Origin of the sequence: Altererythrobacter epoxidivorans, from assembly GCF_001281485.1 — a bacterium.
Taxonomy (GTDB): Bacteria; Pseudomonadota; Alphaproteobacteria; order Sphingomonadales; family Sphingomonadaceae; genus Erythrobacter; species Erythrobacter epoxidivorans.
The window spans coordinates 1,739,437-1,964,919 of record NZ_CP012669.1 but is presented as its reverse complement, the minus strand read 5'-3'; the positions used below and the strand labels follow the sequence as shown (position 1 = coordinate 1,964,919).

Below are 225,483 nucleotides of genomic sequence, written 5' to 3'. Positions count from 1 at the left end.
GCGCCGTCCATGACATGCTTCAGGCCCATCGAAACAGCATCGGTCGGTGTGCCGGTGACGGAAAAACGCCGCTCGGAATGCTTGCGCAAACGGACCGGCAGCGAGAGCGTCAGCGAGTGGCCTGCACCGGTCTGGTTGTCCGAAGGTGCGCAAACCCAGACATCGTCCGACAATTCATGCGCGATCGCTTCGAGCACTTCGAGTCCCGGCGCGTGGATACCGTCGTCATTGGTTACGAGGATGCGCATCAGGCCACAGGCTCCAGCTTGGTCATTCCGCCGGTGTAGGGGAGCAGGGCGTCAGGCACGGTAACGCTGCCGTCGGCGTTCTGGTAATTCTCGAGCACCGCAACCAGCGTGCGTCCGACTGCAAGGCCCGAGCCGTTGAGCGTGTGGACGAAGGCAGTCTTTTTCTCGCCTTCCGGACGATAGCGCGCATTCATCCGGCGCGCCTGGAAATCGCCGCACCAGCTGATCGAGCTGATCTCGCGATAGGCGCCCTGGCCCGGCAGCCAGACTTCGAGGTCGTATGTCTTGCGCGCGCCGAAGCCCATGTCGCCGGTGCACAGCAGCATCTTGCGATAGGGCAGATGCAGCGCTTCGAGGATCAGCTCGGCCGATCGGACCATGTGTTCGTGTTCGCTTTCCCAGTCTTCGGGCGCGCAAATGCTGACGAGCTCGACCTTCTGGAACTGGTGCTGGCGGATATAGCCGCGCGTATCCTTGCCTGCTGCGCCCGCTTCGCTGCGGAAGCATGGCGTCAGCGCGGTCATGCGCAGGGGCTGCGCAAGGTCGTCGATGATCTCTTCGCGCACGGCATTGGTCAGGCTGACCTCTGCCGTCGGGATCAACCAGCGGTCGTCGGTGGTACGGAAGTTGTCCTCGGCGAACTTGGGCAACTGGCCGGTGCCATAAAGCGATTCCTCGCGAACCAGCAGCGGCGGATTGCATTCGGTATAGCCGCGCTCGGTGGTCTGGCGGTCGAGCATGAATTGCCCGAGCGCCCGCTCGAGCCGTGCCATCTGGCCGCGCAGGAAGGTGAAACGCGCCCCGGAAATCTTGGCTCCGGTTTCGAAATCCATGCCGAGCGCCGGACCGAGGTCGGCGTGCTCCTTGGGATCGAAATCGAAATTGCGCGGATCGCCCCAGCGCGAGGCCTGCTGGTTGTTGTTCTCGTCTTCGCCCAGCGGTACGTCTTCGGCGGGCAGGTTGGGGATCGTCGCCAGCAGGTCGTCAAGTTTCCTCGAAAGCTCGCGGTCCTGCTCTTCCAGAGCCGGCAGCGCCTGCTTGATTTCGGCGACTTCAGCCTTCAGCGCCTCGGCGGTATCCTTGTCGCCCTTGGCCATCGCCTGGCCGATCGCCTTGGACGCTTCGTTGCGGCGATTCTGCGCTTCCTGCATGCGCGTCGAAATCGCGCGTTTCTCTTCGTCCAGCGCAAGGATTTCCCCTGCAACAGGTGCAACGCCGCGACGCTCGAGCGCGGCGTCGAAACTCTTCGGATCGTTCCTGATCAATCGGATGTCATGCATGGTCAGCGCCTATGCCTTTTGCCGAAGGCAAATGCCAGTAGAGAGGAACATAATTCCTGCCCGCGCCTTGAATGGAACATGTGAACGGCTACACGCCCGCATTCCGGCAGGTGGGGCTGCCAGTTTGAAAAGGATCGGGGCAAGACATTTTGGCTGATATTCCGGCACGGCCTCCGCAACGAACACGCTTCATAGATATTCTCGACGGCTCCATCCGCGCTGGCAGGCGGATTGGCCTGCTGTCCCGGCCACGGCTCGAGAAACAGGCCCTGCTCGATGCCGCGATGGAAGCGACGGGACTGGACGATTTCGGCGACCGCTGGTTCGAACGGCCGATGGAAGTCCTGCTGGATGCCGTCCGCGACGAAGCGAGGCTGAATGCGGCCGGCGAGTTTGCTTCGGAAAAGCAGTTCCACCACATCCTGAGGGATCGGCTCTACGCGCAGGAGTGGTTCAAGCGGCACCCGGAAATTCTCGAGCGAGCGATCGCGCGACCGGTCGTGATCGTGGGGCCGATGCGTTCGGGGACGACGCGCCTGCACCGCCTGCTCGCCAGCGATCGGCGGTTCTCCCACATGCGCAGCTTCGAAACGATCAGCCCGGTGCCGCGCCCCGAGTTTGAACAGGTGCTGGCGGGCGAGAAGGAAGATTTCCGCCCTGTCCTGGCGCGGCGGATCATGAAGGTCGCCCGGCTCGCCAACCCGCGCACCCTGTCGATCCATCCGACCGGGCCGTTCGAACCGGAGGAAGAACTGGGCCTGCTGGTCGCCAGCATGTGGAGCATGAAGCACGATGCGCAGTGGCACGTGCCGAGTTACGCCCGGTGGTGCGAGCAACAGGATGCAGAACCGGCCTATCGCTATCTGGCAGACCTCTTGCGGCTGGTCGGCTGGTCGCAGCAGGTGTCATCGATCCGGCCATGGATCCTGAAAACCCCGCAACACATGATGGACCTGCCCGCGCTGTTGAAGGTGTTTCCGGATGCGCGGCTGATATTTACCCATCGCGATCCGCAAGCGGTGGTGGGTAGCGCGGCCTCGCTCGCTTGGAACCAGACCATCATCTATTCCGACGATGTCGATCCCGGCAGGATCGGCCGTGAATGGCTGGGCAAGACCGAAACGATGATTGCGCGCATGCGGGCGGCGATCGATGCGATCCCGGCGGACCGCATGATCGACGTCCAGTATGACGAGATGGATCGCGACTGGCGCGGCACGATGGAGCGGATCTACGGATTCCTGGATCTGGACATCGAGCCAGCTGTCCCGGGGATGGAAGATTTCCTCGAACGGTCGCGTGCGCTCAAACGGCACCCGCACCAGTACAGCCTGGCTCAGTTCGGGCTGACTCAGGAGGAGGTGACGGAGCGTTTCCGCGACTACGTTGAGACCTACGGCATTCCGACTGAGGACGATGTCGGCCACGTGGCGAAGAAGCGTCGCCGACTGAGCTGAAGCTCCGGAACTTTGGCCGCGCCAATCCGTTGATCTTGCAAAGGAGATTACAATGTTTGGCAAGATTATCGGAGCAGGCCTTGGTGCCAAGGCAGCAGAACATACGAGCAAGATCGGCGGCCCGCTCGGGGCAGTGATCGGTGCGACCGCGCCGGTCATCCTTCGTCGCATGAGCATTCCCGCGATGCTCGCCATCGGCGCCGGCGGCTACTTCCTGAAGAAATACATGGACAAGAAGGACGCCGAAACCGGTTCGACGGATACATCGAAGACACCGCCTGCGACTTCCACGGCACCTGCTGCCGCCTGATCGGTGACGCGATAAATTACCGCTTCGGCGGGACAGCGCCCATGCCGACCCTGTGTCGTCGTGGGCGTTTTAGTTTCTGCAATCGGTTGATGATCGCGGCGGGAATTGCGAAGGACGCGCGGCAATGATCATTACCGACACTATCCCGAAGATCCGCGTATCTCTTGCAACCCTCGCATTCGCACTGGCTGCGGCCGGTGCCGCGCCTCTTTTGGCGCAAGAACAAGCAAGCGAGAGCGATGACGCTGACCGCGCAAGTCCTGTAATCGTCGTCACCGGCGAGGGGCTCGAGGACCCACTATCCTCCGTGGCCTATGACACGCGCTATATCGAGCGCGAGCAACTGGTGAGTGCAGCATCGGGGCGGATCGAGGATGCGCTGTCCGGTATCGCGGGATTCCAGCAATTTCGCCGCTCGGACAGCCGGTCGGCAAATCCGTCTGCCCAGGGGGCGACCTTGCGAGCCTTGGGCGGCAACGCAACCAGCCGGGCGCTGGTGCTGCTCGACGGCGTGCCGATGGCGGACCCTTTCTTCGGCTACATCCCTTTCAGCGCCATCGATCCGGAGCGGCTGTCCTATGCCAAGGTTACGCGTGGCGGTGGGTCCGGCCCGTTCGGCGCGGGCGCACTGGCGGGAACAATCGAACTGGTCAGTGCCGATGCCGCAACGCTCGGCACGGCAAGCGGGAGGGTCCTCTCGAACAATCGGGGCGAAACCGAAGCAGCCGCCACTCTCGCGGGCAATCTGGGGCGGGGCTTTGCCACGATTTCGGGGCGCTGGGATCGCGGGAAGGGGTTCTACACCACGCCGACCGACCAGCGGGTGCCGGCTACGGCGCGCGCGGCATACGATAGCTGGTCCATACAGCTGCGCGGTGTCGCACCGATCAGCGATACAGTCGAACTGCAGGCGCGGGGCCTGGTGTACGAAGACAATCGCACGCTCCGCTTCGATGGCGCTGACAATTCGATGGAAGGGCAGGATGCGAGCCTGCGCCTGGTCGGCACGGGCGACTGGCAATTCGATCTGCTTGGATATGTGCAGGCGCGCAACTTCACCAATGTTGTCGTCAGCTCGACCCGGTTCGTGCCGGTACTGGACCAGCGCAACACGCCCGCGACGGGAATAGGCGGCAAGTTCGAACTTCGCCCACCGAGCGGCGATGCCCACGAATTGCGCCTGGGCGTCGATTATCGCCTTGCGGACGGCGAACTTTTCGAAACCGCGATCAGCGCATTTTCTGGCAATGTGACAGAGCGGCGCAACGCGGGTGGTCGCAACAGCAATCTCGGCCTGTTCATCGAGGACGACTATTCCATCGGGCCAGTGGTCCTGACGGCAGGTGCGCGGGCAGATCGTTATTCGATCAGCGGCGGTTTCTACACTTCGGTCGACGGCAACGGCTCGATTGTAAGCGACGAGGCATTCGAAGATCGTTCGGGCTGGATCGGATCGTTTCGCGGGGGCGCAATGGTGGGCCTTGCAAACGGCATGCGGCTGAGGGTGGCGGGCTATACCGGCCTGCGCCTGCCGACCCTCAATGAACTTTACCGACCGTTTGTGGTATTTCCCGTCACGACGCTCGCGAACGAGGACTTGAAGCCGGAACGGCTCGAAGGTTTCGAGATCGGGCTGGATTACAGCCGCGGCGACAGGCTGGACCTCGGCCTGACCCTGTTCGACAACACGGTTCGCGATGCCATCGCAAATGTCACGCTGGATGCAACCACTCGCCAGCGGCTCAATATCGACTCGATCCGGGCGAGGGGTGTCGAAGCGAGCGCAGCGCTGGCTTTCGGCAAACTGCGGGTGAATTCCTCGCTCGCCTATGTCGATGCCGAAACGCGCGAGGAAGGTCAGGCTTTCAATGGCAATCGCCCGTCCCAGTCGCCGAGCTGGATCGGCAGCGCCACGGCATCGTGGAGTTTTGCCGAACGCGGGCTCGCTGCGCTGACGCTGCGCCATGTCGGAAAGCAATTCGAGGACGATCTGGAGAGCGATGCCCTGCCGGCGGCAACGACCGTCGATGCCTATGTCGAGTTTCCCATTACCAATGCATTGGCAGTGGTGCTTCGCGGAGAGAACCTGACCGAGGAGACGATCGTGACCCGCAACCAGGGCGGATCTGTCGATTTCGGTGCCCCGCGCACGCTCTGGGCCGGCCTGAAGCTCGGCCTTTAGCGCGGCTGTCCCCTCAGGATACGCCTTCGGGCGTGTCCCAGGTCAGGTGGCGATTTTCCAGCACGACGAGGTTTTCGGGTCGGATCAGTTCGGCGTGGGTCTGGTACCCCAGCAACTGGTCGGCAGGCAGGTCTTGGTTGTTGATCATCACCGCGGTTTCCTCGCTGGTGAAGTCCGAAAGCCCACGCGCCAGCTCGTTACCTTGCTCGTCATAGATGTGGAGCACGTCGCCGCGCGTATAGTCGCCGTCCATCTTGATTACGTCGCGGCGATGGATCGGGTCGTCCTTCCCCAGGCGTGATGCCGCGTCGTCATTGACGACCAGGCTGCCAGCCATTTGGAGGCGGTCGGCCAGCCATGTCTCCCACAGGGAGTTCGGCTCCGAATGGGCGACGCAGACCGTGCAGCGGCGCTCGCCGCGCAAGACTGAGGTGAGCGGGTAATCGGCTTCGCCATTCGCGATATAAGTGGTGCAGCCGGCGTTCTGCGCCATGTTCGCTGCCTGAAGCTTCGTCAGCATGCCTCCCGTGCCGAGCGAACTGGTACCCGATGCTGCTGCGAGATACTCGCTGACATCATGTAATTCCTCGACCAGCTGCGCGCCTTCTTCCGACGGGTCACGGTCATACAATCCATCGACGCCGGTCAGGATGATGAAGGCATCGGCCTCTACCATCTGCGCGATCTTCGCCGCCAACCGGTCGTTATCGCCAACGCGAATTTCCTCGGTCGTAATCGTGTCGTTCTCGTTCACGATCGGGACGATCCGCGCCTTGAGCAGACGGTTCACGGTGTTCCGGGTGTTGAGGAAGCGGCGGTGGTTCTCGAAATCGCCGAGCGTCAGCAGGATCTGCGCGATCTCGAAACCGAATTCGTGGCCGACCTGCCGATAGGCATTGAGGAGCAGGGGCATGCCACATGCGGCAGCGGCCTGCTTGTCGCTGAGTCCGGCGGTTTCCGGCTTCGCTCCCACAGTGTTCAGGCCCAGCGCGACAGCGCCGGAGGAAGCCAGGATGACATCGTAACCGTCATCGCGGAGGCGCGCGATATCTTCGAGCAGGCGCTGCATGAACGCAAAGCGGGGGGTCAGTCTGTCGGTGTTTGCAAGCAAGGTCGAGCCGACCTTTACGACGATACGTTTCTTCTTTGACACGACAATCCTTCATTAATCCTTGAAATAATCTTGCGCCTATCTAATTAGTCATTGTGCAGTGCACAACCGGAGATTTGAAAAAATCTGATGCAGGAAATAAAGCAAGTCTTTATCAAGAATTGTTCATAGTAATGATTGTCGAACGAATTACTTAAAGCGATCATTTCGTGCATCTGATTTTCGATGGCTTAATAAATAGATTTATAGGTGAATTTTTTGGATATTCTACTTATCGGATGCGGGAAGATGGGCTCGGCACTTCTCGAGAACTGGAAAAAGGGGCCGGAAAATTTCACCATCGTCGATCCGGGCCTGAGCGAAGCGCCGGAGGGCGTCCGGCTCGTTTCCGACCGCTGCGCGATCTCTGACCAGAGGTTCGATGTGATCGTGGTCGCGGTTAAGCCGCAGATGATCGCGGAGATCGTGCCCCAGTACTCCGGCATGTTTGCCGACGACGGATATATGCTCTCGATTGCTGCAGGTGCGTCGATCGACACGCTGAAGCAGGCGGCAGGCGATGCACCCATCGTCCGCGTCATGCCCAACCTCCCGGCAGCGATCGGGGCAGGGGTCAGCGGCATCTGCGCCAGCGTCGACATCACCGATGCGCAACTGGCGCACGCACGCGAGATGATGGAGCGTAACGGCACTGTGGTCGAAGCGGCAGACGAGGATGCGCTCGACCGGATCACCGCCATTGCCGGATCCGGCCCGGGCTATGTCTTCGAGATCGGGCGCGCCTATGTCGCAGCGGCGATGGAGCTTGGCTTCGATGAAAACGAAGCGCGGGACATGGTGCTGGGCACGATGCAGGGCACGATCTCCATGGCGCAGGCGAGCGATCAGACGCTCGAAGATCTCCGTAATTCCGTCACCAGCAAGAACGGCACGACCGCGGCCGGTCTGGCGGCGTTGAACGGCGACGGGGCTTTCGATGCCCTCATCAAGAACACTCTTGAGGCAGCCTACGATCGCGCAGTCGAACTGCGCTGACCGCACCGGCCGCCTTACCCACAAGACACGAAACAGGATTATCATGACCGACCAGAATCTCGACCCGCAGATCCATATCGCCCAGCTGGGAGAGCGCGCCCGTGCGGCGTCGCGCGCCCTGATCGGGGCGACGACCGAACAAAAGGACACAGCGCTGCGGGAAGCCGCGCGTGCACTGCGCGAAACCGCCGGCGATCTAATCGCAGCAAATGCCAGGGACGTCGAAAGCGTGCGCGGGAAAAAGCCCGATTCCTTCATCGACAGGCTGATGCTGGATGAAGAGCGGATCGAAGGCATTGCGACCGCGCTCGAACAGATTGCCGAGCTGCCCGACCCGGTGGGCCGGGTGCTGGCAAATTTCGAACGCCCCAACGGATTGAGCATCGAACGCGTTGCCGTGCCGATCGGCGTGATCGGGATGATCTACGAATCACGCCCCAATGTCGGGGCGGATGCCAGCGCATTGTGCCTCAAGTCAGGCAATGCCGTGATCCTGCGGGGCGGTTCGGAAAGCCGCCATTCGACCCGTCAGATCGTCGATTGCATGCAGGTCGGGCTGAAAGCAGCTGGCTTGCCGCAGGATGCCGTTCAAACGGTCCAGACGACCTCGCGCGATGCGGTGGCCGAGCTGCTGAAGGCGGTTGACTATATCGACCTCGTCATCCCGCGCGGCGGGCGCGGCCTTGTCGAACTGGTGCGGGACCAGGCCAAGGTGCCGACGCTGCTGCACCTCGATGGCAATTGCCACAGCTACATCCATGCAGACGCCGATATCGAGAAATCCGTCGCGGTCGTCCGCAACGCCAAGCTGCGCCGCACCGGTGTGTGCGGGGCGACCGAAAGCATTGTCGTGGACCAGTCGATTGCGGCCGAGGCGATCCCCGCGGTGCTCGACGCGATGCCCGATTGCGAATTCAGGGGCGATGCGAGGTCGGTCGAACTGGATGACCGCGTAAAGCCGGCGAGCGAGGAAGATTTCGACACCGAGTTTCTCGATGCCATCGCCACGATCAAGGTCGTCGAGGGGTTGCAGGAGGGGATCGAGTTCGTCGCCCGCCACTCGTCTGGCCATACCGATGCCATCCTGACCGAGGACCAGGACGCTGCACGCGCATTCCTGACTGCCATCGACAGCGCCGTGGTCATGCACAATGCCTCGACCCAGTTCAGCGATGGCGGCGAATTCGGCATGGGTGCGGAAATCGGTATCGCGACGGGCAAGATGCACGCCCGCGGCCCGGTCGGCCTCGAACAGCTGACCAGCTTCAAATATCTGGTGCTGGGGGACGGTCAGACACGTCCGTAATTTGCGAAAACCGCGCCTGCTATCCGGAAGAAATGGTGGGCGCGGCAAGGATTGAACTTGCGACCCCACCCGTGTGAAGGGTGTGCTCTACCACTGAGCTACGCGCCCGTCCGCGGCGGCCTCAATTCGGCTGCCGGACAGGCGCGCGCCTCTGCCATCCCGGCAGGAAAATGGCAAGCGTCCAATGTGGGGCAAGGTCAGCGGGCGATCAGGCCGACGATTGCCGAGAGCCAGCCTTCCGGCCTCGCTTTCACAGGCGTGCCGGCGCGTTTGCCGGGACATTCGAGGCAATAGGCCTGCACGCCCCTGACGCCGAGCAACCGGTCCATGTCGCGCGAGAGGCGGTTTCCGAGTTCGCTCTGGCGGGCAGCCATCACGCCGAATAGGTCGCTGGCCGAATGCATGTCCTCTTCCGCATTGTCGCGCATCATGCTGCGGATCAGCGAGTCGTACGGATCTTGCGGCTTGCCGAGGCGCTTCACATGCCAGTCGCCATCCTTGAGCTCGGCCTTCGCTGCCGCCCAGGCAATCGCATCGTCGAGTCCGCCAAACTGGCTGACGAGGCCAAGCTGGCGCGCCGTGCCGCCATCCCAGACCCTGCCTTGCGCGATCGTATCGACCTTGTCGGGTGTCATCCCGCGTGCCTTCGCGACGTGGCCGAGGAACTTTGCATAGGTATTGGTGACAGAGGCCTGCAGGATCGCGTCGACTTCGGGAGTGAAGCCGTCGACGAGGTCGGGTTGCCCCGAAAGCGGCGTGGTGCGGAAACCGTCGGCATTCACGCCAAGCTTCTCCGCCGTACCCTCGAACGTGGGAATGACGGCGAAAACGCCGATCGATCCTGTCACGGTTTCCGGTTGTGCGAAAATCTGGTCGCCTGCCGTTGCAACCCAGTAGCCGCCGCTCGCGGCGACGTTGGCGAAAGAAACAGCGACGGGAATACCCCGCGCCTTGTGCCGCAGTATGGCGCGGCGGATTTCTTCCGAAGCGGTCACCGAACCGCCGGGAGAATCCACGCGGACGACCAGCGCGGCCAGATCGTCTGCCAGCGCATCGTCGAGGAGATCGGCAATGCGATCCCCGCCAGCGGTACCCGGCCCGGCATTGCCATCGACGATATCGCCGGCAATCGTCACGACGCCGATAGCCTTGCCCGAACGGTCGTCCGACTGCCCCGCGAGATAGGGCGCAAGATCGGTGAATGCATAGGCGCCGGGCGTTTCGTCCCAGTCGTCCTTGCCCGCCAGTTCGGCCACGCGGTCCCCGAATTCGACGCTGCTTCCAAGCTTGTCGACCAGCCCTGCGGCGAGTGCAGCCTTCGCAAGGTCGCCCTTCGAAGCTGCCACCCAGGCAGCGGGATCGCCGGTGACCTGGTCCAGTTTCATGGCAGGTCGCGCCTTCGTGACGTTGGCCTGCCATTCTTCCCACAATGCGCCGTAAAGCGCGGCGTAGTTCTCGCGCGCCTCTTCCGACATTTCATTGCGGGTATAGGGTTCGACTGCGGCCTTGTAGGTGCCGACGCGATAGACGCGGGCATTCACGCCCAGCTTCTCGAGCAGGTTGGCGTAATAAAGATTGGTGCCGCCCGGACCGGTGACCAGCGCGCCGCCCATCGGGTCGAGCCAGACCTCGCTCGCGTGGGCGGCCAGCAGCATGTGATCGTCGGCATAGCCCATGGCATAGGTAAGCACCGGCTTGTCGGCGGCGCGGACGCGGTCCATCGCTTCGCCGATTTCCTGCAAGTGCACCTGCCCTCCGCCGACGAAACGGGAAAGGTCGAAAACCACTGCCTCGACACGGTCGTCGCTCGCGGCAGCTTCCAGTGCGCGGACGATATCGTGCACCTGATATTCGCCGACAGGCGCCTGCTGGCTGATCAGGGCCTGCAGTGGGTCGATCCGGCTGCGTTCCTCGACCACGTATCCGTCGAGTTCCAGCAACAGCGCACCGTCGCGGATCTGGCCGGGGCTGGGGCGGGACGAAAGGATGGCGAACAACAGGGAGAAAAACAGGAGCATGAACAGCAGGGCCAGCCCGTCTTTTATCCCGACCAGCAGTCGCCAAACCTTGCCTGCAAAACTCATGCGAAACAGTATCCCGTCAATTGTCCGGCCCTTGGATTAGGGGTTTGAACGCAAACTTCCAACGAAAAGGGAGCGAGGAAAGGGTTGAGCGACCAACGCGGCTCGTCTAACGGCATCGCTTTAATGACATCATCGGCAACTTCATCGACCTCCGGCCGTTATCCAGCGGGTTCGGCGGCGTTTCCACATCGTGACTTGCTGGGCATCGCGCAGCTCGAACGACACGAAATCCTCTACCTGCTCGACGAGGCAGAGACCTGGGTCGAACTGAACCGGCAGAGTTCGAAACATTCGGACCGACTGGCCGGGCTCACCATCATCAACGCTTTTTTCGAAAACAGCACGCGAACGCTGCTGAGTTTCGAGATTGCGGGCAAGCGGCTGGGGGCGGACGTCGTCAACATGCATGCCGCAACCTCAAGCGTGAAGAAGGGCGAGACGCTGATCGACACGGCGATCACTCTCAATGCCATGCGGGCCGACGCCATCGTGATCCGGCACGGGTCGAGCGGTGCGACCGGACTGATCGCCGACAAGGTCGACTGCCCTGTCCTCAATGCAGGTGACGGCCAGCACGAACATCCGACGCAGGCGCTGCTCGATGCCCTCGCACTGCGCCATGCCCTGCGCGAACGTGGCCAGTCGGCGGACGATTTCACCGGCCTGACGGTGACGATCTGCGGAGACATCCTCCATAGCCGCGTGGCCCGCTCGAATCTCCTGTGTCTGCAGGCGCTTGGTGCCTCTGTGCGCCTTTGTGCGCCGCCTGCGCTGATGCCACCCGGGGTGGAGGCCATGGGTGCCGAGCCGTTCCATGACTTCGACGCGGCGCTGAAGGGCAGCGATGTCGTGATGATGCTCCGCCTCCAGACCGAGCGGATGCAGGGGCAGTTCATCCCTTCGGCACGCGAATATCATCACCTCTACGGCCTGACCCGCACCCGGCTCGATCGTGCCGCTCCCGGCGCTCTGGTCATGCATCCCGGCCCGATGAACCGCGGCGTCGAGATCGATAGCGAGGTTGCAGACAGCCTCGACCGTTCGATCATCACGCGGCAGGTTGAAATGGGTGTCGCGATCCGCATGGCCTGCCTCGACATCCTGACGCGCAAGGCGCGCAGCGTGGAGGGCTGGGCATGAAGCAGCAACGAGCCATAGCAATTACCAACGGGCGGATCGTTACGCCGGGCGGTATCGTCGAGGGCACCCTGCGTCTTGTTGAAGGGGCAATTGCGTCGGTCGGCACCGATGGCCCAGCCGACGGTGACGAGGTGATCGACGCGAGCCGCAGGCTGGTCACGCCCGGGTTGGTCGATTTCGGCGTATTCGCCGTCGACAAGCCCGCGTTCCACTTCGGCGGCATCACGCGTGCCGCGCTGATGCCTGACCAGAACCCGCCGCTCGATTACCCGAGCCGCGTCAATTTGATCGCCAAGAGCGGCAAGCCCGATCTCTGGGTGCATCCGCTTGCGGCTGCGACCTGCGACCTCGCGGGTGAACAGCTTGCCGAAATCGGCTTGATGAAAGAGGCCGGAGCGCGCGGTGTCGCCACCGGTCGTCGCTGGATAGGCGACAGCGGTGTCATGCTGCGGCTGATGCAATATGCCGCCATGCTCGATCTCGTCGTGGTAAGCCATGCAGAGGACGGCGGATTGACCGGCCAGGCCGCGGCAACCGCTGGCGAAATGGCGACGCGCCTGGGCCTGCCGAGCGCGCCTGCCGAAGCAGAGTCGCTTGCCGTCGCCCGCGATATCGCGCTCGCGGAAATGTCCGGCGCAAGGCTTCACTTGCGGCAGGTTACGACCCGTGCCGCTCTCGACCTGGTGCGTGCGGCGAAAAAGCGCGGCGTGCCAGTGACTGCCGGGGTAACGCCCGCGCATTTCATGCTGTCGGACCTTGCGTTGGCAGAATTCCGCAGCTTCATGCGCCTCTCGCCGCCGCTGCGCCGCGAAGAAGAGCGCCAGGCTGTGATCGAGGCGATCGGTGATGGAACGATCGACGTAGTCGCATCGGGCCATGATCCGCGCGGGCCGGAGGACAAACGCCTGCCATTTTCTGACGCGGAAGAGGGCATGGCGGGCGCAGAGACCCTTCTGGCAATGACGCTCACACTGGTCCGCGACGAAGTGATCGACCTACCGCGGGCTTTCGACCTCCTTGCAGCCACGCCGGCCAGCCTGCTGGGTGTCGAGGCAGGCGAGCTCAAGGCAGGGCACGAGGCCGATGTCGCAATCGTCGATCCGGACAAGCCCTGGATCATCGACCGGCGCGAAATGAAATCCACTGCCGACAACACGCCTTTCGATGGCCAGCCGACACAGGGCCGGGTCACCGCGCTGTTCAAGGGCGGGGTGCGGATCTCGCGCTGACCGGGCGGGTGCCGCGTATAAAAATACCCCCGGAGCCTTGCGGCGCCGGGGGTAGTCTCGCTGAAGTATTGTATCAGGTTTAGCGCGCAGCCATCCGGACCGGGGTCGAAACGGCACCCGGCATCGGGCTGCTCTCTGCATAGGCGAAGCAGCCCTTGCCCGAAGCCTTGACCGTCGCGCACATGTTGCGAGCGCTGGCCGCGCCGAAGCCGGCAGCAGCGACGCGGTAATAGGTCTTGCCGCGCACCTTTGCCTCGGTGATCACGGCATCGCGGCCCGAAAGCTGGCTGTAACGCTTCTGGTAGATGCTCCACGCACGCTCTGCGCTGGCGCGGTTCGAGAAGCTGCCAAGCTGTACTAGGTGTGTCGCGGTTGCATTGTCGGAAGTCGAAGCCATGCGGCGCTGCGGAGACGACTTGGCAAGGCGCGTCGGCGCTTTTGCCGGTGCCGCGGCGGAAGCCGGAACGTCCTGCACGACAGCCTTCGAGACATAGCGCGTCCTGGGTGCTTCGTAAGCCGGAGCGGCAGCAGGTTCAGCCATTGCGAACTGGGCCGGTTCGGATGCCGGAGCAAGCTCGCCTGCGTCAGGCTCGCCGAATGCAAACATTTCGCTTTCGCTGGCAATCGCTTCTTCAGCCGGGATCTGGGCTGCGGCTTCGGCAACCATCATTTCCTGGCTCGGGAAGTTGCCGAGAGCGAGGTGCGTCGGCTGGCCGTTGTCGGCGCTCGGCGAAACCTGCAGCAGGCTCGCGACGCGCGACTGGAAATCTTCCGGCTTCGCCATGTGTGCCCAGTCGCTGATGCGCTGGTCGAGCTGGTCTGCAGGAACGTCTTCTGCCGCCATGACGCGGGCTGCGCGCCAGTTGCCCTGCAGGGCATAGGCATAGGCAAGGTTCTGGCGAACCTTTGCGCTGTCCTGGCCTGCACGCAGTGCGTTGCTGAGGATGTGGACACCCTTGTCGGCATCGCCTGCGAGAGCGAGCGCGAGACCCATGTCGGCCGGGTCGATATCGCTTTCCCACTGTTCGAGGGTCGATACCGCAACGGCATTGTTGCCGAGTGCGACTTCGGCGAGGGCATAGCTGAGGACGGTGCGCGGGTCGTTGTCGCCTAGGACCAGGGCATCGTTGAAGCTGGTAGCGGCCGAGGCGAAGCGGCCCGATTCGAGATAGGCGGCGCCCAGCATTGCACGGTAACCGGCATTGCGCGGTTCGGCGAGAACGGCTGCCTCTGCATGGACAATGGCCTTGTCGACCTGACCCTTCTCAAGCGCGACCTGCGCCTTCTGGAACGAGGTTTCTGCGCGCGGCGCAGCACTCGTGGTGCAACCTGCCAGCGCAACACTGGCCAATGCCGTGGTCACGGCAAGGGCAATCTTCGGTCCGTTCATCTTGGCGGTGCGACTCATGGTCTATCCCCCTCTTTCAGCGCAATTATCCGTCGGTCCGCTTCATGCGAGCGGCCAGCGAGTCTAGTTCTTCGATATCGTCGAGCAGCGCATCGAGCGCGGCGGTGACAAGCGACTGCGCGCTTTCGCCCTGCATGGTGGCGGCGAGGCGCAGTTTGAGATGGCGATCAGCGTCGAGGCGCAGCGTGAATGCAGCGCGCTTGCCTTGCTTGGTAGCGCTCTTGCGCTTGGGTGCAGGGCGAGCCTTTACATTGTCCTGGCGAATGGTTTCGACCAGCGCGTCCTGCTGCTTGCGGACTGCTGGCTCATCGCTTTCCGGCTTTTCAGCTTCCGGCTCGGTCTTGCCGGGCTTCAGCTGCACGACATCTGCCGTGCGAACGGTATCGGCGTCCTCGCCCATGTCGTTCCAGCCGAGATCTTCGAGATTTTCGGCTGTGGCGTTGGGAATCGGACCGAGCTGCGGACGCATCGCAGGTTTGGCGCCACCCTTGCGTGCCAGCAAGGTGGGGCTGAGAGAGGCAAAGCTTGCTTCGGTCATGGCGCGGCGCGCTCCTTGCTTGGCCCGTTACTGGGCAACCCGGCGGCCGAAACCGCCACCAGGACGATTTGCCCCGGGCAGCTGCGACTGCGAATTCGGTGCAGCGAACACGGTGCGACGGAAATTCTTCTCCAGACGATCGGAGATGTATTTCCAGAGCGCGGTGACCTCGGCGGCGCTACGGCCTTCGGGATCGACTTCCATTACCGTACGGCCGTCGATCATCGAGGCTGCAAAATCGGTGCGATGGTGAAGGGTGATCGGAGCGACCGTGCCGTGCTGCGACAGCGCGACAGCGGCTTCCGAAGTGATCTTGGCCTTGGGGGTCGCCGCGTTGACGACGAAGACCAGCGGCTTGCCAGCGCGTTCGCACAGATCGACCGTGGCGCCGACAGCGCGCAGATCGTGCGGGCTGGGACGGGTCGGTACGACGATCAGTTCGGCAACGCCGATGACCGACTGGATGGCCATGGTGATGGCTGGCGGCGTATCGATTACCGCAAGCTTGAAACCCTGCTGCCGCAAGACCTGGAGGTCGTTGGCGAGGCGGGCGACCGTGGTCTGTGCAAAGGCAGGATATTCCGCCTCACGCTCGTTCCACCAATCGGCAAGCGAACCTTGCGGGTCGATATCTATAAGCACGACCGGTCCAGCGCCTGCGCGCTGAGCCTGTACGGCCAGATGACCGGAGAGAGTCGTCTTCCCCGATCCGCCTTTCTGCGATGCCAAAGCTAGTACACGCAACGATTGGGTCCCCCTGGTTTGCCCAACAATCTCCGTTCGAAAACGGCTTTCATCGCTGGGATCGCAGGATACCCCTAATATTGGGTTAATGGCCGTGGTCCGGCTTGGCCTCTCGGGCTCGGTATCTTTGCTAACCGCCGGTTTACCATGTCGCGCTTATGCTGGCGGGCAATAGAGCCACTCAAGGGGACTAACCGTGATTAATTCGACTGCCTGGCAAAAAATCTGTGCCGCTGCATCGGTCGTCGCCATCTGCGCAGCCGCGCCTCTTTCGGCCGGTGTGAAAGATGGCGTCGATGCCTGGACGAGGGGCGATTTCGCAGCTGCCGTGGCAGAATGGAAGGGCCCGGCGGCCAATGGCGATGCCGATGCGCAGTTCAACCTGGCGCAGGCTTACAGGCTGGGTCGCGGCGTTCCCGCCGATCTCGAGGCTGCTCGCGAACTTTATCGCAAGGCGACCGAGCGCGGTCACCTGAAAGCTGCCGACAATTATGGGCTGCTGCTTTTCCAGCAGGGCAAACGGGCAGAGGCCATGCCGTTCGTCAGGGCCGCTTCCGACCGCGGCGATCCGCGCGCACAATATGTCCTGGGTCTTGCCTATTTCAACGCTGACCTTGCTGAAAAGGACTGGCCGCGTGCCTATGCGCTGATGACGCTCGCCAATGCATCGGGACTGCCGCAAGCAGCCGGCGCGCTCCAGCAAATGGATAGCTTCATCCCGCTTCCGGACCGCGAAAAGGCGCAGGTCCTCGCGGTCGAGATCAAGGCGCAAAGCGACGCCCGGCGGAGCGCCGAAATGGCTGCAGCCGATCTCGATCACGCCGGACCGCCCAAGGCCGATCTCACTCCGGCCATTCCGCGTCCGGTCGCCACGGTCCCTATTGCTCCGTCGCGACTTGGTGCTGACTTCGCAATCGCACCTGGCGTCACGCCCGAAGTTCGCACGCCTGTCGTCGCAGTGCCCGAACCCGTCGCTGCATCCGTGGTGGCGAGAGCATCGGCCACCAGAGGAAATGGACCATGGGCCGTGCAACTTGGCGCATTCGGCGTTGCCGGAAACGCGGACAAGCTCTGGACGAAACTCTCTGCTCGCAGCGAGCTCGCTGGTGCGAAAAAGCTGAAGGTACCGGCTGGCCGGGTCACGAAATTGCTCGCGGGCGGGTTCGACACGCAATCCGCGGCGCAAGACGCTTGTCGAGCATTGAAGGCGTCCGGTCAGGACTGTCTTGTGACGCGTAACTGATTGAGGCACATTCCCTTCCAGATCAAATCTGGGGGGATTTCATGAGCGAGAACGAAAATATACCGGCGGCAGTCGCGGCAGAAATGTACGCAACTGGCGAAGTCGCTCACACGCCCGATCAGCAACCCGTCGCGGCTGCGGACCGGATCGTAACGCTGGATTTCATCCGCGGCATTGCCGTGCTCGGCATCCTGTTCGCCAATATCACGGCCTTCGGGCATCCATTCATGGCCTATTTCTGGCCTCCGGCGCTTGCGACGGGCACCACGCCCGCGGACGAGGCTGTCTGGCTGTTCCAGTTCGCTGTCATCGACGGAAAGTTCCGCGGCCTGTTCACCCTCCTGTTCGGAGCGGGCATATATCTGTTCATGGAACGCGCCTGGGCGCGCGGGGCAACGCGGTGGCTGCAATTCCGCCGGCTGATCATCCTCATGTTGTTCGGCCTCAGCCACTATTTCCTGATCTGGGGCGGTGACATCCTGACGCTATATTCGGTGTGGGGCATGGTCGCCTTGCTTACCCTGAAATGGCAGCCGAAGACCCAGCTCAAGGTGGGGATCGGTGTCCTTGCGGTCGGCACCCTGCTGATGACCGTACTCATGGGCATGAACTACGCGGCAGCGGAAATCCCCGCCGTCAATGCGCAGGTGCCTGAAGAAGCGAGGGCGCAGCTGGAGGGGACGGAAGAAAAGATCCTGACCGATTCCAAGCAAGTCACTGCAATCTACCAAGATGGCTCATATGCCGATGTGGTCGAGCGCCAATTGGGCGAGTGGGGGCAGTTGGTCCAGGAACTGATCTTCGCCGGAATGGGTGAGACCTTTGGCCTGATCCTTATAGGCAGCGCGCTGTATCGGCTCGGCATGTTCCATGGCCAATTTTCCGAAGCCAAGCTGAGGCGGTGGGGCTGGTCCGGCGTGATCGTGGGCGTTGTTCTGTCGCTACTGGCCGGACTTTGGCCGTACACGACCGGGTTCAGCTTCTTCACCACCATGTTCGTGTTCAACGGTTTGGGCGGTGTGCCGCACCTGATGACCGTGTTCGGCTTGCTTTCGCTGTTCGTGGTTTATGCGCCCGTTGCATCGCAAAGTGCGATCGGCCAGCGTTTCGTCGCCGCCGGGAGAATGGCCTTCACCAACTATCTCGGAACGTCGATCCTGATGATGTTCGTCTTCCACGGCTGGGCCTTCGGCTTGTTCGGCAGGCTGTCGCGGGTCGAATTGTTCGGGGTGGTGCTGGTGACCTGGGTGCTCATGCTGTTCTGGTCGAAAGCCTGGCTCGCGCGGTTCCGCTATGGCCCTCTCGAATGGCTGTGGCGTTGCCTGACCTACGGCAAGCTGTTTCCGCTGAAGCGCTAATCTCGGTTTCGGGGAGCGGGAATCAGCCCTCTCGCTCCTCGATTTCCTCGACCTTGCGATGGCCGCGTGCGGCCACGATCGTTTCGCGCGCAAACAGCATCAGCCCTGTACTCAGCAGCAGCATGGTCAGGATCCATGCGACAGCGGTCAGGCTACCGATCTGCGGAGTGATGAAGGCGCTGACGAACAGCAGCACGATCACGATACTGATGGTGAGCGCGGCCGATGTGCTGAACATGACGGCGCGCTGCGCAAGCTTGCGGCGGTTGCGGAGCCAGTCGAGCTCCTTTTCCTCGCGCAATGTGTGCTCTTCTTCCATCCGCACTTCCAGCCGCTCGATCCGTTCCGCGACCCAGATCAGGCGCGTCATCATGACGTTCATGATCGCGCCGATACCGGCGAGCAGGAAAGCGGGTGCAAGGCTGAGGCGCACGATTTCCTGTACGCGGACGGTGCTGGCGGTACGTTCGAGCAGTTCCGCTGCCAATGTGTGGTCGGAAGCGAGAAGGTCGAGCATGCTCAATCCTTCGTTTCGAAGGGGTTCTTCGGGCTCTTGAGCACGACCCGTACCGGAACGGCCTCGAAGCCCAGCTTGCTGCGGATGCCGTTCACGAGATAGCGTTCGTAGCTCTTCGGCAACATGTCGAGCCTGGTGCCGAAAACGACAAAGCGCGGCGGCCTCGTGCCAGCCTGCGTGATGTAGCGCAGCTTGATACGTTTGCCCTTGGGCGCTGGGGGCGGATTTGCTTCCAGCGCATCGTCGAACCAGCGATTGAGGGCGGCGGTCGGAACGCGTTTCGACCAGCTTTCGCGCAATTCGAATGCGGCACCGAGCATCTGGTCGAGGCCCTTGCCGGTCTTTGCGCTCACGGCAATCAGCGGCAGGCCGCGTACTTGCGCCAGCCCGTCGTCGAGTGCGGCGCGGATGCCATTGAACAGCGCGGAGGCGTCTTCTGCGATATCCCACTTGTTGATCGCGACCATAAGCGCGCGACCTTCCTGCAGGACGAGATCGGCGATCTTGAGATCCTGGTGCTCGAGCCCCTGTGTCGCATCGAGCAGCAGCACGACGACTTCTGCAAAATCGACGGCGCGGCGGGCGTCGGCAACTGACAGTTTCTCGAGCTTTTCGACGACGCGCGCCTTCTTGCGCATGCCGGCCGTATCGATCAGGCGGATTTCGCGGTTTTCGCCGGTTTTCGGATCGGTCCAGTTCCAGTCGATCGCGATGGAGTCGCGGGTAATGCCGGCCTCGGGACCGGTCAGCAGGCGATCTTCGCCCAGCAATTGGTTGATCAGAGTGGACTTGCCCGCATTGGGGCGGCCCACGATTGCCAGCTTCAGCGGGCCAAGAGTCTCGTCATCGTCCTCGCTGGCGGCAAATTCGGCGGCGGCTTCGGCAGCCTCGGACTTGGCGCCGATAATCGGCCAGAGAGCACCGAAAAGGTCGGCAATGCCTTCGCCGTGTTCGGCTGAAACACCGATGGGTTCGCCAAGGCCCAGCGAATAGCTTTCGTACAGGCCTGCTTCGCCTGCCTTGCCCTCGGCCTTGTTGGCGACCAGCACCACCGGCACTTCCTGTTCGCGCAGCCAGCGCGCGATTTCTTCATCCAGGGGAGTGATGCCAGCGCGCGCATCGATCACGAACATCGCGGCATCGGCCCCTTCGAGGCTAACTTCGGTCTGCATGCGCATACGGCCCGGCAGCGTGTCGGGGTCCTCGTCCTCCCACCCGGCGGTATCGACTACGGTGAAAGACATTCCGGCGAGTTCTGCATCGCCCATGCGGCGGTCGCGCGTCACTCCCGGCTGGTCGTCGACCAGCGCGAGTTTCTTGCCCACCAGCCGGTTGAACAGGGTGGACTTGCCGACGTTCGGGCGGCCGATAATGATGACCTGGGGTTTCATGATTGCCTGCAAGTGGCCCTTAAGCTGCCTGAGCGCAAGCTTCGGGCAAGCGTGCCAGGTCCGTCAGTCTTTCTTGGCGACCGGCGGGTTCTCGCCGAGATCTTCGTACCAGGCTTCGACCGGACCGGTCAGCTTGATCGTCAGCGGCTGGCCCTTGCGGTCCATCGACCGGCCGGCCTGCACGCGCACCCAGCCTTCGGAAATGCAATATTCCTCGATGTCCGTGCGCACGCGGTCCTTGAACCGGATGCCGACGCCGCGCTGCAGCTTGTCGGCGTCGAAAAACTCGCTCCGCGGGTTGACCGACAGGTGGTCAGGCGGGGTGTCCTGGGTGTTATCTTCGCTCATGCGGTGGCCCGTTACTGCGCTGCGCATTGATCGGCAACATCATTCGCAAGCGCTCAATCGGGCGGAGGCGGCGTTTCCATCGGCCCGCGGTCGGGCTGGTCGAAGTCGGGTGAGGGCGGGTTCACTTCCGGCGGTTGTTCGAACGGCGTTTCGGCCGGAGGCGATTCGGGCGGTGTCTCGGGCGGGGAAGTGGGATCGATTTCAGGTCCGGGCTGGGTTGCCATTGTAATCCTCCGTCGAAAGGCAAGGTTACAACGCTTGTAGCACAGGCAATGTTCCGTCCAGAGCATCGCGGAGCTTGCCCTTTTGTGCAGGCCCGATTAATGGCGCTCCCCTACACGCGTGGCGGCCGCGCCTCACGCGCGGCTTCGTTCGGGTTGCGGGCGTGGCGGAACTGGTAGACGCGCCAGATTTAGGTTCTGGTATCGCAAGATGTGGGGGTTCGAGTCCCTTCGCCCGCACCAATCCGCTCGCTACACTCCTCGAGCGGGTCTCGATCATGACGAATTTGTTGAAAAGGCATCAGTTTTAATCCCATGCAGATCAAGGAAACCGCCAACGAAGGCCTCAAGCGCGCCTATCAGATCACCATCAAGGCGAAGGAAATCGCCGAGAAGATCGAGGCCGAGGTCAAGAAGCTCGCTCCGCAGGTGAAAATGCCGGGCTTCCGTCCGGGCAAGGTGCCGGCGAATCTCATCAAGAAGATGCATGGCGAACAGCTGCACGCGCAGACGCTCAACGACGTGATCCGCGATTCGGTCGACGGCCTGATGCGCGACAAGGAACTGCGTCCGGCGATGCAGCCCAAGATCGACCTCGGCGAAGGCTATGAAGAAGGCAAGGATGCCGAGATCACTGTCGAGCTCGAAGTGCTTCCGACCATCGAAGCTCCGACGGTCGACGGCCTGAAGCTGGAACGCCTGACCGTGCCGGTTTCGGACGAAGCGGTCGATGATGCGGTCAAGAGCATTGCTGGCCAGAACAAGGCTTACAAGGACGCTCCGAAGACCAAGAAGGCCGCCGACGGCGACCAGCTGATCATCGATTTCACCGGTCGTCTCGGCGACGAGGAATTCGAAGGCGGCAAGGCCGAAGACGCTCCGCTGGTGATCGGTTCGGGCCAGTTCATCCCCGGCTTCGAAGAACAGCTGGTGGGCGTGAAGACCGGTGACGAGAAGACCATCACCGTTACCTTCCCCGAAGATTACCCGGCCGAGAACCTGAAGGGCCAGGAAGCTCAGTTCGATATCAAGGTGAAGCAGGTGAAGGTCGAGACCGAAACGAAGGTCGACGACGAATTCGCCAAGCAGCTCGGCATCGACAGCCTCGACAAGCTCAAGGAACTGCTCCGCGGCCAGCTGGAACAGCAGACCGCCGGCCTCACCCGTACGCAGATGAAGCGCCAGCTGCTCGATACCCTGGCTGCCGGCCATGACTTCGACGTGCCGGAAGGCATGGTCGACGCCGAATTCCAGCAGATCTGGGCTCAGCTGCAGCAGGAAGCCTCGCGTGAGGAAAATCCGCAGGAAGCGCTGAAGGAAATCCAGGAAGAGCGCGACGATTATCGCAAGATTGCAGAGCGCCGCGTGCGTCTCGGCCTGCTCCTCTCGGAAATCGGCCAGGCCAATGGCGTGGAAGTGACCGGTCAGGAAATGTCGATGCTGATCCAGCAGGCGGCACAGCAGTACCGTCCGGAAGACCGCGATCGCTTCATCCAGTATGTGCAGCAGGAGCCGATGGCAGCAGCCCAGCTTCGCGCGCCGCTTTATGAAGACAAGGTTGTCGACTTCCTCTTCGACAAGGCTGAAATCACCGACCGTGAAGTGACGCAGGAAGAGCTCGAAGCCGCTATCGAGGCAGAAGAGAGCGCAGAAGCGAAGCCGGCTGCGAAGAAGAAGGCTCCGGCCAAGAAGAAGGCCGCTGCCAAGAAGGACGACGCGGACAAGAAGCCGGCTGCAAAGAAGGCTGCTGCCAAGAAGGACGAAGGTGAGAAGAAGCCTGCGGCCAAGAAGGCTCCGGCGAAAAAGGCTGCCGCCAAGAAGGACGAGGGCGAGAAGAAGCCTGCGGCCAAGAAGGCACCTGCCAAGAAGGCAGCAGCGAAAAAGTAATCGGCCTTACGGAATGTGGCGGACGGTCAGTCGTCCGCCGGTTCCCATGGTTTGAAAGAGGGCGTGGGCAGTTCTGCTGTCCGCGCCCTTTCATATGCGGCGCCCATCTTCAGCACCTCGTGGTCGTTCCATTTCGCGCCCATGATCGAAAGACCGACCGGCAGCCCCTCGATGGAACCCATCGGCACCGACAGGTGCGGGTATCCAGCGATTGCGGCCAGTGAACCTGCGCCGATGCTGCCCGGATAGTCATCGCCATAGATCAGGTCTATCGGCCACGCGGGGCCGGTTGTCGGAGCGATCAGGAAGCTCACATTGTTTTCGGCAAGCAGCCGGTCGATCCCTTCCTTGCCCGCCAGTTTCAGCGAATTGGCGCGCGCTGCCTCATAAGCCTCGCGGTCTGTCGTCGCTTCGGCCATTTCAAAGATGTCCTGGTTGAAGAAGCGCAGTTCGTCCTTCGCGTTCGCATTGTTGAAGGCGATGGTATCGGCCAGCGAGCGTACCGGAATGTCGGCGGGCGATCCGGTCAGGTAAGTGCCGAGGTCCTCGCGCAATTCGAAGAGGAGTACGGTAAATTCGTCCGCGCCCATGCTTTCCGGGTCTTGATATTCGATCTCGACCAGTTCGGCGCCCGCATTGCGCAAGTCCTCGAGGGCCTTTTCGAACAGCTCAGTTACAGGGGCAAAACTGCCGACCTGCTTGCGCATGACGCCAAAACGCACGCCTTTGAGGCTGGTGTCGAGCATGCCTTGTGTGAAATCGACCTTGCGCGCGTCAGCTTCTGCCGTTGCGGGATCGGCGGGATCACTGCCGGCAATCGCGTTCATGATCATCGCCGCGACATAGCTGCTGCGTGCCATCGGCCCCGCTGTGTCCTGCGAGTGGCTGATCGGGACGACATGCGTGCGGCTGACGAAACCGACCGTAGGCTTGAAGCCGACGATCCCGTTGATCGAGGCGGGGCAGGTTATCGATCCGTCCGTTTCCGTGCCGATTGCAGCCCAGGCAAATCCTGCAGCCACGGCAGCACCGCTGCCAGAGGACGATCCGCACGTGTTGCGGTCGGTGGCGTGCGGGTTGCGGGTCTGCCCGCCAACCGCGCTCCATCCGCTGGTCGAACCGGAACTGCGGATGTTGGCCCATTCGGACAGGTTGGTCTTGCCCAGGATGACGCCGCCAGCATCGCGCAGGCGGGCAACCAGCGGAGCATCGCGGCCGGTATTGTTATCCTTCAGCGCCAGCGAACCCGCAGTGGTCGGCATGTCCTTGGTTTCGACATTGTCCTTCACCAGCAGGGTCATTCCGCCCAGTGGAAGCCGCGCCTTCTCGGCGGCTTCTGCCTGCGCGGGTGCATCGGGATTGGTCGCGATCACCGCATTCAGCTTCGGCCCGGCGTCGTCCATCTGCGCAATGGCGAGAAGTTGCCGCTCCGCAGCATCCTTCGCCGCGCTGGTTGCCGCCTGCATGGGTGCAGGAGCAGACTGTGCCGAAACTGCGGAAGGAAGCAGCGCCAGCGCCGCAAGCGGAAGCGCCAGAGCAGCGCCAGGGATGATGTTTCTCATACCCCTTATGCTGTCCGGCGCCCCGCCATGTGGCAAGCGAAAACTGCCCCTTAGAAATTGCCCTTCACGGAGAGGCGGAAGATGGTCGAGACATCGACCCTCCGGTTCTCGCGGAACAGGACAGGCGAGCGATCGCGCAAGCCGTCGTAAACCGTGCGGTTGAAATAGGATTCTCCGGCGGTGAGGTTGAACGCCTGCAAGTTGACTGTCAGCCCCAGCACATCCTTGTTCTCGACATAGGCGTAGGTGTAGATCGGCCCTTCGTAATCGCGGCCGGTTTCGTAGAGCCGGACATAGCGTTCATTCTGCGATGCGTTGAACCCGGCCCCGAACGCCCAGTCGCTCTTCGGGATATCCCAGCGCAGTTCCGTATCGCTGCGGAAGCGGCGATGTCCGCTGAACGGACGGTCGATCCCGGTCAGCGGGTCGGGCAAGGACGTCGTCTCGAAAGTGTTGCCCGATGTCAGGCGAGCGCCCTTCCAGCCCAGCCTGTCGAGGTTGAGCGTCAGGTCGGCGCGAATTCCGTAAAGCTCTGCCTTGCCGTCGATATTGCCCGATGATTCCCCGCCGGCGACGGGGATGATGTCGATGAAATCATCGATGAAGCGGGCATAGGCGCGAAGGTTTGCAGAACCCCATGGCCCGAGGTCTTTCTTGGCCTCGAAATCCAGCTCCCACGCTTGTTGCGGCACCAGGCGGATATTACCGGCATTGTCGTTGTCACCCTGCAGGTCGACCGTCGCAAGGAAAGTCCCGAAGGAAAGCTGGCCGACGGTCCGTGCCAGCTTGAACGACAGGTCGAGTTTGGGGTTGGCCGCCCACGCGAGCGTGACCGAACCCTTGGGCCGCCAGAATTCGCGGGTCAGGCCGCGGTCGCCGCTTTGCGCCAGCTTTGAATATTCGTAGCCGCCGCCGATCTGCAGCGTCAGGTCAGGGGCGAGGTTGCGGTTATGGGTAAGGATCGCTTCGTAGCGATCTTCGGTCACTTTCCCCGTGCCGCCGGGGAAGGGAACGATGTCGAATTCACCGTCCGTCCCGAGATCGCCCACGGTCGCGATCCGGTCGAGCCGGTTGAACGCCGCTTCGCCATCGAGCTGCCAGTCGCCGCCGAGCATTGCCCAGCTATATTCTGCACGCCCGATCCGTTCGCCCGCCTTGCTGTCGGTCCAGAACCAGCTGCCCTGCGTCGGGCTGCCATCGTCGAACACGTAGTAGGAAGTGGCCGGACCGTCGCTCTGGCTGAAGCGTTCGATCCCGATCAGCTTCAGCCTGCCCGGGCCGAGCCCGAATTCGACATCGGCGCTGATGTCGTAATTGTAGCCATCATCGCGGTTCAGGAAGTCGCGGAAATAGGCGGTCTCACCGACCGGGTAACGCCATTCGTCATGGTTGAAACGGGTCGAGTCCCAGCCGTAGGAGGCATTGAGGTTGGCCGTCGTTCCATTCGGACTCGCATATTTCAGCTGTCCCGACAGTTTGGGAAATTCGCCCTTGAACCACAGCAGCGTATCGCGCTGTTCGAGGAGATTGCCGGCCGCGTCATAGATAAAGGTGCCCTTGCCGCCGCCACCGCCGCCGCGGCCGACATCGTGGGTGTAGGCTGCGGTCCAGTCGATATTGCCCGACGACCCGCTGACCGAGACTTCGCCGCCGCCATAGCTGTCGAGAGCGTATTTCGGCCTGGCGATCGCGCGATATTCGAACTGTCCGCTGACCCCGCCGCTCTCGACGATGACATTGGCGACCTGGCCCGAAAGCCCGGGGATGCCGAAAGTCGCACCGTCGACGATGTCGATCCGGGTGACGCGCTTGGCCGCAATCCGCGCGAGCTGCGTGGTCGCGCTGTCGGACTTGCTCGCGAGCCGGTCGCCATTGATGAGCACGTTTTCGCTCGCCTGGCCAAGTCCGCGACCCTGGCTTTCGTCACGGACAGTGAAACCCGGGACGTTCTGCAGCATGTCGAGCGCATTGCGAGGTGCGAATCTGTCGAAATCTGCGGGAAGGTAGCTGGTGACCTGACCGCCTGCAGGACCATCTGTCTTGACCTCTTTCTGGCCCTCTGCGCTGTCCGATGCGAGCGCCGGGCTGGATACGGAAAGCAGCGTCGCTGCAATCGCAGACGCTACGGCAAAGCGGGATACACCAAGGTGTTTTGCGGCGCTAATGCGCTCGATGACGTTTGTTTTCATACGCTTCTGATACGTTGCGTTACAAACGATGGGAGCGCGGCTCGACCGGAGTCCGCAAAGTGGCGATAAACGGCATTGCGAACCGACGAACGACTTTTGACGACCGATAAGCGGTTAACGCCCTTGAACATTGGCCATGCAATGGCGAGATAGGCGAACCTATCGAGACAAGAGGACAACCATGATCGACCTGTTCGGCACCGAAGCTCACGCAACCCAGGGCCAGTTCACCCGTGACCCGCTCACCGGGGCACTCGTGCCGGTCGTGGTCGAGCAGACCAGCCGCGGCGAACGCAGCTTCGACATCTTCAGCCGCCTGCTGCGCGAACGCATCGTGTTCGTCACCGGCCAGGTCGAAGACAACATGGCGGCGCTGATCACGGCGCAGCTGCTGTTCCTCGAAAGCGAAAACCCGTCGAAGCCGATCAGCATGTACATCAACTCGCCGGGCGGCGTGGTTACTGCCGGCATGGCGATCCATGACACCATGCAGTACATCAAGCCGCGCGTTTCGACCGTGTGTATCGGCCAGGCCGCCTCGATGGGCAGTTTCCTGCTTGCAGCGGGTGAGCCGGGCATGCGCATCGCACTGCCCAATGCCCGCATCATGGTTCACCAGCCTTCGGGCGGTGCACGCGGCATGGCATCGGATATCGAGATCCAGGCACGCGAAATCCTGCGTATCCGCACCCGGATGAACGACCTTTACGTCAAATATACCGGCCAGAGCCTGACCGATATCGAGAAGGCGATGGACCGCGATACCTTCCTCGAAGCGGAAGAAGCGATGAAGTTCGGCCTCGTCGACAAGGTCTTCGAAACTCGCCCTGAAAGCGAGCCGGAAGGCGACGACAGCGGTTCGGGCGGCGCGCCGGAATAGGATTATCGCGTTTTTCCGGCCTGTTGCGGGACATTCGCCCGTTAGGGCTGTGTTGACCCAGCCGCTTCAGCTAGCGGCAAGCCGGAAAAGCTATAGCTATATATTGATTCATAAACTTCCCGAGATACACTCGGCGAATCCCCCTGCTATGGGGATCGGAAGCGTTAGGATATGACAAAGTTGAGCGGAACCGACAGCAAAAGCACCCTCTACTGCAGCTTCTGCGGCAAGTCGCAGCATGAAGTTCGCAAGCTCATCGCAGGACCCACCGTGTTCATCTGCGACGAGTGCGTGGAGCTGTGCAACGACATCATCCGCGAGGAAACCAAGGCCGGGATCGCAGGCAAGAAGGAAGGCGAGGTTCCGACCCCGCGCGAAATCTTCGAAACGCTGAACGATTACGTGATCGGCCAGGATTCCGCGAAGCGGAACCTCTCGGTCGCGGTGCACAACCACTACAAGCGTCTGAAGCACAGCGGCAAGGCGGGCGATGTCGAACTGGCGAAGTCCAACATCCTGCTGGTCGGCCCGACCGGCACCGGCAAGACGCTGCTGGCGCAAACGCTGGCGCGCACCTTCGACGTGCCTTTCACGATGGCCGATGCGACCACGCTGACCGAAGCAGGCTACGTCGGTGAAGACGTCGAGAACATTATCCTGAAGCTGCTGCAGGCATCCGACTACAACGTCGAGAAGGCGCAGCACGGGATCGTCTATATCGACGAAATCGACAAGATTACCCGCAAGGCTGAAAATCCCTCGATCACCCGCGACGTATCGGGCGAGGGCGTGCAGCAGGCCCTGCTCAAACTGATGGAAGGCACGACCGCCTCGGTTCCTCCGCAGGGCGGCCGCAAGCATCCGCAGCAGGAATTCCTGCAGGTTGATACGACCAACATCCTGTTCATCTGCGGCGGCGCTTTCGCGGGCCTCGACAAGATCATCGCCGACCGCCTGCAGAAGCGCTCGATCGGCTTCGGCGCGCATGTTGCCGATCCGGACAAGCGCCGCATCGGTGAACTGCTGGAAAAGAGCGAGCCTGAGGATCTTCTCAAATTCGGTCTGATCCCGGAATTCGTCGGCCGCCTGCCGGTGATCGCGACGCTGCACGATCTGGATGTCGATGCGCTCGTCACGATCCTGAAGGAACCGCGCAACGCGCTCGTGAAGCAGTATCACAAGCTGTTCGAGTTGGAGGACGTCGAGCTGACGTTCAACGACGAAGCGCTGCGTGCGATTGCCGAACGGGCGATCAAGCGCAAGACCGGCGCACGCGGCCTTCGTTCGATCGTCGAAGGCATCCTGCTCGATACGATGTTCGACCTTCCCGACATGGAAGGCGTGACCGAGATCGTCATCGATGCCGATGTCGTGGCGGGCAAGAAAGACCCGATCCGCGTACATGGCGGCAAGAAGGACGCCGAGAAGGAAGAAGCGGCCTGATGGTGCTGGACCCCGTCGCATTGGTTTGCGCGGGGTCTGCCATTGCCTTCCTGCTAGCTTCTGGTTGGTGGACCGATCGAACCTATTCGAGGTTCGAACGCATTCCTGCCCATTACGATTTCAGCGGCAATGCCACGCGGCTGGAACAGCGGCGCCAGATGGCGTGGCTGTTGCCGGTCATGTTCAGCATCGTCATCGCGTTCTTCGTCGTATTGATGGAACTCGTTCCACCAGAGGACGTTCGTGGCGATCCCTCTGGCCTGATAGTCTTCATCAGTGCCCTGCTGGCGGGTGCTCAGTGCTTGGCACTGGTATTGTTAGGCAGGTGGGCCAGACGCCAGGGCTGACAGGTTGGTCATGACACGAACGATAGCCGGGCAGGCAAAGCTTGGGAGGGAGAGAGATGAGAGGGCTCAGGAACAAGTCGACCGTACTCGTCATAGCTTTGATGGCGACTGGCGCAGCTCATGCCGAGACCGTGCCGAGTGCCGACCCGATCACTTTTCTCGGTGTGAACGCAACGCTTCCTGAGGCCTCCATTCGCAACGCCTTGGCCGCTCAGGGTTACAAGTGTTCGGTTCGCGACGAGGCTATCGATCGCCTTGCGAAGATGATCTGTTCCAAACGCACTGGCGACAACTTGCTTGTCACCGGTGCAGGCGCCTTTGCCACTGTCACCTATCGGAGGCAGTCTGGTGAAATCGAACTCAATTGCCTGGCGATCGCAGACGGACTTGGAGAAACGGATGCTGGTGCCTGTCGCGATTTCAAGGGTGGCCCGCACCATCCACGCACCGTTGTAACGCGTCTGGCGCGGCAGGGGGTCTTTCGTCAAAATCATGCCCGTAAACGGACCGGCGAAAACTCTGCCTGCTTTACCAGCGCGATCGGCGACACAGTATGCGTCAACGAGAATAAGCAATACAATCAGACCGTGATGGTCATGTCCCGGCCCGGCTGATCAGCCTCCGGCTTTGCGACGTTCGATCATCCCATCCATTCTCGCAATCTTGTCGGCATCGAGCAGTTCGCGGTAATCATAGGTCTTGTCGAAATGCGGCAGCCCTTCGGGTAGGGTGACCCACGGCATTTTCTCGCTGACGAAGATGGCCGCGACCGGTGTCAGTGAATCCTTTTCATCCATCGTACCGACGCGAATGCCCACACCCAGCCGGCCGAGGCGCGGGTAATAGCTCCAAAGTGCGACCCCGCAATTATCACATCGGCAGATCGTATGCGGGCCGCCGCTTCCTGCCGTGACGACATGCTCGGTCAGGTGACCTTCCAGAATTTCGAGCCGCTCGTCCTCGTAGAACGCGTTGACCACCGATGTGCCGCCTGTCTGCTGCTGGCACTGGCGGCAGTGGCAATTGTTGACGAAGATCGGTTCCCCGGTGACCCGGTATCGTACTTGCCCGCAACCGCATTCGCCTTCCCGCACCCTGTCACTCATCTGCACTCTCCAGCAACTCGCCGACCGTGACGATGGTATAGCCCCTTTCGGACAGTCCTGACAGGATCAAGGGCAGGGCGTCGCGCGCGGTCTGGTTGTGACGGTACATCGGGTGGATCAGGATGATCGAGCCGGGCTCGACCCGGGCGAGAATGTCCTGCGCATAACCTGCAACGTCCCCTTCGAACATTTCCGGATTGTCTTCGACGTCCTAGGTTACCGTGCGATAACCTGCGGCCTCGACTTCGAGCGGTAGTCCGATCAGGCGCTTGCCGAAGGGAGGCCGGAACAGCTTGGTCTGCGCGCCTGCCGCGAGCAGCAGATCATCCGCGCGCCGCACTTCATTCCGGTAGAATTCGCGCGACTTCATCAGGTTGCGCTTGTGGCTGTAGGTGTGATTGCCGAGTTCGTGACCCGCTTCGAGCAGCCGCTCGGCCTGTCCCGGAAATTTCTCGATCCGGTCGCCGATCAGAAAGAAGGTCGCCTTGGCCCCGAACCGGTCGAGCACCGGCAGTACGGCATCCACGCCCTCCGGCGTCGGCCCGTCGTCGAAGCTCAGGGCCACGATCTTGCGGTCCGTTTCGACGCGGCAGGTCACGTCGCCCACAAGCTGGAAACAGCGCGCCTTGGATATCTGGAACAGGACTGCCGCGATGACGACGGCCGCAATGACGAGGCCTGCGACCAGTTTTACGCGCATCCGATATCTCCCTCGCCGCTCTCGCTATGTCTCACAGGGTGTGCGGGAGATGAACCGAGGGCGGGTCAGCATCCCGCTGCGCAATCTCCGCGCTCGATCTCGACCTGGATGGTGGCGTGGCCGATCCGGTGGTGATGTTCCAGGTCGTGGGCAACCTCGCGCAGGAAGCCGTCGCCAGGGTGCCCTGCCGGCATCACGAGGTGGACGGTCAGAGCGGTCTCGGTGGTGCTCATCGGCCAGATGTGGAGGTCGTGCACGGCGGTGACGCCGTCGAGGTCGGAGAAATAGGTCCGGACGGCAGTTTCGGAGATTCCTTCGGGCACGGCGAGCAGGCCCAGCTTGATGCTGTCTTTCGCAAGGCCCCAGGTGCCCCAGGCGATCACGGCCACGATGACGAGGCTGGTGACCGGGTCGATCCACAATTGCCCGGTCGACATGATGGCAAGGCCGGCAACGACCACGCCTACCGACACCAGGGCGTCGGCCGCCATATGGAGGAATGCGCCGCGGATATTGAGATCGTCATGCCGCCCTTTCAGGAAAAGCAGCGCGGTCCCGGTGTTGATGGCGATGCCGATGCCCGCGACTATCACCATGGTCATTCCCTCGACCGGGGCAGGCTCCATGATGCGGTTCACGGTTTCAAACAGGATCGCGCCGATCGCGATAGCCAGCAGGAACGCATTCGCGATCGCGGCAAGGATGGTCGAACTCTTGAAGCCGTATGTGTAACGCGCCGATGGCGGCCGTTTGGCAGCGATGCTGGCGCCCCATGCAAGCAACAGGGCAAGCACGTCGGACAGGTTGTGGCCCGCATCTGCCACCAGCGCCATCGAGCCGGAGATGTAGCCATAAACCGCCTCGACTCCGACGAAGAGCGAGTTGAGCACAATGCCGATGGCGAAAGCCCTGCCGAAGTCGGCAGGTGCGTGGGAATGGCCGTGCCCGTGCCCGTGCGCATGCCCGTCGTGGGAATGATCCTGCGAATGATCGTGGCTGTGACCCATTGCCCTTGTGCCTGCACCCTGTTCTGCGTTGTCCGGCGTTTCGAGACTTAGGGCATGAGCCTGCAAGGACAAGAAAAATCGAACAAAATCAATATGATATAAAATATCTCATTGATCTATGAGATATCATATCATGTGATTTCGCAACGACAAGTATCTGGATCTCCAGACAATTCTCTTGAGCGAGCGGATCGCGACCGACGATCAGTAAACGCAGGCATCGAGCCCTTCGTTGCGCACCACCCGCATGCGGCTCTGGATCGTGCCGCCATGGCGTGCCAGCCAGCCGCTCGGATTTACGACCGATCGTTCTTTCGGCAAGGGAAGCGCTGCGGCCATGCGCGCCGCCTCGCTCTGCGTTAGGCGCGCGGCGGAATGCTTGAAATAGCGCTGGGCACCGGCTTCGGCGCCATAGGTCCCGATGCCCGTCTCCGCGACATTGAGATAGACCTCCATGATACGCCGCTTCCCCCAGATCTGCTCGATCAGGAAGGCGAACCATGCCTCCATCCCCTTGCGGAAATAGCCGCCGCCCTGCCACAGGAAGACGTTCTTCGCGGTTTGCTGGGTAATCGTCGAGCCGCCCCGGATGCGGCCGCCTTGCGCGTTGCTTGCCGCCGCCTTGGCAATCGCTTCGGCATCGAAACCGTTATGCTCGCAAAATTTCCCGTCCTCGGCCGCGATCACCGCGTCGACGAGGTTGCGATCGATATTGGAAAGCGGCTCCCAATCCTTCGTGATGGAATTTTCGTCCATCATCATCGTCGCCGTGACCGGCACCGGCACCCATTTGAACAACAGGACCAGCGCAAGGCTGATTCCCACGAACCAGAGGACCAGCTTGACGAGAAAGAGGGTGGCGGTGCGGATCATGGACCAGGATTAGCCGCGCATCGGACAAAAGAAAATCCTCCCGAGCGCAGCGCCCGGGAGGATCGTTCTGATAATCTGATTTCGTGTCAGGCGACGCCCGGGAGAAGCCTTTCGCCGGCGATCCGCTGCATTGCCTTTTGCAGCTTTTCGAAGGCGCGAACCTCGATTTGGCGGATACGTTCGCGGCTGACGTCGTAAACCTGCGACAGCTCTTCGAGCGTCTGCGGATTGTCCGTCAGACGGCGTTCGGTCAGGATATGCTTTTCACGGTCGTTGAGGCTGTCCATCGCCTCGACCAGCATTTCGTGGCGCACGGTGGCTTCTTCGGCATCGGCGACGGTTTCGTCCTGCAGCGGACGATCGTCGGTCAGCCAGTCCATCCATTCGCCCGAACCTTCTTCGCCATTGCGCATGGGGACGTTCAGCGAGCCATCGCCGCCCATCATCATGCGCCGGTTCATGTTGATGACTTCCTGTTCCGGCACGCCGAGATCGGTGGCGATCTTCGCCACGTCGTCCGGGTGCAGGTCGGTGTCGTCATAGGCGTCGAGCTGCTTCTTCATCCGGCGAAGGTTGAAGAACAGCTTCTTCTGCGCGGCGGTGGTCCCCATCTTCACGAGGCTCCAGCTGCGCAGGATGAATTCCTGCATCGAAGCCTTGATCCACCACATGGCATAGGTTGCCAGGCGGAAACCGCGATCGGGTTCGAATTTCTTGACGCCCTGCATCAGCCCGACGTTCCCTTCGGAAATCAGGTCGCTGACGGGCAGGCCATAGCCGCGATAACCCATGGCGATCTTCGCCACGAGCCGCAGGTGACTGGTCACTAGCTGGGCTGCCGCTTCGGGGTCTTCATGTTCCTGGTAACGCTTGGCGAGCATATATTCCTGCTCTGCCGTCAGTACGGGGAACTTCTTGATCTCCGACAGATAGCGGTTGAGGCTCTGCTCACCACTCAATGCCGGGACCGATGTTGTCTTCTTGTTGCTCACTTCTTCCCAAACCTTTCTTGCGTCGACCTGGCGAGTGCGGACCCCTGATGGGCATCCGTCGGTGCAGGCCACACGGTTACTTATAGGCTATTACCGCCAAAATTGCATCGCATTTCATCGATTTTAACGAGCACATTCGTCGATCAGTTCCCCCATGTCCGGGGGTAGATCGGAATGGAATTCGATCCATTCGCCCGTAACGGGATGCTCGAAGCCGAGACTCGCTGCGTGAAGTGCCTGGCGGGCAAAGCCCAGATCCTTGAGAATCGGGCGAAGTTTGGCGGGAGTGCGGCCATATAACGGGTCCCCTAATAGCGGATGGCCGATTGACGCACAGTGAACGCGGACCTGGTGGGTCCTGCCGGTTTCCAGCCGACATTCGATCAATGAAGAAGATTTGAGCCTTTTCAGTTGCTTGTAATGGGTGACGGCGTGTTTTCCGCGGCTCGACGTGTCGGGAATAACGGCCATCTTCTTGCGGTTGGCATCGCTGCGCCCGATTCGCCCCTCGATCGTCCCTTCTGCCGGATTCGGGTGCCCGGCACAGACCGCCAGATAGCGCCGATGGATCGAATGATCCTTGAACTGCTTAGACAGGCCCTCGTGCGCCTTGTCGCTCTTGGCCACTACCAGCAGGCCGGATGTGTCCTTGTCGATACGGTGGACGATCCCGGGGCGCGCGACCCCGCCAATTCCGGACAATTGGCCCTTGCAGTGGTAAAGCAGCGCATTGACCAGTGTTCCGTCGGGATTGCCGGCAGCCGGATGCACCACCATGCCGGCAGGCTTTTCGACCACGATCAGGTGATCGTCTTCGAACACGACCACGAGCGGGATGTCCTGCGGCTGGGCTTCGGCCTCGACAGCGGGTGGCACTGCGATGCGGAACGCGTCTCCTGCCGCAACCTTGGCCTTTGCACTTGTTACCGGCTTGCCTCCGACCGAAACCTGTCCTTCGGCGATCAGCGCCTGGATGCGGGCGCGCGAAAGATCGGTCGCATCGGCCAGCGCCTTGTCGAGGCGGGCAGGCGCGGTAATGGTGCCGGTGATGACTTCGTCTGCAGCCATGCTAGGGCCATGCGCGATGGATATCGCAGTGACAAGAGATGTGATGGAAAGGATCGAGCGCGAGGCCCGCGCCGCCCATCCGCGCGAATGCTGCGGCATACTGCTTGGAACAGCTCAACGCATCGAGCGCATCGTGCCCGCAGCCAACGTCCATGTAAGCCCCGAAACGCATTTCGAGATCGATCCGCAGGCCCTGATCGATGCGCACCGTGCCGAACGCAACGGCGGGCCGATGGTGGTCGGCTACTACCACTCGCACCCTGATGGTGAGCCACATCCCTCGGCCACGGATCAGGCGATGGCGAGTGGCGATGGCCGGATCTGGGCCATTCTGGGCAAGCGTGGGATGATGCTGTGGCAGGACGATCCGCTGCGGTTTCACGCGCTTTCCTACGAAGTCGTCGAGGTCTAGAAACCGCAGCATGATCTCGCCTCGTCCCGCTTCGCCAACAGCTTTTGAAACGGCGGGTGGCGGGGGAGGGTTTTTGTTCTTATGAACAGTGTTCCATGTGTTCCATCCAGTTGGAAATGCCCTTTCTAGAATGACCCAGACTTCCGTCACCGAACTCGCCTCCCTTCTCTGCTCGAAGCTTTGCCATGACATGCTGTCGCCGGTTGGTGCGATGTCGAACGGCCTCGAATTGCTGGCAGACGAGAAAGACCCCGAAATGCGGGCGCGCTGCATCGAATTGCTCGAACAGAGCGCGACCATCAGCACGAACAAACTGAAGTTCTTCAGGCTTGCGTTTGGCGCGGCCGGCGGCTTCGGCGATGCCGTTCCGGTGGAAGAAGTGCGCGAAGTGATCGATGCGCTCGCTGCCGACAACAAGCGGATCGAGGTCAACTGGGCGATCGAGGGATCGAGCCTGCCCAAGCCAGCCGTCAAGGTGATGCTCAATTTCGCGCATATCGCCCTCGATGCGCTGATCCGCGGCGGCACCTTGGATATCGGCGCGGAAATGCGCGACGGAAACGCCGAGATCGTGGTGCGCGCCTCTGGCGACCGGATCGCTTTCGACGATACTATCGGGAAGGCGCTGGAGGGACGTCTGGCGCCGGGCGAACTGTCCAGTCGCACAGCCGCGGCCCACATGATCGCATTGCTGGCAGAGGAAATCGGCGGCGGCCTCCAGTTCAAGCGCGATGACAATGCGCTCGTGCTCGGCGCGGTCCTTCCGCAACCGCCGGGCATGATCGGCTGATGAGCGACGAGCTCGTCCACCGCGAGGTATTGTCGCCCAATTTCAACGAACGGGCGCTGCCGATCAGCATGGTCGTGCTCCACTATACGGAAATGAAGCCGGTCGAGACCGCCATCGAGAAGATGTGCGATCCCGATGCAGAGGTTTCGGCGCATTACTGCATCACGGAAGATGGCGAGGTCATCCGCCTGGTGCCCGAGGAAAAGCGCGCCTGGCACGCCGGGGCATCCTATTGGCGCGGCCACAAGGACGTCAATTCGGCGAGCATCGGCATCGAGCTCGATCATCCGGGGCACGGCCTTGGCTATCGCGAATTTGCCGAAGCGCAGATCGATGCGCTGGTGCCGCTGCTCCACCGCATCGTGAAAAACTACGACATTCCCCGCGCGAACGTTGTCGGTCATTCCTGCGTCGCGCCTGCGCGCAAGATCGATCCGGGCGAGCTGTTTCCGTGGGACCGTCTGGCCGAATACGGATTGTGCCTCCCGAAGCCTGAAAAGCTCGAACTGGGCGATCCTTTCGACAATGACGGATCGTTCTATCTGGCGCTCGAACGCTTCGGATATGACATCACCGACGGGCACAAGGCGGTCGAGGCATTCCAGCGCCGCTGGCGCCCGGACAGGATCGACGGGCAGATCGACGGCCAGATTCGCGCGATCCTGTTCCAACTGCTCTTGGATCGCGACCGCGGAGCGACTAGATAGGCCCTGCCAGGAGGTCCGGGCAGCCGCGTTTCCCTTGCGGGTTACGAGGAAAGTCCGGGCTCCACGAAACAAGGGTGGCGGGTAACGCCCGCCGTGGGCAACCACAGGGAAAGTGCCACAGAGAGTATACCGCCGATGGTCCCTAAAGGACTCAGGCAAGGGTGAAAGGGTGCGGTAAGAGCGCACCGGGGTTCTGGTAACAGCGCCCGCATGGCAAACCCCACCCGGAGCAAGGCCAAATAGGGGCCTCGCGCTGTCAAAGGCAGGGGCGTTTCGTCCCGAGAGGTCCGGGTTGGCTGCTTGAGCCATGGAGCAATCCATGGCCTAGATGAATGGCTGCCCCTGCGGCGCTGGTCGGTAACGATACCGCTCGCAGGACAGAACCCGGCTTACAGGGCCTCCTGGCATACCTCCCTGAAGTCGGCGCCGTCATATGCCCGCGCAGGAAGAAAAAAGGGCGCCCGCGATTGCTCGTGGACGCCCCTTTGTTTTCAAATGCTGGTTTAGAAAGCCCAGCGCAGCGTCAGGTTCGCCTGATCGTTGCTGAGAGCGCCTCGACCGAGGTCGGACGAGATACCCAGCGTGCCGCTGAAGCGGTTCGTCAGAGCGATTTCAGCACCTGCGTTAAGAGCGATCCAGCTGCTGTCCAATTCGCGAGCGATGGAGAACGGCAGGTCTTCCGCGCCCACGAAGTTGGCCGTGACCACATCTTCGCGGTCGCCCAATTCGCTGGCGAATGCCACCGAACCAAACGTCTTCAGCTTGCCGGTCATGCCGAGCTTGGTGTCGAACGATGCCATTGCGCCGACCTTCGCGCCAATCGACGTCAAGCTGCGGTCATGCACGTTCAGGCTGAACTCGTTCGCTCCGATTTCACGGAAACCATCGAGTTCGGAACGGACATAATCGATGGCTGCAACCGGACCGACCGACAGCCCCTTCGCAGGGGTGAAGGCATAACCCAGACGCATCCCGGCAAAGCTCTGCTGGCCGCTCGTCCGTGCGCTAGCATTGCTGAACTCGTTCACCAGCAGGCCGGTGCTGCTACGCGATACACCGTAATCCTGGTCGGCATAGCCAGCATAGAGGTCGGCGAAGCCTTCCCCGAAGCGGAACGTCGAGTAGACCGCACCCGAAACGCTCTGGTTCGATTGCGGACTTTGCAGGTCCATGCTGCTCGATCCGTCGCGCACGTTGCTGATCGCCACACCGAATCTCACCTTGTCGGAAAGGTGATAGTCGGCACCCACGGTAAGCTCGCCTGCCTCGGAGAAGGTCATGTCCTCGAACGCCTTGTCGCCGCGCGAGTAGTCATCCTTCGACTGGTCGAGGAAAGAGCCACTGACCGAACCGAACACGCCGATCTTCGAAGCTTGTGTCGGAGCCGAACCTGCTTGCGCGAAGTTAGCCGCACCGTAGCTGGAGAAGCCGGCCGACGAACGATCGCCACCACGCAGCGCGAGGGTGCGTTGCGCAATCTGCCCGGTGAAGCGGCGAGCGAAGTTGATCGCCGTTGCGCCCTGGCCGAAACCGCTTGTCGGCGTCAGCCCTGCAAGCGTGGCGCCGAACTGCGAGTAATCCGACCCATCAACCACCGAGAACAGGCTTGAGAATTCGGCATAACGCCCTCCGAAACGCAGGGCGTCGAGTGTTGCACCCAACGAACCGAGCGAGCTGTTCGGGCCAACCAGGTTTGCGATCTTGTTCGCCTTCACTTCGACCGTGACAGTCGTGTCGTCGACGATCTGATCGAAATAGAGCACTGCCGAATTCGACTGCGTCATCACGGCACTGAACGAGCCCAGAATTTCGTCAGCCGTCAACACCAGGAACTGGTCGCCATAGGAGAGCCTGCCGCGAACCGACGTATTGAGCAGCAGTCCGCCGTCGAGGCTGGCCCCGCCGTTCACGGTGAGCAGGTCGTTGGCGATGGCTTTCTTGGCGCTCCTGATGTCGATGACCAGAAGGCCGTCCGACGTCTGGATGTAATTGCCGTTGACGACCAGTGCGCCAGCCTCGTTCTTGCCGCCGGGCAAGAGAGTGCCGGCGATGTTGTAGAGGCCGTCGGTCGTGATGCTGCCGGCACCTTCCATGTCCCCACCGAACAGGAGGACATTTCCGGCATAGAGGTTGCCGTCGATCGTCGAGCGACCGCGGTATTGCTCGACACCGATGATGCTTGTGAAGTCGAAGCCTTCGGAAAGATCGAAACGAGTGCCGTTGCCGTCGATCGTCAGTCGGTCGACTTCTACGTCCATGTCGACAGTCGTCTTGCCGTCAGCCATGAGCAGGACATCGAAATACTGCGCGGGGTTGGCGAAGGCGACGCCGGGCGTGCCGTCGGTATTGTTCGGAACGAACCCTGTCGAGCCGGGGCCGAGGAGGACAGAACTTTCCGGAAGGAAAGGTCCGAAGCCCGGTGTGCCGAACGGCGGCAGGTAGGGTGAGGGCGTCGTCGAGTTCGCGGAGACGTCCTGACCGAGGATCGTACCCAGCTTGGGCAGCGTTTCGTAAACGCCGAGTTCCTGACCGCCAGGAATGCCGTTTACGAAGCCGCCCTGGCCGTCGGAAATGTAGAATCCGGGATCGAGGTCCTGCGTCCAGTGCGTCGGATCCGACCAGTTTCCATCGCCTCCAAGCGCGGAGACATACTTGTACGGCGTATTTTCCGTGATGAATTCGAAGAAGGGAAACAGCGGGTTGTAGAAGCTGATGTCGCTGTAAAGGCCGCCAAGACCGAAGAAGTCGTAACCGCCCGAAAGTACACCCACGACAAGCGGGAAGTCGGCGATCTCGTCGGCAATCAGGGCCGACCCGCTGTCACCCGGCGCAGTGCCGGCCTCTTGGGCCAGCGCATCGCCATCGAACCAGTCGATCGCCTTGACTGCCGCGAGGTTGATACAGCTGATGTTGGTGCCGGTGAATGTGCAACCGGCCTCGTCTGCAGGAGTGCGGTCCGGGCTGTCGAAATCGATCCAGTAGAGCGATTGCGTTTCGATCCCGAGCGTTTGCGCCGATGGCGTATAGGCCGGGAAGACAGCATCGATAAGATCCGATTGCGAAGCGATGGCGCCCAGCATGTTCTCGCCTACACGGCGGTAGAGGCCGATGCCCTGTTCGCCGGTATCGCCCGTGCCATAGGTGCCGTATCCGTTGACCACCATATGCGTGAGCTGATCAAGCGGCGTCAGCAGGATCGGTGCAGATGGCGTATCGGTAATCGGTGCGTCGAGCGCGATGAATGCGACGTCGGCATAAGGAAATTCGAGACCGCCATTGTCGAGGTTTGACGATGGGTGGATCACGACGTCGGTGCTGAGCGCAACGCCGCCGTCCGAATAGCCTACGCCGAAATCAAGTGTGTTGAACAAGCGCGTTCCGCTATAAACTCCGGTCGAAATGAGCATTGTAGATGGGGCCGTGCCCGGCAGGCCGTAAGCTTCGGATGATGCGCTGTTGACGCAGTGCGCAGCGGTCAGCACCGTGCGCGGATTGATCAGCGTGCCCGTGCAATTGAAGAATACGTTGCCTGTTACGTTGCTGGCGCGGAAAATCTGCACCGAAGACGGGACGGTGTTTCCAAAATCGATACTATTGGTGGTTCCGATGTCGGTGCGCACGAGAAGTTGCTGATCGGGATCGACCGGCACGCCGGTGTAGCCGCGCGATTCGCGTACATAGGTCGCCTGATCGAATGAAACTTCGAGTTTCTGGGCTTCTACCGAAGCGATATCGTAACTCGAATGAAATCCGGTGAAGGTGCCTTGCGCTTCGCTTGCGATGGTTTCGTCGTCTTTTGCCATGGCCGGCGTTGCAGCCAGCACGGAAGCTACAGCGAATACGCCACTCGTCACCAGAAATGCATGCTTGGTCATATCAGTCCCCTTGATTTTCGCTTCCGCCGAAACGGCGCACGAAGCTCAAGAGGGTGCTCTCTCGATGCGAGCCGACCCTATCCCCCTGTCCCCGCCCAGAAGCGAATCTGATAGGGGGAACATCCCGACTGAGGTCGGGTGAGTCAATTGGTTAACACTGACTTACCGGCAAAAAACGGCCCCAAATCGGGACAACGATGCCCGCTCAGCTTCGACCGATGCTGTCGTAGGTGAAGCCCAAGGCGCGAACGTCGTCCGGCTGGTAGATATTACGCAGGTCGACGAGGACCGGTGCCTTGGCAAGTTCCTTCACCCGGGCGAAGTCCAAAGCGCGGAATGCATCCCATTCGGTGACGATCGCTATGGCATCGGCCCCTTCGATCGCCTCGTAGGGATTTTCGCACATCTTTACCTTCGGCATCAGCGGCTGCGCCTGCTCCATGCCTTCGGGGTCGTAGGCAGCGATCTCTACGCCTGCATCCGACAGCGTCTGCGCAATTGCGATCGCAGGAGAATCGCGCATGTCGTCCGTATTCGGCTTGAAGGTGAGGCCGAGCAAGGCGACCTTCTTCCCGCGTGCTGCATCCATGCCGCCCAGTGCATCCAGAACCTTGCGGCCCATGGCGCGTTTGCGGCTGTCGTTGACCTTGACCACAGCCTCCACGATCCGCGTCGGGCTGTCATAGTCTTCTGCAGTCTTGAGCAGGGCAAGCGTATCCTTGGGGAAGCAGCTGCCGCCATAGCCGGGTCCGGCGTGAAGGAATTTTGCCCCGATGCGGTTGTCCATGCCGATACCGCGGCTCACATCCTGGACGTCAGCCCCGACCTTTTCGCACAGGTCGGCCATCTCGTTGATGAAGGTGATCTTGGTCGCGAGGAATGCGTTGGCTGCGTACTTGATCAGCTCGCTGGTCCGGCGGCCGGTGAACAGGATCGGCGATTCATTGAGGAACAGCGGACGATAGACTTCGCGCATGACATCGCGGCCGAAATCGTCTTCTGCACCGATGACAATGCGGTCGGGACGCTTGAAGTCGCCGATGGCGGCACCTTCGCGCAGGAATTCTGGGTTGGAAACGACCGAGAAACGGTGTGAGGTTCCGCTCTTGGCAAGAATGCGCTCGACCTCGTCACCCGTGCCGACTGGGACGGTAGACTTGGTCACGATCACTGCATCGTTCGAAAGGTTTGCGCCAATTTCCTCTGCCACGGCATAGACGAAGGACAGGTCCGCATGCCCGTCGCCGCGACGGCTGGGCGTGCCCACCGCAATGAAGATTGCCGAAGCATCCTTGATGCCTTGTGCGAGGTCGGTGGTGAAATCGAGACGACCTGCCTTCACATTGCTTTCGACCAGGGCATCCAGTCCAGGCTCGTAGATCGGCATGATGCCATCCTTGAGCTTCTCGATCTTGGAAGGATCCTTGTCGATGCAAACGACGTCATGGCCGAAATCGGCGAAACAGGCGCCCGACACCAGCCCGACGTATCCAGAGCCCACCATGGCGATTTTCATGCGTTGTATTCCTCGTGTTTGATCGCGACCCAGTCACCTTCCGAGGTGGCCTTGATCGAACGTCGCGTGTGATCTTCCAGGACGAGGGCGGTTAGCACCCCGGACCGGAAGGCACCGGTATCGATGCCGATGCGATTGCCGCAATCGAGCACGTCGTCAAATATCGTATGTCCGTGAACGACCACCTTGGATAGCGGACCTTCATGGCGAAGGAAGCGGTCGCGGATCCACAAGAGATCCTTGCGCTTCTGTTCGTCCAGCGGGCGCGCGGGGTCGATCCCGGCGTGGACGAAGACGTAATCGCCGGCGATCACCATTTCCTCGAAACCGCGGACGAAGTCGATGATGTCGGCAGGAATGATTTCGGGCAGCTTCTTCTGCATCTCGTCCATCGAAAGCGCATTGAACGCTTTCTTCTTGATGCCGAAGCTCAAGATGGTTTCGCGGCCGCCGTGTTTCAGGAAATGCCTGAGGACTTCCTTGTCCTCGAGACTTTCGAGCATCATTTCCTCGTGGTTCCCAGCAAGGATGCGGACTGGCCGCCGCGTTTGCCAGTCGCGGGCAAAGGAGAGCACGCCGGCGCTTTCGGGGCCCCGATCGACGAGATCGCCCAGCAGAACCACCGTACTCTTGGCATGGCCGCGCTCGCGGTCATCCGCTTCGATGGCGTTGGCCAGGGCCTCGAACAGGTCGAGCCGGCCATGGATATCACCCACCACGTAATAACGCTCTCCCGCAGGGACCTGCGGGAGGTCGGCTTTCGCCTTCGCCGGGCGGAAAAGTTTCCTGAGTGGTTCGAAGATCATGACGGATACATGGTTCTGTTGGGACGCGCCTTAAGCCAAGGCACGCTGAACGGCAACTGAGTGGCGCATGCAATGAGTATCAACCTTGCACCGTGCGGTGATGCAAAAAGCCCACACCCAGGGGCAATTGGCGGTGCAGGCGCAATTTCTCTTGTGCAGTGCAGCGAATCTGTGCACGATTGTTTCGCATTCGGACGAGATCGCACGCTTAAAAGAGGCGACCGTCGAATACGCAGGTGGGACGAAGCAACAACACAATAAAGGAAGTTGTCATGCTCACGTCCATCCGCGGCCTTACCGCCGCGACGTTGATTTCCGGTCTCGCTCTCTCCGCGGCACCGGCGTTTGCCGAAGATACCGCTTCGGCCGAAGTTACTCCCGAAACCGTAATCATCACGACCGATTTCTCGGCTGAGGACCTCGACAAGGCTGTCGAAGCTGTCGAAGCGGAAAAGGTCAGCTACATCGGCGCTGAAAGCGGCTTCGATTTCTCCGCCAATGTCGGTCTCGTAACCGAATACCGCTTCCGCGGTGTCGATCTTTCGGGCGGCGATATCGCTGTCCAGGGCGGTCTCGACCTTTCGCACAGCTCTGGCATCTATGTCGGAACCTGGGCTTCGACCCTCGATGACGACACTGTCGGCTTTGGCGACATGGAACTCGACATCTACGGCGGATACAGCACCGAATTCGCGAACGGCATGTCGTTCGACGTCGGCGGTATCTTCTACATCTATCCCGATGCCGGTGCCGGCGACTTCGACTATTGGGAGCTCTACAGCTCGGTCGGCTTCTCGGTCGGCCCGGCTGGCGCCACTGTCGGCATCGCTTATGCGCCCGAGCAAGATTCGCTCGGCGGCGATGACAACCTCTATGTCTACACCGATCTGTCGGTTGGCATTCCCAACACGCCAGTCACGCTCACGGGTCACCTCGGTTACACCGATGGCTTCCTGACCTTCACCGATGACGGCGATGCCTTTGACTGGTCGATCGGCGCCGAAGCAACGTTCGGCCCGGCAACTGTCGGCGTCGCTTATATCGATGCCGAAGGCGACTATCTGCCTGGCGATTACAAGTACACCGACTCGGCAATCGTCGGTTCGATCACCTTGAGTTTCTAAAGAAACCGCGGGAGGAACGGGGTGCGGTCCGCAAGGATCGCACCCTTTTTCTTTGCCCTCAATCGATCAACCGATAGTGAAATCTACCGTCGTGACGACGCGAACCTTCTTGTAGGGGCTGTCGCTCACGCCCCAACCGCCGCCTTCGCCGTCGCGCGCTTCGATCGAGAAGTAGCCCTGCGTCGCATTCTTGATCGCACCGACTTCCGCACCGGAATCGTCTGCAAACTGTTCCGCCGCAGAGCGCGCGTCGCGCGTGGCCTCGGCCACCATTTCCGGCTTGATGTCGTTGAGCTTGGTGAAGGTATAGCTCATGCCCGAACCTTCTTCGAGCATCACCCCTCGGTCCACCAGGTCGAACTGCCGCGCAACCGCTTTCTGGGCCAGTGCGATGTCATTGGTCCTGAGCGAAAGGCGCTGGCGAACGGTGTAATTCGTTTCGCGATTGCTGGTATAGCTCGACACGTTTGCACCGGTCGGCTGGAGCGCGTCTGCGGGAAAGCCGAGTCCTGCGAAGAACTGTTCGATCGCTTCTGTATCGCGGCGAACCTTTGCCTGAGCCCCGGCAAGATCGGTCGAAGTCGAAGAGTAGGAGATGGTCCATGTCGCCAGATCGGCCGTCACGTCCCGCTCGGCCAAGCCGCGTACCGTGACGGACCGTTCCGCCTCCTTTGCGCGGAGCAGGCCATTGCCCAGCAAGTAGCCGCCAGCCATCAGTCCGATCGATGCGATGACAGCAGTTCCGAACCATCGGCCGGTCATGGGATCCGACAGGAACCCCCGGCCGGTGTGATCTGTTGCTTGCACTGACTGCTCGTTCATCGCATCCTCCTTCAAATTGAGTGGTGCGCTGAGTTGTGCATTTTCATCGATGAACCGTTTTTGAATGGAGGGCCCAAGTTTGGCCAAATATCTTCACAGCATGATCAGGGTGACCGATCCGGACGCCACTGTCGCTTTTTTCAAGCTGATCGGCCTGGATGAGGTGCGGCGTTTTGACGTGGAAGCCGGTCGCTTTACGCTGATCTTCCTCGCGGCCCCGGGCCAGGAGGGCGTAGCCGAAGTCGAACTGACCTATAACTGGCCGCCGGAAGATGGCGGCGCGGGCGAGCAATACGATGGCGGTCGGAACTTCGGTCATCTCGCCTACCGAGTCGATAACATCTATGACACTTGCCAGGCACTTATGGATGCAGGTCACACGATCCACCGTCCGCCGCGTGACGGTCACATGGCGTTCGTCAAATCCCCCGATGGTATCTCGGTCGAACTCTTACAGGAAGGCAATTTGCCGCCCCAGGAACCCTGGGCGAGCATGGAGAATACGGGGAGCTGGTAAGGCTCCCGCGGCTCAGGCCGCGTAAGGCGATTTCTCGTCGTCCGGGTGGTCGGTTGTCATGCGCAGCAGCGAATAACCGACCACTGCGGATATGAACGAACCCATCAGGATGCCGATCTTCGCTTCTTCGATCAGCAGGTTGTTTCCGGCAAATGCCAGACCGCTGATGAAAAGCGACATGGTGAAGCCGATCCCGCAGAGAATCGATACACCCCAGATTTCAGGCCAAGTCGCCTGGTCCGGACGGTTCGCAAATCCGATCTTGTCGGCGATGTAGATTGCGGCAAAGATACCAACCTGCTTCCCGGCGAAAAGGCCTGCAGCGATAGCCAGCGGAAGCGGCGCGAAGACGCCTTCCCAGCCAAGGTCGCCAAATTCGACGCCGGCATTGGCAAAGCCGAAAATAGGCACGATCAGATAGGCGCTCCACGGTGCAAGGTTGTGCTCGAGATGTTCGAGCATTGTGTCATCGTCCTTGCCCCGCATCGGGATGGTCAGGGCGGCGACCACACCTGCGATCGTCGCATGCACACCCGAATTGAGGACGCAGAACCACAGTACGAGCGCCAGTGCGATGAAGGGCGTGTAGGCCGAAACCTTCATACGGTTCAGGGCGAACATCAGGCCGGTAACGACCAGCGCGCCGATGAGCCATGCCAGCTTGATATTCGCGGTATAGAAGAACGCGATCACCAGCACGGCGCCGATGTCGTCGACGATGGCGACGGTCAGCAGGAACAGGCGAAGCGAAGCGGGCACACGGCTGCCGAGAAGGCCGAGAACGCCCATGGCAAAGGCAATGTCGGTAGCGGCCGGAATTGCCCAGCCACGCGTCAGTTCACCCGCGCCCTCCGCATTCACGAAGAACAGGTAGACCAACGCCGGGAAGATCATTCCGGCTGCTGCTGCAAGAACGGGAAGCTTGCGCTGGTCGACCGAGGAAAGCTGCCCTTCGATCCATTCGCGCTTCACTTCCAGGCCAACGACAAAGAAAAAGATCGCCATCAGGCCATCGTTGATCCAAAGATGCAAGGTATTGAGTTTGAAAAGATCTTTGTCGAAAAGATAGCCATGGAATAGGTGGTGGTATTCACCGGCGAGGGCGGAATTGGCCGCCAGCATCGCAGCTGCCGCCACCAGGATAAGCAGGATGCCTGCTGATGCGTCACTGACGAAGAGTGCGCGAACGGGAGCGAAGAAGGAGCGAAGCGGGGACTGGTTTTCTGGCATGATTGCCTCCCCTTTTTCGAAAACCGCGCCGTGTTGCAAGGGTGGAGTGGTTTGTTAGGCTGTTTTTAGGGGGAAGGGGTCGCCTTGTCTGTATTGGATTGGACTGTCTGGCAGTGGCTTGCTGCCATGGAGCACGAGCTGCTGCTGTTTGCCGGCGTGTTCTTCATCATCGGTGCGCTAGACGATTTTGCCATCGATATCGCGTGGTTGGCCATGCGATTGACTGGGAAGGCGCAGGTGCCGCGCATCGATCGCGAAACGATCGCACGGCACGAACTGCATGGCCGAGCAGCAGTCTTTATCCCGACCTGGCAGGAATCCCGCGTCATTGGCGACACCATCGCTCACCTGCTCTCGGTGTGGCGACAGCAGGACATCTGCCTCTATGTCGGCTGTTACCGCAACGATGCCGAAACGATTGCTGCGGTGATCGATGCCGCGAATGGGGATCCCCGCTTGCGGCTGGTTATTCACGATCGCGATGGCCCCAGCACCAAGGCCGATTGCCTCAACCGAATCTACCGCGCTCTGTCCATTGACGAGGAACGCCAAGGCATGAAGGCGCGCATGGTCGTCTTCCACGATGCTGAGGACATGGTCGATCCGGCGGCGTTGACCTTGCTGGATGAAGCGATCGAAACCGCCGAATTCGTGCAGCTTCCGGTTCTTCCACTTCCTCAAAGGGACAGCCGCTGGATTGGTAGTCACTATTGTGAGGAGTTCGCCGAAGCTCATGGCAAGGCGATGGTTGTCCGCGATGCACTAGGTGCAGCAATCCCCGCTGCCGGGGTGGGATGTGCGGTCGATCGTATTGCGCTGGCTCGACTTGCTGCCAGTCGCGGCGGCGGTGCACCTTTCGCAGCGGACTCGCTTACGGAAGATTACGAACTCGGCATCGGGATCGCGATGGACGGCGGACGATGCCAGTTCGTCAGGGCACGCCACGCAACCGGGGAACTGGTCGCAACGCGAGCCTACTTCCCTTCGCGGATCGACCAGGTGGTGCGGCAAAAGACGCGGTGGGTTCACGGCATCGCATTCCAGGGCTGGGACCGCCTTGGCTGGACGATGAGGCCCGCCGAGATATGGATGCGCGTGCGCGACAGAAGGGGGCCCTTCGCCGCAATCGTGTTGTTGGCAGGCTATCTCCTTTTTGCGCTAGCCACCTTCAGCTGGGGCGCGAATGCTGCTGGATATGGAGAGCCGCTCGAACTGAGCCTTGCGCTCAAATTGCTCCTCGCATTCAACTTCTTCTTTTTCATGTGGCGTGCGACCTGGCGTTTTGCCTTCACTGCGCGTGAGTTTGGCGTTGCCGAAGGGTTACGCGCGGTCTTACGTATTCCGGTCGCGAATATCATCGCAATCATGGCAGGGCGAAGGGCTCTGGTAGCCTATGCTAGGACGCTGGCCGGTGCTCGCGTGATTTGGGACAAGACGGATCACGATGCGCATCCGGCGCGAATGACCGGACACGCGAGCATGGCATCGTGAGCGCGATAAAAGTCAGGCGCGATGACACATCGCACCCGCGCGGTCGCCCGCTGCTCATGCTCGGTCTGCTCGTCGTGGGATGGATCGCAGTGCGAAGCGCACTGTGGGAAACACCTTTCGCGTTGCCGAAAATTCCTGACGCCGTAACCCCGATCTTCATTGCGCAGAACGAACCCGAACCTTTCGATCCATCGCCAAGCAATAGAAATTCAGTCATCACAGCGGGCCTTGACAAGGCAGTCTTCAGCCAGAAGCCTCGGCTCGCCATTTATCTCGGAGATGAGCGCATCACAGAAGGTCCGCTCCTCTGGCAGGACACCGTTGGGGCGCGGACGGCAGCAGTTACTCCGATGGTCGCCGCCGGACATCATGCGATGCTGATGGCGGCGCTCTCTCACATGCCTGTCTATGGCGTGACCGCTGCGCCGCCCAGGCTGGTCGACCTCGGTATTGCACCGTGGGAGCCTCGGCAAAGCGCCACAAGTCCCTTCGATAGGTGGTCCCTCGACACCTGGGTATATTGGCGCGACGGGTCCAACGGTATTTCGCAAGGGCCCGGACGGTCACCGGTCTATGGCGGGAGCCAGGCGGCCGGATTGCTCCAGTATCGACTCTCGCAACAGGATCGGCATGACCCGCGAGCCTATATGCGTGCCTATCGGGCGTTGGTCGAGAATGGAGAGGGCGAGATTGCGGCGGGTCTTTCGGCGAGGCCGCTCGCCGACTTCCTCTTGAGAGCGCATGTCGAAATGCGAGCGACGCGATCCGGCACATCATGGGAAGCACGCCCCGCCGCTTTCGTGAGCTCGGAATTGATGCCGATTGCGATGCCCGCGGGTGCGAAGGCGGAGTTCTATTTCCAGGGCGGATATGTCGGCGGAGACAACGCGACGGCATTCGCAGATGGGCAGGCGCATGTGCTGAAGCATGTCGCGACATTCGACCTGGGTGAATTGAGCATGGGCGCCGCTGCTTGGGGAGGAGCGCAAAAAGGCGCTGAAAGGCTCGATGCAGGGCCGACGCTACGGCTCGACCTGTCGATCGGTGACGCGCCCGCACGACTCTCGACCGATTGGCGCCAGCGTGTCGCCGGTAGTGCAAATCCGGATTCAGGGGTTGCAATCACTCTTTCGACAAGGTTTTAGCGCAAGACCACTTCAATCGTCTTCAAGGGTAGTTTAGAGACTTCTAATGGACGTCTATCTGCCCATCGCGAATTTGTCGGTCAACGGACTGCTAATCGTCGCGCTCGGCGGACTCACCGGCATACTTTCCGGCCTGTTCGGCGTCGGTGGCGGGTTCCTGACGACGCCTCTGCTCATATTCTACGGTATTCCCCCGACAGTTGCGGCTGCCTCGGCCTCGACGCAGGTGACGGGCGCGAGCGTTTCCGGCGTTTTGGCGCATGGCCGCCGCAGCGGTGTCGATTACCGCATGGGGTCGGTAATGGTTGCAGGCGGTGTCGTGGGCGCGATGATCGGCGCGGTACTGTTCCGCTTCCTGCAATCGATCGGCCAGATCGATGTCGTCATCAACATCCTCTATGTCGTCATGCTCGGCACAATAGGCGGCCTGATGATGCGCGAGGCAATCGAAACGATCCGTCCCAGCAGCAAAAAGGCCAACCAGCCCCGCAAGCGTCGCCATCACCCACTGATCGCAGCCTTGCCCATGCGCTGGAGGTTCTACAGTTCCGGCCTTTACATTTCGCCGCTCGCTCCGTTGATCCTGGGCGTTGTCGTCGGCATCCTGACCATGCTGATGGGCGTCGGTGGCGGCTTCATCCTGGTTCCCGCGATGCTCTATATCCTAGGCATGAGCGGCAACGTGGTCGTCGGCACCTCTCTCTTCCAGATCCTGTTCGTGACCATGTTCACGACGATGACCCACGCGCTGACGACAAAGTCGGTCGACATCGTTCTCGCCGGGTTGCTGTTGCTGGGTTCGGTGATGGGCGCCCAGTTCGGTACCCAGATCGCGCTGAAGGCAAAGCCTGAAATCCTGCGGCTGATCCTCGCCGCAATCGTGCTGGCGGTTGCCCTGCGTATGGCCTTCGGGCTTGGTATCCGGCCCGACGAAATCTACACGGTCGCGCCGCTATGATGCGCGGAGCCAGGGTTGCGATCGCGCTCCTTGCGGGCCTGATGCTTATGGGGCAGCGCGATGCCATCCTCGTGCCTGAGGTTTCGCAGAGCGAAGTGCAGGTACGGCAGGGCTTCACCGGTACGGAATTGCTGCTGTATGGTGCGATCCTCGATCCCGCCGGGCGAAGGGCAGGGGCGCAATACGACATCGTCGTCGTGCTCAAAGGTCCGACCGAGCCGATCCGGATGCGTGAGAAAGAACGCATCATCGGTATCTGGATGAATGCGGAAAGTTCCGATTTCCGCTCTGCGCCATCGTTCTTCGCGGTAGCTTCGTCGAACGAGGTGTCCGATATCGTGGACGACCGCACCGCCGCCATCTACGAACTCGGCACGGATTTTATCCAGTTGTCGCCATCGGGCGTGATCGATCCGGAAAAGCAGACCCGGTTCTCTCGCGGACTGGTGGACCAGCGCGAACGCCAGGGCCTCTACAAGCAGGACATGAACGGCGTCACCATCACCGAGGACGTTCTTTACCAGGCTCGCATCTCGCTTCCTTCAAACGTGTCGACGGGCAAATACACCGCCGAGACCTTCGCCATCACCGATGGGCGCGTGATCGCGTCGGCAATTGCCGATGTGGAGGTCAAGAAGGTCGGCTTCGAACGGTTCGTCGAAATTGCGTCGAAGCAGTGGTCGCTGATTTACGGTCTGGTCGCCGTGACATTGTCGATCGGCATGGGCGTGCTCGCCGGAAGGCTCTTCGCACGCAATTGATCTCCCACGTGGTTGGCAGAGCGTTGACGCGATTTTAACCCCGATCTGCGAACCCCAACCCATTAAACAGTTAGGGATTTGGGGCACTCGATGACCGATATGGGTAATCAGAATTTCGACAAGTTTGCCAATGCGCAGCCGCTATCGCCGCTTGGCGAGGCACCGGCAAGCGCTCCGGCAAATGGACCGGCGGCTTCGCCAGTCGCACCTGCCCAGGCTCCGGCACCTTCCGCGCAGCCGGCCAATCCGCCGCAGTCGAACGCTGCCAAACCCCAGCAGGCTTACGCGGAAGACGATCTCGACAATGCGCGCATGCCTATCGGCGTGGTCCTGGAAATTGCCGGCTCGGGCTCGCAGATCGCGCTCGATCTCGAACGTCTGAACGAATGCATGGTCGACGATGATCCGTCGATCGCGCTCGCTGGACAGGTCGGTAGTCAGATCAAGATTCGCGTTGGCGACAGCTGGCTGCTGGCCAGCGTTCGCAACCAGCGTAAGGACCGCCGCGCCAATGGCGGCATCCTCGCCAATATCGACTTCCTCGGCGAAGGCGTGGAAGAAAAGCTGACCGGTCGCCTGCACGGTTTCCGCCGCGGTGTGACCCGTTATCCCATTCCCGGTGCGTTGATCTATCCTGCGACGACGCCTGACCTCAAACAGGTCTATGCCAGCGACGGCCGAACCAATGTCGAAATCGGCACTGTCTATCCGACAAAGGATATCCGGGCAGGTCTCTATATCGACGCCATGCTGGGCAAGCACTTCGCACTGCTTGGCTCGACCGGTACCGGTAAATCGACCAGCGCCGCGCTGATCCTGCATCGTATTTGCCAGGCTGCGCCCGAAGGTCATATCGTGATGATCGACCCGCACGGCGAGTATTCGGCAGCATTCCGCCAGACCGGCATGATCCTCGACGTATCGAACCTCAACATGCCGTACTGGCTGATGAACTTCGAGGAACATTGCGAAGTCCTGCTGACTAGCGACGGCAACGAACGCCAGGTCGATGCCGATATTCTCGCCAAGTGTCTGCTGCGCTCGCGCCAGAAGAACCGTCTTGCCGAAAGCATGGGCAAGATCACGGTGGATTCGCCGGTTCCGTACTTGCTTTCCGACCTGTCGAACGCGATCCAGGACGAAATGGGCAAGCTCGACAAGGCGACTTCATCCGCGCCGTACATGCGGATCAAGAACAAGCTCGACGAGATCAAGGCCGATCCGCGCTACCAGTTCATGTTCTCGGGTATGCTGGTCGGCGACACAATGACGGATTTCATCGGCAAGGTTTTCCGTATGCCGTCAAACGGCAAGCCGATTTCGATCATCGACGTTTCGGGTGTCCCGTCAGACATCACGTCAACCGTGGTCGCAGTCCTCAGCCGCCTCGTATTCGACTTTGCGATCTGGGGCCGCGAAGACCAGACGCGCCCGATCCTGCTGGTGTGTGAAGAAGCCCACCGCTACGTTCCGAGCGAGAAGAACGCGGACGGATCGTCGGTCGGCAACATCCTGTCCCGCATCGCCAAGGAAGGCCGTAAATACGGTATCTCGCTGGGCCTAATCACCCAGCGTCCGTCGGACCTTGCAGAAGGCGTACTGCCGCAGTGCGGCACCATCATCTCGATGCGCCTCAACAACGACCGCGACCAGGCTTTCGTGAAGGCCGCGATGCCAGAAGGCGCACGCGGCTTCCTCGACAGTATCCCTGCATTGCGCAACCGCGAGTGCATCATCTGCGGCGAAGGTGTCGCCATTCCCATCCGCGTGTCGTTCGACAATCTGGAAGAAAGCAAGCGTCCGGCGTCGGAAGACCCGAGCTTCGTCGAACTCTGGAGCCAGAGCGGCGGCGAGGAAGATACGGTCCAGCGCGTCGTCCAGCGCTGGCGTTCGCAGGGCTAGGTTCCCCGCGTATCGCCGTAGAGATGGATGTGCAGCCGGTCGCTCATGCGAAAGCCGTGCTGCACGCACAGCTCGCTCAACCAGGCCTCGCGTTCCCGTAGCGTCGCGCTGTCGGTGCCTTCGGGCATCAGGAATACGTGCCCCGGCCTCAACCGGTAGCGCTCGTGCAGCGAAAGCACCTCGTCCACGTCCGACGGATCGGCAATCACGAATTTGAAGAACGCGCGCGGATCCGTGGCATAGGCGTCGAGCCGCTCGGGGATCAGCGCCAGTTCTGCCGGGTTGCCCGAATGGGAAAGCTTGGGGCTAACGTTGAACTGATCAACCCGGATATCGAGCCGTACCGGCGCCTTGGTCGTTCCGTTGGTTTCGATCTCGATCGCCATATCAGGTAGCGCTTCGGCCAGTTCGGCCAGCGCTGCGCCTTGCATCAGCGGTTCGCCGCCGGTGATGACGAGGCGGTCCTGCCCCAGCGCAGCAATCCGCTGGGCTACCTCGCCAACTTCGAGCGTGACCTGGTTGGCCTTGCGATCATAAGTCTCGTCGCTGCGATGCGGTCGATTGTCGCCCTCAAAGTGCCATGTGTAGGCCGTGTCGCACCACACGCAGGCGAGGTTGCAGCGCGACAGCCTGACAAAGGCGACCGGCATACCGGCGCTTGGCCCTTCGCCTTGCAACGAAGCGAAGATTTCGGGTCCGCCCGTGTCGTCAGTGGCAAGGACTAGAGCCACATCACCCCAGCCGCGCCAGTGCCGCCGTCAGCCGCTCGATCTCGCCAACGTGATGCGCGTGGTCCTCACGCGCTTTCTCGACCGCTTCGGGCTTGGCCCGTTCGACGAAATTCGGGTTCGCGAGCCGTCCTTCGAGCGACTTCGCTTCCTTCTGCGAGGTTTCGAGTGCCTTGCCGAGACGCGAGCGCTCGGCATCGATGTCGATCACGCCTTCCAGCGGCACGACGAAAACATCCGAACCGGCGGTCACTTGCATGGCGGGGCCGGCAGGCGCTTCGCCAACGGTCACCGGCGTCAGGCGGGCGAGGCGTTCGATCGCCGCGCTGCTGCGTTCGATCGTGCGCGATGCCACGTCGGACGGCCTGGCGATGAAGGCCGCCAGTTTGGCACCCGGCGCGATACCGAGCTCGTTCTTGGCGCTGCGGACATTGGTGGTTAGGTCGATCACCCAGTCGATGGCGTCGGTTGCTTCCTTCGAAACACTCGCGCGCGGATCGGGCCACTTGGCGAGGATCAGTTCGTATGGGCGGCTTCCCTGCGCGTGCCACAGCTCTTCGGTGATGAAGGGCATGAAGGGGTGCAGCATGACGAGAATCTGGTCGAGCGCCCATCCGGCAACCGCACGGGTTTCGATTGCTGCCGGACTATCGACGTCGCCTGCGAACACCGGTTTGATCAGTTCGAGATACCAGTCGCAGAAACGCGACCAGGTGAACTGGTAGATGGTGTTGGCGGCAGCGTCGAAGCGCAGATCGGCCATTGCCGCGTCGAGCGCCTCTACCGTCTGCTGGACTTCACCGATGATCCACTGGTTGGCGGCGAGCTTCGCTTCCGGAGCCTTGATCGTGTCCGACGCGCCGATGCCGTTCGACTGGCAGAAGCGCGTGGCGTTCCAAAGCTTGGTAGCGAAGTTGCGGTAACCTTCGACCCGCTTTTCATCCATCTTGATGTCGCGGCCCTGGCTTTCCATCGCTGCCATGAAGAAGCGCAGCGCATCGGCACCGTACTGCTCGATCAGGCCGAGCGGATCGACGACATTACCCTTGGACTTGGACATTTTTGCGCCGTCTGCCGCGCGGACAAGGCCGTGGAGGTAAAGGCGCGGCCACGGGGCCTTATCCGTGTTGTAGTACCCCGCCATCATCATGCGGGCATCCCAGAAGAACAGGATGTCGAAACCGCTGATGAGCAGGTTGTTGGGATAATGCTTCCGCATCAGCGCCGTATCATCCGGCCAGCCGAGCGTGGCGAAGGGCCACAGCGCGGATGAGAACCACGTATCGAGCACGTCATTGTCGCGGGTCAGAGTGGCGCCTTCGCCAGCTTGCGCCTGGGCCTCTTCTTCGGTCATCGCAACATAGACACTGCCGTCGTCAGTATACCACGCGGGAATTCGGTGACCCCACCATAGCTGGCGGCTGACGCACCACGGCTGGATGTTCTCCATCCAGTTGAAGAAGGTCTTTTCCCAGCTCTTGGGGACGATTTCGATTTCGCCAGACTTGACCGCCGCAATGGGCTTCTTCGCAAGTTCCTCGGCATTCACATACCACTGATCGGTTAGCCAGGGCTCGATGACCACGCCGCCGCGGTCACCAAAAGGCGTCGCGATCTGGCGCGGTTCGGCGTCGTGTTCGACTTCCTCGCCCTTCTTGGTCTTGGCGATATGCGGGATCAGATAGCCCTGCTCCTTGAGGCGCTGGACGACCAGCTCGCGCGCACCATCGACGCCGTTCCGCTTGAAGCGGTGCAGGCCGAGATATTCCTCCGGCACCAGGCCATCTGCGGTCTGGCAGACGTTGGCATCGCCATCGAGCATGTTGAGCATGTCGGCAGGAGCGATGCCTGCGCGCTTGCCCACTTCGAAGTCGTTGAAGTCATGCCCCGGGGTGATCTTCACCGCGCCCGAACCCAGCTCAGGATCGGCATGTTCGTCGGCCACGATAGGGATGCGGCGACCGGTGATCGGCAGGATCACGTACTTGCCGACTACGCTCATGTAACGCTCGTCGTCGGGATGAACCGCGACCGCCATGTCGGCGAGCATGGTTTCGGGGCGAGTTGTGGCGACCTCGATGTAATCGCGCCCGTCCGAGAGAGTCACACCGGACTCTAGAGGGTACTTAAAGTGCCAGAAACTGCCCGGAATGGTCTGTTGTTCGACCTCGAGATCCGAAATCGCAGTCTTGAGCTTTGGGTCCCAGTTTACCAGCCGCTTGTCGCGATAGATCAGCCCGTCGTTGTACAGATCGACGAAGACCTTGAGCACGGCCTTGGTGAAATGCTCGTCCATCGTGAACTGTTCGCGGCTCCAGTCCATCGAACAGCCGAGGCGGCGAAGCTGGCGGGTGATCGTGCCGCCCGATTCAGCCTTCCATTCCCACACCTTGTCGATGAAGTCTTCGCGCGAATAGTTGGTACGCTTGTCCTGGCGCTCCTCCATCTGGCGTTCGACCACCATCTGCGTGGCGATACCGGCATGGTCGGTGCCAACGACCCACAGCGCATCCTTGCCGCGGAGCCGCTCGTAACGGATGACGATATCCTGCAGCGTGTTGTCGAGCGCGTGCCCGATATGGAGGCTGCCGGTCACGTTCGGCGGCGGGTTCACGATCGTGAAGGGTTCGGCATCCGGCCGCTCGGGACGGAACAGGCCATTGTCTTCCCAATGGGCATACCAGCGCTGTTCGATTTGCGCGGGATCGAAAGTGGTGTCGAGTTGTGTCGTCATGTCGGACCCGCCTTTGCCAGCGCTGCGAGTGCGAAGCAACGGGGAAGGGCGAACGGGCGTGTCGAGAAGCACTCACCGCTTGTTATAGCGGGATTTTACCCGCATAGCCCCGAGCATGAGCGATGGGGCGCAATTCGCAATCGAGCACGATGACGGGGGGCAGGGCGTTCTTGCCCTTTCCGGACCCTATCTCGTGTCGTCGATCGGCAATATCGACGATGCGCTTGATTCGATTGACGAACCTTTCGGCCGGCTCGATCTTTCGGGTGTCACCGAAATCGACACTGTCGGTGCCTGGGTCGCCTGCCGGCTCGCCTCCCGCAACGACGCGGAAATCGTCGGCGCGAGCGACCGTGCACAGCGCCTGATCAAGGCTGTCCAGGGGGCAGGCAACGACGCCGAGTTGCGGCCCGACCGGCAGAGCGTCTGGCTGCGCGTGCCCGAAGCGATGGGCCAGATGGTCATGAACGGCTTTGCCGGGATGAAGGGAGTCGTGGGCTTCCTCGGCCAGGTAATCCTCGCGGTGTTCAGCCTGTTCCGGCATCCTTCGCGTTTTCGCGGAAAGGCGCTGGTACGCCAGCTGGAACTCGTCGGTGTCGATGCATTGCCGATTATCGGCCTCATGAGCTTCCTGATCGGAATCGTGATCGCACAGCAGGGTGCGGTGCAGCTTGCTGCCTTCGGTGCAGAAACGCTGACCGTGAACCTCGTCGGCCGGATTACGCTGCGCGAACTGGGCGTGTTGATGACCGCAATCATGGTCGCTGGCCGGTCCGGATCTGCTTTCGCAGCGCAGATCGGTACGATGAAGCTGACCGAAGAAGTCGATGCGATGCGCACCATCGGCATTTCGCCGATCGAGGCGCTGGTCATTCCGCGCATCATCGCCTGCACCTTCATGATGATCGTGCTGGGCTTCTATGCCTCCGTTGTCGCAATCGTCGGCGGCGCGGTGGTCGGGGACCTGATGCTCGGCATCCCGTTCTGGACGTTCCTTGAAAGGATCAAGGAAGTCGTGCCGATCTATGATCTCTGGGTCGGCCTGATCAAGGCGCCGGTTTTCGGCCTGATCGTGGCGTTGGCCGGTTGCTATAACGGGATGCAGGTTGCCGGGAATTCCGAAGAGGTCGGCCTGCGCACGACGATGGCGGTCGTTTCCGCCATTTTCGCCGTGATCGTGCTCGATGCCTTCTTCGCCGTGTTCTTCACGGAGATCGGTTGGGGATGAGCGACACCGATCTGGAGCACAGCCACCAGAATGCGCCCAACCGGCACGAGCGGTTCAGGGGCGACCATCCGATCGTGGTCGAAGGATTGCGTACGCAGTTCGGTGAACACGTCGTGCACGACGACCTCGACCTCAAGGTCAATCGCGGAGAAATCCTCGGTGTCGTCGGCGGTTCCGGCACGGGCAAGTCGGTCCTGATGCGAGCGATTATCGGCCTGCAGCAGCCCACTGCCGGACATATCGAGATTTTCGGCAGGTCGATCACCAATGCCGAGCCGGACGAAGAAATCGGTGTGCGCAGCCGCTGGGGCGTCCTGTTTCAGGGCGGCGCGCTGTTTTCGACCCTGACCGTCGGCGAAAACGTCGAAGTGCCGCTCAAGCAGTTCTATCCCGAGATCGGCGCCGAGCTTCGCCGCGAGATCGCGCGTTACAAGGTCATGCTTTCGGGCCTGCCGGAAGATGCAGCCGCGAAATATCCTTCGGAGCTTTCTGGCGGCATGAAAAAGCGCGCCGGCCTTGCCCGCGCGCTGGCACTCGATCCCGAGCTATTGTTCCTCGACGAACCTACTGCCGGGCTCGATCCCATCGGGGCGGCGAAGTTCGACCAGCTCACCCGGGAACTGAAGGAAACGTTGGGACTTACGGTGTTCCTGATCACCCACGACCTCGATACGCTTTACGAGATTTGCGACCGGGTCGCCGTGCTCGCGGATAAGAAAGTCATCGCGGTCGGCACCATCCCGGAACTGCTCGAAACCGATCATCCGTGGATCGACGAATATTTCAACGGTCCCCGCGGTCGCGCGGCCCTGGCGAGCAAGGAACGTGCAAGGTGATGGACAAACAGCGGCAAAGCGGGGATTAAGGCAAGTTCATGGAAACACGTGCCAATCATCTTTGGGTAGGGGCTGTCACGCTGGTCCTGCTGGCTCTGCTGGCGGGCTTCATCGTGTGGCTCGCACGACTGGGGCAGGGCGAACAGTCCGAATACGACATCCTTTTCCAGCAGTCGGTATCGGGCCTTGCGCGCGGTTCCGAGGTCTCCTTCGCCGGTGTCCCGGTTGGGCAGGTCAGCGAAATCCGCCTGTATGAAAAAGACCCCGATTTCGTTCGCGTTCGCGTGGCCGTGCGTGAAGACGTTCCGATCCTTGTCGGGACCACGGCGACCATCCAGGGGTCGTTCACCGGCGTTTCCACCATCCTGTTGGACGGCGCTCGTGCGGGTGCGCCCGCCATTACCTGCGAAACCACCGCCTGCCCCGAAGGCAAGCCGGTCATTCCGCCCAAGGACGGCGGCTTGAATGCGCTGCTTTCCGATGCTCCGCTGCTGCTGGAGCGGCTGGCAACGCTGACCGAACGCCTGACCGAATTGCTGTCGGACGATAACCAGGCATCGATCGCAGGCATCCTGCGCAACACCAATCGCATGACGGACAGCCTTGCCGACGCTGCACCGCAGATGGAACGGACACTCGCCGAACTGCAGGTGACCCTGCGCGAAGCAAGCGAAGCGCTCGATTCCTTCGAAAAGGTCACCCAGTCGACCGACCAGCTGCTGAACAAGGAAGGGGCTTCGCTCGCCGACCAGCTTCGCGTGACGCTCAAATCGGCAAACGATGCGGCAAAATCGCTTTCCTCCACGCTCGAGGATACGCGACCCGCAGCGCGCCAGCTGTCGGAGAGCACGCTGCCCGCAGCCGAAGCGACGCTTCAGGACCTGCGCGCCACCAGCAAGGCGCTGCGTAACGTAACCGAGAAACTCGAAAACCAGGGGGCAGGCGCCGTGCTGAAAGGCCAGTCGCTGCCGGATTACAAGCCATGAGGATTACCCGAGCCATGCACGCGAGCACATCATTCCGGCTGGCATTGCTGGCGGCCCCCATGGCCTTGCTGGCGGGCTGCATCAGCCTGGGCGAAGATCCGCCTGACCGTCTTCTGACGCTGACCGCAGAGCAGACCAGCCCTGCCGGGACCGCGCAGAGCGTCGCACGCGATGAAGCCATCGTCGTGCATGAACCCGAAGTGCCCGCTGCAATCGACGTCAATCGTGTGCCGGTGCAGGTGACCGCGACTGAACTCGCCTATTTGCAAGATGCGGTCTGGGTGGAAAAACCATCGCGCCTGTTCCGCCGCCTGCTCGCGGAAACGATGCGGGTGGAACGGGGAACCGTGGTTCTCGATGGTGACGAATCCCCGCTGTCGAGCGGTACGCATGTGCACGGCACGATCCGCAAGTTCGGCTATGACGTTGCGAGCGGCAGCGTCGTGATGCAATTCGATGCCATGCGGATCAGGGACGGCGTGGTCCAGACACAGCGGTTCGAGGCGAGCGAGCCGGGAGTGCTTGCAGAAGCGGCGCCCGTGGGTGCTGCGCTCAATCGCGCCGCCAATGACGTGGCACGGCAGGTATCCGCCTGGGTTGCTGGCGCCTAGGCGCCGGGTTTAGCCAGATCGACAAAAGCGGCGGCGGCTGAAAAGTCCTGCCAGCGCCTCTCACGCTGCGCCTCGGCCTCGCTGTCGCGTCCCCACAGGTCTGCCTGCCACTCTTCCTCCAGGCTCGCATCGCGCCAGAGCGAGGCTGTATCGTTCACATCCTCGTCAATAGCGAGCAGTGCAATGCTCAGCGAGGCGGCGAGCGATGCCATTGCCGTCAATCCGCCAAGGGTGAAATCGTCAAGCGAGGCGAGATGCTGGCGCAGCTTGTCGAGAGTTTCCGGCGGCTGCGGCTTGTGCATGATGCCGCTGACGCGCTGGAACCGGATGCCGTGACGAACTTCTAGATGGCCGAGCAGCGGCTCCCACACCTCCTGCTGGCGTGCGTAAAGTGCGTCTTCCGGGTCGGCGCGGTAGCAAAGCGTATCGGTCTCGCCATAGCTGACGAGCTTGTCGATCACTTCGTCGCGCGAAGGGGCGACCATGTCGATCGCGAAATCGGCGTGGTCGCGGAACAGGAAGCTCTTCGGATCGATTTTTTCGCCCTGCCGGTTCCATTCCTCGGCCAGAGCCAGCGCCAGCGACTCGGTCGGGACGATTTGCGGCCTAGTCGCAGGGGTCTTTACCCCGCGTCCGTCGAGATGGACCTGCCAGCCGCCTTCGACCTGCCTGGCATCCGCCTGTTTGTAGAACTTCCTCACCGATCCTTGCTCCGCCATTTGCGGGACAGGACCTGCGGCATCACGAAGACATCGAACAGGCCGATAATGGAAAGCGCATAACCCGCTTCCTTCGGCCAATCGATCGCGCCCTGGACGATGGCGAGGCCAGCCATCACGAAAACCACGCCGCTGATGCGGATGAGGTTGATCGCCATGAAGCGGCGCTTGGCGATTTCGTCAGCCTTGGCTCTCTCGTCGGTCACAGGATTTCCCCCAGGTGGGCCGCGTCTTTCGCGACGGCAGCAGCGCCTGCCTCGGTCAGTTCAGCGGGCGTGTGATAGCCCCAGGCAACGCCGATCGCTTTGACGTTGGCGTCGCGGGCCATGTGAATGTCGAAGGTGGTATCGCCGATCATGACGGCCTCCGACGGGGATGCCCCGGCTTCGAACAATGCGGCTTCCAGCATCGCCGGGTGCGGCTTCGAAGGGTGCCGGTCGGCGGTCTGGAGCGACACGAACATCTCCCTGATGCCATGCCCTTCAAGGCAGGCGAACAGTCCGCGATCCGATTTTCCGGTGGCGACAGCCAGCTGCCAGCCATCGTCGTGGAGGCGGTGGAGTAGCGGCAGGATGCCGTCATACAGCGGCTCGTTCAGCCGTCCTGCCTCGCGCCGGGCAAAGAAGGCCTGCTTGTAGTTGGCGACCAGCTCGGAGACCGCCTGGTCTTCGACATCCGCTACCAGGCGCCTGATCGCGACCGGCAGGCTCAACCCGACGATCCGGCGGACCTCGTTCATGTCGGGCGCTTCCATGTCCGCCATGGCAAAGGCCTCGCCCATCGCCTGGCAGACATCAGCCTGCCCGTCGACGAGCGTGCCGTCGCAATCGAAAACGGCAAGCCGCGTCATTTCGCGAGCGTTCGCATCAAATGCGCCAGCGCCGGGCTGCCGGAAAGCTCGAGGCCGAGCGCAATCCTCTCACGCTCGTGATCGGTGCGCTTCTGCGACAGCTTGAAGGTCGGTCGCCGCGCCTGGATCTCCAGCTCGAAACCGACGATCCCCTTGCGCAGCCCGTTCCAGGTTGCCTCGCTCGATTCCTCTGCCCGCCAGCGTTCGCCCTCGACCCGGGTTTCGTGCCGCTCGATCAGCGCATGGAGCAGGGCTTCGACGCCGTCCTCGTCCATCTTGCGCACACGGCCTTCAAGTTCGAGCGCGACATAGTCCCAGGTCGGAACCGTATCGCGATTGTCGTACCAGCGCGGGCTGACATAAGCGTCGGGACCGTTGATCGTCACCAGGGCGGTCGCACCGTCGAGATGGCGGCTGAGGGCGTTGCCCCTTGCGAGGTGGAACTGGATCGCCCCGTCGCCGGTGGAAAGAAGTGGGGTGTGCGCAACGCGCGGCCCGTCGGGCGTGGTGCAGAAAACCATGCCGAACCCGATCTGGTCGATCAGCATTTCCTGCAATTCGCGATCTTCGCTGCGAAATAGCGGGTTGGGATGCATTAGCGCTTCTTGCCTTTCGGACCGCCCTTGGGCTTGGCCTTCTTGGCTGTTGTCTTCGATACCGTTCTGGTCCGCCTCTCGCCGCGGCGGGCCTTGCGATATTGCTTGGCATGGGCGCGCGCGGCCTGCTTCTTTTCCGCCGGGGTGCGCTCGGGCGCTTCGTCGCCTTTGAGCGGTTCGGCATTGCTGAGCGAAAGGTCGAAGCCGAGGACGTCCATCGTCGCGGCAAAATGCTCCGGCAAGTCTGCGGTCACGTCCAGCTTGCCGCCGCCCGGCTCCGAAATGACGAGCCGGCGCGCATGAAGATGCATCTTGCGGCTGACTGCGCCGGTCAGGAAAGCATCCTGCCCGCCGTATTTGCCGTCACCCAGGATCGGATGCCCGATGGCTGCAAGGTGGACACGTAGCTGGTGCGTGCGCCCAGTCAACGGTTCGAGTTCAACCCAGGCCGCACGGTTACCGGCACGCTCGACTATGCGATAGCGGGTTACAGCGCGCTGGCCGTTTTCCTCGTCGACATGCATCTTCTCGCCGCCGGTGCCCGGCTGCTTGGCGAGCGGGGCATCGATCGTCCCCTCCGATACTTCGGGAACGCCGACCACCAGCGCCCAATAGACCTTGCGCGCGCTGCGCCCCGAAAACCGTTTCGAATAGCTCGCCGCGCTGCCCGGAGTGCGCGCGATCAGCAGGACGCCGCTCGTATCCTTGTCGAGCCGGTGGACCAGGCGCGGGCGCGGTTCGTCGTCGGTGTGATAGGCGTCGAGCAGGCCATCGACATGCTTGAATGTCTTGCTGCCACCCTGAGTGGCGAGCCCCGGCGGCTTGTTGAGGACGATTGCGGACTTCGTGGTCTTGATGACCATGTCCTGCGCTTCCGACAGTTCTTCTTCGGTAAGCTCGCGGCGCTGGGAGGTCTTCTTGGCACCTTGCTGTTCGCCGCCCGGAGGCACGCGAAGGACCTGGCCGGTGGCAAGACGGTCGTCGGGCTTCACACGCTTGCCATCGACGCGGATCTGGCCGGTACGCGCCCATTTGGAGACCGTGCCGAAACCGATCTGCGGCAGGTTGCGCTTGAACCAGCGATCAATGCGGATGCCGTCATCGTCTTCAGCGATGGTGAACTGGCGGACTTCGTTGGACATCAGGCGGCAATCCTCATGACGATCAGCCCGATATAAAGTGCCGTCAGGCCCGCGAGGACCGACACTGCGGCATAGGCGAGCGCCAGTGCGGCATCGCCGCGCTCTATCAAAACCATCAGTTCGAGGCTGAACGCGCTGAAGGTGGTGAACCCGCCCAGCAGGCCAACCCCGACGAACAGGCGAATCTGGTCGCTACCCAAATCGCCATGCCGCGCGAGCCAACCGGCCAGCAGGCCCATGGCGAGGCTGCCGATGACATTGGCGGCAAGGGTCGCCCAGGGAAATGCGCTAACCGTCAACGGGCCGAGCCAGGCCGTGATCGCGCGGCCCAGCTGGTAGCGCGAAACGGCCCCGACAGCACCGCCGATGGCGACTGTTGCAGAAGCGAAGAGGGGGGAAGTAACTGACATTTGCCCGCCTCTTAGCGACACCGCCGGTTCCTGCCTAGCGCGAAACCCCCTCGCTTTCCCTTGCCAATGGGGGGTGTTTTGACTATAGGCGCCCCAGTTCGAGCCGATCCAACAGGGATTCGGCGCAATTTTCTTTGACTATTCAAAGGCGCAACCCGCGCTGCATGCGGGCTCTACGCTATTGTAGTGAGGTGTTGGATTTTATGCAGATCATCGTCCGCGATAACAACGTCGACCAGGCTCTCCGCGCGCTTAAGAAGAAGCTGCAGCGTGAGGGGGTGTATCGCGAGATGAAGCTGCGTCGTCACTTCGAAAAGCCGAGCGAAAAGCGCGCCCGTGAAAAGGCTGCTGCCGTTCGTCGCGCTCGCAAGCTTGAGCGCAAGCGGATGGAACGCGACGGCATCAAGTAAGCCGTCCGTTTTCAGGTGCATTCGCGCTTGAACGCACACTCACGATAAGCCATCAGGGCGCGGACCAAATCCGCGCCCTTTTGCTTGGGCGCTGCCAATCTTTCAGGATCGTTTTATGGCCGAAGTTACCCGTGTTCCGTTGCAGCCGATCGAAAAGGGCTCGCTTACCAAGCTTTGGCTCGGCGTCATCGTCGCGATTCTGATCGGGGCGGGCATTGCGTGGGCCGCCATGCCCAAGGGCGTGAGCGTGGACACACTCGTAGAAGGCACCGGCCCCAATCCCGGCCCTGAAGATGTGGTCTTCGTGAAATATGTCGGCAAGCTCGCCGACGGGACCGAGTTCGACAAGTCGCAGGACATCCCCCTGCCGATCGAAGGCATCTTCCCCGCAGGCAATCCGCTGCCGCTCGACCAGATGGTCGAAGGTTTCCGTACCGGCGCGATGCAGATGCAAAAGGGCGGCAAGTACGAACTCTTCATTCCGGCAGAACTCGGATATGGTGCGACGCCGCCCGAAGGCGCCCCGATCCCGCCGAACAGCGACCTCTATTTCGATGTCGAGCTGGTCGATTTCATGACCCGCGAAGACTTCCAGCGCCGCATCAACATGCTCCAGCAGATGATGCAGCAGGAAAGCGGCGCAATGCAGCAAGGGCAACAGGCACCGCAACAGGGCCAATAGGCCTCACGCTCGCTTGAAGCTCGGGTGCCGCACTGCTAGCGCGCTCGTGCAATTCCACATTACCAGCGAAGGACAACGAATGTCCGTCGGAGTATATTTCTATGTCGGTTGACAGGGCTACCGTGGCGAAGATCGCCGGGCTGGCGCGCATCAGGATGGACGACGAACAGCTCGACCGGATGGTGCCGGAACTCAACAATATCCTCGCCTGGGTCGAGCAACTGGGTGAAGTCGATACCTCGGGTGTCGAGCCGATGACGGCCGTGATCCCGAATACGTTGCGCCTGCGCGACGATGTCGTCGATGCAGACCCCAAGACCGGCGGCAATCGCCGCGACGATATTCTGGCGAATGCGCCGGTTGCCGAACACGGCTTCTTCGGCGTTCCCAAGGTGATTGAATAATGACCGATTTTACCCAGCTTGGCGTGAAGGCCATCCGTGACGGCGTGGCCGGCGGCGACTTTACCGCACGCGAAGTGGCGGAAGCTTTCAACGCGGCCGTGGCCGAAGCCGCCGAACTGAATGCTTTCATCGTTACGACGCCGGATCATGCGCTCGCCGCTGCCGACGCGACCGATGCGAAGCGCGCCAAGGGCGAACCGCTCGGCAAGATGGGCGGCGTGCCGATCGGCATGAAGGACCTGTTCGCGACCAAGGGCGTCCAGACGACCGCTGCGAGCCACATCCTCGAAGGTTTCGATCCCGAATACGAAAGTACCGTCTCGCAGAACTTGTGGGATGCAGGTGCGGGCATGCTGGGCAAGCTCAACCTCGACCAGTTCGCGATGGGTTCGTCGAACGAGACGAGCTATTTCGGCAACGTCAATTCACCGTGGAAGAAAGAGGGCACCAACGCCGCGATGAGCCCGGGCGGTTCGTCGGGCGGTTCGTCCTCTGCAGTTGCAGCCCGTATCGCGCCGGCCGCTACCGGCACCGATACCGGCGGCTCGATCCGCCAGCCCGCCGCCTTCACCGGCATTTGCGGCATCAAGCCCACTTATGGCCGTTGCAGCCGCTGGGGCGTTGTCGCCTTCGCCAGCAGTCTCGACCAGGCCGGCCCGATGGCGCGCAGCATCGAAGACTGCGCGATCATGCTCGAGGCGATGGCCGGTTTCGATCCGAAGGATTCGACCTCGCTCGACATGCCGGTTCCCGAATGGGAAGCCGGTCTGAACGCCGACCTGAAGGGCAAGAAGGTCGGGATCCCGCGCGAATACATGATGGACGGCACGGACGAAGCCATCCTCAAGAGCTGGGAACAGGGCAAGGAATGGCTGCGCGATGCAGGCGCAGAGATCGTCGATATCTCGCTGCCGCATACCAAGTATGCGCTGCCTGCCTATTACATCGTCGCCCCGGCAGAAGCCTCGTCGAACCTCGCTCGCTATGACGGCGTGCGTTACGGTCTGCGCGATCTTCCCGACGGCGCAGGACTGCAGGACATGTACGCGGCGACCCGCGCCGCCGGTTTCGGTGACGAGGTAAAGCGCCGCATCCTGATCGGCACCTATGTGCTTTCGGCCGGTTTCTACGACGCATATTACAACCAGGCACAGAAGGTCCGCGCACTGGTTGCGCGCGATTTCGAGAACGCCTGGGCCGAATGCGACGTGATCCTTGCGCCGACGACGCCGACGCCCAGCTTCCCGCTGGGTTCGCTCAACGAAGATCCGCTGACGATGTATCTCAACGACGTCTTCGCCGTCCCCGCGTCGCTGGCCGGGCTTCCGGCGATGAGCGTGCCGGCAATGATGACGGACGACGGCCTGCCGCTCGGGCTGCAGCTGGTTGGCAAGCCGTTCGACGAGCAGGGCGTGCTCAATGCAGGTCTCGCGATACAACAGCGTGCCAACTTCACCGCCCAGCCGGAGAAGTGGTGGTAATGTCACCTTCGCCGGACGTGCTCGTCTGGCTCCCGCATTCCTATGCGGCGCGAGGGCCGGCGGAAAGCTGCGTCCGCTTGCTGGAAGGCGTAGCCGATGCAGGGCTCGCGCCTCGGATGCATCTCGTAAGGACGCGAAAGCCGATCCCTACGGGCATCGACGTGCGCGCTGCTCTGTCCGCGAATTTTCGGCACGTCCCGTACCGACTGGTGGCAAGGCGAGGCCTGGAAAGGCTGAAGCAACAATACGCAGCGGCAATCGATGAAGCCCGCCCGGGCACGGTCACATGGTTCTGGCCGGGCGTGCCGATCGATCTGGTCGAGCGCGCAAAACGCCGCGGCCTCGTGACCGTGCGAGAGATGATCAACAGCCCGCTGGCCCATGCTAAGCCCTTGCTCGATGCTGCCTATGCCGGGGTCGGGCTTGTGCCATCGCACGGCATCACAGGCGCCATGGTCGAGGCCGAGAATGCAGAGCTGAAGCTCTACGACTATATTTTCTCATCGAACGCAGAGGTCGATGCTGCCCTGTGGGAGCTCGGCATCCGGGCCGAGCGCATCCTGCAGACGAGCTTCGGCTGGAGCGCGGCGCGGATCGGAGGTGGTTCGCAGATAACTCGCAAGCCGGTCGGATTCCGGGCCGTGTTCCTCGGCAGTGTCGGAGTTCGCAAGGGCGTGCCCGAGCTTCTTGAGGCTTGGAAACAGGCCAATATCGATGGCCAGCTGGTGCTGGCTGGACCGATCGAAAAGGCCATTCGTCCCTTGATCGCGCCCTATCGTACGGATTCCAGCATCCAATTCGCCGGACCGGTCAGCGATGTCTCTCGACTGCTGCAAACCGCCGATTTGTTCGTCTTCCCGACGCGGGAGGAAGGCGGGCCGCAGGTCACCTGCGAGGCGGCAGCGTTCGGCCTCCCGATCCTCACGACACCGATGGGGGCGGGGCGGCTGGTCGAAGATGGCCGGAATGGCGTGATCATCGAGCCCGGCGAGGTCGACGCGCTCGCAGGTGCGATCAGGCGTCTCGCGTCTGATGCCGGATTGCGCAAGCGGCTCGGCGATGCGGCACGTGATGCCTCTGCCGGTTTCGAATACGGTGCTATCGGCAGGGAACGGGCGGAATTGCTGCAGGGATTGGTTCGAAAGTGACCAGTGTTGGCCATTCAACCCCCATCTCATGCAATGGCGGGAGCAGGGCGAAAAGGCGCTTTTCCTGCCTGCGATTCCCGCCTATCGACCGGGCCATGAGCGAGAGCCGTAAACCAAGGGCCATTTCTATGGCTGGAGGTCGAAGCTGATGCTGTTCATGCTGATCTTGATAGGGTCGCTGATCGCATTGGTGGTCTTTGCCTTCGTCATCTCGCGCAAGGTCGAATTCGGCGAGGCGCGGTTCGATAGCGAGACTGGCAAGGTGAAGACCGAAGATCATCCCGCGCAAGCGGGGCAGGCGGTCCCGGCGAAGCGAATTGAAACGATTGATACAGACGAGCGGAACAAGTGATGAGTAGCTACCGGATCCAGGGTGCAACGGGCGAATGGGAGGTCGTGATCGGCCTCGAGGTCCATGCTCAGGTCACTTCGCATGCGAAGCTGTTTTCGGGCGCTTCGACGGCGTTCGGCGCCGAACCCAATTGCAATGTTTCCCTGATCGACGCGGCCATGCCCGGCATGCTGCCGGTGCCCAATCGCGAATGTATCCGCCAGGCGGTTCGCACCGGCATGGCGATCGAAGCGCAGATCAACAAATACAGCCGTTTCGATCGCAAAAACTACTTCTATGCCGATCTTCCGCAGGGCTACCAGATCAGCCAGCTCTATCACCCGATCGTGGGTGAAGGCGCGCTGACCATCGAAGCCGACGAGAAGGCTGGCATCCCTGAAGACAAGGTCATCGGGATCGAGCGTATCCATGTCGAACAGGACGCGGGTAAGCTGATGCACGACCAGCATCCGACCATGTCCTATGTCGATTTGAACCGCTGCGGCGTTGCCCTGATGGAAATCGTCAGCCGGCCCGACATGCGCTCGCCGGCAGAGGCGGGTGCCTATGTCCGCAAGCTGCGCACCATCCTGCGCTATGTCGGCAGCTGCGACGGCAATATGGAAGAAGGCTCCATGCGCGCCGACGTCAATGTGTCGGTCCGCCGCCCGGGCGAGGAATTCGGCACGCGCACCGAAACCAAGAACGTGAACTCGGTCCGCTTCGTCATGCAGACGATCGAACACGAAGCGAACCGCCAGGTCGACCTGATCGAAAGCGGCGGCACGGTGGTACAGGAAACCCGCCTGTTCGACCCGAACACCGGCACCACACGTTCGATGCGGAGCAAGGAAGACGCGCACGATTACCGCTACTTCCCCGATCCAGACCTGCTGCCGCTCGAACTGGAAGATTCCTTCCTCGACGAATGCCGCGCCTCGCTCCCCGAACTGCCCGATGCCAAGCGTGCGCGTTACGAGAACGAACTGGGTCTCAGCGAATACAACGCGCGCGAACTGACGGCCGAGGTCGAAACTTTCGCACGCTTCGAAACGCTGCTTGCCGCAACTGCCAAGGCTATCGGCAAGGACGAGAAGTCTGTCGCCACGCAGGTCGCCAACTGGGCATTGTCGGTCGCACCGGGCGTCGCCAAGTCGCTGGGCGACGAGGCCGACATGAGCAATGCGACTGCCGAAGCGCAGGCCGGCATCCTGGCGATGCAGGACAAGGGCGAAATTTCGGGCGGACAGGCCAAGGAAATCTACGAAATCGTCCTCAAGACCGGTCGTGAACCGGGTGAAATCGCAGATAGCGAGGGCCTCAAGCAGGTCAGCGACACTGGCGCGATCGAAGCGGCTATCGACGAGATCATCGCCAACAATGGCGACAAGGTCGAGGAATACCGCGGCGGCAAGGACAAACTGTTCGGCTTCTTCGTCGGCCAGACGATGAAGGCGATGCAGGGCAAGGCCAACCCGGCAGTGGTGAACCAGATCCTGAAGGACAAGCTGGGGTAGCGATTCCCGAGCGCGGCACACTTTCGTAAATGCAGCTGAACCAACTCCTTTCGCCGAGCTATTCGAACATGCTGTCCGCCATGTCGGCCTGGCTCGACAAGGCGGAGGCGCAAATGGGTAAGGAAGAGGCGCAGGCGCTGCTAACGGCTCGCCTTGCTGCCGACATGTTCCCGCTGGCAACACAGGTGCGATTTTCCTGCGTGCAGGCGATAGAAGGTATGTGCCGCCTTACCGGCAAACCGCTGCCTGCGATGGTCCAGACCCTGCTCGACGAAGGTAGGGAAGCGGGCACAGCGCCGGGATCGCTGGATGATGCGCGCAACCGGATCGCCGAAACGCTGGAATGGGTGCGCGACGTTGAGCCGATTGCAGGCGAGCCTGAAGGCAGGAGCGATCTTCCCCACGAGCTGCCGAACGGCATGATCTTCGATTTCACTGCCGACGAGTACGCGCGTGACTGGGCGATCCCGCAATTTTATTTCCATGTCATGACGGCATACGCGATCCTGCGGGCGCAGGGCATCGATCTTGGCAAGGCGGACTATGTCGCGCACCTTCTCGGCAAGATACGGCCCGCAAGCGCACCGCAAGGGTGAGCGCGAGAGCGCATGACATCCATCGTCCTCATCCAGCCTGAGATACCCGGCAACACCGGCGCGGTCGGGCGCACCTGCGTCGCGCTCGATATGGAGCTGATCCTCATCCACCCGCTCGGCTTCGAGATCGACGACAAGCGCGTGAAGCGCAGCGGCCTCGACTATTGGCCGCATATACAGCTGGTCGAGTTCGCCAGCTGGGAGGCTTTCATCGCCGAACGTAGCCCGCGACGCGACCAGATGTTCCTGTTCGAGGAATATGCGGACCGCAGTTTCTACGAGCCTGAATACCCGCGCGACGCCTATCTCGTCTTCGGGCGCGAGACCAAGGGTATCCCGGCTGAAATTGTCGAGGCTCACCGCGGTCAGCTTGTCGGTCTGCCCATGCGTTCGGACAAGGTGCGATCGTTGAACCTGGCCAACACGGTCGCAGCAGCTGCCTATCAGGCGGTGAAGTCACATATCGACTGGTAATCGGCGCTGGTCCCCTTCTCTGCGTCGTCAGAAGTGAACAGATTCACCATACCTGTTTACCGAAAATAGAAAGAATCCTGCAAAGAGGGCGGCGGCGGCAAAGACCGCCCGTTAGAAAAACCCTCGAGGAACTCAACCCGGCGCTGCCCGGACATTCGAAGCGGAAGCGAAGCGATTCAACGCATAAACTCGATACCAGCGGCCTCAACTGCCCGCTGCCGATCCTCAAGACCAAGCAGACCCTGTCGAAATTGGCTGCTGGTGAAATCCTCGAAGTAACCGCTACCGATCCCGGCTCTGTCGCCGATTTCGATTCTTTCTGCCGTGCGACCGGGAACGTCCTGCTCGAACAGGACCATAGCGATGGAACATTCCGCTATCGCATAGAGCGCAAGGCCTGAGACAGCCTCACGCAGTCGCCCGCGAAAGCGGGCAACGCCGTCAACAGCTTGCGGGGATCGACATGAAATTCTGGCAATCAGCCGATGCTGCGCTGGACGCGGCCGAGGTCGATACAATCGGCATGGCTTCAGAGAAAAGCGCAGAAGATGAAATCCTTGCTCTCAACCAGCAGCTTGCAATCGCAGAGGCTGCACTCGAGAGCGAGCGCGACCAGCGCCGTGAAGCCGAAGCGCGCGCCGAAAGCTTCAAGGCGCAGGCTACCTCGCTTGCCCAGGAATTTCGCGCCTCCATCGCAGGTGTGACCACTGCGTTAGGTGTCGCTGTCGAGCAGTTGGAACGATCCGCGCATACGATGTACGACTTTGCCCGGACCACCGGATCGGAAATCGAACTGGCTCGGCAGGAGGTCGAGGAGGCCAGCCAACGGGCGCAAGCGATCGTTCGGGACGCCGACGCGCTCCACGATTCCGTTACGACAGTCGACATCGCATGGGGCTTTCTGGCCAGGATAGGTGCAGAAGCGCGGGCCACGACACAGCGTAGCGAAGCGACGATCGGCAATTTGACGCAGCAATCCACCGGTGTCGGGCACGTTATCGGCGTGATCAGCGGTATTTCGGATCAGACGCGCATTCTCGCCCTCAACGCGACGATCGAAGCGGCACGTTCAGGCGAGGCCGGGCGCGGATTTGCCGTCGTAGCCAACGAGGTGAAGCAGCTGGCCGACAGCGTCCAGTCCGTGACCCGCGAGGCTACCGACCTGATCAAAGGCATCCATACGGGGACGAAGGAAACCGACCTCGCCGTTCGTGAAGTGACTGCCGGTATGAGCCGCCTGATCGATTCAGCCGAGGCGATCGGCGTCGAGGTTAGTGAACAGATGGGTCAGGCAAAGTCGATCCAGGCGAGCGCCACAGGCGGTGCTGAAAGCGTGGAGAAAGTTGCCAGACGGTGCGAGAGGGTGACCAAGGCGGCGCACCACGCGTTCGAGCTTTCAGGCGAAATCGAAAGCGCCAGCGTCCACCTTCACAGTGTGGTCGACGAGTTGGAGAATGCGACCGAGAAATTCCTCACCCGACTTTCGTCCTGACCGAGTTCGCCATTGTCAGCGGCCATATTGGTGATAGCTTGAAGCCTCACGATGGAAGGGGTCCGGCGATGAAGTGGGCGTTCATTATCTTCACTGCACTGTACGTGATTGCGCTCGCGCTGCTGGCGATCGGTACGTTCGGCTGGTTTGGTCAGGAGAAAGACCCGCTTTCCGCTGTATTCCTCGTACCCCTCGGCCTGCCGTGGAACCTGCTCCTCGATCGCGTTTTCGGGACTGACGGACCGCTTGTCGCAATCCTCAGCCCGGCAATCAACGCTGCGATACTTTACTGGCTCTGGAAACGCTGAGCCGGGATCAGGGAACGGGATCTGTCCTGCTGACAGGCTGGGCCTTCCCTATTTCGCCGACCAGATTGTTGGCATCCCCCAGCACGCTCATGAACGCGACATAATCGTCGTCCATACAGCCTGAATTCCAGGCGATTTCGGTGGTCGTTGCACCGCGGGTCAGCCGCAAGGTCCCATAGGGTGCATCGGTCATGAAGTTTACGCACACGCCGGCATCGGGCGCCACTTCGGGCAGGCGATCGAGGATGGCCACCAGCTTTGCATATTGCCCGGCATCGGCTGGCAGTTCGTGCCACGCCATCGGCGCGGGGCCGATTGGCGGGGCACCTTCCTCGTGCACCGCCTCGGCAAAGCCCCCGCTACCATCGGGCAAGATGTTCCAGATCGTCAGCGGTGCGCCCCAGCTGTTCATTGTGAACGAAATCATGTCCCACGGCGGTGGGGGCGGGCTTTCAGGAGTGCTGGCGCTGGCATGACTGCACGACATGACGAGCAGCGATGCAGCGAGCATCAGGCCGCGAGGTAAAGAAGATCGCACGTCAGTTCCGTTCAAAAGCGTAAACGACCCGCCTTGCGCGGATGACGAGGCCTCTTCCGTCAGGAGTTAGCGTGTAGTTCGTCGAGGTCGGAAGGTCCGCAGCGAGATCTTCGCCGAATGTCGGCTTGGGGCACAATGCGCGGGTCGAGGCAATCTGCGAAATGACGAGCGTGCCGTTATAGGTTTCGGGCAAGGATGCGTTCCAGTCGCCGGTTCCGCGATTGCAATCGAGCTGCAGGATGAGCGAACCTCCACGTTCGAATTTCAGGGTGTGGCGTGCCTGCAATTCGGGATTGAGCCGGGTCGAGGTGCCCGATGTTTCGACGTCAACCAGCCGCCAGCTCGTGCCGTTGAGCGGGTGAAAAGCTTCGCCGGGGAGGCTTTCGCAGCCCGACAGGGCAAGCAGCGCGACCGTGCCGAAGCCGGCCTTTGCGAGTGTCGATTTCATCATCGGATTACGCTCCTGGTGCAAATAGCCATTATCCGCCGGTGATCAGCGCATCGACAATGACATAGGTTTCCGGACCGAATTTGACCGTAACCTGGTCGCCTTCGCGCGTGGTATTGAATTCCCATCCTGCCGAACCATCAGCCTGGGCGCTGTCTGCGCCATAGGGTTCTGTCCCGCGAACGAAAATCGCACGCTTCGAACCGTCGGGCTTGGTCACTTCGACGAGTGACGTCCCGTCCTCGCCCCAGTTGCGCTTGACCCCGGCATTGCAAGACTGTGCGGGCGGCTTGTTGTCGAAGCCGCAATCCATGATCGTCGTCGCGTTGTATTCGGTGCCCTCCACCAACGCGTCTTCTGTTTCCGGACTGGCGGGTGCAGTGCCGCCTGAATCGGCAGCGGCATCGGAGGATAGCGCTTCGGCAGAAGTCTCGTCCGTTGCAGGAGACTCCTCTGCGCTACCACAGGCCGAAAGTACGAGAGCAAGCGTGCTAGCAAGAGCACCGGCCCGGATCATGTGTTTCATGTCGTCATCCCGCATTGAAAGAGTTGGGCGCCGCGGTTTTTCAAGGCTGCGGCGCCCGACTCGTTGTATTAAAGGGCGCCCTCGCTGCCCGTGTACATCACTTCGCCTATCGTGCCGTCACGATAGGCGAGGCAGCGCCAGGGTTCTTCGCCGCCCTGCACATTGATGTAGATCGCGATGGCCGCTTCGGATTCCTCAATCCGGTTGGTTCCGATGACGGGCGCACCCGTTTCGCGGCCGACCTTGTCGGCGCACTTGCTTTCGAGGCTGTTGGGGCCGCGGATCTTTACCGCTGCGGACTTCGCCGGAGCAGCGCCCACTGCCGGGCCGTTTTCTCCGACCGGAGATGTCATGCCCACATTGGCGTCGCCCAACGAAATCGAAACGAGACGCACGCCATCGACATTGCCGACGATATTGCCGCCCAATGCCTCTGCTGCCGCTTCTGTGGGGCAGCCGACGAGGATAGCGCTGTCATCGAGGTAATTCGATGTTGCCGCACTTTCGCCCAGCTTCAGGCAGGGATCGCCGGCGTTCGGATAACCATCGCCAAATGGGGCAAGGCTTTCCGGGATAACCGCGACTTCTTCAGCCGCGACATCGGTTTCGGAAGTATCTTCGGCCGCGCCGCCACAAGCGGAGAGGGCGAGCGCCGCAGCGCCCGCCAGGAAAATGCCGTTACGCATGTCTCGTTCTCCCCGCCCTTAACGGCACTTGGGGTGCTGGCCGATATCGCGAAGGTCGTAGAAGTGGCCGTCTGCGATCGTGACCTGCACGCACTGGCGGGTGTCCGCCTTGTACTGAATCGAATAGCGGGTGTTGCCGCTGGTGAAATTGTCCACCTGGCGGAAACCGCGCCGCGACATTTCGTCCATGCCGCCCGCTGCGCGCGCGCCTTGCAGGTCGTTGTAGTGGGCGACCGGGGCGTAACCGCCTCGATTATAGTGGTGGCGCAGGTTGGCATTCCGCTCACTCACACCAGCGTTGTAGCCATTGGCGTAATCGTCGGACCGGTCGTAATTGTGATAGGACGCATTGTGCAGACCGTCTGTGTAACCGCGTTCGTATTGCGCTTCTGCTGCGGCATCGGCCTTGTGCTTGTCGTCTTCATGGTGATGCGACTTGTGGCTGAGCAATGCGCCGAGGATCGCTGCACCTGCAACAGCGGCGACTGCTGCCCCTGCGTCACCACCCTTGTGATGGCCGCAGTCCTGATCGGATGCGTCGTTGATGGTCATGACGCGGCCGTCATAGACTTCGACCACGACGCAATCGTCGTCCTTGGAATCCCACCAGTAGCTGTACACGTAGCCCATATCGTTTTTGTTGGTGGAAACATGAGCGAAACCACGCTGCTGCAGCTGGTATTCGGCATCCCGACCGCGCGAACCGTTGATGTCGATCAACTGGTTTGCCTTTTCGGCAAGAACCGGTGTCGCAACCAGGGCGGTACACGAAGTGATCAGGGCAACTTTAGCTAGACGGGCAGTCATAATGACCTCCTTGGTGGGTATTCTTTATGTTCGCGACTAAAGGGCTTCGTGCGCTTTGCTCTGCGTCAAAGTAGCTCGATTCATTCCAAGGCTATCAAAGGCTTGTGACAGTTCATATTGCCTCTTCCTGCCAATCGGTTGACATTTTCTGCCAAATTGGCAGCTTTCGAAGTTCGGGGGCCAGAACGAAGGACGACATGTGAACCGTTTTGCCGATTCTCTGGACCGACTCGAAAGACTGCGTCCGAACATGGCAGCTGCCCCCGTTCCGGTCGGTATGACCCGGCATTGGGGTAACAGTTTCGGGCATCCGGACTGGATGTTCGAAGGTACCAAATTATCTGCCGAGGACCTCGACAGGACATTCATCCCCGTTATCGACGATCTGAGGCTGATCGCGAACCTCGTCGAAAATGTGGGTGAGAAGGCGCTGCTGACAAGTGTTATCGAACGACCGGTCGTCGCCCCTGGCGGACTGCTCAGCCGGGCACCCGACCTTGGTGCGTCGCTCAAGGTATTGACTGCGGAACTGACCCGAACGTCGCCTTACTTCCTTGTCGAATTCACCCACGGCGATGAAATGGTCGGGATCGACATAGCAACCGATCCAGATGTCGGTCCGTTGGGACGATTCCTCGAACTCACCTGCCTCTTTCTCCTGCTGCGCCTGATCGATTCCTTCATCGGGCATGCCGGGCCGGGCCAGAAAACACGACCGGTAATTGCCGCCGAAATCAGCGGTGTAGAGGAAGGTCTGATCGCAGAGATAAACGCGATTGCACAAGAACGCTTCGTCATGAGCGATCAGTCGACGATGCTTCGGCTGCACACCAGCTATCTTGACCTGCCAAATCCCGACTACCGCAATTCGCAACGCGAAGAATTGCAAGAGGACCCGAGGGTCGGACAACCGACTGCCAGTGCCAGTGTCCAGTCGCTGAAGGCCCAGATAAGGGAGCGGCTCAGGCTGAACCGGCGGATTCCGCAGATGGCCGATTTGGCGTCGGAACGCGGCATGTCGGTGCGCACGCTGGCCCGCGAGCTGTCGTCAAAGGGCCTTTCTCTCAGGAACCTCACCAACGACGTCCGGATGGAACTGTCGGCAGAATACCTCGCGTCGGGCGAAATGTCGGTGTCCCAAGTTTCGGAGAACCTGGGCTATTCGGAAGCGTCCAGCTTCATCCGTTCGTTCCGCAAGAACTTCGGCACCGCACCGGGGGAGTGGCGTCGGGGGACGACACGGGCCAGGTTATAGCCCACGAAAAAGGGCCGCCGGATCGCGCCGACGGCCCCTTCGATCAAATCCGGGTTTGGATCAGCCCTGGCGCTGGCCAGTCAGCGGCATCGAACCGAATGCGCCGGCATTGACTGCACCGGTCAGCTGGTCGCCATTGACGGTCGCTTCGCAGTCGAGCGTCATCGGCATCGGCACCGTCATGTTCATCTTCCAGGTCAGCTTGTCGCCGTCGATCGTGCCGTTTTCGATGTCCATCGAACCCATGCCGCCAGCCATCGAGCCGGTGAAAGTGTTGCCGTCATCGCCTGGTACGACGGTAAAGGTGCCCTTCTGGTCGCCCATCGGGCTCTTGACGACGGTATCGTAGGTTCCAGCAACAGACATCGTATTCTCCTCCTTGGATAAAGCTTCCACCCATCAATTCACGGGCGGCCTTCGCGTTCCGTGTTTACACTCGTGTCAGTAAGACTCAACCACATATCGGCGCTTGGCATTGGCCAGCACATCCTCGCGCCAGAAATGAACCGGCTTCAGCTTGTGCTGCACGAACAGTGCGGCCTGATCGCTGTAATGATTGCTGCCAGGCCGCGTCGTTGCTGCACCATAGGGCTGGATCGAACGCGAGCTGACGCGCTCGCCCGGCATCCATTCGGCCCACATGATGAAGCTGTCGCCATGCTTCACCGACAGCCTGCCATCCTCGTCCACATCCCATGTGGTCGAAGCGCGTAGGGTGTCGGAGCCGCCATCGAGCGGCAGGTCCACCGCATTGGGTCCGAGCGGTTGCCGCAAGCGCAGCAATTGCGACATTGGCGGATCGATACGGCCGAAATGCGTCATCAGATGGTCGACCGAGGTTTCCAGCTGTTCCAGTGCATCGGGCTCGGGCTTGTTCTGGTACTCGGCCGACATGAACTCCTTGATCATCAGCAGGGCGAGCGCATCTGCCCGGCCGCGATTGTCAGCGGTGAAGTCCCACTCGAGCAAGAGGTCGCGAGCTTCGGCCAGCTTGTCATCGTTCGACAGGTCGAGCGCTTCCAGCTGGTCCCACAGCTGATCGACATAGCCCTCGCGCACGTAGGCGGTGTCATACTTGATCCGCTCCAGCGTCTTGCGGTCGAGCAGGCTTGCCTCGCTCAGCAGTTTCCACGCACGGCGCGACCTGTTGGTCTGCTTAAGTTCGACACCCAGTTCGGGGGCGAAATCGGCCGGGTCGAGATCATCTGCGGCACCTGCCGCGGTGTATGGCTCGTTATTGGCGTTGTAGATCCAGCCCGATGACGGGTTCACGATCTTGGGCACCTCGGCGAAGTCGACCGTACCCTGCCATACGAGCTCGGGGTCGTTGCCGGGCAGGATGCCGCGCCAGTTGGGGCCGGCCTGTCGGTCGGGCAGGGCGGCATTATAGACATAGGCGATGTTGCCTGCCTTGTCGGCGTAGATGAAATTGGTCGAAGGGATGTCCATTCGCGCCAGCTGCGTCTGCCATTCATCGAGCGTCTTCGCCTTGTTGAGGCGATAATAGGCGTCGAGCTGGCCCAGATTGTCGATGCCGCCGTAACGGATGGCGAAATAGCCCTTGTCGTTCTTGATCACCGGGCCGTGGACACTGCGATAGACCATGCGCTCGACCGGAATGACTACGGGGCCGATCTTGACGGGGAGGGTGACCTCCTCGCTTTCCAGTTCGAGCCATTCGTCGCCGAACTGGTACATCAGGCGGTGATTGTTGCCGATGACCTCCTTCGAAACGTCGAGCTCGTAAACATCGACCATGTCGGGGCGGTTGACCGTGTTGGTCCAGCCGAGGTCCTCGTTATGGCCGAGGAAGGGGAAGGGCGATCCGGGGAAGTTTGCACCCGCATAGTGCCAGCCTTCCTCGCTCTCGACCACGAGTTCGTACCAGGCGACACCGCCGCGCCACGGCTGGTGGCTATTCGAGATGAGCACGCTCGGCCCACCGGATTTTTCGGGCGTCACGGCAAAGGCGTTAGACCCCGCGAGCGCGCCATCCTCGCCCCACGGCAGCGGCGCGTGGCGCAGGTTCGCCTGCTCGGACTTCGTGCTTTCCGGCTCCGATCCGTCGCGCGGATAACCCGGGATGTCGGGGCCATATTCGCGCAGCAATGGCTCGCCTGCGACGAGCGGCTGGATCACGTTGCCGAGGCCGAAGAAGAACGGCTGGCGCAGGGCAAAGCCTGCCGCGATATCGACGCCGTCGACGGGGAATAGATTGCCCAGCTTCGCTTCTTCCGGATGCTCCGCGGCATACTGGTTCAACCCGGCGGCATAGGCATCGAAAAGGGCGCGAGTATCCGCGGGTAGCTCGGGATAGTGGCGTTCTGCCGTTCCGCGCGCATCGAGCAGGTGGTAGGCATAGTCGAAGGCAGCGCCTTCCTCGCCCGCGATGGCGCCATAGCGACCCTTCGACATGGCGACGACATCCTGCAGCGTGAAGAAATCGTCCTCGGCGTGGGCGATCGCAACGCCGAATGCGACGTCGGCGTCGGTCTTTCCATAGATGTGGGGGACGCCGAATTCGTCGCGGATAATCTCTGCGCGATAATGCCTTTCAGGCAGGGCCGCGCTGGAGCGCGCAGCGAACGGTTCCCAACTCGCCAGGAATATGAAGCCCGCCAGCACGAGCACAAGCAACGCGAATCCGATCCGCGCAAACCACGATTTCATCCAGTTCTCTCCTTCGCCCGCGACGCTAACGGGGTTCTGTCCACGGGTGAAGGGCACAATCACTTGCGACGGGAGAAAGCTGTTTGCGATTCGCTCGGGATAAAGTCGCAAGGGGGTCTTTCGGTATCCATGCCTGCACGGCTACCCCGGCAGATGTGGATACGCAGATCGTCATCGGACACGGCGCAAATGGCGCGCCGGTCAGCTTCGACATAGAAGAATTGCTCGCCACCCGACTGCTCGTCCAGGGCAATTCGGGTAGCGGCAAATCGCATCTGCTGCGCCGCCTGCTGGAAGAAAGCGCCGGCATGGTCCAGCAGGTCGTGATCGATCCCGAGGGCGACTTCCCTTCGCTGGCAGAGGAGTTCGGCCATGTAGTGATCGACGGGTCGGCCTATGCCCCGGCAGAGATCGAGGCGCTCGCGCGACGTATCCGCGAACACCGCGCCAGCGTGGTGCTGGATCTCGACGGGTTGGAGGTCGAACAGCAAATCCGTTGTGCCGCGCAGTTCCTGACCGCGCTGTTCGATGCCCCGCGCGAACACTGGTATCCGGTGCTGGTGGTGGTGGACGAGGCGCAGATGTTCGCGCCTGCGGTGGCGGGCGAGATTGCCGAAGACACGCGGCGCATGACGCTGTCGGCCATGACCAATTTGATGTGCCGCGGCCGCAAGCGCGGTCTGGCCGGGATCGTCGCGACGCAGCGTCTGGCGAAACTCGCGAAGAATGTCGCGGCAGAGGCGTCGAACTTCCTGATGGGCCGCACTTTCCTCGACATTGATATGGTTCGCGCCGCCGACCTGCTCGGCATGGAGCGGCGACAGGCGGAGCGCATCCGCGAACTGGAACGTGGACATTTTCTCGCTCTAGGCCCTGCGATCACGCGGGTTCCCCTGTCGGTGAAGATTGGTCCTGTGAAGACCGGTAACAAGGCGCGCGCCGAAGGCCTGATGGCCCTGCCGGACACCGCGCCCGCCGATATGGAGGCGCTGCTCACCAGCAATCTCGCGGCAGAGGCGGCGAAATCGGCGCCTCCGCCACCGCCACCTCCGGCACCGCGGGTCGAGGATGTCGAGCGGACCATTGCCTCAGCCGAAGAGCGCCAGGTTCCGCAACCGGCCGAACCGGCGGACACATCTGCCGTTGCTACGCGGATTGAAGAGATCATTTTCGAACTGGCGGGTGAGGAGGGTATCGCCTTCCAGTCGGCAAGCGCCCAGTACCAGACATTCCTGACGCGTTGCCGCCGCGAACGCCTGATCGGCCCCATGCCCGATATGCAGAGCTTTCGGCGCCGCTTTGCCATTGCCGGAGCAGGGCTGGGCGATCTGGACGAAGCGGTGCAGAGCCGCATCCTGCAGCTGGCAGGCAGGGTGGAAGAAGACCTGCTGGCGCCGTTCCTGGTCATCGCCAAGGCTGCGCACGCTGGCGAAACACAGGTCGACGAAAACGAACTTGCCCAGGCTTACGGAACCAGCTCGCCCGGACGGATCCGCCGCCTGCTCGACCACCTCGAGCGGCAGGGACTGATCGTCGTGCGGGAGGACTTCGGCGGCGACCGGACGCTGATGGTGCCGGGTCTGGAAAACGTGAACGCGGGTTGAATCGCTAGCGCGATCCGCCGAATAGCTGGCGACCGGCAAGATCAAGCATGATTTCCTCGCTGCCGCCGCCGATCGCGTTGACCCGCACCTCGCGATAGATCCGTTCCACCTTGCTTCCGGTGATGTAGCTCGCTCCGCCGAGGACCTGCGCAGCTTCGCGCGCGACGGCTTCGAGCATGCGCGTTGCCTGCACCTTGAGCATGGCGAAATCAGCCGGACGGTCGCGCCCCTCGCGAACCTGCCAGGCGCAAAGATCGACCCATGCCTGCGTCGCCTCGATCTGGCGTTCCATGTCGGCGAGCTTGATGCGGATCGACTGGTGACCGACCAGCGGTTTGCCGAAAGTTTCGCGTTGCTGCGCCCAGTCGGCAGCCTCGGCCATTGCGACGCGAGCATAGGCACAGCAGCCCATGGCCATGCCCAGCCGCTCACCATTGAAATTGCGCATGATCCCGATGAAGCCGCCGTTCTCCGGCCCGATGAGGTTTTCGGCAGGCACGCGCACGTCGCTGAAATGGATGGCGGCGGTGTCCGAACAGCGCCAGCCCATCTTGTCGAGCCGTGTTCGCTCGACGCCCTCGCTCGCCATGTCGATCAGCAGCAGCGAAATGCCGCCAGCGCCCGGGCCGCCCGTCCGTACAGCACAGGTCAGCCAGTCCGCGCGCATACCGGAAGTGATGAACATCTTGCCGCCGTTGACGACATAGTGGTCGCCATCACGAACGGCCGTCGTCCTGAGATTGGCGACGTCCGATCCGCCACCCGCCTCGGTAATACCGAGCGCGATGATCTTCTCGCCTGCGAGCACCGGCGGGGCCACGCACTGCTTCATCTCTTCCGAACCGAGCGCCAGGACCGGCGGCAGACCGATGCCATGCGTCATCAGCGATGCGCCGAGCCCGCCAGCTCCGCAGGCGGCGAGCTCTTCGGTCACGACCAGCCCATGGAAGATGTCGAATCCTTCCTCGTGTCCGCCAAATTCCTCGGGATAGCGCAGGCCGAGTATGCCGGCTTGTGCCGCCTTGCGGTGAAGGTCGCGGGGCAATTCGCCCTCCGCTTCCCAACGGTCGATGTTCGGGGATATTTCCCGTTCGACGAAACGGCGAACGCTCATCGCGAGCGCCTCGTGGCTTTCGTCATAATAGGGTGAGCGGGCGCGCCAATCGTCGAATGCAGTCATAATTCGGGAGGCTTGCGCGGACGCCGGGCGAGGTCAAATCAAAAATTTGCACTCACCCCTCGTCAGAAAGCGAGGGACCCCTATATTCGACTAACACACCTCGGAAATTTCGGGGTCAGGGCTTGTGTTGCTAATTTGCAACACCATATCGGTGCGGTACAATCCATGAGGGACATCCAGAAATGAATCTCGAAAAATTCACCGACCGCGCGAAGGGTTTCCTGCAGAGCGCGCAGACCGTCGCGATCCGCATGAACCACCAGCGGATTACGCCGACGCATCTTCTCAAGGCGTTGCTCGAAGATAACGAAGGCATGGCTGCCGGGCTGATCCAGCGTGCAGGCGGCCAGCCCGGGCTGGCGGTGAGCGCCGTCGATGCCGAACTGGCCAAGGTCCCGGCAGTTTCCGGCTCGGGCGCGCAATCGACGCCTGGGCTCGACAATGATGCCGTGCGCGTGCTCGACCAGGCGGAACAAATCGCCGAGAAGTCGGGTGACAGCTATGTCACTGTCGAGCGTCTGCTGCTCGCGCTTGCGCTTTCCCAGACCAAGGCTGGCGAAGCGCTCAAGGCTGCGAGCCTGACGCCGCAATCGCTCGAAGCTGCGATCAACGAATTGCGCAAGGGCAAGACGGCCGACAGCGCCAATGCCGAGAGCGCATATGACGCGATGAAGAAATTCGCCCGCGACCTGACCGAGGCCGCGCGTGCGGGCAAGCTCGATCCGGTGATCGGCCGCGACGAGGAAATCCGCCGTACGATCCAGATCCTGGCTCGCCGTACAAAGAACAACCCTGCGCTGATTGGCGAACCGGGCACTGGCAAGACTGCCATTGCCGAAGGTCTCGCCCTGCGTATCGCCAATGGCGATGTCCCCGACAGCCTCAAGGGCCGTACGCTCATGTCGCTCGACATGGGGGCGCTGATCGCAGGTGCAAAATATCGCGGCGAATTCGAGGAACGGCTGAAGACCGTGCTCGATGAAGTGAAGGGTTCCGACGGGCAGATCATTCTGTTCATCGACGAGATGCACACCCTGATCGGTGCCGGCGCATCGGAAGGCAGCATGGACGCATCGAACCTGCTCAAGCCGGCTTTGAGCCGCGGCGAGCTGCACTGCATCGGCGCGACCACGCTCGACGAATACCAGAAATACGTCGAGAAGGACCCGGCCCTGCAGCGCCGGTTCCAGCCGGTTTTCATCGAAGAGCCGAGCGTCGAGGATACGATCAGCATCCTGCGCGGGCTAAAGGAAAAATATGAACTGCACCACGGGGTGAACATCACCGATGGCGCGATCGTAGCTTCCGCCCAGCTCTCCAATCGCTACATCCAGAACCGATTTCTCCCGGACAAGGCGATCGACCTCATGGACGAGGCGGCAAGCCGAATCCGCATGGAAGTGGAATCGAAGCCCGAGGAAATCGAAAGCCTCGACCGCCGCATCATCCAGCTCAAGATCGAAGAACAGGCTCTTTCCAAGGAAAGCGACGATGCCTCGAAGGACCGGCTCGCCACCTTGCGCGATGAGCTCGCCAATCTCGAGCAACAGTCGAGCGAGCTGACCACGCGCTGGCAGAACGAACGCGACAAGATCCAGGCCGAGAGCAAGATCAAGGAAGACCTGGATGCCGCGCGCATCGAGCTCGAACAGGCGCAGCGCGACGGCGATCTCGCGAAGGCGGGCGAGCTTTCCTATGGCCGCATCCCCGAATTGGAAAAGCAGCTCGAAGCAGCGCGCGAACAGTCCGAAAATGCGCTGCTGCGCGAAGAGGTAACCGAAGAGGATATCGCCTCCGTGGTCAGCCGCTGGACCGGCATCCCTGTCGACAAGATGATGGAAGGCGAACGCGAGAAATTGCTCCAGATGGAGGAAATCCTCGGCAAGCGGGTCATCGGCCAGAGCCAGGCGATCGAAGCGGTCTCGAAGGCCGTGCGCCGTGCTCGAGCCGGCCTGCAGGATCCGAACCGGCCGCTGGGCAGCTTCCTGTTCCTCGGCCCGACGGGTGTCGGCAAGACCGAACTGACCAAGGCGCTCGCATCCTTCCTGTTCGACGATGACCAGGCGATGGTCCGCATCGACATGAGCGAATTCATGGAGAAGCATGCGGTCGCCCGCCTGATCGGCGCGCCTCCGGGCTATGTCGGATACGAGGAAGGAGGCGTGCTGACCGAAGCCGTGCGGCGCCGGCCCTACCAGGTCGTGCTGTTCGATGAGGTCGAGAAGGCCCACAACGACGTGTTCAACGTTCTGTTGCAGGTCCTCGATGACGGTCGCCTGACCGACGGGCAGGGCAGGGTCGTGGATTTCAGCAACACGCTGATCATCCTCACTTCCAACCTCGGCAGCCAGTTCCTCGCCAATATGGACGATGGGCAGAAGGTCGAGGATGTCGAGCCGCAAGTGATGGACGTCGTACGCGGCCATTTCCGGCCCGAATTCCTGAACCGCCTGGACGAGATCATCCTGTTCCACCGCCTGGGGCAGGAGCACATGGCGCCGATCGTGGATATCCAGGTTTCGCGGGTTCAGAAGCTGCTCAAGGATCGCAAGATCACGCTCGACCTCACGGAAGGGGCGCGCAAGTGGCTCGGCCGTGTCGGCTACGATCCGGTGTATGGCGCAAGGCCGCTGAAGCGTGCCGTCCAGCGCTATTTGCAAGATCCGCTTGCCGACAAGATCCTGCGCGGCGATGTGCCGGACGGATCGACAGTGAAAATCGACGAGGGTGATGGCGAGTTGCAGATGGTCGTCAGCTGATTTTGGCGGCCATCGGGCAGTGAGTGGACAGCCTCGGCCTGACTGCTAGAAGCCGGTCATGCCAAGTCCGAAATCACATATCCTCGACGCTGTTGCGGCGCTCGAACAAGGCGAGCGCCGCCGTGCGGCTGCGCTGATCGCGCAAGACCTACGCGCTGGTGAGCAGACCGGCGACAAGTGGGCGAGCGTGAGCAAGCTGGCGAACAAGATTGGTGAAATCGACCTCGGCATAGAGGCCTCGCGCCGCTTCACGATGACCGAGCCGATCCGTCTCGACAGGTTGTTGCAGCATTGCGGCGCCCTGGCCCAGATCGGCCGTTCGGAAGAAGGCATTGCCTTGCTCGACCGGTTGCCGCCGCAGGCCCAGCAACATCCCGGCGCGCTGCATTTCCGCGGCACGATCGCGAGCGAAGGTGGCGATTTCGAGAACGCCGAGGCACTGCTGCGCCAGTCGCTGAAGGCGGCGCCGACTTCGCCGCAAGGCTGGTTCGCGCTGACCATGATAAAGACCTTCGAACCGGGCGATCCCGACTTCGCAGGCATGGCTGCAGTCGAGCCGCACATTGGCACGGTCGATCCACTCACTCAGGCGCGCTATTTCTACGGCATGGGCAAGGCGCTCGTGGACATGGGCGAGGTCGAACAGGGCTTTGCCTATTACGAGAAGGGGGCCGCGATCCGTCGGCGCGAGGAACCCTATGATCGCGAGCGGCACAAGGCATTCGCTGCCGGATTGATCCGCGATTTTACCGAGGAAGGTATGGCACGCCTCGTGCCATCACGAGCGAGGCAGCAGCGGGCGATCTTCGTGAATGGTCTGCCGCGTTCGGGGACCACGCTGGTGGAATCGATCCTGGCCAGCCATTCAAAGGTGACCGACGGGGCAGAGGTGAACCTTGTCCAAGCGGCGATGATCCCGACCAAGGACAACAGCTTTGAAGGCGCTATCGCCTATCAGGAACGCTCGAAGAGCAAGGATCCGTGGGGCGAAATCGCCGAAGATTACCACAAGATGCTCAGGATGCGTTTTCCCGGCTCCGGGCTGGTCGTCGACAAGACGTTGAGCCAGTCGATGGTGATGGGCCTGCTGCTTCACGCCATGCCGGAAGCGCAGATCATCTGGATGCGGCGCCGGCCCGAGGACATCGCACTTTCCGCCTATCGTGCATTCTTCACTTCATCGGTCAGCTGGAGCTGGTCGATGGAGGACATCGCGCATCAGATGAAGTTGGAAGACCAGCTCTTTGCGCATTGGACCGCGCTTTTCCCCGACCGGATCATGACGGTGCAGTACGAAGACATGGTGCGCGATCCGCAGAGCTGGATCCCGCGCTTGCTGGGGCATGCCGGCCTTGAGATGGAAGAAGGCGTGCTGGAGTTCCACAAGAACCGTCGCAAGGTGCGCACGGCCAGCGTGAAACAGGTGCGTTCGGCAATTTCCACCGATGCGATCGGCAAGTCTGAGAAATTCGCCGCGCAACTCGAACCATTCAGAGCTGCTTACTACGGCTGATCGCGGCGTTCGCCGTAACGCCAAAGCAATCTGATCAATCCCCGTGGTGCGCTCGGCCTGGAGTGCCATCCGCGCGTGCGTCCTGCGAATGCATCTTCACCGAGACCGGGCATAAAAAAGGGGACGGACCGAAGTCCGCCCCCCTCTTTATGATTCGCGTTGACCTTAGAACTCGATGTCGAGGCCCAGACGGACGTAACGCGGAGTCTGGTAAGTCGCCGGCAGGCCGTAGCTCGGTGCCGGGATGTAGTCCGTGCCGTTATCGAAATCGCCGATTTCGTTACGAGCCTGGACAGCCTGCGAGTTGAACAGGTTGAAGACGTCGGCGCGCAGCGTGAGGCCACGTTCACCACCGATCGGAACTTCGTAAGCAAACTTCAGGTCGAAGTTGCTGACCCAGTCACTCTTCTGAGCGGTACCGCGCGGCGAGAGTTCGCCGTCACAGAAGTGCGAAGCAGCACCGTAGGCGTTACCGAATGCGCTGTAAGGATCATTCGGCGTCAGGAAGTTCGCACGCGGGTCATAGCCGAAGCAGCTAAGCGAACGCGGCGACGACACGCTACCGTTAAGACCGACAGTGAACTTGTTGTCGAACTTGTAGGCACCCCAGAACTTGAACCGGTGGCGACGATCGTTCGGCAGGTAGCCGTACGCGCCATCGGTGAAGCCCGGCTGGTCGAAGTCCTGAGTAATACCGGCGTCGTCCTGACCGAAGTCGGACTGAACGAAGCCTTCCGAGTTACCCTTGCTCTTCGACCAGGTGTAGCTACCACCCATCGTCCAGACACCGTCGAACGGACGTTCGAAGGTGAATTCGACTGCGTCATAGGTACGCTTTGCCTTCGGATAGCCGAGGTCTTCGGCGCTGAAGGTTACGACACGGCCGTCGAGACCGTCCAGAGCAACCGTCATGTCCGAACCGGGGTTCGTGATGACGTACTGGTGGAAACCGGTCCAGGTCGACGAACAGCCCGTGATACCCTGATCGACGCAGTACTTGTTGACTGCTTCGTCAATGGCAACGTCTTCCGCGGTGCGGTTCAGTTCACGGTGGATGTAGCTGATGCCGGCGCGGAACTGACCGATGTCCTGCTCGTAACCAAGGATCCATTCGGTCTGCTTGGTTGCCTTCAGGTTTGCATCGATAAGAGCCGTCGACGGAGCAACTTCACCGTTACCGGTAACGTTACAGTAGGTGCCGGTCGAGAACGCGTACGTGGTCAGGTCGATCGGACAGTTGCCCTGATAGGACGCGCTGCCGGTGAACTGGCCGGTCAGGACAGGGATACCGTCGCCGTCGAAGCCATCATAGTAGAAGCGTTCGCGGACGTAGATTTCCGAACCAACCTGACGGAACGCCGTGTTCGAAGCGAACGGCAGGTAGTACTGGCCGTAGAAAGCCTTGAACTGACCGTTCATTTCCGGGAACACGTCGAAGGTCAGGCCGAGGCGCGGAGCCCAGTTGTCCTTCTGCGTCACATAGTCCGAACCGTCGGCCTTCTTCACGATGAAGTCATCGCGACGAACGCCCAGGCTCAGAGTCAGACCTTCAATCGGGGTCCATTCGTCCTGAGCATAGAACGCACGGTTACGAGCTTTGAACTGGCCCGACGAGTTGAAGTAGTTGATCTGCAGAATGGTCGGCGTGAGAAGCTGGTAGTAGAGACCAGCGTTACCGTAACCTGCGCTGAAAGCTTCCTGAGTCAGGATGCCACGGTCGAGCAGGTACTGACCGCCGGTACGCACTGCAGCTTCCTGCAGCGTGTTGTCTTCCTGGTCGAAACCAACGCGAAGGTGGTGTTCACCGAACGCCTGGAAGTACAGGTCGACGTCTGCGCGGTAGAATTCACGCTCGGTCTTGTACGGGCTGCTGGTCGATGCCGAAGCCTGACCGTTGGTGAAGCCGAGGTACGGAACCTCAGTGCCGTCCGACAGGAAAACGGACGAGCCGAAGTTACGAACTGCAGGAAGTGCAGCGTCACCAGCGACGCCGACGTTCTCGAAGTTGTCCTTCATCTTACCGTAGGCGCCCGAAACCGTCAGGAAGTCCGTCAGGTTGCCGGTGTACTTCGCAACGTAGCTGCGCCCACCGAAGTTGAAGTCCTGAACTGAACCAGCAAGACCCTGGCCGTTTTCGATCGAGTACGAGTAGTAGTCACGACGCGTCGTGCGGGTCGTGTCGAACATCGTGAACTCGAGGTGGTGACCGTCGATCGGATACGCGTCGAGCTTGATGCCCCAGAACGGATCGTTCTGCTTGTCGTGGATCGCGAGACCCGAGTTCAGGTTGATCGTGGTCGATTCCGATTCGCGGAATTCCACGAGGCCGTAGAAGAACAGACGATCCTTGATGATCGGGCCGCCCAGTTCGGCGACTGCCGAGTACGAGTCGGCTTCGTCGGCTGCGCGATAGGTCGAGTTCGAGCAGTTGACACCGAGGGTCGGATCGGTCGAATCGACATACGAGCAGCTGGTGAGGTTCTTGCCTTCCGACTTCAGGAAGTCAGGTTCCCAGTTCAGGTGCAGTGCAGCAGTGAACTCGTTACCACCCGACTTCGTGACGGCGTTGACGATACCACCGGTCGCACGGCCGAATTCAGCCGGGTAACCGCCCGACTTGACTTCGATCGAACGGTAGAATTCGAACGGAACACGAGCCGAACCAAGATAGTTGTCGAAGTTCGTGATGTTCAGGCCGTTGAGGTAGTAGGCGTTTTCAGCAACCGACGAACCGCCGATCGAGGCAAGGTTGCCGAATGCCGAGTCACCCTTGGTCGTGCCCGGTGCGAGCAGCATGACCGACGTGAGGTCGCGGCTGACCGGAACGGTCTTGGCGAGTTCTTCAACGTCGACGTTGAGGCCGGTCGTGGTGCCGCTGAAGTCGCGGATGATGCGCGAACCGGTAACGACGATTGCCGAACCCGTCTGCGTCATCGGGATTTCGACGGTCGCGGTCTGCGAACCGAGGATCGCAACGCCCGAACCGGTGAAGTTATCGTAACCACCAGCATCGACAACGATGTCGTAGTTGCCGACCGGAAGAGCGGCAATGCGGAAGCTACCGTTTGCAGCAGAAGTGGTCGTACGGCTGACGCCAGTATCGTTCGAGGTTACGGTCACGGTTGCGCCGCTGATGGGAGCGCCGCTCTCATCGGTCACCTGGCCCGAAATAGCGCCGGACGTATAGTCCTGTGCGGCAGCAGGTGCGATCGCAACGGTACCCGCAGCAACGCCAGCGCCGAGAAGCGCAACAGCTTGCAGTGCGGACCCCGTAGCCAGCATCCTTTTGCGAAGATTGCTAGTTGTCATTGGCTTTATAGTCCCTTTGTCAGAGCCTGAGGGCAGGATACCCGGCAGGCACGTTCTTTCCGCGTAAATTGCACCTTCCCCCTCGGGCATTGCAATTATGCGGAATGGACGGGTGATTACTCATCCGACCAGCCAATGCAAAAGGATTGGTCCCGCCATTTGGCGATGCAGAAATCGGTGTGGCAAATACGGCACAACGAGGCGTGGGCGCGAAATCATCTTGCCCTTTCGGGCGTGATTTGCGCCATTTTGTAACACCGAATGTGACGGGCTTGCAGCGCGACAACGATGTGTCCCGAGCCGAATCTCGCGAAATGGCCACTTTGCGGTGCCCTTTCGGCCAAGATTCTTGCAGCTTCATGACGCCCCGACAGGCTCCATATATTGCCGGCTCATAGGTGTTCCCTCCCTCTGAAATTCATGCTTCAGCGGGCATTGGAAGTTGACGCCTACGTAAAGCCTGCTTACGCGAGTGGCAAATAGCAACCAATTGGGAGAATCTGCATGGGCACTGCCTATATCGTCGAAGCTGTCAGGACTGCCGGCGGGCGTCGTGGTGGGAGGCTCGCAGGCGTCCATCCGGTCGATCTCGCGGCGAAATCGCTCGACGCAATTATCGAGCGCAGCGGCATCGATCCCAAGGCAATCGACGATGTGGTGATGGGCTGTGTCAGCCAGGGCGGCGAGCAGGCCATGCAGGTTGGCCGCAATGCGGTTCTCGCAACCAAGCACCTCGGTGAAAGCACACCGGCTGTGACTATCGACCGCCAGTGCGGTTCCTCGCAGCAGGCCATCCAGTTTGCCGCGCAGGCCGTCATGAGCGGGACGCAGGACGCCGTGATCGCGGCAGGTGTCGAAAGCATGAGCCGCGTGCCGATGGGCTCGACCGCCATGTTCCACATGAAAGAGGGTCTGGGTAACTACAAGTCGCCCGGTCTCGAGGAAAAATATCCCGGCATCCAGTGGTCTCAGTTCATGGGCGCCGAGATGATCGTGAAGAAGCACGGCTTCACCAAGGACGATCTCGACCGCTTCGCGCTCGGCAGCCATTTGAAGGCGATCGAAGCGACCAAGGCCGGTGCTTTTGACAAGGAAATCGTGCCGATCGAAATCGAGACCCCGGACGGCACCGAAATGCACACCGTCGATGAGGGTATCCGTTTCGATGCGACGCTTGAAAGCATCTCGGGCGTGAAGCTTCTGAGCCCTGAAGGCACCATCACCGCAGCGACCAGCAGCCAGATCTGCGACGGGTCTTCGGCAGTGCTGGTGGTCAACGAAGAAACGCTGAAAACTCATGGCCTTACGCCGCTCGCCCGCATCCACAACATGACCGTGACCGCAGGCGATCCGGTGATCATGCTGGAGGAGCCGCTGTTCGCCACCGACCGCGCGCTGCAACGCGCAGGCATGAAGATCGGCGACATCGATCTCTATGAAGTGAACGAGGCATTCGCTCCGGTTCCGCTCGCCTGGTTGAAGCATACAGGCGCCGATCCCGACCGGCTCAACGTTCACGGCGGCGCGATCGCGCTTGGCCACCCGCTCGGCGCTTCGGGCACGAAGCTGATGGCGACACTGGTCCACGCGCTCCACCGCCACGGCAAGAAATACGGCCTCCAGACGATGTGCGAAGGCGGCGGCGTCGCCAACGTCACGATCATCGAGGCGCTTTGAAACACCCCAAATCCTGAGAGGACAATTTGATGGAAGTCAGTGCAAATACCCCCGCAGTCGTAACCGGCGGTGCATCGGGCCTCGGCGCGGCAACTGCCCGCGCTCTCGCAGCCAAGGGCGCAAAGGTCGCAATCTTCGACATGAACGCCGAGAAGGGCGAGGCGCTCGCAGCCGAACTCGGCGGCGTGTTCTGCAAGGTCAATGTGACCAGCGACGAAGAAGTCGACGCAGCCTTTGCCAAGGCGCGCGAGGCGCATGGCCAGGAACGCATTCTCGTCAATTGCGCCGGTATCGGCAATGCGATCAAGACCGCCAGCCGCTCGAAGGAAGACGGTTCGATCAAGCACTTCCCGATCAGCGCCTTCGATTTCGTGATCCAGGTGAACCTCATCGGCACGTTCCGCTGCATCGCCAAGTCGGCTGCCGGGATGCTGACGCTCGATCCGCTCGACGAAAACGGCGAGCGCGGCGCGATCGTCAACACCGCGTCGGTTGCCGGTGAAGACGGCCAGATCGGCCAGGCCGCCTATTCGGCATCGAAAGCTGGCGTCATCGGCATGACCCTGCCTATCGCGCGCGACCTGATGAACGAAGGCATCCGCGTGAACACGATCCTGCCGGGCATCTTCGATACCCCGCTGCTCGCCGCAGCGCCGCAGAACGTTCGCGATGCGCTGGCTGCCTCGGTTCCGTTCCCCAAGCGCCTCGGCGTGCCGAGCGAATATGCCAAGCTTGCAATGTGCATGATCGAAACTGGCTATTTCAACGGCGAGGACGTCCGCCTCGATGGTGCCATTCGTATGGCCCCGCGCTAAGCGGCAAAGCCTTCAAATGTATAAGCGCCGCCCGTTTGAAAGAGGAACGGGCGGCGCTTTGCGTTTGGGAGGAAGGCCGCGATCAGTAGGCGGTTTGCATCAGCGTGACGGTACCGCGCCAGTCTGCTTTTTCCGCCGCATCGGCCAGCAACTGCGCCACGTCACCGCGCGCCGCCTTTGCATTCGGATCCACGTCATCGCCAAGCAGCACTTTGCCGGTCGGGCCATCGTCGGTCAGATGGACGGGACGCAGAATCGCATATTCCAGCGAGCTCTTGATCAGGTGCTCGTCGGCGGCATGTTTTGCCTCGAGGTAATGCTTCAGGTCACTGTCTTCTGGCGGATTATCCGCGCCGACCGAACTCAGCATGACGAACCGGCGTACGCCGCCTTTTTCGGCAATATCAATCAGGCTGATAGCGCCATCACGGTCGACTTTGTCGGTCATTTCTTCACTCGTGTCACCGCCTGAACCGGCAGCGAACACCACGACGTCGCAGCCATCGGTTACGCTCGGGTCCAGATCGGTCAGGTCGGCTTTTACCCGAACTGCCTCTTTCGGCAGTCCTGACGTGTCCGAACTTTCGCGGACCATGGCGACGGGCGTGTGACCGCGTTTTGCCAGTTCTTTGGTAAGGCGAAGGCCTGTATTGCCGGTCGCGCCGGCGATGAGGATTTGCATAATATTCTCCGTGTATTTCGTGTGCTTGTTGCGCTGATTACGAGGGCAGGAAAATGGCTTTCGCGTTGACGAATTCCTTCATCCCGAACCCGCCATGTTCGCGGCCGTATCCGCTGTCCTTCACACCGCCGAAAGGCATGTTGGGGTCTGCCGCCCCAAAGGAATTGATGCGGATCATTCCTGTATCGAAATGATCGCGCGCAAGGCGGATCGCCTTGTCTTCGTCCTTGGAGAAGATACCGCCGCCAAGGCCATAGCGGCTGTCGTTGGCAATACGCATCGCATCGTCGTCGTCCTTGGCGCGGATAACCGAAGCGACGGGGCCGAACAGCTCGTCATCATAAGCGGGCGTGCCGGGCTTGCAGTCGGCGAGCACGGTTGCAGGGTAATACCAGCCATCGGGATCGTCCTCCGGATCGCCGCCGCACAGCAGCGTGCAGCCGCCATCGACGCTCTTCTGCACCTGCTCAACCAGCGTTTCGAACTGCTCCTTGCTGGAGACCGGACCGAGCTGCGTGTCCTCGCTGGTCGGATCGCCCATCTTGGCCGATTTCATGCGCTCCACGAAAGCCTCGACGAAGTCATCGTAAACCGTCTCGGTCACGATAAAGCGCTTGGCCGAAACGCAGGTTTCGCCATTGTTGTAGAGACGCCCGGCAACGCAGGTCTTCACTGCCAGATCGATGTCTGCGTCTTCGAGCACGAGATAGGCGTCGTTCGAACCCAGCTCGAGCACGGTTTTCTTCAGCGCTTCGGCCGCCGTCTTGCCGATGTGCCTTCCGGCTCCGTCGCTGCCGGTCATGGTAACGGCGCGGATCTTGTCATGCTTGATGATCTCATCCGACACATCGTGATCGACCAGCACCACGTCGAAGAGGCCTTCGGGGAGACCCGCTTCGAGGCACAGATCGCGCAGCAGCAAGCCGCTGCCGGTGCAGATCGAGGCATGCTTGAGGATGCAGGCGTTACCCGCCATCGCATTCGCGGCCAGCACGCGCACGGGCTGGTAAAGCGGGAAGTTCCACGGCTGGATCGAATAGATCACGCCGATGGGGGAATAGGTCACGATGCCGCGCTTCTTGCCGCCCGAATGCGTGCGCTCTTCGTCCGCTAATTCGGACGGGCCATTGTCGGCGGTGTATTCGAAGATGCGGGCGCAAATCTCGACCTCGGTTGCGCCGTCCTTGAGCAATTTGCCCATCTCGCGCGTCATCATCTCGCTGATGCGGCCGGAATTGTCGCGGAGCATCTTGGCAATCTTGCGCAGGATTTCGCCACGGTCTTCGTGGCTGCGGGTGCGCCAATCGAGGAAGGCTTCGTGTGCTGCCTCGATTTTCGCAAACGCTTCGTCCTTCGACATCAGGTCGTAGGTTGCGATGGTTTCGCGTGTTGCCGGGTTGTTTGTCGTTATTTGCGCCATGGGGTGCCTTCGAATGATTGAATTGGGTTCTCCCGTATTGAACGGCCCCCAAGGGCATGATGTTCCGGAAAGTATTTTAACCGACCGCTGGAACCGATCGGCTGGTTGTATTTCCTACCTTGCGGCCCGGAATTAAGGCTGTCGGCATGACAATCGATGTTACCGACCTGCCTGCCAGTTCGCTGCGAAAAAAGTCGCCCCGCGGCGGCCTGATTTGCTTGCCAAGACTGTGTTCCATGTGTTCCATCCAGTTGGAATTGGAGGGACATTGCAGATGACGGAATTCACCCAGATCAATCTCGACAAAGCCGACGGTATTGCCACGCTGACGCTTCATCGTCCGGAAAAGATGAACGCTTTCACTCACACGATGATGGATGAAATGATCGCGGCGATCGACGACACCGATGCCGATGACAGCGTGCGTGCGGTGATCGTTACCGGTCATGGCGACCGTGCGTTTTGCGCGGGTGCGGACCTGACACCGGAAGGATCGGACGGAAATGTCTTTGCCCGCCACGACCCGGTCGAAACTCTGTCCGATGAACGCGTTCGTGATGGCGGTGGACGCCTGACCCTGCGCCTGTTCAATTCGCAAAAGCCCCTGATCGGTGCCTGCAATGGCGTTGCGGTCGGCGTCGGTGCGACCATGCAGCTGCCATTCGACATGCGCCTGTGCAGCGACAATGCCCGGTTCGGTTTCGTTTTCGCGCGCCGCGGCATCACGCCGGAAGCATGCTCGAGCTGGTTCCTCCCGCGCCTTGTTGGAATGCAGACGGCTCTCGAATGGTGCATGACCGGCCGGATCTTCGATGCTGCCGAAGCCAAGGAGCGCGGCCTGGTCCGCTCCGTCCACCCGCAAGGCGAATTGATGGACGCCGCGATCGCCATCGCGCGCGAGATCGCGGACAACACCTCGGCAGTTTCGGTCGCCATGACCCGCGCCATGCTGTGGCGGCTTTCGGCAACCGAGCATCCGATGATGGCGCATCGGGTCGATAGCCGGGCGATCTATCGCCTCGGCAAGAGCGCGGACTCGAAGGAAGGCGTGATGAGTTTCCTCGAGAAGCGTCCGCCGAACTATCCCGACACTGTCAGTCAAAACATGCCCGACTTCTATCCGTGGTGGGACGAGCCAGACTTTCGCTGACCAAAGATTGGCTGCGCTTGTCATGAACGTTGGTTGCATTAGAAACCAACGTATGACTGGAGCGGGATCGAAGAACAAGCAGGGGCAGCTGGCGGATTTCCTGCCGTACCAGCTGTCGATTACCTCCAATGCGGTCAGCAGCCTGATCGCGCAGCGTTATCGCTCGCGGTTCGGGCTGAAGATCACCGAGTGGCGCGTGATGGCCGTGCTCGGCGATGCTGGCGAAGCGACCCAGCGCGAGCTGACGGAAGCAACGTTGATGGACAAGGTTGCGGTCAATCGCGCGTGCAAAGTGCTGGAAGAACGGGGCCTTCTCGAACGCCAGCCGAACAGCGCCGATGGCCGCTCGCATCATCTGGCGCTCACGTCCGAAGGGCGAGCCATGCGCGGCGAGATCATGCCGTTGGCGCTGGCGATGGAGGAAGAAATCTTCGCAGCTTTCGGGGATTCCGAAAGAGAAGCCTTTCGCGCCATGCTGAAGCGCGTATTCGACCAGGCCGAAAAGCTAGGGGCCGCCCCGCGCGACTGACGCGGAGACGGCCCCTGCCTTGCGGTTCGCGCCGATAGGGCGGCCGCTTTTTCTCTCTATCGACCGGGCTTGCCGGCGAAGGCATCGGCGATTGAACAGGCCGCCGGGCCGAGAATGACGATAAACAGCACCGGGAGAATGAAGCAGATCAGCGGCACGGTCATGATGGCCGGAAGGCGGGCAGCTTTTTCTTCGGCGCGCATCATGCGCTCGTTACGGAATTCGGCCGACAATACGCGCAGTGCGGAAGCCAGCGGAGTACCATAGCGTTCGGTCTGGACCATCGTCGTGACCACGCCTTTGACCGCTTCCAGATCGACGCGGTAGGCAAGGTTGTCGAAGGCCTTCTTGCGCTCGTTCAGGAACGAAAGTTCGATCGCCGTCAGTGCAAACTCGTCGCCGAGTTCGGGATAGGCACGGCCCAGTTCCTTGGCGACGCGGTTGAAGGCGGCGTCGACGGTCAGACCTGCTTCGGCGCAGATGACCAGGAGGTCGAGCGCGTCCGGCAGGCCCTTGCGGATTTCACCTGTGCGCTTGTCCGCCTTGTTCTTGAGGAACATTTCCGGGCCCTTGTAGCCCAGGTAAAGCAACAGCCCCATCGCGCCGATACGCTTCATCGAACCCCAATCCGGGAAGTAATCGATGACGTAAATCATGACGACGCCGAGCACGCCGAGCATGATCGGCAGCACCATGCGCAGTGCGATGATGTAAACCGCCAGTTCCTTGTTTCGGTAGCCGGCATGCGCCAGCTTCTGCTGGATGTCCTCGATCTGGCTCTGCTGAAGGACCTTCATGCCCTCCAGCTGCTGCTTCATCTTGTCGGTGCCTTCGGTCTTGCGGACCAGGCTGGCGCGCTTTTTCGCGCTCGACGTGACGATACCTGCCTTGAGCTCGTCGCGGCGGTCGTTGAGCGACTTCACGCGCTTTGCCATCGGGTCCTTGATCGTGACCGCAGTATAGATCGCGAACATCACCGCCATGGCGGCAAGGCCGGCCAGGATGGTCCCGACGAGGATGACGTCGAAACCGAGAAGCTGGGGTCCGGTTGGCTGTTCAAGCATTGCTATCCGTCCTCGCTCAGATTTCGAAGTTGACCATCTTGGCCATGATGAAGGCGCCGATCGACATCCAGACCATGCCGCCGAGACCGGCGACGATCAGGCGATCGTCCTCGAAGAAGCCGCCGATGTACGACGGGTTGATCCACCAGATCAGGCCGAACACGATGAAGGGCAGCGAACCGACGATGTAGGCCGATGCTTTCGATTCAGAGCTCATCGCCTTGATCTTCAGCTTCATCTGGGCGCGCTTGCGCAGAACGTCCGAAAGGTTCGAAAGCGTTTCGGCCAGGTTACCACCGGTTTCGCGCTGGATGGCGAGGGTGATGCAGAAGAAGTTGAATTCCGGGATATTGAGCCTGTCGGCCGTATCCTGCAGCGATTCTTCCATCGTGCGACCGATCTTGATGCGTTCGGTCACAGCCTTGAATTCTTCGCCGACAGGTCCGGGCACTTCCTGTGCGACCACGCCGAGAGTTTCGGTCACCGGCAAGCCGGAACGCAGGCCGCGAACGAGCAGTTCGATGGCGTCGGGAAACTTGCCGTTGAAGTTGTTGGTCCGCTTGTTGATCAGGTAGTTCACCGCCATGTGCGGCAGGCCGGCACCGATCAGCAGGCCCACGCCAGCCGACATCATGAACGCGCCCGTGCGCAGGAACACGACGACTGTAATGAACAGCGCGATGCCGAGCGATGCGTAGAGGTACTGCGACAGCGTCCAGCCCTTGCCGGTGCGGTCCAGGCGCATTTCGAGCGCTTCGATACGCGAACCCGACCCGGCCACCACGTGAGCCTTCGGCTTGCGCGAGGCGATCGCCTTCTTGAGCTGCGATTCAACCTTGGTGTCGGTGCTTTCCGAGTGACGATAGCGCACCGCCTGAAGGCGCCTGTGGCTTTCCTTCGAGGGAGACGGACCGGCCACGAGCATGTAGCCTCCGGCGAGGACGCTCAACACAACGCCCGCGACTAGAAGGATTTGCAAAGTGGTCATGCGCTGTGTCCCGCCTTTCCGTCTTCAATTCAATCGCCCGCAGGACGCGGGCAGGCCGCCCCTGCCACCGGACCTTGATCCGCTGGCAGGGAGAACCGCTGTTATTCAGCAGGTTCCGGAGCTGCGGCCTTCTTTTCCTTCTTCGCCAGCAGCGACTTGAGATCGAAACCGCCAAGCAGCGACTTTTTCTCTGTCTCCAGGCTCGAAAGGTCTTCTTCGCTTGCACCCATCACACGTTCGGCGATCTGCTTCATCACGCCCGAAGCCTTCGAGGACTTGTTGGCCGCGATGAAGGTCTGTCCGAGCTTGGCGGCATTGGCTGCCGCCTTGACGTCGTAAGGGATGGTGAAGTCGATCTTGCGTTCGATCGAGGCTTCGAAATCCGCCTTGCTGATCTCGGCAACGCCGGGCTGGACCTTGTTGGCGATGATCATGATGTGAGCATGCGCCGCATTGGTTTTCAGCCAGCTGAGGATACGGATGGTGTCGCGTGCCGAAGCGAGCGTCATTTCCGTGGTCAGCAGGATCAGGTTCACGTCCGCCAGAACATGCGGGAAATTGATCAGCATGTTGCGCGGCAGGTCGACCACCGTCATTTCGAACGCCTGGCGGAATTCTTCCTCCAGTTGCACGAAAGCAGCGCCGTCGGTCATCAGCGGCTGGCTGATCGGAGCTTCTGCCGACAGGATCGACAGATTGTCGTTCGCACGGATCATGGCGCGTTCGATGAACAGGCCGTCGATGCGGCTCGGATTATCGATCGCGTCGGTCAGGCCGCGGCCCGGTTCGAGATCCAGTGCCAGGGCACCGGTGCCGAAGTGGACGTCGAGGTCGAACAGGGCCGTCGGGGCCTTGTGCTCTTCGCTGAACTGCCATGCGAGCGAGGTTGCAAGGGTCGATGCACCCACGCCGCCACGCGCGCCGACGACTGCCGTCGAGATGTGACGCTTGACGCCTTCACCTTCGGCGTTGCGCGGTGCAGTGAACACGGCCTGGGCCTGGTTCAGGGCATCGCGAAGCGAGCCGGCCGAAAGCGGTTTCAGCAGGTAGTCGTGAATGCCGCTGGCGAGCAGGTCGCGATAGAGGCGCACGTCATTGACCTGGCCGATCGCGATCACCACCGTGCCGGGTTCGCAAACCTCGGCGAGGGCGTTGATGTCGTTCAGCGGATCTCCGCTTTCCGACAGGTCGACCAGCAGGATGTTCGGGCTGGCGCTGACACTTAGCGACTGGATCGCGTTACGCAGACCGCCCTTGTTGCACTTCTCAGGCTGCCATCCCAGCTCGATCACGACCGGACGAAGCACGTCGAGTGCTGCATCGTCGCAGATGTAAGCGGCGAAGGGATCGCGGTTGCCCGGCATGCCGGATTTCCAAGGCGCATTCATGACTTACTTCCCTCCGCTCTTGCCAAGGCCGCCTGCGCCGGTCGGCGTCTGGCTGCGATAACTGTCGATGGCTTTCTTCGAGCTCATGATCACGGTTTCGCCCGTGCCCTTTTGCCCTTCGATAAGATCCTGCGGGTTCGCGACCATGGCGGCGAAGTTGCTGTTCACCGCGCAACCGTAGTTGGTTGAGGTCGCGTTGTTGTAGTTCATGTCCGACGAAGTCGACCAGTTCGGACAGTTCGGAACCGAGGCTTCCGTGCGGGTCAGCACGATGCGGGCCTGGCCGGGCTGGACGAAACCGGAAGTGACCGGTGCGGTATCTTCGACGAGGATGCCGTGACGCCCGGCGAGGCGGGCAACCGCATCGCGCGTGGCTTCGCTGGCCATAGGATCTTCGATGGCGACGCGGTCGCCATAGCCGAGGTCCATCGCCTCGAACCAGCCAGCGACACGCTGCTGTTCGGGGATGGTCAGGCCGCCACTGCCGGTGTCGACGTCGAGCGAATAATTGGTCCGCTCAACAACCGGCTGGTTGACGCTGTAGAGGCTCCGATTGGTCGGCATGCCGCCGCATCCACCCAGCACCAGGCCGAGCGAGAGGGCGAGGGCACCTGCGAGCTTGCTGTGATTTGCAATGGGCATTGTACTCACCTTTCTCGATTAGAGGCTGAAACCGGGCGCGGCCGTTTCGGCGCGGAGGTCTTTCTTGCGCTTCTTGTCCTGCGCCTGGCGCGAGACGGTCTGCTGGCTGCCGGGAACGATGGCAGCAGGTTCGACCTGGCTGACCGCTGGCGGCGGTGCATCCTTGTCGACCGATGTCGGACCCGGACGCGATGCGCCGGATTCGCTGTCATGTTCCTGGTAACCCAGAAGCTGCTGGATCTCGTTGGCGGCCTTGAAGCCGTCGGTCGGCAGTTTGATCTCGTTCGCGCTCACCGGTTCGACCAGATAAGGCGTCACGATGATGACCAGCTCGGTTTCGCCCTTGCGATAGCTGCGCGAGCGGAACAGGTTGCCGATGATCGGCATGTCGCCAATGCCCGGAGCCTTGTCGAGCGAGTTCTGCGAGTTGTTGCTCATCAGACCTGCGATCATGAAGCTCTGGCCCGAACCCAGTTCCACCGTCGTTTCAGCGCGGCGGATGGTGAGGGCAGGGATCTGGAAACCGTTGATCGTGACCGAGCCCTGGCTCGAAAGTTCGGAGACTTCCGGGCGGACGCGGATCGAGATGCGGCCATTCGACAGCACCGTCGGCGTGTAGGCGAGGCTGACACCGTAGTTGCGATATTCGATCGCCGTAGTGCCGAGGCCCTGGCTGATCGGGATCGGGAATTCGCCGCCGGCAAGGAAGTTGGCGGTTTCACCCGAAAGCGCGGTCAGGTTGGGCTGCGACAGCGTGGTGATCAGACCGATACGTTCGGCGAGGTCGAAGCCTGCTGCGATGTCCATTCCGAACAGGCGACCGGCAGCCTGGATGGCTGTCTGGCCGACCGACGGGCCTTTGAACTGGTACTGAGTACCGCCGTAAACGAACTGGCCGGTTGCCGGATTGAACGGCAGCGACAGCGAACCTGTAGGCAGGCCGAACGCATCCGAAGCGTCGACGACCGGGAAGTTGCTGAGATCGGCATCGCCGATCGAAACGAAGTCGCGACCACGGCCGACACCGAACAGGAAGCCGCCGCTATTGTCGCGGGTCGCCAGGTTCGAACCGATTTCACGAACCAGCGAACGGCTGACTTCGGCAAAGCGGACCTGCAGGTTGACCTGCAGCGGCGTTGCCATCTTCAGGCGGCTGATCACGTTGCTGTTGTCGCCGACGAAAGCCTGGACGAGGCGTTCTGCTTCGGCAGCGTCTTCAGGGGCGGCAACCGTCCCGGTCAGCAGCACGGTGTTGGAGCCCATGGTAGCGACCGAAATCTTCGCTTCGGGCATCGCCAGAGCCAGCATCTGGTCGATGCTGTCGATGTTCGAACCGACGCGAATGTTGGCCGACCAGATCACGTCACCGGCAGCATTGCTGGCATAGATCGTGGTCTGACCGCCGGCTTTGCCGAAGACATAGAGCTGGCGCTGCGATTTGACCTGCACGTCGGCAACCGAGTCGTTCGAGATGAAGACGTCGGCCATCGAACCGGGGATCGTGACGAGTTCGCCGCGACCGATCGACAGGACGATATCCTGTGCCGGGCCGCGCACCGACTGGGCAGTCGCGGTTTCCACCGGAACGCTGGTGAGCGGCGCAATGGCCAGGCTCGCAAGCAGCAATTTAGCAGTCAGGCGACGTTTCATTGTGTTGCCCCTCTTCGTGATCCCTGTTGCCTTGTCGGCAGGTTTTTTCGTGCTCGAAATGCGCATCATGGCCCCCATCACCGGATCAGCGCTGCGCCAGCGGTCGGAACCGTCTGGGCGGCTTCAGCGGTGCCTGCCGACTGCGCGGAAAGAATGCGTCCGGCACCCGAGCCGACCGGTACTTCGGTGGTCGACTTGCCGCGCGTCACGCGGACCGACGGACCGGAATAGACCGGGGTGCCGCTGACCTGCGCGGGAACACCCATCTGCGGCGGCGTCTGGCGTGCCGAGCTGTTCTGGGCCGGAACGGTGCTGCGCTGGAAGCGCGATACGTCGCCGCCCGTGCTGAACGTGGTGCCCTTGTCGATCGGACGGTTCATCGCGACGCGAAGCAGCGCTTCTTCTTCTTCGGGCGTAGCGTCGTCAGGAACGACGATGTCACCCGAGGCGATGGCCTTTTCGAGTTCGACCTGGTTGTCCGCAATCGAACGCAGGACCAGGCTGATCTGGCCGAGCGTCTGCGCGACAGCGACCTTTTCGGCGATCTTCGGCGTCACTTCGAGAGTGACGGTGCGCGAAGCCTTCACGACGGTCTGGCCGTCCTTGCCGGTCTTGTGTTCGGTCTTCTGGTCGGTGGCGAGAACGCGCAGGTTCTGGAGAACGGTTTCGGCAGCCTTAAGCGGCTGGCCTTCGTCACCCTTGACCGTTTGCGTCAGGACGAGGTCGACCCGGTCACCCGGGAAGACGAAGCCGGCAACACCGGTCTTGACCGAAACCGGGATGGTGACAGCGCGCATGCCCGGGCCGAGAGCCGCAGCAAGGAAGCCGCGATCGCCCGGCTTGACCAGCGAGCCGATCGTCACAGGTTCGCCAGCCGTGATCGGATGACGCACGACAGTGCCGACGAGCTGGCTGATGTCGGATTCGCCATCGATGAAATAGGCATCCTGGACCAGTTCTTCGGGCCACTGCTGGAAGCTCAGCGCATCGGGCGTGATGATCGTGCCGGTCGGCAGGCCGCGCTGTGCGATCAGCACCTTCGGACCTTTCGGGACAGCGGCAGCTTCAGCCTCTGGCGCGCCAGCGCCGGCAAACATGCTACGTGCTGCCAAAGCGGTACCGATGGCAATCACCAGCGCACCAAGCAGCAAAACCAGCTTCTTCCTATCCATGGCTATTCTAGCCCCCTCGTATCGGCCCAAACGGTTTGCGGGCGGGTATGGTTTAAGTCTCTAAGTCCGGATTGGTTAAAATCGGGTTCATCCCAAACCGGCCGCCTGGCCGGCCTGCGGAAAATAGTGGGCGCCAAGGACCCAGAGGCCCCCGACTGCGATTGCGACACCGTATGGAACTGCGATCTTGTCACGTTCGCGGCGCATGATGTGCCAGGCACCGACGACCACGGTCAGCACGCCGCCGACCAGGGCCATCACCACCAACAACTGGAAAAACAGTGACGGAACGATCCAGAGGGCGAGCGCAGTCAGCAGTTTGACGTCGCCGCCGCCCATCATCTTCATGGCGAACAGAACGGCCAAAATGGCAAAGGCTGCCACGGCAACGCCGAGCTGCAGGGCCACATCGGGCCACAGATCAAGGCCGCTGGTCCACCAGAATACCGGTGCGAAAGCGGCGATGCTGAGATTGAGCCAGTTCGAAATCTGGCGGCTGCGAATATCGGTGAAGGCAGCAACCAGCAGTGCGATTGCCAAGCCCACGAGCAGTCCGTAGTGAAGATAAGCGCTGAACATTTGGCCCCCAAAGTCCCCTTTGAGGGCCGGTGCTACAGGGTATCACTTACCAAAAAGTAACCAGTCTCGGAGGTCCGCCATTAGCGATACGAGCAAAGCTGCCGATTACCCTTTCGATCGGCGCGTCATACCGACTGCGGCAGAAGAGACTGTTTGGACCGCGAGCGACGGTCACAAGATACGCCGGATCGACTGGCAGGGCGCGCTGTCGAGCCCACGAGGTTCGATCCTGTTTTTCCCAGGGCGGGGCGACAATTACGAAAAATATCTCGAGACGCTGGACCAATGGCACCGCGACGGGTGGCGCGTCACCGCGGCTGATTGGCGCGGCCAGGCAGGTTCGGGCAGGCTTGGCTCCGACGCTGTAACCGGCCACGTAGGCGATTTCGGGGACTGGATTGCCGACCTTTCGGATTTCTGGCGTGAATGGAAAGCGCAGACGCCGGGACCGCATGTATTGTCCGGCCATTCGATGGGCGGGCACCTTGTCCTTCGCGGATTGGCAGAAGGGGTGGTGGATCCAGATGCGATGGTGCTTTCGGCGCCCATGCTCGGATTTGCCGGCTCCTTGCCAAATGCGATCGGGCACGCTGCGGCGAAACTGATGTGCCGGATTGGCGACACCACACGTCCTGCGTGGAAATGGAGCGAGAAGCCGGGGCAGGTGCCGGCCTCGCGCCAGGACCTGCTGAGCCATGATCCCGATCGTTACGAGGACGAACTGTGGTGGCGAGAGAAGAGACCGGAACTCGTTATGGGGCCGGGCAGCTGGGGGTGGGTCGAGCGTGCCTATGCTTCCATGCGCGGGTTGTTCGAACCCGGAAAACTCGAAGCGGTGAACACGCCGGTCCTCTTGCTCGGTACATCGAATGACAAGCTGGTAGGAATGCCTGCGATAGAAGAGGCGGCGCGCCGCCTGCCAAATGCCGAGATCGTCCGCTTCGGAGACGAGGCGCGCCACGAAATCCTGCGCGAGGTCGATCCGGTTCGCGACCGCGCCATGGATGCGATTGCGACTTTCCTTGACCGCGAGGCACCGGCACGCTGAATGCCGCAAGCATGACGGAAGTATTCGATTATGCGATTGTCGGAGCCGGTATGGCCGGGGCGAGCCTCGCTGCCGAAATCGGCGGGCAGGGCTCGGTCCTGGTACTCGAGCGCGAAGATGCGCCCGGATACCACTCGACGGGCCGTTCGGCAGCCTTCTGGGAAGAATGTTACGGCGGCCCGGATATCGTGCCGCTTACAATCGCATCGGGCAATTTCCTGCGCGAGAACGGTTTCCTCACCCCTCGCGGCGCGCTGTATCTCGCACGCGCGGATGACGAGGGGAAAATTGGCGAATTCTTCGACATGTTTTGCGATTCCGGAGCGCATTTCGAAAGGATCGAGCGCGACCAGCTAGAGGAAATGGTTCCGACCCTGCGCGCCGAATGGGACCGCGCGATCTGGCAGCATCGCTGTGCCGACATCGATGTGGCGGGGCTGCACGCACACTATCTCGGCATCAGCCGGAAATCGGGACACGCGGCGGAATGCCGCGCAGAGCTTGTCGGTGCAGATCGCCTCGATGGCGTCTGGCAGCTTGAATTGTCAGATGGTCGCCGGTTTGCCGCCAGGACGCTGGTAAACGCAGCCGGAGCTTGGGCAGATCAGGTCGCCGAGCTTGCTGGCGCAAAGCCGCTCGGCATCCAGCCATTCCGGCGCACGGTCGTGCAGTTGCGGGTCGATCCGGCTGCACCGGCGGATATGCCGCTGTGTCTCGACATCAGCGGTGGGTTCTATTTCAAGCCCGATAACGGCCGTCTCTGGCTTAGCCCTCATGATGAAACTCCGAGCGAGCCGGTCGATGCTGCCCCGGATGAATTCGATGTCGCCGTCGCAATTGACCGGCTGCAATCGGTGTCCACCTGGAAGATCGAGGCAGTCGAGCGCAAATGGGCGGGGCTTCGCAGTTTCGCGCCGGACCGCCGCCCGGTCTATGGCTTCGATCCCGGAAGGGAAGGGTTTTTCTGGTTTGCGGGGCAAGGGGGGTACGGCATCCAGACCGCTCCGGCAGCGGCCCGCCTTGGCTCGCAGCTTCTGCTTGACCTGCCAAGGGATGCGATGACCCTGAAAATCCCGGCGGAACGCTATTCTCCCGGAAGGTTCGCCTAGCCAAGACAATATCAATTGTTAAAGTGGGGGCGACTCAAACCGACGGGAGACCATTAAGATGGCGCATCATTTCGAAATCTACAAAGACAAGGCAGGCGAATTCCGCGTGCGTTTCAAATACAATTCCGAAGTGATGTTCTCGACCGAAGGCTATGCTTCCAAATCGAGCGCGCAGAACGCGATCGAATCCATGAAGAAGAACGGCCCCGGCGCGGAAGTCGTCGACAACAGCTGACAGCTAACGGCCTTCGCGGGCGATCCGGTCCGCTTCGTCGCTGGCGAGGCGGTCCACCCGCTCGTTTTCGGGATGACCCGCGTGGCCTTTCACCCAGTGCCACCTGACGCGATGGCGCGCCGTTGCCTCGATCAGTTCATGCCATAGATCGGCATTGCGCACGGGTTTCTTGCTGGCATTAATCCAGCCGCGCCGTTTCCAGCCTTCGACCCATTTCGTGATCCCATCGATCACGTATTTGCTGTCGGAATAGAGATCGACCTCGCAGGGTTCGATCAGGGCGCCGAGACCCCTGATCGCCGCCGTCATTTCCATGCGATTGTTGGTCGTGTCGGCATCGGCCCCCGAAAGTTCCTTCTCGTGCTGGCCCATGCGTAGCAGGGCACCCCAGCCGCCAGGGCCGGGATTGCCCTTGCACGCACCATCGGTGAAAATCTCGACCTTCTTCATGGCAGTGCCTTTGCCAAATCAGGCGCTAAAGGCAAAGGCCCGGTCGCTCGCTTCGGCGTAGAACGCCAGCCTCCGGGCGTAATCCATCGGATCCTTGCGAGATACCAGAGCATCGTCAGGCGTGTTGAGCCAGTCTTCGGCGCGGCTTGCGATAAAACGCAGGCATGCGCCCTGGGCGAGGACAGGCAGCGATGCCCGCTCGGCATCGTCGAGCTTGCGAACGCTCTCGTAACCCTCGAGCAGCGCTGCGCCTATGTCTGCCGAGAAAGTCTTGCCTTTCCGGTCGAAACACCAAGCCGCATGGGTAACAGCCAGATCATAGGCCATCGCCTCTTCGCAGGCGAAGTAGAAGTCGATCATCCCGGTGACGCGGCTGCCCAGCATCAGGACATTGTCTGGAAAAAGATCGGTATGACAGATCGAGCGCGGCAGGTCCCATGGCCAGGCATCGCGGACCCGCTGCGCGACCGCGATCATGTCCGGTAGATCGTCATCAATGGCCGAAAGCGCGTCTTCGCCGCAGCTCTGCAATGTGTGCAGGGACATCGAAATGTCGAGCCCGTTGGCACGCGTCTTGTCGTAGCTTTTCGAGGCCTGGTGCATTTCGGCAAGGGCGATGCCGACGGCCCGTGCCTGCGAGGCCGTAGGATGGTCGACCGAGACCCCCGGGAGGTACTCGATGAGGGCCACTGCCTTGCCATCGATTTCGCGCGATGCGCCGCCGCTCCTGTCATGGATGGTGCGGGGAACAGGGCAATTGTTTGCCGCTAGATGATCCAGCAGGCCGAGGAAGAAGGGCAGCTCGGAAATGTCGATCCGGCGTTCGTACATCGTCAGGATGAAGCGTTTGCCGCCATCGCCACCGCCTGTCGTCTCGATAAGCCAGTTACTGTTCGAAACACCTTCGGCGATGCCTTTCGCCGATACCAGTTCGCCCACGTCGTATTGGGCGATCAGTTCTGCCAGGTCTTCGGCACCGAGGTGGGTGTAAACGGCCATGCAGGACTGTTCCGATTTCCTAGTCGGCCAGCTCGCGCGGGAGCTTGAAAACCATTTTCTCTTCGGCTGCCACGATGGTTTCCTCGTGCACTTCGCGCCATTCGGAAATCCGTTCGACCACTTCGCGCACCAGCTTTTCGGGGGCAGAAGCGCCAGCGGTCAGGCCCAGCGTCCCGACACCGTCGAGCCAGCTGGGATCTATTTCTTCGGCCCGCTGGATCAGGCGCGCATCCGTGCCGAGCCGCTCTGCGACTTCGACCAGACGCAGCGAATTGGAAGAATTGGGCGCACCGATCACAAGGACGAGGTCGCTGGCTGGCGCGATCCTCTTCACCGCAGCCTGCCTGTTGGACGTCGCGTAGCAGATGTCCTCTGCCTTCGGCCCGTGAATTTCCGGGAATCGCTCATGAAGGGCGGCGATTACTTCTGCCGTGTCGTCGACCGAAAGGGTCGTCTGCGTCAGGTAGGATAGCTCGATCCCGGGTTCGAATTCGAGCTGCTCGACGTCGGCAACCGTTTCGACGAGCGTAATCTCCCCTTCTTCGACCTGGCCCATCGTCCCGATCACCTCCGGATGTCCGGCGTGACCGATAAAGATGATGTGACGTCCCTTTTCGATCTGCCTTTCGGCCTGGCGATGGACCTTGCTCACCAATGGGCAGGTCGCATCGACATAGATCATCTCACGCCGCTCGGCTTCCGCCGGGACCGACTTCGGTACGCCGTGCGCGCTGAAGACGACCGGTGCGCCCTCGGGCACTTCGTCCAGCTCCTCCACGAAGACCGCGCCTTGCTCCTTGAGCGAATCCACCACGTAGCGATTGTGCACGATTTCATGGCGGACATAGACCGGCGCGCCGTATTTCTGGATCGCCCGCTCGACGATTTCGATGGCGCGATCCACCCCTGCGCAGAAGCCCCGCGGGGCAGCAATAAGCAGCGTCAGCGCTGGCCGTTCGGCCTGCGAATTCGAGATGTCCCCGGTTTCGGGCGCTTGCAAGGGAGCGTTCATGCGCCGCCCTCTAGCGCTTTGCGACGCGCGCCGCTAGGGCGTGGTTGACGCTTGTGAAGCTACCAGAAGAACGAAGGACTACCTTTCTATGCGCTCTCGCACCCGCCTGATTTCCGCTGTTGCCCTCGTTGCCGCGCTTTCCGGATGCGCTAGCGAAGGGTCGCTGGTCGTCGACGAGACTGTCGGCATCAGGTCGGTCCTGTCTTCCTGTCCCACCGTCGGCATTCCCGAGTACACCGGCGACATCACCACTTTCCGCACTGCCGGTGATCGCAGCGCGGCGAATATGGACGTCACTGCGACGATCACGAACCTGCGCGAGACCTGCGACGAATCGAGCGAGCGCGTCTATGCGAATGCCACCTTCGATGTGCTTGCTCGCCGCACCGACACTCGCGGTGCCCGCACCGTGACCCTCCCTTACTTCTCGACAGTCGTGCGCGGCGGCACCGCTGTGCAAAGCAAGCGCGTCGGCAATGTCACCCTGACCTTTGCAGACGGTCAGGAACGGGCCCAGGCCAGCGCGCAGGCAGGCGCCTTCATCAATCGCGCAGAAGCCACCTTGCCCGCGGAAATCCGCGAGCGGATCACCCGCAAGCGCAAGGCAGGCGATATCGATGCCGCGCTCGACCCGCTGGCCGATACCGAAGTGCGTGAAGCCCTGCGCCGTGCATCGTTCGAACTGCTGGTCGGTTTCCAGCTCGACCAATCGCAACTGGCATACAACGCCACCCGGTGATCGCAGGGGGTGTGAGCGCGGGTATCCGCGCTTGCGATTCTGCCCAATTCGGCTAGGCGCGCGCCTATGTCGAAAACGCAAACCATCTATGCCGCCTATGGCGAAAAGATCGCTGCCGTTCTGGCCGCTCTCGAGACAGAGGGCGCGCTTCCGGCCGGGACGTCCCATGCCAATGTGACCGTCGAACCGCCGCGCGACCCAAGCCATGGCGACCTTGCGACCAACGCAGCCATGGTCCTGGCCAAGCAGGCGAAGACCAATCCGCGCGAACTTGCGGGCAAGATCGTTGAAAAGCTGTCGGCGGATCCAAGCGTCACGAGCGCAGAGATCGCCGGGCCCGGCTTCATCAACCTTCGCCTTGACCCTGCTTCATGGCTCGCCGAACTGGGCGCGATTGCTTCGAGCGGCGACGCTTACGGCAGCTCGTCCATGGGCGAAGGGCGGAGCGTCAATGTCGAATATGTCTCGGCCAATCCGACCGGGCCGATGCACATGGGGCACTGCCGCGGCGCAGTCGTAGGTGACGCGCTCGCCAGCCTGCTCGGATTTGCCGGGCACAAGGTGATCCGCGAATATTACGTCAACGATGCCGGGAGCCAGGTCGATACGCTCGCACGCTCGGCGCATCTGCGCTACCGCGAAGCGCTGGGCGAAGAGATCGGCGAAATTCCTGAAGGGATGTATCCGGGCGACTATCTGGTCGCCGTGGGACAGCGACTGGCGGACAATTTTGGCGACAAATATGTCGGCAAGGACGAGAGCGAATGGCTCGCCCTGTTCAAGGCCGAGGCTGTCGATGCCATGATGGACCAGATCCGCGACGACCTCGCCCTGCTCGGCATCCGTCACGATGTTTTCTCATCCGAAGCAGCGCTGCAGGCGGCAGGGAAGCCCGAACAGGCGGAGGCATGGCTGCGCCAGCACGACCTCGTCTATGACGGCGTTCTCGAACAACCCAAGGGCAAGGTCGTGGATGACTGGGAACCGGTAGAGCTGCCGCTGTTCCGCTCGACCAAGTTCGGCGACGACCAAGATCGCCCGATCAGGAAGTCCGACGGCAAGTGGACCTATTTCGGGGCCGATCTCGCCTATCACATGCAGAAGGCGGAGGATGCCGACGAGCTGATCGACATCTGGGGTGCCGATCACGCGGGTACGGTAAAGCGCATCAAGGCAGCGGTCGCCGCCCTTTCCGAAGGTAGCGGCAAGCCGATCCCCTTCGACGTGAAACTGGTCCAGATGGTCCAGCTGCTGCGCGGCGGCGAACCGGTGAAAATGTCCAAGCGTTCGGGCAATTTCGTCACCATCGCGGATATGGTCGAAGAAGTCGGCAAGGATGTCGTGCGTTTCACCATGCTGACCCGCAAGCCCGAAGCCCAGATGGATTTCGATTTCGCCAAGGTGGTCGAAGCGTCGAAGGACAATCCGGTCTTCTACGTCCAATATGCCAACGCCCGCATCCATTCGACCCTGCGCAAGGCAGCGGCGGAAGGTTTCGCGCCGAACGCCGACAATCTCGGCCTTCTGGGCGAGGAGGAGCTGGCGCTCGTCAAGCAGGCAGCGCAGTTCCCGCGCGAAGTCGAAGCGGCGGCCAAGGCGCGCGAACCGCATCGCATCGCTTTCTATCTCTATGACCTCGCAGGTGCGTTCCATGCCTATTGGAACCTGGGCAATGACCGCCCGGACAAGCGCTTCATCGTGGCACAAGATGGCGATTTGACCGGTGCACGGCTTTTCCTCGCGGTCCAGTTAGGGCAAGTTATCCGGAACGGCTTACGCATTCTGGGCGTGGAAGCCGTCGAGGAGATGTGACCATGATTGCGGGCGAGAACGAGGGCACAAGCGGCGGCAACGCCGAACTCGCGCTCAACGAGGACGAGAGCCTTCCCTGGCTCGAGGCCGACGATTACGAGGATGAAGGCGGCGTCGACGCTGCCCGGATCATCGGATTTGCGGCAGTCCTGCTCGTTCTTCTGGCAGCTATCATTGGCGGCATCTGGTGGTTCTCGAACCGTGGCGGCGACACTGAGCTGATGGCCGACGGCAGCACGATCGAAGCGCCCGCCCAGCCCTACAAGACAAAGCCCGCAGACGCTGGTGGCAAGCAGTTTGCCGGCACCGGAAATGTCGCTCCGGGTGTGGGCGAAGGCAAGACGACCGAAGGCAAGCTGCAGGAAGTCAAAACTGCGCCTGCTCCCACAATCGAAACGCGAACGACAGAGGACAAGCCGGTCGCTGTCGACGGCGTCGGAGTCCAGGTCGGCGCCTATGGTTCGCGCGCCCGTGCCGAAGCCGGTTGGGTCGCTCTGCAGAGGCAGACGACGGCCCTGAACGGAGTGCGCCACCGCGTGCTCAAGGGCGAGGCAGATATCGGCACGGTCTATCGCTTGCAGGCGGTTGCAGGCGACCTTTCGGGGGCGCGTGCGCTGTGCAGCCAGTTGAAGGCTGACGGATTGGCCTGCCAGGTCAAACGCTGAATTTTGCCCGATTTCAGAGCACCCGAGGGTGACTGAACGGGACAGAAAAGGCGCAAGAGCGGCAGAGCGGGCCGGAAAAGCGCCTTTTCCCCCGCGTTCCCCCTATCAACGCTTGCCTTTTGCCCCCTGAAAAAGAATCCTCACCAACATGACGCCTGCCATTTTCGGTATCGCCGGGCCCGAGCTTACGGCGGACGAACGCGCCTTCTTCAAGGAGGCCGATCCGGTCGGCTACATCCTCTTCGCGCGTAACTGTGTCGATCGCGAGCAACTGCGGCGGTTGACCGACGATCTGCGCGTCATTCACGGGCGCGAACGGCTGCTGGTCTCGATCGACCAGGAAGGCGGCCGGGTGGCACGGCTTCGCCCTCCGCACTGGAGCGATTTCCCGAGCGGCGAAGCTTTCGACCATCTTTACGCGATCGCTCCGGCGAGCGCGATCGAGGCGGCGCGGGCCAATGCCCACGCCATGGCGCTCGAGCTGGCTGAAATGGGCATCACGGTCGATTACCACCCGCCGCTCGACGTGCGGCAGGAAGGCGCTCACGACGTCATCGGAGACCGTGCGCTCGGTTCCGATCCGCAGCAGGTGGCGGCAATCGGGAGAGGCATCCTGGACGGCCTCGCCAAGGGCGGCGTAGCCGGATGCATCAAGCATATGCCAGGCCACGGGCGCAGCATGTGCGATACCCACAAGGAAATGCCGACGGTCACCGCATCAGCCGACGAACTCGAAAGCGATCTCGCGCCCTTCCGCGCACTAAGCGATGCGCCGATTGGCATGACGGGGCACCTCCTGTTCACCGCGTGGGATGAGGCAAATCCCGCCACTTTGTCCGCGACCATCATCGAAAACATCATTCGCGCCAAAATCGGCTTCGACGGGCTGCTGCTGACGGACGACATCGACATGCAGGCGCTGGACGGGACGATCCCCGAGCGGTCTGCCCGCGCGATCGCCGCCGGGTGCGACGTCGTGCTCAATTGCTGGGCGAAAATGGAAGACCAGCTGGGCATCGCTGACGTCCTTCCAGCGTTGTCGGTAAAGGGTGCCCAAAGGCTCGAACGAGCGCTCGCGGGAACCGCGATCCGCGATGAAAGCGATGCGAAGGCAGAGCTTCTGGCGAAACGCGACGCATTGCTCGCTATCGTCGGAGAGCGCGCATGAGCGGCGACGGGCTGATGTTCGATACTCCTTCGGATACGGAGGGCGAGGAAGACTGGGACGGCATTGCTGCTGCCAAGTCGGAAGACAGCGCGCTCTATCTCGAACTCGATGGCTGGGAAGGGCCGCTCGACCTCTTGCTCGACCTCGCGCGGCGGCAAAAGGTCGACCTGCGGCAGATATCCATCCTCTCCCTTGTCGATCAGTATCTGACCTATATCGAGCGGGCCGAGGCGTTGCGGCTGGAGCTGGCGGCAGATTACCTGGTGATGGCGGCTTGGCTCGCCTACCTCAAGTCCGCACTGCTCTTGCCGAAGGACGAGCAGGAAGATCCGAGCCCCGAAGAACTCGCTTTGCGGTTGCAACTGCGCCTGCAGCGGCTCGGCGCGATGCGTGAAGCTGCAGCACGGTTGATGGCGCGTGACCGCATCGGGCGCGACGTTTTCATACGCGGCGCACCCGAAGGCCTGCGGATCGATCGCAAAACGGCGTGGAAGAGCGATACCTATTCGCTGATCCAGGCGTACGGGCAGGTGAAGGCGCGCACCGCGCCGCGGATCTATCACGTGTCCGATCGTCCGGTGATGACGCTCGATAGCGCGCTCGACCGCGTGTCGGCGATGCTCGGCGTCACGCTAGAATGGATGGACCTGAAGGATTTCCTCCCGCCGCATGCCGAGCCGCGCCTCAGAAAGAGCGCGCTCGCATCCAGCTTCGTTGCGGCGCTCGAACTTGCACGGCTTGGCCGCGCCGAGATCGACCAGGAGGAAATTTTCGGCAATCTCCGCATCCGCCGGATCGTCCAGTGACGCAGGCGCCGGACGAGATCATGCGTTCGGTCGAAGCGACGCTGTTCGCAGCAGAAGAGCCGATGTCGGTCGAGGCACTGGCCGGGCATCTCGGTGGGCTGGAAGCGCCGGTCGTGCGAGAAGCCCTGCGCGATTTGCAGGCGCATTACGAAAAGCGCGGTGTGCAACTGGTCGAGCGAGGCAAGCGCTGGCATTTCGAGACCGCACCCGACCTTGCGCACCTGCTGCGGCGCGAGCGTGAGCAGGTCAGGCGACTGAGCCGCGCTGCCACCGAAGTCCTCGCAATCGTCGCCTACCACGAGCCGGTCAGCCGAGCGGAAATCGAATCGATCCGCGGGGTCCAGACAGCCAAGGGCACGCTCGACGTGCTGATGGAGGCTGGATGGATCAGGATGGCAGGCAGGCGCGAGGTTCCGGGCCGTCCGGTAATTTATGCAACCACGCCCGAATTCCTCGAACATTTCGGCCTGTCGAGCAGGCGCGATCTGCCTGGAATCGATGAGTTGCGCGCCGCAGGATTGCTCGATCCGGTGGACGAAGCGCTGGATGCTGCGATGCAGCCCGACGAACCCGATGATGATGGCGAGCAGGACGATATCGAAGACGCCGACGAATTTGCTGACGAGGACGATTTTTCGGCAGACCCTAACGGCTGACTGGCGTTAGGTCCCGGCAACGCCTATATCGGGCATTCCTGACTATTTGAGAGATATCCAATGAGCCTCGGTCCTTGGCAGCTGATCATTATCGCCCTCGTCATCCTCGTCCTGTTTGGGCGTGGCCGCATCTCCGAGATGATGGGTGACTTCGGCAAGGGCATCAACAGCTTCAAGAAGGGCATGAACGAAGACAGCGAGGCATCTTCCCAGGCTTCCCCGCGAATCGAAGGGCCTTCGCACGAGGCAAAGCCTGCAAGCGAAGCTGCCAAGGATCCGCAACCTGCCGATCGGGGCGAAAGCGCCGACTGATCCAGTAGCGCCGAGCGGTTGCCATGTTTGATATCGGCGCAAGTGAACTGCTGGTCATTGTGATCGTGGCGGTACTCGTCATCGGACCCAAAGACATGCCGATGGCGCTGCGCGCCGCGGGGCGGTGGATCGGCAAGATCCGCCGCGTTTCCAGTCATTTCCGTACCGGGATCGACGCCATGGTGCGCGAGGCCGAGCTCGAGGAAATGGAAAAGAAGTGGAAGGCGCAGAACGAAGAAATCATGGCGCGTTCGAGGGCCGAAGGAGAGATGGCCGGACCGCCGCTCGATCCCGCCGATCTTGGCGCGCCCTATGCCGAGGCTGAAAGCCGGCTGACCCACGATCCGAATTCGGACGATCCGGCACCTGATGCAATTGATGCCGGGGAGGTGGATAAGGCGAAAAGCAAGTCGGGTCCCGACCAGGAACCCGAATTGCCGCTCGGGAAGGGCACCTGATGGCTTTCAAGATCAGCGATCTCGACGAAACGCAGGCTCCTTTGCTCGACCATCTGGTGGAACTTCGCACGCGGCTGATGCGCAGCTTCGTTGCCCTGATGGTGGGCTTCGCAATCTGCCTCTATTTTGCGGACCCGATCCTGGGATTTCTTGTACAGCCGCTGAAGGCGGCCTTCCCGGAAGGCCAGGGCCAGCTGATTTTCACTAAGTTGTACGAAGTATTCTTCGTCGAGCTCAAAGTGGCGTTGTTCGCCGGCTTCTTCGTCAGCTTCCCGATCATTGCCAACCAGTTGTGGGCCTTCGTCGCACCCGGCCTCTATGCGCGCGAGAAGCAGGCGTTTCTCCCGTTCCTGATTGCGACGCCGATCCTGTTTACCGCTGGCGCGGCGCTTGCCTATTTCGTCGTCATGCCGACAGCGTTCCGCTGGTTCCTAGGCTTCGAGGGAAGTGCAGGGGGCCTCGCAATCGAAGCCCTGCCTAGTGCAGGGGATTATCTCGGCCTGGTGATGCAGTTCATCCTCGCGTTCGGGATCAGCTTCCTGCTGCCGGTATTGTTGCTGCTGCTCAATCGAGCGGGAATCGTCAGCCGGGCGCAATTGTCGGCTGCGAGGCGCTACGTCGTGGTGGGAGTGGTTGCGCTGGCCGCAGTGGTGACGCCGCCCGACCCGGGATCGCAGATCATCCTCGCCATCCCCTTGCTGCTGCTGTTCGAAGGGTCGCTGGTCCTTATGCGCTTCCAGGAACGCAAGGGCACAGCCGAAGCGGCCGAAAGCGAAAGCAGCGCAGGCAAAGAGATTGCCCCGAGCGGGGACTGATCAACGGGCTCGATAACCGCGCTAGCTTTGGACTAGTTGTGGCCGGGTACTGTCAGGGTAAGCCGCGCCCGAAGTGTTCAACCGGATCGCGCGCCAAACACACCGGCCAGGCGGGCGGGGACTGTAATTCCTGAGCTGACCCTCATCATGCCCACGCGGATTGCAGGCACGAAAAAACGGGGCCCCGAAGGACCCCGTTATAATTTCGATGAAGCTTAAAGCTTAGGCGCTGATTGGATCGTCGTCGCCGCCCGAACCGGCAGCAATAACGATACCAGCGATGATTGCAGCAGCAGCAAGAATGGCAAGGATGATGCCCGAGCCGTTGCCGTCTCCGCCGAGTTCGCTCGCACCTTCAACCGGAGCGGCACCACGATCGAGCGCAGCTTCTGCGACAGCCGGCGATGCGGCAAGCGAAAGTGCTGCGGTAGCAGCAGCGAGATTACGGAACTTCATCGATTCGTCTCCTATGAGCTCTCTATTCAAAATACGCTTCTTCACTAAGCGAGCTAAACTTGTGTGACAAGCCCCAAATTACGTAACGTCAGGCCCGAAACGACCTGAAAACCAGCCGAATTGAACAGTTTACGGAATGTGTGATAATTATGTCGCTACACCCGCCCCTGGAAACTCGACCTCTTAAACTCTTCGTTTGTCGGATCCCACCTCCGACAATGGTGGTGACTTTGCCCGAAAACGCCATCACCTGCCTCGGGTCTAAGCCCCAAGTATTACAATAACATGCCAAGCCATAGAATGGTTCCGGCACGAATTGCCGAATTATTCCTAATCTAAGGTTAAACGCGCCGATCTTGCGACAAAGCGTTGAATGAACGGGATGATCAGTTGGCTGAATAGACCTTTTCGCCGCCGACCCAGGTTTCGATGACCTTGGTTGCGCGCAGTTCCGAAGGTGATGCGAGCAAGGGATCGGTGTCCACCAGGATGAAGTCCGCCCGTTCGCCGGCAACCAGCTTTCCGAATCGGCCCTCGGCAAATCCGGCATAGGCCCCGCCTGCCGTATAGGCTGCGATTGCCGCCTCACGGGTCACGACTTCTTCAGGGTGCCATCCACCGAATGGATCGCCATTGGCATCCGTCCGGCTGATCGCTGCGGCCAGTCCGGCAAAGACGTCGGTTCTTTCAACCGGGGCATCGGAACCGAAGGCGAGCGGGGCACCTTGGGCGGCTATCGAACGCCAGGCATAGGCACCGTCGAGGCGGTTTTCGCCCAGCCGCGCTTCTGCCATCAGCCGGTCGGAAGTCTGGTGGACCGGCTGCATGGAAGCGATGATGCCATGCTTGCCGAACCGGGCGATGTCCTGCGGGTCGACGATCTGGGCATGTTCGATACGCCAGCGGCGGTCTCCCTTATAGGCTTCGCTCAGTTCCTCGATCGCGCCCAGCACTTCTGCATTGGCGGCATCGCCGATCGCATGGACGGCGACCTGGAATTCGCCCATCGAAGCCTTGCTCATCAGGTTGCGTAGCTGGGCCGAACTCAGCAGCGGAAGTCCAAAATGCGAGCCTTCATCGGCGTAGGATTCCTTCAGCAGCGCACCGCGCGAACCCAGCGCCCCGTCCATGTACAGCTTGATCCCGTTGAGCCTGAGTCGGTCCTCGTATAGCCACGGGGTCGGGCGCGGTCCGGCGATCAGTTCCATCGAGGCGATGCTGTCGGCGTACGACATGATGCGCAGTTTGAGGGCACCGAGATCGCCGGCGCGGCGGAAGGTCTGCCATGCCTCTACCGAAGTGCCCATGTCGGCAACGGCAGTAATACCGTCGGCGAAGAAGATCTGCTGGGCCTTGCGGAAAGCGAGGTCGTTATCTTCGGGGCGGGGCGAAGGGAGCACCTTGCCAACCAGTTCGATCGCGGCATCGACAAAGACACCTTCGGGATCGCGCGATCCGGCTTTGCGCGTAATGCGCCCGCCTACAGGATCCTTGGTCGCCGCTGTAATGCTCGCCCGTTTCAGCGCTTCCGTATTGACCCATGCCGCATGGCCATCGACCCGCTCCATGAAGACCGGGCGGTCGGGCAGGACGGCGTCGAGCTCGCTTGCAGTCGGGAAACGGCCGAGGCCCCATTTCTCTTGGTTCCAGCCCCTGCCGATGATCCACGGGCGGCTGGGATTTGCGTCCGCGAAGGCGCGGATCGCGGCCTGCGCTTCGGCGAGCGAATTGGTTTCCTGCAGGTCGAGGGTCAGTGCGCCGAGGCCCACGCCCATCACATGCGCGTGCGCATCGATGAAGCCGGGCAGCATGACGCGGCCCTTTCCATCTTCGCGAAAATCGACGTTCTTGGGACGATCCCCGCCGCGCTTCACGATTTCCCGGACGCGGCCGTCGTCGTCGATGACGATACCGGTAAAGCGCACGACAGTGCCGTCCTCGCTGACAGTGATGCCGTTGACGTTATCGATCAGCGTGTCGGCCTGGGCCTGGTTCGCTGCCAGTGCGATAGCGAGGGCACCAAGCCCGGCAAGAATGCGTGTCATCGATTTTCTCCCTTGGGCAGGCGGCTGATCAAGGCGCTCGTATCGAGCCTTCCGCCGCCTGCGGCCTGTATTTCGGCATAGAACTGGTCGACCAGAGCGCTGACCGGGGACGAAAGTCCCAGCCGCCGCGCTTCGTCCAGTGCATATCCCAGATCCTTGCGCATCCAGTCGATGGCGAAGCCGAAATCGAATTCGTCCGCAACCATGGTCTGCCAGCGGTTGTTCATCTGCCAGCTTTGCGCAGCGCCACCCGAAATGGCTTCGTAGGTCTTCTCGAGGTCCAGCCCTGCCGCCTGCGACAGGCGAATGGCTTCCGACAGTCCGGCAAGCACGCCGGCGATACAGAACTGGTTGGCCATCTTGGCAGTCTGTCCCGCACCGGTCGGGCCGACATGCACGATGCGCGCGGCATAGCAGTCCATCACCGGCGTGGCGCGTGACATCGGGCCTGCTTCTCCCCCGCACATGATCGCAAGCTTGCCGTTTTCGGCGCCCGCCTGTCCGCCTGACACCGGAGCATCGACGAAACCGATTCCGCGATCTGCTGCAAGCGCGGCAAGCTCGCGGGCGAGATCGGCCGAAGTCGTCGTGTGATCGACGAGCACGGAGCCCTGTTTCATTGCGGAAAGCACGCCGTGGTCGCCCAGCGTCACGGATCGCAGGTCGTCGTCGTTTCCTACACAGGTGAAGACGATGTCGGCGTCCGCAGCCGCTTCGGCCGGTGTCGCCGCAAAATCGACGTCCAGCCCCTCTTCGGTCCAGGCATCACGCCAGTTTTGCGCGCGGGCGGCGGACCGATTGTAGGCAGTCACCTTGTGTCCGGCCCTTGCGAGGTGACCCGTCATCGGCCCACCCATGACACCCAATCCGATAAATGCGCAGCTTACGGTCTCATTCATGGTTGGAAGGCGTTAAAGACAATTTGCCGCCCTGCAAACATATTCGCGTTGCCCTTTCCAGGGGGACGACCTAGGCGGTGGCCATGACTGCGAAACCGGCTTTTGCCACCCCCGCCGAAGCGCGCGAAGCGCTGACACTCGACGATATCCGCTCGGCTGCCGAGCGGATTCGCGGCGCTGTGGTGCGGACGCCGATGATGCATTCCAAGACGCTTTCCAACATCGCGGGATGCGAAATCTGGCTGAAGTTCGAAAACCTCCAGTTCACCGCAGCCTATAAGGAGCGGGGTGCGCTCAACGCCCTGCTGCACCTCACCGAAGAGCAGCGTAAGCGTGGCGTGATCGCGGCGTCGGCAGGCAATCACAGCCAGGGCCTTTCCTATCATGGCACCCGCCTGGGTGTGCCGGTCACCATCGTGATGCCGCGCACCACGCCGACCGTGAAAATCATGCAGACCGAAAGCGTCGGCGGCAATGTCGTGCTCGAAGGGGAAACCTTCGACGAAGCATATGCCCATGCGCGCAAGCTCGAAAAGGAAATGGGCCTCACCTTCGTGCATCCGTTCGACGATCCGATCGTTGCGGCGGGGCAGGGCACAGTCGGCCTCGAAATGCTCGAGGACCAGCCGGACCTCGATTGCATCGTCGTCCCGATCGGCGGCGGCGGGTTGATTTCCGGCATTGCGACCGCGGCCCATGCGATCAAGCCGGGCATCGAGATCGTGGGCGTCCAGGCGGCGCTGTTCCCCTCCATGTACGCCAAGCTGAAGGGCGAGGACATGGCCTGCGGCGGCGACACGCTGGCAGAAGGCATCGCGGTCAAGGCACCGGGTGAGTTCACCTCCAAGATCATCGGCGAACTCGTCGACGAGATCCTGCTGGTGGACGAGGAAGAGCTTGAAACCGCTGTTTCGCTATTGCTCCAGATCGAGAAGACCGTGGTCGAAGGTGCGGGCTCTGCAGGACTTGCTGCGGTCCTCGCCAACCCCGATCTTTTCAAGGGCAAGAAGGTCGGGCTGGTGCTGTGCGGTGGCAATATCGACACCCGCCTGCTGGCCAATGTCCTGCTGCGCGATCTTGCCCGGCAGGGTCGCCTTGCGCGTTTGCGGGTCACCTTGCAGGACCGCCCGGGCGCACTGTTCAGGGTGATGAAGGAATTCGACGATCACAACGTCAACATCATCGAAATCTATCACCAGCGCATCTTTACTTCGCTGCCGGCGAAGGGCCTGATTACCGACATCGAATGCGAAGCGCGCGACCGCGAACAGCTCGATGCTCTGGTTAAGGCGCTGCGGGCAAAGAACTATGCGGTGAGCCTCGTCGAACTCAACTGATCGCTGATCCGCGCTCCTCTGGCGTGGAAATGTGCAAAGTAATCCGATATTTACCATGTTTCATGGTTAAGGGACTTTTACCGCCGGTCAGGAACAGGCATAACATCGTCTTAACGCGACAAGCCCCGATTCCTATTTTCCGAGAGGACCCGGTAGTACCGTGACGGCACCGATCCGCTTTCCCCGTTTCTTCGTGACAAGCCCTGCGCCGTGTCCGTACCTTCCGGGGCGAAGCGAGCGTAAGGTTTTCACGGAACTGAAGGGGCAGCATTCGGATCAGCTGAACGAAGCGCTTGGCCGCATCGGATTCCGCCGCAGCCAGACCGTCGCCTATCGCCCCAGCTGTATCGATTGCCAGGCCTGCGTTTCGGTGCGCGTCGTCGCGGGCCAGTTCCAGCCTTCGAATACGCAGAAACGCATCCTCAAACGCAATGACGACATCGTCATTACCGAATGCCGCCCGTGGGCGACCGAAGAACAGTTCGCTCTGCTGCTCAAATATCTCGGCGTTCGCCATCCCGATGGCGGCATGGCTGCGATGGACGAGATGGATTACGCCGACATGGTGGAGCACACTCCCGTCACCACCAGCCTCATCGAATATCGCGAGCCGGGCCAAAACGGAGAGCCGGGTCGTCTTATCGGCGCATGCCTGACCGACCGCCAAGGTGACGGTCTTTCGATGATCTACAGCTTTTACGACCCCGAACATAAGTCGCGGTCGGGGCTTGGAAATTTCATTATTCTGGACCATATTCGCAGGGCTGCCGAGGAAGGGTTGCCCTATGTTTATCTCGGCTACTGGGTCGAGGGTTCGCAGCGGATGCAGTATAAGGTCCGCTATCGCCCGCTTGAGCGGCTTACCCGCGAGGGTTGGGTTGCAATGTCACCTGAAGAACAGGACCAACTCATCGCCGATGCGACCAAGCGCCGCAATCCAGTGCCTTCCGCACTCGGCAAGGATGGAAAGCCTGCCCGCGTTCCGACCGACTGACAAAATCCGTCACATCACGGTAAGTTTGCTGGCGCTGGCAATCGGTGTCCAGCCGCTCGCTGCAGCCGCGCAGGATCGCAATGCGCCGGCGACGCTCGAAGATCTCATCCCCGATAGCGCGGTGGACAACCCAGACGCCTGGGCCACGGGCGATGCAGAAGCTGCCGAACCGACAGAAAGCGCGCTCGACCCGGATTCGCCGATGGCGGAATTGCCCGGTGTCGAAGTGGCGTGGCCCGATGAACTGGATATTCCCGAGCCCGAACCGATCGAGCAGGTCGAAACGGAAGAGGATGCTTTTGCAGGCCTTGAAGAGTTTCGCAGGGGTGGGGAGCGGGCCAATGGCGGTGACCGGGCCGAGGTGGAAGGCCGCGATTTCATCCGCATCGACGACCGTCTGATCATCGGCTTTCCCGACGATAACGACGGTTTCCCGGAAAAAACGGAGTTCGTGTCGCGGTTCAAGGCGCTCTCGACCATCGAACAACTCGATGGCGATGAGGCAAGCGTCGCGCAAATTTCGCGCCGGGCAGAAGCTGACGCGGAACTGCTTGCCCGCCTGATGCGGATCTACGGCTATTACGGCGCGCAGGTGAACCGGACGGTCGGTTCGCGCAGGCCGGGCGAGGATCGCGCCGAAACCGATCCGGTCGTGCGTTTCGACATTCTTCCCGGAGAACGATTTGCCTTCGGCGAGATCGATCTCGGCAATCTCGCGGCGGCTCCGGACTACGAGCAGTTGCGGGCCAGTTTCGATATCCAGACAGGGATGGCACTCAACAGCGATAAGATCGTTGCCGAGCAGCGCGATCTCGATACCGAATTGGGCGAAACGGGCTATCCCTTTGCGGCGATCGACGCGCCGGAATTGCTGGTCGACCATGACCGGCTCGAAGGCGATCTCACCATGCCGGTCGAACCTGGTGGGAAATATGTCTTCAGCGAAGTCAATTCGAGCCTGCCGGAATTCCTGTCGAGCAAGCACCTGTCGCGCATTGCGCGCTTCGACAAGGGTGATGTGTACCAGCGCAGCCTGGAACAGGATTTGCGCCGCGCGATCCTGGCGACGGGGCTCGTATCCTCGATCACCATCACTCCGCGCAAGCTTACCGAACCTGTCGGCGACGAGCCGGGCGAACTCGCGCTCGACGTCGGGCTGCAGAAAGCGGACCTGCGAACGATCGCCGGGGCAATTGGTTACGGCTCGGAAGATGGTTTCAAGCTCGAGGCGAGCTGGGAACATCGCAACTTCTTCCCGCCCGAAGGTTCCATCAAGTTCCGCGCCATCGCCGGTACGCGCGAACAGCTCGCCAGCGTCGGTTACAAGCGCAACAATTTCAAGGCCCGCGACCAGGTCCTTACTCTCGACGCCTATGCCAGCAACATAACCACCGATGCGGTCGAAGCGCGTTCGGTTGCCGTGATCGCAGGGTTCGAACGTCTCTCAAACCTGCTGTTCCAGAAGCCATTCAGCTGGGCAGTGGGTGGCGGCTTCATATGGTCCGATGAAAGGAACCGGGTGATCGGGGGGATAGCCCGTGAACGCCAGGAATACCTGATTGGCGGCGTCTATGGCCGCGCGACGATCGACACCAGTGACTCGCTGCTAGACCCTTCGAAGGGGTTTCGGGTTACGGCATATCTCGCGCCCGAGGTGTCACGGTCGAGGGGCACGGAAACTTTCTATCTGCGAAACCAGCTGGACGGGACGTATTATCGACAGATTGGCAGTAACGTCGTGCTCGCGGGTCGCGGGCAATTTGCAAGCATTCAGGGTGCAGAGACTTTTCAGATAGCGCCTTCGCGCCGACTCTATTCGGGGGGAGGCGGCTCGGTTCGCGGTTACGGTTACCAGGCCGTGGGTCCCCGCAACGATTTCGGGGAGCCAACTGGGGGTCGATCACTCGTCGAAGGGTCCATCGAAGCTCGCATCGACACCGGATTTCTCGGCGGGGCAGTTCAGGTTGTGCCCTTCATCGACATGGGGTCGGTTTCGATCGAGAAAATCCCCGATTTCCGGTTCGTGAATTGGGGTGTCGGCGTGGGCGTGCGATACAAGACAGGCTTTGGACCGATCCGGGTTGATGTCGGTGTGCCGCTCAACCGTAACCCTCTCTTCGACAGTCCCGTGGCAGTCTATGTCGGGCTGGGCCAGGCGTTCTGATGTCCGAAGACGACCAGATCGACGCAGAGAGCGACACCCCGCAGCGCAAGCGCAAACGCCGCTGGGCGAAACGGCTCGGCTGGGCACTAGCGATCCTGCTGGCGCCGCTGGTGCTGGCGATGATCGTCATCAATTCGCCAATCGGAAAGCGTTTCATTGCCGAACAAATTGCGGCTATCGCACCTGCGTCGGGCTTGCGCTTCACCGTCGGACGGATCGATGGCGACCTGTACGGCGAGGCTGTCCTGCACGATGTCGTGCTCTACGATCCCAAGGGCGCATTCCTGACGATCCCGCGGGTCGAGTTGGACTGGCGTCCGCTCGCATGGCTCTCGAGCGGGCTCGACGTCCGCCAGCTTTCTGCACGGCGCGCCACGCTTTCGCGTGTGCCCGAGCTTTTGCCTGGCGATCCCGACGCGCCGATCCTGCCCGACTTCGATATCCGGATCGACGAGTTCGAAATCGACAATCTGACTGTTGCGAAGGGCGTCATCGACGACCGCTCGCACCGTGTCGACCTCAATGCCCGGGCGGATATCCGGTCAGGGCGCGTCTTCATGGAGGCGACCGGCAAGCTTGGGCGAGAGGACAGGCTCGCCCTGCTGGTCGAGGCGGAACCCGATGGCGACAAGTTCGACATGGATCTCGACTACACTGCCCCGCGCGGCGGCGTCATTGCAGGGTTGATAGGGGCCAAGGCCGGTTACCGAGCGCGTATCAAGGGTGATGGCACCTGGACGAAATGGCTAGGTCACGCGCTGATCCAGCGCGAAGGCGAAAGATTTGCGGCGTTCCGCGTGACCAACCGCGCCGGGACTTACGACCTGCTTGGACAGGTCCTGCCGAGCGGTGCAATGGGGCAGGGACTGCTTGCCGATGCCCTTGGTAACACTGTGCGCCTTGGTGCAACCGGCACGCTCGAGGACAGCGTTCTCGATGGCAAGGTCAGGCTGTTCGCAGCAGCGATAAACGGCGTCGCCGAAGGCGCGATCGATCTCGCGGACAATGAGTTCGACGGCCTGCAGGTCGAAGCAGACCTCGTCGATCCCGACCTCTTCGGGGAAAGCCTCGTCCTCAACGATACCTCGCTTTCGGCGACGCTCGACGGCGCGTTCCGCGATCTTTCAGTTGCGCATGACCTGTCTGTCGGAGAACTCGTCAGCGGCGACACGCGCGCGCTCGGGCTCATGCAGGAAGGTGTCGCCCGCTTCGACGGAGCTCAGTGGACCGTTCCGCTGGAAGTTCGCGCAGAACGGGTGATCAGTGGCAGCGAATGGATCGACCCGCGCCTCTTCGATGGGCGCCTCAGTGGTACGCTGCTCTACAGCGGCTCGCGGATTTCGAGCGATGCGCTCAGGATTGCGTTTCCGGGCCTCAACGCCCGCCTGGCCTTGCGCGGCAATCTGGACCAGGGCGCATTCGCTTTGGCAGGCCCCATCGAGGCTCGCGATCTCGCGCTCGACAGCGTGGGAACTGCGAATGCCAACGCAAAGATCGTGTTCAAGACGGCGAGCGGCGCGCCCTGGTCATTGCGCGCGAATTTTGCCGGACGCGTGACCAAGGTCACCAATGCGACCATCGCCAATCTCGCCGGACCACAGCTGACCCTGCGCGGCGGTGTCGCGCTGGGCGGGGCAGAACCGCTGACATTCCGCGATGTCGAGCTGGAATCGGAAAAGCTCACGCTCAACCTCGATGGCAGCATCGATGAAGGGCGCACGAGCCTGGCTGGCAACGGGCGTCATACGCAGTACGGCCCGTTCACAGTCGAGGCTGCGCTCGCAGATGACGGGCCGACCGCGGTCCTGGTGTTTGCCGATCCGTACCCTTCGGCTGGATTGAAGGATGTGCGCGTCGCGCTCGCCCCCAGCGGAGACGGCTTTGCCATCGACACCGAAGGCCAGTCGATCCTTGGTCCGTTCGCAGGTTCGCTCGGACTGGTGGCGCCTGCCAATGGTCCGACGCGCATCGACATCGCCAGCCTTCGTGTCTGGAAGACTGACGTCGCCGGGCAGCTGGTCCTTGGCGATAGCGGGGCCGACGGCACACTCGCGCTTTCCGGCGGCGGTCTTGACGGCAACATCACGCTCAATCCGTCGCGGGGCGGGCAGGCGGTCGTCGTCGATCTGACTGCAAGGAATGCAGTCTTCGGCGGTGCCACCCCGATTGCCATTTCCGATGGCGATATCGACGCAAATGTCCTGCTGGTCGACGGGAACAGCCAGGTCGATGCGCGGGTGGATGCTCGCGGCATAACCTACGGCAATCTGTTCATCGGACGCCTTGCGGGCAAGGCAGACATCACGAACGGTAGCGGCAATGTCGTAGCGACCCTCTCCGGAAGGCGCGGCAGCCGTTTCAACATGCAGGTCGATGCCGACGTCGCGCCAGAGCGTATCGCAGTACTGATGCGCGGTCGTTATTCGGGCCAGCGCATCACCATGCCGCGACGGGCCGTCCTGTCCAAACTGCCGGATGGCGGTTGGAGACTTTCGCCGGCGCAAGTCGGATACGGGGATGGCGTGGTAATCGCTTCGGGTAACTTCGGCGGGGGCGAGACCGCGCTCGACCTGAAACTTGCACGCATGCCCCTTTCGCTTGCCGACGTGCCGGTCAACGACTTAGGGCTCGGCGGGACGATCAGCGGCCTCGTGGAATATCGCGCCAGCGGCAATGCGCCGCCCACCGGCAGCGCCCGGGTCAAGGTGGACAATCTCACGCGTTCGGGCCTCGTCCTGTCCTCACGTCCGGTCGACCTCGCGCTGGTTGCCAATCTCGGGACCGACAGGCTGGAAGCCCGCGCGGTGATCGATGACGAGGGCAAGCGGATCGGCCGCGTACAGGCGCGCATCACCAATGTGCCGCCATCGGGCGACCTGTTCGAGCGGCTGCAGTCCGGCAATCTCTTCGCGCAACTGCGCTATCAGGGCGCGGCCGATGCTCTTTGGCGGCTCGCCGCGATCGACGGGTTCGACCTGACCGGCCCGGTGTCGATCGCCGCCGACGTGACCGGTAGCCTCGCCCAGCCGCAGGTTCGCGGTTCGCTGTCGAGCGATGACCTCCGCATCCAGAGTTCGCTTTCGGGTACGGACATCCGGAGCGTCAGGGCGCGGGGCACCTTCGCCGGATCGCGCCTGCGCATCACCAGCTTCAGCGGCACAGCGCCCAATGGCGGAACGATCAAGGGCAGCGGGATCGTCGACCTTGCCAACCTGTCACCCGGGCGCGGCCCGGAACTGGACCTGAAGGCATCTGTCGACAATGCGCGGCTGCTTAAGGCGAACGGGCTCGATGCAACGATAACCGGACCGCTGCGCATCGTATCGAACGGCATCGGCGGCACGATCGCGGGCAGGGTGCGGGTCAATCGGGCGAGCTGGAAACTCGGCATCGCTGCCGAAGAGGCAGAACTCCCCGATGTTGCCGTGCGCGAAATCAACCTGCCGCCCGACACCGCTCCACGAGTGGCGCAGAGCGCGCCGTGGCGGTACCTGATCGATGCCAGGGCCAGCAGCCGGATCGAAGTCGATGGCATGGGCCTTGACAGCGAATGGGGTGCCGACATCATCCTGCGCGGGACGACCGACGATCCTCGTATCGGGGGCGAGGCTCGCGTAGTGCGCGGCGGCTACAGCTTCGCGGGCACCCGCTTCGAACTGACCCGCGGCATCATCAAGTTCGACGACAGCGTGCCGATCGATCCGCGGCTCGATATCGAAGCCGTGACCGACAAGGGCGGCATTGATGTTACCGTTAATGTCGGCGGCAATTCGCAGCAGCCCGAAATCACGTTCTCTTCCAACCCGGCCCTGCCCGAAGAGGAGATCCTTTCGCGCCTGTTGTTCGGGGATTCGATCACTTCGCTTTCGGCAACCGATGCCCTGCAGCTGGGCGCGGCGCTTGCCAGCCTGCGCGGTGGCGAGGGCATGGACCCGATCAACAAGCTGCGTTCCTCCATCGGCCTCGACCGGCTCCGCATTGTCGGTGCCGATCCGGCGCTCGATCGCGGGACCGGGGTCGCGCTGGGCAAGAACATCGGCCGCAGGTTCTATGTCGAGATCATCACCGATGGTCGCGGTTACAGCGCCACCGAGGTCGAGTTCCGCATCACCAGCTGGCTGGCATTGCTGGGAAGCGTGTCCACCATCGGGCGGAACAACGTATTGGCGGAGATCAGCAAGGACTACTGACCTCCGCCAAGGGGTTTTCAATCTTGAGAGTGAGCCTCAGGCTTCGCCCGGAATGGTGGCAAGAACGCCATCGATCGGAATAACGACGCCGTTGCTGCCAACGAGTGCACCACCGGCCATTGTCGCCTTCGTACCATTCGGTCCGGTGACGACGATCTTGTCGCCTTCGAGCGCGAAGTTGAGATCGCCTTCACCAAAGCTGCGAACGGTCACGGGGCCGCCGTTGTCGGCAATCGCTTCACGGATCGCTTCGGGCGAAAGCGCGCCGGGCACCATGTGCTCGCGCAGGATCGCTGCGACAAGCGCGCCCTTGGTCTCGTCGGACAGCAGTTCCGTGCCGCCCTCCATGCCTTCGAATGCCGTATCAAGCGGTGCGAGGACGGTATAGCTCGCCTGCCCGTCGAAAATCGCGGACAAGCCACTGTCGCTGAGTTCGTCGGACAGGATCGAAAGATCGCTGCGTTCCCCGACTATCGCGGCGACGGTTTGCGACGTGCGCTCCTGCGTCGTCAGGTCGTCGCTGGCGGCGGGCTCTTCCGAACATGCCGATAGCGTAACGAGCGACAGAGCCGCGATGGCGGCCAAGGTCGGCCTGAGTTTGTGTCTAATCATGGTCGTCCTCGTCAGATCAGCAGGTTGATCGCTTCAGCGATCAGGGCAGTTTCAGGGTCGATGCGATAGACGTATCCGTCCGAATAACGGTACCGCGCCTGGGGCGTGTCGTAATAGCGATCACGATAGGCATAGGGCACGTTGTAGACGTCATACCCCGACGGCATCGGACGACCGACCGTAAACTCGTCACCGGTCAGCATTGCCGCGATCGAAGTGATCGCTGCCGTTTCGGGATCGACGCGGTAGATGACATTGTCGGCGTAGCGATAGCTGTCATAGCCGCCGAGCCCGTAATACTGGCTGTAATAGCGAGGTAGTTCGTAGGGCTGGTAATAGTCCGGCCAGGTCTGCCCGATCGACAGTGCTCCGCCGAGCAGCGGGATGAAACCGCTAAGGCCGCCCGACCCGTAACGCAGCAAGTATCCGTCGTTGTAATAGTAGTTGCCGCCCGACAAGCGACGCAGGCCGAAGTAGTCGGGGCGATAGGAAGTATAGCGTTGCTTCGCCTGACCCGGAGGCAGGCAGCCATTGTTCTTCTTGGCGAGGCCCGGGGGGCAACCGTCGATCAGGCCACGGTTCGATTCCATGGCCTGCCGCAGATAGCGCCCGGCGTAATCGCCCTCGTTCCAGTCGCGGGCATAGCGATCGACCTCGTCGCGATAGTCGCGGCCACGCACGGCATTGGCTTTGCCATTGGACTTCCCATTCTTGCTGGCGAAGACAGGCGCGTTTCCGCGATTGCCATTGTTGCCCGGGCCATTGGAACCGGCGGCTTTGACGGCTTTTGCAGCGCGATTGCCGTTGCCATTTCCATTGCCGTTTCCGGCATTGCCATTGTTGCCTCGATTGTCGTTTTTAGCGCTCTTCTGAGCGCCGCGATTGGCGTCGTTCTTGGCCTTGTCGGGACCGCCACGATTGGCGTTGCCCTGACCCTGACCCTGGCCCTTCATCTGTGCGGCTTCGTTGCCCTTGCCATTACCTTTGCCATTACCGGTATCGGCAAGGGCAGGTGTGACTGCCAGAGCAAGAGCCGCCGTACTTGCGAGCAGCTTCAACATTGGATGTCTCCTTTGCCTCTCCAACGGGCGTCGGCGCGCTCTAGTTCCGCAGCATTTTGACTCAAACCGTTGAATAGAGTCGCGCTTCTGCTGACCGCCTGCGGGTCAAACCCTTGAGAATCCTGCCTCCGGCGCGGTTCCATCGGGCGAATTCCAGCAGCGCTGCGTCGTAATCTCCGGCGATGTGTTTCCTTGTCAGCGTTGCGCGGAAAATGGCCCCGGTATTGTAATGGAAGCTGACCATCGCATCGAACTGGTTATGGCTGGTGGGCGCATCCCCGACCGCTCGGGCAACGTCTGCCGCATAGCGAGCGAGGTCGATTTCGAGCCGCGCATCGCATTCATCCTGCGACCAGACGGTCCCCGGGCCGATGCCTTTTCCTGTTGCGCCCCAACCAATCGTCCACGGCGCACCGCCCGTGCCGGGGTCGGGATAGGCCTCTATCCGCCCGTCCTTGCGTAGCCGGGCGCAGCCTTCGAACTGCTTGATCAGCGCAATTCCCGCATCTCCGACACGGCGCGGAATCCTACTGGATGGAACACATGGAACACTGTCCTGATCGCGATTTCGATTCTCATCGATGGTGGTGTCGAGGGCTTTGTCGAGAGCGTCGACTTCGGGCTGGTCGAAACCCCTGCCGATAAGCTTGCGGACAGTATCGAAAATGATCTTGCGGTTCATCGCTTGCCTCTTTGCTGAAAGGCCGAGCGATTAGGCAGAAAAACCCCGAGTAGGAAAATTGCCAGTCACCTTCGGGTCGGCTGGCGAAGCAATTTTCTCGCTCAGTGCGTCCAGTCGAGCGATAGCGACTGGAAATGCCAGCGCCTTTGTTCGGGGGTAGCGCCGTCAACGTCATTTGTTCGGCGCAGGATTGCTTCACCCTCGATCGTGACCGGACGACCGATCACATCGGTTCCGGTTATCGTGACCGGCGCCGTGTAATAGAGCGAGCCGGCTGCACCTTCCATTTCGCCGGTCGGCACCGCGACGGTGACTTCCTCGAGATCGGAAAAAATGACGGCGAATTCGGCTTTGGGCCATTTCTTCCGGTCGGCAGCGCTCAGCAGTTCCCATGCGGCATCATACCGCTCCAGTTCGATGTCCCGCGCAAAAGAAACGAGGACGTTGCGGGCGCCGGTTTCGCCGCGTTCTGCTTCCGGCGTCAGGATGGGCGGATCCAGATTGCGGTCCGGATCGGCAACAGCCTCGCTATCGGGGGGTGCTTGAACGGACGGATCGGGGGCTTGCGTTTCTGTCGGTCCGGCGGCGTCTTGTTCGGGAGAACAGGCAGCGAGCGCGATTGTGGCGAGTACGAAGGGGGCTAAGACGGGGTGTTTTATCATACCCCTCGAAACGCCCGGCCAGGATTACGGTTTCAGGGCGTAGATCGAAAGATAGAGCCACAGGTCACCGCCATTGCTGCGACGCGTTCCAAGCCTAAGCGTGCCTTCGTGGCCCTGCGCGGGAACGAAGGCAGTTTCCTGCTGTACGTCGGAGGTCCGGGAAGAGTTCTTGTTCACGAGGCATCGACCCAGATCGGCAACGCCAATGTCGTAGGCAGACTGCAAGGCTTCGACATCGTCGAACCCCAGTTCGCAGCGGTATGTCATGGTGCGTGAGTTACTGCGTATTACGCAATCTGACGCTGCGAAACCGGCGCTGCCCGGTCCCGATTTCACTGCGTAGTTGTAGGTCATCATGCTGCCCGACGTCATCTCGCCCTTCAGGTCTTCGAATTTGGAAGCGTGGGCCGCGAAGATCGCCTTCAGTGCGTCACAGTCGGCTGCCGATGCCGGCTGTGCTGCAAGAAAGGCGGACGAAGCGATTGCGATCGCAAATCTGCGTGAGTTCATTGAAGGCACCATTCCCGCTCCGTCTTTGCTCGGTCCGACCATAACGCTCCGCCCGATAATGTGAAGGAGTTGCCCTGTACCTGTCCGCGCCCTAGCGTGGCGGGCAAGCAAGCCCGGGGGGATGAATGAAATTTGCCAGTGCTGCGAGCATCTTGCTCGCTTTCGTAGCGGTTGCGCCTGCGAGCGCGACCGATTTGCCGGATGGAACGCTGATCTCTTCCGAGCCGTGCGAGCCGATGCGGGATATGACCCACGCGCTCTATCTCAAGCGCCAGAAACTGGCCGTATCGCGGGAGATAGCCTTTGCCGAAAGGGAAGGGATAGCGATGCCGCCCATACCGGACGCATTGCTCATGCAGGCATCGCTGACCGAGGATCAACTTGCCGAACGTCTCGCCTACGAAGGCTTCGAATGTCGCGAAATCCGTTATGCGAGCGGCGGGCTCGAGATTGCCGGGTTCCTGTGGAAGCCGGTCGATACCGCTGGCGAGGCTCTGCCTCTGATCATCGCCAATCGCGGCGGCAACCGCGATTTCGGCGGGATGGCAGCCTGGATGAACTGGGGCTGGTACGACTTCCTGAAGGCAGGATATGTCGTCCTCGCCTCGCAATATCGCGGCGGCCCCGGAAGCGAGGGAGAGGACGAATTCGGCGGCGACGACGTCGATGACGTGCGCGCCCTGATCCCGCTGGCCGAGAGCCTGGGCTATGTCGACACGGCCAACGTCTTCGCCTTTGGCGGATCGCGAGGGGGCATGATGACCTATCAGCTCGCGAAGGGTGACAGCCCGCTGCGTGCGTTCAGCATACAGGCCGGCGTTTCCGACCTGTGGCGCAATGTCGAGAACCGTCCCGGCTTCGAGGACATGTATGCGGAAATGATGCCGGACTATCATGCGCATGGACGCGAAGCTGCGCTGACGAGGCGTTCCGCCTCGAAGTGGGCTGGCGAGATCAAGGTGCCGGGTATCATCTTTCATGGTTCCGACGACTGGCGCGTCGATCCGCAGGACGCGGTCGATGTGGCAGAGGGTATGCGCGCCGCCGGTACGCCGGTCGAATTGCACTTATATTTTGGCGACACCCACGGGATGACGCTGAACCATGCCGACATGATGCGGCATACGCTGGCGTACTTCGAGCGTTTCCGCACGAGGCCGGACATGCCGGCAGAGGGCGCGCAATGAAGCGGGTGCCAGTCCTGTTTGCCGCCGCGGCTCTAGGTTTGGGATGCACGGCTGGAGCAGAAGAACCGGTGGTCTTCGGTGAAGTCGAAATCGTCGTCCCGCCCGCCGACAAGCCTGATCCCAATCCGCGCATGAACCGCCTCTCGCCACTACGCGAAAGCCTGCAGCAACGTGCAGCGACCGAAGCGGCGGAATTGGGTTTCGACACAGTGCCGCTGGCCGAACAGACCGGACTTTACGGGGAGCGCTATCTCGTCGGGGCCATGGGTCCGGACGGCGGTGTCTTCTATGTCGTCCCTTTCCTAGCACCCTATGCCGGCATGCGCGGCGAGCGGCCTTGGGACTTGGTTCGCCATGTCGGGGGTGAAGAGCGGGTGACGGCATGCAGGTTCGTGCTGACGGCCAGCAAACTGCCCGAACCTTCGCGCCTTGCCCGCGGCAACGAGCTGACCGCATTGTTCCCCGGTCCCGATTGCCAGCCGCAGGAGTTCGACCGGGAAATCCAGGCCGAATATCGCGCCAGCCTGGCAGACGATGGCTATGCCGTCTTCAGCCGCAGCGAAGAGTTCGGGGAGGCAAGGGCCATGCTGGTGGAGCTGCCCAATCGGTACGATTCCGCATTCGACGTCGAACGTGCCCTCGACCTTGCGGCAGGAGAGCGCAGCGTCATCCGCAGCATGGCGCTATTCCCGTTCAGACCGCAGCAGGGCTTTGCCGACTTGAGCGACGGTGCGCGGCTCTATTTTCACAAGCGCTTTTCGATGGGTAAGGCAAACCCGCGCATCTGCGTGGTCGAAGGCGTAAGCTGGGAGCAGGCCCGGAGCATCGCGAAGCGGCAGGACGAGGGGCCATTGGGCCGGTTCTGCGAAAATGCCTTTGAGGCGCAAGAAGAGGCAAGCCGCGAACGCTTCCGCAAGAAAATGGAAGGCAAGCCGCCTCCAGTGATCAGGGTCAGTCCGGTCAGGAAGCCCGATCGCTGACCCATAACAGAAAAAGGCGCCCGGATCGCTCCGGACGCCTTTTCTTTCCGCCCATGGGGCAGATGTCTATTACATGCTGTAATACATGTCGAACTCGACCGGGCACGGGGTCGTTTCCGTACGGATGACCTCTTCCCACTTCAGTTCGGCATAGGCGTCGATCTGGTCCTTGGTGAACACGTCGCCCTTCAGCAGGAATTCGTGGTCGGCTTCCAAGGCTTCCAGGGCTTCGCGCAAGCTGCCGCAGACGGTCGGAACTTCGGCGAGCTCTGCCGGCGGCAGGTCGTAGAGGTTCTTGTCCATGGCTTCGCCCGGGTGGATCTTGTTCTGGATCCCGTCGAGGCCAGCCATCAGCAGCGCCGAATAGGCGAGGTAGGGGTTGGCCATCGCATCGGGGAAACGGAACTCGACGCGCTTCGCCTTGTCGCCTGCGCCGTAAGGAATACGGCACGATGCCGAACGGTTGCGCGCCGAATAGGCGAGCAGCACCGGTGCTTCGAAGCCCGGCACCAGGCGCTTGTAGCTGTTGGTGGTCGGGTTGGTGAAGGCGTTCAGCGCCTTGGCGTGCTTGATGACGCCGCCGATGTAATAGAGGCAGTTTTCCGACAGGCCGGCATATTCATTGCCAGCGAAGGTTGGCTTGCCGTCGGTCCAGATCGACATGTGGGTGTGCATGCCCGAACCGTTATCTTCCTTGATCGGCTTGGGCATGAAGGTCGCGGTCTTGCCATAGGCGTGGGCGACCTGATGCACGACATACTTGTAAACCTGCATGCGGTCGGCGGTTTGCACCAGCGTGCCGAAGGTCAGGCCCAGTTCGTGCTGTGCGGCGGCAACTTCGTGGTGATGCTTGTCGCAGGGCAGGCCCATTTCGAGCATGGTCGAAACCATCTCGCCGCGAATGTCGACAGCGCTGTCGACCGGGGCCACGGGGAAGTAGCCGCCCTTGGCACGCGGACGGTGCGCCATGTTGCCGGCTTCGTATTCCTTGCCGGTGTTGGTCGGCAGTTCGATGTCGTCGATAGCGAAGCCCGAACCGGCATAGCCGTCTTCGAAACGCACATCGTCGAACATGAAGAATTCTGCTTCCGGGCCGACATAGATCGTGTCGCCGATGCCGGTCGACTTGAGATAGTTTTCGGCGCGCTTTGCAGTGGTGCGCGGGTCGCGGCTGTACCAGTCACCGGTCGAAGGTTCGACGATGTCGCAGTTGATGATCAGCATCGGCGTGGCGCTGAACGGGTCGATCCAGGTCGCGTCGAGGTCGGGCTTCAGGATCATGTCGGATTCGTTGATCGCTTTCCAGCCGGCGATCGACGAACCGTCGAACATCAGGCCGTCTTCGAACTCGTCTTCGCCCATCACGCCGGCGCACATGGTCAGGTGCTGCCATTTGCCCTTCGGGTCGGTGAAGCGGAGGTCGACCCACTCGATCTCATTGTCCTTGATAGTCTTGAGGACGTCTTTCGCCTTGCTCATTGGTAGTCAGCCTCCAGCTAGTTTTATCGTTTGTGTGCCCGGTTGGATCCGGGGGTTGAGAGGATTGCGCCCGATCCCGCAGGCCGCGCGCAGCACTTAAATCGCGTCGTCGTCCTTTTCGCCCGTGCGGATGCGAAGGGCGTTTTCGATCGAGGATACGAAGATCTTGCCGTCTCCGATGCGGCCGGTCTGCGCGGCGGAGGAAATCGCTTCGACCACGCGTTCGGCGATCGTGTCGCTGACGACCACTTCGAGTTTAACCTTGGGCAGGAAATCGACGACATATTCGGCGCCGCGATAGAGCTCGGTATGGCCCTTCTGGCGGCCGAAACCCTTGGCCTCGGTCACGGTGATGCCGGACACGCCGATTTCGTGCAGCGCCTCCTTCACCTCGTCCAGCTTGAACGGCTTGATGATCGCTTCGATCTTTTTCACGTGGCTTTTGCCCCCGGCACATCGATCCGGCGTTGCCTCTTCGACCGTCGCGAAGCGCAAGACCGGCAGCTAGTCTAAATCCTTGACCAAAACTTATCCAAGAATCGTGCCAAGGCGTGGATACGAAACCGATAGAGGATGCTGTGCGCGGCGCAAACCCCATTCACGCTTGGGGCAGGGCAAGCAAGAAAATGTCGCAGGCACAGGCGCTGCACAAAAGGCAGACGGGTGATGCCTAAATTTTAGGCATCATAGGCCGATCAACCGAGGCGCAGGCCGGTGGTTTCGGGGAGGCCGCACATGATGTTGAGGTTCTGGATCGCGGCCCCGCTCGCGCCTTTGCCGAGGTTGTCGAGCCGCGCGACCAGCCGCACCTGAGCGCCTGCCGCGTCCCCGCAAACCCAGAGCTCGATCCCGTCCCACGCCGGAGCGCCTTCGTGCAGCAGAAGCTCACCCGGAACATCGCCGTGAACGGAAACGAGATCCGAGCCGTCGTAGAACCTTTGGAGTTCATTCAGCAGCGCCGCGGGCGAGTGCGATTGCTCCATCGCCGCCAGCGTCAGCGGGACATCGACGATCATGCCGCGATGGGCAGGGACAACGCTGGGCGAAAAGACAGGCGCATGGGTAAGCCCGGCATAGGCTTTCATCTCAGGCAAATGCTTGTGTCCGCCGCCAAGGCCATAGGCGCGAAAGGCGAAATCGGTTTCCTGCGCGAACCGCTCGATCAGCGCCTTGCCGCCGCCCGAATATCCGCTCACCGCGTTGACGGTGTAAGGCCAGTCCGCTGGAAGCAATCCAGCTTTCACCAGCGGTGCGACCAGGGCTAGGAAACCGGTCGGGTAACAACCTGGATTGGAAACGAACTGCGCATTGGCGATCGTGTCGTGCCCGATCAATTCCGGGAATCCATAGGTCCAGCCGTCTGCCACGCGGTGCGCGCTGGAGGCATCGATGAAGCGGGTGTCCGATCCCTCTGCCAGCGATACCGACTCCTTTGCTGCATCGTCGGGCAGGCAGAGGATCGCGATATCGGCGGCATGCAGCGCATCGCGGCGCGCGCTCTCGCTCTTGCGCTCTTCATCGCCGAGCACGATCAGTTCGAATTCGTCGCGGCCAGCGAGCCGTTCGCGAATTTCGAGGCCGGTGGTTCCGGCGGCTCCGTCGATGAAAATGCGCTGTGTCATGGCGCAAGGCTAATACGCGGCTCAGCCTGCGAGGCAATTGCCTTTAATATAGCCCGAGGGACCCTTCGGCCCGAGACAGCCCCAGACCCAGTCACCGGCAACGTCAAGAATTTCGAACGCCGTGCCCGCTTCCAGTGTCATCGACACTTCGCTGTCATCGCGCGGCATCAGGTGCATTTCGGCGCCGTCAGGGCCGATCTCGCCCGGCTGCGGCACGACGTAATGTGCTGCCAGATAGGTTCCGGCGAGCGCGATATGGGCAAGGTCGCCGCGCAAGGGGTGCGTGCCGGGCTGCGGACGTGCAACCGGCCCCGCAAGGCACAGCGGGCCATCTGGAACCTGGTAAGTCGCGTTGCCGCTCACTTCGGCGCAATCCTCTGCGTTAGTTGTGCCCGTTCGGGTGGGTGCCGGGCCGCTTATACGGCGAATGCCTTTCCGGCAAGTTAGCCGAGCGCGCTTTATTCTCCAGAGTAGCGGGCGCGAAGCATGTGGAAAGCTGCGCGAAGGCCGTAGGCCGCGCCGCCCTTGGGACGTCCCGGCTTGGGTGCAGGGCGCCACGCAAAGGTGTCGAAGTGCGCCCAGTCGATGTCTTCGCCGACGAACTTGTCGAGAAACAGGCCTGCCACGGTCGCTCCGGCAAAGGCGTTGCCGTGGGCGTTGTTCGTGTCAGCGATATCGGAATTGAGATATTCGTCGTAGCCGTGGTGCAGCGGCAGTCGCCACGGCTGGTCGTCGTTCGCCTTTCCCGCTTCGATCAGTGCATCGGCGGTCTCGTCGCGGCGGGTGAAGAGCGCGGGCAGCTCGGGGCCGAGCGCCACGCGGGCGGCACCGGTCAGGGTCGCGAAATCGATGATGAGTTCGGGGTTTTCCTCGCTCGCCCGGGTCAGCGCGTCGCCCAGGATCAGGCGGCCTTCGGCATCGGTATTGCCGATTTCGACAGTGATGCCCTTGCGCGTCTTGAGCACGTCGCCGGGGCGGAAGGCATTTCCGGAAATCGCATTCTCGACCGCCGGGACCAGCACGTGGAGGCGAACCGGCAGGTGTGCCTTCATGACGAGCTCGGCGAGCGCGATGGCATGGGCAGCGCCGCCCATGTCCTTCTTCATCAGCAGCATGCCGCTGCCGGGCTTGATGTCGAGACCGCCGGAATCGAAGGTCACGCCCTTGCCGACGATGGCGACGACCGGATCCTTCTCCTTGCCCCAGGTCAGGTGCATGATGCGCGGTGCATGATGGCGCGCAGCGGCACGGCCGACAGCGTAGACCATCGGATATTCCTGCTCCAGCGTGTCGCCCTTGGTCACTTTCAGCTTGGCATGATGCGCCTTGGCGAGGCGCTCGAATTCTTCCTCGAGCGCAGCAGGGCCCATGTCCTCGGCCGGCGTGTTGACGAGGTCCATCACCAGCTTGACCGCGCGCGCCTCTGCCATGGCTGGCTCGATTCTCTTGACGTCCTTGGTCAGCAGAATGCGTGGACCCTGCGCCTTTTCGTCATTGGTATAGCGGGTGAAGCGGTACTGGCCGGTCTGCCAGCCATGCATTGCAGCGCCGGGCTCACCATCGGCGCGGCGATAGGTTCCTTCGGGCAGGACTTCCGCCAGCTTGGCGAGGCACCAGCTCGACAGGTCATCGGGATTGGCGACGCCGCCGACCACGAACCAGCCATCGCCATCGGGCACGATCGCGTGCTGGTATCCGGCGCCCTCGAACTTCTGCGCGGCGAGCGCTGCACGCTGCCCCGAAGAGAGTTTCTTCGCCCAGTCTGCAAAGCCGTCCTTGTTGACGAGGTGGATGGGAATCGCGTCCTGTCCGCGATCCGGCTGGATAAGGTCGGTCTTGTCGGTCATATTGCGCTAGTTAGTGACGATAGCCCCGCTGTCACAAGGAGGTTTGCGAAATTATGCGCGCTTTGATCACTGTGGTTGCCGCGACTGCACTTGCCTCCTGCTCTGCCGAAGCGCCGGTCGCAGAGGAAACTCCGCAAGCGACTGCCAGCGCGGCGACTTCGCCAGCGCAAGCGTCGGCAACGGCATCGAGCGAAAGCGAGGCGCAGGGCTATTCCTTCAAGAAGAAACTGGACGAGCCGGGCGGTGGTGCAATGGATTTCACCTACACCTGGCCTGCCAAGGTGAGTGCGGAACCCGAACTCGCAAAGCAGCTGGGCGAACACCGCGAAAAGATGCTGCGGACCGTCACCGACGACTGGAACGTGATGATCAAGGATTGTCCGCCTGATGCCGTGTCCTGCCGAAACAGCAGCTATTCGAACGAATATGCAGTGGTCGCCGACCTGCCGCGCTTCCTCAGCCTGTCGAACATGCTCTACACCTATACCGGCGGTGCGCATGGGCTTTACGGCAAGGATTCCTCGATCTGGGACCGCGAGGCCAAGGAACTGCTCGATCCCACCGAACTGTTCACATCCCGGGCTGCGATCCATGGCGCCATCTCGAAGCGTGCCTGCGCCGGGCTCGACCGCGAGCGGCTGAAGCGCCGGGGCGGGGAAATTCCCGACAGCTATGGCGAATGGCCGAACAATTGCCCCGGCATAGAGGAAACCGTCCTGTTCGTCGGTTCGTCCAACGGCAAGACCTTCGACCGGCTTGGCGCCTATTACGGTCCCTATGTCGCGGGCGCCTATGCCGAAGGGGATTACGAGATCAACCTGCCAGTGGATGCTGCGGTGATTAAGACGGTCAAACCGGAATACGCGCGCTATTTCAGCGTGAAGCGCTGAACGCTCGCAATTTGCGGGCAGAAGCACTAGATAGCCCGCATGCACCAGTACCAGATCGTCGAAGACTCAGACACCGTCTATCGTGACGGGACCATCAAGCTGCACGGACCGGAAGGGTTCGAGGGCATGCGCAGGGCGGGCCGCTTGGCCGCCGAAATCCTCGACGAACTGACCACTTTCGTGCAGCCCGGCGTCACCACCGCGCAGATCGACGATCTCGTCCGCACGATGACGCTGGACGGCGGCGCGGTCCCCGCAACGCTCGGCTATCGCGGTTACACTCACAGCTGCTGCACTTCGATCAACCATGTCATTTGCCACGGCATTCCGGGCGACAAGGCGCTGAAGGACGGCGATATCGTAAATATCGACGTGACCCCGCAGCTTGACGGATGGCACGGCGACACCAGCCGGATGTATTTCGTCGGCGAACCGGCGATCAAGGCGAAGCGGCTGGTCGAAGTGACCTATGAATGTCTGATGCTGGGGATCGAAGCCGCAGCCAAACCGGGCGCGCGGCTTGGCGATATCGGCGCTGCGATCGAGGAACACGCTCGCCAGTTCCGCTATGGCGTCGTCCGCGAATTCTGCGGTCACGGCCTGGGCAAGCTGTTCCACGATGCACCCGAAGTCGTGCACGCAGCAAAGGCGGGGACTGGTCCGGAACTGAAGCCGGGCATGTTCTTCACCATCGAACCGATGATCAACACCGGCAAGCCATGGGCCAAGATCCTGGGCGACGGCTGGACTGCGGTGACGCGTGACAAGTCGCTATCGGCGCAGTTCGAACACTCGCTCGGCATCACCGAGGACGGGGTCGAGATTTTCACCGAAAGCCCCAAGGGCCTGCACAAGCCGCCCTACGCCTAGGTTTCGCGAGCTGCCCTGATCGCGGCACCTGCTGCGAAGGGCGCGGCGGCGAACAACACCAGGCTGATTGCTCCTGCGAAACCGACGCTCGAGGCATCGCCCCGGGCGAGCGCCCCCGCACCGAAGATCAGGATAGGCAGGGCGAGCGGGATCAGCAGCAGGCCTGACAGTGCAGCACCAGCGCGAAGGCTGGCGGTAAGAGCCGCAATCATCAGCCCGATGGCGGCGAGGCCCGGCGTTCCGGCCAGCAGTCCCAGCAGCAGCAGGTGCAGCGTCTGCCCTTCGAGGTTGAGCAAGGCCGCGGCGGGAAAGGTCGCGAGGATGAGGAGCGGACCGAAGCTGATCCAGTGCGCCAATAGCCGCGCTGTCATCACCAGTTCCTCGCTCGCCCCGCGCAGCTTCAATTGGTCGAACACGCCCAGCGTAATGTCCTCCTGCACCAGCCGGTCGAGCGGCAGGATCGCTGCAAGCAGGGCGGCAATCCAGACCACCCCGCCGCCTGTGCGCGCAAGCAGGTTCGCATCCGGCCCGACCGCAAAGGGATAAAGCATCGCCACGGCGAGGAAGAACAGCAGCGGCAGCGCCGCGCCGCTTCCGGCGAAGGGGAACAGGCGCGACAGGTCGCGGCGGAGCAGCGCGATCATCATGCCGCGTATTCCTCCAGCGCCAGTTCGCGCAGCCCTTCGATCGCGACAGGCTGGTGCGAGGCGATCACCGCCAGGCCGCCTGCCTTGCAATGTCCGGCAACCAGTCCTTCGACCATTGCGACGGCATCACGATCGAGCCCGTTGAGCGGTTCGTCGAGCAGCCAGATCGGTGCGCCTTGCGACATGAGCCGTGCCAGCGCCGCACGCTTGCGCTGGCCGGTCGAAAGGTAGCGCACCGGGATATCGAGCAGCGGTTCGAGCCCCAGCGCAGTCAGTGCTTCACCGTCGGTTGCTGCTCCGTCGATCCCTCGCCAGAAATCGAGCGTCTTGCCGAGCGGCAATTCCGGGTCGAGTGCGGGGCGTTCATCGACCAGCCCGATCATCCCCTTGCTTGCCACTTTTCCTGCAAAGGGCGTCAGCAATCCGGCGACGATTCTCAGCAGGCTGGACTTGCCTATCCCGTTGGCCCCCGTGACGTGCAGCGCCTCGCCCGAATTCACCGACAGCGACAGGCTGCGGAACAGGACGCGGTCGCCCCTGCGGCAAGCGAGATCGGTCGCAACAAGGCGGGGCTGACCAGGGTCGTTCATTGCGCGATGCGATAGAGGCTCCGGTGCGACGCGCCAAGTGCGCGTTTTTCACTTGTGATGGGCGGCTTTGCACCGCAGTCTCGCCCGTGAACGGCTTCTGGGGGGAAGGTAATGGGGCAGGACAACAGGCTTCTGCGGGTACTCGGTCTGGGCTTTGGCCTCGCTGCCGTGATCGGCGCAGTGGTCGGCCAGGGCATCCTGCGTGCGCCCGGCGTGGTCGCCGATGCGACCGGATCGCCCGAAGTGATCATCGGCCTGTGGATTGCCGGCGCGCTGATCGCCATGGTGAGCGCGCTACCCTATGCAGAACTGGGCGCGGCAATCCCCAGGGCAGGGGGGCAGTTCGCCTTCATCCACCGCGCGCTGGGCGACCGAATGGCACTTGCCGCGGCATTTGCCACCATGTTCCTGCAGGTCACGACGATTGCCATGCTGGGCTTTGTCACAGGTGAATTTCTCGTCCGGCTGGGCGTAGGCGGCGGCAGGCTGGGACCGGTCGAGATGGGACTCGTCGTCACGGTCCTCTTCGCACTGCTCAACGCCAGCGGCACCCGGTCGAGCGGGGCGAGCCAGATCGCCTTCTCGACGCTCAAGGGGCTGGTGCTGGTGGGATTGATCGTGGCGCTGTTTGCGGGCGAGGCGGTAGAGCCGGTCGAAACCACGCCGATTGTCCGGTCGGGCCTGCTGGCCATGGGCACCGCCATCCTCGTGATCAACAACACCTACAACGGCTGGTGGGAAGTGGTCTATTACGGCGAGGAAATGCGCGATCCCGGACGGCAGGTCCCGCGCGCATTGTTTGGCGGCATCATCTCGGTCGCGGTGATCTATGTCCTGCTCAACCTCGCCATGCTCCACGTCCTTACGCCCGACCAGATGGCGGGATCGAATCTCGTTGCAGCGGATGCCGCCGGAATGGTCTTCGGCGAACGGGGCGATTACTTCCTGACCTTGTTCGGGGTCCTGTCGGTCGGCGCGATCACCAACCTCCAGATCATGTCTGCGGCGCGGGCGCATTATGCGATGGCGCGGGCGCGCATCCTGCCGGAATATTTCGCGAAGGTGGACAAGCGCGGAACGCCGCTGCGGGCGATGGCTCTGGCGACGGCGATTGGGGCATCCTTCATCCTCACCGGCACTTACCAGGCGCTGTCGAGCATGACGGTTTCGATCGGGCAGGGGCTGATTGTGCTGGTGATGCTAAGCGTCATTGCGCTTCGCCGGAAGGAACCCGACCTCCACCGGCCGTTCCGCATGCCGCTATATCCCGCCAGCATCGTCTTCGCACTGGCGATGGCGAGCAGCCTGCTGATAGTATTCATCGTGCAGGACCCGCTCTACAGTCTTTCGGGCTTCATCGTCGTCGCGGTGCTGTGGGTGCTGTTCCGCCACGTGCTGAAACGCCGCGTTGTCCTCGCCGCAATCGATGATGTAGAGGGCGGCGCATGAGCATTGCCAAACTGACCGAAGCCGAGCGTGATGCGCTCCTGTCCGATCATCGCCAATGGAGCCTTGCCCGCGACGGGGCCGCGATAGAGCGCAAGTTCGCCTTTGCCGATTTCAGCGAGGCCTGGGGCTTCATGAATCGTGTCGCGCTGATCGCGGAAAAGCACGACCACCATCCCGAATGGTTCAACGTCTACAACCGGGTCGAAATAACGCTGACGACGCATGACGCCGCGCCCGAAAGCGGCGGCGCCCTGTCGGCACGCGACGTGAAGATGGTCGAGGCGATCGAAGCCCTTCTGGGCTGATTACTGGCCCAGCGGCTTCAGGTTCCGGCGCGCCATCTTGCGGGCACGGCCCGGCATCCAGCGCTTCGCGAAATTTAGCCGTTTTGCCGTCTTGCCGACAAGATAGTGCAGCTCGTCGCCGTGCACTGCGTCCCACACTGCCTTGGCGACTTCGCTGGCCGGTGTGATTTCCAGACCCGCTTCGGTAACGCGGGTGCGGATCAGCTCGTTCGACCCGCGGCTTCCCGTGCCGTCAAGCAGCGGCGTGTCGATGAAGGACGGGCAGATCGAAGCAACCGTGATCCCGTCATCTGCCCATTCGGCGTCTAGGCTTTCGGTCACGGCGCGAACACCGAACTTGGTCGCGCAATAGATGCTCATGCCGCCCGTGCCCATGATCCCGGCAGCGCTCGATGTGTTGATCAGGGCTGAGCCGGGCGCGGTCTTCTTGAGATAGGGATAGGCCGCCTGAGCGCCGTAAATGACGCCGCGGAGGTTTACGTCGAGGCAGCGATCGATCTCGTCCTGCTCCATCCCGGCGAGTTCACCGCCCGATCCGACACCGGCATTGTTGAATACGACATCGATCCGGCCACCGGCCGCGGTGGCGAAAGCTTCCAGCGCTTCGTCCCATTGCTTGCGATCGCGCACGTCCAGCTTGTGGGAATAGGAAAAGCCGCCCGGCAGCAGTCCTTCGGTGTCGCGCATGCCCTGTTCGTTGACGTCACCGAGGCCGACGAACCAGCCGCGTTCGGCAAAATAGATCGCGGTTTCACGGCCGATGCCCGAACCGCCGCCGGTGATGAAAATTGCTTTCCTAGTGCTCACTTTGCTCTCCCCAGGCACAAAAAGGCCGCGCAAGGTGCGTAACCCCGCGCGGCCCCTTTGTCAGCTATTAACATCAATGTCAGTCGGCAATTGCGCCCGACAGACCCTGGACGTAATTCGCACCTTCCACGATCTGGGCGGTCGAATTGCCGACCGTCCCGCCGAGCGGCTCCGCGCGTCCGCCAAGGCAGGTCGCGAGGAAGTTCTCGGTAATCGCGTTGAAGGCGATGTTGTTGGCCGGCTTGGCAAAACCATGCCCTTCGTCGGGATAGAGGACGTAGGTCACCGGAATGCCCTTGGCCTTCATTGCCTCGACGATCTGGTCGCTTTCGGCCTGGTTCACGCGCGGATCGTTGGCGCCCTGTCCGATCAGCAGCGGCTTCACGATCTTGTCCGCCTTGTAGAGCGGGCTGGCGGCCTTCAGCTTGGCGAGCCCTTCCTCGGTCGCCGGATTGCCCATGCGTTCGTGGAACTGGGCGATCATCGGTTCCCAATAGGGCGGGATCGACGACAGCAGAGTTTCCAGGTTCGAAGGGCCGACGATATCGACACCGCAAGCAAACTTGTCGGGCGTGAAGGTCAATCCGGCCAGTGTCGCGTAGCCGCCATAGGAACCGCCCATGATGGCGACCTTGTCGCTGCTGGTGATGCCCTTCGCGATGGCATAATCGACCGCGTCGATCAGGTCGTCATGCATGGCGAGGCCCCACTGCATGTTCCCGGCATTGATGAAATCCTTGCCGAAACCGGTCGAGCCGCGGAAGTTGACCGACATCACCGCATAGCCGCGGTTGGCGAGCCACTGGTGATAGCTGTTGTAGCCATAGCCGTCGCGCGCCCAGGGTCCGCCGTGGACCATCAGCACCATCGGCACGGCTTTGTCCGGAACGCCGTCGCCATTGCTGTCGCTGCCAGGCGGCAGGGTCAGGTATGAGGGCAGGGTCAGCCCGTCGCGGCTCTTGATTTCGAGCGGATGCATCGGCTGGAGCGGTGCGCCCTCCAGCTCCGGTCGCGTGGTGTAGAATTCGTCCAGCGTCCCGGCCTTGCGGTCGTAGATATAGGTGCGGGTCGGCGCGGTCAGCGGGTCGTTCCAGACGATCCACTTGCTGTCGTCATCGGTGCGCGACTGGACGCCGAAATCGCCGTCGAGCTTGCTGTCGAGGAAGGCCAGCGCCTTGCCGATTTCAGGGTCGATCGCGGTCCATTCGGTGGTCAGGTAGGTGAAGCTATAGGCTTCGATCTCACCAGTCTTCGGATCGGACATGGCACCGCCGATATCCGCCTTGTCGTTCTGGGCAATGATGCGTTTTTCGCCGGTGGCGACGTCCTGTGCGATCAGCGCGGCGGTGTTACGGCCACGGCTGTCGATCCAGTACATTGTCTTGCCATCGGTGGTGAAACCGGCGGGCTGGGTGGTCAGCGAATCTTCGAGCGTTGTGGTGTCGCTCGGCGTCTCGGCAATTTCGCCGTCGGTAATGGGGAAGAAGTCCATGCCGCCCGCTGCATTCGGGCGGATGGCCATGCGCAGCGTCAGGTTGTCGTCGGCAAGGAAGCCTGCATAAGCGTTGTTTTCCATCACCAGTTCCAGCTCGCCCGTGTTGAGGTCGAGCAGGTAGGCGTCATGGAAACGCGCATCGCGGTTGTTGAGGCCGACGAGGATCTTGTCGCGGATCGTTTCCGAAGTGCCCATCACCTGGACGCGGGTCTTCTCGAACGGGGTAAGGGTGGTTTCCTTGCCGGTTTCAAGGTCGATCCCGTAAAGCAGGAAGTTCTCATCCCCGCCCTTGTCCTGCACGTATAGCAGGCTCTGCGAGTCGGGTGCCCAGAAATACTGGCGGATCGGACGATCGGTCGACGATGTCATCGCCCTGGCCGCGTCGGGATTGTCGGCCGGTGCCATCCATACGTTGAGCACGTCGTCCTTCGGCGCAAGCCAGCTCAGCCATTTGCCGTCCGGGCTGAGGCGTCCGGCGGAGCGGGTCGGATTGCCGAACAATGCATCGCGCGAGATAAGTTCGGCTTCTGCAGGAACGGTGGCGGCATTTGCGGTCATTGGCGGCTCTTCTTGATAGGTGGTGCAGGCGGATAGAAGGCCAGCGGCCATCGCAGGGACTGCGACGCGGGCCAGAAGCTTCGAATTGAGCATGTTGGATTCTCCCCTGATTCCGGTTGCGAAATTCGTGTGTTATTTGGCTAACACAGTTTGACGCGTGAGGCAAAGTTTCCTTTTTAAAGCGCTGGGTTGGCGTAAAAATGCCAGGTAAAGATGGCCATCGCGCCCCGGTGCGGGGCCCAGGCCTCGCCAATCGCACGCGCTTCTTTTTCGGACGGGCGTTCTTCCAGTTCGAGCAGGCGCTTGACCCCCTCTTGCACGGCGAGATCGCCAGCGGGCCAGATGTCGGCGCGCCCTTCGGCAAAGAGCAAGTAGATCTCGGCCGACCAGCGCCCGATGCCCTTGATGCGGGTCAGTTCCGCAATCGCTTCCTCGTCATCGGAAGGTAGGCTGTCGAAATCGAGATCGCCGCTGGCGACCAGTTCGCACAGGCTGCGGGCATAGCCCTGTTTTTGCCGGGACAGGCCGCAGGCACGAAGCGTATCGAAATCGCGTTCGAGCACGCAGTGCGGGGTAAAGTCCTCACCTAGCTCTGCCTCCAGCTTGTTCCACATCGACGATGCTGCAGCTACCGAGACCTGCTGTCCGACGATGGTGCGAAGCAGGGTCTTGTAGCCGGTCGGGCGAATGCGTTCTTCCGGATATCCGACGCGCTCCAGCGCGGCTGCAATGCGCGGCTCCCGCTGCGCCAGTTCGTCCAGCGAGCTGCGGATTTGTCCTGCCGTCAACCCCACTCGCATCTCCCCCCGCTTGCAAATTGGCGCGCCAGACCTTAGCGAACCGCGCAAATAGCAGATAGGGGCCGTGACCGGACCCGCCAAGAAGGAAGCGAAATTAGATGCCCAAGCTGATTGTCACTACCCGCGAAGGCGAAACTTCCGAAATCCAGGTCGATGATGGCCTGACCGTGATGGAAGCGATCCGCGACAATGGTTTCGACGAATTGCTGGCCCTGTGCGGTGGCTGCTGTTCCTGCGCGACGTGCCACATCCATGTCGATCCGTCCTTCAAGGACAAGCTGCCCGCGATGAGCGAAGACGAGGACGATCTGCTTGAAAGTTCCGACCACCGGAACGAGAATTCGCGCCTGTCGTGCCAGATCCCGTTCACCAGCGATCTCGACGGCCTCAAGGTAACTATCGCGGATGAAGATTGATCTTCATTGCGGCGAAAGGCGCGAATGCCTAATTCGTCGTCCATGAATATCACGAAGCCTTTCGGCTCGACGCTCGATCTTATCGGAAATACGCCGCTCGTCCTGTTGAAGGGGCCGAGCGAGGCTGCCGGATGCGAAATCTGGGGCAAGTGCGAATTCGCCAATCCCGGCGGTTCGGTAAAAGATCGCGCCGCGCTGTACATCATCCGCGATGCCGAGAAACGCGGCGACCTGAAACCCGGCGGAACCGTCGTCGAAGGGACCGCCGGTAACACCGGTATCGGTCTGGCGCTGGTCGCCAATGCGCTCGGCTACAAGACCATCATCGTCATGCCCGACAACCAGTCCAAGGAGAAAATGGACACGTTGCGGGCGCTGGGCGCGCAACTGGTCCTGGTCCCGCCGACGAAATATGCCGATCCCAATCACTTCCAGCATGTCTCGCGCCGCATGGCGGAAGAGACCGAAGGCGCGATCTGGGCCGGGCAGTTCGACAATACCGCCAATCGCAAGGCCCATATCGAAGGCACGGCGCAGGAGCTGTGGCAACAGCTGGATGGCAGGATCGACGGTTTCACCTGCGCGGCAGGGACGGGCGGTACCATTGCCGGCGTCGGCATGGGGCTGAAGGAGCTGGACGAAAACGTCCGCATCGCCCTGACCGATCCGCATGGAGCCGCGCTCTACAATTACTATGCCGAAGGCGAGTTGAAGGCCGAAGGGTCTTCGGTCGCAGAAGGCATCGGGCAGGGCCGCATTACCGGAAACCTCGAAGGTGCACCGATCGACACGCAGTTCCGGATCTCGGACGAGGAAGGACTGCACTGGGTCGCGCGCCTGTTGCGCGAAGAGGGCCTGTGCCTGGGTCTCAGCTCGGGCATCAATGTTGCCGGAGCGATCGAAATGGGCAAGCAGTTCGTGGCCGAAGGGCGCAAGGATGCGCGCATCGTGACAGTGCTGTGCGACAGCGGCTTCCGCTATCTCTCGACGCTCTACAACGCCGACTGGCTGCGCTCGAAAGGCCTGCCGGTGTTCGACTGGCTCGACGCGGCGTGATAGGCTGAACCTCGCTATGGCGAAAAAGCCCTTCTTTTCCTTGCTCGGCCCCGATGAAGAACGGGCTGTCCCGGCACCGCTCGGTGGCTCGCGGGCAGAGGCGATGCACCGCCTGCAGGTCGGTCTGACCGGGCTTGGCGGGATGATCCTTCTGGTCGGGCTGGCCAGCGTCATACAGGATCGCGCTCGCGTGGCGGATTCGCTATCCGTTCCCGAAGCAGCGCCGACGACCGAACCGAGTGCTTCTGCGCCGCTGAGCGATCCGCTGGCAGATGCTGGCGTTGTTCCGGACCTTCCGGCAGAGCCCGATGCCAATCCGCAGCATCAGGCGACGCAGGCGCCTGCGGACGGTGCCCAGGCGAATGGCAATGCCTCGCCGCAATAGGCTGGTCGCGGCGTTGTTCGTGGCGGTCGCTCTGGCGGTCGGCGCCTATGCCCTCTTCGCCAATGGCACTCTGAACGAACCGGACGAGCAATGGGCCGAGCGTGAGCCCATGGGGCTGATGACCAGCCTGCCGATCTATTGGGGCGAGGGCGCCGATATGGCGACGATTGCCTCGGGCGATGCACCCCATCCGTGGATGCGCGGGGTGATCGAGCGTCACTATCTGATCCAGCCTCTCGATGCACTCGGCGCGGACATTGACCCCTCGGCAGATGCGCCGCCGGCCAATCCCCTCGCGGGAATGGAGCGGCTTGCGATCATCCAGCCGCGAAGCATCAGTCCGGCCGACAATGCTGCGCTGGACGAATGGGTGCGCAAGGGCGGAAAGCTGCTTCTCGTGCTCGACCCGATGTTGTCGGGACGGTACGATTATTCGCTGGGCGATCCGCGCCACCCGACCGTTTCCGCATTGATCCCGCCCGTCATGGCGCGGTGGGGCCTGATGATGCAATATGACGACAGCCAGTCATTCGACGTTCGTATGGTCGATGCTGTCGGTGACCAGATACCGACCGTCATGGCCGGCGAACTCCTCCCGTTCGGCGAAGACGGCGATGAGGGCAGGGCGGATTGCACGATCAAGCCTGGCGGCGTCGTGGCGGTTTGCACAGTCGGCAAAGGGCGGGCGACCATCGTTGCGGATGCCGCGATGTTCGAACAACCGGGCAGCGAGGGAGTTGGCGACGACACGATCCTCGCCCTGCTCGACGCAGCATTCGGCTGACGCTTTCGATCGGCGGAATCGTCAATCAGGGATTTTGCGGGAAATCGACTCGAAAACGGCGAGTCGAACCCGATTTCCATCATATTTCAGCCTATTGCGGGGTTATTCTCAATCTCGGTCCATGTTGTGAGGTTAAATCAGACATACTTAAAACATATGTAAATCAGTTATTTACCATCTTATCCCGCATAATCCCGTAAAATTCCCTTCCATCCCCGCCATGCCCGCGATATGACGGCTCTCCATCGGACATGAAGTTTGTCGTGGTGTCCAAGCGAAAGCTGGGTGCGCTGCCCGCCCTTGTGCGCTGGCGGCCGCGGGGAAGTCATGTCTGCGACAGGGGAAATTCCGGCCAGGGGCCGGTACGGGGTGGAGACCGGGGAAGTGTCTTTCGGAGGGTACAGCGGACAAGCTTATTCGCCTGCAGGCGATAAGAGCCGCTTTGTGCTGCCTCCCCTGTTCCGCAAGGCCGTGAAGGAAAGCTCCGACGGCCGCGTCCTCTGCCTTGCCAAGCACGAACGCTGGAACTGCCTCGTCGGCTTCGGCCTGTCCCGCAAGAGCGAACTCGACGCGCAGCTCGACCGCGAGGAAGAGCGCGCCATCCGCATGCAGCTGGATTTCGACCGCGACATGCGCGCGATGCAGCTGTTCGGTTTCGTCGAAATCCCCTTCGACGACAGCGGCCGTTTCATCATGCCCGACCATCTCCGCTCGCTCGCCAATGTCGAGGACGGACTCTATTTCCAAGGCGCCGGACGCTTCTTCACGATCTGGAACCCGGCCGAGCTGGAAGCCATGGGCAAGGACTGGGAAAGCGCGCAGGCCGCCTGCGCCAACCTCGTCGCGGAAGCCAATGCCAAGGGCCAGAAGAAGGGAGCGTCCAAGTGACCGGCGACGCACCCCATATTCCTGTCCTGCTCGATGAAGTCATCCAGGCGCTCGATCCCAAACCGGGCGACGTCATCGTCGACGCCACTTTCGGTGCCGGCGGCTATACCCGCGCGCTGCTCGACCGCGGCGCAACCGTTCACGCCTTCGATCGCGACCCATCCGCGATCGCCGAAGGCCGCGGATGGACAGAGGCGCGTTCCACCCCTCCGCGCCTTGTGCTCCATCCGCGGCGTTTTTCGGAAATGGTCGACTCGCTTGCCGAGGCAGGTGTTGCACAGGTCGATGGCGTTGCGATGGACATTGGCGTCAGCTCGATGCAGCTCGACCAGGCCGAACGCGGTTTCGCATTTTCTGCCGATGGTCCGCTCGACATGCGCATGAGCGGCGAGGGCATGACGGCTGCCGATTTCGTGAACAGCGCCGATGCCGACGAAATCGCCGATGTGCTCTACGAATATGGCGAGGAACGCCAGTCGCGCCGCGTCGCGCGCGCTATCGTCGCCGCTCGTCCGCTCGAAACGACCGGCGACCTTGCCCGCGTGGTGCGCAAGGCGCTGGGTCACAAGCCGACCGACAAGAAAGATCCGGCGACCCGCAGCTTCCAGGCGATCCGCATCCATGTGAATGACGAGCTGGGCGAACTGCGCACCGGCCTTTCTGCCGCCGAACAGATGCTGCGTGCCGGCGGACGTCTTGCTGTCGTCAGCTTCCACAGCCTCGAAGACCGGATCGTGAAGCGTTTCCTGCGCGATGCCTCGCAGCGGGGTGGCGGATCGCGCCACATGCCGCAGGTCGAAACCGATCCGGCCGCGTTCGAGCATGTCTCGAAAGCCATTCGCCCCTCGCAGGCGGAAATCGATCGCAACCCGCGCGCGCGTTCCTCGACGCTGCGCCACGCAGTGCGCACCGCAGCGCCCGCACGGAAGGAGGCGGCATGATCATTTCGGGTAGTCGTCTTCGCCAGATCGGCTGGGCCGCTGCGCTGATGGCGTGTTTCGGCCTGTTCCTGGCGCTCAGCTTCCGGGTCCATGCGGTGAAGAGCGAGGTGCAGCTTGCCGAGCGTGAGATCATCGCGCTGAAGCGCGAGACACTCGAGCTCGAAACCGAATTCCAGGCCCGTGCCAGCCAGCGCCAGCTCGCCAACTGGAACGCTGTCGAGTTCGGATACGAAGCTCCGCGTGCCGACCAGTATCTCGAAAACGAACGCCAACTCGCCAGCCTCGGTTCGCCGCGCGGTCCGGGTGCGCCGACACCGATCCGCGTCGCCCGTGCAGAGCTCGCAAGTGCCGATAGCGATGCACCACGCATGGTTTCGCCGGTCACCGGCAAGCCGGTCGAATTGGCCGTCGCCCGCCAGGTAGAGGAAGGTCAGGGCTTTGCCGGTGCCTTTGCCGACCTGCTGTCCGAAGCGACCCCGGTCGGAACCGCCAATGCCCGCACGGTCCTCGCCGCAGAGGTCCGCGAATGAATGCCTTGACGGCCAGCGCGGCAATCCAGGCTGGCAGGGTTCAACTGGTAACTTTCCGGCGCCAGTCGCTGACCATGGCGCGCTGGCGCGCCCTGTGGGTCGCGCTGGTTTTCGCACTTGTCGCTCTGGTCGCGATCATGCGCATCTTCTATCTCGGTTTCGCCGACCGCGCCCCGTCACGCACGTCGCTCGAAGACGCGCTGCTGCCGCCGCGCGGCGAAATTACCGACCGCAACGGCCAGCCGCTGGCCCGCGCCTTTCCCGCCTATGCGCTGTGGTACAATCCCAAGGCTTTGGGCGATGAAGGCACGCCGCTGGTAAAATCGCCGCAACAGGTCGCAAGCGAACTCGTTTCCATCTTCCCTTCGCTCGACGAGGCTGAACTTGCCTCGCGCCTCGCATCGGGCCGCGCGGGCTATATCCGCCGCCGCGTGCTTCCCGAAGAAGCGAACCGGGTGCAGGAAATCGGCGAACTCGCGCTCGAAATGCCGCGCGAGACCGATCGCCATTATCCGCAAGGTTCGATGGGTGCACACGTGCTCGGCTATGTTGCTGCTGACGGACACGGCCGTGTGGGCATGGAACAGGTGCTGGACAAGCAGCTGAACGATCCGGCGCTGCGCGGCGACAGCATACCGCTTTCGATCGACGTGCGCGTGCAGGGTGCCCTCGAAGACGAACTTCGCCGCGGCATGCTGGCGGTCAGCGCAATGGGCGCTGCCGGTATCGTCCTCGACGTCGACACCGGAGAAGTCCTTGCGCTCGCATCCCTGCCCGAATTCGACCCCAACCGGATCGACGAGCAGGGCGAGAAATACATGTTCAACCGGGTGACGAACCAGGTTTACGAACTAGGTTCCACCTTCAAGCCGCTGTCTGTCGCGGCCGCGATCGATGCCGGTGTCGTGCGCGATTTCAGCAAGCGCTGGAATGCGGAACCGGTCAAGGTCGGGCGTTTCAGCATCAAGGACAGCCACTTCATGGGCTCGAGCCTGAATGTGCCCGAAGCGCTGATCCACTCGTCCAATACCGTCACTGCCCGTGTCGCCGACGAGCTGGGCCCAGAGCGCCTGCGCCAGACGATGATCGACCTGGGGATGAACGAGCGCCCTTACATCGAACTGCCCGCCCGCGGATTTCCGATCTGGCCGGGTGAAGACTGGCCGCGCTTGCGCAACATGACGGTCAGCTATGGTCACGGTATTGCCGTCACGCCGCTCCACCTCGCCAGCGCCTATGCTGCGATGGTCAATGGCGGGATCTGGCGTCCGGCGACGATGCACAAGATCGAGCCGGGCAAGGCCCCGCGCGGTCGCCGCGTGTTCAAGGCTTCGACCTCTTCGCGCATGCGCCAGCTGCTCCGCATGATCGCCGTCTATGGCACCGGTCGCAACGCTAATGCTCCGGGCTACAGGGTCGGCGGCAAGACGGGTTCGGCGGAAAAGCCGGGCGCAAACGGTTACAAGAAGAGCTCGCTGGTCTCGACCTTTGCTGCGGCATTCCCGATGGACCGCCCGCGCTATGTCGTCATCGCCATGCTCGACGAACCGCGCGGAACCGTGGCCAGCTCTTTCCAGCGTACGGCAGCATGGAACGCGGCTCCGATCGTCGGGCGCCTCGTGCCCCGCATCGGGCCGATCCTGGGTGTCCGGCCGGATAACACGCGCGATGTCGATATTTCGGACCTGAAACCCCTGATCCCGGAGGCGCGCAAGTGAAGCTTGGCGTACTGGCAGATCAGGCTGCGATTTCATTGCCGTCAGGAAGCGATGCCGAAGTAACCGGCTTTGCGATCGACCACCGCAAGATTGCGCCCGGAACCGTTTTCGGCGCCTTCCGCGGTGCGCGTTTCAACGCCGAGGATTTCATTCCCGCTGCGATCGAGGCTGGCGCCGTAGCCGTAGTCGCCCGCCCGGAAGCCAGTGTCGAAGGCGCGATCCATATTGCAGAGGACGAACCGCGCCGCGCATTCGCCCGGCTCGCGGCCAAGTTCTTTACCCCCGTTCCCGAATGCATCGTCGCGGTCACCGGCACCAACGGCAAGACCTCGACAGTGGAAATGACCCGGCAGATCTGGCGGATGTGCGGCGAACGCGCGGCCAGTATCGGCACGCTCGGTGTGACGACCCCCGACGAAAGCGTGTCGACCGGCCTTACCACGCCAGACATCGTGACCTTCCTGTCGAACATGAGCGGACTTGCGCGCGAAGGCGTCAGCCATGTTGCCTATGAAGCGTCGAGCCACGGACTTTCGCAATATCGCAACGAAGGCGTCCCCGTCCGCGCTGCCGCTTTCACGAACTTCAGCCGCGACCACCTCGATTACCACAAGGATATGGAGGATTACTTCGCGGCCAAGATGCGCCTTTTCGACGAGGTCGTCGACGACGGCGGAACCGCAATCATCTGGCATGGCGAGGAAAATAGCGAGTGGACTCGCCGCGCCATCGAGCATGCGCAAAAGCGGGCGCTGCGCGTGCTCACGGTGGGCGAGCGGGGCGAATACATCCGCCTCGCCGCCCGTACACCGACGCAATTGGGCCAGGATCTCGAAATCGAGTTCGAAGGCGAAACACGCAAGCTACGGCTGCCGCTGATCGGTGCCTACCAAGTCGCAAACGCGCTGGTTTCCGCGGGGCTCGCCATGGCGACGGGCAAGTCCGCATCGCAGGTGTTCGATGCAGTGGGCAGGCTGCAACCGGTGCGCGGCCGACTTGAGCGGGCCGCGATCAGCGCCAGCGGCGCCCCGATCTACATCGACTATGCCCACACGCCGGACGCGCTCGAAGCGGCGATTGCGGCGCTGCGGCCCCATGTCGAAACCGAACGCGGAGGCAGGCTGATCACCGTATTCGGTGCGGGCGGCGACCGCGACCAGGGCAAGCGCGAACCCATGGGCAGGGCGGCATCCGAACATTCGGATGTGGTGATCGTCACGGACGACAATCCCCGTGGAGAGGATCCTGCCGCGATCCGCGCACAGGTCCTCGCAGGAGCGGGTGAAAACGCCCGCGATATCGGTGACAGGCGCGCCGCAATCGCGGCAGCGATTTCGGAGGCAGGCCCGCACGACATCGTGCTTGTTGCGGGCAAGGGACACGAACAAGGTCAGATAATCGGGTCGGGAGAAAACATGCGGGTCTTGCCGTTCGACGATGTTGAAGTGGCGCGCCAGTGCGCTGCACAAGGGGTGCAGGCGTGATGGCGCATGCTGCCCTGAAGGCGTGGCCGGTCGATGCGCGCGACAGCCTGCCGCTGGTGCTGTGGAGCGCGCGAGAAATCGCAGCTGCAACCGGCGGCACGGCCAGCCACGATTTCCAGGTTTCCGGTGTCGAAATGGATTCGCGCGATGTGCGCGGGGGTGATCTGTTCGTCGCGCTGAAAGGCGAAGCGATGGATGGCCACAAGTTCATCGCAAAGGCATTCGAAAACGGTGCGGTCGCTGCAATCGTCGATCGGCCGGTGGATTTCCCGCACATCCTCGTCGAAGACACGACCAAGGCGCTCCATGCCCTTGCCCACGCCGCACGCGAGCGCGCCTCTGCCGTCCGCATCGGGGTGACGGGATCGGTCGGCAAAACCGGTGTGAAGGAAGCGATCTTTGCCGCGCTCGACCGGTCGAGCCGGGGCGCGACCCATCGCAGTATCCGCAGCTACAACAACCATGTCGGCGTCCCCTTGACGCTGGCACGCATGCCCGCACGTTCCAAGTTCGGCGTGTTCGAAATGGGCATGAACCATGCTGGCGAGATCGACGTGCTGACGAAGCATGTCCGGCCCAATGTCGCGGTCATCACCACGATCGCGCCTGCCCATATCGAGAACCTGGGCAGTGAAGAGGCCATCGCCGATGCAAAGGCGGAAATTTTCGGGGGGCTAGAGCCCGGCGGTGTCGCGATCATCCCTGCAGACAGCCCCCATTACGCCCGGCTGAAGGAAGCGGCAGAACGGCACAATGCCACGACCGTTTCCTTCGGTCGTGCAGAATTCGCCGACGTGCGTCTGCTCGATGCGATCCCTTCGGCCAATGGCGGCTCGCTCGTCACGGCTGATCTTGGCGATACGCGCCTGTGCTATTCGGTGGCAGAGCCGGGCGAACACTGGATCACCAATTCGCTGGCCGTGATGGCAGCCGTTCGCGCGGCAGGCGGCGATCTCGGTTCTGCCGGCCTGGCACTTGCCGAAATGGGCGGGCTGAAGGGGCGCGGGGCGCGCCACAGCATTCCGGCACCCGGCGGCAAGGCGCTGCTGATCGACGAAAGCTACAATGCCAATCCTGCCAGCATGCGGGCCACCTTGCGCCAGCTGGGCCAGACGCCCGCGATGCGCCGCATTGCCGTGCTCGGCAGCATGAAGGAACTGGGCGATTTCGCACCCAGTTTCCATGCCCAGCTGATCGAGCCTCTGGTCGATGCAAAGATCGACCATGTCATCATGGTTGGCGAAGAGATGCGGAGCCTGGCACGGGAACTGGGGAAACAGGGCGGCATATTGCTTGGCAACCCGGGTAGCTTCGCCCATTGCGATACACCTGAGCAGGCGATTGCTGCGCTTGACGATTTTGGCATTGCGTCCGGCGATGCCATTCTCGTCAAAGGCTCCAACTCCATCGGCCTGGGCAGGCTGGTGGCACACTTTTCAGGCCGTGACGGATAACGGCCGGGACGACTGAATGCTTTATCTGATCGCCGAGTGGCTGGGTTTTGAAGGCGTTTTCAACCTAATACGCTACCAGACCTTTCGCGCTGGCGCGACGTTGATGACAGCGCTGATCTTCGGCCTCATCATCGGACCGCGTTTCATCAATCTGTTGCGTGTGCGCCAGGGCAAGGGGCAGCCGATCCGCGAGGACGGCCCCCAATCGCATCTGGCCAAACGCGGTACGCCCACGATGGGCGGGCTGATGATCCTGATTGCCCTCTCGTTCTCTCTGCTGTTGTGGATGGACTTGAAGAATCCGTTCGTCTGGGCGTGCCTCGCCGTGACGGTCGGCTTTGGCATCATCGGTTTCCTCGACGATTACGACAAGGTGACCAAGGCGAGCCACAAGGGCGTTTCGGGCAAGGTCCGCCTGCTGCTGGAATTCGCCGTGGCTGGCGTTGCTGCATGGATCATCGTCGGCCAGATCAACACCTATCTCTACGTCCCGTTCGTATCCGACCGCGCGATACCGCTGGGCCCGTTCTATTACCTGTTCGCCGCCACGCTGATCGTCGGGTTCGGCAATGCGGTAAACCTGACCGACGGGCTGGACGGGTTGGCGATCATGCCGGTGATTATCGCTGCGGGCACTTTCGCGATCATTTCCTACCTCGCTGGCCGTGCCGACTTTTCGAGCTATCTCGGCATTCCGCATGTTCCGGGTGCCGGTGAACTCGCGATCTTCTGTGCTGCCATCATGGGCGGGGGGCTCGCCTTCCTGTGGTTCAACGCCCCGCCGGCAGCGGTCTTCATGGGCGATACCGGCAGCCTCGCGCTGGGCGGCGCACTCGGTGCAGTCGCCGTTGCGAGCCATCACGAAATCGTTCTGCTGATCGTCGGCGGGCTGTTCGTGGCCGAAACCGCAAGCGTCATCATCCAGGTCTTCTGGTTCAAGCGGACCGGCAAGCGCATCTTCCGCATGGCGCCTATCCACCACCATTTCGAGCAGATGGGGTGGAGCGAAAGCAAGGTCGTCATCCGGTTCTGGATCATCTCCATCGTCCTGGCTCTGATCGGCCTCGCCACACTGAAACTGAGGTGATCTGACAGGTGATCACCTCTACCGCCTTCGCCGGAAAGAAGTACGCGGTCCTCGGGCTCGCGCGATCCGGCGCGGCAACGGTCGAAGCATTGCTGGCCAGCGGTGCCAGCGTCGTTGCATGGGACCGGCAGGACAATGCCCGCGCGCCGTTCGAAGGGCGGGTGACGCTCGCCGATCCGCTCGAAAGCGACCTGACGGGTTTCGACGGTGTCGTGGTTTCCCCGGGCGTGCCGCTCAACACGCATCCGATCAGCGCCCATGCAGCGAAATTCGGCGTGCCGGTGATCGGCGACATCGAACTGTTCGCTCTCGCGCGGCCTTCGCTCCCTTCTCACAAGGTTGTCGGCATCACCGGCACCAACGGCAAGAGCACGACGACCGCGCTGGTTCATCATATTCTGAAAGAGGCTGGCGTGCCGACCACGATGGGCGGGAACATCGGCCTGCCGATCCTGGGCCAGCCGCCACTTCCGGCAGGCGGCGTCTATGTGCTCGAGCTGTCGAGCTACCAGATCGACCTGACCTTAAGCCTCGATTGCGACGTCGCGGTGCTGCTCAACATCACGCCCGACCATCTCGACCGCTACGACGGCAGTTTCGAGAAATATGCGATGAGCAAGGCGCGGCTGTTCGACATGCAGTCGGAAGAGCATGCGAAAGTCTTTGCGGGTGAAGATGACTTTACCGCCGCCATTGCCGACACATTGCGTGATGAAAATCGTCCGCCGCAGTTTGCAGAACCGCTCGTGACCACCGCGCCGACGCTGCAAGGTCCGCACAATGCCCAGAATGCAGGGGCTGCGGCTGCCGTTTGCCAGGCTCTTGGCGTCGATCGGGCAGTCATCGAAGACGCATTCCAGTCCTTCGCCGGTCTTCCGCACCGGATGGAGCGTGTCGCCACACACAACGGCGTGCTGTTCGTCAACGACAGCAAGGCGACCAACACAGACAGCACTGCGCCTGCCCTGGCCGCCTATCCGCCCGAGAACGGCCGCCCGCGCATCCACTGGATCGTCGGCGGATTGCCTAAGGAAGACGGGCTCGGCCCGTGCGAACAGCACCTCGGCAATGTCGCTGCTGCCTATACTATCGGCGAAGCGGGTCCGCGTTTTGCCGAATTGCTCGAACCGCGCATGAAAGTGACGCGGTCCGAACTGCTGTGCGAAGCGGTGAAGGATGCGATGGAGGCGGCGCAGCCCGGCGATGTCGTGCTGCTTTCGCCTGCCTGCGCCAGCTTCGACCAGTTCCGCGACTACGAAAAACGCGGCGAATATTTCGCGCAAGTCGTCGCCGCGCTGGTGGATGCGCCAGCCGGAGTTCAGGCAGCCCTGGGCAAGGGAGACGAGGCATGAGTTCGCCGCGCCCCTATATCCCCAATCGCAAGGGCTTCAGCCTTTCGCAGGACCGTGTCCGCGGTCCGTGGAAGGACGAGCTGCGGATCTGGTGGCGTGAAATCGACAAGGTCGTGCTGCTGTTGATCGGAATACTGATGGCGATCGGTACGGCTGCCGTGGCCGCTGCATCGCCGGCGAGCGCCGAACGCCTGTCGACTTCGGCGGTCAGGCTCGATGAATTCATGTTCCTGAAGCAGCACCTCGTCTGGCAGACGCTGGGCATCGGCACGATGCTGGCTGCGTCCATGCTCTCGCGCGAGAATGCCCGCAGGTTGGGCATCCTGCTGGCGGCAGCGATGCTGGGCGCGCTGTTCCTCGTGCCGGTTATTGGCACAGAGGTGAACGGGTCGAAGCGCTGGATCAATCTCGGCATGCGCTTCCAGCCTTCCGAATTTCTCAAGCCCGGTTTCGCGATCCTGCTGTCGTGGATTTTGGCGTGGCGCTTGCGCGACCAGAACCTGCCCGTGCTTGGCGCGGCTAGCGGGGTCATGGCGCTGGTCGCCGCCCTGCTGATGATACAGCCGAACCTCGGCGATACACTGCTGTTCGGCGGGGTCTGGTTCGTGCTGATCCTGCTGTCCGGCGTATCGGTCCAGCGGATCAGTGCGCTCGTCGGCGTGGGCGTTGTCGGCCTGACGGCGGCATACTTCCTGTATGACAACGCGCGGCATCGCATCGACAGCTTCCTTGGCGGTGGGACCGCTTTCGACCAGGTCGACCTCGCAGAACGCACGCTGCTCGCTGGCGGTTGGACCGGCACGGGCCTGTGGCTCGGCATCCGCAAGATGAACCTGCCCGAAGCGCACACCGACTACATCTTCTCGGTCATTGGCGAAGAATTCGGACTGCTGATTTGCGCATTGGTCGTGCTGCTTTACCTCGCGATCCTGTTGCGCGTTCTGGTCCGCCTCGCTGACGAGGATAATTTGTTCGTGCTGCTCGCAGGCGCAGGACTGATCACGCAAATCGGCGGTCAGGCATTCATCAATATTCTCGTCAACCTTCAGCTTTTCCCGTCGAAGGGCATGACCTTGCCGCTGGTGAGCTATGGCGGCTCCTCCACCATCGCCGTTGCACTCACCGTGGGGCTGCTGCTGGCGATAACGCGTCGCAACCCCTACCTGCAGCGGGAAACCCCCGGCCTGTTCGAGATGCTGGGGCAGAAGGAGGAAGCTGCATGAGCGGCGATGTTCAAAGCCGCGCAGGCCGGCACTATGTTCTTGCAGCGGGCGGTACGGGCGGACACCTGATCCCGGCCTTTGCGCTCGCGACAGAGCTTGAGCGGCGCGGACACCACGTCGCGCTGATTACCGACGAACGCGGGGCGAATATTCCGGGCAAGCCGGACTTCCTGCCTGCCCATGTCCTGCCAGCTGGCCGCTTCGGCAAGAACCCGCTTCACTGGATCGGCGGTATCCGCGCAGTGCTCGAAGGCCGTTCAATGGCGCTGCGGCTGTTCGAAACCTTCCAGCCTTCCGCGGTCGTCGGCTTCGGCGGCTATCCCGCGCTTCCGGCAATGCTTGCCTCGACCTCGGCGGAAATTCCGACAGTGGTGCACGAACAGAACGCGGTTCTGGGCCGGGTGAACCGGTTGATGGCGGGCAAGGTCCAGGCCATCGCGACCAGCTATCCCGACGTAGCGCGCCTGAAGGAAAAGCAACGCATCAAGGTGGACCTGGTCGGAAACCCCGTCCGGGCAGAGGTGCTTACCTTGCGCGACGAGGATTTCCCGCCGTTTACCGAAGATGGCATCCTGCGCGTGCTCGTGACGGGCGGTAGCCAGGGTGCCAGCGTTCTGTCCGAAGTCGTCCCCGACGGCCTCGCCATGCTCCAGCCTGCGCTGCGCCAGCGCCTGCAGGTCACCCAGCAATGCCGGCCCGAGGATCTCGACCGGGTTCGCGAACGCTATCGCAATCACGACATTCCGGCTGAACTCGGAACTTATTTCGAGGATATGGAAACCCGCCTTGCCGATGCGCACCTGTTCATCGGGCGTGCCGGGGCATCGACCATCGCCGAACTCACTGCCGTTGGCCGCCCGGCCATCCTCGTCCCGCTGCCGATTGCGACCGACGATCACCAGGCCGCGAATACGCGCGAAGTGGTCAAGGCAGGCGGCGCACGCATGATCCGGCAGGATCGTTTCACGCCCAAGGAACTTGCCAAGCAGATCCAGGCGATGGCCCAGAACCCGGGCAGCCTTTCGAACGCTGCGCATGCTGCGTGGAACTGTGGCCGTCCCGACGCAGCGAAGAAGCTCGCCGAACTCGTCGAAAGTTTTGGCGGTGCCGAGATGATGGATGTGATCCGCATCGGCGCGAACAATGCACGCGGCGCCAGCCAGGGCGTGCCGGCCGGGCAGGGCGCAGGCTGTGAAAGCCACACGGAGATTTCAGAATGAGGGGCGTTCCTACCGATATCGGTATCATCCATTTCGTCGGCATCGGCGGGATCGGGATGTCCGGCATTGCGGAGGTCATGAACAACCTCGGCTACACCGTGCAGGGTAGCGACATGGCCGAAAGCCCGACGGTAGAGCGGCTGCGTTCGCAGGGCATTTCGGTCAGGATCGGACACGAGAAGGAAAACGTCGAAGGGGCGGCTGTCGTCGTGACCTCGACTGCGGTCAAACGGACCAATCCCGAAGTCGCCCATGCGCTGGAAAACCGCATCCCGGTCGTCCGCCGCGCCGAAATGCTCGCCGAACTCATGCGCCTCAAGTCGACTGTCGCGGTGGCAGGCACGCATGGCAAGACGACGACCACCAGCATGATTGCTGCTCTGCTCGATGCAGGTTCGATCGATCCCACTGTCATCAATGGCGGTATCATCGAACAGTACGGCTCCAACGCCCGCCTCGGTGACAGCGATTGGATGGTGGTGGAAGCCGACGAGAGCGACGGAAGTTTCCTGCGGCTCGACGGGACGATTGCGGTCGTCACCAATATCGATCCCGAGCATCTCGACCATTATGGCGATTTCGAAGGGGTGAAACGCGCCTTCGTCGAATTCATCCATAACGTGCCGTTCTATGGCGCGGCAGTGCTGTGCATCGACCATCCTGAAGTTCAGGCCGTTGTCGGTCAGGTGCGCGACCGCCGCGTGATCACCTATGGCTTTTCGCTGCAGGCGGACATTTGCGGTGTCAACGTGCGGCCCGATGCAGGCGGCAATATCTTCGACGTCATCATTCGCCAGCGCGGGGAAGAGGATCGCCGGATCGAAGGCGTGAAGCTGCCCATGCCGGGCAGGCACAACGTCCAGAACGCACTCGCAGCGATTGCTGTCTCGATAGAAATGGGCTGCGGCGATGATGTTATCCGCGATGGCTTCGGCCAGTTCGGCGGGGTCCGCCGCCGCTTCTCGCGCGTCGGCACTGTGCCGTTTGCGACCGGCGCTGCGGCGATCATCGATGATTACGCCCATCACCCGGTCGAAATCCGCGCCGTGCTCGCGGCGGCCCGCGAAGCTGCCAGCGCCGGCGGCGAAGGGCGCGTGATCGCAGTTGCACAGCCGCACCGCTTCACCCGCCTGCGCGACCTTATGGATGACTTCCAGTCCTGCTTCAATGAAGCGGACCAGGTCTATGTCACACCCGTCTATACTGCCGGTGAGGACCCGATCGAGGGTGTCGACGCCAATGCGCTGGTGGCTGGTCTCAAGTCGCGCGGACACCGTTCTGCAGCGACCGTCGCCGATCGCGACGAACTCGCTGGCGAACTTGCCGAAACGCTTGCCGCAGGCGATATCGTCGTCTGCCTCGGCGCAGGGGATATCACCCGCTGGGCGGCTGGCCTCGCCGATGCGATTGCGGAAAAGCGAACCGCATGACGATGACGCAGCCCGACAATTTCTGGTTCACCGATAGCGGAGAGGCGCCGACCTGTGCGGTCGATGGCGCGGGCGACATGCTCGTGTCGATGGATGGCATCCGCGGCAAGCTGACGCGCGACGCCCCCTTGGCGAAGCTCGTCTGGTTCAAGACCGGCGGCAATGCCGACTGGCTGTTCGAACCGGCCGACCTCGACGACCTTTGCGCCTTTGTAGAGCGGCTGGACGAAGGCACGCCGATCATGGGATTGGGCCTGGGTTCGAACATGATCATCCGCGATGGCGGTGTGCCCGGCGTCGTCATCCGGCTGGGCAAGGCGTTCTCCACCGTCAAGAACCTCGGCGACTGCCGGCTCGAATGCGGCGGCGGTGCTAGCGGGATCCTGGTTTCTTCCACCGCCCGGGACGCAGCGATTGCTGGGCTTGAGTTCCTGCGCGGCATCCCTGGTACGGTCGGCGGATTCGTTCGCATGAACGGCGGCGCCTATGGCCGCGAAGTCAGCGACGTGCTGATCGATTGCGACGTGCTGATGCCGAATGGCGAGTTCATCACACTGCCTGCCGCAGATCTCGAATACTCGTACCGCCATTCCGCTCTGCCCGAAGGCGCGGTAGTCGTGACCGCCCGTTTCCAGGGCGAACCGGGCGATCCCAAGGAAATAGGTGCGGAAATGGATCGCATCGCTCAGGCACGCGAGGAATCGCAGCCGCTCCGCACCAAGACCGGCGGTTCGACCTTCAAGAACCCCGAAGGGCAGAAGGCCTGGCAACTGGTGGATGCAGCTGGATGCCGCGGCCTGACCATGGGCGGCGCGCAGGTGAGCGAGAAGCACACCAATTTCCTGATCAATACGGGCGATGCGACCAGCGCAGATATCGAGGGGCTGGGCGAGGAAGTGCGCCGCCGCGTCTATGAGAACTCGGGCGTGACGCTCGAATGGGAAATCCAGCGGGTGGGAAGGCCATGAGCGGGAGCGCTGCCTTCGCCGCCTTTCTTGCAGGCTCGCTGCTCGCTGTGATGATCGTGCTCGCCTCGATCTATTCGCACTTGGAGAATTTCGATTTCGTCACGGCGCAATCGCGCGGCATGGTCCATGTCGCGATGGTTGCGACCAACTACGCAGCCTGTCTGTTAGCCGCGCTGCTCATTCGCTTCGGCATACGTTCAAGGATCGCCCTAGATGGCTTCTAACCTTCCCAAACTCCACGTAGCAGTGCTGATGGGTGGTTGGGCCAACGAACGCCCCGTCTCCCTGATGAGCGGCAATGGCGTTGCCGATGCTCTCGAGAGCCGCGGCCACAAGGTCACGCGGATCGATATGGACCGCAAGGTCGCGCAGCGCATCGCCGAGGTTGCGCCCGACGTCGTGTTCAACGCGCTCCATGGCGTCCCGGGCGAAGATGGCACGGTGCAGGGAATGCTCGACCTGATGGGTGTGCCCTATACTCATTCGGGCCTAGCGACTTCGGTCATTGCCATCGACAAGGAACTGACGAAGCAGGCGCTCGTCCCGCACGGCGTCCCCATGCCGGGTGGACGCATCGTCCAGTGTGTCGACCTGTTCGACCGCGATCCCCTGCCGCGCCCTTACGTCCTGAAGCCGGTCAACGAAGGGTCTTCTGTCGGCGTCGCGATCGTCACCGACGACAGCAATTACGGCAATCCGATCGCACGCGATGCGAAGGGTCCGTGGCAGGACTTCAAGCAGTTGCTCGCCGAACCTTTCATCAAGGGTCGCGAACTGACGACGGCCGTGCTCGACGGGCCCGAAGGGCCGCGCGCGTTGGGCGTTACCGAACTCGTCATCGAAACCGGATTCTACGATTTCGACCACAAGTATACCGACGGGATGACGACCCACATCTGCCCCGCGCAGATCCCTGAAAACATCGCCGCCCTGTGCCGCGAATATGCGGTGAAAGCACACAAGCTGCTCGGCTGTCACGGGGTGAGCCGCACCGATTTCCGCTGGGACGACGAACTTGGCGAGGATGGCCTGTTCGTCCTTGAAACCAATACGCAGCCGGGCATGACCCCTCTCAGCCTGGTGCCCGAACAGGCGCGGCTGATCGACATGGATTATGCCGATATCGTCGAAGCGATCGTCGCAGAAGCAATGCGCGTCCACGCCGACACACCATCGGGAGGCGGCGATGGCGACGATTAAGCGCGGCGGCAAAGGGGTAAGGCGCGCTGCACGCGCCAACAGCCGTGCCACGACCGCGCGCAAGGCGAAGGCGAAGACCAGCGGTTTTCTCGACGGTGCAATGGCATTGCTGCCGTTCACGGATGAACAGATGCACCGCATTTTCCTTGCCGTAATCCTCGGCGGTGCGGTGGCGCTCGCATGGTTCATCGCCAGCCTCGCAGGGTTGCCGGCCATGGCGCAGGCGCAGATTGCAGGGCTTGCGTCCGATGCCGGGTTCGAAGTGCGCCATGTCCGCGTAACCGGCGTCGAGCGGATGAATGCGCAGCGCGTTTACGAGAAGGTCCTGTCGCAGCGCGACATGCCCATGCCGCAGGTCGAGCTCGAAAACTTGCGCGAAGACCTGCTGCAGCTTGCCTGGGTAGAGGATGCGCGCGTGTCGCGGCAGCTTCCCGAAACGCTCGCCATCGATATCGTCGAGCGCGAGCCGCACGCCGTACTCCAGAAACCCGATCGCCTGATGCTGATCGATGCGACCGGCGCAGAGCTGGAGCCTGTTTCCCGCGCCAGCGCCAAGGACATGCTGGTCATCAGCGGGCCGGGTGCCAACCGCCAGGTCCCCGACCTCGATGAGCTGCTGGAAGCTGCGCCCGCTCTTCGCCCGCAGGTCCGCGAGGCTGAATGGATCGGGAACCGGCGCTGGAACCTCACCTTCAGGACGGGGCAGAAACTCGCCCTTCCGCAGGGCGAGGATGCAGCAGCATCGGCGCTGATCAATTTCGCGCGGCTCGACGGACAGAATCGCCTGCTCGGCGGCAAGGTCGCGACTTTCGACATGCGTGCACCGCCGCGCATCTACATGCGTATTCCCGGTCGTGCAGACCAGGTGCTGGGGGAAGGGACAAACTGATGGCACCGCCCAAGGGCAACAATCGCATCAACAAGGTATTTGGCGCCGTCAACATCGGCTCGTTCCGCATTTCCGCCATGATCATGGGCGTGGGCGAGGATGGCGAATTGCAGGTGCTGGGTAGCGGGCACCGCGCCGGGCAGGGGATCAAGCGCGGCTATATCACCGACATGGCGGCGGCGACCTATGCCATTCGCGATGCTGTGGAGCGCGCGGAAAAGAATGCCGGTACATCGATCCAGAGCGTCTGGGTCGGATGTTCGGGCGCGGGTCTGGGCAGCCAGGTTTCCAAGGTCGAAATCGAGATCGGCGGTCGCCGGATCGAGGAAGAGGATATCGAGCAACTGCTGGTTGCGGCGCGCGATACCATCCGGCCCGACGGGCGCATGGTGCTGCATGCCCAGCCTGCCCATTACACGCTCGATGGCGCGCACGGCGTCGCCAATCCCAAGGGACTGCATGCCGAACGGCTTGGCGTGGATGTCCACGTGATGCTGGCCGATGGTGCGCCGGTCCGCAACCTGACCGAAGCGGTGCAGAATGCGCATCTGGAGGTCGAAGCGGTCGTGGCCGCTCCGCTCGCTGCAGGCTATGCCTGCCTCTCGGACGAAGAACGCGAGCTGGGCGTGGCGCTGGTCGAGATCGGCGGCGAAGTGACCAATGTTTCGGTCTTCGCAGGCGGAATGCTGCTGGGGCTGACGGCGCTACCTTTCGGTTCGACCGACATCACCGATGCCATCGCCTCTGCTTTCGGCATTCGCCGTTTCCAGGCCGAACGGCTTAAATGCGTGTCCGGTTCGGCCATTGCCAGCCCGACCGATCACCGCGAGATGATACCGGTGAACGGTCCGGGTGACGACCAGGTTGGCCCGGTCGCGCGCGGTGCAGACGATCGCAACCGCATTCCGCGTTCGGAACTCGTATCAATCGTCACGCAAAACCTTTCGCACCTGACGACAGAGGTCGGGCGCGCTCTCAAATCGATGGGCTTTTCAGGCTCGCGCGGGGGGCAGGTCGTGCTCACCGGCGGCGGTGCCGAACTCGCCGGTCTGGCCGAATTCGCGCAAGGCGCGCTCGGCATGCCGGTCCGGATCGGCAAGCCGCCAGCGCTCAAGGGGCTTCCCGAAGCGCATTCGACCCCGGGTTTTTCGACTTTGGCCGGTCTTTGCCTCTATGCCATCGACGATCCGATCGACATTCGTTCGGTCGGAGCGCGCAAGCAGGTATCGACCCGTTACGGCGGTTCGGAAACGGTAACGCGCCTTTTCCGGGCGCTCAGGGAATATTTTTGATAAAACAGACGGAACCGGGATCGCACGCAAACACTGGAGTCTTGTCGTTTTAACCACTGTGGATAAGGGTTTTCGCGCTATCAACGGCGCTTCCTATCTGTGCCACAGTAAATCAGATTAGTTTTGGGTGCGATGCATCCGGAGGAATAGTTGATGAGCATCAATATCGGACCTGCGTCGAACGAAGAACTGCGGCCCCGCATTACCGTTATCGGGATCGGCGGTGCAGGCGGAAACGCGATCGCCAACATGATCGAAGCCGAAATCGAAGGCGTCGATTTCATCGTGGCAAATACGGATGCGCAGGCGCTCAATGCCTCGACCGCGGAAAAGCGGATCCAGCTCGGCCCGGAAATCACCGGTGGCCTGGGTGCCGGTGCACGGCCCGAAGTCGGCAAGGCGGCGGCTGAAGAAACCGTAGCCGAGATCGAAGATGCTCTCGAAGGCGTCAACATGGTCTTCATCGCGGCCGGCATGGGCGGCGGCACCGGTACCGGTGCGGCGCCCGTTATCGCCGAAGCTGCCCGCCGCAAGGGTGTTCTGACCGTCGGTGTCGTGACCAAGCCGTTCCTGTTCGAAGGCACGCGCCGCATGCGCGCTGCTGAATCGGGCATCGACGAACTGCAGAAGCATGTCGACACGCTGATCGTGATCCCGAACCAGAACCTGTTCCTGGTCGCGAAGGCGGAAACCACCTTCAAGGAAGCCTTCATGCTGGCGGACGAAGTCCTGCAGCAAGGTGTCCGTTCAATCACCGACCTCATGGTCATGCCCGGCCTCATCAACCTCGACTTCGCCGACGTGCGTTCGGTGATGAGCGAGATGGGCAAGGCGATGATGGGTACCGGCGAAAGCGAAGGCGAAAACCGCGCTCTCGAAGCTGCGGAACGCGCGATCGCCAACCCGCTGCTCGACGGTGTCAGCATGCAGGGCGCAAAGGGTGTAATCATCTCGATCATCGGCGGCGAGGACATGCGCCTGCTCGAAGTCGACGAAGCTGCAAACCACATTCGCGAACTGGTCGACGATGATGCGAACATCATCTGGGGTTCGGCGTTCAACCCTGACCTCGATGGCAAGATCCGCGTTTCTGTCGTCGCGACCGGCATCGATCACAGTGCTGTCGCCGGATCGTCGTCCAGCGCACCTGTGTCGCTCGGGGCTTCGCGTCCGCCGAAACGTCCGATCATTTCCTATTCGGAAGAGGAAAATGCCGCGCCTGAAACTTCGGGCGAGGAAGAGCCGCTGGAACTCGCCACCGAAATGGACGGCGAGCCGGAAGGCGATGCAGCACCTGCTCTCGAACCGCTTTCGGGTTTCGGTGACGAGGAAGAGGGTGAAGTAGAACCCTTCGACCTCACCGGCATGCAGGCAGGCGACGAAATGGGTGACGCCGACGATGACGATGTCGATGGCATCGTCGATCCGCTGGCAGGCCTGCGTAATGCCGAAAACGATCCCTACGCCGATCCGGCCGAAGGACTTCCGGAACCTGCCGCGGACAGCGGATACGGTAGCGCTGACGAAGGCGGTTATGGCGAAGGTGACGAAACGCTCGACCTGACGTCCGACATGGGCGCAGGCGGTGCAGGCGGCGCTCCTCAGGACGATCTCCTGGCCAATGCCGATAAACTGTCGAGTGAAGACGAACCTGTCGAACAGCCCCAGGGCGGTCGGCGCCGGAGCCTTCTGGGCGGTGGCGGAAGCGAGTCCGGCGGCGGTGCAGCCGGCGGAGGTGCTGCCGGCGGCAGCACGCTGTTCGAACGGATGGCAAACCTCTCGCGCGGCACCTCGGGTAGCGACGATGAAGACGAGGACGATGATGATGGCGATGCGGGTGGCTCGCTCAGCATCCCGCGCTTCCTGGGTCGCCAGAACAACCAGTAATCACGCCAGTAATCACGCCAGTAATCACAAGGGTAGAAACGCAGGCGCGTCCGGTTCGCTGATCTGAAGCGGCCTGGCGCGCCTGTGTGCCGTTAGACCCCGGTTCAGGCGCGTCAGGCTAGCCTGTGCAGGTGTTGCCAATTATGACCCGCTCCATGAATTTCCAGCATGTTCCGAAAGCGCTCCTGGCCGCGACGGCCCTGACAGCTGCGACCGTTCCAGCGATTCCGGCCTATGCCCAGTCGGGCGATGCGCCGGTATCGCGCGAAGTGGTCCAGCCGCTCCCGTCGCCAGATGTGCAGCGGCTCAATCGCGCGCTCAAGCGGCTAGCAACCAACTCCCGCGACCTCGGCGCACTGATCGATGCCGGAAATGCAGCGCTTGCTCTCAACGATCTCGATGCATCGATGGGGTTTTTCGGCCGGGCACAGGAATTGTCGCCCAGCAATGCCGATGCAAAGATGGGGATGGCGGCCATCTTCCTCCGATCGGAACGTCCGGTAGAGGCATTGCGCCTGTTCAGCGAGGCTGAGAAGTCCGGCGCCTCTCCGTCCGCAGTGCTGCCCGAACGCGGGCTGGCCTACGATCTCGTCGGCAATGGCTATGAAGCGCAGGCCAGCTATCGCGCCGCACTTGCGCGCGAAAACAATGACGAGATTGTCCGTCGGCTGGCGCTGAGCCAGGCGATCGCCGGAGACCGGGCAGGCTTCGAAGCGACCCTGCGGCCCTTGCTCGACAAGCGCGATTATGCCGCATACCGGACGCGTGCCTTTGGTCTCGCCATCCTGGGCGACGCGAAGGAAGCGCGGGCGATCACCGATGCCGTGATGCCGAAAGATCTGGCGAGCCGGATCGCGCCCTATCTCGATTACATGCCGCGCCTGACAAAGGCCCAGCAGGCGGCCGCGGCCAATCTCGGTATCTTTCCCCGCGCAGCACAGATCGGCCGCGATGATCCGCGAATTGCCCAATATGCCAGTTCTACGGCACCGGCTGCTGCTCAGGCTGGCGACAAGCTGGCTCCGCAAGGGGCGCCGCTCGGCAATCCCAAGCCCATCAGGTTGAAGAATACGAACACCAAGAGCGCCGCCAAGTCGAAGGGCAAGGCCGACAATACGGTCAAGGTGGCTGCCGCAACGCGGGTGGAGGCCATGCCGCCAGCCCAATCGGGCAGCAGGCTTGCCGCTGTCGCCCGCGAACAATCGCTTGCGCCGCCGCCACCGCAGCCGATGCAGCAGGCACCATCGGCAGAGGTCGTCACCGTCGTTGCTGCACCGCCAGCCAGCGCGCCGACCGAGGTCGTGCGTCCCGCAGTCTCTACCTTTGACCTCGCGCAAGTAAGTAGCGGGGAGCTTCCCCCTGTCGCCTCATCAGCGTCCAGCCTTCCTGCCGCACCTCCGCAGATGGCGCAGACGGCGCAGCGTTCCGAAGCCGTCCCGACAGTCCAGTCGGTGCCGGAACCGGCACCCAGTGTCGCCGACGCATTTGCCGATTTTACCGCCGGACCGACCACGCGCACGAATGCTGGAACAGGTGCTGTCGACATTACCGCGATCAAGGTGCCGCGCGAGAAACCGCCTGAACCACCGAAACCGGAAAAGCCGACCCACCCGAGCCGGATCTGGGTCCAGGTCGCCACGGGCAAGGAGCTTTCCGCGCTCAAGTTCGATTGGCGGCGTTTTTCCCGCCAGGCTCCCGAATTGCTTGGGGATTTCAAACCGCATGTGACCGCGTGGGGGCAGGCCAACCGTTTGCTCGCTGGTCCGGTGGCTTCCGATGCGGCCGCAAGGGATCTCGTCAAGGCGTTGAAGGGCAAGGACCTCGACGCCTTCACCTTCACGAGCCCCGAAGGCCAGGAAATCACAATTCTTCAGTAGGTTACAGGGTTTCCCCGGTTACTTGTTCACAAGCTTTGAACAAGCGAAATCGGTTCTCCCCAGCAGCCATCTTGCGTGCCATTGCTTTCCACCCTCGTGCCATTGCATCCAACGGGCAATGACGAAAGGCAACCCAATTCGATGAGAGTGCGCGAGCAGGAATATTCGGCTCAGGATGACGCCGGACCAGTGGATATGCTGGCTGCGCTGTTCGATGCGCGTGGGTGGCCGTGCGAAATCGTGTCCGAAGACGAGGTCACGGGCGAGGTGCAGGGAAGCTGGGCGAAATACCAGATCCGCGCGATCTGGCGCGGCGAGGACAATGTCCTGCAATTGCTCTGCCTGCCCGATATCCGGGTCGCCAGCCACAAGCGCGGCGAGGCCTACGAGCTTCTTTCGCTGGTGAACGAGCAGATGTGGCTCGGCCATTTCGACATCTGGTCGAACGGCGACGTGCTGCTGTACCGGCACGGCGCGCTGCTCGGCGATGACGGCATGCTGTCGCTCATGCAGGCGCAGGCGCTGGTCGAGACAGCGATCGACGAATGCGACCGGTTCTATCCCGCTTTCCAGTTCGTGCTGTGGGGCGACAAGACCCCGAAAGCCGCGCTCGAGAGCGCCATGGTGGACGCCGCCGGCGAAGCCTGAGAGGCTTGCCGTCAGGGCAATCCGGTCTAAGGATCGCCAGCATTCGCTGATTTCACGACAGGAGAACCATCGTGCCGCATTTTGAAAAAATGCTGATCATCGGATGCGGTAACATGGGCGGAGCCATGCTCGCAGGATGGCTTGCTGCTGGCGAGAGCGCGGCGAGGTTCACCGTGCTCGACCCGCAACTGGACGCTGCACCAGAGGGCGTCGAACTGATCCGCGATGCGTCCGAAGCGGGTTCGCACGATTGCGTCCTGCTCGGCTTCAAGCCGCAACAATTGGGTGCGATCGCCCCCGGCATACAGTCGCTGACCGGACCGGAAGTGACCGTGTTCTCCCTGCTTGCAGGCCTCGATCGCGCGACGCTCCGTGATGCTTTCCCCGCAGCGCACGCCCACGTACGTGTCATGCCAAACCTCGCATCGCGCATCGGCAAATCCCCGGTGATACTGTGCGAGAGCGGCCTGACGGAAAGCGAGAAGCCCGCGGCGCTCGACGTGTTCGGCAAGCTCGGGACGGCCCTGTGGCTGGATGACGAGCGCAAATTCGACATCGTCACGGCCCTTGCTGGATCGGGCCCCGGCTTCGTTTATCGCTTCATCGACGCGCTGGCATCTGCCGCAGTGAGCCTGGGGGTCGAACCGGACATGGCGGACAGCCTGGCGCTGGCAACGGTCGAAGGATCGGCCGCATTGGCGGCCGGTGCGGACATTTCTCCGGGCGAGCTGGCCGACCGCGTTGCGAGCCCCGGCGGGATGACGCGCGAGGGGCTGAATATCTTGGATGCCGATAACGCCTTGAAAAACCTCCTGGTCGAGACATTGCGCGCGACCGCGGACAAGGGCGCCGAATTGGGCAGGGGTGCAGCGAAACAGCCTTAACAGCTTGCACCGAATGCAAGCCGGTTTTCCTTGAATATCAGCGTTCCGGTTGCGATATATCCGGTACCGGCTTGTCGTCGCTCGGCGCCGGAAAGGAGTTTGAAATGGCTGATTGGAACGAACAGCAGCGTAGCCGACCGGGTTTCGGCACCGTCCCGCGCACGGGCGATCTCGCTTCTGGCGTCACCTTCGACGAGGGCCTGCGCAAGCATATGCTCTCCATCTACAACTACATGACATCCGGCGTCCTGCTGACAGGGATCGTCGCGCTGCTCACTGCGCGTTCGGGACTGGCATTGTCCTTTGCCAGCGGGCCGCTGATGTGGATCGTCGCCCTGTCGCCGCTCGCAATCGTTTTCGCGATGAGCTTTGGCGCAAACAAGTTCAGCAAGACCACGCTCCAGGCGATGTTCTGGGGCTTTGCGGTGCTGATGGGCCTCTCCCTGTCGACGATTTTCCTCGTCTACACGGGCTCGAGCATCGCTGCGACGTTCTTCGCCACGGCAGGTGCCTTCGCAGGTCTCAGCCTGTGGGGTTACACCACGAAGAAAGACATCTCGGGCTGGGGCAGCTTCCTGCTCATGGGCGTGATCGGCCTGATCATCGCAAGCGTGATCAACATGTTCCTGGGTTCGGGCACCATGTCGCTGGTCATCAGCTTCCTTGGTGTGCTGATCTTCGCAGGCCTCACCGCCTACGATACCCAGCGGCTGAAGACCGAGTACAGCTATTGCCGGGGCACTGAATTTGCGGGCAAGGCCGTCGTCCTCGGCGCGCTGAGTTTGTACCTCGACTTCATCAACATGTTCCTGTTCCTGCTGCGGTTCATGGGTTCGCGCGAGTAATTCCGCACCGATAATCGCAAGTACGAGTCAACTCGTCGATGCCCGGGCTGCCAATGGCGGTCCGGGCATTTTCTTTGCCGGAAACTAAGCGTAAGCTTTGACCTTCAGCTTGCGGCAAGGATGGGATGTGCACCCTGCCGCGATATGCGTATCGGGATTTGAAAGAGGAAGTACGATGGGAGCGGGTAACAGGGTCGGATTGAAGATCGTCACGGCGGCAATCGGGGCAGCGGCCCTGTCCGCGTGCGCAACGCCTCCGCCGCCTCCGCCACCGCCTCCGCCCCCTCCGCCGCCTGTTCGTGTGGTCATTCCGCCGAAACCCACGCCGCCTTCCGGCGCGGTTGCGGTCATGGCGATCCCCCAGATGGGCGCGAACGGCCTGCGCGATACGGTGAACAACAACATCACCGAAGCGCAAAGGCTGTGGAACCTGCGTTCGGGCCTCAACGTTGCTGCGCTCAACTGCCTGAGGGCAGAGCACGCGACGCTGGTCGACAATTACAAGACCATGCTGAACGCGCACAAGCGCGAGCTCGCTTCGACCAACACTGCGCTACAGAAGGAATACCGCAATCGCTATGGTGCGAGTTATCGCGACCAGCAGGATTCCTACATGACGCAGGTCTATAACTATTTCGCCCTGCCGCCGGCTCTGTCGGATTTCTGCGACGTCTCCTTGCAGGTCAGCAACGAGGTGATCCAGGTGCCCGCCGGACAACTCGGCACATATGCGCAAAGCGCCCTGCCGCGCATGGAAGCGGTGTTCGAAAACTTCTTCCGCGCTTACGAGCAATACCGCGTGAACCTCGCCGCGTGGACCGAGGCTTATGGTCCCAAGACGGTAACGACGGTGCGGACCTATGGCGCGGTGGGCGATCCTGCCACGACCATGCTCCAGGGTACCTACAGCCCGCCGGAAACCGCAGTAACCTACACGCCTGTCGCAAGCACGGCAGCGCAGGGCCAGTCGGACCTGACGGCGCCGGTCAACATGGGGGCGCAGCCGCAGATCCAGTTCGTCACCGGGACGGGCGAGCCAGCCGGCAGCGACGAGGTTACCCAGCCGTCGCAGCCCAGCGGACCTGCGCCGCAGTTCGTGTCGCAGCCAGTGGTCCAGACGGAAGAGAAGGACGAGGCCAACCGCGGCAATTGACGCGGATTGGCCCGGGCTTCGGGCTTCACCCGACATTCAATCCTGCCCTCACGCTTGTGTCCTGCCACGCCCGTGGCTAGGGGCGATTTCGCGCATCGGTAACGGGAATGCGGTGCGGATGGTTCGCCATCCCATTCCGCAGCTGTCCCTGCAACTGTAAGCGGAGAGCGTCCGGCTCTTTTATGCCACTGGGCCTTGCCCGGGAAGGCTTGCCGGATGTGTCGACCCGTGAGCCAGGAGACCGACCGGAGCGCGTCGCTCTTGCCCGGCTCAGGGATTGGCCAGGCGCGAAACCTTTCGTCTGAGCGACGTAAGCGGGCAGCTCCGGGGATGGTCCTCGTGGCGCCTGTCGCTTGAGACGGGAGTATCACCGACGTGAAGAAATGCCTTTTACTGGGTGCGGGCCTTGCCGGGCTCGCCCATACTGTGCCGGTTTCCGCGCAGGAGAATGAAGAGAACGTCTGCTATATCGTCGGGGGCGAGCAGGGCGAAGAGCAGCTGCTTTGCTATCCCGGCAAACGTATTCTCGTTTCCGGAAGCCGCTCTGGTGCTGTGCGATTGCAGGATTTCACCGGTGCTGGCACCGTCCTTGAAACCGAGACGCTGGAGCAGCGCCAGGTCCGCGATGTCGCCGACATCCTCCGCGATACTCCGGGCGTTGCCGTCACCAGTACCCCGGGACAGACCCAGCTTCGCCTTCGTGGGGCAGAGGCGAACCACGTCATGGTGCTGGTCGACGGGATCGAAGTGTCAGACCCGTTCGCCGGCGAGTTCGACATGGGAACGCTGCAGGCTGAAATCGGATCGCGGATCGAGGTGGTGCGCGGCCCGCAAAGCGCGCTCTACGGCTCGGATGCGATCGGCGGCGTCGTGTCATACCAGACCGCCCCGGGATATGTAGCGAGCGGCCTGAGGGCATTTGTCGAAGCCGGTACGAACGGTAGGCTCAACGGCTCGGCGCGCGCTGGCCTGGGCGATGCAGTCCGCAATCTTGCGCTGTCGGCGACAGTCGTAAGCACCGATGGCGAGCCCAATGCCCGCGGCGGTGCGCGCAATATCGGCCGCGACAGCTATACCCTGTCGGCAAATGGCGGGATCGAGGCGAGCGACATCCTGCACCTGCGCGCCGTGGGCCGCTTCACAAGGACGACCGGCGATTACAACGACCAGGATTACGACCCGAGCAGCCCGACATTCGGCATGGTGATCGACACCCCCGGCGTGCGCTATGAGAACGACGCGCTCTATGCGCTCGTCGGCGCAAGGCTTGCGACAATGGATGATCGCTGGACCCACGATCTGTCGGCACAGGTCGCGGACATCCGCCGCGATACCTTCGGACCGTTCGGGCGCACCTCGGGGAACGACGGCCAGCGACTGAAGGCTTCCTATGTCAGTGCGTTTGCCTTTGGCGAGGGGCCTGAAAGGCATTCGCTGACCTTCGCCGCTGAATGGGAGAAGGAACGCTACCGCAACGACGACCCCTATGGCTCGGCATTTTCCGATTGGCGCTCGATCGAGAATACCGGCCTCGCAGCCGAATATCTCTTTGCTTCGGACAGCATCGATTTCTCGCTCGCCGTCCGCCACGACATCAATTCGCGTTTCGCGGATGAAACCACCTACCGCATTGGCGGCGGCTACGATCTGTCCGCGGGTACGCGAATCCGGGCGAGCTATGGCAGCGGCATCAAGAACCCGGGCTTCTTCGAACTGTTCGGTTATTTCGACGGGCAATTCATCGGCAATGCCGATCTTAAGCCCGAAAAGTCGGAAGGCTGGGAGGTCGGCCTCGATCAGAAGCTTCTGGACGGCGCCGTGCAACTTTCGGCGACTTGGTTCGATAGCGAGCTGAAGGACGAAATCTACACCACCTATCCGGCGCCGGACTATGTTGCGACGCCCGCCAACCGCGACAGCGTTTCCAGCCGCAAGGGGCTGGAACTGAGCGGAAAGGCGAAGCTCGCCAGCAATATCACGCTCGACCTCGCCTACACCTGGCTCGATGCAAAGGAAGACGGGGTCGAGGAAGTCCGCCGTCCGGGCAACATCGCCTCGGCTATTCTGGGATGGGTGGCTCCCGACGACGCGGCGAGTGCGACCCTGATCGTGCGCCACAATGGGGCAACCGACGATCTCGCCTTCACCGATCCCAGCTACATTCCGGTAATCGAAAGGCTGGACGCATTTACGCTCGTCAATCTGGCGGGTGAGGCGCGGTTGAACGACCGCCTGCGCCTCTTCGGACGTATCGAGAACCTGTTCGACGAACGCTACGAACAGGTGTTCAGCTTCGTATCTCCTGGCCGGCAGGTGGTTGCAGGAATACGCGCAGAGTTTTGAGGCGCGCTCTAATCCTCTCGCAATTTGACGAGGAAATGCATAGGTGGGCGCCATGCATTTCCTCGATCAAGCCAAGATCTATCTGAAATCGGGCGCTGGCGGCCCCGGCGCGGTGAGTTTTCGCCGCGAAAAATATGTCGAATACGGCGGTCCTGACGGCGGCAACGGCGGCAAGGGCGGCGACATCGTGTTCGAAGCCGTTGCCGGCCTCAACACGCTGATCGACTTCCGTTACACCCAGCATTTCAAGGCGAAGCGCGGCGAACACGGGCAGGGCAAGGATCGCACAGGTGCATCTGCCCCCGATCTCGTGATCAAGGTGCCCGTCGGCACGCAGGTCCTTTCCGAAGACCGCGAGGAAGTGCTCGCCGACTTCACCGAGGTCGGCCAGCGCGAGGTTTTCCTCGAAGGCGGCCTCGGCGGCCGCGGCAATGCCAGCTACAAATCGGCCACCAACCGGGCGCCGCGCCAGCACCAGCCGGGCATTCCAGGTGAAGAAATGTGGGTGTGGCTGCGGCTCAAGCTGCTCGCCGATGTCGGCCTCGTTGGCCTGCCGAATGCGGGCAAATCGACCTTCATCAACCAAGTTTCCAATGCCAAGGCGAAGGTCGGCCATTACGCCTTTACGACGCTGATCCCCAAGCTGGGCGTGGTGCATCACAAGGGGCGCGAATTCGTGCTGGCGGACATCCCCGGCCTGATCGAAGGGGCAGCGGACGGCGCCGGTATCGGCGACCGCTTCCTCGGCCATATCGAACGTTGCCGCGTCCTGATCCACCTGATCGATATCTCCGGCACCGGGGACCAGGACCCGGCAGAAGCGATGCGCATCGTCGAAGAGGAATTGGCGGCATACGGGGGTGGCCTCGATGACAAGCCGCGCCTCGTCGTGCTCAACAAGCTCGATCTTGCCGACAAGGAACTGGCCGAAGGGTTCGCTGAAGAACTGCAGGAAGCCGGCGCTGACAAGGTTTTCATGGTCTCTGGCGCAACCGGCGAAGGCATCGAACAGCTGATGGACGCCGTGCTGCAATACCTGCCGGAGCGGACTTCGACCGAAACCAAGGGCAACGAGGTCGAGGATATGGCCGAAGAGAACGCAGACGACTGGTCGCCGCTGGATTGACGAGGGCGGGGCTAAGAAAAACCTCGTTCCCGAAAGGGTCCAAATCCGGCTAAGGACGCTTTCGATGCGAAGCCTTGCCGATCTTCATCAATGTCGCCGCCTCGTCGTGAAGGTCGGTTCTGCCTTGCTGGTCGAGCAGGGGCAGCCTCGCGTGGACTGGCTCGACAGGCTGGCAAGCAACCTCCACTCGCTACGGACGCAGGGGATCGAGCTTATCGTGGTCAGTTCTGGGGCCATCGCCCTGGGTGCTGCGAAACTCGGCCTGCCCGACGGCGGACGGCGCAACCTTGCCGATGCACAGGCCGCTGCTGCGGTAGGCCAGATCGAGCTTGCGCGGCTCTGGTCGAACAGCTTCGCAGGTTTTGAGATGACCGCGGCGCAGATGCTGCTGACGCTCGAGGACCTGGAAGATCGCAGGCGTTACCTCAATGTTTCGGCGACCGTGGAAAGGCTCATCGAAACCGGCGCCGTTCCCGTCATCAACGAAAACGACAGCGTTGCGACCGAGGAAATTCGGTTCGGCGACAACGACCGGCTGGCAGCACGCGTCGCGCAGGCTGCGGGTGCAGACGCAGTGTTGCTGTTGTCCGATGTCGCAGGCCTTTTTGATCGCGACCCGCGCGATGAAGCTGCGCAATTGGTCCCGACAGTCGATGGGATCACGCCCGACGTGCTGGCAATGGCGAGCTCGTCCTCGTCCTCGGGACTTGGCTCGGGCGGAATGGCTTCGAAACTGCGCGCCGCACAGATTGCCGAGCGCGCCGGGATCACGCTCGCGATTATCGACGGCACCCAGGAATCGCCCATCGCCAATGCGGTTGCTGCCAATTGCGGCACGGTGTTCCTGCCACAGCGCACCGATGGTGCCCGCAAGGCATGGCTCGGCGGACGGTTGGCGCCCAAGGGGACGCTTCGGGTCGACGAAGGCTGCGCGACTGCGCTGAAGGGCGGGGCGAGCCTGCTTGCGGCGGGAGTGGTCGGCATTTCAGGCGCGTTCCAGCGCGGTGACCTCGTGCGTATCCTGACCATGCGCGGCGAGGAACTGGCCCAGGGCCTTGCCGAATACGATGCCGACGAAGTGCAGTCGATTGCCGGGAAACGAGCGGAAGACCAGGCGCAGCGGCTGGGATATGCTCCGCGCAGCGCGGTCGTCCATCGCGATCACATGGTGTTGCTGTGAGCGAAGCCACGCCAATCGCGATTACAGGCGGCACCGGCTTCGTCGGTCAGGCCGTGCTGGATGCAGCCGGGCATGCCAGCCTGCCGGTGCTCGCACTGGCGCGCAAAGTACCGTCAGACCCGCGAAACGGAGTGGACTGGATCCAGGGCGATCTGGGCGATGCGGCCGCACTCGACCGCCTGACCGGAGACGCAAAGGCGATCATCCACATTGCAGGTCTGACCAACACGCCCGATCCGGCAAAATTCGCCGACGTGAATGTCGAAGGGACGCGGCGTGTCATCGAGGCAGCCCGCAATGCCGGGGCAAAGCGGCTGGTCTTCGTATCCTCGCTTTCCGCGCGGGAGCCGGGGCTGTCGCTCTACGGCGCGTCCAAGGCCGATGCCGAAAAACTGGTCGAGGATAGCGGTCTGGACTGGACGATCATCCGCCCGCCCGGCGTCTATGGACCCCGCGACACCGACTACCTCGAGATGTTCCGCACGGCGAAGATGGGCTTCGTCCCGCTGCCACCGCGCGGCGCGAGTTCGATCATCCATGTCGATGACCTTGCGAACCTTCTGCTGACGCTCGTCGATGCACAACCGGCCCTGGTGCGCCGCCGGATATTCGAGCCTGACGATGGCCGCGTCGGGGGCTGGGCGCACAAGGAGCTTGCTGCCGCGATCGGCGATGCCGTGGGGCGACGCGTGTTCGCGCCGCATCTGCCACGCCCGGTGATGGACATTGCGGCCTGGCTGGACCGGATGGCCCGCGGTAACAAGGCGAAGCTGACCGCCGACCGCGTCGGATACATGGCTCATCCCAACTGGGTCGCCAGATCCGATCGTGCAGTGCCGGGCGCAGTGTGGACGCCCGAAATATCGGGTGAGACCGGGTTGAAGCATACGGCCGAATGGTATCGGCAACACGGCTGGCTCTGAACTGAAAGAACCGCTTCCGTTTCCCACTTCGCAACGTTCGGCGTAAGGTCGCGCGGGATCGCGAGTCGCAATGGCGGTAACAGCCGCCTGTTCGAGTCACGATAAGGGGAAAATCATGAAAAAAATCATAGCCTTGGCCGTTCTGGCTGCCGTCTCCGCATGCTCGGAGACCGAGACTGCACCCGACGCTGCCGCAACCGAAGAAGTCGCTGCCGCCGAAACTGCGGAAGTCATGGCTGCCGATGGCGGACCGGCTTACGGCAATTTCCGTGTTACACGGGCAGACGGCACCGTCATCATGGAAGACGTCCGCGAAGACGGAACCTGGACTGCAACCATGGCCGACGGCACCACGGAAACGGGGACCTGGGTCCAGAAGCCCGGCGAATACTGCACCACCGACGACAAGGAAGGTGCAGTCGAGAAATGCCATCCCGAAAAGATCGACGAGAATGGCGTTTGGGTGTCGACCGATCCGGACGACGGAACGACGGTCACTGTCGAACGCATCGAAGCGACTGCAGAATAACTGGACCTGATTGTGCGGGGGGTGCCGATGGCGCTCCCCGTCGATCCTACAGGAACGGTTCGTAGCCGGGCGGCAGGTCGCCTTCTTCACCCGAGGGCGTATGGATGCCGCATTCGGTCTTGTCCCATCCGGACCACCGGCCCGCACGCGGGTCTTCGCCCTCTGCGACAGGGCGGGTGCACGGCGAGCAACCGATGGACGGGAAGCCCCGCTCCACCAGTGGATGGCGTGGCAGTTCATGCAAGCTCATGTAGGCGGCGATATCTTCCGCCTTCCAGTCGATCAGCGGATTGATCTTGAGCCGCCCCTGAGCGTCGGAAGTATCGATCTCGAAACGGGGCAGGTTGGCCCGGGTCGAGGACTGGAAAGCCTTTCTCCCGGTGAAACTGGCATCGTATTTCGCCAGCGCCTTCGCCAGCGGCTTTACCTTGCGCAATTCGCAGCATCCGTCTGGGTCGTATGACCAGCGAAGGCCGGACTCGTCGCGCATTTCAAGCTCGGCGAGGCAAGGGTGCAGGTTGACGAGGTTCTTGAGGCCGAGTCGGTCGACAAGTTCGTCCCGATAGGCGAGCGTTTCGGGAAAGTGCTTGCCCGTATCGAGGAACAGCACCGGCACTCCGGGGTCGACCTGTGCAATCAGGTGCAGCAGGACCGCGCTTTCCGCACCGAAGCTCGATACTATGGCGAGGTCGCCGGCGAGGTCGTCCTTGATGACGGCCTCGAGCATTTCCTCGGTCCCCATGCCGCGAAACATGCGATTGAGACGCACTGCATCGTGGTCTGTGAAGCGCGGACCTGTGTCGATGCGGTCCGCCTCGCGCAGGTTCGACGCCGATTCAGGCATGGCGACGCGCCCAGATGGGTTTTTCCGCATCGGCAGCCGCCTGGTAGGCGTAGGGCCAGCGCTCGAGTGCCGCCTGGACATCGCTTTCGTCCAGCGGTTTGTCGGGTGCAAAGGCATCGAAACCGCAGCGGCGCATGTAGGCTACCTGGTCGACCAGCACATCGCCGACCGCACGCATCTCGCCATCGTATCCGGCTTCGCGCAGGATCCGCGCAGCAGAATAGCCGCGCCCGTCGCCGAACACCGGGAAATTGATTTCGACTAGCCGCAACCGGTCCAGATGCGGGATCAGAGCGCGTGCGTCGTCGCCCGGTTCGATACGGACAGCAGCGGCATTGCTCTGGTCGAGAAAGGCATCGACCGTCACCTGCGCATGATCGGCGACCTCGTCGTCCCGAAACCGGAACTGGACGTCGTCAGGGCTGGTGCCAGCGATATTGGCGGCGTTGTGGTCAGCCATAAATAGCCTCCTTGAATGGATCCATTCCGATGCGGCGATAGGTATCGAGGAAACGCTCGCCGTCGGTCCGCTGCGCGAGATAGACGTCGGTCGCCTTCTCCACCGCTTCGACGATCCCGTCCTCGTCGAAACCGGGGCCGGTGATCTTGGCCAGGCTCGTGTCCTCGGCCTCGCTGCCGCCGAGCAGGAGCTGGTAGTTTTCCTTGCCCTTCTTATCGACGCCGAGGATGCCGATGTGGCCCGCGTGGTGGTGGCCGCAAGCATTGATGCAGCCAGAGATCTTGAGCTTCAGCGCGCCGAGTTCACCGGTCCGGCCGCTGGATGCGAAGCGTTCGGAAATCTTCTGCGCCAGCGGGATCGAGCGGGCGTTGGCAAGGCTGCAATAATCGAGCCCGGGACATGCGATGATGTCCTCGATCGTGTCGAGATTGGGAGCGCCGAGGCCAGCTTCCTCTAGCGCGGTCCACAGCGCGTGCAGGTCGGCAATCTTCACATGCGGCAGCACGATGTTCTGCGTGTGCATGACGCGCAATTCATCGAAGCTGTACTCCTTCGCCAGATCGGCCATCAGGTGCATCTGCTGTGACGTCGCATCGCCGGGAATGCCGCCAACAGGTTTCAGGCTGATCACGGCGCTGACATAACCTGCAGCCTTGTGCGCAACGGTGTTGCGATCGACCCACAAGGCGAAATCGGGGTCCGTGCGATCCAGCTCTGCGCTCAAGCCGCTTTCAAATGCCGGGTCTGCGAAATAGCCGGCAATCCGCTCGAGTTCGGCCAATGGCGGCTCGATGCCCTGATCCAGCAGGTGGGCGAATTCTTCCTCGACCTGGCGGGTGTATTCCTCTGCGCCCATTTCATGGACGAGGATCTTGATACGGGCCTTGTACTTGTTGTCGCGGCGGCCGTGGCGGTTGTAAACGCGCAGGCATGCCTCTGCATAAGTGACCAGCTGGTCGACCGGCACGAACTCGCGAATGCAGGGTGCGATCATCGGGGTACGGCCCATGCCGCCGCCGACGTAGAATGCCGCTCCGACGACTCCATCGCGTTTCACGATCTGGATACCGATGTCGTGCAGCCGCATCGCTGCGCGGTCGCTGTCGGATGCGATCACGGCAATCTTGAACTTGCGCGGCAAGTACATGAATTCCGGATGGAAGCTGGACCACTGGCGCAGCAACTCGGCATAGGGACGCGGGTCGGTCACTTCGTCCGCCGCAGCCCCGGCGAAATGGTCAGAGCTGATGTTGCGGATGCAGTTGCCGCTGGTCTGGATCGCATGCATTTCGACCGTCGCGAGGTCGGCAAGGATGTCGCCGGCATCTTCCAGCTTGATCCAGTTGTACTGGATATTCTGGCGCGTGGTGAAGTGCCCGTAACCGCGGTCGTACTTGTCGGCGATATCGGCAAGCATGTGCATCTGGCGGGAATCGAGCGTGCCATAGGGGATGGCGACCCTCAGCATATAGGCGTGCAGCTGCAGATAGAGGCCGTTCATCAGCCGCAGCGGCTTGAACTGGTCTTCGGTCAGCTTGCCTTCGATGCGTCGGCGCGCCTGGTCGCGGAATTCTTCCACGCGCGCGTCAACCATCGCCTGGTCGTATTTGTCGTAAGCGTACATCAGATCACCCAGTTGCCGATGTCGGGATCGGCGGGTTTGAGAGTGAGGTCGGGACGGACAGTCGGGCCAAGCGCCCTGATCCGGTCCTTGATATGAAGGGGGCGGACACGGTCGCCCTGTTTCTCGGCCTCGATCGCGAACGGTACGTTGACGCGGCGCGAGGATTCCTCGCGGCTGGCGATTTCGTCGGCACGGTCTCCGACGTCGACGGCATCGTCGACATAGAGCGACCAGCCCGTTCCGTCCCACCAGACGACAGCGCCTGATTTGAGGTCATTACCGGTAAGAATTTTCATCGAACCGCCTCCATAGCGATACGGGTAAGGGCGGGATCGTCCGCCCGGCTATTGCGCGAAGCGACCTCGCCGATCACGATCAGGGCGGGGCTGGAAACACGCTCGTGCGAGACCATTTCCGGCAGCCCAGCAAGGCTTGACCGCAACACGCGCATCTGCGGACGCGCGGCGTTTTCGATCACGGCGATGGGCATGTCTGGGGCAAGCCCGTCTGCCATCAGTTTTTCCGCGATCTGCGGCGCGGTTTTCACGCCCATATAGATGACGAGCGTCCTTCCCTTGCCGGCAAGTCCGGTCCAGTCCTGATCCGTCAGTCCCTTGCACTGGCCCGCGACGAACGAGACGATGGAAGAAGCTTCGCGGTGCGTCAGCGAGAGCTGCGCCGCTGCGGCCGCTCCGTTCGCGGCGCTGATGCCCGGAACGATCTCGACCTTCACGCCTGCGGCACGTGCTGCCTCGGCTTCCTCTCCGCCGCGTCCGAATATCATCGGATCGCCGCCCTTGAGGCGCACGACATCGCGCCCGGCAAGCGCTTCGCGCACCAGCAGCGCGTTGATCTCTTCCTGCGGCAGGGTGTGCTTCGAACGCTTCTTGGCGACCGAAACCAGCTCTGCATCAGGCCGCGCGAGAGCGAGGATGGATGGATCGACAAGACCATCGTGAACGATGATCGCGGCGCTTTCTATCAGGCGCGCCGCCCGCAATGTCAGCAGGTCCGGGTCGCCCGGCCCAGCGCCGACGAGATAGATGGTGCCACTATTTTTCATGCCGCCTTATTCAGGGCACGGGCGGGATTCCGCTAACGAGAATGGCTCGCAGGTCTAGTAGTTTGCATTTTGAAATTGCCGCTACTCGGTATGGTAGGAGCGATTTCAGAAGCGCAGGTATCCGATATGGAAGCTAGCCTTTGCTGCGCTTTTCCTCACGCGCGGCGAGCGCTTCGATCAGTCGTTCGAACTGTTCATTGTTCCGCAGGTTGAGATCGCGCTGCGGGAACGGGATTTCGACGTCGTTTTCCTTGAACAGTCGCCACAGGTTCTTGAGCACCGCCGAACGGACGTTGCCGACGCCTTCTTCGGGATCGTCGATCCAGACCTGGATAACGAAATTGACCGAACTGTCGCCATATTCGCTCAGCCAGACTGTCGGCGGCGGCGCCTTGAGCACGCGGTCGCAACCCTTGGCCGCTTCCAGCATCAGCTTTTCCGCAGCGTCGAGATCGGCGTTGTAGCTGACGCCGACGGGGACCTGCATGCGCACGTTCTTCGACGAATATGACCAGTTTTCGACCTGGTTGATCATCAGGTTCTCGTTCGGGATCAGGTATTCGCGCTGGTCGCGCGTCGTCACCGAAACCGCGCGAATGCCGATCTTGCGGATCTGACCGAAGCTTTCGTTTCCGGCCATGTCGGTCACGGCGATCACGTCGCCCGGCTTGATCGACTTGTCCATCAGCAGGATGATGCCGGCGATCAAATTACCGAATGTCTTCTGCAGGCCGAAACCGATGGCCAGGCCGAATGCGCCGGAAAACAGCGCGAGCGCGGTAAGGTCGATCCCGAGCAGGTCGATGCCAAGGAAAAATGCGGCTGCCCAGACGGCGATCGTCAGCAGCTTTTCCGCCAGCAATTGCTGGGTGGAATCGAGCTTGGTGATCCTCTTGAGAAAAGATTTGGCCAGCTTGCTGCCGATCCAGGCGAGCGTGATGACCAGCACGATGATGCCGATGGTGACGATGCCGTCCCACACCGAAATACGCATATGACCGATGCTGACGGCCATGTTGTCCAGCGTCTCGACGATGCCCGCTGCGGTTTCGCTCTTGGCAGCGACCGCTTCCTTCAGCCCTTGCGCTGCCTCGATCTGTTCCTCGGGCGGGGCAGGTTCGGCAAGGCTCCACACCTGGCCCGGCGGCAGAGCCTCTGGCGATGCGCTGGCGGCGCTTTCAGGTGTGGTCGTGGTGGTCATGAAATTCCCGTTGCAGCCAATCCTTGTTCGAGGTCCGCGATCAGGTCCTGCGGATCCTCGAGACCTATCGATAGGCGAATGCCCAGCCTATCGCCAGTCTCGGCATTTTCCGGAGGCCAGGCCATGACGCTGCGCATCGAAGGCGGGTCGAACGGAATGGCGAGACTTTCGAACCCGCCCCAGCTGTATCCGATCCCGAACAGTTGCAGCGCATCGATCAGCTTCGCACGCTGTTCCTCGCTCGCCCCTTTCAGGACGAAGCTGAACAGGCCGCAGCCACCGCTGAAATCGCGCCGCCACAACTCGTGGCCCGGTGCACCCGGCAGCATGGGGCAGAGAACCTGCGCAACCTCGGGACGCGAGGCGAGCCAGTTGGCAACTGCCACCGCGTTCTCGCTCGATTGCTTCAACCGCACCCCCATGGTGCGAAGCCCGCGCAGGGCGAGCGATGCGTCGTCGGGCGATACCACCTGTCCCAGTTGCTGGCTGGTGATGCGAAGGCGTTTGTACAACGCCTCGCCAGCGGTGGCAGAACCCATCATCAGGTCCGAGTGGCCGCCGACATGTTTCGACAGGCTCATCACCGAAATATCGCAGCCGTTACCGAGCGCCGCGAAGCCGAGCGGGCTGGCCCAGGTATTGTCGAGCAGGCTGACCGCGCCTTTCTCCCTCGCGATACGGGCAAGTTCCGGCACGTCGCACACTTCCATCGTCAGGCTGCCCGGGTTTTCCAGCCAGACCGCTTTCGTCCGCTCGCAAAAGGCGCCGCGATAGGATTCGATGTCGAGCGGGTCGAAGAAGCGGTGTTCGACACCCCATCGTGACAGCAGGCCGGTCGCCATCGCCCGCGTCGGTTCGTAGGCATTGTCTGTCACCAGCAGGGCATCGCCCGGCTCGAGCACAGCCATAAGCGCGCCCGCGATTGCCGCGACACCGCTGGGGTACAATACAGTACCTGCAGCGCCCGGTTCGATCTCGGTCAGTGCTTCGGCCAAAGACCACTGGGTCGGGCCGCCGCGGCGACCGTAATAGAAGCGGCCATCCTCGTTCTTGGGCCCACCCGCCTTGCGAGATGCTTCGTCGGGATAGAGATGCGTGCTGGCGCGCCACACCGGGGGATTGACCACCGGGCCCGTCCATTCGGGTCGGCGGCCTGCCCCTACCAACCGGGTAGCTGGGCGATTGTTCTTGGAATTGTCGGTCATTCGGTGGTTCGCGCCTTGGGTGTGGTCGGATCGCTGCCCCAGTCGCTCCAGCTGCCGTCGTAGAGCGCCCAGTCGTCATGGCCGATCAGGTGTAATGCGAAAAGCAGGACGCTGGCTGTCACGCCGCTGCCGCAGGTGGCTGTGACCGGCCTGCTCAGATCGATGCCTGCATTGCGGAAGGCCCGCTCGATCTCTGGAAGCGGTTTGTAGGTGCCATCCTCGTTGAAGAGGGTGGCGAAATGCAGATTGCACGATCCGGGAATGTGACCTGACGGAAGGTTGTGCACCGTGTCTTCGAATGCCCCGGTGAACCGTCCTGCATCGCGCGCATCGACCACTTCTTCTGACTTGCTTTCGATATTGGCGAGCATGTCGGTCTTGAAGCGTATACCTGTCGGCTGCGGGTAGCTCGATTGCTCTGCCGTTTCGAAAACTGCCTCGCCGCTTTCGAGCGGACGGCCTTCTGCCTTCCACTTGGCGAGGCCGCCATCGAGGATCGCAACATTCTCGCGCCCGAACGCACGGCACATGAACCATGCCCTGGCCGAGGTTTTCACTGCTGAATCTTCGTAGAAGACGATGCTATCGCCCGGGCTTACCCCTGCCGCTGCAAGAACGGATGCGAATTGTTCGGGCCGCGGAAATGCCGAGGGGACTGGTGAAGTGTCGTCGATGAGAGCCCCGAGGTCGAAGAAGCGCGCACCGGGGATATGGCTGTCGAGGAATTCTGCGCGCCCGTCGCGGCCCGCAGCCGGCAAATGCCTGCTGGCGTCGAGCACGACGAGATCGGGTGACCCGATCTGGCCGGCTAGCCATTGTGTGCTGACGAGACTGTCCATGCAGCGGACCTAGCCGCGCGCCGCGCCTGCGTCGAGAGGGGCGTCGAGAGGGCGTCGAGAAGAGTGTCGCGTCTCAGGCGAGCGCGCGTGCCCTGACGCCCTGATAACCGCCCGGCGGCCCCTCGAGCGAAAGCGGCAACAGCTTGCCGCCCGACATGCCGCTCGAAATACCGGCCATGAAGGTCTGCACCTTCGTTTCGGCAGCAGGCGCTTCGGCGCGAACGCGGATCAGCGGCACCAGCATCGGGTGTTGGCCGCGATAAATCGGTGAAACCTGCTGCATCGGCAGCTGCACCGTGCCCCTGAGGGTCCTGGTCTGGTGCGGACCGATCCGGTCGATGGTTTCGACCAGCGGAAGCGAAGTTGCGTCATTGGCGAGTTGCGCTTCGGTAGGCGCACCGGCGCGTGCAGTGGTCAGGTCGGCGTGGATTGCCAAGTCGCGCAATGCGCGGTCCGAACGGTTGGATACCGTCAGGTGATAGCGGATCGTCAGCATCATGACCGACCGCGTCACGCCCTCGACCTCGAGCTCAAGCTCGTAGCGCAGTTTTTCTCCTGCAAGACCGGCAAGCATGGCTTCTCCGGCGGCAGGGACTATCGGTTTTTCGATCAGCGGAGGCGGGGCAAGCGCGGCGCGGCGCTGCCAGGCAATCCAGCCTCCGGCTATCGCGAGGAGGCCCGCCAGCACCCCGATGATCCAGCCCCAGGGAAAACCGCCCTCGGCATCGGCTTCCTGCTGCACAGGAGCAATCGAGGCGGTAGGAGCGGGATCGACCTGCGTTGTGATGCTTTCGACCGGCGCCGATGGGGTCGAAGATGGCAGCGTGTCGGCCGGGATTAACTGCGGCGAAGGTACGACACGCGGAGAGGGCTCACCCGTCGGAGCCGTTGTTGCGCGAGTCGTGGGCGTGGCTGTGCGCGGCTGGGCCGGTGCGGTTCCTGTGGGCTGCGCACTCGGCGTCGGTCGCGGAGCGGTGGTCGGCGCTGCGGTAGGTGCGCTCGTCGGGGTCGGCGTCGGCGTCGGCGTCCGACGCGTAAGGTCGCGCGGGCGGACAGGCACGACGCCTGAATCGTCCACCGGCCCTTCGACATCGGGCGTGGAAGTCGGGTTGGGCGGCAGCTTGAACGAGCTCGCGCCAACAGGGCTCGCAGCGAGTGCAAGTGCAGAAATAAGGAGGGTCGAAACGGTGCGCATGAACTGGATTTGGGTGCAAAAGCGGACTGCGCGCTGAATAGGCTCTGAATTCGCCGCGTCCAGCCAATCTCTTGCTAATGACGTCACTTCGCGGCAACAGCGCGGCATGAGCGACACACCTGAAACTCTCCACCTCGGCCAGACCAGCGCGCTTCCGGCTTCACCTGAAGAAGCGCAGCTCGATTATCCGGCAAACCCGCGCAAGGGATCGCTTTATCTCGTGCGCTTTGCGGCCCCCGAATTCACCTCTCTGTGCCCGGTGACCGGCCAGCCCGATTTTGCCCATATCGTGATCGATTACGCGCCCGGCGACACGATCGTCGAATCCAAGAGCCTGAAGCTGTTTCTCGGCTCGTTCCGCAATCATTCCGGATTTCACGAGGATGTGACGGTCGGGATCGGCCAGCGTCTGGTCGAAGAGATGAAGCCGAAATGGCTCAGGATCGGCGGCTATTGGTATCCGCGCGGCGGCATCCCCATCGACGTATTCTGGCAGACCGGCGCTCCGCCCGAAGGGCTCTGGGTGCCGGACCAGGGCGTGGCGAGCTATCGCGGCCGCGGCTGAGCGATAGGCAGATTGTTTGAAAAATGGTGCCGGCTGCGGGACTCGAACTCGCGACCTGATGATTACAAAAAGGGGAAGGCTGCGTCAGCCACGGCTAATCATGGTCAGTTAGGCGCTCGCGGGTCAGTAAAACCACGACATTCAAGGCAATCAGCGTCAGCAGACGGCAGCTAAGGATAGCGGCCGTTCGGTGTCTGGCGCGGTGCTCGCAATGGAGAATGTCGAACATGGCCGTGACCAAACTGACCGAAGCCCGCATCCGAGATTTGCCGCTCGGGTCGGGCATTCACAGAGACACCGAGGTGAAGGGCCTCATGGTGATCTGCCACAAGACCACAAAGTCCTATGCCTGCCAGGGCGACGTGAGACGCAATGGTCGTCACGTCCGAACGGTTCGGGTCAAGATCGACCGGGTGGACAGGATTGGGCTGCGTGAAGCCCGCAACCGCGCCCGCGTTCTGATGAGCCAAATACAAAGCGGCATCGACCCGACCGATGGACCCGATGAGACAGGCATCACTCTGGCCAAGGCACTCGACACCCATATCGAAGAAAAGAGCCCGAGGCCCGCGACCGAGGAGGGTTACCGCTACCACCTCGACCGCTATCTCAAGAATTGGAAGAATAAGGCCGTGGCCGACATTTCTCGCCAGATGGTGAGAGACCTCTTTGCAGAGTTGAAAAGGAAGCACGGTGAGCCCACGGCAGCTTCGGTTATGCGCACCCTAAGGGCAATCATCAACACGGCGATGAGGGCCGATGAGACGCTTGTGGCCAACCCGGTTGCCGCTCTTCACGTGCCGCAAACCAAGCGACGGAAGGTCGAACGACTGGACCTGGCCAAGTGGTGGGAGAAGGTAATGCGGCTTAGCCCCGCTCGCCGTGACCTGCATGTGGCAATGCTGCTCACAGGTGCTCGCCGTTCGTCCATCTTGAATGTCCGAAGGGAAGACGTGGACATTGAGCGACAGTCGGTCACGTTCACCCATATGAAGACGTCAGATGACCCGTTGACCCTTCCGATAGGGCACCGGCTGGCGGCGATCTTGCGGGCAAGGCTGGAAGCAGACAGACCTCTCAATAGCGAGTGGTTGTGGCCATCGCCGACGAGCAAGAGCGGCCATATACAGGAGCCGAAAGAGAAAGGGCTGCCGAGCCCGCATGAATACCGCCACCATGCTCGAACGCTCTATATTGAGGCTGGGGTGCCATATGCCGAGAGTGCGCTTCTGCTTGGCCAGAGGCTTCCGGGTGCGTCGGGCGGCTACGTCCATGCCGAACACCTCGTCGAGCACTTGCGTGGCCACGCACAGCGTCTCGAAGACCTCGTCTTCGGCGCAGGCGAGAGCAAGTTCACCGAATTGCCGAATGGCTGTCTGATTGACCCGGTGGGCTTTAGATTGCCGTCGCCTGCCTAACCACCATGATCGGAGCCGGAGCACTGCTCCTCCGGCTCCCCAAAAGCTCTGTGATCGGGTTTAGCTTCGCAGTGTCGCAATCGAAACGGCTTTTCCTTCTGAATTCAGATACTGCCAGGAGCCATTCCAAACATTCTCAGCACCAGCTGCAATTGAGCCATTCAATTGGTTCAATGTAGGGAACTTCAATCCGTTGTCCGAACGCACCCAGTGGCCGCTTGATGCGACTGCTTCATAGCGCTCACCCTTGTAGTCTCGGAAGATTCTGAAGCCTTCATCAAAGTGGACGTTGTTGCGCCGATCATAGACACCACCTCCTGCCGAAGACCTCGGCTTTTCCTCCACATTGCTACGCTTCGAATTCCTCACTTTCAGAACACGAGCCAACACCTCTTCCTCGCTGTTCTCGCCCGCAAGGCGCGATGCCCAAATGGCTGCATAAACATCGGTGGAAACCTCAATAATTCGCTTCGACATCTCAAATTCTCCTTTCTACTATTTACTCGTATCTATAGAAAAAAGGAGAGTCAAGAGGTAGTCGTCCAAGTGATGGGTTAGGCGTCCGGCACGATCAGCTAGCTGAGCTTCTGCAAGTCCTATCGAGAGACCGCCGTGACCGAACTGACCCTTGAAGCCATCCGATCGATCGTCCGTGAGGAAATGAGCAGCCCTAGGAGCCCTTGGCTCGATAGTGCAGCAGCGGCAGCCTATCTCGGCACTACGGCGGGCACGCTGAAGACTTGGCGGGCTACGTCCAAGGGGCCCCGCTACAGCGTGCTCCAAGATCGCCTTATCCGCTACCATGTGGACGATCTGGACGCCTTCGCCCGAGGCTAGTGGCCAAGTCCCATTCAGCAATCTGCTGGCGTTAATTGAATTGTTGGCAACGCATTGCTTAGCTCCTGACCCGCAGCAGAGAGCATCGAAATGACTAATCAAACCGCATGCAGCGATGACCCGCTGCTTACTACCAAGGAAGCCGCAGCTTATCTCGGTTCGACCGAGAACAGCTTGCGCAGCTATCGTGCGATCAGACGTGGTCCCAGATTCATAAAGATCGGCTCGGCGGTAATGTATCGCGAGCGCGATTTGAACGCATACCTGGCCAAAGCCACAACCCGCCTTTCACCCACCGCATAAGAGGAGGGCGCACCCATCGCAGCGTGATGGATGCGCCCCTAGAGCGAAAGGCCGGAATGGGATTGGCCCAACTGCAGACAGCACCCCCAAAACCCTCGACGAATAGGATTGAAAGTGACTGATGTATTGACGAATAGCCCCTCCAATCAACGTGAGGGGCCAGCATTTGAGTTCGATGCTGTCGAACTGGAGCCCTTTCGTGCGACGACGCATGAGTTCATTTCACTTCATGTTCCGAACGCACTGGATGCCAAAGGTAAGCCCATCGGGAAGGCACCCGGTAGCGGGTGGCGCAAGGTCGCAGCACTTGATGTTGACCAGGCTATGGAACTGCTCAAAGCAGGCGTAAATGTCGGAGTGCGTTTGCGCCCGACCGATCTAGTCGTCGACGTTGACCCGCGAGCATTCAAGGATGGCGACGATCCAGTCGCACGTCTTGAAGCCAATCTTGGCATCAAGCTTGACCAGTGGCCGCGTGTCGACACGGGTGCAGGCGGTCAGCACTATTACATGACCGTCGAGGCAGGCACGCTCGTCAGGGACACCGACGACGAGTATCCGGGTATCGAGTTCAAGGGGCACGGTCGCCAGATGGTCGCGCCTGGCAGCAGTCATCCGGCCACGCGCCGGGCCTATCGATGGGATCCTTTTGCCGAGCCAGTTGCAGACACTCGACCGGCTCCGGAAGCACTCTTGCAGCTAATTCGTCGTCCTGAAGCAGTCGCTTCGGAAGGCGATGGCGAGTTCGACGCAGAGGCTGTCGAACTGATGTTGTCAGGTCTTGAGGCGTGCGATTATCGAAAAGAAGACAAATGGCGTGAACTCATGATGTCATGCCACCATGCTTCTGGTGGCGAAGCCCGTCAGGAGTTTATCGACTGGTCCACTTCGGATCCTGAATACGCGGACCACGCTCACATCATCGGTCGTCGGTGGGACAGCTTGCACAGCGATGACAATGGTCGTCGGGTCACTGTCAAAACGCTTTTCAAGGCGCTCAATGACCGCAACCGTGGTGACCTAATCAACGCGGCGACAGTAGCGAATGATTTCGCTGATGATCTGGGTGCCGAGCCATTTTCGCAGGGCATTGACCCGGTAAAGGCGAAGCTTCAGGCCAACGCAGCAAAGGCTCGAAAGGCGAAGCTGGAGAAGGGCAAGCTGCGCAAACTGAAGCAGGCTGCTGATCAAGCCGAATATGCGAAGTGGCTTAACTCGACTTTCGTTCGCGATCGTTCGACCGCCTTGTGGGTGAATATCGAAACCGGCGAAACTCTGGACGACCGCGGTCTTGAGATTGAGCACGGACCTGGCTGGGCAAAGTCGAATGGCAAGGGCTCGCTGCTTGATGCGATCAAGAAAGGGCGGGCAGGTATCGACATACCTTCAGTGCGCATGTGCGGCGCATTCCCAGGCAAAGACCGCATGGTCTCGATCGACATGGGCACGCACGAAGATGTGGCGCTCAATTCCTGGTATGACACCACGCTTGCTGCCGAACCGGGCGATGCAAGCTGGTGGCGGCAGGAAGTCGAACGGCTCTTCCCAGGCGATCAGCTGCAGCAGGAAATTCTGCTCGATTACTGGGCTGCCCGCTGTCTGGAACCGGGTCGCAAGCTGCGCTGGGCTCTGGTGCTGGAAAGCGCCCAGGGTGCAGGCAAAGGCATGATGAAGATTGGACTGAGCACATTGCTTGGCTGGCGCAACTGCGGTGACTTCGGTCGCACGCAAATGACGGACAAGTATGACTCGTGGCGGGTATCTGCGGCCAATCTGTTCGGCGAAGAAATCGGCTTCGCTGACTGGAAGAAGGCGCGTGAGGCATATGAGGGCATGAAAGCCCCCATCACCGAGGACTTCATTGCCATCCGGCCGATGCACAAAGAAAGCCAGTTGCAGGTGCCGAACGGTGCCAACTACATCTTCAACCGTAACCCCGAGCAGAAGTTCTACATCTCGCCAGGGGAGGATGAGAGGCGCTTCTGCTACTTGCGTCCCAGTCCGGAAGCGATGGACGAACGTGCGCCCTATTTCGCCAAGCTGAAGGCCAACTACCAGGACCGCAAGGCGATGGCAGCAGTCCGCTGGTGGCTGGTGAACGAATGGGCCCCAAGCCGTGTGAAGTGGGACGAACTCGGGCTGGACCGGATCGGCGTGGGCAGGGTGCTATTCGACACTGACCCGCCAATGACGCCAGCCAAGGCGTCGATACAGCGCGAGAGCCTACAGGCCGATGGCGAGGCCCCGGTCGACTTCCAGGCACTCGAAAGGGAGATGGAACAGTTCGGCCAGTTCTTCACTGCCGAAGACGTGCTTTCGGTCGTTAAGAATGGCGCTCTGGATCGCTTCGATGCGTCGGAAGCGCAGATGCTTGATGCAATCCGCAAGTGGCTCAAGGTGGCTGGTTTTGCTAATGGCCGGAACAAGAACGGCCAAGGTGTGACCATCTACTACAGGGCTGACGATGCAGCAGCAGAGGCGATGGGGCCGACCGAGCGTGAAAAGGCGTATTTGGCCAAGCAGTGAGCCAAAACACGGTGGTGATAGAGTGAGGTGTGAGGGGGCCGTTTCTTAGGACACGGTCACCAAGACAGGGCTCTGCTCCTCATCCCGGATATCACTATGTTTCTAAGCTTTTCTAAGACGGATGATCCTCTGGATGAGGGGAAAAGCTCTTAGAAACTCATAGAAACATAGTGATTTTTACAATGCGAAGTCTAGCCGCGCCTTCTTATCCGGGACAGGGCCTGACAGGGGGGAAAGAGAAATTCCCTGGTCGGAGCGTGGCCGTTTCGGCGGTTTGAATGTTAGGGAATGAGGTTGGACGGGATGCGCTCACGTCCTCGCCGCCTTTCCCCAAAAGGCGCGCCCGCGTGCATTATGCGCACGTGTATGCCCGCATGGGACTGACCCTCTGATCGGCAATAGGGGATAAACTCAATACAAGCCTTTGGGATTGTAGGACCTTTGGGCTCATGGTGACCCGAAGAACCGGGTGAAGCACCGAGCATGGGATCAATGGACGAAGCAAGACAAGTCAAAGTAGCTCTGGCGCGACGCCAGCTAGGGACCGCTCTAGCCCTGTTTCTCCAAGACGATGATCCGGTCTCTGTGCACTGTCTTGCCTGCGGGGGAACAGAGCTGGCTGCGTTTCTTGCGGATCAATCCGATCAGACCTCCTTCACCGAACATGCCCTTATGACATTCCCCGAAATGAAGACGGGCGAGCTGGTCAGTCTCCGCAACAAATACTGGAACGCCATGAAACATGCGCGATCCCGAGACGGCAGCCTTAGAGACGATCAAGACCTGATGGACGCCTTCGACGATGAGAAGAATGACCATGTGCTCTTCATCGGGTGGCATGACTACGGACTGGCGGTAGGCGTGTTGCCAATCGAAGCCCAAGCTTTCCAAGCGTGGTATTTTTCCTGCTACCCAGACAAAGTCCAGGTGGCTGATCGTCAGAAGTATCTCGACCTATTCCCAGGCATCCGAGAAGCCGATCGGACGTCACGCAAGAAAATGCTGCGGCGGAAGATTGATTGGGCAAAAAGGCAGAAACACGTGATGCTTGATGGCAAGACGGAGCGTCGCAAACTGGTGCTTGATCGGAAGACCGTTCCGAAGGTGTGACGATTTGCTGGCATCATCCGCGATCACCCGCGCGACACATGCCCGCACATGGCAGGATCTCCCAAAAAGCGAGCTAGGCGGGAACGTGCGGCAGCGATGGCTGACCCGCTCGAGGAGCAGTATCAGGCACCCCTACCGTCACTGGCGCCTATCCCCTGGAACAAGCTCGCCCTGTCTGTCGAAGGTCGCCAGGCTGTCGCGAAGGCTCTGCTCGACGGGTATCCACGTAACCAGATCGCGAAGGCGCTCGGCACCACAGTCAAGACGCTCAAACGGCTGATCGACGAGGACGGTGAACTGCTTGATGCGGTCGATGTCCGCAAGGACGCCGAAGAAGCTGAATTGCGGGAGCTCCTGATGGGCATGGCGCGCAAGGGTGATACCGTGGCCGCCATCTTCTTGGGCAAGAGCCAGTTCGGCTGGCGCGATCGCGACGATGGCCGGGTCAAGTTCGACACCGATGGCCAGGCAGGCGTCCTGGTCGTTCCTGGCACCATCCCGCTCGATCAGTGGAGCGTGGCCGCACTTAAGCAGCAGGAACAGTATCGAGAAGCGCCCCAGGACGTGCTCGACCAGATGGCCGAAAGCGAGGCGGAAGCCCGCAAGGCGAATGCCCCGCATACCGGCACGCCAGGGATTGAAGGGCTACGGCTGGTCAAGCCGGGCAGGTAGCCCGGCTCACCAGTTGTCGGTTCAATATTGGACGGTGATTTGAATTGCCTCAACGGGCACACCAAGACTACGCGAAAGCAGGTTCTTCGCCTCAGCGATAGTGATTGTTTGCAGTGCCTGCCCGGCATCGCCGACTTCGATACCGTCGGTATCATCCACGGCATTTTCAGGCTCTTCTAGCGCTGCGTTTTCGCCCGCTGCCACCTGCCCTACGCTTATGCAGCTATATTCCCAAACAAATCGGGACTTATGCCCCCTACGTCCGACCACAAACGAACCGATGCCAGCCTGTTCAAAAGCCTGAGCCAAGCCTATGGCGGCCTCTCGTGAGACGTCGAGACGGTAAGCGATGCGGTCAATGCTTGTTTCCGAGGCGTCGCGCTCGCGTTGCGCACAATGGTCGAAAAACTTCCTAGCGAGCTCATTGGAGCGATAAAGTCCCCGAATGGCATCCTTAACTTCATTATCAATATCTTCTGGCATATTAAACTCCTCTATATGACCTTATAGAGGCTTTTATACCCATAATAGGGCCATATGTCAACATAAGAGTCTCATAAAATTTATATGAGCCTTATCCAAGCGAAATCCACCAATAATTTCCGCTGATTGCATATCAGCGAGAGAGGGCTTGGAAAGCACAATGCTTCCAAGCCCTTTGCCTTCACCCGCATGATAAAGCACCGGTCTGGATACCGGATTAGCTCTCTCGTCTAACCCGCGCCTCTCTGTCGGTGGGCACGTTCGGGTTCTCCTTACGCATCTTGCTCCGATACCAAGCCACAGATTCCCGGCTGGTCTGCGCGTGGGGGAATTTGGCGAGCACCCGCTCTAGGACTTCCTCGTTGGTTAGCCCCTTGGCGATTTCCGCCTCGGCCAGCTTACCGACCGTTTGCCCCCAATGCTCCGTGAGCAAGTAACTGTTGATCGCCTCCCTTGCCGCATCGGCGAGCGTGACGCCCATATCTTCGGCGACCTCTTCCAGACCGATATACTGATCCTCTTGGAGCGCGACTGAGATGCGCTTCAATCTGCGACCGGGCGACGGCTTTTCACCACTCATTCTGACATTCTCCTTATGGGCCGCTTCAAGCAGCCCAAGGCTCATAACAGTAGCCCTTGACAGCCGCAAGCGAATCGTGAATAGGGCCGCTCAGCGAGCCGATGGGCGGCCTGAAGCAGCCCAAAGCGGCTGACGACCAAGGAGAATGAAAATGCGGAAGAACACTACCCCCAATGAACTCAATCTCAGCTGTGATGTGATCGGCGCAGAGCTAACCCTCAACGGATTGCTCACGATCAGCACCAAGCTTGAAGAAGAAGACTTCGTCTTCGCGAATGACCTGTTGGGAGAGGCAATCTGGGGTTCGAATGAAGACGGCGTGGAGCTGCCGATGCCAGTCGCCCTCATGCGGGATGATGAGACCGGCGAGGAATTGCTTGCAATGAACCACTTCTCAGAGGAGCCCGGCAAAGACACCTACCTCCAGCTCCACCTCGCACTTCCTGAACCGTATACACACGTCCCTTCTGTGGCGGGCTTCTCGCAGAAGCAGCTCACCGACACGTGGCACCGGGGCAAGGAAAAGCTTGCGAGAGAGGAAGCCGAGTGGGTTTCGCGGGCGAAAAAGATGCCGTTCGACCGTGAACTGGCGATCAAAGCCAAAACCGCCAGCCTGGTCCGGGTGGTGCTGCAATATGTGGCTGGCGATGCGCCCGAGGTTTCCCCCGTCGCGATATTCGAAGAGTGGCAGGAAATCACCGGCCGTGCAGGGCAGGTCGGTGTGATCCAGCGCCTTCAGCAGGCCGCCTAACAACCAATCGGCGGGTCTGACCCGCAATTCCCCTTAAATCCCATGCTCTAGCCCACTGCGGTCGCCCTCAAGCACCGCGGTGGGCACCGCATCGGCAATATGCTGGTCCGCTAATTCGCCTGCCGAGCGCATTCGACTTCTCGTGTCGAGTTCGAAGCGAATGCGCTTCGGCCAGGTCTGCGTTGGCGGACCGATCGTCTGGGCAATGGTCCTGGGCATGGTCGAAAGGTTCAGCCTCGGGCGAGATGCCTAGAGCCTCAACTGAAAGGAATACCATGCCCACTGCCCCCGCCAAGACGACGGCCAACCTCGGGACCTCTTGGATGACCCCGGATGACATTCGCATCACCCTCGCCAAGATCGCGACCAACCGCCACAACCACGACACCTTGGTCCGTAGCGCGAACAGCAATCTCGCGCAGCGTCGCCAGCAGCTCGAAAACTCGCTCGACGGTATCGGCGAACGCGACCGCAACTCGATGGTGAGCAAGGCAATCAGCGGCTACCGTGCCGAGCTTGTCCGCCAGACCAAGGACAACCGTCTCGCGCTTACCCGCGAGCTTGGCGGACTGGCCGAACGGGTCCGCAAGGCCGAAGCCCTCTACCGCTCGCCCATGCAACTCCTGATGCGGGACACGCTCGGTTCGGAACGCCGCAGCCGCATCCAGCAGCAGATCGAGAACTCGGGTCCTGTCGAACTGGCAAGCCTGGCCGAACTGGCTGCTGCTACCAAGGACAAGGAACTGGCCGCCGCACTTTGCGGACGCGTCCACGGCATGAAGCGTGACGATCGCCCGTTCAACGCAGGCGAGCTTTCGGACATTCTTTTCGGAGAGCTCCATCGCGAACTGAGCCAAGCCCTCGTCGAAGCCGAGCGCCGCGTCCTGGAAGCTCTCAATTCGGACCAGGAGTTCGAGACAGGCAAGTCCAATCCGCAGCGCTCCATCGACATCGCTATGCTCAAGAAGCGCGAGCAGGAGATTGGCGCCTACGGCTACGAGACCGAAGAGGATGAGGCCCACGACGACCAGTCCGAAGCCGACGAAACGCCCACGGACGAACCTGCGTCCACCGACCGCATCGCTGCCGGGCTCGCTGCCCGTCGCGCCGCCTGAATACAGCCCCAGACCCCACCGACACTGAAAGGAAATTAAGCCATGGCCATTTTTGCATTCCATCCCGCTCCCTCCGATCGCCGCGCTGACGGTATCGGCTTCATCATCGCCGAGGGCGCCGACGAGGCTGCCGCACGCATTGCCGCCGCTCACCTGGTCGGCGCACCTGGCATCGACGCCTGGGCGGCTGTTGCGATCACCACGGGCATCGACCCGGTCGCCGTAGAGGGCCTGCCGGTCGGCGCGCCTGACAACGGCACCTGGCCGGACCGGACGCGGTCGAACCGCGCGCTCAACTCGTGATCGGGAAACTGATCGATGACGACCGGGCCCATGCCATGCGGCTCGGCATTCATCGGCTTGCCGGTCACCAGGTCGTTGGTCTGGCTGAGGCGTTCCACGCTTGCACCGACCTAGAGCTGAACGAAGTCGCGCCCGAACACCTGGTCGAGTTCAAGCAGTTTCTGGTCGACCTCGGATACGAGGAGATGTGGGTCGCCCAACTTGGTCGCCCGAAGATGCAGCATCTCTGGTGTCGTGGCCCTTGGCCTATCGACTACCGTGCGAACAAGGACCGAGACTTCACAGCCTACGTCCTGATGAGCTGAACCCATAAGTGTCGCAAACGAAAGGCCCGTCCGGCGCTCCCGGTCGGGCCTTTTTGCGTCATCTTGCTGTCAGAAGGAGAACACGATGAGGGAAGATGCCTGTAGGTTCCACGGTGGTCACCGATATGAGCTTTCGGTGACCGAAGCCTGCCGAGACTGCGGCAGCGTCCGCCGAAGGTCCAGAACGGGCCATATGGCGCTCTGGCTAGTTCCCGCCGGTCTCTGGCTCAACGCCCTGTTGCTGCTCTGCCTGCTCGCCAGTTGACGCTTCTTCGGTAACAGCGGGCTTGGGGGCAGGAGCAATGCCGCATTCCTTCAGGCCACGGTGGAACGAAGCGTCGAGCTTGAACGGCACCTGTCCCTCGTCACTCGTGTATTGGCCGACGCGGCCCGTCTGGCTGCTGGGAAGACCGTAGGCGGGAGCGACCTGCGCTTGCCGGTAAAGAAGGGTTTGCCCTCCGACCATTTCCGTGAGCAAATCCTGGGCTAATTCGCCGCTCGCCATGGTGCTCGTGGCGGTGATCGCAGCGACCATGCTTCCACTCTGCGCCATCGCCTCTGCAATCCGCTTATCTGTCTCTGCGTTTCCTGTCTTGAAGGGCTGGGTCGTGTAAGCCGAGTTCATGGCGGTAGCGGGGTTGTCAGCCGCTCGCAGAGTTCGATGAGGATTGCTGTCGATGCGCCAGAGTATGTCACCCGTCGGGACCCGATACTGGCCGCCGGAGCTTACGCCGATCAGGAGTCCCAGTTTCGAGTTGTTCTCGACCACCGGGTAGAGGAAACCGAAGCGGGAGTATTTCATGCCGGCAACGGTATCGTATGCGGTTACGACGCAACTGCTGTCCCCTGTGATCGGGTCCGAGGTGCGTGAAACCGTCCAGGCTTCACGAGGCTTCTTCTTGGCCTCTGCCACAGCGGGCACAAACGCGGCCGCGACGGCGGTCAGCGCAGCGACGGCAGGAAGAAAACTCTTCATCATTGCTCCCCCAAAAACAATATCTTGGACACTATAGGCTCTTTGTCTTGCCGTGAAGGGAATTGCTTGTCTGCATCAGAGACTAGTCGATGCCCAAGCGTTCAAGCCGATTCACTTCTTCTTGCAGACGCTCGACAGCGACAGACAATTGGTTGGGGCGGGGGAGCGCAATGTCGTTCAAGAACCTGAAGGCCACGCGCTCGTCAATCAGGTCGACCAGTTCTTCTCTGATGACTTGATCGCCGTTCAGGTGGATGCGGCAGATTTCGACCAGCCCGGTAATGGTTTTGTCGGGTCCGTCAGGACCATCAAGCGCATGTGCGAACGCGGCTAGTCGCGCCCTATCGAGCCCGTGGAAGGTCTCGATGTAGGGACACCGAATAACGCCGCCATGGGACGGTTGGCGCAGACGGCGGACCTCGTAACGAGTAGAGTGATCACGAAAGCCGGCATAATTTTTGAAATTAGACATCTCTGCTCCTTTGCGGAGCGTCATGTCAGCTACGGTTGGCCGACGGATGCCTGCAATTTGGTGCGTAGGGCGATCAATCCGTCACAAAGTAACATTCAGCCAAAGCTTGAGCTAGTGTGGCTGCAAGAACTGGGGGCACCGCGTTGCCAACCTGCGTAAACTGTCGCGCTGTGGGACCCAAGAAAACGTAATCATCGGGGAAGGTCTGCAAACGCGCGCACTCACGAACACTGAGCGTCCGTGGAATTTCAGGGTGCAGGTGAGATCGCCCGCCTCCATTAGTCCCACCAGCGATTACCGTCTTCGACGGAAGAGTTGGGTCAAGACGGTCGACACGGCCCAATTGGTCCCTTTGGCCATAGTCAAGGCGCGCGTAGCGTTCGATCGAGCCAGCCTTATGCGAACGGGTTTCGTGGTTTGGGAGGCCAATAGGCAATGCGCTCAATACGCTCCCGCAACCGACATGATCTTTGGTTGGAGGAATTTCAAACTTTGCGTTAGTCCTCGACCCAACAACGAACAGACGCTCCCGAAATTGGGGCACACCGTAGTCAGCAGCGTTAAGCACCGTTGGTTCGTTGATCGTGTAGCCAGCTTCACTCAAGAGCTGGATCGCAGAAGCCAACTGTTCTCCACCGTCCAGGTCCCTCAGACCCGGAACATTCTCAACAATGAAGACCTTCGGTTTGAAATGCAGAACCAAGTTCACATAGTCGAAGAGAAGGTTGCCATTCTTCTCGTGGGCGAAGCCTACCCGTTTGAAATTCTCGCCTGATCGGGAAAAGCGCTGATTGGCAGCGATGCTAAATGGTTGGCATGGCGGGCCACCGACAAAAATGCCCTCGAAAGGTGTCTGGATAAGCGGCTCTAGAGCTTCAACGACCTCGTCAAATTTCGATACGTCACCGTTGCCAAACGGCGGACCGAACACCTTCCAAGACGGTCGATTTTTCCGCAACGTTTTGCAGAAAATCTCATTGTATTCGAAGGCGGCCACGTTCTCGAAACCAATTTTCTCGAACCCAAGATCCATCCCGCCGCAACCTGTGAAGAAACTGACGAGGGGCACCTGATCGACAAGCTTCTTGAAGTCGGCCAGGCGAGTAGGCTTCCCGCCACTCCAAACTTTCTCGTGCGAGTTCGCATATGTTAAATCATCGTAGCTCCAGCGCGCGTCTTCCAAGGCCGTGGCCAAGTCCCCACCGTTTTGCAACGCCGCTTGAATCAGTGCCTGTTGGCGGGTTGCTCCGCGATCCAAAGACTGCGTTTTGAGCTGCGCAACCGTCATGCGTTCTTCCTCTTACTCTTGGCTTCGTCATAGACAGCACGAGCCTCGGCTGCGTCCGCAAAATCCTTCTTGCTGTGCGCCTTCAACCACTGGGTATAGAAGCGGTGAACTGCGCGATGGCAAGTGGGGCAGACGGCAACCAAGTCGCCCAGGACCGTGCCGCTCCGGTCTGATCGGGTGCCGGAACAAAGCGGTAACACGTGATGGATGTCAAGTACACGATCTGACCAAGGAAATTCGCTGTTTGTGTCTCTGGCACAAAAGTCGCAGGTGGTTGTCGGGTTCTTGTCGAAAAAGGCCTTTCTGATCGCCGAATTGCGCTCGAGAACTATGTGAGTTTTCTCGACCCGCGTTCCTTCGGTAAAACCGGTTTCCACGGCGTCATCAAAAACGGTTTTCGAGAAGTCGATATCGAGCCCAGCGACTGCGCTTTCGAACAGTCCTGCGATCCGCATTATTTCATGCTCGCTATCACCCTTCTGCTTCCCTCTTATCGCCTGAAGGCTTTCAAATAGATCGAGCGCATCGTCATCCTCAAGCGAAACAGTTACCTCTGACGAGGACGCGCTTAGATACGAAAGCTGGCCAATGATCTGAATGCTTTCTCGGGCCTGCCGGTGGTCCCCAGACGACCACTGCTTTTTGGCTAAGCCCAGATAAGCGGATTGGTCCTCATCTCCGTCAAAGCCACTCTTGCTGTAGGCTCCGACGATTTCACGGATGGCGACAACCGGCTCACCTAACACTGAGCGGGCCAACAGGAACTTCAAGGCAAAAAGAAGAGGGAACCGTGGAGACTGGCTAGGAGCCCATTCTTGGAACGAGGGAGCTGGATCAGTGAAAGCCTGAGCGAAGAAATGAAAGTAGTCGTCAGAGGTGACCACGCCATCTTGAGCGAGAAGTTCAGCGACGCGGGTGGGCCGAGCAACATTGCCGATTTTGGCGACTAGCATCGCAGTGCGAAAGACGCGAGAATAATTGCGCCAAGGCGGATAAGCGGCGTTTGCGGGCAAAAAAGGCAGCCCAGTGGCCGACACAAGCGGGCCTCTTGAGGCAGACTTCAAATCATTCGCGATTGCGAATTTTGCGATCTTCCGCAGCTCATCGAACTGGAAATACTCGATTCGTCCTTGATCAAAGCGCCACATGCCTGGGGGGTATCAAACGCCCTAAAGGCAATCCAGAGCCGCCCTTAAGAAGGTTGAGGAAATCAGCGCCTAGTGGCCTTCTCGGTGTCTATTCGGTATTCGGCCCATCAAGGGAGCCGCAATCGGCAAGGCGACTAAAGCTTAAAGCTATAAAATTGTAAGAGAAAAAGTGGTGCCGGCTGCGGGACTCGAACTCGCGACCTGATGATTACAAATCAACTGCTCTACCAACTGAGCTAAGCCGGCACTCTTTTTTCGCCCTAACGCTTCGCTGCATCAGGGCGATGGCGCCTTTCCTTCAGAATGCGCCGAATGTCCAGCCCTCTGTTCGCGCAATCTCGTCCGTCAGGCCGCCGGGCGCCCAGCGCGCAGGATCATGTGCCACTTCGCGTAGCCAGGCAGCGGTCAGGAGGGCATCGGAAGCGTGGTCCGAAATGATCCCGTGGCCGGGCACCGGCGGCACCTGCCAGGTGGATAGCGCGGCGTTCAGGTCCTCGTAGCTGCGGATCTTGCTGCGGTTCGACCCGATGCCCGCCTCTTTCGCAGCGAGCGAGGTGTAGATCTCGACCAGTACCGAACCTGTCTGCGGCAGCGGGTCGATGGGCCAGACGGGCAAGCGCCCCTGCAGCCGGTTCAGGACGCGCATGCCAGTCAGGGACGATTTGCCCACCTGCGCCGCACCGACGAGATTGAAATTGCTGACCGGGCGGCAGCCCTGCTGGCGCTGGGCTTGCTCAGCCACGCGGAAGCGCCCTTCGCGGCTGGTCGCGGCCCGCAGGTGGAAATGTGCGCCTTCTGCGTCCTTGCCGTGGCGGAAATATTCGCGTGCGCGCTCATGCGTGACAAATCCGGTCGCTTCGAAATGAGGATCGCCGGTGCAGAACCTGTCGATCATTGCCCAGAGCGATTTCGCGTCCGGCGGGCTTTCGTCCCATTGCGGAAAGAAGGCACCGCAATCGGAGAAGGGGAGGGCGATGCCGAGGTCCATTCCGACCAGCGTATTGTCCGGCAGGTCGAGCAGGATCGCGAGGACTTCCTCGCGCGACCACGATGTCCCGCGCTCGACCAGTACGGGCGGCCCGCCATCGCCATGCGCGAGCGCCAGCGCGATGCCTTTCTGGCGTTCGCCCCGCGCGCCCGACCAGTCGATGGCAAGGAAGTGTGAGAAACGCCCCGGCGTCATCAGTCGCCGCGCTCTGCGCGCAGCTTGTTCCAATAGTCGATCCGCTTGGCGATCTCGCGCTCGAACCCGCGTTCTACGGGCGAATAGTAGGATTGCGGCTCCATCTGTTCCGGCCAGTAATCCGCGCCGGAGAAGCCACCTGCCGCATCGTGGTCGTAGGCGTATCCCGCGCCGTAGCCGATGTCTTTCATCAGCTTTGTCGGTGCGTTGAGGATGTTCTGCGGCGGCATCAGGCTGCCGGTTTCCTTCGCGCTGCGCCAGGCGGCTTTCTGTGCCTTGTAGGCGGCGTTCGATTTGGGAGCGGTTGCGCAGTAGAGGCAGGCCTGGACCACGGCGAGTTCGCCTTCGGGAGAGCCGAGGAAATCGTAGGCGTCCTTTGCGGCAAGGCACTGAACCAGCGCTTGTGGGTCGGCGAGGCCGATATCCTCGCTGGCAAACCGGACGAGCCGCCGGAGGACGTAGAGCGGTTCCTCGCCAGCCACGAGCATCCGCGCGAGATAATAAAGTGCAGCCTGCGGATCGCTGCCGCGCAGCGATTTGTGAAGCGCGCTGATGAGGTTGTAGTGCCCCTCGCGATCCTTGTCATAGACCGCGACCCGGCGCTGCAGGAACTTGCCGAGGCCTGCCGGATCGAGCGGTTCGGGGATCTGCGCATTGTAGAGCGTTTCGGCCTGGTTGAGCAGGAAACGTCCGTCGCCATCGGCGCTCGCGACCAGTGCTTCGCGTGCCTCGGGGGTGAGGGGGAGGGGGCCTTCCAGTTCCTCCGCACGGTCGAGGAGATTGCCCAGCGCCTCGTGATCGAGCCGCTCTAGTATGAGAACCTGCGCCCGACTCAGAAGTGCTGCGTTGAGCTCGAAACTCGGGTTTTCGGTGGTCGCGCCGACCAGCGTCACGGTTCCGCGCTCTACGAAGGGCAGGAAGCCGTCCTGTTGCGCACGGTTGAAGCGGTGGATCTCGTCCACGAACAGCAAGGTGCGCTGGCCGGCCTGCGCCGCCTTGTCCGCCTCGGCAAAGGCTTTCTTGAGATCGGCAACGCCTGAGAAGACCGCGCTGACAGAAATGAAACGCATACCCACCGCGTCGGCAAGCAGGCGTGCAATGCTGGTCTTGCCCGTGCCCGGTGGCCCCCACAGGATCATAGAGGACAGGCGGCCTGCCGCCACCATCCGGCCGATCGCGCCTTCCGGTCCGGTCAGGTGATCCTGTCCGATAACTTCGCCCAGGACACGCGGCCGCAGCCTGTCGGCCAGCGGCGCATCGTCGCGAGGGGCATCGGCGCGGCTGTCGTGGGGAAGTTCGTCTGCGAAGAGGTCGGCCATAGGCAGCATAGATAGGTGAGCGCGGCCTTCGCGGCGACCCCCGCAAACGCAAAAATGCACCGGACTACTTGAAGATTAAACATTCTAAGATATATCGTAAGCTATCTTAAGAAGGATTATGATATATGAGATTCGGTTTTGACGAGCGCGATATGCGCAGGAACTGGAAGCGTGCGGCCCGCATGGGAAAGATGAATTCGCGCGATTTCAAACGCTCCGGCGTCGACGCAGTATTCGGTCCGGGTGGTCCGTTCGGAGAGGATGGGCCTTTCGGTCCCGATGGCCCGTTCGGTCCTGGTGGCCCATTCGGTGACGGACGCGGAGGCGGCCGGGGTGGGCGAGGCGGACGTGGACGCCGCCGCCGGTTCGATCGCGGTGAGCTTCGTCTCCTGCTGCTGAGCCTGATCGCCGACCAGCCACGTCACGGCTACGATTTGATCAAGGCGATCGAGGAATCGTCCGGCGGCGAATATGCGCCCAGCCCGGGCGTGATCTACCCGACCTTGCAGATGATGCTGGATGAAGGGCTGATCGCGGAACTACCCGACGATACCTCGCGCAAGGTTTTCGAAGCGACCGATGCCGGGCGCAAGGAACTGGCCGACGAGGAAAAGGCAGTCGCCGCCGTGATCAAGCGGCTGGCGGAGGTTGGCGAGCAGGTTCGTTCATCCCCCAATCGCCAGATGCATCGGGCAATGGAAAACCTTCGCAATGCGATGCGGCTCCACCGCCATGCGGGTAACCTCGATGGCGAAACGCTCGAACAGATCGTCGATATTCTCGACGATGCCGCGCGCAGGATCGAACGGCTATGAGCGTCGCCGCCGAAGCTAGCGTCCCGACGCAGAACGGTTCGCGTTACCTGCAGCAGCTTTGCAAGCACTGGTCGCACAATCTCGACGTCGCATTCGACAAGAACGAAGGGCGCGTGACGTTTCCGGCCGAGGGCAAGTCGGGATCGTGGCAAGGCGATGCCGTGTTCACGATGACGGCAGAGGATGGGACACTCCGCTGCTCGATCGTGGCGAGCGAGCCCGGGCAACTGGAGGCATTGAAGGGCGTTGTCGAACACCATCTCGACCGTTTTGCCTTCCGCGAAGCTCCGCTGGCGTTCGACTGGCGAGAAACCGCCGATTGCTGATTGATTCGCCTCTTCCCGGTTCCGGTGATAAAACGCCGCATCTCGGGAAGGGGGATCAAATATGACCGAAGCTGTCAAAACGCCGTGGCACCTCTGGGTGATCGGGCTCGTCGCGCTGCTCTGGAACTCGGGCGGGGCTTACGACTACACCATGACCCAGACGCGGAACATGGATTACCTTGCGACCGCTGCGACCAACGCGGGCGTGCCGCTCGACACTCTCGTGGGACATTACACCAATTTCCCGCTGTGGGCGGATGCCATGTGGGCCTTCGGTGTCTGGGGTGCGGTTGCGGGTTCGATCCTGCTGCTGGTCCGCAGCAAGTTCGCATTCCACGCATTCGTACTGTCGCTCGTCGGCCTGCTCGGCACGACGGTTTTCACCATGACATCCGACATCCCGGCTGAACTGGATTCGCCGTTCACCTGGATCTTCACCGCCGTCATCTGGATCGTCACCGCCGCGCTTGCCTATTACGCGCGCCGCATGACGGCAGCAGGCGTCCTACGCTGACCCTTCGGCCAGCAGGTCTTCGGCGCGTTCCTGTTCGCGCCGTTCGACCAGCCTGATGTAGGTTTCGGCGACGACGCTGTTGATCGCGTCCCAGCTGTATTCGCGGGACTTGTCCTCGCCCGCAGCGCCGTGGCGCGCGCGCAGATCGTCATTGGTGCAATAGGGCTTGATCGCCTCGGCAAAGGCCTTGGCATCGCCGGGGGGCACCAGCCGACCCGTTTCCCAGTCGTCGACGAGGCTCGACGCACCGGTCGCGCCTGCGGCAACCACGGGCAGGCCGCTCGCCATCGCTTCCAGCGTCACATTGCCGAAGGTTTCGGTGATCGACGGATTGAAGAAGATATCGCCGCTGGCAAGCGCGCGGCCAAGGTCGGGTCCGGTCTGGAAGCCTGCGAAAATCCCGCCCGGAAGCGCGTGTTCGAACCACTTGCGGGCCGGGCCGTCACCGATCACCAGCACCTTGTGCGGGACCTGCATCTTGCGCAGCTGGACGATGGTTTCGGCGAAGACGTCGAGCCCCTTTTCCATCACCAGGCGGCCCAGGAAGACGATCGCCACGTCATCGTCGGCAAGGCCGAGCGAGCGGCGCCATTCCATGTCGCGCTTTTCCGAAGAGAAGATCGTGCGATCGACGCCGCGGGTCCACAGCGCGATATCGTCGTGCATGTCGGTCGCGATCAGTTCCTCGATCATGCTCTGCGAAGGTGCAACCAGTGCGTCGCAACGGTGGTAGAACCGCTTCAGCAGCCAGACGACGAGAGGTTCGAGGAAGGCCGCCTTGTAATAGCGCGGATAGGTCTCGAAGCGGGTGTGCACCGATGCGAGCACGGGAATGTCGTGATCCTGCGCCCAGCGCAGCGCACGATGCGCGGTCGGATCGGGCGAGGACAGATGCACGATATTGGGCTGGAATTTCTCCAGATCCTTGAGCGCCTTCTCGTCCAGCCCTGTCGGCAGGCGGTATTCGCCGCGGTTCTTCACCGGCATGCGGATGTTCGGAACTGCAACAAGGTCGCCGGTCGGTTCGAAGGCGGGATTTTCCACGACGGGCGCATAGATCCTGACCGAAGCGCCCATGCGCAGCAGGTATTCGACAAGGCGGTTCAGCGCCTGGTTCGCGCCATCGCGCACGTAATTGTAGTTGCCGCTGAACAGCGCAATGCGGAGATCTGAGACTTCCATAGCGGCAAGCGCATAGAGAAGCGCAGCGAGAAAGGCGAGAGGCTGCGCGACACGGAACCCTTTTGCCGGTCGCTCGCTCTGTTCATGAATTCATATTCTTCATTGACTCAGGCCAACGCAAGATTATTGCCGCCAGTGGGCCACGCGGTCCCAACGCCGCGCGTGCTCTCTGCAAGGAGAGAATACATGACTGCTGAACCGACGCTCAAGCCAGAGCGCCCTTTCTTTTCGTCCGGTCCGACCGCCAAGCACAAGGGCTGGTCGGCTTCCAATCTCAAAACCGAATCGCTCGGACGCTCGCATCGTAGCGCCCTTGGCAAGTCGCGGCTGAAATATGCCATCGACCTGTCGAAGGAGATGCTCGGCGTGCCCGAGGATTACCTTGTCGGCATCATGCCGGCATCGGACACCGGCGCGCTCGAATGCGCCATGTGGACGATGCTGCGCCCCGACCGTCCCGCAACGGTCGCCGCATGGGAAAGCTTCGGCAATGTCTGGATCCAGGACGCGGTCAAGCAGCTCAAGCTGCCGCAGCTGACAACGCTCGACGCCGATTACGGCGAAATCCCCGATCTCGCCTCGATACCGCAGGAAAGCGACGTCGTGTTCACATGGAACGGTACGACGAGCGGCGCGAAGATCCCCAACACCGACTGGCTTGCGCCGGGCCGTGAAGGGGTGACCATCAACGATGCTACCAGCGCCGTCTTCGCAATGGAGATGGACTGGGCCAAGCTCGATGCCACGACCTACAGCTGGCAGAAGGTGATGGGCAGCGAAGCGCAGCACGGCATGCTGATCCTCAGCCCCAAGGCCGTTGCCCGGATCGAGGAATACGATCCCGAATGGCCGCTGCCCAAGCTGTTCCGCCTCAAGAAGGGCGGCAAGATCAACGAAGGCATCTTCCGCGGCGAGACGATCAACACGCCGTCGATGCTGGCGACGGAAGATTACATCGACGCCCTCGAATGGGCCCAGGCAATGGGCGGCCGCAAGGCCATGTTCGAACGCGCTGATGCCAATGCCAAGATCGTGACCGACTGGATCGAGGCCACGCCGTGGCTGCGCAACATGGTCTCCGACCCTGCCAAGCGCACGAACACCGGTGTCTGCTTCGTCTTCCAGGGCGAATGGTACGACAGCCTATCCGACGAGGACAAGGCGGGCGTTCCCAAGAAGATCGTCAAGCTGCTCGAAGACCGCGATGTCGGTTACGACTTTAACGGCTATCGCGACGCTCCGCCGAGCTTGCGCGTATGGTGCGGCGGCACGGTCGAACAGGAAGACCTGAAGCGTCTCCTGCCGTGGATCGAGTGGGCCTACGAACAGGTCAAGAACGGCTGATCCGGCTGGCGACCCGCAACCAGGGTCGCCGCCATTCCCCAATTATTGCCCGGCCGCATGCCGGGAGAACGACAGGACAATTCCGTCATGAGCAAACCCAAAGTCCTCATCAGTGACAAGATGGACCCCAATGCCGCGCGTATTTTCGAAGAGCGCGGCTGCGACGTCGACGTCATCACCGGTGAAACCCCCGAAGAACTGGCTGCCCGCATCGGCGAATACGATGGCCTCGCCATCCGCAGCTCGACCAAGGTGACGCCCGCCATCCTCGACGCCGCGACCAATCTGAAGGTCATCGGACGCGCCGGTATCGGCGTCGACAATGTCGACATTCCCTATGCCAGCGGCAAGGGCGTGGTGGTGATGAACACGCCGTTCGGCAACTCGATCACGACCGCCGAACACGCCATCGCCCTGATGATGGCGCTTGCCCGCCAGATTCCCGAAGCGAATGCACGCACCCAGGCCGGCGAATGGCCCAAGAGCGCCTTCATGGGCGTCGAAGTGACCGGCAAGACCCTCGGCCTCGTCGGTGCAGGCAATATCGGCTCGATCGTCGCTAGCCGTGCGCTCGGCCTCAGGATGAAGGTCGTCGCGTACGATCCGTTCCTGACGGAAGACCGCGCGGTCGAACTCGGCGTAGAAAAGGTCGATCTCGACACGCTGCTCAGCCGTGCGGACTTCGTCAGCCTGCACACCCCGCTGACCGACCAGACGCGCAATATCCTCAGCCGCGAACGGCTCGAGAATGCGAAACCGGGCATCCGCATCGTCAACTGCGCACGCGGCGGACTGGTGGACGAAGCGGCGCTGAAGGACCTGCTCGACAGCGGTCATGTCGCAGGCGCCGCGCTCGACGTGTTCGAAACCGAACCGCCGGCAAAGGATCACCCTCTGTTCGGTACGCCGAACTTCATCTGTACGCCGCACCTTGGCGCTTCGACAACCGAAGCGCAGGTCAATGTCGCGCTGCAGGTTGCAGAGCAGATGGCCGATTTCCTCGTCAACGGGGGCGTCACCAATGCGCTCAACATGCCGTCGCTGAGCGCAGAGGAAGCGCCTAAGCTCAAGCCTTACATGAAACTCGCCGAAAACCTCGGCAGCCTCGTCGGGCAACTGGCGCATGGCAATCTGACCAAGATCAGCATCGAGCGCGAAGGCGCTGCCGCCGGTCTGTCGGGCAAGCCCATCGAGGGCGCAGTGCTCGCCGGCCTGATGAAGCAGTATTCGGACACGGTGAACATGGTCAACGCGCCGTTCCTGGCGAAGGAGCGCGGTCTCGACGTGCGATCGGTCCGTCACGAGCGTGAAGGCGCCTACAACACGCTGATTCGCGTGACGGTTGGGACCGAGCAGGGCGACCGTTCGGTTGCAGGCACGCTGTTCGGTTCGGACGCACCGCGCCTCGTCGAAATCTTCGGCGTCGGTATCGAGGCCGAGCTGGCTGGGCACATGCTTTACATCGTCAACGAGGACGCGCCGGGCTTCATCGGCCGCATCGGTACGCTGCTAGGCCAGAACGGCATCAACATCGGCACTTTCCACCTCGGACGCCGCGATGCCGGCGGCGAGGCAGTGCTGCTCCTGAGCGTAGACCAGCCGATCCCGCAGGACGTGGTGAAGCAGGCATGCGACCTCGAAGGAGTGAAATTCGTGAAGCCTCTGGAGTTTTAAGCTCCATTCGGGCAGGCGACCGGCTGACATGACTGAACCAGACGATCTCCTGCCCGAAGGTCTCGAAGACCGCCTGCCGCGCGAAGCGGCAACGATTACCCGCGCCATGCGCGCCTGCCTCGATGTGCTCGGTTCGCATGGATACGACCGCGTGCGGCCGCCGATCGTGGAATTCGAAAAGTCGCTGGCCGGGCGGATGGACGGCGTGCAGCCGCGCCGCATGTTCCGCTTCGTCGATCCGGTCAGCCTGCGGACCCTTGCACTGCGCAGCGACATCACCCCGCAGATCGGGCGCATCGCGGCAACGATCATGGCCAACGCGCCGCGGCCGCTGCGGCTCGCTTATTCGGGCGAAACCGCGCTTATTAAGGCGGACCAGCTCGATCCGGCGCGCGAACGCATCCAGCTTGGCGCGGAACTGGTCGGCTCGGATTCGGTCGAGGCCGTCTGCGAAGTCGTTTCGATCGCGGTCGAGGCGCTGCATGCCGCCGGATTGAAGGGTGTTTCGGTCGATTTCACGCTGCCCGACCTGGTCGACACCCTGTCGGACAAGGCGCTGCCACTGGCCGGTGACGCCCGGGACGCCGTGCGCCGCGAACTCGACATGAAGGATGCAGGTGGGCTCAAGGCAGCAGGCGGAGAGGCTTACCTGCCCTTGCTTTATGCGGCCGGACCTTTCGACGAAGCGCTGGCAAAGTTGAAGGACATCGACGCAGGCGGCGCGCTCGCCAGCCGGATCGAGGGGCTGAAAGCGGTTGCCGCACGGATCGATGGCAAGGCGCGCATCACGCTCGACCCGACCGAGCGCCACGGCTTCGAATACCAGAGCTGGATCGGCTTCACCCTCTATGCAGAGGGTGTGCGCGGTGCAGTCGGTCGCGGCGGCACTTATCGAATTCGCGGCAGCGAAGAAGCGGCGACCGGATTTTCCATCTTCGTTGAATCGCTCGCTTCAGGCGATATCGATCAGCCTGCAGAAGATTGCCTCTACCTGCCGCTCGGCCATGACCGCGATGCAGCGTCGCGGCTGCGCGCAATCGGCTGGCGCACGCGGGCCCAGATCGGCGAAGGCGAGGATGCAAGGGCGCTGGGATGCACCCACCGCCTCGACGGCAAGGAACCGGTCGCGCTCTAGCGGAAGACCGATTTCAGCCAGGCGTCGACCACAGGCGTTGCCGCATAATCGGGGTCGCCCATCCGGCGGTTGATTTCGGCATGGCCCTGCAGCCCGCGACCCTCGAACCCGCGCACCGTCGCATCGGTACCCCCCTGCCTTAGCGCTTCACCCAACGCCTTGCTCTGGGCCGTTCCGTCCTTGCGCTGGACATGGAGGATCAGGAAGGCAGGCGCGTTCGGCGCCCGCGCATTGAAGGTAGGCGACAGCGCACGCTGGCGCGCAGGATCGGTGCCGAAAGCCTGCTCGTAAGTGTCGCCCATCAGCCGGGCGTTCTCACCCATTTGCGCAGGGACGTCATAGGCTGCGCCGTCGAGCGGGATGATCCCCCTCACATCGGACAGGGTAAGGCCCGCGCCGCGCAAATATTGCGGGTCCGTGCCGACCAGCGAGACGAGGTGCGCGCCCGCGCTGTGCCCCATCAGGACGACGCGGCTGCGATCAATCTTCAACCTGTCGGCCTCGGCGAGCAGTTTTGCGAGCGCGGCAGCGACATCGGCAGCCTGCTCTTCCACGGTGGCATCCGGGACGAGGCGATAGTTGATCGATGCGAAGTGATACCCCTGCTCGTTGTAATGGGCGGCCTTGAACTCGCCCGTCGCATTGTTCTTGTCGCCGCGTTTCCAACCGCCGCCATGGACGAACAGGACGAGCGGGGCGGGCCGATCCGTCGCGGCTGCATGGAAATCGAGCGTTTGCAGCGCATCGCTGCCATAGGTCATTTCCGCAGCCTTGCCTGAAAACGCCGCAGCGAGCTTGCCCGCGCGTCTGTCTCCGCGCCTTGCCTCAACCCGCTTGCGGATTTCGTCACGGCAACTGGCGGTGAGCTGGTCACGCTTTTCGGCGATGCAGCTGCGAAGCTGGCTCCTGTCCTTGCCGCACAGCAGGACGATTTCCTGGCGACATTCGCGCGGCAGCATGTCCTGCGCGGCAGCGATGGATGCGGCTGAAAAACCGACTGCGATCGTGGCAGCGGTCAAGGCGAGACGGGTCATGAAATCCTCCGGTGTTTTATGACATCGGAGGCTATGAATTTTCGCGGCGTTGGAAAGTCGCGAATTGTCGCGAAGTGTCACTGCGCGGCTTGCAGCCTATTCCGCAGGATCGGCAAGCACGGCGTCGACCGGCACCAGTTCGACGTCGCTCGTCATGCCGAGATAGCGCTCGTAATAGGGTTTGTGCGATGCCCCGACCAGGGTGAGGACGCGGCGGCCAGGGCCGATCACATGGCGCAGGTTCGCGACCATGCGCAGATTTCGCGTCTCCCAATAGGCGAGGTATTGGCGTCCGGTGCCGCTCGGGCTTCGTGCCCCGGCAGCGGCGCCGAAATCGCCCTGCATGGTCAGCCGGGAATGCTCAGGCGTGTTCATCATCCGGTACCATTCGATGACCGACAGGTCGCCCGCGTCGAGCCTCGCGTTCCAGTCCTTGTAGATGTCCCCGCGCTGCGTCGATGCGTCATTGTCCCAGATTTCCCGCAGTTCGGGGCCATAGACATTGTAGTCGAACGGACCGCTCGCATCGTCACCGGTGTGGTCGTCCACCGGATAGACACGCTCATGGCCGAGCCGCGCAGCAAGATGCGCTGCAATCAGCGAGGATTCATTGCGCCGCATGATCCGCTTGTCGAGCATATCGGCGAAGTCGGCGGTGAGGGCACCATCGGCGCGCCGCTCTGTCTCTGGCAGGCGCAACCATTGCACCAGCGCGGAATCGGGCTCGCCCGTCACGAGGAACAGCACGGCCAGCCGCCGCCGCTCGGCGGCGCTGCGGTTCTTGCCGGTTTCGGCAAGCAGTTCGGCGATTTCCTTATCCGCTTCGCTCGCGCTCAGGCCCGTTGTCGCCCGCGCAGCCGACGGATCGGGGCAGTAATTTTCCCAGGTCCCCGGATAGCGGTGCTCGTATTCCTTGAGATAATCGCACTGCGATCCGGAAAGGTTCTCGATCGCGATCGCTTCGGGCGCCCATTCCTTTAGCCGGTCGAGCAGCGCGTCGAACCGCTCGAGATCGAATTCCTTGGGCAGCGCGCTCAGATGCCATGTGCCGAGAACCAGGATCTGCGAACGATCGCCGCGTTCACGCGCCGCCGCATCCACGACATCGACCGGATCGCCATCTGCGGGAAGGGCGACGGGGGCGGACGCCACAAGGGCGGCAGCGAGTAGAAGCGACATGACATTCTCCGGCAGGGAAGTGGCGGAGTGTCATGCGCTTCTAATACAGTCAAGCGTCAAGGCATTGAAGTTTCACGAAGTCACGAGAATTTCGCCGGGTCGGGCCCCATGCGGCCATCGGCGCTGTCGAGCGCGTCGATCCGTTCCATCTGATCGTCGCTCAATTCGAAGCTGAGCGCCTTGAAATTGTCGCGGATGTGATCCGGGTTGGTCGAACGCGGCAGCGTGCTGAAACCGTGCTGGATGTGCCAGCGGATGACGACGGCGGGCGCGCTCTGGCCGGTTTCTTCGGCAATGGCAGAGATCGTATCGTTGCCAAAGGCATTGCCCTGGCCGAGCGGCGACCAACTTTGCGTAACGATCCCCATGTCCTCGTGAACCTTGCGCATGTCGCGCTGCTGGAAACTGGGATGAAGCTCGATCTGGTTAAGCGCTGGGACGACGCCGGTTGCATCGACGATGCGTTTCAGGTCGTCCTCGCGGAAATTCGATACGCCGATCGACTTCGCCTTGCCCTGGTCGCGCAGCTCGATCAGCGCCTTCCAGGTGTCGACGAACAGACCCTTGTCGGGGCAGGGCCAGTGGATCAGCAGCATGTCGACGTGGTCGCGGCCCAGCCTGCCGAGGCACTTGCCGGCTGCGGCCAGCGTTCGGTCATAGCCCTGGCTCTCGTTCCAGATCTTGGTCTGGAGGAAGATGTCGGACCAGTCGCCAATCCCTTCGCCGACGCCCGCCTCGTTGCGATAGATCGCTGCCGTGTCGATCAGCCAGTATCCGGCCTCGAGCGCGGTGCGTACGGCACCTGCGGCATCGTCCTGGGCGATTTCCCATGTGCCGAAACCGAGCTGGGGAATCTGGCGGTCGTCGTTGAGGGTGAGGGTAGGTTGGTAGGTCATAAATACTCCTTTGCCACATTAATGGGCGAGAGGAGCGATGTTTCCGGAATGGCCGGGTTTGTGTGGTTAGCTGTCATTCGTGCGCTCATCGCGCGGGGTCTGTGTCGCAGCCATGTTTCTTTGCCGCCGGTTTCGCCTGATGAAGCGCTCCGACCGCGTGGTGGAAAATGAGCCCACTCCAGCCATGCGCCGAAGATGTATCCATGTGATAATTGCGATGTAAAGTAAGATGCCCGCCGCAACGATGATGGCACCCGCCGCGTAAGAATAACGCTCCAACACAACTGCGGGGAGCATGCCAGCGACCAAGGGAACGGATGCGATAACTTGGTGCCGCAGCGTCGGCCTTCCTGCCCATCCTACTCGGATCCATCCTCGATCGATCATTCGACGGACGCGATGAAGCAACTTGATCACACTCCCACGTTAGCGCGTCACAGAATGTCCGCAATCGGGTTGATTGTCGTTAGCTGGGTGGAAAACAGACCTCAGTCGTGGCCGAGAACGATATCTGCAACAGCGCCGCTCTTACCTCGAAGTCGGCCATCCCATTCGATGGTCGTACGTCCGAATGGAGTAACAATTGCCATAATATGTCGAGGCGCACCGATTCCAATTTCTCCAGTCCGATTAACCTCACTGTTGTAAAGGTCGGCCCTTCTAATCAGCCTATCCAAGCTCTCGGCTTGTACCTTTGTAAGAGAGCTGGTTTCGTTACTCACCAATTTCCGCTCGATGTCGAGAAGTCCTCCTGGGCCAACTTCGACTACTTGACTTCTTTGCCATTCGCCCGCCGTGTCCTTCCAGACAATCGTACTGGTTTCGGTGTAGTCATGGTGGACTGCGACGCTGTCCACGTAAATGGCGGTGCCGACTATGTACTTTGGAAGGCTGTACCGGTCCCGAAGTTCGAAACCACTCACAAGTTCTGCGTCCGCCGGTGGAGAAAAGTCGCTGTTCATTGGCGAGATCGTCGATGTCGCACAGCCCACCAAAACTAAGACTAGAGTGGAGGCAGCAAAGGTTTTCATAGCGGTTATCATGGCCATTCAACTCGACGTCCGCAATTGGGTCGTTATCCGCCGGTCCGCTCTTGGCACATCGTTAGCTCGGCGAAAGCGTCGTCAGATGGGTGGAAAGCGGACGCCCGACAGCGTCGCTATCAATATCGATTCTGCGATCGTTTTCACATCACCTACTTGTTTGGATAAGTATCCCCCCCATATAGCTAGTAGCTACCAGTCGCGATCGACGGTCCCGAGGGCCAGTTGCCCTCCCTTCTTTCCATTTCGCCTTCTAGCCCCGCGCACAAGCGGTCGCTGATGAACGCCTGCGCGAAATGAAAGGATACATTCCCCATGACAAAGTATGGCAACATCAGGAGCTATGACAGCGGCAAGGGCAGTGGCACGATCGCACCCGAACAGGGCGGCGCAGTGCTCGATTTCGGCAAGTCCGACCTGCAGCAGGAAGCTTCCACCCCCAAGTCCGGCCAGCGTTTCAGCTATGAAACTAAGCAGGCCGATGGCGGCAAGGAATGCGCCACCAACCTGCGCCAGCAGGAGCAGTCTGTCCGCCAGGACGGAAAGCAGCGCGACCAGGCCAGCCAGCAGCAGGGCTGACGCATGATGACCGGGCGCATCTGCGGGATGCGCCCGGTTCATTCCGCCCGTCCCCATCATCCTCCGCATCAGGAACATGTCATGTCAATGGACCTCAACGAATTGCTGCACGAGCACCAGGCCGCGGTGATGAGGGCCGCCGCCTCCGGTGACGGGGCGGAGCGGGACAATCACTTCGCCAAGGTCGCCGAATATGCCGAGCGCATTCGCGCGCTTAGAAAGGTAAAATCGATGATCGATAAGCCATCTAAACCAGCAGACCGGTCGACCATCATCTATGGCACTTATGCGGGTGATGCCTCCCAAGGCTCGGCCACCGAACCGATTGCATCGTGGGAAGACGAGGGCGGGGCAGTGCGCCACCCGCATACCCCCCTTCCAGAGGGTATCGAAATGAAGCTCGTTCGCGAGTATCAAGTCGGGCCTTACGTTTATCAGGATCTCTCACTCGCGATGGCGGAGCACAAACGGCAGCAATCCGCCGATCGTATGCACAGCTCGTAAGAGATCTCAGAGCAACAACTTCAAGCCCGCACATCCCGATCGGGATGATGCTCGACCCTGCTCTAACGGAAAGCCGAAGATTAGAGGAAATGAACATGGAACCGGAAGATACCGATCTGGAGCGGCGGGTGTTGGCACACGCTCGTATCCTCCAGACACTGATTAGATTCCTGGCTGAGGAGAGGCCCGAAATTGTCTCCCGTCTGAAGAGCGCCTTTGGAGCAGGTCATAACATTGGCGAGTATGAACAGAATTTCAGCTCAACGGAACAGTACGGGGACATTTTCATTAGGGCGGTTGAGAAGGAAGTGAGCCAACAGAAAGGCCTCGCTCCGACAATCCGATAAGAGCTCACTTGTCGGGCTACGCCTCCAATAAATGTCCGCAATTGGGTCGTTAGCGGACCTTCGGAGCATGGCCGATCCGAGGCACCAATGGCGATAATCTCTTTCAACAGAACTTTCCTACATTCGCACGTCCGTGGCATGCGGCTCGGATGCCTCGAAACCGGCCTCAACCTGCTGAAATCGTGACCGAAATAGCTGTCCGCAACGACCCGCGATTTTGCCCCCTGGACTGTGTTCCATGTGTTCCATCCTGTAGGAAAACTTGTGGTGCTCTTGCTTGACTCAGGCCCCCCTGCCGCACTAACCCGCGCGGCGCATTCGGGGCGCATTTCGCCCCTTCATCCAAATCCCACGGTCGAGTCCTGTCGAAGGACCATGAGGATCCCCCGGGCAGGGGGTAAGGTGTAAGCATGGCCAACGTAACCGTAATCGGCGCCCAGTGGGGCGATGAGGGCAAGGGCAAGATCGTCGACTGGCTCGCCAGCCGCGCCGATGCCGTCGTCCGTTTCCAGGGCGGTCACAACGCCGGGCACACGCTCGTCGTCGGCGACACCACCTACAAGCTGTCGCTGTTGCCCAGCGGGATCGTCACCGGCACGCTGTCGATCATCGGGAACGGCGTGGTGCTCGATCCGTGGCACCTGAAGTCCGAGATCGAGAAGCTCGAAAGCCAGGGCGTCAGCATCACTGACGACAACTTCGCGATTGCCGACAACTGCCCGCTGATCCTGCCGATCCACCGCGATCTCGACGGGCTGCGCGAAGCGGCTGCGGGCTCGGGCAAGATCGGCACCACCGGTCGCGGAATCGGTCCGGCTTATGAGGACAAGGTCGGTCGCCGCGCGATCCGCGTGTGCGATCTTGAACATCTCGACGCGCTCGAACCGCAGCTCGACCGCCTGTGCGCGCATCACGATGCGCTGCGAGCCGGTTTCGACCAGCCGCCGGTCGATCGCGAGCGGCTGCTTGCCGACCTCAAGGAAATCGCACCCTTCGTGCTCAGGTTCGCTCAGCCGGTGTGGAAACGCCTGAAGAAGGTGCGCAAGGCCGGCGCCCGCATCCTGTTCGAAGGGGCGCAGGGCGTGCTGCTCGATATCGATCACGGCACCTACCCCTTTGTCACCAGTTCCAACACCGTCAGCGGGACGGCGGCGGCGGGTTCGGGTCTCGGCCCCAATTCGACCGGTTTCGTGCTGGGTATCGTCAAAGCCTATACCACCCGCGTCGGTAGCGGCCCGTTCCCGACCGAACTGCAGGACGAGGTCGGCCAGCGACTGGGCGAACGCGGCCATGAATTCGGCACCGTCACCGGCCGCCAGCGCCGGTGCGGCTGGTTCGATGCCGTGCTGGTGCGCCAGAGCTGCGCCATCAGCGGCGTGACCGGCATCGCATTGACCAAGGTCGACGTGCTCGACGGTCTGGACAAGGTGAAGATCTGCACCGGCTATCGCCTGCGCGGCAAGATCCTCGACTACTTCCCCTCGCACGCAGCCGACCAGGCCGAAGTCGAACCGATCTACGAGGAAATGGACGGCTGGAGCGAGAGCACTGCTGGAGCGCGCAGCTGGGCCGACCTTCCGGCCAATGCGATCAAGTACATCCAGCGCGTGCAGGAACTGATCGAAACACCGGTGGCGCTGGTATCGACCAGCCCGGAACGCGACGACACCATCCTGGTGCGCGATCCCTTCATCGACTGATTTGGCAGGACGACCGGTCCCGCGGCGGGACCGTGGGGTCTTACGGAATTGCGATGTTGGACCTGCCGCGATAGCTTGGCAGGCATGAAGCGGAACGGCGGCCTTTTGTGTGCACTTGTAGGGGCGTTGGCGGTGACGTCCTGCGCCGCCCCGCAAGTGGCAGAGCGCGGCACGCCAGAAGCGGCTCCCACGCTCGAGCAGAGTTATGGCGTCCCGAGGGAAGCGCGGCGGATGGTGCCGCGCGTCGCGGATTTCGTCCTCGTCGACAAGAGCGACCGGATCCTCGTGCTCTATCATCGGGGCGAGGCCTTTCGCGCCTATCGCGGGCTGCAGTTCGGCGATGCACCGATGGGACACAAGCGTTTCGAGGGGGACGAACGCACGCCAGAGGGCCGCTACACGATCGATACGCGCAACCCGCAGAGCTCCTATCACCTTAGCCTGCGCGTTTCCTATCCCAATGCGAGCGACCGCGAATATGCGCGCGCCTACGGGCGTTCTCCCGGCGGTGACATTTTCCTGCACGGCCAGCCCAACGGGCTCGCCTCGAACCTCAGGATGCGGGGCGACTGGACCGACGGCTGCATCGCGCTGTCGAACGCGGAAATCGAGGAAATATGGGAACTTGTGCCCGACGGGACGCCGATCGAGATACGGCAGTGAAGTGCCTGAATTCTTGACTTGATCCCAATTTGTTCCATTATTGTTCCGTACCTCTACGGAGTGATTCGATGGTCCAGGCCAATTTCACATATGACGCGCCCTCCGATCCGGCAGGCCTGCCTGTCAGTGTTTCGGTTTTTGCGGACAGGCCGTATCTGCGCGACCAGATTGCAGAGGACCTTCGCGGGGCAGGTTTCAGGATCGGCACCTGCGGCGATATTGGCGCCCTGATTGCGGGGCAGCTTGCGGTTCTGGGCGACGTGGTTTTGCTCGATTGTCCGCAGGTCGATGCGGAAGGGATGGCGGCGCTCTGCCGGCTCGACAAGCGGGTTGCGCGTTCGGGGTCGCAACTGATCGTCTCCACCTCGCTCGATGCGCTGGACGATGTTTTCGGATGTTTCGACCAAAGCGCGCCGCAGATCCTCGTCAATTGCACGCGCGGAGAGCGCGTCGTTGCGATCGGACGTATCCTTGCGCACACCGCTCCGGGCCGTGTCCGCGAAATGTCGGAAGACGATCGGGTCGCACTGCTGCACCTGTCGCAGCAGGTCGAGGCGATTGCGCGGCAGATCGACAGCCTCTCTGATCGTGGTGCCGGACTGCGCAGCCTTGCCGATCGGCGTGACGAGTTTCGCGGCGAGGACGCAGAAACGCAGCCTCCGGTCGGCATGCGCACTGCGCGGCCGCCGCTTCCGGACGCACGCGTGCTGCGGCGCCTGATCCGCCAGCGTCAGGCCCGCGCGCAATTCTTCGATGCGGAACTGTTCGCCGATCCGGCGTGGGACATGCTGCTCGACCTGACGGCAGCCTATTGCGAGCACCAGCGCGTCTCGGTCACCTCGCTTTGCATTGCATCGGGCGTCCCGCCGACAACGGCGCTGCGCTGGATCAAGCAGATGATCGATTCCGGCCTGTTCGACCGGGTCGAAGATGCGCAGGACCGGCGCCGCGCTTTCATCTCGCTCAGCGACCGCGCAGTCGACGGGATGGCGCGCTATTTCGCGGAAATCGGCGAGCCGGTAGCGATCGCGGCCTAGGCGGTCGGACGGTAGCGCAGGATAACGGTCAGGCCTGTGGTCGCCGCCGTTCGTGCCTTTTCACTATAGGGCAGCCTCGCGGCGTCTGCCCGCGCTCGCGCCAAGATCGTATCGGGGACCTCGCTATCGATCAGGACCGTGTCGGCTTCGCCCAGCCACCGCGCCTGTTTGATCGTCAAATCTTCAGGATCGCCGGAGGAAACGTCGAATGAAACCTCAAGCCTGTCCTGCGGCAAGCTGCTCCGCTCCAGCCATTGGTCGACCGAATCCGCGGAGCCTTCCCTGAAGGGATCGAGGGCGCCGCCCTCGCGCAAGGCCTCGTCGAGTGCACGCCGCCTGCCCGATGCTTCGGGAAATTTCTCTCGCAATGTATCTCGCGCGCTGAACAGGGCTTCGGCCAGGCGCCCCAGACCTTGCGGTAATATCCGTTCCAGCCTCAAGCGCAGGTGCTTTGCCAACCCCGCCGATGCTCCTCCCGTGCCGACGGCGATCAGCACCGGGTCACGGTCGAGAATGCTCGGCGTCGTGAAATCGCACAGCGATGGCATGTCGACCACGTTCACCAGCATTCCTGCACAGCGCAAATTGATCGCCGCGTTTTCGCAGGCGCGCGCATCTTCGTAGGCGACAAAGGCGATCCGCACACCTTCGTCGATGGCGCGCTGCATGTCGGTTTCGACTTCGCCGCCTGCACGCTCGACCAGGCGCTTCTTCGGTTCGGCCGCGTCGCCGTCTCCCAGCACAAGGACCTTCTGGCCCTGTATGCGATGGAACAGCGGCAGCGACGAGATCATCGTTGCTGCTCGTCAGAGCCAGTCAGGGACGCGCTCTGCATCCATGATCGCGCCAGCGTCGATGCGGTCAGCTACCACTGCGTAGCGGTCGCCATCGACCAGCACTTCGGCCACGAAACCGCGCGAGTTGTAAGAGCTTGCCATGGTCGCGCCATACGCGCCTGCGGTGCGGAACACGGCAAGATCGCCCGATTGCAGCGCATCGCATTCACGATCGCGAGCGAAGGTATCGCCCGTCTCGCAGATCGGACCGACGATGTTGGCGGTCATCCGCTCTCCGGTCGGCTCTACAGCGTCGAAATCGTGCCACGCTCCATAGAGAGCGGGCCTGGCAAGATCGTTCATCGCGGCATCGACGATCACGAATGGCGGTCCATTGCCGCCCCGCTTCACGCGAACCACCCGGGTCAGCAGGACGCCTGCATTACCGGCAATGACACGGCCCGGTTCGAACGTCAGGTGCACGCCCCAGTCGCGGGTGACGCGGGCGACCATCTCCCCGTATTCTGCCGGCGAGGGCATGGTTTCGCCAGCCTTGTAGGGCACGCCCAGTCCACCACCGAGATCGACGTGGGTAACCGTGTGACCGGCCGCGCGCAGGTCCTCGACGAGTTCGCCGATCTTACCGAAAGCGGTTTCGAGCGGTTCGAGATCGGACAACTGGCTGCCGATGTGGACTGCCACTCCGCGCAGGTCGAGCCCTTCGAGTGCGGCCAGTTCTGCGTAGGCTTCGCGTGCATGGACCAGCGGGATGCCGAACTTGTTTTCGGCCTTGCCGGTCGAAATCTTGGCGTGCGTCTTTGCATCGACATCGGGGTTGATACGCAGGCAGGCAGGGGCACGTTCACCGCGTTCTGCCGCAAGCTCTGCCAGCTCGCGGCCTTCTTCGCGCGATTCGATGTTGAATTGCCCGATCCGCTCGTCGAGGCCGAGCTGCAGTTCCGCCCGCGTCTTGCCGACGCCGGAAAATACGATCATCTCGGGTGCCATGCCGGCTGCAAGCGCACGCCGCAATTCGCCACCCGAAACGACATCGGCACCGAAACCGGCGCGCTGCAGCACGTTGAGGACGGCCAGGTTCGGGTTAGATTTGACGGCAAAGGCAATCAGCTTCTTCGGCACATCGGCCAGCCCTTCGGTGAACACACGGGCATGGCGCTCCAGCGTCGCACGCGAATAGACGTAAACCGGGGTGCCGACTTCTTCCGCAATCAGCGGCAGCGGCACATCTTCGGCAAACAGGACGCCGTCACGATAGGCAAAATGGTCCATTTTTCGTCCAGCCTATTCTGGGGGAAGATCGAACGGATCGTCTTCGCGTTCCTCGGAACGGCGACGAAGCTCGACGCTGCGTTCTGGTGCCGCAAGCGCGGGCAATTCCAACAGCTCTTCGGAATCTGGCGGAGCCTCTGCACCATGTGGAGCGGGGGGCAGCGTCTGGCCGGCCTGCGGTTCGAGATCGGCCTTCTGTCCGCATGCAGCGATCAGGATTGCCAGCGAAAGAGCAGCAAGTTTCTTCATGAGTTCATCCCAAGTGCCCGGCGCGCGTCGGCTATCCGCTGACGCACCTGGTCTGGTGCGGTGCCGCCGAATGACTTTCTCGCAGCAACGGATGCATCAAGCGTGAGCACTTCGCGCACGCGGTCATCGATCCGCAGGTCGATAGCCTGCAAATCGCCGAGCGACAGGTCTTCCAATGTACAACCCTTGCTGTCTGCCAGCTTTACCGCGGCACCCGTGATGTGGTGCGCCTCGCGGAACGGGATATCGGCCGCGCGGACCAGCCAGTCGGCAAGATCGGTGG

The 225,483-nt window shown here is 61.7% G+C and carries 222 protein-coding genes, 3 tRNA genes, 1 other RNA gene and 1 riboswitch (2 of these 227 cut by a window edge); of the genes, 125 read left to right on the top strand and 101 right to left on the bottom strand.

Features of this window, described 5'->3' with window-relative positions; genetic code table 11:
• Together surE and serS are read right to left on the bottom strand one after the other, a co-directional pair.
• Positions 1-248, bottom strand: partial view of a 5'/3'-nucleotidase SurE gene (gene surE, locus AMC99_RS09890; protein ID WP_061926117.1) — the start only. Its footprint begins 517 nt before the window's first position; 248 of the gene's 765 nt are visible here — the first part of the coding sequence; it begins with the start codon at positions 246-248; its stop codon lies off the left edge, out of view.
• On the bottom strand, positions 248-1,528 hold the full coding sequence (serS, locus tag AMC99_RS09885; RefSeq protein WP_061926113.1) for a serine--tRNA ligase: 1,281 nt from the start codon (positions 1,526-1,528) through the stop codon (positions 248-250). The genes surE and serS overlap by 1 nt, the downstream gene beginning before the upstream one ends.
• A gap of 149 nt (positions 1,529-1,677) precedes the next feature.
• Here serS and AMC99_RS09880 point away from each other — a divergent pair, with 149 nt between their 5' ends.
• The 3 genes from AMC99_RS09880 to AMC99_RS09870 all read left to right on the top strand — a co-directional run bounded on the left by AMC99_RS09880 (position 1,678) and on the right by AMC99_RS09870 (position 5,477).
• Complete coding sequence (locus AMC99_RS09880; protein WP_232301367.1) at positions 1,678-2,985, top strand: sulfotransferase family protein; 1,308 nt, start codon at positions 1,678-1,680, stop codon at positions 2,983-2,985.
• 52 nt (positions 2,986-3,037) lie between these two features.
• Positions 3,038-3,295, top strand: a complete 258-nt coding sequence (locus tag AMC99_RS09875) for a hypothetical protein (RefSeq protein ID WP_061926110.1) — start codon at positions 3,038-3,040, stop codon at positions 3,293-3,295.
• Between the two features lie 124 nt (positions 3,296-3,419).
• Positions 3,420-5,477: a TonB-dependent receptor plug domain-containing protein gene (locus tag AMC99_RS09870; protein WP_061926107.1), complete on the top strand. Its 2,058-nt coding sequence runs from the start codon at positions 3,420-3,422 to the stop codon at positions 5,475-5,477.
• A gap of 13 nt (positions 5,478-5,490) precedes the next feature.
• Here the strand turns inward: AMC99_RS09870 and proB (AMC99_RS09865) are convergent, their stop codons facing one another.
• Positions 5,491-6,630: a glutamate 5-kinase gene (gene proB / locus AMC99_RS09865; RefSeq protein ID WP_061926104.1), complete on the bottom strand. Its 1,140-nt coding sequence runs from the start codon at positions 6,628-6,630 to the stop codon at positions 5,491-5,493.
• Between the two features lie 246 nt (positions 6,631-6,876).
• Here proB (AMC99_RS09865) and AMC99_RS09860 point away from each other — a divergent pair, with 246 nt between their 5' ends.
• Both AMC99_RS09860 and AMC99_RS09855 read left to right on the top strand, forming a co-directional pair.
• The gene (locus AMC99_RS09860) at positions 6,877-7,623 is read left to right on the top strand and encodes a pyrroline-5-carboxylate reductase family protein (RefSeq protein ID WP_061926101.1); all 747 of its coding nucleotides are present in this window, start codon (positions 6,877-6,879) and stop codon (positions 7,621-7,623) included.
• 43 nt (positions 7,624-7,666) lie between these two features.
• The gene (locus tag AMC99_RS09855; RefSeq protein WP_061926099.1) at positions 7,667-8,929 is read left to right on the top strand and encodes a glutamate-5-semialdehyde dehydrogenase; all 1,263 of its coding nucleotides are present in this window, start codon (positions 7,667-7,669) and stop codon (positions 8,927-8,929) included.
• Positions 8,930-8,962: 33 nt separating this feature from the next.
• On the opposite strand, the gene AMC99_RS09850 is transcribed toward AMC99_RS09855, so the two are convergent.
• Positions 8,963-9,037 (bottom strand) — tRNA-Val (locus AMC99_RS09850).
• 89 nt (positions 9,038-9,126) lie between these two features.
• A complete protein-coding gene (sppA, locus tag AMC99_RS09845) occupies positions 9,127-11,013 on the bottom strand; it encodes a signal peptide peptidase SppA (protein ID WP_061926096.1) in 1,887 nt (628 codons plus the stop codon).
• 123 nt (positions 11,014-11,136) lie between these two features.
• On the opposite strand from sppA, the gene AMC99_RS09840 reads away from it, so the two are divergent.
• Together AMC99_RS09840 and AMC99_RS09835 are read left to right on the top strand one after the other, a co-directional pair.
• Positions 11,137-12,153, top strand: coding sequence for an aspartate carbamoyltransferase catalytic subunit (locus AMC99_RS09840; protein WP_061926093.1), 1,017 nt, complete (start codon positions 11,137-11,139; stop codon positions 12,151-12,153).
• Positions 12,150-13,382, top strand: coding sequence for a dihydroorotase (locus tag AMC99_RS09835; protein ID WP_061926091.1), 1,233 nt, complete (start codon positions 12,150-12,152; stop codon positions 13,380-13,382). The genes AMC99_RS09840 and AMC99_RS09835 overlap by 4 nt, the downstream gene beginning before the upstream one ends.
• A 79-nt stretch (positions 13,383-13,461) precedes the next feature.
• Here AMC99_RS09835 and AMC99_RS09830 read toward each other — a convergent pair whose 3' ends face one another.
• From AMC99_RS09830 to AMC99_RS09820, 3 genes are read right to left on the bottom strand one after another with little or no spacing between them, the layout of a single operon-like run.
• Positions 13,462-14,790 (bottom strand): SPOR domain-containing protein, encoded by a 1,329-nt coding sequence (locus AMC99_RS09830; protein WP_061926088.1) that lies wholly within the window; start codon positions 14,788-14,790, stop codon positions 13,462-13,464.
• A 25-nt stretch (positions 14,791-14,815) separates the two neighbouring features.
• Positions 14,816-15,328 carry a hypothetical protein gene (locus AMC99_RS09825; RefSeq protein WP_061926084.1) on the bottom strand — a complete coding sequence of 171 codons (513 nt, stop codon included), beginning with the start codon at positions 15,326-15,328 and terminating at the stop codon, positions 14,816-14,818.
• Between the two features lie 27 nt (positions 15,329-15,355).
• Positions 15,356-16,072, bottom strand: a complete 717-nt coding sequence (locus AMC99_RS09820) for a ParA family protein (protein ID WP_061926081.1) — start codon at positions 16,070-16,072, stop codon at positions 15,356-15,358.
• A 196-nt stretch (positions 16,073-16,268) separates the two neighbouring features.
• Between AMC99_RS09820 and AMC99_RS09815 the strand changes: the two genes are divergently transcribed.
• Both AMC99_RS09815 and AMC99_RS09810 read left to right on the top strand, forming a co-directional pair.
• The gene (locus AMC99_RS09815; RefSeq protein ID WP_083440139.1) at positions 16,269-17,315 is read left to right on the top strand and encodes an SPOR domain-containing protein; all 1,047 of its coding nucleotides are present in this window, start codon (positions 16,269-16,271) and stop codon (positions 17,313-17,315) included.
• 41 nt (positions 17,316-17,356) lie between these two features.
• Positions 17,357-18,673 (top strand): DUF418 domain-containing protein, encoded by a 1,317-nt coding sequence (locus tag AMC99_RS09810; protein WP_232301365.1) that lies wholly within the window; start codon positions 17,357-17,359, stop codon positions 18,671-18,673.
• A 22-nt stretch (positions 18,674-18,695) separates the two neighbouring features.
• On the opposite strand, the gene AMC99_RS09805 is transcribed toward AMC99_RS09810, so the two are convergent.
• The 4 genes from AMC99_RS09805 to AMC99_RS14160 all read right to left on the bottom strand — a co-directional run bounded on the left by AMC99_RS09805 (position 18,696) and on the right by AMC99_RS14160 (position 21,153).
• Positions 18,696-19,190 carry a DUF2721 domain-containing protein gene (locus AMC99_RS09805; protein ID WP_061926079.1) on the bottom strand — a complete coding sequence of 165 codons (495 nt, stop codon included), beginning with the start codon at positions 19,188-19,190 and terminating at the stop codon, positions 18,696-18,698.
• Positions 19,191-19,192: 2 nt separating this feature from the next.
• Positions 19,193-20,581: a ribosome biogenesis GTPase Der gene (der, locus tag AMC99_RS09800; RefSeq protein WP_061926076.1), complete on the bottom strand. Its 1,389-nt coding sequence runs from the start codon at positions 20,579-20,581 to the stop codon at positions 19,193-19,195.
• Positions 20,582-20,644: 63 nt separating this feature from the next.
• A complete protein-coding gene (locus AMC99_RS09795; protein ID WP_061927902.1) occupies positions 20,645-20,929 on the bottom strand; it encodes a DUF3297 family protein in 285 nt (94 codons plus the stop codon).
• Positions 20,930-20,982: 53 nt separating this feature from the next.
• Positions 20,983-21,153, bottom strand: coding sequence for a hypothetical protein (locus AMC99_RS14160; protein ID WP_198143513.1), 171 nt, complete (start codon positions 21,151-21,153; stop codon positions 20,983-20,985).
• Between the two features lie 155 nt (positions 21,154-21,308).
• Here AMC99_RS14160 and AMC99_RS09790 point away from each other — a divergent pair.
• Positions 21,309-21,393, top strand: a tRNA-Leu gene (locus AMC99_RS09790).
• A 72-nt stretch (positions 21,394-21,465) separates the two neighbouring features.
• Complete coding sequence (tig, locus tag AMC99_RS09785; RefSeq protein WP_061926073.1) at positions 21,466-23,037, top strand: trigger factor; 1,572 nt, start codon at positions 21,466-21,468, stop codon at positions 23,035-23,037.
• Positions 23,038-23,063: 26 nt separating this feature from the next.
• On the opposite strand, the gene AMC99_RS09780 is transcribed toward tig, so the two are convergent.
• Together AMC99_RS09780 and AMC99_RS09775 are read right to left on the bottom strand one after the other, a co-directional pair.
• Positions 23,064-24,599 (bottom strand): amidase, encoded by a 1,536-nt coding sequence (locus AMC99_RS09780; protein ID WP_061926071.1) that lies wholly within the window; start codon positions 24,597-24,599, stop codon positions 23,064-23,066.
• A gap of 50 nt (positions 24,600-24,649) precedes the next feature.
• Positions 24,650-26,788: a TonB-dependent receptor plug domain-containing protein gene (locus AMC99_RS09775; protein ID WP_061926067.1), complete on the bottom strand. Its 2,139-nt coding sequence runs from the start codon at positions 26,786-26,788 to the stop codon at positions 24,650-24,652.
• A 181-nt stretch (positions 26,789-26,969) separates the two neighbouring features.
• Here AMC99_RS09775 and AMC99_RS09770 point away from each other — a divergent pair, with 181 nt between their 5' ends.
• From AMC99_RS09770 to AMC99_RS09755, 4 genes are all read left to right on the top strand, one after another.
• A complete protein-coding gene (locus AMC99_RS09770; protein WP_061926063.1) occupies positions 26,970-27,668 on the top strand; it encodes an ATP-dependent Clp protease proteolytic subunit in 699 nt (232 codons plus the stop codon).
• A gap of 171 nt (positions 27,669-27,839) precedes the next feature.
• Positions 27,840-29,111 carry an ATP-dependent Clp protease ATP-binding subunit ClpX gene (gene clpX / locus AMC99_RS09765; RefSeq protein WP_061926060.1) on the top strand — a complete coding sequence of 424 codons (1,272 nt, stop codon included), beginning with the start codon at positions 27,840-27,842 and terminating at the stop codon, positions 29,109-29,111.
• Positions 29,111-29,458 (top strand): hypothetical protein, encoded by a 348-nt coding sequence (locus AMC99_RS09760; RefSeq protein WP_061926057.1) that lies wholly within the window; start codon positions 29,111-29,113, stop codon positions 29,456-29,458. Before clpX ends, AMC99_RS09760 begins: the two co-directional genes overlap by 1 nt.
• 101 nt (positions 29,459-29,559) lie before the next feature.
• A complete protein-coding gene (locus AMC99_RS09755) occupies positions 29,560-30,072 on the top strand; it encodes a hypothetical protein (protein ID WP_061926054.1) in 513 nt (170 codons plus the stop codon).
• On the opposite strand, the gene AMC99_RS09750 is transcribed toward AMC99_RS09755, so the two are convergent.
• The 7 genes from AMC99_RS09750 to AMC99_RS09720 form a co-directional block, all read right to left on the bottom strand.
• A complete protein-coding gene (locus tag AMC99_RS09750; protein WP_061926051.1) occupies positions 30,073-30,564 on the bottom strand; it encodes a GFA family protein in 492 nt (163 codons plus the stop codon).
• Positions 30,557-30,754, bottom strand: coding sequence for a polysaccharide deacetylase family protein (locus AMC99_RS14230; RefSeq protein ID WP_061926048.1), 198 nt, complete (start codon positions 30,752-30,754; stop codon positions 30,557-30,559). The genes AMC99_RS09750 and AMC99_RS14230 overlap by 8 nt, the downstream gene beginning before the upstream one ends.
• Positions 30,755-30,775: 21 nt before the next feature.
• Positions 30,776-31,264: a polysaccharide deacetylase family protein gene (locus AMC99_RS09740; protein WP_061926045.1), complete on the bottom strand. Its 489-nt coding sequence runs from the start codon at positions 31,262-31,264 to the stop codon at positions 30,776-30,778.
• A gap of 65 nt (positions 31,265-31,329) precedes the next feature.
• Entirely contained in the window at positions 31,330-32,271 is a 942-nt protein-coding gene (locus AMC99_RS09735) for a cation diffusion facilitator family transporter (RefSeq protein ID WP_061926042.1), read from the bottom strand.
• 204 nt (positions 32,272-32,475) lie between these two features.
• Positions 32,476-33,144 (bottom strand): monofunctional biosynthetic peptidoglycan transglycosylase, encoded by a 669-nt coding sequence (mtgA, locus tag AMC99_RS09730; protein WP_061926039.1) that lies wholly within the window; start codon positions 33,142-33,144, stop codon positions 32,476-32,478.
• 86 nt (positions 33,145-33,230) lie between these two features.
• Entirely contained in the window at positions 33,231-34,136 is a 906-nt protein-coding gene (rpoH, locus tag AMC99_RS09725) for an RNA polymerase sigma factor RpoH (RefSeq protein WP_083440138.1), read from the bottom strand.
• Between the two features lie 123 nt (positions 34,137-34,259).
• Positions 34,260-35,204, bottom strand: a complete 945-nt coding sequence (locus tag AMC99_RS09720) for an RluA family pseudouridine synthase (protein WP_061926036.1) — start codon at positions 35,202-35,204, stop codon at positions 34,260-34,262.
• Here AMC99_RS09720 and AMC99_RS09715 point away from each other — a divergent pair.
• The 4 genes from AMC99_RS09715 (at position 35,185) to rnpB (ending at position 37,521) form a co-directional block, all read left to right on the top strand.
• The gene (locus tag AMC99_RS09715) at positions 35,185-35,616 is read left to right on the top strand and encodes a M67 family metallopeptidase (protein ID WP_232301363.1); all 432 of its coding nucleotides are present in this window, start codon (positions 35,185-35,187) and stop codon (positions 35,614-35,616) included. The two genes, AMC99_RS09720 and AMC99_RS09715, sit on opposite strands and share 20 nt — an antisense overlap.
• Before the next feature lie 130 nt (positions 35,617-35,746).
• Entirely contained in the window at positions 35,747-36,406 is a 660-nt protein-coding gene (locus AMC99_RS09710) for a histidine phosphotransferase family protein (protein ID WP_061926031.1), read from the top strand.
• Positions 36,406-37,113, top strand: a complete 708-nt coding sequence (locus tag AMC99_RS09705) for an N-acetylmuramoyl-L-alanine amidase (RefSeq protein ID WP_061926028.1) — start codon at positions 36,406-36,408, stop codon at positions 37,111-37,113. The genes AMC99_RS09710 and AMC99_RS09705 overlap by 1 nt, the downstream gene beginning before the upstream one ends.
• 7 nt (positions 37,114-37,120) lie before the next feature.
• Positions 37,121-37,521: RNase P RNA component class A (gene rnpB, locus AMC99_RS09700), an RNA gene on the top strand.
• Between the two features lie 95 nt (positions 37,522-37,616).
• On the opposite strand, the gene AMC99_RS09695 is transcribed toward rnpB, so the two are convergent.
• The 3 genes from AMC99_RS09695 to AMC99_RS09685 form a co-directional block, all read right to left on the bottom strand.
• Complete coding sequence (locus AMC99_RS09695) at positions 37,617-40,988, bottom strand: autotransporter domain-containing protein (protein WP_061926025.1); 3,372 nt, start codon at positions 40,986-40,988, stop codon at positions 37,617-37,619.
• A 205-nt stretch (positions 40,989-41,193) separates the two neighbouring features.
• Positions 41,194-42,504 carry a UDP-glucose dehydrogenase family protein gene (locus AMC99_RS09690; RefSeq protein WP_061926023.1) on the bottom strand — a complete coding sequence of 437 codons (1,311 nt, stop codon included), beginning with the start codon at positions 42,502-42,504 and terminating at the stop codon, positions 41,194-41,196.
• On the bottom strand, positions 42,501-43,310 hold the full coding sequence (locus AMC99_RS09685; RefSeq protein WP_338021437.1) for a metallophosphoesterase family protein: 810 nt from the start codon (positions 43,308-43,310) through the stop codon (positions 42,501-42,503). The genes AMC99_RS09690 and AMC99_RS09685 overlap by 4 nt, the downstream gene beginning before the upstream one ends.
• 272 nt (positions 43,311-43,582) lie before the next feature.
• On the opposite strand from AMC99_RS09685, the gene AMC99_RS09680 reads away from it, so the two are divergent.
• The gene (locus tag AMC99_RS09680) at positions 43,583-44,434 is read left to right on the top strand and encodes a TorF family putative porin (protein WP_061926020.1); all 852 of its coding nucleotides are present in this window, start codon (positions 43,583-43,585) and stop codon (positions 44,432-44,434) included.
• A gap of 66 nt (positions 44,435-44,500) precedes the next feature.
• Here the strand turns inward: AMC99_RS09680 and AMC99_RS09675 are convergent, their stop codons facing one another.
• Positions 44,501-45,196, bottom strand: a complete 696-nt coding sequence (locus AMC99_RS09675; RefSeq protein ID WP_061927896.1) for an SIMPL domain-containing protein — start codon at positions 45,194-45,196, stop codon at positions 44,501-44,503.
• A 139-nt stretch (positions 45,197-45,335) separates the two neighbouring features.
• On the opposite strand from AMC99_RS09675, the gene AMC99_RS09670 reads away from it, so the two are divergent.
• A complete protein-coding gene (locus AMC99_RS09670) occupies positions 45,336-45,773 on the top strand; it encodes a VOC family protein (RefSeq protein ID WP_061927894.1) in 438 nt (145 codons plus the stop codon).
• A gap of 12 nt (positions 45,774-45,785) precedes the next feature.
• On the opposite strand, the gene nhaA is transcribed toward AMC99_RS09670, so the two are convergent.
• Complete coding sequence (nhaA, locus tag AMC99_RS09665) at positions 45,786-47,003, bottom strand: Na+/H+ antiporter NhaA (RefSeq protein WP_083440137.1); 1,218 nt, start codon at positions 47,001-47,003, stop codon at positions 45,786-45,788.
• A gap of 84 nt (positions 47,004-47,087) precedes the next feature.
• On the opposite strand from nhaA, the gene AMC99_RS09660 reads away from it, so the two are divergent.
• The 5 genes from AMC99_RS09660 to AMC99_RS09640 all read left to right on the top strand — a co-directional run bounded on the left by AMC99_RS09660 (position 47,088) and on the right by AMC99_RS09640 (position 53,260).
• Positions 47,088-48,494: a glycosyl transferase family protein gene (locus AMC99_RS09660; RefSeq protein WP_083440136.1), complete on the top strand. Its 1,407-nt coding sequence runs from the start codon at positions 47,088-47,090 to the stop codon at positions 48,492-48,494.
• Positions 48,491-49,639: a hypothetical protein gene (locus AMC99_RS09655; RefSeq protein WP_061926014.1), complete on the top strand. Its 1,149-nt coding sequence runs from the start codon at positions 48,491-48,493 to the stop codon at positions 49,637-49,639. The genes AMC99_RS09660 and AMC99_RS09655 overlap by 4 nt, the downstream gene beginning before the upstream one ends.
• 46 nt (positions 49,640-49,685) lie before the next feature.
• On the top strand, positions 49,686-50,597 hold the full coding sequence (locus AMC99_RS09650) for a sulfite exporter TauE/SafE family protein (RefSeq protein WP_061926011.1): 912 nt from the start codon (positions 49,686-49,688) through the stop codon (positions 50,595-50,597).
• A 47-nt stretch (positions 50,598-50,644) separates the two neighbouring features.
• Positions 50,645-51,358, top strand: a complete 714-nt coding sequence (locus AMC99_RS09645; RefSeq protein WP_232301549.1) for a TIGR02186 family protein — start codon at positions 50,645-50,647, stop codon at positions 51,356-51,358.
• A gap of 90 nt (positions 51,359-51,448) precedes the next feature.
• A complete protein-coding gene (locus AMC99_RS09640; protein ID WP_232301361.1) occupies positions 51,449-53,260 on the top strand; it encodes an ATP-binding protein in 1,812 nt (603 codons plus the stop codon).
• Here the strand turns inward: AMC99_RS09640 and AMC99_RS09635 are convergent.
• Both AMC99_RS09635 and AMC99_RS09630 read right to left on the bottom strand, forming a co-directional pair.
• Positions 53,257-53,991, bottom strand: a complete 735-nt coding sequence (locus AMC99_RS09635) for a 7-carboxy-7-deazaguanine synthase QueE (protein ID WP_061926010.1) — start codon at positions 53,989-53,991, stop codon at positions 53,257-53,259. The genes AMC99_RS09640 and AMC99_RS09635 overlap by 4 nt on opposite strands.
• Before the next feature lies 1 nt (position 53,992).
• The gene (locus AMC99_RS09630; protein WP_061926009.1) at positions 53,993-56,722 is read right to left on the bottom strand and encodes a valine--tRNA ligase; all 2,730 of its coding nucleotides are present in this window, start codon (positions 56,720-56,722) and stop codon (positions 53,993-53,995) included.
• 115 nt (positions 56,723-56,837) lie between these two features.
• On the opposite strand from AMC99_RS09630, the gene AMC99_RS09625 reads away from it, so the two are divergent.
• Genes AMC99_RS09625 through AMC99_RS09610 form a run of 4 tightly spaced genes read left to right on the top strand, consistent with a single transcriptional unit; the run spans position 56,838 to position 60,383 of the window.
• Positions 56,838-57,950, top strand: coding sequence for an ABC transporter permease (locus tag AMC99_RS09625; protein ID WP_061926008.1), 1,113 nt, complete (start codon positions 56,838-56,840; stop codon positions 57,948-57,950).
• Positions 57,947-58,786 (top strand): ABC transporter ATP-binding protein, encoded by an 840-nt coding sequence (locus AMC99_RS09620; RefSeq protein ID WP_061926007.1) that lies wholly within the window; start codon positions 57,947-57,949, stop codon positions 58,784-58,786. Before AMC99_RS09625 ends, AMC99_RS09620 begins: the two co-directional genes overlap by 4 nt.
• 38 nt (positions 58,787-58,824) lie before the next feature.
• Complete coding sequence (locus AMC99_RS09615) at positions 58,825-59,772, top strand: MlaD family protein (protein ID WP_061926005.1); 948 nt, start codon at positions 58,825-58,827, stop codon at positions 59,770-59,772.
• A complete protein-coding gene (locus AMC99_RS09610; protein WP_232301360.1) occupies positions 59,769-60,383 on the top strand; it encodes an ABC-type transport auxiliary lipoprotein family protein in 615 nt (204 codons plus the stop codon). The genes AMC99_RS09615 and AMC99_RS09610 overlap by 4 nt, the downstream gene beginning before the upstream one ends.
• Here the strand turns inward: AMC99_RS09610 and AMC99_RS09605 are convergent.
• The 6 genes from AMC99_RS09605 to crcB are packed head-to-tail and all read right to left on the bottom strand — an operon-like array spanning position 60,380 to position 64,100.
• A complete protein-coding gene (locus tag AMC99_RS09605; protein ID WP_061926002.1) occupies positions 60,380-61,084 on the bottom strand; it encodes an ATP12 family chaperone protein in 705 nt (234 codons plus the stop codon). The two genes, AMC99_RS09610 and AMC99_RS09605, sit on opposite strands and share 4 nt — an antisense overlap.
• The gene (locus AMC99_RS09600; protein WP_061926001.1) at positions 61,081-61,308 is read right to left on the bottom strand and encodes a hypothetical protein; all 228 of its coding nucleotides are present in this window, start codon (positions 61,306-61,308) and stop codon (positions 61,081-61,083) included. The genes AMC99_RS09605 and AMC99_RS09600 overlap by 4 nt, the downstream gene beginning before the upstream one ends.
• The gene (locus tag AMC99_RS09595; RefSeq protein WP_061926000.1) at positions 61,305-61,952 is read right to left on the bottom strand and encodes an HAD-IA family hydrolase; all 648 of its coding nucleotides are present in this window, start codon (positions 61,950-61,952) and stop codon (positions 61,305-61,307) included. The genes AMC99_RS09600 and AMC99_RS09595 overlap by 4 nt, the downstream gene beginning before the upstream one ends.
• On the bottom strand, positions 61,949-62,548 hold the full coding sequence (locus tag AMC99_RS09590) for an FMN-binding negative transcriptional regulator (RefSeq protein ID WP_061925998.1): 600 nt from the start codon (positions 62,546-62,548) through the stop codon (positions 61,949-61,951). The genes AMC99_RS09595 and AMC99_RS09590 overlap by 4 nt, the downstream gene beginning before the upstream one ends.
• The gene (locus tag AMC99_RS09585; RefSeq protein ID WP_061925996.1) at positions 62,548-63,690 is read right to left on the bottom strand and encodes an RluA family pseudouridine synthase; all 1,143 of its coding nucleotides are present in this window, start codon (positions 63,688-63,690) and stop codon (positions 62,548-62,550) included. The genes AMC99_RS09590 and AMC99_RS09585 overlap by 1 nt, the downstream gene beginning before the upstream one ends.
• On the bottom strand, positions 63,690-64,100 hold the full coding sequence (crcB, locus tag AMC99_RS09580; RefSeq protein WP_061925995.1) for a fluoride efflux transporter CrcB: 411 nt from the start codon (positions 64,098-64,100) through the stop codon (positions 63,690-63,692). Before crcB ends, AMC99_RS09585 begins: the two co-directional genes overlap by 1 nt.
• Positions 64,101-64,303: 203 nt before the next feature.
• On the opposite strand from crcB, the gene rpsU reads away from it, so the two are divergent.
• The 12 genes from rpsU to AMC99_RS09520 all read left to right on the top strand — a co-directional run bounded on the left by rpsU (position 64,304) and on the right by AMC99_RS09520 (position 72,943).
• Positions 64,304-64,510: a 30S ribosomal protein S21 gene (gene rpsU / locus AMC99_RS09575; protein WP_040965003.1), complete on the top strand. Its 207-nt coding sequence runs from the start codon at positions 64,304-64,306 to the stop codon at positions 64,508-64,510.
• Positions 64,511-64,625: 115 nt separating this feature from the next.
• Entirely contained in the window at positions 64,626-65,192 is a 567-nt protein-coding gene (locus AMC99_RS09570) for an FKBP-type peptidyl-prolyl cis-trans isomerase (protein WP_061925993.1), read from the top strand.
• Positions 65,193-65,293: 101 nt separating this feature from the next.
• Positions 65,294-65,596, top strand: a complete 303-nt coding sequence (gatC, locus tag AMC99_RS09565; RefSeq protein ID WP_061925991.1) for an Asp-tRNA(Asn)/Glu-tRNA(Gln) amidotransferase subunit GatC — start codon at positions 65,294-65,296, stop codon at positions 65,594-65,596.
• Positions 65,596-67,077: an Asp-tRNA(Asn)/Glu-tRNA(Gln) amidotransferase subunit GatA gene (gene gatA, locus AMC99_RS09560; protein WP_061925988.1), complete on the top strand. Its 1,482-nt coding sequence runs from the start codon at positions 65,596-65,598 to the stop codon at positions 67,075-67,077. Before gatC ends, gatA begins: the two co-directional genes overlap by 1 nt.
• The gene (locus tag AMC99_RS09555; protein WP_061925985.1) at positions 67,077-68,225 is read left to right on the top strand and encodes a glycosyltransferase; all 1,149 of its coding nucleotides are present in this window, start codon (positions 67,077-67,079) and stop codon (positions 68,223-68,225) included. Before gatA ends, AMC99_RS09555 begins: the two co-directional genes overlap by 1 nt.
• Positions 68,226-68,382: 157 nt before the next feature.
• A complete protein-coding gene (locus AMC99_RS09550; protein ID WP_157058295.1) occupies positions 68,383-68,577 on the top strand; it encodes a hypothetical protein in 195 nt (64 codons plus the stop codon).
• The gene (gatB, locus tag AMC99_RS09545) at positions 68,577-70,073 is read left to right on the top strand and encodes an Asp-tRNA(Asn)/Glu-tRNA(Gln) amidotransferase subunit GatB (protein ID WP_061925979.1); all 1,497 of its coding nucleotides are present in this window, start codon (positions 68,577-68,579) and stop codon (positions 70,071-70,073) included. The genes AMC99_RS09550 and gatB overlap by 1 nt, the downstream gene beginning before the upstream one ends.
• Positions 70,074-70,102: 29 nt before the next feature.
• Positions 70,103-70,669 (top strand): DUF1993 domain-containing protein, encoded by a 567-nt coding sequence (locus tag AMC99_RS09540; RefSeq protein WP_061925976.1) that lies wholly within the window; start codon positions 70,103-70,105, stop codon positions 70,667-70,669.
• Positions 70,670-70,681: 12 nt separating this feature from the next.
• A complete protein-coding gene (locus tag AMC99_RS09535) occupies positions 70,682-71,143 on the top strand; it encodes a tRNA (cytidine(34)-2'-O)-methyltransferase (protein ID WP_061925973.1) in 462 nt (153 codons plus the stop codon).
• Positions 71,074-71,544: a sulfurtransferase TusA family protein gene (locus AMC99_RS14295; protein WP_338021466.1), complete on the top strand. Its 471-nt coding sequence runs from the start codon at positions 71,074-71,076 to the stop codon at positions 71,542-71,544. Before AMC99_RS09535 ends, AMC99_RS14295 begins: the two co-directional genes overlap by 70 nt.
• 62 nt (positions 71,545-71,606) lie before the next feature.
• The gene (locus AMC99_RS09525; protein ID WP_061925969.1) at positions 71,607-72,635 is read left to right on the top strand and encodes a methyl-accepting chemotaxis protein; all 1,029 of its coding nucleotides are present in this window, start codon (positions 71,607-71,609) and stop codon (positions 72,633-72,635) included.
• 68 nt (positions 72,636-72,703) lie between these two features.
• Positions 72,704-72,943 (top strand): hypothetical protein, encoded by a 240-nt coding sequence (locus tag AMC99_RS09520; RefSeq protein WP_061925966.1) that lies wholly within the window; start codon positions 72,704-72,706, stop codon positions 72,941-72,943.
• Between the two features lie 7 nt (positions 72,944-72,950).
• On the opposite strand, the gene AMC99_RS09515 is transcribed toward AMC99_RS09520, so the two are convergent.
• The 5 genes from AMC99_RS09515 to AMC99_RS09495 form a co-directional block, all read right to left on the bottom strand.
• Positions 72,951-73,454, bottom strand: coding sequence for a hypothetical protein (locus AMC99_RS09515; RefSeq protein WP_157058294.1), 504 nt, complete (start codon positions 73,452-73,454; stop codon positions 72,951-72,953).
• A gap of 28 nt (positions 73,455-73,482) precedes the next feature.
• Positions 73,483-73,932 (bottom strand): META domain-containing protein, encoded by a 450-nt coding sequence (locus tag AMC99_RS09510; RefSeq protein WP_061925960.1) that lies wholly within the window; start codon positions 73,930-73,932, stop codon positions 73,483-73,485.
• Positions 73,933-73,960: 28 nt separating this feature from the next.
• Positions 73,961-74,455 (bottom strand): hypothetical protein, encoded by a 495-nt coding sequence (locus AMC99_RS09505; RefSeq protein WP_232301359.1) that lies wholly within the window; start codon positions 74,453-74,455, stop codon positions 73,961-73,963.
• A gap of 68 nt (positions 74,456-74,523) precedes the next feature.
• Positions 74,524-75,141: a hypothetical protein gene (locus AMC99_RS13880; RefSeq protein WP_083440134.1), complete on the bottom strand. Its 618-nt coding sequence runs from the start codon at positions 75,139-75,141 to the stop codon at positions 74,524-74,526.
• 18 nt (positions 75,142-75,159) lie between these two features.
• Complete coding sequence (locus AMC99_RS09495; RefSeq protein ID WP_061925957.1) at positions 75,160-75,948, bottom strand: hypothetical protein; 789 nt, start codon at positions 75,946-75,948, stop codon at positions 75,160-75,162.
• A 250-nt stretch (positions 75,949-76,198) separates the two neighbouring features.
• Here AMC99_RS09495 and AMC99_RS09490 point away from each other — a divergent pair, with 250 nt between their 5' ends.
• A complete protein-coding gene (locus tag AMC99_RS09490) occupies positions 76,199-77,203 on the top strand; it encodes a helix-turn-helix transcriptional regulator (protein ID WP_061925954.1) in 1,005 nt (334 codons plus the stop codon).
• 60 nt (positions 77,204-77,263) lie between these two features.
• Here AMC99_RS09490 and AMC99_RS09485 read toward each other — a convergent pair whose 3' ends face one another.
• Together AMC99_RS09485 and AMC99_RS09480 are read right to left on the bottom strand one after the other, a co-directional pair.
• Positions 77,264-77,569, bottom strand: a complete 306-nt coding sequence (locus tag AMC99_RS09485) for a hypothetical protein (protein ID WP_061925951.1) — start codon at positions 77,567-77,569, stop codon at positions 77,264-77,266.
• 75 nt (positions 77,570-77,644) lie between these two features.
• Positions 77,645-79,873: a penicillin acylase family protein gene (locus tag AMC99_RS09480; RefSeq protein ID WP_061925948.1), complete on the bottom strand. Its 2,229-nt coding sequence runs from the start codon at positions 79,871-79,873 to the stop codon at positions 77,645-77,647.
• A gap of 155 nt (positions 79,874-80,028) precedes the next feature.
• Here AMC99_RS09480 and AMC99_RS09475 point away from each other — a divergent pair, with 155 nt between their 5' ends.
• The gene (locus AMC99_RS09475) at positions 80,029-81,477 is read left to right on the top strand and encodes an ATP-binding protein (RefSeq protein WP_061925946.1); all 1,449 of its coding nucleotides are present in this window, start codon (positions 80,029-80,031) and stop codon (positions 81,475-81,477) included.
• Positions 81,478-81,481: 4 nt separating this feature from the next.
• Here AMC99_RS09475 and AMC99_RS09470 read toward each other — a convergent pair whose 3' ends face one another.
• Positions 81,482-82,657: an acyl-CoA dehydrogenase family protein gene (locus tag AMC99_RS09470; protein ID WP_061925943.1), complete on the bottom strand. Its 1,176-nt coding sequence runs from the start codon at positions 82,655-82,657 to the stop codon at positions 81,482-81,484.
• Between the two features lie 182 nt (positions 82,658-82,839).
• Between AMC99_RS09470 and clpB the strand changes: the two genes are divergently transcribed.
• Positions 82,840-85,416, top strand: a complete 2,577-nt coding sequence (clpB, locus tag AMC99_RS09465; RefSeq protein ID WP_061925940.1) for an ATP-dependent chaperone ClpB — start codon at positions 82,840-82,842, stop codon at positions 85,414-85,416.
• Between the two features lie 58 nt (positions 85,417-85,474).
• On the top strand, positions 85,475-86,929 hold the full coding sequence (locus AMC99_RS09460) for a tetratricopeptide repeat-containing sulfotransferase family protein (RefSeq protein ID WP_061925938.1): 1,455 nt from the start codon (positions 85,475-85,477) through the stop codon (positions 86,927-86,929).
• Between the two features lie 165 nt (positions 86,930-87,094).
• Here the strand turns inward: AMC99_RS09460 and AMC99_RS09455 are convergent, their stop codons facing one another.
• A complete protein-coding gene (locus tag AMC99_RS09455; RefSeq protein ID WP_061925935.1) occupies positions 87,095-90,211 on the bottom strand; it encodes a TonB-dependent receptor in 3,117 nt (1,038 codons plus the stop codon).
• Positions 90,212-90,742: 531 nt separating this feature from the next.
• Here AMC99_RS09455 and AMC99_RS09450 point away from each other — a divergent pair.
• Both AMC99_RS09450 and AMC99_RS09445 read left to right on the top strand, forming a co-directional pair.
• Positions 90,743-91,915: an acetyl-CoA C-acetyltransferase gene (locus AMC99_RS09450; RefSeq protein WP_061925932.1), complete on the top strand. Its 1,173-nt coding sequence runs from the start codon at positions 90,743-90,745 to the stop codon at positions 91,913-91,915.
• A 29-nt stretch (positions 91,916-91,944) separates the two neighbouring features.
• Positions 91,945-92,730, top strand: coding sequence for an SDR family NAD(P)-dependent oxidoreductase (locus AMC99_RS09445; protein WP_061925929.1), 786 nt, complete (start codon positions 91,945-91,947; stop codon positions 92,728-92,730).
• 82 nt (positions 92,731-92,812) lie between these two features.
• Here the strand turns inward: AMC99_RS09445 and AMC99_RS09440 are convergent, their stop codons facing one another.
• Positions 92,813-93,412 carry an SDR family oxidoreductase gene (locus AMC99_RS09440; protein WP_061925926.1) on the bottom strand — a complete coding sequence of 200 codons (600 nt, stop codon included), beginning with the start codon at positions 93,410-93,412 and terminating at the stop codon, positions 92,813-92,815.
• Between the two features lie 37 nt (positions 93,413-93,449).
• The gene (locus AMC99_RS09435; protein ID WP_061925924.1) at positions 93,450-94,832 is read right to left on the bottom strand and encodes an NAD-dependent succinate-semialdehyde dehydrogenase; all 1,383 of its coding nucleotides are present in this window, start codon (positions 94,830-94,832) and stop codon (positions 93,450-93,452) included.
• Positions 94,833-95,106: 274 nt separating this feature from the next.
• Here AMC99_RS09435 and AMC99_RS09430 point away from each other — a divergent pair, with 274 nt between their 5' ends.
• Together AMC99_RS09430 and AMC99_RS09425 are read left to right on the top strand one after the other, a co-directional pair.
• Positions 95,107-95,982 (top strand): crotonase/enoyl-CoA hydratase family protein, encoded by an 876-nt coding sequence (locus AMC99_RS09430; protein ID WP_061925921.1) that lies wholly within the window; start codon positions 95,107-95,109, stop codon positions 95,980-95,982.
• 52 nt (positions 95,983-96,034) lie between these two features.
• Complete coding sequence (locus AMC99_RS09425; RefSeq protein ID WP_061925917.1) at positions 96,035-96,511, top strand: MarR family winged helix-turn-helix transcriptional regulator; 477 nt, start codon at positions 96,035-96,037, stop codon at positions 96,509-96,511.
• Between the two features lie 56 nt (positions 96,512-96,567).
• Here the strand turns inward: AMC99_RS09425 and AMC99_RS09420 are convergent, their stop codons facing one another.
• From AMC99_RS09420 to AMC99_RS09390, 7 genes are all read right to left on the bottom strand, one after another.
• Positions 96,568-97,575, bottom strand: coding sequence for a type II secretion system F family protein (locus AMC99_RS09420; RefSeq protein ID WP_061925915.1), 1,008 nt, complete (start codon positions 97,573-97,575; stop codon positions 96,568-96,570).
• Positions 97,576-97,591: 16 nt separating this feature from the next.
• Positions 97,592-98,563 (bottom strand): type II secretion system F family protein, encoded by a 972-nt coding sequence (locus AMC99_RS09415; RefSeq protein ID WP_061925912.1) that lies wholly within the window; start codon positions 98,561-98,563, stop codon positions 97,592-97,594.
• Between the two features lie 101 nt (positions 98,564-98,664).
• The gene (locus AMC99_RS09410) at positions 98,665-99,951 is read right to left on the bottom strand and encodes a pilus assembly protein CpaE (protein ID WP_061925909.1); all 1,287 of its coding nucleotides are present in this window, start codon (positions 99,949-99,951) and stop codon (positions 98,665-98,667) included.
• Between the two features lie 3 nt (positions 99,952-99,954).
• Positions 99,955-100,593, bottom strand: coding sequence for a CpaD family pilus assembly protein (locus AMC99_RS09405; protein WP_061925906.1), 639 nt, complete (start codon positions 100,591-100,593; stop codon positions 99,955-99,957).
• A gap of 18 nt (positions 100,594-100,611) precedes the next feature.
• Positions 100,612-102,243: a type II and III secretion system protein family protein gene (locus AMC99_RS09400; RefSeq protein WP_061927888.1), complete on the bottom strand. Its 1,632-nt coding sequence runs from the start codon at positions 102,241-102,243 to the stop codon at positions 100,612-100,614.
• 77 nt (positions 102,244-102,320) lie between these two features.
• On the bottom strand, positions 102,321-103,415 hold the full coding sequence (cpaB, locus tag AMC99_RS09395) for a Flp pilus assembly protein CpaB (RefSeq protein WP_061925903.1): 1,095 nt from the start codon (positions 103,413-103,415) through the stop codon (positions 102,321-102,323).
• A gap of 87 nt (positions 103,416-103,502) precedes the next feature.
• On the bottom strand, positions 103,503-103,994 hold the full coding sequence (locus tag AMC99_RS09390) for an A24 family peptidase (RefSeq protein WP_061925900.1): 492 nt from the start codon (positions 103,992-103,994) through the stop codon (positions 103,503-103,505).
• 79 nt (positions 103,995-104,073) lie between these two features.
• Between AMC99_RS09390 and AMC99_RS09385 the strand changes: the two genes are divergently transcribed.
• The 3 genes from AMC99_RS09385 to AMC99_RS13875 are packed head-to-tail and all read left to right on the top strand — an operon-like array spanning position 104,074 to position 106,386.
• Positions 104,074-105,042 carry an alpha/beta fold hydrolase gene (locus AMC99_RS09385; protein WP_061927887.1) on the top strand — a complete coding sequence of 323 codons (969 nt, stop codon included), beginning with the start codon at positions 104,074-104,076 and terminating at the stop codon, positions 105,040-105,042.
• Between the two features lie 11 nt (positions 105,043-105,053).
• Complete coding sequence (locus AMC99_RS09380; protein ID WP_061925896.1) at positions 105,054-106,151, top strand: NAD(P)/FAD-dependent oxidoreductase; 1,098 nt, start codon at positions 105,054-105,056, stop codon at positions 106,149-106,151.
• A 58-nt stretch (positions 106,152-106,209) separates the two neighbouring features.
• Entirely contained in the window at positions 106,210-106,386 is a 177-nt protein-coding gene (locus tag AMC99_RS13875) for a YegP family protein (protein WP_083440132.1), read from the top strand.
• A 3-nt stretch (positions 106,387-106,389) separates the two neighbouring features.
• On the opposite strand, the gene rnhA is transcribed toward AMC99_RS13875, so the two are convergent.
• From rnhA to ispH, 3 genes are read right to left on the bottom strand one after another with little or no spacing between them, the layout of a single operon-like run.
• Complete coding sequence (rnhA, locus tag AMC99_RS09375; RefSeq protein WP_061925893.1) at positions 106,390-106,836, bottom strand: ribonuclease HI; 447 nt, start codon at positions 106,834-106,836, stop codon at positions 106,390-106,392.
• Positions 106,837-106,854: 18 nt separating this feature from the next.
• Positions 106,855-107,835 carry a homoserine kinase gene (gene thrB / locus AMC99_RS09370; protein WP_061925890.1) on the bottom strand — a complete coding sequence of 327 codons (981 nt, stop codon included), beginning with the start codon at positions 107,833-107,835 and terminating at the stop codon, positions 106,855-106,857.
• Positions 107,836-107,854: 19 nt separating this feature from the next.
• Positions 107,855-108,847, bottom strand: coding sequence for a 4-hydroxy-3-methylbut-2-enyl diphosphate reductase (gene ispH / locus AMC99_RS09365; protein WP_061925888.1), 993 nt, complete (start codon positions 108,845-108,847; stop codon positions 107,855-107,857).
• 88 nt (positions 108,848-108,935) lie between these two features.
• Here ispH and AMC99_RS09360 point away from each other — a divergent pair, with 88 nt between their 5' ends.
• The 9 genes from AMC99_RS09360 to tatC all read left to right on the top strand — a co-directional run bounded on the left by AMC99_RS09360 (position 108,936) and on the right by tatC (position 116,278).
• On the top strand, positions 108,936-109,586 hold the full coding sequence (locus AMC99_RS09360) for a hypothetical protein (protein WP_061925885.1): 651 nt from the start codon (positions 108,936-108,938) through the stop codon (positions 109,584-109,586).
• A gap of 66 nt (positions 109,587-109,652) precedes the next feature.
• Entirely contained in the window at positions 109,653-111,398 is a 1,746-nt protein-coding gene (gene argS / locus AMC99_RS09355; protein WP_061925882.1) for an arginine--tRNA ligase, read from the top strand.
• Positions 111,399-111,400: 2 nt separating this feature from the next.
• Positions 111,401-112,063: an SPOR domain-containing protein gene (locus AMC99_RS09350; protein ID WP_061925879.1), complete on the top strand. Its 663-nt coding sequence runs from the start codon at positions 111,401-111,403 to the stop codon at positions 112,061-112,063.
• Positions 112,064-112,211: 148 nt separating this feature from the next.
• Positions 112,212-113,231, top strand: coding sequence for a beta-N-acetylhexosaminidase (gene nagZ / locus AMC99_RS09345; RefSeq protein ID WP_061925876.1), 1,020 nt, complete (start codon positions 112,212-112,214; stop codon positions 113,229-113,231).
• Complete coding sequence (locus AMC99_RS09340; protein ID WP_198143510.1) at positions 113,228-114,037, top strand: segregation and condensation protein A; 810 nt, start codon at positions 113,228-113,230, stop codon at positions 114,035-114,037. Before nagZ ends, AMC99_RS09340 begins: the two co-directional genes overlap by 4 nt.
• 20 nt (positions 114,038-114,057) lie before the next feature.
• Positions 114,058-114,693, top strand: coding sequence for an SMC-Scp complex subunit ScpB (gene scpB / locus AMC99_RS09335; RefSeq protein WP_061927885.1), 636 nt, complete (start codon positions 114,058-114,060; stop codon positions 114,691-114,693).
• A gap of 60 nt (positions 114,694-114,753) precedes the next feature.
• The gene (tatA, locus tag AMC99_RS09330) at positions 114,754-115,005 is read left to right on the top strand and encodes a twin-arginine translocase TatA/TatE family subunit (RefSeq protein WP_061925870.1); all 252 of its coding nucleotides are present in this window, start codon (positions 114,754-114,756) and stop codon (positions 115,003-115,005) included.
• A 23-nt stretch (positions 115,006-115,028) separates the two neighbouring features.
• The gene (gene tatB, locus AMC99_RS09325) at positions 115,029-115,463 is read left to right on the top strand and encodes a Sec-independent protein translocase protein TatB (protein WP_061925868.1); all 435 of its coding nucleotides are present in this window, start codon (positions 115,029-115,031) and stop codon (positions 115,461-115,463) included.
• Positions 115,463-116,278, top strand: coding sequence for a twin-arginine translocase subunit TatC (gene tatC, locus AMC99_RS09320; RefSeq protein WP_061925865.1), 816 nt, complete (start codon positions 115,463-115,465; stop codon positions 116,276-116,278). The genes tatB and tatC overlap by 1 nt, the downstream gene beginning before the upstream one ends.
• Positions 116,279-116,500: 222 nt before the next feature.
• Here tatC and AMC99_RS09315 read toward each other — a convergent pair whose 3' ends face one another.
• The 3 genes from AMC99_RS09315 to AMC99_RS09305 all read right to left on the bottom strand — a co-directional run bounded on the left by AMC99_RS09315 (position 116,501) and on the right by AMC99_RS09305 (position 119,678).
• Entirely contained in the window at positions 116,501-116,734 is a 234-nt protein-coding gene (locus AMC99_RS09315) for a hypothetical protein (protein WP_061925862.1), read from the bottom strand.
• 386 nt (positions 116,735-117,120) lie between these two features.
• On the bottom strand, positions 117,121-118,779 hold the full coding sequence (locus AMC99_RS09310; protein ID WP_061925859.1) for an amidohydrolase: 1,659 nt from the start codon (positions 118,777-118,779) through the stop codon (positions 117,121-117,123).
• On the bottom strand, positions 118,776-119,678 hold the full coding sequence (locus AMC99_RS09305) for an NAD(P)-dependent oxidoreductase (RefSeq protein ID WP_061925855.1): 903 nt from the start codon (positions 119,676-119,678) through the stop codon (positions 118,776-118,778). Before AMC99_RS09305 ends, AMC99_RS09310 begins: the two co-directional genes overlap by 4 nt.
• A gap of 83 nt (positions 119,679-119,761) precedes the next feature.
• Between AMC99_RS09305 and AMC99_RS09300 the strand changes: the two genes are divergently transcribed.
• The 4 genes from AMC99_RS09300 to AMC99_RS09285 all read left to right on the top strand — a co-directional run bounded on the left by AMC99_RS09300 (position 119,762) and on the right by AMC99_RS09285 (position 128,363).
• Positions 119,762-121,015 carry a threonine ammonia-lyase gene (locus AMC99_RS09300; RefSeq protein ID WP_061925852.1) on the top strand — a complete coding sequence of 418 codons (1,254 nt, stop codon included), beginning with the start codon at positions 119,762-119,764 and terminating at the stop codon, positions 121,013-121,015.
• 160 nt (positions 121,016-121,175) lie between these two features.
• A complete protein-coding gene (locus AMC99_RS09295; protein ID WP_061925849.1) occupies positions 121,176-122,009 on the top strand; it encodes an arginyltransferase in 834 nt (277 codons plus the stop codon).
• A complete protein-coding gene (locus tag AMC99_RS09290; protein WP_083440131.1) occupies positions 121,978-124,173 on the top strand; it encodes an autotransporter assembly complex protein TamA in 2,196 nt (731 codons plus the stop codon). Before AMC99_RS09295 ends, AMC99_RS09290 begins: the two co-directional genes overlap by 32 nt.
• Complete coding sequence (locus AMC99_RS09285) at positions 124,173-128,363, top strand: translocation/assembly module TamB domain-containing protein (RefSeq protein ID WP_061925846.1); 4,191 nt, start codon at positions 124,173-124,175, stop codon at positions 128,361-128,363. Before AMC99_RS09290 ends, AMC99_RS09285 begins: the two co-directional genes overlap by 1 nt.
• A gap of 36 nt (positions 128,364-128,399) precedes the next feature.
• On the opposite strand, the gene AMC99_RS09280 is transcribed toward AMC99_RS09285, so the two are convergent.
• The 5 genes from AMC99_RS09280 to AMC99_RS09260 all read right to left on the bottom strand — a co-directional run bounded on the left by AMC99_RS09280 (position 128,400) and on the right by AMC99_RS09260 (position 131,890).
• Positions 128,400-128,975 carry a fasciclin domain-containing protein gene (locus AMC99_RS09280; RefSeq protein WP_083440130.1) on the bottom strand — a complete coding sequence of 192 codons (576 nt, stop codon included), beginning with the start codon at positions 128,973-128,975 and terminating at the stop codon, positions 128,400-128,402.
• An 11-nt stretch (positions 128,976-128,986) separates the two neighbouring features.
• Entirely contained in the window at positions 128,987-130,036 is a 1,050-nt protein-coding gene (locus AMC99_RS09275; RefSeq protein ID WP_061925840.1) for a hypothetical protein, read from the bottom strand.
• A 61-nt stretch (positions 130,037-130,097) separates the two neighbouring features.
• Positions 130,098-130,718 (bottom strand): lysozyme, encoded by a 621-nt coding sequence (locus AMC99_RS09270; protein WP_061925837.1) that lies wholly within the window; start codon positions 130,716-130,718, stop codon positions 130,098-130,100.
• Positions 130,719-130,819: 101 nt separating this feature from the next.
• Positions 130,820-131,380, bottom strand: coding sequence for a hypothetical protein (locus tag AMC99_RS09265; protein WP_061925834.1), 561 nt, complete (start codon positions 131,378-131,380; stop codon positions 130,820-130,822).
• Positions 131,381-131,404: 24 nt separating this feature from the next.
• A complete protein-coding gene (locus AMC99_RS09260; RefSeq protein ID WP_061925831.1) occupies positions 131,405-131,890 on the bottom strand; it encodes a hypothetical protein in 486 nt (161 codons plus the stop codon).
• Between the two features lie 125 nt (positions 131,891-132,015).
• Between AMC99_RS09260 and AMC99_RS09255 the strand changes: the two genes are divergently transcribed.
• Entirely contained in the window at positions 132,016-133,077 is a 1,062-nt protein-coding gene (locus AMC99_RS09255; protein WP_061925828.1) for an alpha/beta hydrolase family protein, read from the top strand.
• Positions 133,074-134,057, top strand: a complete 984-nt coding sequence (locus AMC99_RS09250) for a hypothetical protein (RefSeq protein WP_061925825.1) — start codon at positions 133,074-133,076, stop codon at positions 134,055-134,057. The genes AMC99_RS09255 and AMC99_RS09250 overlap by 4 nt, the downstream gene beginning before the upstream one ends.
• Before the next feature lie 69 nt (positions 134,058-134,126).
• Here AMC99_RS09250 and glnA read toward each other — a convergent pair whose 3' ends face one another.
• The 5 genes from glnA to AMC99_RS09225 all read right to left on the bottom strand — a co-directional run bounded on the left by glnA (position 134,127) and on the right by AMC99_RS09225 (position 139,005).
• Positions 134,127-135,536: a type I glutamate--ammonia ligase gene (gene glnA, locus AMC99_RS09245; protein WP_061925822.1), complete on the bottom strand. Its 1,410-nt coding sequence runs from the start codon at positions 135,534-135,536 to the stop codon at positions 134,127-134,129.
• A gap of 96 nt (positions 135,537-135,632) precedes the next feature.
• On the bottom strand, positions 135,633-135,971 hold the full coding sequence (locus AMC99_RS09240) for a P-II family nitrogen regulator (RefSeq protein ID WP_061927879.1): 339 nt from the start codon (positions 135,969-135,971) through the stop codon (positions 135,633-135,635).
• Positions 135,972-136,231: 260 nt separating this feature from the next.
• Positions 136,232-137,158 carry an N-acetyl-gamma-glutamyl-phosphate reductase gene (gene argC, locus AMC99_RS09235; protein WP_061925819.1) on the bottom strand — a complete coding sequence of 309 codons (927 nt, stop codon included), beginning with the start codon at positions 137,156-137,158 and terminating at the stop codon, positions 136,232-136,234.
• A 21-nt stretch (positions 137,159-137,179) separates the two neighbouring features.
• Positions 137,180-137,521 (bottom strand): hypothetical protein, encoded by a 342-nt coding sequence (locus AMC99_RS09230; RefSeq protein WP_061925816.1) that lies wholly within the window; start codon positions 137,519-137,521, stop codon positions 137,180-137,182.
• 95 nt (positions 137,522-137,616) lie between these two features.
• The gene (locus tag AMC99_RS09225; protein WP_061925813.1) at positions 137,617-139,005 is read right to left on the bottom strand and encodes a leucyl aminopeptidase family protein; all 1,389 of its coding nucleotides are present in this window, start codon (positions 139,003-139,005) and stop codon (positions 137,617-137,619) included.
• A gap of 53 nt (positions 139,006-139,058) precedes the next feature.
• Here AMC99_RS09225 and AMC99_RS09220 point away from each other — a divergent pair, with 53 nt between their 5' ends.
• Together AMC99_RS09220 and map are read left to right on the top strand one after the other, a co-directional pair.
• Positions 139,059-139,895 (top strand): PdaC/SigV domain-containing protein, encoded by an 837-nt coding sequence (locus tag AMC99_RS09220; RefSeq protein WP_061925810.1) that lies wholly within the window; start codon positions 139,059-139,061, stop codon positions 139,893-139,895.
• 39 nt (positions 139,896-139,934) lie between these two features.
• Complete coding sequence (map, locus tag AMC99_RS09215) at positions 139,935-140,765, top strand: type I methionyl aminopeptidase (RefSeq protein ID WP_061925807.1); 831 nt, start codon at positions 139,935-139,937, stop codon at positions 140,763-140,765.
• Here the strand turns inward: map and AMC99_RS09210 are convergent.
• Complete coding sequence (locus tag AMC99_RS09210; protein WP_061925804.1) at positions 140,762-141,412, bottom strand: heme exporter protein CcmB; 651 nt, start codon at positions 141,410-141,412, stop codon at positions 140,762-140,764. The two genes, map and AMC99_RS09210, sit on opposite strands and share 4 nt — an antisense overlap.
• Complete coding sequence (gene ccmA, locus AMC99_RS09205) at positions 141,409-142,002, bottom strand: heme ABC exporter ATP-binding protein CcmA (RefSeq protein ID WP_061925800.1); 594 nt, start codon at positions 142,000-142,002, stop codon at positions 141,409-141,411. Before ccmA ends, AMC99_RS09210 begins: the two co-directional genes overlap by 4 nt.
• A 111-nt stretch (positions 142,003-142,113) precedes the next feature.
• On the opposite strand from ccmA, the gene AMC99_RS09200 reads away from it, so the two are divergent.
• Both AMC99_RS09200 and AMC99_RS09195 read left to right on the top strand, forming a co-directional pair.
• Positions 142,114-143,451, top strand: coding sequence for an APC family permease (locus tag AMC99_RS09200; RefSeq protein WP_061925797.1), 1,338 nt, complete (start codon positions 142,114-142,116; stop codon positions 143,449-143,451).
• Positions 143,448-143,756 (top strand): 4a-hydroxytetrahydrobiopterin dehydratase, encoded by a 309-nt coding sequence (locus AMC99_RS09195; RefSeq protein WP_061925794.1) that lies wholly within the window; start codon positions 143,448-143,450, stop codon positions 143,754-143,756. The genes AMC99_RS09200 and AMC99_RS09195 overlap by 4 nt, the downstream gene beginning before the upstream one ends.
• On the opposite strand, the gene AMC99_RS09190 is transcribed toward AMC99_RS09195, so the two are convergent.
• From AMC99_RS09190 to AMC99_RS09180, 3 genes are all read right to left on the bottom strand, one after another.
• A complete protein-coding gene (locus AMC99_RS09190; protein WP_061925791.1) occupies positions 143,757-144,563 on the bottom strand; it encodes an SDR family oxidoreductase in 807 nt (268 codons plus the stop codon).
• 79 nt (positions 144,564-144,642) lie between these two features.
• Positions 144,643-146,709 carry a S9 family peptidase gene (locus tag AMC99_RS09185; protein ID WP_083440129.1) on the bottom strand — a complete coding sequence of 689 codons (2,067 nt, stop codon included), beginning with the start codon at positions 146,707-146,709 and terminating at the stop codon, positions 144,643-144,645.
• Positions 146,710-146,792: 83 nt separating this feature from the next.
• The gene (locus AMC99_RS09180; protein WP_061925788.1) at positions 146,793-147,410 is read right to left on the bottom strand and encodes a DNA-3-methyladenine glycosylase family protein; all 618 of its coding nucleotides are present in this window, start codon (positions 147,408-147,410) and stop codon (positions 146,793-146,795) included.
• Between the two features lie 104 nt (positions 147,411-147,514).
• On the opposite strand from AMC99_RS09180, the gene AMC99_RS09175 reads away from it, so the two are divergent.
• From AMC99_RS09175 to AMC99_RS09025, 31 genes are all read left to right on the top strand, one after another.
• Positions 147,515-147,832 carry a 2Fe-2S iron-sulfur cluster-binding protein gene (locus tag AMC99_RS09175; protein WP_061925784.1) on the top strand — a complete coding sequence of 106 codons (318 nt, stop codon included), beginning with the start codon at positions 147,515-147,517 and terminating at the stop codon, positions 147,830-147,832.
• Positions 147,833-147,874: 42 nt separating this feature from the next.
• On the top strand, positions 147,875-148,888 hold the full coding sequence (locus AMC99_RS09170) for a cysteine synthase A (RefSeq protein ID WP_061925782.1): 1,014 nt from the start codon (positions 147,875-147,877) through the stop codon (positions 148,886-148,888).
• Between the two features lie 16 nt (positions 148,889-148,904).
• A complete protein-coding gene (locus AMC99_RS09165) occupies positions 148,905-149,273 on the top strand; it encodes a hypothetical protein (RefSeq protein ID WP_198143509.1) in 369 nt (122 codons plus the stop codon).
• Positions 149,257-150,057, top strand: coding sequence for a hypothetical protein (locus AMC99_RS09160; RefSeq protein WP_061925779.1), 801 nt, complete (start codon positions 149,257-149,259; stop codon positions 150,055-150,057). Before AMC99_RS09165 ends, AMC99_RS09160 begins: the two co-directional genes overlap by 17 nt.
• Before the next feature lie 444 nt (positions 150,058-150,501).
• Positions 150,502-150,945 (top strand): division/cell wall cluster transcriptional repressor MraZ, encoded by a 444-nt coding sequence (locus tag AMC99_RS09155; RefSeq protein WP_083440221.1) that lies wholly within the window; start codon positions 150,502-150,504, stop codon positions 150,943-150,945.
• Positions 150,942-151,886: a 16S rRNA (cytosine(1402)-N(4))-methyltransferase RsmH gene (gene rsmH, locus AMC99_RS09150; protein ID WP_061925776.1), complete on the top strand. Its 945-nt coding sequence runs from the start codon at positions 150,942-150,944 to the stop codon at positions 151,884-151,886. The genes AMC99_RS09155 and rsmH overlap by 4 nt, the downstream gene beginning before the upstream one ends.
• Positions 151,883-152,416, top strand: a complete 534-nt coding sequence (locus tag AMC99_RS09145; protein ID WP_061925773.1) for a hypothetical protein — start codon at positions 151,883-151,885, stop codon at positions 152,414-152,416. The genes rsmH and AMC99_RS09145 overlap by 4 nt, the downstream gene beginning before the upstream one ends.
• Entirely contained in the window at positions 152,413-154,134 is a 1,722-nt protein-coding gene (locus AMC99_RS09140) for a peptidoglycan D,D-transpeptidase FtsI family protein (protein WP_061925770.1), read from the top strand. The genes AMC99_RS09145 and AMC99_RS09140 overlap by 4 nt, the downstream gene beginning before the upstream one ends.
• Complete coding sequence (locus tag AMC99_RS09135; protein ID WP_061925767.1) at positions 154,131-155,618, top strand: UDP-N-acetylmuramoyl-L-alanyl-D-glutamate--2,6-diaminopimelate ligase; 1,488 nt, start codon at positions 154,131-154,133, stop codon at positions 155,616-155,618. Before AMC99_RS09140 ends, AMC99_RS09135 begins: the two co-directional genes overlap by 4 nt.
• The gene (locus tag AMC99_RS09130; protein WP_157058293.1) at positions 155,618-157,072 is read left to right on the top strand and encodes a UDP-N-acetylmuramoyl-tripeptide--D-alanyl-D-alanine ligase; all 1,455 of its coding nucleotides are present in this window, start codon (positions 155,618-155,620) and stop codon (positions 157,070-157,072) included. Before AMC99_RS09135 ends, AMC99_RS09130 begins: the two co-directional genes overlap by 1 nt.
• A gap of 16 nt (positions 157,073-157,088) precedes the next feature.
• Positions 157,089-158,159, top strand: a complete 1,071-nt coding sequence (gene mraY / locus AMC99_RS09125) for a phospho-N-acetylmuramoyl-pentapeptide-transferase (RefSeq protein ID WP_061925761.1) — start codon at positions 157,089-157,091, stop codon at positions 158,157-158,159.
• A gap of 8 nt (positions 158,160-158,167) precedes the next feature.
• The gene (gene murD, locus AMC99_RS09120; protein WP_061925758.1) at positions 158,168-159,511 is read left to right on the top strand and encodes a UDP-N-acetylmuramoyl-L-alanine--D-glutamate ligase; all 1,344 of its coding nucleotides are present in this window, start codon (positions 158,168-158,170) and stop codon (positions 159,509-159,511) included.
• Positions 159,508-160,734, top strand: coding sequence for an FtsW/RodA/SpoVE family cell cycle protein (locus AMC99_RS09115; protein WP_083440128.1), 1,227 nt, complete (start codon positions 159,508-159,510; stop codon positions 160,732-160,734). The genes murD and AMC99_RS09115 overlap by 4 nt, the downstream gene beginning before the upstream one ends.
• Entirely contained in the window at positions 160,731-161,954 is a 1,224-nt protein-coding gene (gene murG, locus AMC99_RS09110) for an undecaprenyldiphospho-muramoylpentapeptide beta-N-acetylglucosaminyltransferase (protein WP_061925755.1), read from the top strand. The genes AMC99_RS09115 and murG overlap by 4 nt, the downstream gene beginning before the upstream one ends.
• On the top strand, positions 161,951-163,384 hold the full coding sequence (gene murC / locus AMC99_RS09105) for a UDP-N-acetylmuramate--L-alanine ligase (RefSeq protein WP_061925751.1): 1,434 nt from the start codon (positions 161,951-161,953) through the stop codon (positions 163,382-163,384). The genes murG and murC overlap by 4 nt, the downstream gene beginning before the upstream one ends.
• A gap of 77 nt (positions 163,385-163,461) precedes the next feature.
• A complete protein-coding gene (gene murB, locus AMC99_RS09100; protein WP_061927871.1) occupies positions 163,462-164,352 on the top strand; it encodes a UDP-N-acetylmuramate dehydrogenase in 891 nt (296 codons plus the stop codon).
• Positions 164,349-164,576: a hypothetical protein gene (locus AMC99_RS09095; protein WP_061925749.1), complete on the top strand. Its 228-nt coding sequence runs from the start codon at positions 164,349-164,351 to the stop codon at positions 164,574-164,576. The genes murB and AMC99_RS09095 overlap by 4 nt, the downstream gene beginning before the upstream one ends.
• On the top strand, positions 164,566-165,552 hold the full coding sequence (locus AMC99_RS09090; RefSeq protein ID WP_061925746.1) for a D-alanine--D-alanine ligase: 987 nt from the start codon (positions 164,566-164,568) through the stop codon (positions 165,550-165,552). Before AMC99_RS09095 ends, AMC99_RS09090 begins: the two co-directional genes overlap by 11 nt.
• Positions 165,539-166,441 carry a cell division protein FtsQ/DivIB gene (locus tag AMC99_RS09085; RefSeq protein WP_061925744.1) on the top strand — a complete coding sequence of 301 codons (903 nt, stop codon included), beginning with the start codon at positions 165,539-165,541 and terminating at the stop codon, positions 166,439-166,441. Before AMC99_RS09090 ends, AMC99_RS09085 begins: the two co-directional genes overlap by 14 nt.
• A complete protein-coding gene (ftsA, locus tag AMC99_RS09080) occupies positions 166,441-167,733 on the top strand; it encodes a cell division protein FtsA (RefSeq protein WP_061925741.1) in 1,293 nt (430 codons plus the stop codon). Before AMC99_RS09085 ends, ftsA begins: the two co-directional genes overlap by 1 nt.
• A 153-nt stretch (positions 167,734-167,886) precedes the next feature.
• Positions 167,887-169,620, top strand: a complete 1,734-nt coding sequence (gene ftsZ, locus AMC99_RS09075; protein ID WP_061925738.1) for a cell division protein FtsZ — start codon at positions 167,887-167,889, stop codon at positions 169,618-169,620.
• Between the two features lie 155 nt (positions 169,621-169,775).
• Positions 169,776-171,497, top strand: coding sequence for a tetratricopeptide repeat protein (locus tag AMC99_RS09070; protein WP_061925735.1), 1,722 nt, complete (start codon positions 169,776-169,778; stop codon positions 171,495-171,497).
• A 141-nt stretch (positions 171,498-171,638) separates the two neighbouring features.
• Positions 171,639-172,145 carry a type III secretion system chaperone family protein gene (locus tag AMC99_RS09065; protein ID WP_061925732.1) on the top strand — a complete coding sequence of 169 codons (507 nt, stop codon included), beginning with the start codon at positions 171,639-171,641 and terminating at the stop codon, positions 172,143-172,145.
• 71 nt (positions 172,146-172,216) lie between these two features.
• Complete coding sequence (locus AMC99_RS09060; protein ID WP_232301358.1) at positions 172,217-173,029, top strand: pyrroline-5-carboxylate reductase family protein; 813 nt, start codon at positions 172,217-172,219, stop codon at positions 173,027-173,029.
• A gap of 104 nt (positions 173,030-173,133) precedes the next feature.
• Positions 173,134-173,874 (top strand): Bax inhibitor-1/YccA family protein, encoded by a 741-nt coding sequence (locus tag AMC99_RS09055; RefSeq protein ID WP_061925727.1) that lies wholly within the window; start codon positions 173,134-173,136, stop codon positions 173,872-173,874.
• A gap of 175 nt (positions 173,875-174,049) precedes the next feature.
• A complete protein-coding gene (locus AMC99_RS09050) occupies positions 174,050-175,027 on the top strand; it encodes a hypothetical protein (RefSeq protein WP_198143508.1) in 978 nt (325 codons plus the stop codon).
• 79 nt (positions 175,028-175,106) lie between these two features.
• Positions 175,107-175,291, top strand: a riboswitch (cobalamin riboswitch).
• A 111-nt stretch (positions 175,292-175,402) separates the two neighbouring features.
• Positions 175,403-177,370 (top strand): TonB-dependent receptor plug domain-containing protein, encoded by a 1,968-nt coding sequence (locus AMC99_RS09045; protein ID WP_061925720.1) that lies wholly within the window; start codon positions 175,403-175,405, stop codon positions 177,368-177,370.
• A 52-nt stretch (positions 177,371-177,422) separates the two neighbouring features.
• Positions 177,423-178,496, top strand: coding sequence for an Obg family GTPase CgtA (gene cgtA, locus AMC99_RS09040; protein WP_061925717.1), 1,074 nt, complete (start codon positions 177,423-177,425; stop codon positions 178,494-178,496).
• 64 nt (positions 178,497-178,560) lie between these two features.
• Positions 178,561-179,676 (top strand): glutamate 5-kinase, encoded by a 1,116-nt coding sequence (gene proB / locus AMC99_RS09035; protein WP_061925714.1) that lies wholly within the window; start codon positions 178,561-178,563, stop codon positions 179,674-179,676.
• The gene (locus tag AMC99_RS09030) at positions 179,673-180,599 is read left to right on the top strand and encodes an NAD-dependent epimerase/dehydratase family protein (RefSeq protein ID WP_061925711.1); all 927 of its coding nucleotides are present in this window, start codon (positions 179,673-179,675) and stop codon (positions 180,597-180,599) included. The genes proB (AMC99_RS09035) and AMC99_RS09030 overlap by 4 nt, the downstream gene beginning before the upstream one ends.
• Before the next feature lie 115 nt (positions 180,600-180,714).
• Positions 180,715-181,128 carry a hypothetical protein gene (locus AMC99_RS09025; RefSeq protein WP_061925708.1) on the top strand — a complete coding sequence of 138 codons (414 nt, stop codon included), beginning with the start codon at positions 180,715-180,717 and terminating at the stop codon, positions 181,126-181,128.
• Positions 181,129-181,174: 46 nt separating this feature from the next.
• Here the strand turns inward: AMC99_RS09025 and AMC99_RS09020 are convergent, their stop codons facing one another.
• The 9 genes from AMC99_RS09020 to AMC99_RS13995 form a co-directional block, all read right to left on the bottom strand.
• On the bottom strand, positions 181,175-181,972 hold the full coding sequence (locus tag AMC99_RS09020) for a phosphoadenylyl-sulfate reductase (protein ID WP_061925705.1): 798 nt from the start codon (positions 181,970-181,972) through the stop codon (positions 181,175-181,177).
• The gene (locus AMC99_RS09015; protein ID WP_061925703.1) at positions 181,965-182,432 is read right to left on the bottom strand and encodes a DUF934 domain-containing protein; all 468 of its coding nucleotides are present in this window, start codon (positions 182,430-182,432) and stop codon (positions 181,965-181,967) included. Before AMC99_RS09015 ends, AMC99_RS09020 begins: the two co-directional genes overlap by 8 nt.
• Complete coding sequence (locus AMC99_RS09010) at positions 182,425-184,056, bottom strand: nitrite/sulfite reductase (protein ID WP_061925700.1); 1,632 nt, start codon at positions 184,054-184,056, stop codon at positions 182,425-182,427. Before AMC99_RS09010 ends, AMC99_RS09015 begins: the two co-directional genes overlap by 8 nt.
• Positions 184,056-184,352 (bottom strand): DUF2849 domain-containing protein, encoded by a 297-nt coding sequence (locus AMC99_RS09005; RefSeq protein WP_061925697.1) that lies wholly within the window; start codon positions 184,350-184,352, stop codon positions 184,056-184,058. The genes AMC99_RS09010 and AMC99_RS09005 overlap by 1 nt, the downstream gene beginning before the upstream one ends.
• Entirely contained in the window at positions 184,349-185,119 is a 771-nt protein-coding gene (cobA, locus tag AMC99_RS09000) for a uroporphyrinogen-III C-methyltransferase (RefSeq protein ID WP_061925694.1), read from the bottom strand. The genes AMC99_RS09005 and cobA overlap by 4 nt, the downstream gene beginning before the upstream one ends.
• A 133-nt stretch (positions 185,120-185,252) precedes the next feature.
• A complete protein-coding gene (locus AMC99_RS08995) occupies positions 185,253-186,320 on the bottom strand; it encodes a mechanosensitive ion channel family protein (RefSeq protein WP_061925691.1) in 1,068 nt (355 codons plus the stop codon).
• On the bottom strand, positions 186,317-187,525 hold the full coding sequence (gene metC, locus AMC99_RS08990) for a cystathionine beta-lyase (RefSeq protein WP_061925688.1): 1,209 nt from the start codon (positions 187,523-187,525) through the stop codon (positions 186,317-186,319). Before metC ends, AMC99_RS08995 begins: the two co-directional genes overlap by 4 nt.
• Positions 187,522-188,364, bottom strand: coding sequence for a sulfurtransferase (locus AMC99_RS08985; protein ID WP_061925685.1), 843 nt, complete (start codon positions 188,362-188,364; stop codon positions 187,522-187,524). The genes metC and AMC99_RS08985 overlap by 4 nt, the downstream gene beginning before the upstream one ends.
• A gap of 73 nt (positions 188,365-188,437) precedes the next feature.
• Positions 188,438-189,559, bottom strand: coding sequence for a hypothetical protein (locus tag AMC99_RS13995; RefSeq protein ID WP_157058291.1), 1,122 nt, complete (start codon positions 189,557-189,559; stop codon positions 188,438-188,440).
• A gap of 106 nt (positions 189,560-189,665) precedes the next feature.
• Between AMC99_RS13995 and queF the strand changes: the two genes are divergently transcribed.
• On the top strand, positions 189,666-190,124 hold the full coding sequence (queF, locus tag AMC99_RS08970; protein ID WP_061925678.1) for a preQ(1) synthase: 459 nt from the start codon (positions 189,666-189,668) through the stop codon (positions 190,122-190,124).
• 227 nt (positions 190,125-190,351) lie between these two features.
• Positions 190,352-191,542, top strand: coding sequence for a tyrosine-type recombinase/integrase (locus AMC99_RS08965; RefSeq protein WP_157058290.1), 1,191 nt, complete (start codon positions 190,352-190,354; stop codon positions 191,540-191,542).
• Positions 191,543-191,602: 60 nt separating this feature from the next.
• Here AMC99_RS08965 and AMC99_RS08960 read toward each other — a convergent pair whose 3' ends face one another.
• Entirely contained in the window at positions 191,603-192,019 is a 417-nt protein-coding gene (locus tag AMC99_RS08960) for a hypothetical protein (RefSeq protein WP_061925675.1), read from the bottom strand.
• Between the two features lie 135 nt (positions 192,020-192,154).
• Here AMC99_RS08960 and AMC99_RS08955 point away from each other — a divergent pair, with 135 nt between their 5' ends.
• From AMC99_RS08955 to AMC99_RS08935, 5 genes are all read left to right on the top strand, one after another.
• Positions 192,155-192,379 carry a helix-turn-helix domain-containing protein gene (locus AMC99_RS08955; protein WP_061925672.1) on the top strand — a complete coding sequence of 75 codons (225 nt, stop codon included), beginning with the start codon at positions 192,155-192,157 and terminating at the stop codon, positions 192,377-192,379.
• Between the two features lie 90 nt (positions 192,380-192,469).
• On the top strand, positions 192,470-192,682 hold the full coding sequence (locus AMC99_RS08950) for a helix-turn-helix domain-containing protein (protein ID WP_061925671.1): 213 nt from the start codon (positions 192,470-192,472) through the stop codon (positions 192,680-192,682).
• A 114-nt stretch (positions 192,683-192,796) separates the two neighbouring features.
• Positions 192,797-195,208: a bifunctional DNA primase/polymerase gene (locus tag AMC99_RS08945; protein ID WP_198143507.1), complete on the top strand. Its 2,412-nt coding sequence runs from the start codon at positions 192,797-192,799 to the stop codon at positions 195,206-195,208.
• 492 nt (positions 195,209-195,700) lie between these two features.
• Positions 195,701-196,318: a hypothetical protein gene (locus AMC99_RS08940; RefSeq protein WP_061925665.1), complete on the top strand. Its 618-nt coding sequence runs from the start codon at positions 195,701-195,703 to the stop codon at positions 196,316-196,318.
• A gap of 96 nt (positions 196,319-196,414) precedes the next feature.
• Entirely contained in the window at positions 196,415-196,990 is a 576-nt protein-coding gene (locus AMC99_RS08935) for a hypothetical protein (protein ID WP_061925662.1), read from the top strand.
• A 21-nt stretch (positions 196,991-197,011) separates the two neighbouring features.
• Here the strand turns inward: AMC99_RS08935 and AMC99_RS08930 are convergent, their stop codons facing one another.
• Together AMC99_RS08930 and AMC99_RS13865 are read right to left on the bottom strand one after the other, a co-directional pair.
• Entirely contained in the window at positions 197,012-197,473 is a 462-nt protein-coding gene (locus tag AMC99_RS08930) for a hypothetical protein (RefSeq protein ID WP_061925659.1), read from the bottom strand.
• Between the two features lie 217 nt (positions 197,474-197,690).
• Positions 197,691-198,053 carry a ribbon-helix-helix domain-containing protein gene (locus tag AMC99_RS13865; RefSeq protein ID WP_198143506.1) on the bottom strand — a complete coding sequence of 121 codons (363 nt, stop codon included), beginning with the start codon at positions 198,051-198,053 and terminating at the stop codon, positions 197,691-197,693.
• 151 nt (positions 198,054-198,204) lie between these two features.
• Here AMC99_RS13865 and AMC99_RS08920 point away from each other — a divergent pair, with 151 nt between their 5' ends.
• The 4 genes from AMC99_RS08920 to AMC99_RS08905 all read left to right on the top strand — a co-directional run bounded on the left by AMC99_RS08920 (position 198,205) and on the right by AMC99_RS08905 (position 200,527).
• Positions 198,205-198,804: a hypothetical protein gene (locus AMC99_RS08920; RefSeq protein WP_061925656.1), complete on the top strand. Its 600-nt coding sequence runs from the start codon at positions 198,205-198,207 to the stop codon at positions 198,802-198,804.
• A 275-nt stretch (positions 198,805-199,079) separates the two neighbouring features.
• Positions 199,080-199,919: a hypothetical protein gene (locus tag AMC99_RS08915; RefSeq protein ID WP_061925653.1), complete on the top strand. Its 840-nt coding sequence runs from the start codon at positions 199,080-199,082 to the stop codon at positions 199,917-199,919.
• 42 nt (positions 199,920-199,961) lie between these two features.
• A complete protein-coding gene (locus AMC99_RS08910; RefSeq protein ID WP_061925650.1) occupies positions 199,962-200,222 on the top strand; it encodes a hypothetical protein in 261 nt (86 codons plus the stop codon).
• Positions 200,219-200,527, top strand: coding sequence for a hypothetical protein (locus tag AMC99_RS08905; protein ID WP_061925648.1), 309 nt, complete (start codon positions 200,219-200,221; stop codon positions 200,525-200,527). The genes AMC99_RS08910 and AMC99_RS08905 overlap by 4 nt, the downstream gene beginning before the upstream one ends.
• Positions 200,528-200,732: 205 nt before the next feature.
• Here the strand turns inward: AMC99_RS08905 and AMC99_RS08900 are convergent, their stop codons facing one another.
• The 7 genes from AMC99_RS08900 to AMC99_RS08870 all read right to left on the bottom strand — a co-directional run bounded on the left by AMC99_RS08900 (position 200,733) and on the right by AMC99_RS08870 (position 206,913).
• Positions 200,733-201,503, bottom strand: coding sequence for a hypothetical protein (locus AMC99_RS08900; protein WP_157058289.1), 771 nt, complete (start codon positions 201,501-201,503; stop codon positions 200,733-200,735).
• 82 nt (positions 201,504-201,585) lie between these two features.
• The gene (locus tag AMC99_RS08895; RefSeq protein ID WP_061925642.1) at positions 201,586-201,975 is read right to left on the bottom strand and encodes a hypothetical protein; all 390 of its coding nucleotides are present in this window, start codon (positions 201,973-201,975) and stop codon (positions 201,586-201,588) included.
• A gap of 73 nt (positions 201,976-202,048) precedes the next feature.
• Entirely contained in the window at positions 202,049-203,263 is a 1,215-nt protein-coding gene (locus tag AMC99_RS08890; protein WP_061925639.1) for a DNA cytosine methyltransferase, read from the bottom strand.
• On the bottom strand, positions 203,260-204,411 hold the full coding sequence (locus tag AMC99_RS08885) for an HNH endonuclease (RefSeq protein ID WP_061925636.1): 1,152 nt from the start codon (positions 204,409-204,411) through the stop codon (positions 203,260-203,262). The genes AMC99_RS08890 and AMC99_RS08885 overlap by 4 nt, the downstream gene beginning before the upstream one ends.
• 170 nt (positions 204,412-204,581) lie before the next feature.
• Positions 204,582-204,657: transfer RNA gene (locus tag AMC99_RS08880), tRNA-Thr, on the bottom strand.
• Between the two features lie 52 nt (positions 204,658-204,709).
• On the bottom strand, positions 204,710-205,594 hold the full coding sequence (locus tag AMC99_RS08875) for a hypothetical protein (protein WP_061925633.1): 885 nt from the start codon (positions 205,592-205,594) through the stop codon (positions 204,710-204,712).
• Complete coding sequence (locus AMC99_RS08870) at positions 205,594-206,913, bottom strand: replication-associated recombination protein A (protein WP_061925630.1); 1,320 nt, start codon at positions 206,911-206,913, stop codon at positions 205,594-205,596. Before AMC99_RS08870 ends, AMC99_RS08875 begins: the two co-directional genes overlap by 1 nt.
• Before the next feature lie 125 nt (positions 206,914-207,038).
• On the opposite strand from AMC99_RS08870, the gene AMC99_RS08865 reads away from it, so the two are divergent.
• The 3 genes from AMC99_RS08865 (at position 207,039) to AMC99_RS08855 (ending at position 208,568) form a co-directional block, all read left to right on the top strand.
• Positions 207,039-207,728: a PadR family transcriptional regulator gene (locus AMC99_RS08865; protein ID WP_232301357.1), complete on the top strand. Its 690-nt coding sequence runs from the start codon at positions 207,039-207,041 to the stop codon at positions 207,726-207,728.
• Positions 207,725-208,054 carry a DUF2218 domain-containing protein gene (locus AMC99_RS08860; protein WP_061925627.1) on the top strand — a complete coding sequence of 110 codons (330 nt, stop codon included), beginning with the start codon at positions 207,725-207,727 and terminating at the stop codon, positions 208,052-208,054. Before AMC99_RS08865 ends, AMC99_RS08860 begins: the two co-directional genes overlap by 4 nt.
• 61 nt (positions 208,055-208,115) lie before the next feature.
• Positions 208,116-208,568, top strand: coding sequence for a hypothetical protein (locus tag AMC99_RS08855; protein WP_061925625.1), 453 nt, complete (start codon positions 208,116-208,118; stop codon positions 208,566-208,568).
• Here the strand turns inward: AMC99_RS08855 and AMC99_RS08850 are convergent.
• Positions 208,560-209,750 carry a glycosyltransferase family 4 protein gene (locus AMC99_RS08850; RefSeq protein WP_061925622.1) on the bottom strand — a complete coding sequence of 397 codons (1,191 nt, stop codon included), beginning with the start codon at positions 209,748-209,750 and terminating at the stop codon, positions 208,560-208,562. The two genes, AMC99_RS08855 and AMC99_RS08850, sit on opposite strands and share 9 nt — an antisense overlap.
• A 186-nt stretch (positions 209,751-209,936) precedes the next feature.
• Here AMC99_RS08850 and AMC99_RS08845 point away from each other — a divergent pair, with 186 nt between their 5' ends.
• The 3 genes from AMC99_RS08845 to AMC99_RS08835 all read left to right on the top strand — a co-directional run bounded on the left by AMC99_RS08845 (position 209,937) and on the right by AMC99_RS08835 (position 213,903).
• Complete coding sequence (locus AMC99_RS08845) at positions 209,937-211,094, top strand: phosphoserine transaminase (RefSeq protein WP_061925619.1); 1,158 nt, start codon at positions 209,937-209,939, stop codon at positions 211,092-211,094.
• A gap of 87 nt (positions 211,095-211,181) precedes the next feature.
• The gene (serA, locus tag AMC99_RS08840) at positions 211,182-212,768 is read left to right on the top strand and encodes a phosphoglycerate dehydrogenase (protein WP_061925615.1); all 1,587 of its coding nucleotides are present in this window, start codon (positions 211,182-211,184) and stop codon (positions 212,766-212,768) included.
• A gap of 28 nt (positions 212,769-212,796) precedes the next feature.
• Positions 212,797-213,903, top strand: a complete 1,107-nt coding sequence (locus AMC99_RS08835; RefSeq protein WP_061925612.1) for an ATP phosphoribosyltransferase regulatory subunit — start codon at positions 212,797-212,799, stop codon at positions 213,901-213,903.
• Here the strand turns inward: AMC99_RS08835 and AMC99_RS08830 are convergent.
• From AMC99_RS08830 to AMC99_RS08815, 4 genes are all read right to left on the bottom strand, one after another.
• Positions 213,900-214,937, bottom strand: coding sequence for an alpha/beta hydrolase (locus AMC99_RS08830; RefSeq protein ID WP_061925610.1), 1,038 nt, complete (start codon positions 214,935-214,937; stop codon positions 213,900-213,902). The two genes, AMC99_RS08835 and AMC99_RS08830, sit on opposite strands and share 4 nt — an antisense overlap.
• A 96-nt stretch (positions 214,938-215,033) precedes the next feature.
• Complete coding sequence (locus AMC99_RS08825) at positions 215,034-216,116, bottom strand: DUF5694 domain-containing protein (protein WP_061925607.1); 1,083 nt, start codon at positions 216,114-216,116, stop codon at positions 215,034-215,036.
• 80 nt (positions 216,117-216,196) lie between these two features.
• Positions 216,197-217,012, bottom strand: a complete 816-nt coding sequence (locus tag AMC99_RS08820; protein WP_061925604.1) for an aldo/keto reductase — start codon at positions 217,010-217,012, stop codon at positions 216,197-216,199.
• 488 nt (positions 217,013-217,500) lie between these two features.
• Complete coding sequence (locus AMC99_RS08815) at positions 217,501-218,043, bottom strand: hypothetical protein (RefSeq protein WP_157058288.1); 543 nt, start codon at positions 218,041-218,043, stop codon at positions 217,501-217,503.
• Positions 218,044-218,370: 327 nt separating this feature from the next.
• Here AMC99_RS08815 and AMC99_RS08810 point away from each other — a divergent pair, with 327 nt between their 5' ends.
• The 5 genes from AMC99_RS08810 to AMC99_RS08785 all read left to right on the top strand — a co-directional run bounded on the left by AMC99_RS08810 (position 218,371) and on the right by AMC99_RS08785 (position 222,885).
• Positions 218,371-218,634, top strand: a complete 264-nt coding sequence (locus tag AMC99_RS08810; protein WP_061925598.1) for a hypothetical protein — start codon at positions 218,371-218,373, stop codon at positions 218,632-218,634.
• A gap of 81 nt (positions 218,635-218,715) precedes the next feature.
• Entirely contained in the window at positions 218,716-219,138 is a 423-nt protein-coding gene (locus AMC99_RS08805) for a hypothetical protein (RefSeq protein ID WP_157058287.1), read from the top strand.
• A gap of 757 nt (positions 219,139-219,895) precedes the next feature.
• On the top strand, positions 219,896-221,185 hold the full coding sequence (locus tag AMC99_RS08795; RefSeq protein WP_061925587.1) for an adenylosuccinate synthase: 1,290 nt from the start codon (positions 219,896-219,898) through the stop codon (positions 221,183-221,185).
• An 84-nt stretch (positions 221,186-221,269) separates the two neighbouring features.
• Positions 221,270-221,848, top strand: a complete 579-nt coding sequence (locus AMC99_RS08790) for a L,D-transpeptidase family protein (RefSeq protein ID WP_061925584.1) — start codon at positions 221,270-221,272, stop codon at positions 221,846-221,848.
• 68 nt (positions 221,849-221,916) lie between these two features.
• The gene (locus AMC99_RS08785; protein ID WP_061925581.1) at positions 221,917-222,885 is read left to right on the top strand and encodes a helix-turn-helix domain-containing protein; all 969 of its coding nucleotides are present in this window, start codon (positions 221,917-221,919) and stop codon (positions 222,883-222,885) included.
• Here AMC99_RS08785 and AMC99_RS08780 read toward each other — a convergent pair.
• The 4 genes in view from AMC99_RS08780 to argH are tightly spaced (at most 12 nt apart) and all read right to left on the bottom strand, a layout consistent with a single transcriptional unit that may run on beyond the window.
• The gene (locus AMC99_RS08780; protein ID WP_061925578.1) at positions 222,882-223,679 is read right to left on the bottom strand and encodes a precorrin-2 dehydrogenase/sirohydrochlorin ferrochelatase family protein; all 798 of its coding nucleotides are present in this window, start codon (positions 223,677-223,679) and stop codon (positions 222,882-222,884) included. The genes AMC99_RS08785 and AMC99_RS08780 overlap by 4 nt on opposite strands.
• 12 nt (positions 223,680-223,691) lie before the next feature.
• Positions 223,692-224,951, bottom strand: coding sequence for a diaminopimelate decarboxylase (gene lysA, locus AMC99_RS08775; protein WP_061925576.1), 1,260 nt, complete (start codon positions 224,949-224,951; stop codon positions 223,692-223,694).
• Positions 224,952-224,963: 12 nt separating this feature from the next.
• Positions 224,964-225,200 carry a lipoprotein gene (locus AMC99_RS08770; RefSeq protein ID WP_061925573.1) on the bottom strand — a complete coding sequence of 79 codons (237 nt, stop codon included), beginning with the start codon at positions 225,198-225,200 and terminating at the stop codon, positions 224,964-224,966.
• Positions 225,197-225,483 carry the 3' end of an argininosuccinate lyase gene (gene argH, locus AMC99_RS08765; RefSeq protein ID WP_061925570.1) on the bottom strand. Its footprint extends 1,090 nt past the window's final position, so the window shows 287 of its 1,377 coding nt (coding positions 1,091-1,377); the start codon falls outside the window, past its right edge; its stop codon occupies positions 225,197-225,199. Before argH ends, AMC99_RS08770 begins: the two co-directional genes overlap by 4 nt.

Bases quoted from the DNA above. Each gene is read 5' to 3' on its own strand.
- AMC99_RS08960 (WP_061925675.1), bottom strand. From the start codon at position 192,019: ATGTCGAAGCGAATTATTGAGGTTTCCACCGATGTTTATGCAGCCATT.
- rnhA (WP_061925893.1), bottom strand. From the start codon at position 106,836: ATGAAGAAGGTCGAGATTTTCACCGATGGTGCGTGCAAGGGCAATCCC.
- AMC99_RS09750 (WP_061926051.1), bottom strand. From the start codon at position 30,564: ATGAGTGACAGGGTGCGGGAAGGCGAATGCGGTTGCGGGCAAGTACGA.
- AMC99_RS09855 (WP_061926099.1), top strand. From the start codon at position 7,667: ATGACCGACCAGAATCTCGACCCGCAGATCCATATCGCCCAGCTGGGA.
- AMC99_RS09275 (WP_061925840.1), bottom strand. From the start codon at position 130,036: ATGTTGAAGCTGCTCGCAAGTACGGCGGCTCTTGCTCTGGCAGTCACA.
- AMC99_RS08870 (WP_061925630.1), bottom strand. From the start codon at position 206,913: ATGGCCGACCTCTTCGCAGACGAACTTCCCCACGACAGCCGCGCCGAT.
- queF (WP_061925678.1), top strand. From the start codon at position 189,666: ATGAGCGACACACCTGAAACTCTCCACCTCGGCCAGACCAGCGCGCTT.
- AMC99_RS09440 (WP_061925926.1), bottom strand. From the start codon at position 93,412: ATGCAAATCCTCATCGCCGGCGCGACCGGCAATACAGGCCTTCGCCTT.
- AMC99_RS09695 (WP_061926025.1), bottom strand. From the start codon at position 40,988: ATGACCAAGCATGCATTTCTGGTGACGAGTGGCGTATTCGCTGTAGCT.
- AMC99_RS08825 (WP_061925607.1), bottom strand. From the start codon at position 216,116: ATGTCGCTTCTACTCGCTGCCGCCCTTGTGGCGTCCGCCCCCGTCGCC.
- AMC99_RS09420 (WP_061925915.1), bottom strand. From the start codon at position 97,575: ATGCTTGAACAGCCAACCGGACCCCAGCTTCTCGGTTTCGACGTCATC.
- AMC99_RS09285 (WP_061925846.1), top strand. From the start codon at position 124,173: ATGTCCGAAGACGACCAGATCGACGCAGAGAGCGACACCCCGCAGCGC.
- sppA (WP_061926096.1), bottom strand. From the start codon at position 11,013: ATGAGTTTTGCAGGCAAGGTTTGGCGACTGCTGGTCGGGATAAAAGAC.
- AMC99_RS13880 (WP_083440134.1), bottom strand. From the start codon at position 75,141: ATGCGTAACGGCATTTTCCTGGCGGGCGCTGCGGCGCTCGCCCTCTCC.
- AMC99_RS08895 (WP_061925642.1), bottom strand. From the start codon at position 201,975: ATGTCTAATTTCAAAAATTATGCCGGCTTTCGTGATCACTCTACTCGT.
- AMC99_RS09225 (WP_061925813.1), bottom strand. From the start codon at position 139,005: ATGACCGACAAGACCGACCTTATCCAGCCGGATCGCGGACAGGACGCG.
- ispH (WP_061925888.1), bottom strand. From the start codon at position 108,847: ATGAACGCTCCCTTGCAAGCGCCCGAAACCGGGGACATCTCGAATTCG.
- AMC99_RS09550 (WP_157058295.1), top strand. From the start codon at position 68,383: ATGCTGATCTTGATAGGGTCGCTGATCGCATTGGTGGTCTTTGCCTTC.
- AMC99_RS09380 (WP_061925896.1), top strand. From the start codon at position 105,054: ATGACGGAAGTATTCGATTATGCGATTGTCGGAGCCGGTATGGCCGGG.
- ftsZ (WP_061925738.1), top strand. From the start codon at position 167,887: ATGAGCATCAATATCGGACCTGCGTCGAACGAAGAACTGCGGCCCCGC.
- cgtA (WP_061925717.1), top strand. From the start codon at position 177,423: ATGCATTTCCTCGATCAAGCCAAGATCTATCTGAAATCGGGCGCTGGC.
- AMC99_RS08820 (WP_061925604.1), bottom strand. From the start codon at position 217,012: ATGACCTACCAACCTACCCTCACCCTCAACGACGACCGCCAGATTCCC.
- argS (WP_061925882.1), top strand. From the start codon at position 109,653: ATGTCGAAAACGCAAACCATCTATGCCGCCTATGGCGAAAAGATCGCT.
- rpsU (WP_040965003.1), top strand. From the start codon at position 64,304: ATGCAGATCATCGTCCGCGATAACAACGTCGACCAGGCTCTCCGCGCG.
- AMC99_RS09200 (WP_061925797.1), top strand. From the start codon at position 142,114: ATGGGGCAGGACAACAGGCTTCTGCGGGTACTCGGTCTGGGCTTTGGC.
- AMC99_RS13865 (WP_198143506.1), bottom strand. From the start codon at position 198,053: ATGAGTGGTGAAAAGCCGTCGCCCGGTCGCAGATTGAAGCGCATCTCA.
- AMC99_RS09020 (WP_061925705.1), bottom strand. From the start codon at position 181,972: ATGCCTGAATCGGCGTCGAACCTGCGCGAGGCGGACCGCATCGACACA.
- nhaA (WP_083440137.1), bottom strand. From the start codon at position 47,003: ATGCCAGAAAACCAGTCCCCGCTTCGCTCCTTCTTCGCTCCCGTTCGC.
- AMC99_RS08900 (WP_157058289.1), bottom strand. From the start codon at position 201,503: ATGAAGAGTTTTCTTCCTGCCGTCGCTGCGCTGACCGCCGTCGCGGCC.
- AMC99_RS09755 (WP_061926054.1), top strand. From the start codon at position 29,560: ATGGCGACTGGCGCAGCTCATGCCGAGACCGTGCCGAGTGCCGACCCG.
- AMC99_RS09490 (WP_061925954.1), top strand. From the start codon at position 76,199: ATGGCAGCTGCCCCCGTTCCGGTCGGTATGACCCGGCATTGGGGTAAC.
- AMC99_RS09680 (WP_061926020.1), top strand. From the start codon at position 43,583: ATGCTCACGTCCATCCGCGGCCTTACCGCCGCGACGTTGATTTCCGGT.
- AMC99_RS13875 (WP_083440132.1), top strand. From the start codon at position 106,210: ATGGCGCATCATTTCGAAATCTACAAAGACAAGGCAGGCGAATTCCGC.
- AMC99_RS08850 (WP_061925622.1), bottom strand. From the start codon at position 209,750: ATGGAAGTCTCAGATCTCCGCATTGCGCTGTTCAGCGGCAACTACAAT.
- AMC99_RS08855 (WP_061925625.1), top strand. From the start codon at position 208,116: ATGACCGAAGCTGTCAAAACGCCGTGGCACCTCTGGGTGATCGGGCTC.
- AMC99_RS09065 (WP_061925732.1), top strand. From the start codon at position 171,639: ATGAGAGTGCGCGAGCAGGAATATTCGGCTCAGGATGACGCCGGACCA.
- AMC99_RS09720 (WP_061926036.1), bottom strand. From the start codon at position 35,204: ATGGCTGCAGACGAAGTCATCACCGGCACCATTACCGCGCCTGCCCGC.
- AMC99_RS08885 (WP_061925636.1), bottom strand. From the start codon at position 204,411: ATGTGGCGCTTTGATCAAGGACGAATCGAGTATTTCCAGTTCGATGAG.
- AMC99_RS09830 (WP_061926088.1), bottom strand. From the start codon at position 14,790: ATGAGTCGCACCGCCAAGATGAACGGACCGAAGATTGCCCTTGCCGTG.
- AMC99_RS09520 (WP_061925966.1), top strand. From the start codon at position 72,704: ATGAAGTGGGCGTTCATTATCTTCACTGCACTGTACGTGATTGCGCTC.
- gatA (WP_061925988.1), top strand. From the start codon at position 65,596: ATGACCGATTTTACCCAGCTTGGCGTGAAGGCCATCCGTGACGGCGTG.
- AMC99_RS09310 (WP_061925859.1), bottom strand. From the start codon at position 118,779: ATGACACGCATTCTTGCCGGGCTTGGTGCCCTCGCTATCGCACTGGCA.
- AMC99_RS09115 (WP_083440128.1), top strand. From the start codon at position 159,508: ATGAGTTCGCCGCGCCCCTATATCCCCAATCGCAAGGGCTTCAGCCTT.
- AMC99_RS09435 (WP_061925924.1), bottom strand. From the start codon at position 94,832: ATGGCGCAAATAACGACAAACAACCCGGCAACACGCGAAACCATCGCA.
- AMC99_RS09795 (WP_061927902.1), bottom strand. From the start codon at position 20,929: ATGAGCGAAGATAACACCCAGGACACCCCGCCTGACCACCTGTCGGTC.
- AMC99_RS09260 (WP_061925831.1), bottom strand. From the start codon at position 131,890: ATGAACTCACGCAGATTTGCGATCGCAATCGCTTCGTCCGCCTTTCTT.
- AMC99_RS09085 (WP_061925744.1), top strand. From the start codon at position 165,539: ATGGCGACGATTAAGCGCGGCGGCAAAGGGGTAAGGCGCGCTGCACGC.
- AMC99_RS08785 (WP_061925581.1), top strand. From the start codon at position 221,917: ATGGTCCAGGCCAATTTCACATATGACGCGCCCTCCGATCCGGCAGGC.
- AMC99_RS08985 (WP_061925685.1), bottom strand. From the start codon at position 188,364: ATGGACAGTCTCGTCAGCACACAATGGCTAGCCGGCCAGATCGGGTCA.
- AMC99_RS08810 (WP_061925598.1), top strand. From the start codon at position 218,371: ATGACAAAGTATGGCAACATCAGGAGCTATGACAGCGGCAAGGGCAGT.
- AMC99_RS09615 (WP_061926005.1), top strand. From the start codon at position 58,825: ATGGAAACACGTGCCAATCATCTTTGGGTAGGGGCTGTCACGCTGGTC.
- AMC99_RS09630 (WP_061926009.1), bottom strand. From the start codon at position 56,722: ATGACGACACAACTCGACACCACTTTCGATCCCGCGCAAATCGAACAG.
- AMC99_RS09570 (WP_061925993.1), top strand. From the start codon at position 64,626: ATGGCCGAAGTTACCCGTGTTCCGTTGCAGCCGATCGAAAAGGGCTCG.
- AMC99_RS09055 (WP_061925727.1), top strand. From the start codon at position 173,134: ATGGCTGATTGGAACGAACAGCAGCGTAGCCGACCGGGTTTCGGCACC.
- AMC99_RS08950 (WP_061925671.1), top strand. From the start codon at position 192,470: ATGACTAATCAAACCGCATGCAGCGATGACCCGCTGCTTACTACCAAG.
- tatB (WP_061925868.1), top strand. From the start codon at position 115,029: ATGTTTGATATCGGCGCAAGTGAACTGCTGGTCATTGTGATCGTGGCG.
- AMC99_RS09735 (WP_061926042.1), bottom strand. From the start codon at position 32,271: ATGGGTCACAGCCACGATCATTCGCAGGATCATTCCCACGACGGGCAT.
- AMC99_RS09400 (WP_061927888.1), bottom strand. From the start codon at position 102,243: ATGAAACGTCGCCTGACTGCTAAATTGCTGCTTGCGAGCCTGGCCATT.
- tatA (WP_061925870.1), top strand. From the start codon at position 114,754: ATGAGCCTCGGTCCTTGGCAGCTGATCATTATCGCCCTCGTCATCCTC.
- AMC99_RS09840 (WP_061926093.1), top strand. From the start codon at position 11,137: ATGACATCATCGGCAACTTCATCGACCTCCGGCCGTTATCCAGCGGGT.
- AMC99_RS09220 (WP_061925810.1), top strand. From the start codon at position 139,059: ATGCGCGCTTTGATCACTGTGGTTGCCGCGACTGCACTTGCCTCCTGC.
- AMC99_RS09350 (WP_061925879.1), top strand. From the start codon at position 111,401: ATGATTGCGGGCGAGAACGAGGGCACAAGCGGCGGCAACGCCGAACTC.
- AMC99_RS08835 (WP_061925612.1), top strand. From the start codon at position 212,797: ATGACTGAACCAGACGATCTCCTGCCCGAAGGTCTCGAAGACCGCCTG.
- AMC99_RS09620 (WP_061926007.1), top strand. From the start codon at position 57,947: ATGAGCGACACCGATCTGGAGCACAGCCACCAGAATGCGCCCAACCGG.
- AMC99_RS09515 (WP_157058294.1), bottom strand. From the start codon at position 73,454: ATGCTCGCTGCATCGCTGCTCGTCATGTCGTGCAGTCATGCCAGCGCC.
- AMC99_RS09450 (WP_061925932.1), top strand. From the start codon at position 90,743: ATGGGCACTGCCTATATCGTCGAAGCTGTCAGGACTGCCGGCGGGCGT.
- AMC99_RS09140 (WP_061925770.1), top strand. From the start codon at position 152,413: ATGAATGCCTTGACGGCCAGCGCGGCAATCCAGGCTGGCAGGGTTCAA.
- proB (WP_061925714.1), top strand. From the start codon at position 178,561: ATGCGAAGCCTTGCCGATCTTCATCAATGTCGCCGCCTCGTCGTGAAG.
- AMC99_RS09340 (WP_198143510.1), top strand. From the start codon at position 113,228: ATGAGCGGCGACGGGCTGATGTTCGATACTCCTTCGGATACGGAGGGC.
- AMC99_RS09015 (WP_061925703.1), bottom strand. From the start codon at position 182,432: ATGGCTGACCACAACGCCGCCAATATCGCTGGCACCAGCCCTGACGAC.
- AMC99_RS09710 (WP_061926031.1), top strand. From the start codon at position 35,747: ATGACCCAGACTTCCGTCACCGAACTCGCCTCCCTTCTCTGCTCGAAG.
- AMC99_RS09595 (WP_061926000.1), bottom strand. From the start codon at position 61,952: ATGACGCGGCTTGCCGTTTTCGATTGCGACGGCACGCTCGTCGACGGG.
- map (WP_061925807.1), top strand. From the start codon at position 139,935: ATGCACCAGTACCAGATCGTCGAAGACTCAGACACCGTCTATCGTGAC.
- AMC99_RS14230 (WP_061926048.1), bottom strand. From the start codon at position 30,754: ATGTTCGAAGGGGACGTTGCAGGTTATGCGCAGGACATTCTCGCCCGG.
- AMC99_RS09315 (WP_061925862.1), bottom strand. From the start codon at position 116,734: ATGAAGTTCCGTAATCTCGCTGCTGCTACCGCAGCACTTTCGCTTGCC.
- AMC99_RS09555 (WP_061925985.1), top strand. From the start codon at position 67,077: ATGTCACCTTCGCCGGACGTGCTCGTCTGGCTCCCGCATTCCTATGCG.
- gatC (WP_061925991.1), top strand. From the start codon at position 65,294: ATGTCGGTTGACAGGGCTACCGTGGCGAAGATCGCCGGGCTGGCGCGC.
- murG (WP_061925755.1), top strand. From the start codon at position 160,731: ATGAGCGGCGATGTTCAAAGCCGCGCAGGCCGGCACTATGTTCTTGCA.
- AMC99_RS09870 (WP_061926107.1), top strand. From the start codon at position 3,420: ATGATCATTACCGACACTATCCCGAAGATCCGCGTATCTCTTGCAACC.
- AMC99_RS08935 (WP_061925662.1), top strand. From the start codon at position 196,415: ATGGCTGACCCGCTCGAGGAGCAGTATCAGGCACCCCTACCGTCACTG.
- AMC99_RS09415 (WP_061925912.1), bottom strand. From the start codon at position 98,563: ATGACCACTTTGCAAATCCTTCTAGTCGCGGGCGTTGTGTTGAGCGTC.
- ftsA (WP_061925741.1), top strand. From the start codon at position 166,441: ATGGCACCGCCCAAGGGCAACAATCGCATCAACAAGGTATTTGGCGCC.
- serS (WP_061926113.1), bottom strand. From the start codon at position 1,528: ATGCATGACATCCGATTGATCAGGAACGATCCGAAGAGTTTCGACGCC.
- AMC99_RS09005 (WP_061925697.1), bottom strand. From the start codon at position 184,352: ATGAAAATTCTTACCGGTAATGACCTCAAATCAGGCGCTGTCGTCTGG.
- AMC99_RS09280 (WP_083440130.1), bottom strand. From the start codon at position 128,975: ATGATTAGACACAAACTCAGGCCGACCTTGGCCGCCATCGCGGCTCTG.
- AMC99_RS09300 (WP_061925852.1), top strand. From the start codon at position 119,762: ATGACTGCGAAACCGGCTTTTGCCACCCCCGCCGAAGCGCGCGAAGCG.
- AMC99_RS08795 (WP_061925587.1), top strand. From the start codon at position 219,896: ATGGCCAACGTAACCGTAATCGGCGCCCAGTGGGGCGATGAGGGCAAG.
- AMC99_RS09480 (WP_061925948.1), bottom strand. From the start codon at position 79,873: ATGAAATCGTGGTTTGCGCGGATCGGATTCGCGTTGCTTGTGCTCGTG.
- AMC99_RS09210 (WP_061925804.1), bottom strand. From the start codon at position 141,412: ATGATGATCGCGCTGCTCCGCCGCGACCTGTCGCGCCTGTTCCCCTTC.
- AMC99_RS09165 (WP_198143509.1), top strand. From the start codon at position 148,905: ATGGCGAAAAAGCCCTTCTTTTCCTTGCTCGGCCCCGATGAAGAACGG.
- AMC99_RS09290 (WP_083440131.1), top strand. From the start codon at position 121,978: ATGGAAAGCCTGCCCGCGTTCCGACCGACTGACAAAATCCGTCACATC.
- clpX (WP_061926060.1), top strand. From the start codon at position 27,840: ATGACAAAGTTGAGCGGAACCGACAGCAAAAGCACCCTCTACTGCAGC.
- AMC99_RS09090 (WP_061925746.1), top strand. From the start codon at position 164,566: ATGGCTTCTAACCTTCCCAAACTCCACGTAGCAGTGCTGATGGGTGGT.
- AMC99_RS14160 (WP_198143513.1), bottom strand. From the start codon at position 21,153: ATGGCAACCCAGCCCGGACCTGAAATCGATCCCACTTCCCCGCCCGAG.
- AMC99_RS09740 (WP_061926045.1), bottom strand. From the start codon at position 31,264: ATGCGCGTAAAACTGGTCGCAGGCCTCGTCATTGCGGCCGTCGTCATC.
- murC (WP_061925751.1), top strand. From the start codon at position 161,951: ATGAGGGGCGTTCCTACCGATATCGGTATCATCCATTTCGTCGGCATC.
- AMC99_RS09470 (WP_061925943.1), bottom strand. From the start codon at position 82,657: ATGACTGCATTCGACGATTGGCGCGCCCGCTCACCCTATTATGACGAA.
- AMC99_RS09070 (WP_061925735.1), top strand. From the start codon at position 169,776: ATGAATTTCCAGCATGTTCCGAAAGCGCTCCTGGCCGCGACGGCCCTG.
- AMC99_RS09625 (WP_061926008.1), top strand. From the start codon at position 56,838: ATGAGCGATGGGGCGCAATTCGCAATCGAGCACGATGACGGGGGGCAG.
- AMC99_RS09270 (WP_061925837.1), bottom strand. From the start codon at position 130,718: ATGAACCGCAAGATCATTTTCGATACTGTCCGCAAGCTTATCGGCAGG.
- AMC99_RS09775 (WP_061926067.1), bottom strand. From the start codon at position 26,788: ATGAAAACAAACGTCATCGAGCGCATTAGCGCCGCAAAACACCTTGGT.
- AMC99_RS09050 (WP_198143508.1), top strand. From the start codon at position 174,050: ATGGGAGCGGGTAACAGGGTCGGATTGAAGATCGTCACGGCGGCAATC.
- AMC99_RS09255 (WP_061925828.1), top strand. From the start codon at position 132,016: ATGAAATTTGCCAGTGCTGCGAGCATCTTGCTCGCTTTCGTAGCGGTT.
- AMC99_RS09265 (WP_061925834.1), bottom strand. From the start codon at position 131,380: ATGATAAAACACCCCGTCTTAGCCCCCTTCGTACTCGCCACAATCGCG.
- AMC99_RS09675 (WP_061927896.1), bottom strand. From the start codon at position 45,196: ATGACCGGCCGATGGTTCGGAACTGCTGTCATCGCATCGATCGGACTG.
- AMC99_RS09860 (WP_061926101.1), top strand. From the start codon at position 6,877: ATGGGCTCGGCACTTCTCGAGAACTGGAAAAAGGGGCCGGAAAATTTC.
- AMC99_RS08940 (WP_061925665.1), top strand. From the start codon at position 195,701: ATGGACGAAGCAAGACAAGTCAAAGTAGCTCTGGCGCGACGCCAGCTA.
- murB (WP_061927871.1), top strand. From the start codon at position 163,462: ATGCTCGTGTCGATGGATGGCATCCGCGGCAAGCTGACGCGCGACGCC.
- AMC99_RS08805 (WP_157058287.1), top strand. From the start codon at position 218,716: ATGTCAATGGACCTCAACGAATTGCTGCACGAGCACCAGGCCGCGGTG.
- AMC99_RS09495 (WP_061925957.1), bottom strand. From the start codon at position 75,948: ATGACTGCCCGTCTAGCTAAAGTTGCCCTGATCACTTCGTGTACCGCC.
- AMC99_RS08890 (WP_061925639.1), bottom strand. From the start codon at position 203,263: ATGACGGTTGCGCAGCTCAAAACGCAGTCTTTGGATCGCGGAGCAACC.
- AMC99_RS08830 (WP_061925610.1), bottom strand. From the start codon at position 214,937: ATGACCCGTCTCGCCTTGACCGCTGCCACGATCGCAGTCGGTTTTTCA.
- ccmA (WP_061925800.1), bottom strand. From the start codon at position 142,002: ATGAACGACCCTGGTCAGCCCCGCCTTGTTGCGACCGATCTCGCTTGC.
- AMC99_RS09770 (WP_061926063.1), top strand. From the start codon at position 26,970: ATGATCGACCTGTTCGGCACCGAAGCTCACGCAACCCAGGGCCAGTTC.
- cobA (WP_061925694.1), bottom strand. From the start codon at position 185,119: ATGAAAAATAGTGGCACCATCTATCTCGTCGGCGCTGGGCCGGGCGAC.
- AMC99_RS09010 (WP_061925700.1), bottom strand. From the start codon at position 184,056: ATGTACGCTTACGACAAATACGACCAGGCGATGGTTGACGCGCGCGTG.
- AMC99_RS09445 (WP_061925929.1), top strand. From the start codon at position 91,945: ATGGAAGTCAGTGCAAATACCCCCGCAGTCGTAACCGGCGGTGCATCG.
- AMC99_RS09685 (WP_338021437.1), bottom strand. From the start codon at position 43,310: ATGATCTTCGAACCACTCAGGAAACTTTTCCGCCCGGCGAAGGCGAAA.
- AMC99_RS09185 (WP_083440129.1), bottom strand. From the start codon at position 146,709: ATGCTCAATTCGAAGCTTCTGGCCCGCGTCGCAGTCCCTGCGATGGCC.
- AMC99_RS09590 (WP_061925998.1), bottom strand. From the start codon at position 62,548: ATGCATCCCAACCCGCTATTTCGCAGCGAAGATCGCGAATTGCAGGAA.
- AMC99_RS08965 (WP_157058290.1), top strand. From the start codon at position 190,352: ATGGCCGTGACCAAACTGACCGAAGCCCGCATCCGAGATTTGCCGCTC.
- AMC99_RS08995 (WP_061925691.1), bottom strand. From the start codon at position 186,320: ATGACCACCACGACCACACCTGAAAGCGCCGCCAGCGCATCGCCAGAG.
- AMC99_RS09250 (WP_061925825.1), top strand. From the start codon at position 133,074: ATGAAGCGGGTGCCAGTCCTGTTTGCCGCCGCGGCTCTAGGTTTGGGA.
- tig (WP_061926073.1), top strand. From the start codon at position 21,466: ATGCAGATCAAGGAAACCGCCAACGAAGGCCTCAAGCGCGCCTATCAG.
- AMC99_RS09540 (WP_061925976.1), top strand. From the start codon at position 70,103: ATGCAGCTGAACCAACTCCTTTCGCCGAGCTATTCGAACATGCTGTCC.
- AMC99_RS08915 (WP_061925653.1), top strand. From the start codon at position 199,080: ATGCCCACTGCCCCCGCCAAGACGACGGCCAACCTCGGGACCTCTTGG.
- AMC99_RS09405 (WP_061925906.1), bottom strand. From the start codon at position 100,593: ATGCCCATTGCAAATCACAGCAAGCTCGCAGGTGCCCTCGCCCTCTCG.
- AMC99_RS09410 (WP_061925909.1), bottom strand. From the start codon at position 99,951: ATGAATGCGCCTTGGAAATCCGGCATGCCGGGCAACCGCGATCCCTTC.
- clpB (WP_061925940.1), top strand. From the start codon at position 82,840: ATGAATCTCGAAAAATTCACCGACCGCGCGAAGGGTTTCCTGCAGAGC.
- AMC99_RS09360 (WP_061925885.1), top strand. From the start codon at position 108,936: ATGCGCTCTCGCACCCGCCTGATTTCCGCTGTTGCCCTCGTTGCCGCG.
- AMC99_RS09805 (WP_061926079.1), bottom strand. From the start codon at position 19,190: ATGCTCGACCTTCTCGCTTCCGACCACACATTGGCAGCGGAACTGCTC.
- AMC99_RS09825 (WP_061926084.1), bottom strand. From the start codon at position 15,328: ATGACCGAAGCAAGCTTTGCCTCTCTCAGCCCCACCTTGCTGGCACGC.
- AMC99_RS08920 (WP_061925656.1), top strand. From the start codon at position 198,205: ATGCGGAAGAACACTACCCCCAATGAACTCAATCTCAGCTGTGATGTG.
- AMC99_RS09535 (WP_061925973.1), top strand. From the start codon at position 70,682: ATGACATCCATCGTCCTCATCCAGCCTGAGATACCCGGCAACACCGGC.
- AMC99_RS09095 (WP_061925749.1), top strand. From the start codon at position 164,349: ATGAGCGGGAGCGCTGCCTTCGCCGCCTTTCTTGCAGGCTCGCTGCTC.
- AMC99_RS09485 (WP_061925951.1), bottom strand. From the start codon at position 77,569: ATGTCTGTTGCTGGAACCTACGATACCGTCGTCAAGAGCCCGATGGGC.
- AMC99_RS08930 (WP_061925659.1), bottom strand. From the start codon at position 197,473: ATGCCAGAAGATATTGATAATGAAGTTAAGGATGCCATTCGGGGACTT.
- AMC99_RS09650 (WP_061926011.1), top strand. From the start codon at position 49,686: ATGGACGTCTATCTGCCCATCGCGAATTTGTCGGTCAACGGACTGCTA.
- AMC99_RS09610 (WP_232301360.1), top strand. From the start codon at position 59,769: ATGAGGATTACCCGAGCCATGCACGCGAGCACATCATTCCGGCTGGCA.
- serA (WP_061925615.1), top strand. From the start codon at position 211,182: ATGAGCAAACCCAAAGTCCTCATCAGTGACAAGATGGACCCCAATGCC.
- AMC99_RS09160 (WP_061925779.1), top strand. From the start codon at position 149,257: ATGCCTCGCCGCAATAGGCTGGTCGCGGCGTTGTTCGTGGCGGTCGCT.
- AMC99_RS08860 (WP_061925627.1), top strand. From the start codon at position 207,725: ATGAGCGTCGCCGCCGAAGCTAGCGTCCCGACGCAGAACGGTTCGCGT.
- AMC99_RS09455 (WP_061925935.1), bottom strand. From the start codon at position 90,211: ATGCTGGCTACGGGGTCCGCACTGCAAGCTGTTGCGCTTCTCGGCGCT.
- AMC99_RS09025 (WP_061925708.1), top strand. From the start codon at position 180,715: ATGAAAAAAATCATAGCCTTGGCCGTTCTGGCTGCCGTCTCCGCATGC.
- AMC99_RS08875 (WP_061925633.1), bottom strand. From the start codon at position 205,594: ATGACGCCGGGGCGTTTCTCACACTTCCTTGCCATCGACTGGTCGGGC.
- metC (WP_061925688.1), bottom strand. From the start codon at position 187,525: ATGACCGACAATTCCAAGAACAATCGCCCAGCTACCCGGTTGGTAGGG.
- AMC99_RS08910 (WP_061925650.1), top strand. From the start codon at position 199,962: ATGGCCATTTTTGCATTCCATCCCGCTCCCTCCGATCGCCGCGCTGAC.
- AMC99_RS09715 (WP_232301363.1), top strand. From the start codon at position 35,185: ATGACTTCGTCTGCAGCCATGCTAGGGCCATGCGCGATGGATATCGCA.
- AMC99_RS09195 (WP_061925794.1), top strand. From the start codon at position 143,448: ATGAGCATTGCCAAACTGACCGAAGCCGAGCGTGATGCGCTCCTGTCC.
- glnA (WP_061925822.1), bottom strand. From the start codon at position 135,536: ATGAGCAAGGCGAAAGACGTCCTCAAGACTATCAAGGACAATGAGATC.
- AMC99_RS09175 (WP_061925784.1), top strand. From the start codon at position 147,515: ATGCCCAAGCTGATTGTCACTACCCGCGAAGGCGAAACTTCCGAAATC.
- AMC99_RS09645 (WP_232301549.1), top strand. From the start codon at position 50,645: ATGGGGCAGCGCGATGCCATCCTCGTGCCTGAGGTTTCGCAGAGCGAA.
- AMC99_RS09170 (WP_061925782.1), top strand. From the start codon at position 147,875: ATGAATATCACGAAGCCTTTCGGCTCGACGCTCGATCTTATCGGAAAT.
- AMC99_RS09525 (WP_061925969.1), top strand. From the start codon at position 71,607: ATGAAATTCTGGCAATCAGCCGATGCTGCGCTGGACGCGGCCGAGGTC.
- AMC99_RS08780 (WP_061925578.1), bottom strand. From the start codon at position 223,679: ATGATCTCGTCGCTGCCGCTGTTCCATCGCATACAGGGCCAGAAGGTC.
- AMC99_RS09425 (WP_061925917.1), top strand. From the start codon at position 96,035: ATGACTGGAGCGGGATCGAAGAACAAGCAGGGGCAGCTGGCGGATTTC.
- mtgA (WP_061926039.1), bottom strand. From the start codon at position 33,144: ATGATCCGCACCGCCACCCTCTTTCTCGTCAAGCTGGTCCTCTGGTTC.
- AMC99_RS09130 (WP_157058293.1), top strand. From the start codon at position 155,618: ATGGCGCATGCTGCCCTGAAGGCGTGGCCGGTCGATGCGCGCGACAGC.
- AMC99_RS09835 (WP_061926091.1), top strand. From the start codon at position 12,150: ATGAAGCAGCAACGAGCCATAGCAATTACCAACGGGCGGATCGTTACG.
- AMC99_RS08865 (WP_232301357.1), top strand. From the start codon at position 207,039: ATGAGATTCGGTTTTGACGAGCGCGATATGCGCAGGAACTGGAAGCGT.
- argC (WP_061925819.1), bottom strand. From the start codon at position 137,158: ATGACACAGCGCATTTTCATCGACGGAGCCGCCGGAACCACCGGCCTC.
- AMC99_RS09460 (WP_061925938.1), top strand. From the start codon at position 85,475: ATGCCAAGTCCGAAATCACATATCCTCGACGCTGTTGCGGCGCTCGAA.
- nagZ (WP_061925876.1), top strand. From the start codon at position 112,212: ATGACGCCTGCCATTTTCGGTATCGCCGGGCCCGAGCTTACGGCGGAC.
- AMC99_RS09510 (WP_061925960.1), bottom strand. From the start codon at position 73,932: ATGATGAAATCGACACTCGCAAAGGCCGGCTTCGGCACGGTCGCGCTG.
- scpB (WP_061927885.1), top strand. From the start codon at position 114,058: ATGCGTTCGGTCGAAGCGACGCTGTTCGCAGCAGAAGAGCCGATGTCG.
- AMC99_RS09305 (WP_061925855.1), bottom strand. From the start codon at position 119,678: ATGAATGAGACCGTAAGCTGCGCATTTATCGGATTGGGTGTCATGGGT.
- AMC99_RS09430 (WP_061925921.1), top strand. From the start codon at position 95,107: ATGACGGAATTCACCCAGATCAATCTCGACAAAGCCGACGGTATTGCC.
- AMC99_RS08770 (WP_061925573.1), bottom strand. From the start codon at position 225,200: ATGAAGAAACTTGCTGCTCTTTCGCTGGCAATCCTGATCGCTGCATGC.
- AMC99_RS09145 (WP_061925773.1), top strand. From the start codon at position 151,883: ATGATCATTTCGGGTAGTCGTCTTCGCCAGATCGGCTGGGCCGCTGCG.
- AMC99_RS08845 (WP_061925619.1), top strand. From the start codon at position 209,937: ATGACTGCTGAACCGACGCTCAAGCCAGAGCGCCCTTTCTTTTCGTCC.
- cpaB (WP_061925903.1), bottom strand. From the start codon at position 103,415: ATGGATAGGAAGAAGCTGGTTTTGCTGCTTGGTGCGCTGGTGATTGCC.
- AMC99_RS09705 (WP_061926028.1), top strand. From the start codon at position 36,406: ATGAGCGACGAGCTCGTCCACCGCGAGGTATTGTCGCCCAATTTCAAC.
- AMC99_RS09760 (WP_061926057.1), top strand. From the start codon at position 29,111: ATGGTGCTGGACCCCGTCGCATTGGTTTGCGCGGGGTCTGCCATTGCC.
- AMC99_RS09875 (WP_061926110.1), top strand. From the start codon at position 3,038: ATGTTTGGCAAGATTATCGGAGCAGGCCTTGGTGCCAAGGCAGCAGAA.
- AMC99_RS13995 (WP_157058291.1), bottom strand. From the start codon at position 189,559: ATGCGCACCGTTTCGACCCTCCTTATTTCTGCACTTGCACTCGCTGCG.
- AMC99_RS08790 (WP_061925584.1), top strand. From the start codon at position 221,270: ATGAAGCGGAACGGCGGCCTTTTGTGTGCACTTGTAGGGGCGTTGGCG.
- AMC99_RS09585 (WP_061925996.1), bottom strand. From the start codon at position 63,690: ATGTCCAACGAAGTCCGCCAGTTCACCATCGCTGAAGACGATGACGGC.
- gatB (WP_061925979.1), top strand. From the start codon at position 68,577: ATGAGTAGCTACCGGATCCAGGGTGCAACGGGCGAATGGGAGGTCGTG.
- tatC (WP_061925865.1), top strand. From the start codon at position 115,463: ATGGCTTTCAAGATCAGCGATCTCGACGAAACGCAGGCTCCTTTGCTC.
- AMC99_RS09810 (WP_232301365.1), top strand. From the start codon at position 17,357: ATGAGCGAGAACGAAAATATACCGGCGGCAGTCGCGGCAGAAATGTAC.
- crcB (WP_061925995.1), bottom strand. From the start codon at position 64,100: ATGTCAGTTACTTCCCCCCTCTTCGCTTCTGCAACAGTCGCCATCGGC.
- AMC99_RS08815 (WP_157058288.1), bottom strand. From the start codon at position 218,043: ATGAAAACCTTTGCTGCCTCCACTCTAGTCTTAGTTTTGGTGGGCTGT.
- thrB (WP_061925890.1), bottom strand. From the start codon at position 107,835: ATGGCCGTTTACACCCACCTCGGTGCCGAAGACCTGGCAGAACTGATC.
- AMC99_RS09640 (WP_232301361.1), top strand. From the start codon at position 51,449: ATGACCGATATGGGTAATCAGAATTTCGACAAGTTTGCCAATGCGCAG.
- AMC99_RS09505 (WP_232301359.1), bottom strand. From the start codon at position 74,455: ATGAAACACATGATCCGGGCCGGTGCTCTTGCTAGCACGCTTGCTCTC.
- mraY (WP_061925761.1), top strand. From the start codon at position 157,089: ATGCTTTATCTGATCGCCGAGTGGCTGGGTTTTGAAGGCGTTTTCAAC.
- der (WP_061926076.1), bottom strand. From the start codon at position 20,581: ATGAAACCCCAGGTCATCATTATCGGCCGCCCGAACGTCGGCAAGTCC.
- AMC99_RS09690 (WP_061926023.1), bottom strand. From the start codon at position 42,504: ATGAAAATCGCCATGGTGGGCTCTGGATACGTCGGGCTGGTGTCGGGC.
- AMC99_RS09780 (WP_061926071.1), bottom strand. From the start codon at position 24,599: ATGAGAAACATCATCCCTGGCGCTGCTCTGGCGCTTCCGCTTGCGGCG.
- lysA (WP_061925576.1), bottom strand. From the start codon at position 224,951: ATGGACCATTTTGCCTATCGTGACGGCGTCCTGTTTGCCGAAGATGTG.
- AMC99_RS09390 (WP_061925900.1), bottom strand. From the start codon at position 103,994: ATGTTCAGCGCTTATCTTCACTACGGACTGCTCGTGGGCTTGGCAATC.